This window comes from Lactonifactor longoviformis DSM 17459 (assembly GCF_900129135.1).
In the GTDB taxonomy this organism is placed as follows: domain Bacteria; phylum Bacillota; class Clostridia; order Lachnospirales; family Lachnospiraceae; genus Lactonifactor; species Lactonifactor longoviformis.
The window spans coordinates 67,538-243,074 of the sequence record NZ_FQVI01000001.1 but is presented as its reverse complement, the minus strand read 5'-3'; the positions used below and the strand labels follow the sequence as shown (position 1 = coordinate 243,074).

Sequence of the window (175,537 nt, the reverse complement as noted above, 5' to 3'; positions counted from 1 at the left end):
AGACGAACTGAACTCATGGCTGTATCACCGTATTCGTATGTGCATATGGAAACAGTGGAAGTTACCCAAAACAAGGAAAAGAAACCTTATGAAACACGGAATACCCGAATATTTTGCACATCAGGCGGCAAACAGCCGCAGGAAATACTGGTATGTATCGGGAATGGGAGCGGTCAACAGAGCATTAACAAAAGAAAGATTGATAAACAGTGGCTTCTATGATTTAGCCACTGCCTATCAGTCTGTGCACGTCAACTATTGAAACCGCCGTGTACCGAACGGTACGCACGGTGGTGTGAGAGGACGGGAGTTAATCACTCCCTCCTACTCGATTGTCCTCTGACTTTAGAAAAAGTTCACTTGTAGACCGTATTAGATTAGGATATAATGATGGAAGTAGAAATCGTAAAGGAGAACACTATATGTCAGAAGATAAAGAATTATTTGATGAGGCAGATATAGAAGAAACCGCAGTCACTGTGGATGATCATGATAAAAAAGATGACGACGAGTATGAAAAAATATGTTTTATGTGCCGCCGTCCTGAGAGCAAGGCTGGAAAGATGATAAGTCTTCCCAATAATATTAACATCTGTACAGAGTGTATGCAGAAAAGTTTTGACACAATGAGCAGCAGCAATATTAATTACAACGATCTGATGAATAATATTCCTAATATGCCGAACATCAGTATGATTGACCTGTCGACTCTGCAGGATCAGATCCCCAAAAAGCAGAAGCTGAAAAAGAAAAAGGAAAAGCCAAAGGAAGAGGAGACTGCAAAGACACTCAGTATAAAAGACATACCTGCTCCCCATAAGATCAAGGCCAGCCTAGACGAATATGTGGTGGGGCAGGACTATGCTAAAAAAGTAATGTCAGTGGCTGTTTATAATCACTATAAAAGAGTATACGCTGATAAGGTGGATGATATTGAAATTGAAAAATCAAATATGCTGATGATTGGCCCCACCGGAAGCGGCAAGACGTATCTGGTGAAGACTTTAGCCAGGCTGTTGGATGTGCCGCTGGCAATCACGGATGCTACCTCCCTGACAGAAGCCGGATACATTGGAGATGATATTGAAAGTGTAGTATCTAAGCTCCTGGCGGCAGCGGATAATGATGTGGAAAAGGCAGAGCATGGGATTATATTTGTGGACGAGATTGATAAGCTTGCCAAGAAAAAGAACACGAACCAGAGGGACGTCAGCGGAGAATCTGTGCAGCAGGGAATGCTTAAGCTTCTGGAGGGAAGCGAAGTGGAGGTCCCGGTAGGTGCAAACAGCAAGAATGCTATGGTCCCCCTTACAACGGTGGATACCAAAAATATTCTGTTTATCTGTGGGGGCGCTTTTCCGGAGCTGGAGAATGTAATCAAAGAACGGCTGAATAAGCAGTCTTCCATTGGATTTAACGCGGATCTGAAGGATAAATATGACCACGACGAAACAGTTCTTCAGAAGGTTACTGTGGATGATTTAAAAACATTCGGCATGATTCCGGAATTCTTAGGAAGGCTTCCAGTGGTGTTTACTCTGTCTGGCCTGACGAAGGAAATGCTGGTTCAGATATTAAAAGAACCTAAGAATGCGATCTTGAAGCAGTATAAAAGGCTTCTGGCTCTGGATGAAGTGAAGCTGGAGTTCGAAGACGGTGCCCTGGAGGCCATAGCGGAGATGGCGCTGAAGAAGCACACAGGAGCTAGAGCACTTCGGGCAATTCTGGAGGAATACATGCTGGATATTATGTATGAGATTCCAAAGGATGACAGTATCGGAGAAGTAATTATAACAAAGGAATATATAGAACATACCGGAGGACCCAGGATTCTTCTTCGGGGGCAGGAGCCCGTCCGACTGGAGGCGACGGAAGGATAGGTACAGAGCCGGAGGCAAGGCAGGTGGAGTATGGGATTTTTAATCATCGCAGCAGGAATTTTCTGCTTAGACTATTTTATAAAGCGTAAGGTAGAGGCGGATAAATTACTGAATGTCACAGAAGAACGTTTGGGAGGCAGAGTCCTCATCCGCAGGACAAACAATCCGGGGATAGCATTTGGTTTGTTAAAAAAGGACAGGAAAAAGGTTACTTATATACAGCTTACAGGACTTTTGCTGGCCGGAATCGGTTATCTGTGGCTCCTTTTTCAGAAGGGGTATACAATAGCTAAAATAGGTGCAAGCTTTATTCTGGGGGGTGGATTATCCAACTGGCATGACAGACAGCGTCAGGGCTATGTGACGGACTATGTAAGTTTTAAGTGTCCATGGAAAAAATTTGAGAATATTGTTTTCAACCTATCAGATCTCTTTATTTTCCTGGGATGCATTGTGACTGTGGTGTCTCAGACCTTCCATAAAAAGTAAAAAAGAAGCAAAATATGCAGTCCTGCTGGCAGCGGTCTCTCACTCTGCCTGCAGGACTATTTTTATTACATAGGAAACTGCGTTCCCTATCGCAATTTTTCTTATTTTATACCAGGCTCTGTCATGGCCAGGGGATCCAGAATGTACTCCAGCTTATCTTTTTCCACGATCCCCTCCTCCAATATCAAATCACGGACGGATTTGCGGGATGCCAGTGCCTTTTTTGCAATTTTAGCAGCCTTCTGGTAACCGATGTGGGGACAGAGTGCAGTGACTACCCCCACACTGCCCTCCACCAGCTGACGGCACCTCTCAGCATTCGCAGATATGCCCTTCACACAGTTATCCACAAAGGTCTGTACCGCATAGGCAAGAGTATCAATGGATTGAAACAGATTATAAAAAATAATAGGCTCAAAGGCATTCAGCTCCAGCTGTCCGGCTTCAGCCGCCATAGTAATAGTCATATCATTCCCTATAATATGAAAGGCTACCTGATTTACTACTTCCGGTATCACTGGGTTTACCTTTCCGGGCATAATAGAAGATCCATTCTGTTTTTCGGGAAGATTAATCTCACCGAAACCAGTTCTGGGTCCGGAGGACATCAGTCTCAGATCATTTGCTATCTTGGAGAGTGTAACGGCGCAAGCCTTTACAGCCCCAGACACAGCCACAAAGGAATCCAGGTTAGAAGTGGCATCCAGCATATCGTAGGCCTGGATGAATCCCATCCCAGTAATCTTATCCAGATTGGGCACAATCCTTTTGACGTACTGTGTATCTGCATTTACGCCGGTTCCAATGGCTGTTCCCCCCAGATTGAGGCTGCGCATCTCATCCTTTGCCACATCCATACGGTATACATCCCTTTTGACAGCTTCGGCATATGCTTTAAATTCCTGACCCAGGCGAACGGGGACTGCATCCTGCAGCTGTGTTCTTCCCATTTTTATAATGCCGTCAAATTCTTTTGCTTTTTCTTCCAAAACATCATAGAGGCGACGGAGTTCTTTTTGTGCGTTTTCCAGCAGACGCAGAGAAGTCATTTTTCCGGCTGTGGGGATGACGTCATTGGTGGATTGTCCGCAGTTTACGTGATCATTGGGATGGATGATGGAATAGTCCCCCTTTTCTCCGCCCAAAAGTTCAATGGCGCGGTTGGCGATCACCTCATTGGCATTCATATTTAAAGAAGTACCTGCACCGCCCTGAATTGGATCTACAATGAATTGTTCATGGAGCTTTCCTCCTATAATTTCGTCACAGGCCTGAACGATGGCCTCTCCTAATTTCCTGTCCAGGGTACCTACCTCGCAGTTTGTAATAGCTGCTGCCTTTTTTATGTAAGCTAGGCTGACAATAATCTCCGGATGCATGGACAAACCTGTGATGCGGAAATTTTCTGCAGCCCGCATTGACTGTACGCCGTAATATACCTCCCCGGGAACATCCATCTCGCCGATGGAGTCTTTTTCCATGCGGTAATCTCTGCCGTCCAATTTAATCTTTTCAACCATTTTTCTTCCTTCTTTCCTCTTCCTTTGCTATTATTATAGCCTTTCCCTGGGATAGGGTCTAATATATATAAATATATAAATCTTATAAATCAGAAGTTATACTCCTGCAGGAGAAGGGGAAAGAAGGCTGCTTCGGCTGAGCGTATTTATTGATACTGTTTGCTCATCACTTTAAAGCTATTGGATCCGGGTCTGTGCCTGTTCCAGGATATAGTTTAATTGCTCCATAACTTCTTCCGGCAGTGCAGGCGCTCTGTGCTCTGCCAGAATGCCAGCTGTTTTATTATGGATTCTGCTGCGCATATCAAGGGATGTTTTGGACCAGCTGCTGTAAAGCTGACGGTCTATTAAGGTAGGAAACCAAAATTCCTCCCGGAAATGTTCAAAGGTGTGTTCATGGGTCAGAAATTCCCCTCCGGGTCCCACTTCATGAATTACGTCCAAGGCAAGTGTGTCTCTGTTAATTTTCATCCCTTTGGTAATCCTTCGCGCGAATCCTATGATTTCATCTGACATTACAATCTGTTCCAGCGCCCCGGACATAGCCCCGTCCAGAAAACCTACATCGTGAACCAGATGGCCTCCGCTGAGGCTATTCATTATGATCTGCATAGAAGTTTCAATTGCCGCCTGCTCATCCACGAGTTTAGAGTCCGTAACACCTCCGGTCTGCATGGAGGGAAGATTCAGGTAGTGAAAGAGATCCGCGACAATACTCTCCCCCAGGCAATGTTCCGGACTTCCGTAAGCTGAATGGGTGGTGGACATATCTACAGTCAGCACTACCATTCCACAGGCGATAGAACATCCCTCACGGATTAGCTGAGAGAGGACAACTCCGGCCAGCATCTCCGCCAGGCCCGATGCCAGTGCGCCAGCCATGGTGACCGGTGCTACGGAACCAAGCTGCGCTCCGCTCATCCAGATAACGGGAAGACCTGACTGGACGCAGTACTCCAGTTTTTCATAAATTAAATGGGGAATGATTAATGGGGTAACCGGACAGCCGGGAAACAGGGCGGCAAAAGGCTTATCAATCAAATCCTTACGGCTGCCTGCGATGGCAGAGCACATTTCTACCTGCTCTCTTAAACCTTCTACGCCTACGCCCCAGCCGATGACTGGCTTTACGGTATTTGTCAGCATTTCATACATTTCAACCACATCAGAGATGGGTACTGGGCAGTCTGATATCTGTGCTAATCCCATCACAAAGTCGATATTGGGACAGGCATCTGCGACCCTGGCGCTGTATGTCACGTCTCTGCGTACCGCTTCCCTTCTTCGGCCGGTTTCAAAGTCATTAAAAAATGGATTCGTAGGTCCCAGCCCGTAATAAGTATTAGAACCGCCCGCCCGAAGGGCAACATTCCCGAAGCGATCGTAGAGGACTAATTCCGGGGCCGCCGAGTTGATACAGCGGATGACCAGGTTCCGGGGGAATATCACAGTTTTCCCCTCTTTTCTACAGCCCGCTTTATCGAGAAGTGCAACCGCCCTCTCATGCTGCACCTCCAGACCTGTTGTTTCCATAATCGTGAGGGCGGCATTGATAATACGTTCACATTCAACCTCCGAGACTGCATGAAACAGCCCTCCGTTTATCTGGTAGTATGATTTTAATCCTTCAATTGCCATAACCGTACTCCTTTCGACAATCTCCTAGTTTTTTTATATCTTAAACGCTATATGGTTATACAAGCAAAAACTGTGCCAAAATAAGGCGAGTGTGAAAAACGATTGTCTGTCTATTATGAGAGGCAGTACACGAGAGAGGAGTTGGAGTTAGTGCAATATTAATTGCGGCAATAATTATTGCTTTTATTGACTAACTGCAATAATTATTGCATTATTAGTGTAAGAGCTCTATTAACTTATGGCATGAGGAGGTATTGGGAATGGAATCAATTTTTTGGGAAATCCTGGATATGCTGCCCACGGCAGTTTATATTTTGAATCAGGATGGCACCTTTAGGTTTATTAATAAGGCCGCAGAAGAACTGGACGCACTCAGGCGGGATGAGATAATTGGCAAACAGGCGTTTCAAATCTATCAGAGTATTTATCTGGGGGAAGAAACCATATCCCCGGGGATCACTGCCCTGCATACGGGTAAATCAATAGAAAATATAAATCTGGAATGGTATTGCAACGGGAAACGAAACAATGCTTTAACCAGTGCCTATCCGATAGTAAAAGAAGGAGAAACGGTAGGTGCAGTGATCTTTTGCGATCCTGTGAGTTCTCTGAAAAGGCGGCTGATCCAAAATATATCATTTATGAAGAAGAGCACCATTAAACTCAGACACAAACAACTGAAAAATGGAACAGAATATATGTTTGATGATATTATGGGAAAAAGCAGTGTATTGCAGAACACCATACAGGTTGCAAAAAGGTTTGCAGGAAAAGATATGCCGGTTATGCTCTGCGGGGAAACAGGCACTGGAAAGGAACTGTTTGCACAGAGTATACATAATGCCAGCAACTATTATGCAGGTCCTTTTGTCCCGGTGAACTGTGCAGCTATTCCGGAGACTCTGCTGGAGAGCACTTTGTTCGGTACGGTAAAAGGGGCATTTACCGGGGCAGTAGACAGTGTGGGGTTATTCGAAAAAGCAAAAGATGGTTCCATATTTCTGGACGAAATCAATTCCATGCCTTTGCTGCTACAGGCTAAAATTCTTCGTGCCATTCAGGAAAAGGAGGTTCAGAGAGTAGGGGACAATAAATTCAGGAAAATAAGCTGCCGTATAATCAGTGCAACCAATGTACTTCCCGAAAAGCTCATAAATGATAAAATTATGAGGACGGATCTGTATTACCGTTTATCCACAGGCCTTATTATTATCCCGCCTTTGAGGGACAGAGGCAATGATTTATTTATTCTAATGCAGTCATTGATTGATAAATATAATGCAGAACAGAATGCTCTGGTGATTGACCTGATCCCTTCTTTAAAATCAATGTTTCTAACCTATGACTGGCCAGGAAATGTACGGGAGCTCTCAAACATCCTGGAAAGTGCGTTTAATATGCTTGGTGATAATGATTCATATATAGGGTTCGAACATATCCCTAATTATTTTTTGGAGTATCTGAAAAAGTCGGTGATTAAGAATAAAAGCGTAAAGACCGCATATGACATGGCCTTTAAACAGAGTGCAGACAGCTGGGAGTTATCAGAGTATAAGAATCTGCCCCTGCTGGTCGATAATTATGAAAGGACGATTATAGAGTCGGCTATGGAGAAAACCAGAGGGAATCTGACACATTGCGGAAAACTTCTCGGCATATCTAGACAGTCACTGACAGTGAAGCTTAAAAAATATAAGATTACTTCCGGAGAGTTTTGCTGATATGAACTGGCACATAATTTGCTCATAAACATAAATAACATATCTTAAACGCTGAAGATAGAAGTTATTTATGCAAAGGGGGCAATTTATGAACACAAGGAAAGGTGTTAAAAACAAATGGTTTATTCTGATTCTGCTGTCCGCGGCTGTGGGGCTGATCTATCAGCTCCCCTATCTGCGCTACTCTTATTATGATGCAATGCTGGAGGCCTTTGGATATTCTAATGCCCAGCTTGGAAATTTGATGAGTGCCTATGGGATTGGTTCCGTGATCTGCTATATCATAGGCGGAGCTGTGGCTGACAGGATTTCCAGTAAAATATTATTATCTTCCGGACAGATATTAACTGGACTTGCGGGCTTCTGGTTTGCCGCTTTTCCGGCCTATCCCATTGCCTTTGGCATTAGCTTTTTCTGGGCTTTTACCAGTTCTCTTATCTTCTGGCCGGCACTGATCAATTATGTGAGGAACCTTGGAACTGAAAATGAACAGGGAAGGCTGTTTGGGCTTCTGGAGGGCACCCGGGGGTTTATATCTACTTTGATTGGCCTTGGAATTGTAGCCATATTTAACCGGGCTGTTTCCATCGCAGGTGGACTGCGCACAGTTATTCTTATCTATGCAGTCGTAAATATTGTCTTAGGCATCATTACATATTTTGTCATTCCTGCAGCCAAGACAGAGGTACAGGGGTCTGCGGAAGGAAAGATTTCACCTGTCCGCAATTTTATTACGGCTCTGAGAATGCCTCAGGCGTGGCTCATTACAATTACTATATTTGCTACTATGATGTGTTTCATCTGCCTGGGGTACTTTACGCCCTACCTTACCGGAGTAATGGGGGCTTCTGTAACCTTTGCAGCCGCTATTGGAACGCTTAGGACCTGGGGGCTTCAGATAGCCGGGGGAACTTCGGGAGGATTTATTGCAGACAAAATTCATTCTTCCTCACTGACGATGGTCTTTGCTTTTATCATTATTGCAGTGGGATTTGGAATTATGCTTTTTATACCGGGGGGCAGTCAGTTTCTGCTTTTGGCTACGGTTCTGATGTTTACATTTGGTTTGGCTATTTACGTGAACCGTGGAGTTTATTTTGCCACATTGACGGAAGCGGGCGTGCCGGCCGGTGTAAATGGTGCTGTTGTAGGATTTGCATCTGCTCTGGGATTTCTTCCGGATGCGTTTATGTATACGGTAATAGGGCACTGGCTTGATCGGTATCCCGGTGCAGCCGGGTATAAAATTATCTTTGCCTGTGCTATGGCAAGCGCGGCCGTGGGTTTTCTTTGTGCTGTCTGCATTTACCGCCTGTCCAGAAAGCAGAGAGAAACTGTGGGCCCTATGGCCAGGCCCCAGCAGAACTAGCAGACCGGCAGCACCGCTCCCTGAGAGGAATGGCGCTGCCGGATTTTTTAGCTGGTTGTCTATAAATACTGTCTGCAGAGTGTCTGAAATATTTCTACATGTATGTTCTCATCTTCTATGATTCTTTGTAAATTTGCCACAACATAGGGATCCCGGATGCTTTCTGCCTGCCTTTTATATTTGCGGATAGCCTCTTCCTCACCCCGAAGAGCGTTCTGAAGCAGATCCTTGAGCTGTCTGGGGTATTGATTGCATCCGGGGGACCAGTATATGGGACGTCTTCTTGTGTACGCCCACAGGCGGGGATCGGCACCAAGAAGATACGCCAGCCTTCCAAAAATATCCAGATGGTGCATCTCAACGATCATGATCTTGTGGAAACAATCAGATATCTCCTTGTAGGTCTCTCCTGCAATAATGCTGTTGTAAAAATAGAGGCTGACTGCTGACATTTCTGAGTTGCAGGCCCCTATATTACTTGCCATCTCCCTTGCGTACATCTGATTCATACATTTTACCTTTACCTGGGGATACGGAGCCTCGGCGGCAAATACAAAGCCTTTTTGTTCCATACAACACCTCCTGATTCTTTCTGTTAACATATGTATGAGACAGGTTGGGGTTTTACGCCAAGAATTTTATTTGGAATAAAACACGACAGTGGCCGGGAGGAGAAGCATTGGGGAAATTAACATATTCTTAACCCTTCCTATGGACACTTTCTCCCATGAGAGTATACAGATACCCTCATTTTGCTGATTTGCGACAAATTACTCCCTTCAGCCTTCGACGGGATTTGTTTGAATCCACCGGGTACTTCTTCTATAATAGATACCATTATGGTTAAATCATGTTCATTAAGGAGAGGTATATTGTGGAACAGAAGGATGATCTTAAAGCTTCAGAGTGGGCCGTGAAAGAAGGCGGCTATAAGCAGATATTTGACGGAGCACCTATAGGGTATGTAATCTATGAAGAAGATGGCAGAATTATAACAGCTAACCGGGCTTTTGGCAGAATGGTAGGGGCTGGAGAAAACAGTACAGAGAGTGAGAGCAAAAATTTTTTCGATTATATCCTTCCGGAGTATGAAGATGTGATGTGGGAGATGATACACAGGATTCTTTGCTATGGGGAGACGGATGCTGCGGACATAGAACTTCAGGGGGAGTGCAGAACTATTGCAGTAACTGTGACAAGCAGAAAATACCAGGAGAGGGCAGAGGATAACTGGAAAAAACGTGGCGGCAAGGCTGTTATATGGAGTGCGCTTACAGACACCTCCGGTCTAAAGCGAAAACAGATGGAGATCATGGAATTGAGCAGGAGAGATGCTCTCACCGGGATGTACAACAGGCATTTTTACGATGATTTTGTACAGAATCAGAATGGGGACAGTGAGCTTCCCCTGACAGTGGCTATGATTGACATCGATGGTTTGAAGATGATAAATGATTCACTGGGTCATTCTTTTGGGGATCGGGCTATTATAAAAGTTTCCAGGGTACTTAAGAAATTTGCATCTCCAAATTATTTAATCATACGCACGGGGGGAGATGAAATAGTGATTTTTTTCAGAAAGACACTTTTGGAAGAGGCTCAGATTTATCTGAATAAAGTGCAGGAGGAAATTAAATCCTGTATTCTGGGCGGCCTGCCGGTCTCATTTTCCTGGGGATACGCTGTAAAAAAGGAACCAGAGGAGTCTCTGGTTACTATAATTTCTGCAGCTGAAGATATGATGTACAGCAGGAAGCTTCTGCACAGTACAGGAAAAAAGTATGAGACCATTGATCTGATTCTAAAGACTTTATTTGACAGAAACAGCAAGATTTACCGGCACTCGCAGAGGGTATCGCGTCTGGCCGGTGCATTTGGCCAATATCTGGGCTGGGAACAAGAGAAGATACACTTCCTGAGACAGCTGGGATATGTTCATGACATTGGAATGGCATCCATATCGGATGAAATATTAAATAAGAAGGAACTGCTAAATGAGGAGGAGAAAAAGGAAATAAGGCGCCACTCAGAAACGGGATACCGTATTCTTCGGTCTATGCCGGAAACTCATGAAATGGCGCGGGTACTTTTGTTTCATCACGAGAATTGGGATGGGAGCGGTTATCCCTACGGGATTCAGGGGCAGGAGATACCTCTGGAATCCAGGCTTCTAATGCTTGTGGATGCATATGACAGGATGAAGTATGGTTATTATGGCAAAGCGGCAGAAAACGATAAAGCCATTATTTCTGAATTAGAAAGGTGGTCCGGCAGACAGTTTGATCCCTGGCTGGAGAGACAGTTTGTGAAGTGGATGGAGGAACCGTCAAAAGATACAAAAGATTATTTACCTTTATTTTGATAACTGCTATAATATACATAAGTTTTATTCTGGCTTGTTCCTATGTAGTTCAAACCAAATATACGTAAAATCAGAAGAGAAAGGAATTACGAAACATGCCCAATTATTATCAACCAGAGATAGAATGCGCATCTCAGGATCAGATCAAAGCATGGCAGGATGAGCGTCTTGTGAAAACGGTACATCACGTTTATCAGAACGTGCCATATTACCGCAGTATGATGGACAAAAAGGGGGTAAAGCCTGAGGATATTAAGTCCAGAGAGGATCTCCATAAATTGCCCTTTCTAACTAAGGACGATTTGAGGGAAGCGTATCCATATGGATTAATGGCAATGCCGCTAAAAGATTGCGTGCGTATCCAATCCACAAGCGGAACAACAGGAAGAAGAGTAGTTGCTTTTTATACACAGCATGATATCGATCTGTGGGATGAGTGCTGCGCCCGGGCGATTGTGGCCGCCGGGGGAACGAAAGACGATGTGGTTCATGTAAGCTATGGATATGGCTTATTTACCGGCGGCCCGGGGCTTAACGGCGGGTCTCATAAAGTGGGTGCCCTTACACTCCCCATGTCTTCCGGAAATACAGATCGTCAGATCCAGTTTATGTGTGATCTGGGTTCTACAATTCTCTGCTGTACGCCGTCCTATGCGGCTTATTTAGGAGAGACAATCTGTGAAAGAGGCCTGCAGGATCAGATTAAGTTAAAAGCAGGTATCTTTGGCGCGGAGGCCTGGAGTGAAGAAATGCGTCAGGATATCCAGAACAAACTGGGGATTAAAGCTTATGATATTTATGGTCTTACTGAGATATCAGGGCCGGGTGTGTCATTCGAGTGCAGCGAGCAGGCCGGAATGCATATTAACGAAGATCATTTTATTGCGGAGATTATCGATCCTAATACCGGAGAGGTGCTGCCGGACGGAGAAAAGGGAGAGTTGGTATTCACTAGCATTACAAAGGAGGCATTCCCTTTGCTTCGCTACCGGACCAGGGACATCTGTGTCCTGAATCGTAAGAAATGCTCCTGTGGAAGGACGCATGTGCGTATGACAAAACCAATGGGACGCAGCGATGATATGCTTATTGTTAAAGGGGTAAATGTTTTCCCGTCACAGATTGAGACAGTTCTTTTGAACAAAGGATATCCCGCTAATTACCAGATTATCGTAAGCAGAGAGAATAACAGCGACAAGCTGGAGGTGCTGGTGGAAATGACACCGGAAATGTTCTCCGACTCCCTGTCCTATGTATCGGCCAAGGAAAAAGAACTGAGGGATGCACTGAAAGCAATGCTCGGTATTTATGCAGTGGTAAAACTTGTGGCACCAAAGAGTATTGCCCGCAGCGAGGGAAAAGCGGTACGTGTAATTGATAAACGTAACCTATATTAAAGAGGAGGGATACTATGACTGTAAAGCAGATATCTGTTTTTCTGGAAAATAAGCCGGGCCAGTTAAAAGAATTCGCCAAGCTTCTGGACGACAATCAGATTAATATGCATGCCATGTCATTGGCTGATGCGGAAGACTTCGGCATTCTGAGAATCATTGTGGACGATTCCTATAAAACAGCCTGCGTGCTGAAGGATGAGGGTTATGTCTTTTCCATAACAAAAGTTCTCGCAGTAGAAATTCCGGACAGGCCGGGAAGTCTAGTCAAAGTACTGGACATTTTAGGCCAGAACGGTGTGAATCTGGAGTATACATATGCTTTTATTACGAGAAAAGTGGATTTGGCCTATATGATCTTCCGTGTGCCGGATAATGAGAAGGCGATTGAGGTGCTCAGCAAAAATGGCATAAAACTTATTTGCCAGGATGCACTTTCGGATTTGTTTGCTGATTAACAAGTGAGAGGGAAAGCGTTGCGAAGCAGACGGCGTTGTCGTTTGGGGGGCAGCGTTTTCTTTTTGTATGGGCGGGGAGGGGACGGTGAGAGGAATCCCGCGGCCCTAAGACCTCCTCTCTTGAGCGTCCGTCTGCGACGCTCCGCTCGCTGACTATTTTACTCTGAGCTTCACATACACAAAACTATTATTTATATTTAGAAGTAATGAATCTAAAAGATAAGAAATGCTTAACGATGAATGAAAAACGGAGGTTATATGACAGCAGTATTATTTGATGTTGATGATACATTGTACGAAAGAAAGGTGCCTTTTGTGAAAGCGTATAAAGAGATTTTCGGGGGAAGGTATCAGGTACCTGCTGAACAGTTATACGAATCAAACAGCCGGCACAGCGACGAGGTGTTTGAACTGTCAAGTACAGGGGTTATGTCCATGAGGGATATGTATATCTATAGAATCCAGAAAGCATTCGCAGACTTTAGTATCAGCATCGGGGAAGCGGAGGCTCTTTTTTTTCAGGAGGCGTATGCGAAACACCAAAAGAAACTGGACCTGGCGGAAGGGATGAGAGAGGTGCTTTCTCTTTGCAGAGACAGGGGAATTGCTATGGGGATTATAACGAACGGCCCATCTGATCATCAGTGGGAAAAAATCAGAACTCTGGGGGCAGATGCCTGGATACCAAAAGAAAATATTTTTATATCCGGCGACGTAGGAGCTGCCAAGCCGGACGTCTCGGTATTTCAGTTGGCAGAGAAAAGCATGGGGCTGTCTGGGGAAGCTGTTTATTTCATAGGGGATTCCTATAAGAACGATGTGGAAGGGGCCAAGAAGGCGGGGTGGATCCCTATCTGGCTCAATAGAAGCGGCAGGAAGCCCGAGGAAGAGGAGGCTGCCTGTTATGTGGCTGACAGCGGCAAAGCACTGTATTGTCTCCTGAAAACTATTCTTCCATGAAAAAAACATGAACCTTTCAGATAAGGTTCATGTTTTTTAAATAAAAAAGATGCAGGAGATGGGACTTGAACCCACACGATATTGCTACCACAGGCACCTGAAGCCTGCGCGTCTGCCAATTCCGCCACTCCTGCATTTCTCTGTTATGTACTGCCCCGCAGCACATGACATATAATAACCTTTTTTGAGATAAAAGTCAATAGTTTTTGAGAAAAAAATTAAAAAAGTTTCTCACACAATACAAAAAGTTTTGTTTTAAAACAATAAAATTTAGGCATAAGAGGAAAGAAAAAAAGGTTGAAAAACATCATATATTGTGGTACACTTTTTACAATTTGAGAACTCCCAGGGATATGCAGAAAGAATCACATATAGATAATAGGTAAAGAATCTCTGAGAGAAAGCCCCTACTGTTATGGCGTCTCTTTTTTTTTGAAAAAATGTAGGGTGAAGTCATCTGAAGGACGTTAACATGAATAGGAAAGGAACTACAGGTGAAAGAATGAAAGCATTTCTAATACTGGAAGATGGAACTGTGTTCACCGGGACGAGTATCGGGTCGTCTCGGGAGATTATCAGTGAAATCGTATTTAACACATCTATGACAGGATATCTTGAGGTTTTAACAGACCCATCTTACGCAGGACAGGCCGTATGCATGACCTATCCGCTCATCGGTAATTATGGCATCTGCCATGCAGATCAGGAATCATTAAGACCATGGCCCGATGGCTACATTGTCAGAGAATTATCCCGAATCCCCAGTAACTTCAGAAGTGAAGATTCCATACAGAATTTCCTGGTACAATATGACATACCGGGAATTGCCGGAATTGATACCAGAGCCCTTACTAAGATTTTAAGAGAAAAGGGTACTATGAATGGTATGATTACTACGAATGAGAACTTTGCACTGGATGAGATAATACCGAAGCTAAAGGCATATACTACGGGTAAAGTGGTTGAGAGAGTAACCTGTAAGGCAAAGAAAGTCTTAAAGGGAAAAGGATCAAAGGTTGCCCTCATGGACTTTGGGGCAAAGAATAATATTGCCAGATCTTTACACGAGAGAGGCTGTCAGGTTACCATATATCCTGCGCTCACATCTGCAGAAGAGATTTTGCGGGAACAGCCGGACGGCATTATGCTATCCAACGGACCTGGAGATCCCAAGGAGTGTGCTTCTATTATAGAAGAAATTAAAAAGCTGTACGAAAGCAATATTCCAATTTTTGCCATATGTCTGGGGCATCAGCTCATGGCACTGGCTACTGGTGCTGATACCAAAAAAATGAAGTATGGCCACAGAGGGGGCAACCATCCGGTAAAAGACCTGGAAAATGGCAGAGTTTATATCTCCTCACAGAACCATGGATATATGGTAGACACCGCCACCCTGGATCCTAATGTGGCAGTGCCCGCATTTGAAAATGTTAATGATAAGACAAATGAGGGGTTAAAATATATAGGAAAGAATATTTTTACCGTGCAGTTCCATCCGGAAGCCTGCCCGGGCCCTCAGGATTCCAGCTACCTGTTTGACAGATTCCTGAAGATGATGGAGGTGACTGAATAATGCCAAAGAATCCAGAGATAAAAAAAGTATTGGTGATCGGTTCCGGGCCAATTATCATCGGCCAGGCGGCTGAATTCGATTATGCCGGTACCCAGGCCTGCCGCTCTTTAAAAGAAGAGGGAATTGAGGTAGTGCTGCTTAACTCGAACCCGGCAACCATTATGACAGATAAAGATATCGCAGACCGGGTTTATATTGAGCCGCTTACAGTTGAAGTGGTAGAACAGCTGATTTTGAAAGAAAAACCAGACAGTGTCCTTCCCACCCTGGGCGGGCAGGCTGGACTTAATCTGGCTATGGAGCTGGACGAACGGGGATTTTTTGCAGAGCATAATGTGCGTCTCATAGGAACTACCTCAGAAACAATAAAAAAGGCAGAAGACCGCCTTGAGTTTAAAAGTACAATGGAAAAGATTGGAGAGCCGGTGGCGGCCTCTCTTGTGGTAGAAAATGTAGCGGACGGCGTGGCGTTTACCAATACCATAGGCTACCCTGTAGTGCTTCGTCCGGCCTATACCCTGGGAGGAAGCGGCGGCGGGATTGCCCGCAATGAAGAAGAATTGGTAGAAATTCTGGAAAATGGTCTTCGTCTCTCCCGCGTCGGCCAGGTGCTTGTAGAGCGGTGCATCGCCGGTTGGAAAGAAATTGAATATGAAGTAATGCGTGACAGTGCCGGAAACTGCATCACAGTATGTAATATGGAGAATATTGATCCTGTTGGGGTTCACACCGGAGACAGCATCGTAGTAGCTCCCTCCCAGACACTGGGGGACAAAGAATACCAAATGCTTCGTACCTCTGCATTGAACATCATCAGTGAGCTGAATATTACCGGCGGGTGTAATGTACAGTATGCACTCCACCCGGAGAGCTTTGAATACTGTGTCATTGAAGTAAATCCCCGTGTATCCAGATCCTCAGCTCTGGCTTCTAAGGCGACGGGATATCCCATTGCTAAGGTTGCTGCCAAGATAGCACTTGGATACACCCTGGATGAGATACCCAATGCAATTACAGGAAAGACTTATGCCAGCTTTGAGCCTATGCTGGATTATTGTGTAGTTAAGATTCCCAGACTTCCTTTTGACAAGTTTATCAGTGCAAAGAGGACACTCACTACACAGATGAAAGCTACCGGTGAGGTGATGAGCATCTGCAGTAACTTCGAAGGGGCTCTTATGAAGGCCATCCGTTCTCTGGAACAGCATGTGGACAGCCTTATGTCTTATGATTTCACAGAACTGACAAGGGAAGACCTGCTGGAACAGCTGGCTGTGGTAGATGACAGAAGAATCTGGGTGATCGCAGAAGCTATCCGCAGAGAGATCAGCTATGAAGAGATTCATGAGATTACAAAGATTGACATATGGTTTATTGATAAGATAGCAGTGCTGGTGGAGATGGAACAGCAGCTGCAGACGAATGAGCTTACGGCAGAGTTGCTCCGCGAGGCGAAACGCCTGGAATTTCCGGATCACGTAATTGCAGGCCTTACTGGTATGACAGCCGAAGAAGTGAAGGCTAAGAGAAAAGAACAGGGGATACTGGCGGCTTATAAGATGGTGGATACCTGTGCAGCAGAATTTGCCGCCGCCACCCCCTACTATTATTCTGTGTACGGCGGTGAGAATGAGGCGGTGCAGACCAGGGACAGAAAAAAGGTACTGGTCCTGGGATCCGGACCTATCCGCATCGGGCAGGGGATTGAGTTTGACTTTTGCTCTGTACACTGCACCTGGGCATTCTCACAGGAAGGGTATGAGACAATTATTGTGAACAATAATCCTGAGACCGTAAGTACAGACTTTGATATTGCCGACAAGCTGTATTTTGAGCCGCTCACACCTGAGGATGTGGAGAATATCGTTGACATAGAGCAGCCCGACGGAGCTGTGGTTCAGTTTGGAGGCCAGACGGCAATTAAACTTACAGAAGCATTAATCCGAATGGGGGTTAAAATTTTAGGAACCTCGGCAGAGAATGTAGACGCGGCGGAGGACAGAGAACTTTTTGATGAAATTCTGGAGCAATGCCGGATTCCCCGTCCCCAGGGACATACGGTATTTACAGCGGAGGAGGCAAAAAAAGCTGCCGGTGAGCTGGGATATCCAGTACTTGTGCGCCCCTCTTATGTTCTGGGCGGTCAGGGAATGCAGATTGCTATCAGTGACCAGGATATCGACGAGTTTATAGGCATTATTAACCGTATAGCCCAGGAGCACCCCATACTGGTAGATAAGTATCTCCAGGGAAAGGAAATTGAGGTGGATGCTGTCTGTGACGGTGAGGATATCCTGATTCCGGGGATTATGGAGCACATCGAGCGGGCCGGCATTCATTCCGGTGACAGCATATCGGTGTATCCTGCCCAGACTATCAGCGACACTGCGAAAGCAACCATTGAGGACTATACCAGGAAACTGGCAAAATCTCTTCATGTAATTGGCATGATCAATATTCAGTTTATCGTGTGTAAGGAAGATGTGTATGTCATTGAAGTAAATCCCCGTTCCAGCCGAACCGTGCCTTATATCAGCAAGGTGACAGGAATACCTATCGTACCCCTGGCTACCAAGGTGATTCTTGGCCATAAGATTAAGGAGCTGGGATATAAGCCCGGACTGCAGCCCGAAGCTGATTATATTGCTATAAAGATGCCTGTATTTTCTTTTGAAAAGATACGGGGAGCTGATATAAGCCTTGGTCCGGAGATGAAGTCTACAGGTGAGTGCCTGGGAATAGCGAAAACATTTAACGAGGCCCTGTATAAGGCATTCCTGGGAGCAGGAGTAAACCTGCCCAGACATAAAAACATGATTATGACGGTGAAGGATGAGGATAAGCAGGATGCAGTGGAGATAGCCAGACGCTTTGAAGCTCTGGGATACAAGATTTATGCGACCAGAAGTACAGCGAGAGTCCTGAAGGAGCACGGAGTAAATGCGATCCGCACAAATAAAATAGAGCAGTCCTCTCCGAACCTGATGGATTTGATTTTAGGCCATAAAATTGACCTGGTCATTGATACGCCGTCTCAGGGAGTAGAGAAAGCGAAGGATGGGTTTATTATTCGGAGAAATGCCATTGAGACAGGGGTAAATGTACTCACTTCTCTTGATACGGCGACTGCTCTGGTTACCAGTCTGGAGAATACAGATTTGAATCGGCTGACACTTATTGACATTGCCAGGATCGCAGGCCGCTGATAACAGGGAAGGTACAAAAGCATGGCACAGCAGAATAAAAATACGGCTGTGCCATGCTTTTGTAAAAATTGAAAGTAAGTCATACGGCATTCTGAGGAGCGGTATGTGAACAGAAATTGAGCAGGCAAGAGGAGGTTATAATGGATTTTATTGAATTGTTGAAAGTTATTTTTCTGGGTATTGTAGAGGGGATTACAGAGTGGCTTCCCATAAGCAGCACCGGGCATCTGATATTAGTGGATGAATTTATCAAATTAAATGTTTCCAGGGAATTCTGGGATATGTTTATGGTAGTGATTCAGCTGGGAGCGATTCTGGCTGTAGTTGTTCTGTTTTGGGAGAAAATCTGGCCGTTTCAGAATCAGAGTCGGGAAAAGGATTTGGTGAAGCGATATGTGAAGATGGATAAAATTATTTTGTGGCTGAAAATTATGGTATCCTGTCTTCCGGCTATTATTATAGGGCTTCCGTTTAACGATATTCTGGAGGAGAAATTCAGCAATTATTTTGTAGTCTCTCTGATGCTGATAATCTATGGCGTATTCTTTATTTTAATAGAGAACTACAATAAAAAAAGAACTCCCAGGGTAAATACCCTGGAAGAGATAGACTGGAAAACGGCCTTGTTTATTGGTGTGTTTCAGGTCCTGTCCCTGATTCCGGGTACTTCCCGCTCAGGGGCCACTATAATCGGAGGGATCCTCCTGGGAACCTCCCGGACAATAGCTGCAGAGTACACCTTCTTTTTGGCAATTCCTGTGATGTTCGGAGCCAGCCTTCTTAAACTGGTCAAATTCGGCCTGGCGTTTACGGGCGCTGAGATATTGATCCTGGCTGTGGGAATGATAACGGCTTTTATTGTCTCTATTCTTTCTATCAAATTTTTAATGGGATATATCAAAAAGCATGATTTCAAGGCGTTTGGCTGGTACAGGATCGTTCTGGGTATCGTAGTCCTTGGGTATTTTATGATTGCTCATTAGAGGCATTCTGTTCTGCGTCCTGATCCATCAGACGGAGGGAGAGCATCAGGTAGAGAAGCTCTTCCGGATCCTCTAAATCGGATTCCAGAACATCTTTGATCTTTTCCAGACGGTATAAAAACGTACTTCTGTGAATAAATAAAGTTTTGGCGGACTGAACCGCGTTCAGGTGATGATCCAGATAGACGCTGAGCGTTTTCACATATTCGGTATTCTGCTCTTCATCTGATTTCTTCAGTACCAAAAGCTTCTCGTGGCAGATCATACTGCCGGGAAGCTTTTTTGTTGCCTGCTGGTAAATATAGGGCAGTGCAATCTTATTAAAATGATGAATCCACAGATAGGGATGGATCTGATTGCCTACCTCCAGTGCGGAACGTGATTGAATATACTGGCGCCTCAAATTCAAATGACCTGTCATGGAACGGCTGTATCCGGCCTTTAAGAAGCTGTCCCTGATAAAGTAGATAATCTTGTCAGAGATATCATCAACATCGCATTCAGACTTCGTAAGATTAAAATATACAACCACATCTTCCTCGAAGGGAAACGCGCAGGAATAGGGAAAAAGGTTTTCCAGATAGTTGCAGATGGCGTTAATGGTAAGGTTTTGCTGATCCAGATACGTGGTCTGTAATACAATACAGAGATATTCGTGAGAGGTAAGCCAGCCCAGAGAGGTTAACTGTCTGCTGATAACCAGATAGTCCGCAGTCCGGTCTGATAAAATGCTGAGAAATATGGAATGCATGGTTTTATCATTGGGAGAGCGGTGGGCCGCATTGCGCATCAGTGCATGCTCTATAAAGGTTGCCAGAAATTCCAGCAGAGCGCCTGCACTACTGGTAAAGGGGACATCCATCTCTGTCATAACCAGTCGGTGCGTGGTTTTGCTGAAGCGCTTGATGTTGACATTCAGCGTTCGGTGCCCGGTGATGTGTCCGGGGTAGATAAAAGCTCCATCCTTTTCCCGTACCGCATTGTACAAGGTATCCTGCTTCAGTGCTGTAACATACTCAATATACTCCGGCTGTTCATAGGTGGGAAGTCCTCCGGCATTATCTTCAGCGCCTGGAGAGGAGGCGATGATAGAAAAATCCATCCCCATCAGCCGAAGAGGAGAACCGAGAACAGAGTAACTGGCATCCAGGAGACTCTGAATGGATCCTCCGCTTAAGCTGATATGCATGAGAGTCTCCTCCCACAGGTCATATTTGTCAAATATTTCCTGGAGATAATTAAAGACAGAGGCTGAGGAATCGGGGGTATCTATCACACATAGATTCACGGAGGAAGATACTGCCTCCTCCACAGTTTCCATCTCCGTCTCCATGACGGTCAAAGGGCAGATAAAAAAACAGGAGGAAGCCCCTCTTCTAAGCTTTTGGTATTCCGAAAAGGAAGAAAGTACATATATATGATTATTTACAAGTCCGGAATCCTCCCTGTAAAACAGGGGGCGCCCCAGATGCGGCCGCTCGGAGAGAGGGGAGGGCGCTGTTAATGAATATTTTGTTTTTAAGTCGCTGATCAGCAGAGCGGGACTGAGTTTCATAAGTAACCTCCCTGTACAGTGTGGGGAATCTCAATAAATGGATCAAATAAAGAATGTTTTTGCTGTCTCTGCAGCATCTACAGCTGTTTCGGTATAAACATCTGCACCGATCTCGTCCGCAAATGCCTGGGTAATGGGTCCCCCGCCCACCATAATTTTCAGACGGTTTTCTTTATCGGACTGTTTCAGACATTTCACCACATGCTTCATCTCGGGCATGGAGGTGGTGAGAAGGGAAGAGATACAGACAACTGAGACGTCAGGGTGTTCTTTCACTGCCTTTAGGAAGCGTTTTTCAGAGACATCCACCCCGAGATCAATCACTTCAAAGCCTGCACAACGGAACATGATTCCTACCAGATTCTTGCCCACATCATGGAGATCTCCCTCTACAGTGCCCAATATTACTTTGCCGATGGGATGCATATCACAGGTGCCCAGATAAGGCTCAAGGACATCCAGACCGCAGCGCATAGAGCGGGCTGCGGCCAGAATACGGGCTATATAAATATCGTTGCCTTTATAGAGCTGTCCTGCATTGCGCATGGCAGGGATCATCGCCTCTTCCAGTATCTGCTGGGGTGAGATGTTCTCCGAGAGTGCCTGCTGAACTAATTTTTCTGTCTGCTTCGGATATCCTTCTTCAATGGAGGAACGAATTTCGCCTAATAAGACCATGAAAATCTCCTTTGCAATCATCTCTGTAACCTTGGCTATTCTAAAAGGAAACAACTGGTGTATGCTATGGTACAGTCACCATAATAATAAGGAAGAGAATTATCCTTGCAGATTTGACTGACCAGCATACCGTAAGCTTCCATAGAGGATACCTTTTTATCGGGAAAACGGCAGGGTGCATCCGGGTAGGTACAGGTCTTGCAGCGTGTGCAGCAGCCGGCACCGATAGCCAGAAGATCCGGGTAATCTTTTTTCAGATCTTCCATAAGGCGGAGGAAGGCTTCCTTGTGTCTGGCTTCCGTTTCCATCATGCCTTCTCCGTCCATATTGTCTTCCAGCTCCCCCACTGTCTGTACAATGAGCCCTTTCTGATACCTGCGTACTTTCCCTTCACATTCTTCCAATGACCCGCAGCCCGGGGGACAGGTCCAGTTTTTATTATACTGGTGACACTTGTCAGCGGCACACATCTCCCTTACCTCAGGGAGAAGACGGATGGTATGGCAATCCAGGGGACCTGTATGGGTAAACCCGGCATTTTTACCTCTTGCATCTAAAGTCTCAAAGTCAATCATTCGCATTCCCTCATTTCTTCCGGAAGTGGAAATTCCAGTTCATCTACAAAAGTATCCTGAAACTCCGACTCTGCGGCAAGCTCTAAAAACTCAATTCCCGATGCCAGATGCCGGGTATGCTGGAATTCAGTGTAATTCATTAAGGCAATCTTCGAACCTTCCCCGGCGGCATTCCCCACAGGTGTGATGCGCTCCCGGAGTACTGGAGGGATTAAGCCTATATTGCAGGCGCTTTCCGGTGACATATAATTACCGAAGGCACCGGCAATCAATACTTCCCGGATATCTTCCACAGCAATGTCCAGATTCCGGCACAGGAGCTGAATACCCGCAGCAATAGCACCCTTTGCAAGCTGCACCTCACGGATATCCTTCTGTGACAGGAAAACTGGTTCCTGCCGTTCGGTTTCCTCCGGAAAGGCCAGCATAAAGGCTGAGATATTGTCAATGGTGACGAGTCTGTGAGCGTTGGCCTTTGCTATGGGGTGCTCTAATTCTTCCGGGCTGTAAAGGCGTCCGGATTCTTCCAGAAATCCGTGCTGAAGAAGAAGGCTGACGGTATCCATCAGACCAGAACCGCAGATACCGGCTGGTTTTTCGTCACCGATTGTGGAATACACAAGACGCTCCCCCTGAAAGGTAACATGATCAATGGCTCCGTTGGCACCCCGCATCCCGCAAGTGATTTTAGCGCCCTCAAAAGCCGGGCCGGCAGCTGTGGAACAGGTAATCATCCGTTCTTTATTCCCCATTACCAGCTCTCCATTGGTCCCTATGTCTATCATAAGCGTCATGTTATCCCTTTTGGAAAAATTAGTAGCCAGCAGACAGCCTACGGTATCTGCCCCCACAAATCCCGCAATATTTGGCAGCACCATCAGTCTGCCTTCGGGATGAATGCGGATACCGTATTCCTTGGCGGGCAGGATCAGAGGCTCGCTCAGGGAGGGATTATAGGGAGAGTGCACAAGCGCTCCCGGTGAAATCCCCAGAAACAGGTGGTGCATACAGGTGTTGCCTACAAAGGAAACCTGATAAATATCCCGGATTTCTATGGCGGCCTGTTCTGCAAGTGCCTGCAGAATTTGATTCATTGCCTGGCGGACGGCGGTGCTCAGCTGTTCCAGATGGCCGTCCAGGGCATAATTGGAACGCATTATGACATCAGCTCCATACTGTGACTGTGGGTTCAGCATGCTGGATACTGCTATCTCTTCACCGCTGCACCCGTCCATGAGATAGCCTACAATTGAAGTTGTCCCGATATCAAAAGCAGCAAGATAGTAAGGCGTGTGCTCTCTTCTCACATCCAGGATTTCGTTGTGACATAAGATAACGTTTGGCTTATAATCCGAGCTCTTTAATATCTCATAGAGAGTGCCTGCAACTGACACATTGGGAGGGACGGAAGCAGGAGGTACAGAGGACTTGGCGGCTACAGCTGTTTTCAGCCGGTCCCAGTCAGAATCACTTTCACCGATCCGGCACTTCTCCACCTCAACATCCACAGACTGTATCATGGGGGCAACAATAATTTCACGGGAGCTCCCCTTGGTGAGCAGACTGTGGCCGGTAGCTTTCAGGGAAGTGTCCACGGTCATGTCTCCCTGTATATGTACACTGCAGGCTTTCAAAATCCCAGTAACAGGACCGGAGATAATCCTTACAATGCATTTGCCGCAGGAACCCTGTCCCCCACAGGGTGCATCCGGCTGCAGGCCCGCCTGGATCTCCGCATCCAGAAGAGTCGTGCCTTCAGGAACTGCTATAGAAAGCTGCTCCTGCAAAAAAGTAATCGTATAGTTTTTCATAGGCTGCACCTCTTTTATATTCGATGTTCTTATTTTATCAGAAAAAGGGAAAAAAGCAAAGGAATATATCCCTTTGCTTTTTTCTGGAGGGGTGTATCTTACAGAAGTTCTTTTTCGGCGGCTGCCAGAATCTTTTCAACTTCTGCTGTAATGGCTGCATCCTGAGGAACTAATTCATCTTTCTCAATTAAATCTAATGCACGGTCAGCAGCTCTCTCATTCAGTGGGGTCTCTCCGCACTTAATCCAGTCAGCCCATACACTGTCGAAACCGATGGATGGTACGAAGATCTCGTTTTTCTGGAGATATTCAATGGTGTGCTCCTGCTCTAAGAAGGTTTCGTGATCGTTTACCACATAGTCAAGAGCCTCGAAGCCCAGAATGTCTTCATCAAATTCAAAGCCGCGTTTTGCTTTGCGGATCATAGCAAGAATTTCATTGTCAAGCACTAACTGACTTAAGGAACAGCACATAACACTGGCTGTGCTTCCGAAGCCGGTAACCAAAGTAGCTCCTGCAATTGCCGGAAGGAATGCATTGATCATCTTTTCATAGCCAGCCTGCTCATCCATAGAACAGCTTGTACAGGACAGTCCGTAGACATCTGTCATAAAGCCGCAGTATGTAGCTAACTGTACAGCCAGTGCACTGGAGATACCTGTCTCAGGCAGACCTAAGATACTCTGTCCGTTCTTCATGTTGGCAAAGAAGGTTCTGGAACCGTAGAACAGTACACAGTTCGGGTTCATCAAGTAGGCAACAGCAGCAAATGCCAGGATCTCAGCGTGAGACTGAGCAACTGTTCCGGCTATGGTAAGAGGAGATGTAAGACCTCCCATAGGTGCTGCCAGGACGCTGGTTGGGATGCCGGCCTTGATGATATGTGCCATTGTATTAGTAATCTCTTTTGGCAGGAATAAAGGTGATTCAGGGGAGATTCCGACCATACCGATTGGATTCTTCTCTAAATCAGAACCGCCGTATAATTTAAATAATTCAACAATATATTTTGCATTGCTTGCTAAGGAGATACCAGGGCCATAGATTGGCTTCTTGGAATACTCAAACATAGTAGCAGTTTGTTTCAGCTGGCTGATGGCGGAAGGAACTTCGCTTGGATATACAAGAGCACAGGGAAGATCTAATTCCGGACACTGGTTCATTACGCGGATGGTGTCAATTAAGTCTGTCAACTGCCCGTTGCGGCGTTTGCCTGACTTTAAGTCTGCAATCCAGGGAGCGCCTCCGGTGCTGTGAGAGAAGGTTTTTCCGATTTCCATCTCTAATTTAGAGCCTGTGGTAGATGTCATCACTACCTGCTTTTTCTGATTTTTAATTGTTTTCTCGATCAGGTCATCGCAGAAATAAACACGGTCGCCTTTTTCGGTACAGCCGTTTTCGCATAACATTTTGCGGATTTCCGGATCTTCTACGCGCATTCCAAAACGTTTTAGAATTTCTACACCGTATCCGTGCAGCTGCTCAATTTGTTCCTGACTTGCATACTTTAATTGTGGTACGTAGTTCATAATTTCCCTCCATGTTTAACTTTAACTAAGTTTTTTACTGGTTTTTTACTAATTATGAATTCATGTGTGTGTTTTGTTATGCCTATATTACCATTTAAAGTTAAAATAGTCAATGAAAACCCCGGTTAATCGTGAAAAATATTTGTTAAAATTCACCAATATAAAATAACCTGATATTTTTAGATTTTCATTGTGCTTTTCTATACTTTTATAGTATAATGAGGTAAAGAGATGAATTTAAGTCATTTTAGAGGGAAAGTAGGAAAGAAAGTTGAGTGACATTAGCAAAATTGGTTACAGTATCAGGAGCCTCAGGAAATCAAAGGGGATGACTCTTCAGCAGCTGTCAGAAGCTACAGGCCTTTCCACAGGCTATCTAAGCAACCTGGAGAGAAATATCAGCAGCCCCACATTAATGAATATTCAGAAAATCTGCGAAGTGTTTGGAAATTCCCTTGGAGACCTTCTGGAACGCAATGCAGAATCCAGAATCGTAGTAAGAAAAGAAGACAGAGAAGTTACGATTGATGAAGAAAACAATATGAGGCTGGAGACCATAGATTTCGGGACTGGAAATACTTCATATTTATATATGACAATCGAACCAAACAGTTCTTCTGACGGTTTGTGGTGGGTTCACGAATGTGATGAAGTAGGGACTGTACTCTCCGGGCATCTTACCATCATGCTGGACGAGCAGACGTTTGAGCTGAATGTGGGTGATACCATATTAATCAAGGCGCATACCAGACATTGTTATTTTAATAAGCATGAAAAAACTCCCTGTGTCTCTTTTTGGGCCAGATACTGGGATGACAGCGAAGAGGTTTAGAAAAGTGCAGTTTCTTCCGGATATGAGGCAGATATTTGGAAGAAACTGCATTTTTTAACCTAATAATGTTAAAAAATAAACAAAATAAAAATTCATATTTGTGAAAAAGTTACATATTTTATCAATATATATAAAAGACATTTGAAATATTGATGATAAAATGATATCATACTAAAAGAATCATGTGTGTGAAATTTGTTCGAAAAAATGTGAAGAGGTGTAAGCGAATGGATGCATTGAAAATCAGGTTACAGAATGCCTGCGAACTTCTGAAGAAAGAAGGATTTGACAAAGCAATTATCGGCGATCCCATGTCCATTAATTATTTGACAGGTATCAGTATTATTCCTTATGAAAGATACTATGGATTAGTTGTTGATGCAGATGCATGCAGTGCAACAATGGTGAATCCAAGTGTAGATACAGGCTGTATGAAGGGTACGGTAAAAGAAGTTACATATCTTGACAGCGACGGACCTGCGGCTGCTATCAGGGAAGTAGTGGGAGAGTGTAAAAAACTGGCGGTGGAAACAAAGTATTTCTCCATGGCTATTGGTGAAATCTTTCACGGTCTCGGATGCGAGGTTGCTGACATCGGCAATTGCATTGCGAAACTGAGAATGTGTAAAGATGAGTCTGAAATTGAGACTATGCAGTTTGCTGCCAAAATCGTAGATGAGGCAATTGCCTATGTATCAGATAAAATCAAACCGGGGATGACAGAAAAAGAATTAAATATGATGCTATATTCTTATATGTCGACCTATCCGGGATTTATCACAGACGAATTTATTATCCTGGTTCTGGGAGCAGATAATTCGGCAAATCCCCACGGTGTCAGCGGCGACTATGCGTTCAAGGACGGGGATATTATTCTTCTCGACTTCTGTGCGTACTATAAACATTACTGGTCAGATATTACCCGCTGCCTGTTCCTGGGTCATGTAGGCAATCCAAAGCTGGCAGAGATTTATGATATTGTACTGAGAGCAAATCTGGCAGCCATCGCTAAGGTAAAACCAGGCGTTAAGGCCTGCGAGATTGATAAGGCAGCTAGAGATGTGATAACAGAGGCTGGATATGGAGAACTCTTCCTTCACAGAACCGGACATGGCTTAGGTCTGAGTGTCCATGAGGAGCCGAATATCTCTTCTGACAACCAGCTGGTTCTTGAAGAAGGCATGACATTTACCATTGAGCCGGGTATTTACATTGAGGGCGTCGGCGGAGTGAGAATTGAGGACGATATTCTTGTGACAAAAGACGGATGCCATATCTTTACAACTACTTCCAAGAAGATGGAAGATCACATACTTAAATATTAAGGCTTAACTTAGGAGGAAAAAATGAGCGAGATTAAGACCGGGGCAAGTAAACTAAAGAAAAATATGCCCACACTGATTATTTTGATTATTTCCGGTGCTCTCATTTATGCACTGCCATATTTCAGAAGCTATTACTATGATTCATTTGTAAAGCTTTTCAACATTAATAATACACAGATGGGAGCTCTGGGCAGTGCCTTCGGTGCCACAAGCGTTGTTGCCTACTGCCTCGGCGGTTTTTGCGCAGACCGCTGGCCGGCTAAATACCTGATGACAATTTCTCTGGTAACTACAGGTGTCTGCGGATTTGTTCTGCTGCTTTACCCCCCGTATCCAGTGGTGTTCGCTATCCATCTGATTTGGGGTATTACATCCATCCTTACGTTCTGGAGCGCCCTTGTTAAGGCTATCCGTTCTCTGGCTAACTCTGACGAACAGGGAAAAGCATTTGGATTCTTTGAGGGTGGACGAGGCCTTGTCAATATGGTACAGTCTGCGCTGATCCTGGCGCTTTTCGGATATATGTCCAAGGCAGTTTCCGAGAAAGCAGCATTGTCTGCAGTTATTATTATTTATTCTGTCATCTGTATCTTACTGGGACTTCTGGTATTCTTTATGTTTAAAGAGCCGGAAAGAGAAGAAAGTGAAGGGGCGCCAACAAAACTGTTTGATATGAAGATCTTGAAGAGGGTAGCTAAGATGCCTACTACATGGCTTCAGATTTTGATTATCTTCTGCTCCTATGCTATGATCATCAGCTATTTCTATATTACACCATACGCGACCTCAGTATTCGGAACCTCAGCTGTTATTGCGGCTGCTCTGGGATATTTTTCACAGTACTGCCGTCCCATTGGATGTTTTGTATCCGGTATCTGTGCAGATAAATTTGGTTCATCCAAAATCTGTGCGATTTCCTTTGTTATTATGCTGGTGGGTATTCTGGGCGTTATCTTTACACCTGGACAGCCATCTATGATCTGGATGCTTCTTATCTTTATTGCAACGATCTATGCTTCCATGTATGCCATTCAGTCTATGCATTTTGCTATCATGGAAGAGGGTGAGTACCCTCTGGAGATCACGGGAACCGCAACAGCTATTGTAACTCCTATCGGATACAGTGCAGAATTCTTTATGCCAATCATCGGCGGTATCTGTCTGGATCATTGGAACAATACGGCCCAGGGCTATAAGGTATTCTTTGGCATTTTGGCCGGACTTGCTGTTATCGGTCTCATTGCGAACTTTGCGTGGATGGCCATTACGAAAGAGAAACGTATGGAAATTAAAGCCAGTAAAATGCAGTCGAAAAAGGCTTAAAAGTAATCTTTGAACTCTTAACAGAAGAAGGGTGTTGTGTAATTGCGCAGCATCCTTTTTTGCTATATAATGATTACAAATCAAATCCGGTTTTGGGGAGATAAAAGATGGAAAATAAGGACAGGCAAATTATGGATGTGGCTATGAAGGCGGGCAATATTCTGCTGGAAAGCGGAGCAGAGATTTTCCGTGTGGAGGAGACGATCAATAGGATTGCAAAGTATTACGGGGTGGAGGACAGCGACTCCTTTGTGCTCAGCAGCGGTATCTTTATCACTGCGGAGGGGAAGGAAAAGCAAATATATGCCAGAGTAAAACACATCCCTCTGAATGCAGTTCATCTGGAACGGGTAGCGGCTGTGAATCAGCTCTCAAGGGAGATTGAGGAGGGAAAGCACACGGTAGAACAGGCCAGAGAGAGACTGGAAGCTATTGAAGTGATGAAGGGTAAGAAAGATCTCGCGAGAATGCTTGCCTCCGGGTTAGGGGCGGGATGTTTCTGCTATGTGTTCGGAGGAGATTTTTTTGATGCGTTTACGGCCTTCCTGGCGGGATTCCTTTTGTATTGTTTTGTCGTATGGACAGAGAAAAATGGAAAAAATATGTCCAAAATTGTGGTTAATATTATGGGTGGTTTTTTGGCTACTATGTTTGCAGTGCTCTTATATAAATGTCATCTGGGCACAAACCTGGATTATATTATCATCGGTTCCATTATTCCTCTTCTTCCAGGGGTTTCCTTTACCAATGCGATTCGGGATTTGGCAGATGGGGATTATATTGCCGGAACGGTGAGAATGATAGACGCTCTTCTGGTTACGTTTGGGATTGCTTTGGGAGTAGGACTGATGTATACCATTTACTATAAAATGACAGGAGGTCCTATGCTATGATATTGGATTTTCTTCTTCAGTTTGTGGCAGCCGGCCTCGGTACGGTTGCGTTCTCGATATTGTTTTTTGTTCCTGCAAAATATTATCCCATCTGTGGAGTGATTGGCGGGTCCGGCTGGCTCATCTGTCTTACACTGAACCGGTATCTGGGCCTTGGGATTGAGGTTTCCAGCTTTGCCGCCACTGCGTTTGTAATTATGTGCTCCAGGATAGCCGCCACAAAGCAGAAGTGTCCGGCAACCTTGTTTCTGATTTCGGGTATTTTTCCTTTAGTTCCGGGAACGGGAATATATTGGACAGTATATTACATGATAATGGGAGAAATGGATAAATGCTCTCAGTATGGGCGTCAAACGCTTACGGTAGCAATTGCAATTGTTCTTGGGATAATCTTTGTGTTTGAGATTCCCAATAGTTTGATTCGTAAAATTTGCAGAAAATAACTAGGAAGAGACGAAAAAGAGGTTCTTCACTAATTCTATAATGAAATTAAAACGCATATTTTTACATATATGAAAATGTGCGTTTTAATTTTTCTAAAATGAATATCACAAATGTACAGAATCACCAATAAACGGCGTATTTACAAGGAAAAACGGAAAAAATCGTCAATAAAAAATGAAAAAATAATAAAAAATCGAAAAAAAGTATAAAATTTATTTGAAAAAATTCCGGAAAAATGTTATTATTTATAAAAAGAATCATGTGTGTGAAATTTGTAGGTAGAAAGTGAAAAAGGCAAAAGGAAAGGGGTGCGATTTATGGACGCATTAAAAGCCAGACAACAGAAGGCGTGTGAACTTCTCAGAGAGCAGGGATTTGACAAGGCAATCATCGGGGATCCTATGTCCATTAATTATCTTACAGGAATCAGCATTATTCCCTATGAGAGATACTATGGGCTGGTTATGGATGCCAATGCGGAGACGGTAACTATGGTAAATCCCAGTGTTGACACCGGCTGTATGAAGGGTACGGTGGAAGAGGTTACATATCTGGACAGTGATGGCCCGGCCGCTGCAATCAAGAAGGTAGTAGGAGACTGCAAAAAACTGGCAGTTGAGACTAAGTATTTTTCAATGGCAATTGGTGAGATTTTTCACAGCCTGGGCTGTGAAGTTGCGGATATCGGCACTTGCATTGCAAAACTTAGAATGTGCAAAGACGAGACAGAGATCGAAACAATGCAGTTTGCTGCTAAGATTGTAGATGAGGCAATTGCCTACGTATCTGACAAGATTAAACCTGGCATGACAGAAAAAGAATTAAATATGATGCTTTACTCTTATATGTCAACCTATCCAGGTTTTATTACAGATGAGTTTATCATTTTGGTACTGGGTGCTGATAATTCTGCGAACCCTCACGGGGTCAGCGGCGATTATGCGTTCAAGGATGGTGATATTATTCTCCTTGACTTCTGCGCTTATTATAAACACTATTGGTCAGATATTACCCGCTGCCTGTTCCTGGGGCATGTTGGAAATCCGAAACTGGCTGAAATCTATGATATTGTACTGAAAGCTAATCTGGCGGCAATCGCCAAAGTAAAACCGGGAGTAAAGGCCTGTGAGATCGACAAGGCGGCCAGAGATGTGATCACAGAAGCAGGTTACGGAGAACTTTTCCTTCACAGAACCGGACATGGACTGGGATTAAGTGTTCACGAAGAACCTAATATTTCCTCCGATAATCAGCTGGTGCTGGAAGAAGGAATGACATTCACCATCGAACCAGGCATCTATATTGAAGGTGTGGGCGGTGTGAGAATAGAAGATGATATTCTTGTTACAAAAGACGGATGCCACATATTTACATCCACTTCCAAGAAAATGGAAGATCACATTCTTAAATATTAAAAGTAAAAACAACTATTAGGAGGTAGTTATTTATGGCAGGTAAAAAAGAAGGAAAATTGATGAAGAATTTGCCAACCCTGATTATCTTAATCATATCCGGTGCGTTGGTATATGCGCTTCCCTACTTCAGAAGCTATTATTATGACACATTTATTAAATATTTTGACTTGACAAACACACAGATGGGAGCTTTGGGCAGTGCATACGGCGGATTTGCCATCATTGCTTATTTCCTTGGAGGCTTCTGTGCTGACCGCTGGCCGGCAAGAAAGCTGCTTACCTTATCTCTTATTGTAACCGGAGGTTTGGGATTTATTTTACTGTTATATCCACCTTATCCGGTTGTATTCCTGATTCACGCTGTATGGGGAATTACATCCATTCTTACATTCTGGAACGCACTGGTAAAGGCTCTTCGTTCTCTTGGAACATCAGATGAGCAGGGCCGTGTATTTGGTCTGTTTGAGGGTGGACGTGGTATCACGAATATGGTTCAGTCAGCACTGATCCTGGCACTGTTTGGTTATTTATCAGTTAAAATATCTGATAAAGCAGCGTTATCTTCTGTTATTGCTACATATTCTGTAATTAACGTATTGCTTGGTATCATGGTATTTACCATGTACAAAGAGCCTGAATTTAAGAGAGAGACAAAGGCTATTATCGACGTAAAGGCATTAAAGAAAGTATTATCACTGCCTACCACATGGCTTCAGTGTCTGATTATTTTCTGTTCCTATGCAATGTGCTGCAGCTATTTCTATATCACACCATATGCAACAGAAGTATTCGGTGCAACAGCGGTTATCGGTGCAGCAGTAGGTTACTTTTCACAGTACTGCCGTCCTATCGGATGCTTTGTATCCGGATTTGCAGCTGACAGAATCGGGTCCTCAAAGGTATGCGCCATTGCTTACATCATTATGATTGTGGGTATTGCAGGAGTTATCTTTACTCCAGGCCAGCCGTCACTGATTTGGATGCTTCTGATATTCATCGCTGCAATCTATGCTTCCATGTATGCCTGCCAGTCTATGCACTTTGCTATCATGGAAGAGGGAGAATATCCTCATGAAATCACAGGTACTGCAACCGCCATTATTACACCAATCGGATACAGCGTTGAGCTGTTTGCTCCAATGGTAGCTGGTCTCTGTCTGGATCACTGGGCTGGTGCACAGGGATATAAGGTATTCTTCGGAATTCTGCTTGCAGTTTCTGTAGTTGGTTTAATAGCTACATTTGCATGGATGAAGCTTACGAAAGTAAAACGTATGGAGATTCTTGCCTCGAAGAAGGCTGCATAGTGAGAGATTGATAGTTGGGAGCCGCTGCTTGTGCAGCGGCTCCTTTTTGGGAGTGCGCCCGGCGGCGCACGTTTCTAACCGGTGCAAGTCCGGAATCCGCCCGGTAGTGGGAAGGATATAGCCGAAGGCAAGGGTGTCCATTGTGAGGTGGAATCTGAAGGAAGCTGGATATGGAAGGAAAGGGACAGTGCACAGCCGGAAGTTTTGGAGAAGATACTGGAGAAGGACAACCTGAACAGAGCTTTTAAAAGAGTGAAGGCAAACAAGGGTGCACCGGGAATCGACGGAATGACCGTAGAGGAAGCCGGAGCATACCTGAGGGAGAACCAGAAAGAGCTTATCGAGAGAATCAGAAGAGGAAAGTACACCCCGGACCCGGTAAGACGAGTGGAGATACCCAAGCCAGACGTTGGAATACGGAAGCTTGGCATTCCAACCGTAAAAGACCGCATTTTTCAGCAGGCTATAACACAGTGCCTGACACCGATATACGAGCCGTTGTTCACGGAGAACAGTTACGGTTATCGACTGGGGAAAAGCGCAAAAGACGCTATTGAGAAAGTGAAGGAGTATGCAGAACAGGGATATACCCATGCAGTATCATTAGACCTGTCGAAATACTTCGACACCCTGAACCATGAGATACTTCTGAATATCCTGCGCAGAAATGTGAAGGACGAAAGGGTAATCCAGTGGAAGAAACCGAAAACCAAGGTGAAGAACCTGCGGAAAATGGGAGTACCGGAAGATTTGGCAAGGCAGGCAGGAAACAGCCGGAGAGGTCATTGGTTTACGACCCATACGGTAGCGGTGAATCTGGCGATGACAAAAGAAAGACTGATAAGCAGCGGCTTTTATGATTTAGCCGCCGCCTATCAGTCGGTGCACGTCAACTGTTGAAACCGCCGTGTACCGAACGGTACGCACGGTGAGAGAAAGCTCGTGCCGGGGGCTGGCTGGTCTGGACGGGCGGAAGGTCAGGTTCCCGCGGACACCTCCGTCGTGAAGAGAGTCTATGGCCAAACCGGAATCCCCTTCGGAGCACCGTTCGTATGGTCAAAGAATGCTTTATGTGCATTCTCTGCCCATGCTCACTTATTTTCGGCAGTCCGGGCCGAAAATAACGTGAAAAAGACGATACTAAAAGTACCGTCTTTTTCGTGATTTTCAAGGAATTAAACTTTGGCAAGTTAAGCTACTAATTCTTTTGCTTTCTGAGCTGCAGAAGCTGCGTCTGCTGTGTAAGCGTCAGCGCCGATTTCATCTGCGAATTCCTGTGTAATAGGAGCTCCGCCAACCATAATCTTGATATTGCTTCTGAAATCCTGCTCATTTAAAGCTTTTACTGTATCTCTAAGAGCTGGCATGGTTGTTGTTAAGAGTGCGGAAAGTCCTACTAAATTAACATCAGGATTTTCTTTTACTGCTTCGATGAATTTTTCGATTGGTACGTCAACGCCTAAATCGATAACTTCAAAGCCGGCACTTTCAATCATCATACCAACTAAGTTTTTGCCGATATCATGTAAGTCGCCTGCAACTGTTCCGAGGATCATTTTGCCTGCTGTTCCTGTATCGCCTGCGCTTAAGTGTGGTTTTAACACCTCAACACCTTTTTTCATAGCACGTGCTGCAACTAACATTTCAGGAACGAAGATTTCGTTGTTTTTGAATTTCTCACCAACGATACCCATTGCATCGATCATACCGGAGTTTAAGATCTCTAATGGTTCACATCCTGCGTCTAATGCTTCCTGAACTAAACCACCAACTAATTTTGCTTTTCCTGCACATACTGCATCCGCAACTGCTTGAATCTGTGACATATTAATATCCTCCTTATTAATAAATTATATAAATTTAATAGTGTCCTGTATTATTTTTTGGGAGCTGGTCCGATTAATCCTTCACGGAAAGCTCCGATGTATTCCAGACAGTACTCATCATTCTGTAACAGAGCGTCTGTAGCATAGATCATACCTAACATATCACGGTTGGTCGGGTCTACGATGGCACTGTCCATACCTGCGTTCATAGCTAATACCATGAATGCCTGATTGATGTTCTTACGGGCCGGAAGTCCGAAAGAAATGTTGGAAAGACCACTTGTAATGTGGATATCCGGATATTCTGCCTTGATCTGACGGCAGCACTCTGCAAAGGTTGTGAGGGCTTCTTCGTCAGTGGAAAGGGTTACTACCAATGGGTCAATATGTAAACGAGATGGTGCTATTCCATATTCTTTTGCCTTCTCCATGACATTGTGGAATACTTCCATTCTGCGCTCTACAGAATTAGGAATTCCTTTGTCATCACAGAGGAGAGCGACGCATTCCCATTTTGTGTCCGCAATCACTGGGAAGATTACGTCAATCTTGTCCCCTTCCATGGAAACAGAGTTTATTAAACCTGGTTTCTTACAGAAAGGAATCGCCGCTACACATGAATGAGGGCTTGGACTATCAATACAGATAGGCACATCGGTTACTTCCTGAATTAAATCGATCATCCAGTGGAGAGTTTCAACTTCGATGCTTTCCTCAACGGATGCGCAGCAGTCAATATAAGTCGCATTGGCGTCTGCTTGAATTTGGGCTCTGTGCTTGATGAATTCAGCATCTTTTTCCGCAATTGCTTTTGCTACTGGCGGAATAGAACCATTGATTTTCTCGCCGATTATAATCATTATATGGCACCTCCTAATGCACGTATGTTTTTCTACATGTCCATTCTACCAAAAATTGCTTGATAGGAAAATACCACAATGTATTGGCAAATTTTGAATCTTTTCATACAATGTGTAGGAAGAGAAGAAAGTGCCGATTTTATAAGAAAAATTACGCTTGGGACAAAGAAAATTGTAAAAAAAGAGAATGCCTTCCCCGGCATTCTCTGCATTTTTGTACATATAGAAGTAAGCGTACTTACTGGATAACAGTTCCTGTTTTGCCCAGAAAACCGTCTTTCGCCTTTGTGATGGACGTGATAACAGCCCTTCGGCCCTGTCCCTTTTCCAGGAAGGAGACGGCAGCCTCAAACTTAGGCAGCATGGTACTGGGTTCAAAATGACCCTCTTCCATATATTTTTTTGCCTGCTCCAAAGAAATACTGCCAATCAGTTCTTCGGAATCGGACTGATAATTCAGAGCAACCTTCTCCACACTTGTCAGAATAAGGAGTTGATCCGCCTCCAGGAGCTCAGCAAGCTTTCCGCTGGACAGATCCTTTTCAATAACAGCACTGGCACCGTGTAGCTCCACCCCTTGTTCCAGAACGGGAATTCCGCCCCCGCCGCAGGCGATTACAATCTGTCCTTTATCCAGGAGGGCCTTAATAGAATCAAGCTCAATAATTTCCTGAGGCTTTGGTGCGGCTACGATTCTCCGGTATCCTTCTTTTTCTTTTATAACATAATTGCCTTTTGCCTCTTCAGCCTCAGCCTCCTCCTCTGTGAGATAACGGCCAATGATCTTCGTGGGTTCATGGAAAGCGTCATCGTAGGGATCTACCTTTACCTGTGTTAAAACCGTACATACCGGTTTATAGATTCCCCGTTTAAGCAGCTCGGCACGGATGGAGTTCTGGATATCATATCCGATATAGCCCTGGCTCATGGCAGAGCATACGGACATAGGCGCAAAGGTATAATCGGGATGTACTTTTCCGAATTCATTCATGGCAGTATGGATCATACCTACCTGAGGCGCATTGCTGTGGGAGATAACCACCTGAGCGCCGCACTCGACGAGATCGGCGATTGCTTTCGCAGTCTCCTTTGTTGCCTGCTTCTGCTCAGGAAGAGTAGTGCCCAGTGCCCTGTGTCCCAGAGCAACTACAACTATTGTTTTTTTCATATAATATACCTCTCTTAATGGTGTAATATTCTATGTCCCATTATAGTGTGAAAAATAGGAAAAAGCAAGAAAAAACCCGATACGCGAGTACCGGGCTTTTCCAACTTGAGGGGGGAGATAGTGAGTGGTTTATCAACTATCCAAGATTCATTATATAGACAAAATGTGATAAAAGTATGTACAAATTATAAATAATATGGAAACTATCTTAAGAAAAGCGGAAAAGAATCCTAAGGAAAGGAAAAGCAAAGGTATGCCTGATTGAAAATTATGGGTTCATGTGGTATTCTGTTACTTAGAATTTCTTATATTATATAGAATACCCAGGGACAGTTCTTTGGGCATGTCCTGTGAGCGGGCAGGTGGTATCTCCTGCATAATAAAGAATAAGATAAAAGGTATGGAGGATTGCACATGAAATTATCTTCGTTATTAGAACAAATAGAATATACCTGTTGCCAGGGGACAACAGATATACAGGTAGAGGATGTGGTCTTTGATTCCAGAAAAGTGGTCGAAGGCTCTCTTTTTGTATGCATCAGGGGGGCTGTGTCAGACGGACACAGATTTGTACCTGATGTAGTAGAGAGGGGGGCATCGGTTCTTATCGTGGAAGAAGAGGTGTCTGTGCCGGACCACGTAACGGTTATTCGGGTGGAGGATACCAGATATGCTCTGGCATGCATTTCAGCAGCTTATTTCGATCATCCTGCCCAAAAGCTTAAGACCATTGGGATCACTGGCACAAAGGGCAAAACAACCACCACATATATGGTAAAGTCTATTTTGGAAAACGCCGGATATAAGGTGGGACTTATAGGCACCATAGAAGCTATTATTGGGGACAGAGTTATTCCAGCAGCCAACACTACCCCGGAGTCTTATGTGATACAGAAGTATTTTTCCATGATGGTGGAGGCGGGATGCGACTGCGTTGTGATGGAGGTTTCCTCTCAGGGGCTGATGCTTCACCGGACAGCGGGATTTACCTTTGATTACGGAATCTTTACCAATATTGAGCCGGATCATATAGGACCAAATGAGCATACAAGTTTTGAACATTATCTCCAGTGCAAAGCTATGCTGCTCAGACAGTGCCGGGTAGGCATTGTTAATGCAGATGATGAACATCTGGAACAAATTATTAAGGACGCTACCTGCAGGCTGGAGACCTTTGGCTTTGGCGGCAATGCAGATCTCAGAGCGGTTAATGCCCATATGGTTGCCCGTCCAGGGTATCTTGGCATCAGCTATGATGTGAAAGGACTGCTGGAGTTCCCTGTGGAGATTGATATACCGGGAAAGTTCAGTATCTATAATTCTCTTACGGCAATTGCAATCTGCCGGCATTTTCAGGTATCAGAGGAAAATATTAAAAAGGCGCTGAAGTCAGCGAAGGTAAAAGGCAGGGTGGAAATGGTCAAAGTGTCTGATGATTTTACACTGATGATAGACTATGCCCATAATGCTATGAGCCTGGAGAGTCTTTTAGATACCCTGCGGGAATATCATCCGCACCGTCTTGTCTGTGTGTTCGGATGCGGAGGAAATCGGTCCAGGATGCGCAGGTACGAGATGGGGGAGGTTTCCGGAAGACTGGCAGATCTTACGATTATTACTTCAGATAATCCCAGAAATGAGGACCCTCAGGCAATTATGGACGATATTGTGACCGGAATCCAAAAAACAGACGGAAAGCATATAGAGATCGCTGACAGAAAGGAAGCAATCGCCTATGCGATTCATCACGGCGAGCCTGGAGATATTATAGTATTGGCCGGAAAAGGGCATGAAGATTACCAGGAGATTAACGGAAAAAAATATCCAATGGATGAGAGGGTTCTGATCGCTGATATTCTGGCAGGAAACTAATAAAATGAACGAATGGTATGCAGATATAATTGTAGATATTTCTCAGGAAAAGTTGGATCGTACTTTTCAGTATAAGATACCGGAGGCTCTCAGAGAAGACATCTGCATCGGCATGCAGGTTAGGGTTCCTTTTGGGAAAGGTAACCGGGAGATTACAGGGTATGTAACAGGCATCTCCGTGGACGCGCGGTATGACACCGAAAAAATGAAAGAAATTCTGGGCCCTGAATCCGGGGGAATTACGGTGGAGTCTAAACTGATAGCGCTGGCGGCATGGATTCGTGAGCAGTATGGTTCAACTATGAATCAGGCATTGAAAACAGTTCTTCCTGTGAAAAAAAAGATGAAGGCAAAGGAGAAAAAAAGGTTAAGGCTTGTTTTGCCCCCCAAAGAGGCAGAGGAGTTGCTTATAGAATTAGAAAGAAAAAAATATGCGGCCAGAGCCAGGCTGCTGTCAGCAATTCTGGAAAATGGAGATATGGATTATGAATTTGCGATAAAAGCACTTCATGTTTCTCCGGCCGCTGTCAGGAAAATGATAGAAAATGGCGCAGTAGCCGAGGAAGTGTCAACCGTGTACCGGAATCCTCTGGGGCCAGTGGAGGGAAATGAGGAACAGATTTCTTTAACCGAGGAGCAGAGGACAGCAGCGGTACGGATTGCTGAGGAATGGGCTTCAGAGGTTCCAAGGCCCTGTCTGCTTCACGGAATTACGGGAAGCGGAAAAACGCTGATCTATATGGAGATGATTCAGAGAATTCTGGAGGAGGGAAGGGAAATCATTGTTCTGATTCCAGAAATTGCCCTCACTTATCAGACGGTACGACGGTTTTACCTTCGGTTTGGAGAACGCGTTTCTGTGATTAACTCCAGAATGTCCCAGGGAGAGCGGTTTGACCAGTTTGAAAGGGCAAGAGAGGGGAAGATACAGATCATGGTGGGTCCCCGTTCCGCCTTGTTTACACCATTCCAGAAGCTGGGGCTGATTATTATAGACGAGGAACACGAATCCTCCTATATCAGCGAAAGCACTCCCAGATACCATGCCAGGGATGTGGCCATAGAGAGGGCCCGAATGGAAGGGGCATATGTCCTTATGGGGTCCGCTACTCCCTCCGTAGATTCCTATTATAAAGGGCAGCAGGGAATCTATCATATGGTTTCCCTGTCTTCCCGTTTTGCGGGAAGCAGCCTTCCGATGGTATATACTGTAGATTTGCGGGAAGAATTAAAAACAGGAAATCGATCTATTATAAGTAAATTGCTCCGGGATAAGATCCAGGAGCGCCTGGATAACCGGGAGCAGATTATGCTGTTTCTCAATCGGCGGGGCTACTCCGGGTTTGTGGCCTGCCGGTCCTGCGGCTTCGTAGTAAAATGTCCCCACTGTGATGTGTCGCTGTCTATTCACAGCCATGGGAGGCTGGTATGCCATTACTGCGGATATGAGACGCCAAGTCTCTCCGGATGTCCTGAATGCGGTTCTCCCTATATTGGAGGATTCCGTGCAGGGACCCAGCAGATAGAAGAGATTGTAAAGAAGATGTTCCCCAGGGCAAGGATTTTGAGAATGGATCTGGATACTACCAAGGGAAAGAATGGACATGAGACAATTCTTGCCGCTTTTGCCAATAAAGAAGCCGATATTCTGGTGGGAACCCAGATGATAGTAAAAGGCCATGATTTTCCGAAAGTGACTCTGGTAGGCGTTCTCGCCGCAGATATGTCTTTATTTGCAGAGAATTACAGAGCCAGTGAGAGGACCTTTCAGCTGCTGACGCAGGCAGTGGGGAGAGCCGGAAGGGGAAAAAATCCAGGGGAAGCTGTGATTCAGACGTATCACCCGGAACACTACAGCATTCAGGCGTCTGTACATCAGGACTATGAAGAATTTTACAGGGAAGAAATCTCATACAGACTGCTCATGGGATACCCTCCCGCAGCCTCAATGCTCGCCATACGGGGCGCCTGCAGGGATGAGTCGCTTTTACAGCAGGGAATGCATTATATAGGAAAGTATATTCAAAAGATTTATCCAAAGAGTGAGCTGCAGCTGATAGGGCCGGCACCGGAGAATATTTCCAAAGTAAATGATATGTATCGTATGGTACTTTATCTGAAGCACGGGGAGAATGAACGGCTGATATGGATAAAAAACCAGCTGGAGCGTTATATCAGAATAAATAAAGGATTTGACAAGATTACGGTTCAATTTGATTTTAATGTATAAACTATAAATATAGTAAGGAGAGGACAGGTATGGCGTTAAGAAAGATAAGAGTGCAGGGAGATCCTATTTTGAACAAAAAGTGCAGACCGGTGGAGGAGATGACACCAAAGATTCAAGAATTGATAGACGATATGTTTGATACCATGTATGAGGAAATGGGTGTGGGGCTTGCGGCACCTCAGGTAGGTGTCCTGAAAAGAATTGTTGTCATTGATACAGACGGCAGCCCCAGGGCTTATATCAATCCGGAGATTCTGGAGACGTCAGGGGAACAGACAGGGGATGAGGGGTGCTTAAGTGTGCCCGGCATGGCCGGACAGGTTACAAGACCAGACTGGGTGAAAGTGAAAGCCTTAGATGAAAATATGGAAGAATTTATTCTGGAAGGCACCGATCTGCTGGCAAGAGCTATCTGTCATGAGCTGGATCATCTGGACGGCAAACTTTATACAGACCTGGTGGAAGGTGATCTCCACAGTACTAATGCGGAATACGAGGAGGAAGAAGAATGAGAATCGTCTTTATGGGAACCCCGGATTTTGCGGTAGGCACACTGGAGGCTCTGATAGAAGCCGGCCATGACATTGCCGGTGTAGTGACCCAGCCGGACAAACCAAAAGGAAGAGGGAAGAACCTTATGGCCCCGCCGGTAAAGCAGGCTGCTATTGCCCGGGGACTGGCTGTGTATCAGCCTAAAAAAGTCAGAGACCCGGAATTTATCCAGATTTTAAGAAAACTGGAACCTCAGATAATTGTGGTAGTTGCCTTTGGCCAGATTATACCTCAGGAGATACTGGAGCTTGCCCCCTTTGGTTGCATCAATGTCCATGGCTCTCTCCTTCCCAAATACAGAGGTGCGGCTCCTATCCAATGGGCTGTCATCGACGGAGAGAAAGAGTCCGGGGTAACAATTATGAAAATGGATGCGGGTTTGGATACCGGCGATATGATTTCCAAGGAAATTGTGCCTCTGGAGGACAAGGAAACCGGCGGAAGTCTCTTTGACAAACTGGCCAAAGCTGGCGCCAGGCTGTGTGTGCAGACTCTGCCGTCTATTGAAAATGAGACAGCAGTCTACGAGAAGCAGCCGGAAGAAAGTCCGACGGCATATGCCAGTATGATAGATAAAAAAATGGGATGTATCCAATGGGAAGAAAAGGCAAAGACCATAGAACAGCTGATCCGGGGGCTGAATCCGTGGCCTAGTGCCTATACGTATCTTCAGGGGAAAACCCTGAAAATATGGGAGGCAGATGTGCTTTCTGAGGAATCCGGGAAAGAGCCGGGTGAAGTGGTACGTACAGATAAAACAGGGCTTTATATCCAGACAGGAGATAAGGTCTTGTGTGTGAAAGAACTGCAGCTGGAAGGAAAGAAAAGAATGGAAGCAGGGGCGTTTCTGAGGGGATATGAGATCCCTGAGGGAACGAGATTGAAAGACAGCAAGGAGTGATGGTATGCCATTTGGGACAGGATATTATTGGGGCTTTGATCCTACGTATTTACTGATTATTATTGGACTTCTTATCTGTGTATGGGCATCGGCGAGTATGAACAGCACATTTGGCCGGTACAGCAGGATAGAGAACCGCAGCAGAATCACAGGAGCGGAAGCAGCACAGAGAATACTGCAGTATGCGGGGATTCATGACGTGCATATTGAGCGGACCGGGGGAAACCTTACCGATCACTATGATCCCAGAACAAAAGTACTGCGGCTGTCGGGAAGCGTATACGGCAGCACATCTGTGGCTGCTGTCTGTGTAGCCGCCCATGAATGCGGACATGCGGTACAGCATAACAGACAGTATCTTCCTTTGACGGTCAGGGGCGCTATTGTTCCTGTGGCAAATCTGGGCTCAGCCCTGTCCTGGCCGTTATTCTTTGCCGGTCTGATCTTTTCCGTACCATCATTGCTGACATTGGGGATTGTATTATTTACAGCAGCAGTGGCATTTCAGCTGGTGACCCTTCCGGTGGAGACCAATGCCTCCAGAAGGGCCCTTGCAATGCTGCAGGAAACAGGAATTTTAAGAGAAGAGGAGTTAAGAGGCGGCAGAAAAGTTCTGAAGGCTGCAGCGCTGACATATGTAGCAGCACTCGCATCCTCCATATTACAGCTGCTGCGTTTGCTGATACTCGCAGGAGGAACAAGAAGGGATGATTAATAGTATCAATACCAGGGAACTGATCCTGGGAATCTTACTGCAAGTGAACAAAGAGGGGGAATACAGCCATATTGCAATCCGCAATACTCTGGGGAAATACCAGTATCTGTCAAAGCAGGACCGGTCTTTTATTACCAGAGTGTGTGAGGGAACTTTGGAATATCGGCTTAAAATAGATTATATCATTAATCAGTTTTCCAATGTCAAGGTGAATAAAATGAAGCCTGTCATCAGGGAGATACTCAGAAGCGGGGTCTATCAGCTGCTCTATATGGACAGCATTCCCGATTCCGCAGTATGCAACGAAGCTGTAAAGCTTGCCCAGAAAAAAGGATTTTACAGTCTGAAGGGGTTTGTGAACGGGGTACTTCGTACTATAGCCAGGGAGCGGGGGAAGCTTGCTTTTCCTCCAAAGGAGCACCACGTAGAATATCTCTCAGTTACCTACTCCATGCCGGTATGGCTGGTAGTCCGATGGCTGGATCAGCTGGGCTTTGAGACCACAGAAACTATACTGAAGGCATTTTTACAAGAACGTCCCACGGCCGTGCGCTGCCAGGAATATCTTAATTCTACGGAAGACACCATAGCCAGCCTGAGAAGCCAGGGAGTTAAAGTGGAGAAGGCTCCTTATATAAAAACCGCTTACTATATCTCTGAATATGATTATCTGCCGGCCCTTCATGCGTTTACCATGGGCAGAATACAGGTACAGGATGTCAGCTCTATGCTGGTAGGGGAGATAGCAGCCCCCAGCCCCGGGGACAGAATTCTGGATCTGTGTGCAGCCCCCGGCGGAAAGAGTCTCCATGTGGCAGATAAGATGAAGGGACAGGGCCATGTGGAAGCCAGGGATGTGAGCGAGTACAAAGTACAGTTGATGGAAGAAAATTTTCGCCGTGCAGATGCTGTAAATATAGAAGCTGTCTGCAGGGACGCATGCGTTTATGAGGAGGAGACTGCCGGCAGTGCAGACATAGTCTTGGCGGATGTCCCCTGCTCCGGACTGGGAGTCATCGGGAGAAAGACAGATATAAAATATAAGATGACACCTGAGAAGCAGGAACAGATCATCAAGCTTCAGAGGAAGATACTGGAAAATGCTGCAGCCTATGTCCGGCCGGGGGGAATCCTGATTTATAGTACATGTACGATCGCAAGGGAGGAAAACCAGGACAACATACATTGGTTTGTCAATCATTATCCCTTTCAGCCGGAATCTCTGGATCCCTACTTATGTGAAGAGCTACATAGTGAGACTACCGGACAGGGATATCTTCAGCTGCTGCCCGGGGTTCATGAGAGTGATGGGTTCTTTATAGCCAGATTGAGAAGGGTGTAGGAGATGGAAGGATTAGATATTAAATCATTGACAGCTGAGGAACTGCAGAATGTAATGGCAGAACTTGGGGAAAAGCCTTTTCGGGGAAAGCAGCTGTACCAGTGGCTGCATGTAAAACTGGCGGACAGTTATGAAAGCATGACAAACCTGCCTCAGCATCTGAGACAGAGACTGGAGGAAGAATATCCATATACTTGTCTGAAACCCGTGGAAGTTCAAACATCAAAACAGGACGGAACACAGAAATACTTGTTTGCCCTTGGGGATGGAAATGTGATTGAGAGTGTGCTGATGAAGTATAAGCACGGAAATTCTGTCTGCATATCCTCTCAGGCGGGCTGCCGGATGGGCTGCCGGTTTTGTGCCTCAGGCATAGGAGGGCTGACCAGAAATCTGCTGCCGTCAGAGATGCTGGATCAGATTTACCAGATTCAGAAGTTATCCAAAGAACGTGTGTCTAATGTGGTTGTGATGGGAACAGGAGAGCCCCTGGATAATTATGACAACCTGGTGCGGTTTATCCGCATGCTCAGCGATGAAAAAGGGCTGAATATCAGCCAGAGAAATATTACAGTATCTACCTGCGGAATCGTACCCAGGATCCGGCAGCTGGCTGAAGAAAAACTTCAGATTACATTGGCTATTTCTCTTCATGCCTCCAATCAGGAAAAGCGGAGGGAGCTGATGCCTGTAGCCAATAAGTATGAACTTGGAGAATTGATGGATGCATGCAGAAGTTACTTTGAGAAATCAGGCCGCCGCCTGACCTTTGAGTACAGTTTGGTAGGAGGAAAAAACGACACGCCGGAAGACGCGGCAGAGCTTGCTGCACTCCTGAAAGGGCTGAATTGCCATGTGAATCTGATACCGGTAAATCCTGTCAAGGAGCGGGATTTCGTGCAGTCCGATAAAAAAGTTATAGTTAATTTTCAAAATAAACTTGAAAAATGCGGAATTAATGTTACTATTAGAAGAGAAATGGGCCGGGATATTGATGGAGCCTGTGGACAATTACGAAAGAAATATATCTTGATAGATAAGAAAGAAAGAGAGACGCAAGGATGAAAGTTTATTCTGTGACAGATGTAGGACAGAAGAGAAAAGTGAATCAGGACTATGTCTTTGCATCAGAGCAGGCTGTCGGTAACCTGCCCAATCTTTTTGTTGTTGCGGACGGGATGGGCGGACATAATGCGGGTGATTTTGCATCAAGTTTTGCCGTTCAGGTTTTGCTTGATACCGTCAAGGCAGATGCGGAGTATAATCCCATAAAGATTATTCGTAAGGCAATCGAAAATGCGAATCTTAAATTGCTGGAGCAGGCAGCTAAAAACGAGGGAATGTCCGGCATGGGTACAACTATGGTTGCGGTAACAGTAGTCGACCATTATGCTTATGTGGCAAATGTGGGTGACAGCCGTCTGTATGTCATGGATGACGGAATCCGTCAGATTACAAAGGACCACTCCCTGGTAGAGGAAATGGTGCGCATGGGTGAGATCAGCAGAGAGGATGCCAGAAATCACCCGGATAAGAATATAATAACAAGGGCGTTAGGGGCAAAAGAGGAAGTGGATATTGATTTTTTTGATATCAAGCTGCATCCGGACAGCATTATTTTGCTGTGTTCCGACGGCCTTACTAATATGGTAACAGATGATGTAATTGCGCAGATTGTAAAAGAAGCTCCCTCGCTGGAGACAGCAGGACAAAGTCTGATTCGTTTGGCGAATGAAAATGGTGGAAAGGACAATATTGCGGTGGTACTAGTAAAACCAGGTACAAAAGAGGTGGAAGTATGTTAAATGTGGGAATGATTATTGGAGAAAGATATGAGATTGCCGGCAGAATCGGATCCGGCGGTATGGCAGATGTATACAAGGCGAAAGATCATAAACTGAACCGCTTTGTAGCTGTAAAAGTATTAAAGGCTGAATTCCGGGAGGATATGACATTTATCCGGAAATTTCAGACAGAAGCCCAGGCGGCGGCAGGGCTGGCACATCCGAATATAGTAAATGTGTTTGATGTAGGGGAGGATAACGGCGTTTACTATATTGTTATGGAGCTTGTTGAAGGTATAACGCTGAAAGAGTACATCTCCAAGAAGGGTAAATTAAGTGTAAAAGAGGCAACCAGTATCGCTATTCAGGTATCTATGGGACTTGAAGCGGCGCACAACCATAACATTGTTCACAGAGATGTGAAGCCTCAGAATATTATTATTTCAACAGACGGAAAAGTAAAGGTAACGGACTTCGGGATCGCAAGGGCTGCATCCTCTAACACTATTAGTTCAAATGTTATGGGGTCTGTGCATTACAGCTCCCCGGAGCAGGTGCGGGGGGGATACAGTGACTCAAAAAGTGATATCTATTCCCTGGGCGTTACTATCTATGAGATGGTAACCGGAAAAGTACCGTTTGACGGAGATACTACAGTGGCGATTGCCATTAAGCATCTGCAGGAAGAAATCGTTCCTCCTTCAGAGTATAACTCTCAGCTGCCCCACAGCCTGGAACAGATAATTCTCAAGTGTACGCAGAAAAGTGTTGACCGGCGCTACAACAGTATGGCTGAGGTAATTGCAGATCTGAAGCATTCACTGATAGACCCGGACGGGGACTTTGTGAATCTGGTTCCCCTCAGCAATCACGCGCAGACCGTGGTGATTTCCGGGGATGAGCTGAATGAGATTAAGAAGAACCGCTATGGTGACACCCAGCCCTCCTATCCCCCACAGGATGAGGAGTACGATGAGTATGAGGAGGATGAAGACGGTGATGATTACGACGATGACTACGACGACGGCAGAAAGGGCGGCATTAATACCCGCCTGGAGAAAGCTCTTACCATAGGCGGACTGATTGTCGGTGCCATCATTATCTGTATTTTAATCTATCTTATCGGTCAGGCAGCAGGGATTTTTACCTTCGGTTCGAAAAATAAAGAAAATAACAAACCAAAGGTTGAGGATACCTCAGACAAGAATGATGAGGATGCACAGGTTGAGGTTCCAAAACTGGTGGGAAAGACAGTGGAGGAAGCCCAGAAACTGGCTTCAGACAACTCTCTGGGAATTAAGAAGGCCGGCGAAGAGGCTTCTACGGAATATGAAGCAGGTGTGATTATAAAGCAGGAGATTGAGGCCGGTACAAAAGTTGATAAGAACACTATGATAAAATATACGGTAAGTACGGGCAGCGATGAGATTCGTGTGGCTGATGTTGTGGGAGAAACGCAGACAGATGCGGAAGCTACGCTCCAGGACCAGGGCTTTGAGACCAAGGTGGAGAAGGAGAAAAGTGATTCCGTGGATATCGGCAAGGTGATTTCCACAGACCCGGGAGCCGGAGAAAGTGCCAAAAAGGGCGACACCATTACCGTAAAAGTTAGCATCGGAAAGGGCGATAAATCAGTGAAGGTGCCCAATGTAGTGGGGCAGAAAGAGGCAGATGCCAAGGAAGCGCTGAATGAACTGGGGCTTGACGTGGTAGTGGAAAGCGGTACCAGCAGCAGTGTGGACATCGGGGATGTCATGAAGCAGGATATCTCTGCGGGCCGTTCTGTGGAAGCCGGGACTACAATTACCATTACAGTAAACACCGGAAACAGTTCCGATAATGACTCTGATACCGATAAAAAGGATGACAACACCAGCACGAACACATCCGCCAGCGGAACATGGAAATGCGTTGGGCAGCAGATAGCTTCACCTCCGGGATACAAAGGCGGTGAGATTAAGATGGACCTGGCTCAGGAAGTGGATGGCGAGATTCAGGCAAAAACGATCCTTACGGATGAAAAGTTAAAGTTCCCGTATTCCTTAAAGAATGTTGAGGGTGAGCCGGGAGTTACAACTGGTACTATATATGTCTATGAGAAAGTAGATGGTGAGTACACGATGCTGGGGGCATATAAAAATCTGAAGTTTGAACAGGTAGATTAATACATGCAGGGAAAGATAGTGAAAGGAATTGCCGGATTCTACTACATTCATGTAGCAGAATCCGGGATTTACGAATGCAAGGCAAAGGGAATATTCCGAAAAGAAAAGAAAAAGCCGCTGGTAGGCGACGATGTAATCATAGAGGTCCTTGATGAGGAGAACAGAGTAGGTAATCTGGTGGAGATACTTCCCAGAAGAAATGAACTGATACGGCCAGCCGTTGCCAATGTTGATCAGGCAATGGTGATATTTGCCGCCCAGGAGCCGAAACCGAACTTCTCATTGCTGGACCGCTTTTTGATTTCCATGGAAAAGCAGGGCATCCCCACAAAAATCTGCATCAACAAGAAGGACCTGGTTACAGGGGAGGAACTGGAGCTGCTTATCAGTGAATATAAGAAGTGCGGATATGAGGTTTTCACCACCAGTGCGGAGCAGGAAGAGGGGGTGGAGCAGATGAGTGCGCTTCTGAAAGGAAAGACTACGGTGGTGGCCGGACCTTCGGGGGTGGGGAAATCTTCTCTGACCAATCTTGTTCAGCATGGGGTTGAGATGGAGACAGGAGCTATCAGCCAGAAGCTGGGACGGGGAAAGCATACCACCCGGCACTCGCAGCTGATACAGATAGACGAGGGCACTTACATCATGGATACCCCCGGATTCAGTTCACTCTATGTTGCGGACATGGAAAAGGAAGAACTGAAGGACTATTTTATAGAGTTTGCTCCCTATGAGGGGGCCTGCCGGTTCCAGGGGTGTTCTCATACCCATGAACCGGGATGTGCAGTAAAAGAAGCCCTGGATAAGGGGGAACTCAGCAGAATCCGCTATGCGAATTATGTAGAATTTTATGAGGAACTAAAAGACAAGAGGAGGTATTGAGGTATGAAATATGAGTTATCACCATCTATATTAGCTGCAGACTTTAACCGTCTGGGAGAGCAGATTAAGAAAGTAGAGGAGGCAGGAACCAGATGGCTTCATTTTGATGTTATGGACGGGATCTTTGTGCCCAGCATTTCCTTCGGCATGCCTGTCTTGGCCTCACTGAAAAAAGAAACCTCTTTATTTATGGACGTGCATCTGATGATTACAGATCCGGGAAGATATGTAGATACGTTTATGAATAATGGGGCTGATATGCTTACCGTCCATGCGGAGGCGTGCACCCACCTGGACCGCACCATAGCGCAGATCAAGGAGGCCGGATGCAGGGCCGGGGTGGCTTTGAACCCGGCAACTCCTGTCTCGGTGCTGGAGCATGTGCTGGATACAGTGGATATGGTGCTGATTATGACTGTGAATCCCGGATTCGGGGGACAGAAGTACATACCATACTGCACCCGTAAAGTTGCTGTGTTGAGAAATGAGTTTGACAGAAGAGGACTGGATACGGATATTCAGGTTGACGGGGGAATTACCACCGATACATTGCCTGAAGTTCTCAAAGCGGGTGCAAATATTTTTGTAGCAGGCTCTGCTGTTTTTAAAGGAGATATTACAAAGAATGCAAAAGAGCTGCTGGAACTTATGGAGCATGAGGCCTGAATATGAAGACGTTGATGATTAGCGGCGGCTCTCTGGATGAGAAGTTTGCCCTGAACTTTATTGCAGAGATGAGGCCGGATTATATACTGGGCATTGACAGGGGGCTGAATTTCTGCTATCAGCATGAGATACTTCCTTCCTATATAATGGGAGATTTTGACAGCATTGATTCCCGAGTGATGGAGTATTACATGAATAACCCCGGGATTCCAGTGGAGCGGTTTCAGCCGGAAAAGGATGCCACAGACACACAGATAGGAATTGAAAAGGCAATTGAATTAAAAAGTACAGGCATATGGATCCTGGGGGCAACAGGCGGGCGTATGGATCATTTCTGGGGAAATGTACAGTGCCTGGCGTTGGCCCACCAGGCCGGTATACCGGCAGTCATTGTGGATCCCCAGAATTATATTACGCTTCTGGGGAAAGAGACCATGCTGGAGAAATCCAGACAATTTGGAACCTATGTTTCCTTTTTTCCTCTGGGGGATGCGGTAGAGGGACTGACATTGGAGGGATTCAAATATCCCCTGACTGACCATTATCTGAAAAACAGCGATGGTCTGGGGGTAAGCAACGAGATTGCAGAGGATACAGCGATCGTAAAATACCGACAGGGAATGCTGCTTATGATGATGTCGAAGGATAGAGAAGCATAAAGGGCCGATGCGAAAATTGTCGATAAAAAAATGAGAAATGTCGAGTGATAGGGTGGGTCAAGGTCTTGATTCGCCTTATTATGTGTGTTAGAATTTACCATAAGCAATAAAAAGCGGCTGCTTATAACATAGAAGAAAAGAGGATTTAACATATGAAATTAGGAATTGTAGGACTTCCCAATGTGGGGAAGAGTACCTTATTTAATTCCCTGACCAAAGCAGGGGCGGAGTCTGCTAATTATCCGTTCTGCACCATTGATCCCAATGTGGGAGTAGTACCGGTGCCGGATGAGCGTCTGCAGCTTTTGGGTGATTTTTATCATTCTAAAAAAGTGACTCCGGCAGTCATAGAGTTTGTTGATATTGCAGGACTTGTAAAGGGAGCTTCCAAAGGGGAGGGATTGGGAAACCAGTTTCTGGCAAATATCCGGGAGGTTGATGCCATTGTTCATGTAGTACGCTGCTTTGAAGACAGCAATGTGGTCCATGTTGACGGGAGTATAGATCCTCTCAGAGATATAGAAACGATCAATCTGGAACTGATCTTTTCAGATATTGAAATATTGGAGAGGCGGATTGCCAAAACATCAAAATCTGCCAGAAACGATAAAGAGGCAGCCAAAGAGCTGGAACTTCTTCAAAAACTGAAAGCCCATCTGGAAGATGGGAAGCCTGCCTCTGTCTTTGCGTGCGGGACGGAAGACGAAGAAGAGTATATAGCTAATTATAACCTTCTGACAGGTAAGCCAGTGATCTATGCGGCTAATGTAGCGGAAGAGGATCTGGCAGACGACGGGTCTTCCAACAGTCTGGTTGAAAAAGTCAGGGAGTACGCAGGGGAACAGGGCAGCGAGGTCTTTGTGATCTGTGCGCAGATCGAACAGGAGATTGCGGAGCTTGACGAAGAAGAGAAAAAAATGTTTTTGGAGGATTTGGGTATTAAGCAATCCGGCCTGGAAAAGTTAATACAGGCAAGCTATCGGCTGTTGGGACTTATCAGTTATCTGACATCGGGAGAAGATGAGACCAGAGCATGGACAATCAAAGTAGGTACAAAGGCGCCACAGGCGGCCGGAAAAATCCACACGGATTTTGAGAGAGGATTTATTAAGGCAGAGGTGGTGAACTTTCAGGATCTTCTGGACTGTGGTTCTTATGCAGGGGCCAGGGAAAAAGGGCTGGTGCGTATGGAAGGAAAGGACTACGTGGTAAAGGACGGAGATGTGATTTTATTCCGATTTAATGTATAAGAACTGAAAAAAAAGAGACTACTACTATGTAGATAATCAAACTTGGGAGATAGGCAAATATGGCATGTGGGGACTCTGGTTATCCTGAACGGGAAAATGATGGATAAATACAAAGGAGATTGATGCATATGACAAGATTGGAACGATTGAGACACGAGATAGAAGCTGCGAGACAGGCCATGGATGAAAAGATAGGGAATAATTTCAAGCTGGAAGAAGTTTACAGAGACAGTGTTAAACTGGATGTACTAATTGAGGAGTATATGGCAGAGGCAGAGGCGTCGGCATAATATAGTAGGCGCTTTCAGTGCTCTCTACCAGATATAGTAAAAAAGAAAAAAGCAGGACATATCATCTGATTTGCAGGTGATTTGTCCTGCTTTTTTTCTGTGAAAGATTTATGAAAAAACATATGTTCCCCTTGTTTTTTAGGGGTGATTAGTATAAAATGGGTACATAAGTGGTAGAAAGTGGTGAAAAGTGGTGGCAAGTGGATGATAAGTGGCAGAGCATTCACAGGTTGCCGCGGGAAGTGCAAAGGGGAGACTTGCAGTTCCACGAAAGAAGGTGACATTCATGTTCATGGGAGAGTATAGTCATACAATCGACGCGAAGGGGCGATTGATCATTCCGTCAAAATTCAGAGAACAATTAGGGGAAGAGTTCATTTTGACGAAAGGTTTAGATGGTTGTCTGTCTATATTTCCACAGGATGAATGGAAAGTTTTCGAGGAAAAATTAAAAGCCTTACCACTTACGAATAAAAATGCAAGAACCTTCTCACGTTTCTTTGTCTCCAGTGCTACTTCATGCGAATTGGACAAGCAGGGGAGAATTCTCGTTCCATCTACACTGCGGGAATTCGCTGGTCTGGAAAAGGATGTTGTGCTGACTGGAAATATTACCAGAATAGAAATATGGAGCAAAGAGAAGTGGATAGAAAACAGCAGTTTTGATGACATGGATGCCATTGCAGAAGGGATGCAGGACATGGGAATTGTCATCTGACGGCTGTAAAACGGACACAGGAGATTAGAATGGAATTTAAACATCAATCTGTATTACTGGAGGAGACCATTACAGGCTTACGGGTAAAGCCGGATGGTATTTATGTGGACGGTACACTGGGAGGAGGCGGTCATGCCTTAGAGGTATGTAAGTTGTTATCTGCCAAGGGGAGACTGATAGGCATAGATCAAGACGATGCTGCAATCATGGCTGCGGGTGAACGTTTAGGGGATTACCAAGATCAGGTGACGCTCATTCGCAGCAATTATTGCAATATGAAAGCAGAGCTTGGCAAGTTGGGAATCTCATCTGTGGATGGGATTATATTAGATTTAGGGGTTTCATCCTATCAATTAGACACTGCGGAAAGGGGATTTACCTACAGGGAAGATGCCCCTTTGGATATGCGTATGGACCAAAGAGGGGACCGTACGGCAAGGGATATTGTTAATACTTACAGAGAAAACGAACTGTATCGGATTATACGCGATTACGGTGAAGATAAATTTGCAAAAAACATTGCAAAACATATTGTCCTGGCAAGGGAGGAGCATCCCATCGAGACGACTGGGGAGTTGATCGAGGTGATTAAAAGAGCGATTCCTATGAAAATAAGGGCAGTAGGCGGACACCCGGCTAAGAAGACGTTTCAGGCAATTCGGATTGAGCTGAACCATGAACTGGATGTATTGAGAGATTCGCTGGATGATATGATTGATATGCTGAACGACGAGGGGCGTATCTGCATCATCACCTTTCATTCACTGGAAGACAGGATTGTTAAAACCATCTTCAGGAAAAATGAGAATCCCTGTACGTGTCCCAGTAATTTCCCGGTATGTGTATGCGGGAAAAAGCCCAAGGGAAGAATTATCACGAAAAAGCCAATAGTACCAGGGGAGGAGGAGCTGGCACGGAACAGCCGTGCAAAAAGCTCCAAGCTAAGGGTTTTTGAACGGCGTCTTACGTAAGCCAAAGTAAGGAGTAAAGTATGGCTAGTGGAGGCAATCGAAGGGTAAATCAAAGATCGGTGAGTACGAGAAATTCAGAGAATACCAGGTATTCTTATATAGAAGGAAATACAGTAAGAAGTGTGCAGACAGCGCCTAAAAGGCAGGAACGTCCGGTAAGGGGAAACCGGGAGGTCAGCCACAGGGCGCGGAGAAACCGTGCGAAAGCACTGCAGGTAAATAAAGGCTATATTGTGTTTTTGGCACTGGTATGTACTGCTACTTTATTTGCGTGCGTGCAATTCCTTCAACTGAAGGCAGTGATTACTGCACAGACAAAGGAAGTGGCATCATTAGAGACACAGCTGAGTCAGCTGAAAGCGGATAATGATGCTTTTTACAGCGAGACACTTGCATCTGTAGATTTGGACCATATTCGGGAGGTGGCGATTAATAAACTGGGGATGGGTTACGCCCAGGAAGACCAGGTTATTCGTTACAGCACCAAGGGAAGCAGTTATGTAAGACAGTATAGAGATGTACCGGATGCAAAGTAGGTGAGTAAATTGGAACGCAGGAAGAAACAGAAAAGAAAATTGAGTGGAACCATGAGAAAAAAGCTGGCAGGACTGTTTATTTTGGTTCTGCTGGCTTTAGTAGGTTTAACATTAAGAATAACCTATATTAACGCCAAAAGCGGAGATAAGTATAAAAAGCAAGTTTTAATACAGTCCCAGCAGCAATATGACAGCAGGACCATTCCCTTTAAAAGAGGGGATATTACGGACAGAAACGGGACAGTGCTTGCAACCAGCAGTAAGGTTTATAATGTAATTCTGGACTGTAAAGTAGTCAATTCAAATAAGGATTACGTAGAGCCAACGGTTAAGGCCCTTACGGAACAGCTGGGGCTGGACGAGGATACCATACGCGGGCTTCTTACCAATGAACAGACAAAGAACAGCCAGTATCAGATTCTGAAAAAAGAAATCTCCATGGATGAAAAAAAAGCTTTTGAAGCGTATACGGCTGTGCCTGAAGACAGCAAACTCTCGGAAGAAGAGAGGCTGGAGAAGAAAAATGTACAGGGCGTGTGGTTTGAGGAGGATTATCTGAGAAAGTATCCCATGAATGCTCTGGCATGTGATACACTGGGATTTACATTTGCTGGTAATGTGGCAGATTGGGGAATAGAAGGGTATTATAACTCGACCCTCAATGGAGTGGATGGGAGAAAATATGGATATTTTAATCAGGACTCCGATTTGGAACAGACTATTATTGATCCGGTAAATGGAAACAGTGTGGTTTCCACTTTGGACGTCAATATACAGCAGGTAATTGAGAAGTATATCAGTGCATTTGACACAGCGATGTCAAAAGAAAACTTCAAAAAAGAAGATAAGAAAGAAGATGAGGAGGAAGACTCCTCCAAGGCAAAAAAGATAACAAAAGGGGCTGCCAATATAGGAGTAATTGTTGCAAATCCTAATACAGGGGAGATCCTGGGTATGGCAAGCTCAGATCCTTATGACCTGAATAATCCCAGGGATCTCACGGGAATTTATACAGAGGAAGAGATCAAGAGAATGAATGATGAGAGTCAGCTGGACGCTCTGAATGCCATGTGGCAGAATTACTGTGTGACAGAGGCCTATGAACCGGGCTCTACTGTCAAACCAGTCATCGTGGCATCTGCTCTGGAGGCAGGTGCTATCACAGAGAACGACACCTTTGTGTGCGACGGCGGGCAGCAGGTAGCGGATCGGTTTATTAAGTGCTCGATTTATCCGGACGCACATGGTACACAGTCTCTGGGAGAGGTAATACAAAATTCCTGCAATGACGGTCTGATGGCCATCGGAAAAAAGATGGGAGCGGAAACCTTTCTGCGATATCAGAAGACATTTAACTTCGGAAGCAGAACCGGCATAGATCTGCCCGGAGAAGGTACAGGTATCCTCCATACCAAAGATACCCTGAACGCCGTTGAACTGGCTACTAGTTCTTTTGGTCAGGGATTTACCTGTACCATGGTTCAGGAACTGGCAGCATTATCTTCTGTAATCAATGGAGGAACCTATTATCAGCCTCATGTAGTAAACCGGATAGTAGATGATAAGGGAAAAACGGTAAAAACCATAGAGCCTACCGTCTTGAAGCAGACCATTTCACCTGATATTTCTGCAGAAATCCGGGATTATATGGGGATGAGTGTAAAGTCTGGTACCAGTAAAACATCAAAGGTACAGGGCTATTCCATGGGCGGTAAGACAGGAACAGCACAGAAGATTCCCAGGGGCAGCGGAAAGTACCTGGTATCCTTTATCGGATTTGCTCCGCTGGATGATCCCCAGGTAGTTATCTACGTAGTAGTTGATGAGCCAAATGCAGAGCGTCAGGACAACAGCAAGTACCCACAGTACATTGCTCAGGCAGTGCTTTCGGAAATTCTGCCGTATATGGATATCTTCCCCGATGAAGATACCAGCCAGGCTACCGTGCTCTGGGAGGGCTTTACAGGAGTGAAAAAGCAAAATGATGTGGGAGCTGAGGATCAGGAGGAGGATGATGGAGACGCACAGGAGAGCGATATCTCCGGAGACGGAATCGAGGATGAAAATGTACCGGATCCCCCGGAGAACCAGGAGAGTGAGGATGAGGTAGAACCGAATAATCAGGAATCAGATGGGATTACCAATGAAGAGGCCGGATTATCCGAATAATAAAAAGGGGACGTGTTCTTTTTAAAAGGAACACGTCCCAAATTCATTTAGGGGTGTCCCCAACGGAATAACTGGAACTTTTTCTCCATAGATTGTAGGGATAAGGTTTGGACGGTAGGGCGAGTTGAAGAAGAATAGAACCTATCATAAGAAGAAAACAGTGATTGTGTTTGCTGCCTGTATCTGTATGCTTTTGGGTCTGGTGGGCAGGATGGTGTATTTGATGGTATTTCAGTCAGATTATTATGCGAAAAAGGCAGAAGAGCTGCATGAGAGGGAGAGGGATATTAAAGCGGCCAGAGGCAAGATCATAGATGCCAATGGCACAGTACTTGCTGCAAACAAGACGGTTTGTACAATATCTGTCATCCATAGCCAAATTACAGACAAGGATGCTGTAATTGCCATGCTTCAAAAAGAACTGGGACTGGATGAAGAGACAGCACGAAAAAGAGTTGAAAAGGTTTCCTCTATTGAACGGGTAAAAACAAATGTGGAAAAGGAAGTGGGAGACAGAATTCGAAATTATGGGTTGGATGGTGTGAAGGTTGATGAGGATTTTAAACGCTATTATCCCTATGACACTCTGGCTTCAAAGGTACTGGGCTTTACAGGGGGAGATAATCAGGGGATTATAGGCCTGGAGGTTATGTATGAGGACGTTCTTAAGGGAATAGACGGAAAGATTCTGACGACGACAGATGCCAGAGGGGTAGAACTGGATGAAATCGGGGAGAGCCGGGTGGACCCTGTGTCTGGATACAATCTCCATATCAGCCTGGACAGAAATGTTCAGATGTACGCAGAGCAGGCAGCGAAAAAGGTTATGGAGCAGAAGCAGGCGGACGCTGTATCAATCCTGCTTATGAATCCCCAGAACGGTGAGATACTGGCAATGGTCAATACACCGGAATTTGATTTGAACGAGCCCTTCAAATTGAATACGTCGGAAGACACCTCAGGGATGACGGATAAAGAAAAACAAGATGCCTGGAATGGTATGTGGCGGAACCTGTGCATAAACGATACCTATGAACCGGGCTCTACGTTTAAGATAATTACTGCGGCAGCAGGCCTGGAAGAAGGAGTAGTAACCCTCAATGACACCTTTTCCTGCCCAGGATATAAGGTGGTGGAGGATCGGCGGATCCACTGCCATAAACGGACCGGCCACGGCGGTGAGACATTTCTTCAGGGGGCTATGAATTCCTGCAACCCTGTATTTATTGAAGTGGGACTCCGTCTGGGTGTGGATAATTATTATAAGTATTTTAAACAGTTTGGGCTGATGGAGAAGACCGGTATCGATCTTCCCGGTGAGGCTGCCACTATTATGCACCAGAAGAAGAATGTAGGGCAGGTAGAGCTTGCCACCATATCCTTCGGACAGTCTTTCCAGATAACACCCATACAGCTGGCAACCACAGTAAGCTCCATCATCAATGGAGGGACCAGGGTGACACCTCATTTTGGAGTTGAGGTAAGGGACGATGACGGCAAGCTGATCGAGACACTTGCCTATGAAAAAAAGAAACATATCGTATCCCAGGAAACCTCTGAGACCATGCAGTATATTCTGGAAAATGTAGTATCCGGAGGTTCCGGGAAGAATGCTTACATCGAGGGCAGAACCATCGGAGGGAAGACTGCCACCTCCCAGACGCTTCCCAGAAGCGCAAACCGTTATATCTCATCATTTTTGGGATTTACTCCAACAGATAATCCCCAGGTGCTGGGCTTAATCGTTATCCATGATCCCCAGGGAGTATATTATGGAGGGACAATAGCGGCGCCTGTAATGAAAGAAATCTTCGAGAATATTCTCCCGTATCTTGGGGTTGAAGGTTGATAAATAAGAAGAAAAGCTATATACTAGACGAGAATAAAACAAAAGAATGTGAATGAGGTGTATTAGGATGGATGCTAAAATGGTATTTCCTGTGCTGATTGCCTTTGCGATCAGTGCATTGCTGGGACCGATTATCATTCCTTATCTCAGAAAACTGAAGATGGGGCAAACGGAACGGATCGACGGCGTACAGTCCCATTTAAAAAAAGCGGGTACCCCCACGATGGGAGGACTTATCTTCCTGCTTTCAACAGTGGTGACCTCACTGCTGTATGTAAAGGACTACCCAAAGATTATTCCTATCCTATTTTTGACGCTGGGATTTGGAATCATTGGGTTTTTGGATGATTATCTGAAAGTGGTGCTGCGGCGGTCTGACGGACTGATGCCGTCCCAAAAGTTTGCTCTTCAGCTGGTAGTAACCGCTGTTTTTACGTTTTATGTGCTCAACTTTACGGATGTTTCTCTGACTATGAGAATCCCTTTCTGGAGAGGGCATTACTGGAATATTGAATGGCTGGCGATTCCTCTTTTGTTCCTTGCGGTAATCGGTACCGTAAACGGAGTGAACTTTACCGACGGTCTGGACGGATTGGCATCCAGCGTAACCATTATGGTGGCTACCTTTTTCTCGGTGGTAGCCATCGGAGATAAAAGCGGAATTGAGCCCATTACCTGCGCGGTGGTGGGAAGCTTGATGGGATTTTTGCTTTTTAATGTATTCCCGGCCAGGGTTTTTATGGGGGATACGGGTTCCCTTGCCCTGGGAGGATTTGTGGCCGGAACCGCCTATATGCTTCAGATGCCGCTGTTTATCCCTATTGTGGGACTGATTTATCTGGTGGAGGTACTGTCGGTGATGCTTCAGGTATCCTATTATAAGGCAACGGGCGGAAAACGTATTTTTAAGATGGCACCCATTCACCATCATTTTGAATTGTGCGGATGGTCGGAGACTAGGGTGGTGGCTGTATTCTCAATTGTAACTGCCCTCCTCTGCCTGATTGGGTTTCTTGCACTTTAGATAAGAACGGTATGGAATGACAATTTCCTGACAGGGAAAAGGATAAGAAGAAAGGAAATAAGGAGTATGAATTGGAATGGCAAAAAGGTAATGGTATTTGGTACGGGAATCAGCGGCATGGGTGCGGCCCGTCTGCTGGAGGATGTGGGTGCCGGTGTTGTGCTGTATGACGGGAATGAGAAACTGGATAAAGCACAGATAGAAGCAAAACTTCCAAAGGGCAGCAAAGCACAGGTGCAGATTGGAGACATGCCGGAGGAATTACTGCAAACCTTTGACGCGGTTATCATGAGCCCTGGCGTCCCATTGGATATTCCTGTGGCAGAGCGGGCAAAAGACAGGGGAATTCCCGTATGGGGAGAGGTGGAACTGGCGTACCAGGTAGGCAGAGGCTCGGTACTGGCTATTACAGGAACGAATGGAAAGACTACAACAACGGCGTTAACAGGGGCCATAATGAGGGACTATGCATCCAGTGTATTTGTTGTGGGGAATATAGGAACGCCTTACACATCAGTGGCTTTGGAAACCAAGGAGGAAAGCTTTGTTGTAGCCGAGATAAGCAGCTTTCAGCTGGAGACTACAGAAACCTTTGCACCAAAAGTAAGTGCGATTCTGAATATTACCGAGGATCATCTGAACCGTCATCACACAATGGAGGAATACATACGTGTGAAGGAGCTGATCACAGCAAACCAGAGACCGGAGGATGTGTGCGTACTGAATTATGAGGATGAGGTTCTCCGGGAATTTGCGGGATGTATGAAGCCCTCTCCCTGCTTTTTTTCCAGTGTGCGCAAACTTGACAGAGGGATTTACCTGGATGGGGACAGGATTGTGCTGAAGACGGACAAGGAGGAGATATCTGTTGTTAAAACTCAGGAACTTCAGCTTCTTGGACAGCATAACTATGAAAATGTAATGGCTGCTGTGGCTATAGCTTATCATGCAGGTGTTCCTGTAGAGAGCATTCGGAAAAGTATCTGCGCTTTTACGGCAGTGGAGCATAGAATTGAGTTTGTGACCGAAAAAAATGGTGTCCGGTACTATAACGACTCCAAAGGGACCAACCCGGATGCTGCCATTAAAGGGGTTCAGGCGATGAACCGGCCGACTCTTCTGATTGGCGGGGGTTACGACAAGAACTCTTCCTACGAAGACTGGATCCGGTCCTTTGAGGGAAAGGTGCGCTATCTGGTACTCATCGGACAGACAAGGGAAAAGATTGAGAGGGCTGCCCATGCATGTGGTTTTACAGACACTATCCTGGCCAAAGACCTGGAGGAGGCAGTAAAAATCTGTGCACAAAAGGCTAATCCCGGGGATGCAGTTCTCCTCTCACCTGCCTGCGCCAGCTGGGGGCAGTTTGACAATTATGAACAAAGAGGGAATATGTTTAAGGAATACGTACATACACTGTAAGTAAGGATATGGAACTGCGGCGGGGCTTTCCCGGTCCGCGGCAGACAGGAAGTGATTGCTTGCAGAAAGACACAGAACCCAAGCGCCAGGCAGATGAGCTTCTGCTGATCTTGGTTTTGTTTCTGGTAGTGTTTGGATTAATCATTTTATATAGTACAAGTGCATATAATGGGCGGGTGAAATTCGATGATCCCGCCTATTATTTTAAGAAACAGCTTTTTGCAACCGCTCTGGGACTTTTGGGGATGTACATAAGTTCCTGTGTGGATTATCATTGGCTGGCAAAATACGCCCCCTGGGGATATCTGGCTTCTCTTCTGCTTTCCCTGGCGGTACTATTCTTCGGGGATGAGTACAATGGTTCGAAGCGGTGGCTGTCCATAGGTCCTCTTTCCTTCCAGCCCGCTGAATTTGCAAAAGTAGCAGTGATCCTGCTTCTTGCATATGTTATCAGTAATTCGAAAAGTAAAAAGAACGGTCTGCTCTCCATGGGAAAGATCATGCTCCTAATTCTTCCTATTGTAGGTCTGGTAGGCACAAACAATTTAAGTACGGCTATTATTATATTGGGTATAGCCGTAATTTTAATTTTTGTATCCAATCCCAAGTACCTGCCCTTTATATGGATCGGGGGGCTGGGGATTGCATTTGTGGGAATCTTTCTCAGCATGGAGAGCTACCGCCTGGAGCGGCTGGCTATCTGGAGAGATCCTGAAAAATACGACAAAGGCTTTCAGACCATCCAGGGACTTTATGCCATTGGAAGCGGGGGTATCTTTGGGAAAGGTCTGGGGAGCAGTCTCCAGAAGCTTGGCTTCGTGCCGGAGGCCCAGAATGATATGATTTTTTCCATTATCTGCGAGGAGACGGGGCTGGTGGGGGCCTGTATTCTGATTCTCGTATTTGGGCTCTTGATCTGGCGGTTGATGGTAATTGCCACTCATGCCACAGATCTGCTGGGAGCATTGATAGCGATTGGCATTATGGGGCATATGGCGATCCAGGTAATTTTGAATATAGCGGTAGTTACTAATACAATTCCCAACACAGGCATTACCCTTCCCTTTATCAGCTATGGAGGTACCTCTGTGCTGTTTCTCTTAAGTGAGATGGGGCTGGCGCTGTCGGTCAGCCGTTATCAAAAGTAACCCTTTGAGGAACCCTGCATACTATAGTATATAAGAGCAAATAGGAGTGTATTGGTTGGACAGTATCAGAATCGTGGGAGGAAAACCACTTCAGGGTTCCATTGCTATACAGGGTTCCAAAAATGCAGCGTTGCCTATGATGGCAGCCACTCTGTTGCAGGAAGGTATCTGCGCGCTGAAGGGCTGCCCAAGAATAGCAGATGTAAAATATATGGAAGAAATACTCAGGTCTCTGGGGGCACTTGTGTGGTGGGAGGGGGATACACTGTATATCGACAGCACCTCTGTCACAGGTACAGAGATACCCAGAGAGTATGGGGAAAAAATGCGCTCCTCTGTGGTCGTCATGGGGAGCCTTCTTGGAAGGATGGGAAAAGCTAATATTCCCTATCCGGGAGGCTGTGTGATAGGTTCCAGACCTATTAACCTGCATCTTCTGGCATTAGCCAGACTGGGAGCCGCCATAGAAGAAATAGACGGAATACTGCATGTAACTGCGAAAGAATTAAAGGGAGCGGACATCTTCTTCAAGAAGGCAAGTGTAGGTGCGACACAGAATGCACTTTTGGCTGCCGTGAAAGCCAAGGGAGATACCAGACTCTCCGGATGTGCGGCAGAACCGGAAGTAGTATGGCTGTGCCGTTTTCTAAACCAAATGGGTGCAAGAATAGAGGGTACCGGTACAGATACTCTGCTGATCCGGGGTGTCAGTGCCCTGCATGAAGTGGAATTTGATATACCCGCAGATCGGATTGTGGCGGGCACCTATGTATGCGCCTGTGCCGCGACCAGGGGAGACATTGTCTTAGAAAATCCCCCAATAGAAGAAATGGATGCCTTGCTGGAGGCTTACGAGAAAATGGGTGGACAATATGAAGTAAAAGGTGGTAAACTGTTTCTGTGCGGCAGAAAGGTGGATACGCCTGTTTCCTATTTGGAAACCCAGGTTTATCCAGGATTCCCCACGGATATGCAGTCCCCGCTGATGGCTGTGCTGGCATCAGTGCCCGGAAGGAGCCATATCAGAGAGACTGTATTCGAGGACAGATTTAAAGTGGCTTCCCAGCTGACAAAGATGGGGGCGAGAATTGTAATTGACGGCAGAGATGCTATTATTGAAGGAGTACCCTGCCTTCAGGGCGCGCAAGTGTTTGCCCAGGAACTCAGAGGGGGTGCTGCCCTGGTAATTGCCGGATTAGGAGCCTGTGGAACTACTTATATTAACAACAGACATTTCATTGAGCGGGGATACGAGCATATATGCGATGACCTGGCATCTTTGGGAGGCAATATCCGGAGAGACTAAAGGGGATTGGTATGAAGGAATCACAATACAGAAAAAAGATTGATAAAAAAATATTTCGCATCGTTGTGGCCGGCATTCTGGGAATTATACTGTTAAGTGTGATTGCTTTTTTTGTCTGCTTTCGGATTACGGAGATAGAAGTGGACGGCAATCACCATTACACAGAAAAGGAAGTCCGAAAGATGGTCATGAAGGGACCTTTTAAATCCAACTCTATATTATTTCCAATGACAGATATAGAGGAAAATACAAAAGATACTCCCTTTATTCAAACCATTACAGTGGAACGGCTGTCACCCAATAAAATAGCCATCCATGTAGTGGAAAAGGAGCTCATTGGCTATGTACCCTTTCTGGATGGGTACATGTACTTTGATAAAAAGGGAATTATTGCAGAAAGTACCGTGGAACCTTTGGATGGGGTCCCCTATATTGAAGGACTGGAATTCGATCATGTGGCTCTAAAGGACAAGCTTCCCATAGACAACGAAGAAATTTTTAATACAATCCTGAGTTTGAGCCGTATGATTGCGAAAAATGAGATAGAACCAGACAGGATAGTACTGGATAAAAAATATAATATTACCTTATATTATGGGGATATACAGGTGACTATGGGAGAAGACAGCTATCTGGAAGAAAAGGTTACTCATCTTGCGGCTATTCTTCCGTATCTGGAGGGGAAGAAGGGACTGCTGCACCTGGAAAATATAACCAATGATGCAAAAAACGTTACCTTCGAGAAAGATGAGACGTCGGATTCTGACGAGGACAGCCCGGATTCCGGGGAAAAAGACAAAACCATAGAGGCAGATTCCACAGATTAAGAACGAAATATGTCATAAAAAAGAATAAATTATAAAAAAAAGGAAAAATCGAAATTTGTGGTTGATAAATTGATGAAAAAAATATATTATATATCTATATGCAAGCATCACAGGAACTAATACGACAATCCATTTTTGAAGGGTTAAAATTATACGAGGGTAGTTTAAAGGAGGAAGCACTTTGTTAGAAATTATGACGAACGAGGCGGAATCATCTGCAAAAATCATAGTAATTGGTGTAGGTGGCGCTGGAAATAATGCAGTCAACAGGATGGTGGAAGAAACCATCGGCGGAGTAGAATTCGTAGGAGTCAATACAGATAAACAAGCCCTTACTTTATGTAAGGCACCCACCGTTCTTCAGATCGGTGAAAAGCTGACAAAGGGTCTGGGAGCAGGCGCGAAGCCGGAGATCGGTGAAAAGGCAGCAGAAGAAAGCGTAGAAGAGCTGAGACAGGTCATGCAGGGTGCGGATATGGTATTTGTAACTTGCGGTATGGGAGGCGGCACAGGAACCGGTGCGGCACCGATCGTTGCCGGATTGGCGAAAGAGATGGGAATCCTTACAGTAGGTGTTGTAACGAAACCTTTCCGCTTTGAAGCTAAGACACGTATGAGCAATGCCCTGTCAGGAATTGAAAAGTTAAAAGACCATGTGGATACCTTAATAGTAATTCCCAATGATAAATTGCTGGAGATCGTAGATCGCCGTACTACGATGCCGGAGGCTCTGAGAAAGGCGGATGAGGTGCTGCAGCAGGCAGTGCAGGGCATTACAGACCTGATTAACCTCCCAGCCCTGATTAACCTTGACTTTGCCGATGTACAGACGGTTATGACAGACAAAGGTGTGGCTCATATTGGTATTGGTGAGTCAAAAGGCGATGAGAAGGCTCTGGAGGCAGTACAGCAGGCAGTTGCCAGCCCACTTCTGGAGACCACAATCGAAGGTGCTTCCCACGTGATTATCAATATCTCCGGAGATATCTCTCTTATGGATGCCAATGATGCGGCAAGCTATGTGCAGGAACTGGCAGGGGAGGACGCGAACATTATCTTCGGTGCTATGTACGATGATAAAGAGGCAGATTACGCAAGGATTACGGTTATTGCGACCGGATTGGATGACGCTACCACAAGAACTGCCAGTGTATCCAGAAATGCAAAGAGAAGCGCAGAACAGAAGAATGCACAGCAACAGCAGCAGAAAGCGCCGGCGTTCAAACAGCCGACTTTTAATCAGCCTGCATTTAACCAGCAGCCGGTTCAACAGCCAGTACAGCAGCCGGTATTTACACAGCCTACATTCACGCAGCCTACCTTTACATCGCCGCTGCAGCCGAATCAGGCGCCTACTACAAGTAATGTACCTAAAAAGGATATTCAGATTCCGGATTTCCTGAAGAACAGAAATAAATAATTGGGAGAGACTGCCGTGTGACATGCGGCAGTCTTTTTTAGTTTTAGTGGGATGATAACGTAGGATTTATCTTCCTAAGCTTAAGACTTTCCTGTCGAAAGGTATGGGGGCAGGGGGGGACGGTGAGAGAAATCCCGCGGCAGCAGGCTGGCTGGGCTGAAGGAAGGACTGGATTCCGGAGGTAGATTTATCCCAAACATCGAGCTAATAATAGTGCTAAGCAGGATGAAAAGTGTACAACTCCCGACCTTCCCCACCCGTTTTCCGTGAATGTGATGTGAGTATCTGCCAGGTAAAGGGAGGCGGTCATGGGGGCATGGTAAGGGAGGGTACTTCTATCTGTGCAGACTACGGAGTGCGTCCGAAGATCCACTGCCAGCGGTCACTTAGGAGCGAAGGCTTTCCTGAGCTTCTTAGTGAACGGCTAGGCGGTTAGCTGAGGAGAAACGCAGTAGCAAGCAGATAGAAGTACCCTCCCTTACCATGCCCCCATGACCGCCTCCCTTTACCGTCCGTCCGTGACACTTGCCAACTATTTTATTCGAGCTTTACATACACAAAACAATTACACAAAACTATCACTCGGAAAAATATTTTTCTTTTATCACATCCACCGGCATCTCCCTGCCGGTCCACAATTTAAAGGCCTCGGCACCCTGGTACAGCAGCATATACATGCCGTTAAAGGTTGGGCACCCCCGCTCTCTTGCCATGGATAGCAGTTTGGTTTCCCTGGGGTTATAAATGATATCGCCCACTGCCAGATGGGGCGTCAGAAGTGAGGCGTCTTCAATAATGGAATTTCCGGTATGCGGAGCCATGCCTACGGAGGTAGCATTTACCAGAAGAGCGCTTTCTTCCAGCGCTTTTTTTAGTGCAGGGAGATCCTCGTTTTCATGAAGAATGACGGTACAGGCAGTTTTTTGATGGATTTTTTTAATCATATCCTCTGTGCGGTTCCAGAAGCGGCTGGTAGGGCGTGCGAATATGTGTATTTTTTTTACTCCGTCCAGAGCCGCCTGGGCACAGATTGCGGCGGCGGCGCCGCCGATTCCCATGAGCGTCATGGTTTTGCCTGTGATTTCATGGCCGGCATCCTTTACGGACTGCATAAAGCCATAGCCGTCCGTATTGTATGCAGTGAGAATCCCATTATCGTTTACAATGGTGTTGGCGGCTCCTATGAGCTGCACGGACAGAGAGAGCCTGTCAGCCAGTTGAACAATTTTATTTTTGTTAGGCATTGTGAGGTTAAAACCCCGGATGCCGGTCTGGCGGAGTCCGCGGACAGCTTCCTCAAGGGTGTCTTCTTTGACGTCAAAACATAGGTATACGTAGTCTAATCCCAGAAGGCGGAAGCTTTCATTGTGCATTAAGGGTGAGATACTGTGGGTTACAGGGCTTCCCAAAAGGGCGGTCAGACGGGTATGGCCTGTAATGGGTATATAATCTGGTGTTGTATTCATATGTAAATGATCCTCCGTTTGTATTATGTGAATATCTTAGTTTAGGATTGGGCGGCTGTCAAGTGATTCAAATGTTGGACGCCTGTCTGGATGCGTGCTATAATGGCATCAGAATTGATTCAGGAGGTCGTATGTGGAAATGACGGATATAGTATGTGTGAAAAAACTTAGAATCGGGGAAGGGATCCCTAAAATATGCGTCCCTATAGTAGGGGACACCTGGAAAAAGATTTTTGATGAAGCGGATAAGATAGCAGAGACCTCCCCTGACCTTGCAGAGTGGCGCTGTGATTTTTTTCAGGAGATAGATTGTCCGGAGCGCGTGAGAGAAGTTCTAAATGGGGTGGAGATGCGCCTGAAAGGGATTCCCCTTCTCTTTACGTTCCGAAGCAGGGAGGAAGGAGGAGAGAGAACCATGGAACCGGACAGCTACAGAAGATTAAATCTTATGGCGGCAGAGACCAAAAAAGTGGATCTTGTGGATGTTGAATGCTGCAAAGATCCGGAAATGTCGAAAAGACTGATAAGGGAGCTCCATGGTTTGGGAGTAAAAGTGGTAGGATCCTCCCATAATTTCCAGGAAACCCCTGAAAAGGATGAGATCATCCGGCGGCTTATGCAGATGGATGCGGTTGGGGCGGATATTGTAAAATTGGCCGCCATGCCAAAAGATGAAGGGGATTTGCTGAAAATTTTGTGTGCAACTAATGAAGTAAAAGGGAAGACAAAAAAGCCGGTGGTTACCATGTCTATGGGCCAAAAGGGAGCTTTGAGCCGTATCTGCGGCGCTGTCTTCGGTTCCGCTATCACCTTCGGCAGTATGGGACAGGCGTCTGCACCCGGGCAGATACCTGTGGAAGAACTGCGCGGACTGCTGGCGAATATCCATCAATACTGTCGATAAGATTTTTAAGTTCAGGCTGTGGTTTTGACAAAATTAACACCCTCTATCACCTATAATGAACAGTGCTTATTCCAATAAGTACGCATTCATAGGTTATAGGGGGTGTTTTGTGTACTATGAAATATACATAGACGTTCTGTTTGTGGTGAATATGGTAATGGACTACTTTTTGCTGCGTCTGGTAAACAGGCTTTTGGGAGGCTCTGCCACATGCCTCAGAAGCCTTGCGGGAAGCGCGATCGGTGCGGCGGGTATGTGCCTGGCGGTCTTACTGCCCTTTAGAAGTATATGGATAATTTTGCTGTTTATGCATGGGTTTATCGGTATCTTGATGGTTCGGGTGGGATGTGGCTGCAAAGGGATAAAACGTATGGTTCGGGGAGTACTTACATTATATCTTGCTGCCTTTCTGGCGGGGGGCCTGATACAGGCGCTTCTGGAGACTACCAGACTGGGAAACTGGGCAAGAGAAATACTGTTGGGAGAAAGTCCTGGTGCAGTAGGAATTCGGACGTTTTTATTTCTTAGTATAGTAAGCTACTGGGCAATTATCATAGGAATAAGACTCTACGGATACCTGAAAGCTAAGGTATCGGAAATCTACGACATATCTCTTTATGTCAATGGGAAATGTGAGAGGGTAAAAGGACTTTACGACACAGGAAATCATCTGCAGGATACGGTGACTCATAAACCTGTATCTGTAGTAGAGTACCAGGCGGTGAAAAAACTTCTGAGTGAGGAACAGGATATGCAGCTGCAGAATATGATGCAGTTTGGGGAGAGTGGAGATGCGGTAGAAAAGATGCATCCCCATTATGTCCTGTACCATTCTGTTGGGAAAGAACAGGGCTTGCTCCTGGCAGTGACTCTGGATATCCTGTGTGTTTCTTTGGATAGCGACAGTAAGCTGATTCAACGGCCGGTGGTGGCCTTGACAGGTGATAAACTGTCACAGGGCAATAAATTTCAAATGATTATTAATCCAAAAATCATAGACAATTGAGGAGGTTTCTTATGTATATGGACACAGCTGTGCAAAAACAAGTTCGGTTCCCTATGCTGGGATTTTCGAACATTATATTTTCAAGAGGAAAAGAAATTCACTATATCGGAGGTGCTGAGGTGCTGCCGGCGCCTCTGGATGCCCAGTCAGAGGCGGAAATGATAGCGGCGCTTCAGTCTTCGGGAGGGGAAGAGGCAAGATCCAGACTGATAGAGCACAATCTCAGACTGGTAGTGTATATAGCAAAAAAATTTGATAATACAGGGGTCGGGGTGGAGGATTTGATTTCTATCGGCACCATTGGGCTGATCAAAGCAATTAATACCTTTAACCCTACCAAAAAGATTAAGCTGGCTACTTATGCATCCAGGTGTATTGAAAATGAAATTCTGATGTATCTGAGAAGAAATAACAAAACGAAGATGGAGGTCTCTATCGATGAACCTCTGAATGTGGACTGGGATGGGAATGAGCTGCTTCTCTCTGACATTCTGGGCACTGATGAAGATGTGATATACCGGGATATAGAAAATGAAGTGGAGCGAAAGCTGTTAGGCAAAGCCATCGGAAAATTGTCTGCAAGGGAGCAGACCATTATCAAGCTTCGCTTTGGAATAAATATGCCTGACGGAAGGGAAAAAACGCAGAAAGAGGTAGCGGATCTTCTGGGTATTTCCCAGTCTTACATATCCAGACTGGAAAAAAGAATTATGAAAAGGCTGAAAAAAGAGATCGTCAGATATGAATAGAGGTTTGCCCTTGACAAGAAATGTCAAGGGCTTTTATTTTTTATATTTTTTTGGAAATCGTATATTTCCATCTCTTTGTGAGAATCATTTTAATTAGTAAAACTGATTAGGAGGATTCTTACTATGGCACTGAACAAAGTTGAAATATGCGGCGTGAATACGGCAAAGCTTCCTACTCTGACAAATGAAGAAAAGGATGCTTTGTTTGAGAGAATAAAGGCGGGTGATACAGAAGCCAGAGAACTGTACATTAAGGGAAACCTCAGGTTAGTGTTAAGTGTAATCAAAAGGTTTTCGGGAAGCAATGAAAATGTAGATGATTTGTTTCAGATTGGCTGCATAGGACTGATAAAGGCAATCGATAATTTTGATACTACCTTAAACGTGAAGTTCTCTACTTATGCGGTGCCTATGATAATAGGTGAGATCCGTCGTTACCTGAGGGACAACAACAGCATACGGGTAAGCCGATCCCTCAGGGATATTGCATATAAAGCTATTTATGCCAGAGAGAATTATGTGAAAAAGAATCTGAAAGAACCAACCATCAATGAGATTGCCAGTGAGATTGGGATCGAAAAAGAGGATATCGTATACGCTCTGGATGCCATACAGAGTCCCGTGAGTCTGTACGAACCTGTCTATACAGAAGGGGGAGATACCTTGTATGTGATGGATCAGATCAGTGATAAAAAGAACAAGGAAGAGAACTGGATAGAGGACTTGTCTCTCAGAGAGGCGATGAAGAGACTGGGAGAGAGGGAGAGATATATTGTACAGCTGCGCTTCTATGAGGGGAAGACACAGATGGAGGTAGCGGAAGAGATCGGTATCTCCCAGGCGCAGGTGAGCAGGCTGGAAAAAAATGCGCTGAAGAATATGAAAAATTATCTCCGGTAGACTTGTTTTCTGGGGACTTTACTATACAGATCAATTTTAGGCTGGGTTTGCGGCAGATGCGCATTCCCCAGCCCTTTAGAGAGGAGCCGGCGCAGAATACTTTGACAGTTATCTTTGGGATACAGTATAATACCATAATAACGATTGTTAAGAACCAAAGGGACGGAGGTTAGACATGGTATCCATGGAAAGGGCCCAGGAATTGCTGGAAGAGCTGGTACAGGAGATTCCCGGGGAGTATTACATAGAATTAAACGGTGGTGTAAACTTAAGCCCTGCTGTCAGGCTGAGTCCGGCAGCACAGAATCACGATCTGTATATTATGGGCCAATATCATAAGAGTTCACATCTGGGAAGAATTATCACAATCTATTACGGTTCTTTTGCAGCGCTATACCCTGAGTCTTCCGAGAGCCTTTGGAAGAAAAAACTGAGGGAGACTCTGCGTCATGAACTGACTCATCATCTGGAATCTCTGGCAGGGGAAAAGGATTTGGAGATAGAGGATGCCAGAAAGATTGCAGGATATCTAAACAGGAATAAGCGCTGAGGGAATGCCAGGGAAAAATCCGGAGATACTAACCAAAAAGGTGTAAGGTTATACCGAGAAAGGGAAGATATTGATGGAAAAATTGTTTTATCACGGTTCTGTCATAACAATGGAAGAGGATGGACTTTATGCGGAGGCGGTCCTGATAAAGGACGGGAAAATCCTTTTTGCGGGCAGCCTGAAGGAGGCAGAGGCAAAAGCGGAAGCCCCGGAGAAAATTGACTTGAAGGGACACACTCTCCTGCCGGGATTTATTGATGCCCACAGCCATTTCACAGGTGTCGCCAACGGATTGCTGCAGATATCCCTGGAGGCGTGCGGCAATTTTAAGGAGATAGAGAAAACGCTGAAACAAGAGCTTGAGGCAAGAAAACCGGCAGAGGGCAGCTGGATTCTTGTGAGAGGTTATGACCATAACCGGCTGGAGGAGAAGAGGCATCCCAGTCTGGAGCTTCTTGATCGTGTAGCACCGGAACATCCTATGGTAGTGCAGCACCAGTCCGGCCATGTAGGGATTTTCAACACCGCAGCCATGAAACAGTTGGAGATTGGGGCGGATACAGTAGTCCCTGAAGGCGGCGTAATAGAGAAGAAGGATGGGAAGCTCACCGGCTATATGGAGGAGAATGCGTTCCTGGAGTATCTAAAAAAGATACCTCTCCCCTCTGCAAAGGAGCTTTTAGACGCCTATATACGTGCCCAGGAAGTGTATGCTTCCCATGGCATAACCACAGTACAGGAGGGGATGCTAACAGAGGAGATGCTCCCTCTGTACCAAGAACTTCTGAAGTCTGGCTGTCTGAAGCTGGATCTGGTGGGATATGCCGATGCAGGCAAGGGGGAGGAGATAGCCCGGAAGCTTGCGGGCTATCTGCACACCTACAAGGGCCACTTTAAGCTCTGCGGGTATAAAATATTTTTAGACGGATCCCCCCAGGGAAGGACTGCCTGGCTGAGAGAACCGTATGAAGGGGAAAAAGAGTACCGTGGATATCCAGCTGTGAAGCAGGCTGATGTAGAAGAAACTGCAGGGATGGCGGAAAAGAACCATATGCAGCTTCTGGCTCACTGCAATGGTGACGCCGCCTGTGCTCAGTATCTGAAAGCGGTGAGGGCTGTGGAAAGCCGGCCGGGGGAAATGTTTTCCGCCTTGCGGCCGGTGATGATCCATGCCCAGATGCTGGCAAGAGATCAGATGGAAGAGGTGAAAAGATTGCAGGTGATTCCCTCCTTTTTCATTGCCCACATCTATCACTGGGGAGATACACACATTAAGAATCTGGGAAGCAGGCGGGCGGCATACATTAGTCCTGCAGGTTCTGCTTCCCGGATGGGGATTCCATTTACATTTCATCAGGATTCGCCTGTCATTTCCCCGGATATGATGGAGACCCTGTGGTGTGCAGTTAACAGGAGAACAAAGGACGGCTGTGTGCTGGGAAAGGAAGAGCGGCTTGATGTCCTAACTGCTCTGAAGGCAGTGACGGTGTATGGTGCGTATCAGTATTTTGAGGAGACAGAAAAGGGGACGCTGTCTCCGGGTAAGAAGGCGGATCTGGTGATCCTGGATCAGGATCCTCTGAAAGTCCCGCTGGAAAATTTGAAAGATATAAAAGTACTGGAGACAATAAAAGAAGGAGAAACCATTTATCGGCTATCCCTTATGTAAAAACTTCTCTTCCTGTATTTCCACTAAGATAATGTCTTCTCCAATCTGGGTAATACATTTCCATGGAATTACGAATTCGCTCACCGGTCCGAACAAATTACAGATTTTACCGGGCACGGGTATTATGATTGCGGTGATGCAGCCCGAATCCGGGTCAAATTCCAAATCCACAGGGCATCCCAGACTTTTGCAGGTGCAGACATTTATGACTTCTTTCTGCTTTAATTCACACACGCGCATAGGCAGGCCTCATAAACAGGGGATTTTATACTATTATATGGGAAGTATCTCCATTTATACCCTCCTTTCATTGACGAACAAAAGGGGATGTATTATACTTTACTTAGTATAAACAGAAGGGTTGGACACAAGATATAGCCCATTATATGTATAACGTACAGGGAAAAACAGGAGGTACTGTCCATGAGATGTCCATTTTGCAATCAGGAGAACACCAGGGTCGTGGATTCCAGGCCCGTGGAGGAGACCAATTCTATCCGCAGAAGGAGAATGTGTGATGAATGCGGGAAACGGTTTACTACGTATGAAAAGGTAGAGACGATTCCTTTGATAGTGATAAAAAAGGATCAGAGCAGAGAACAGTACAACCGCTCCAAGATAGAGGATGGAATCATGAGAGCCTGTTATAAGCGCCCCATACCGGTGCAGTCGATTACAGATGCCATTGATGATATAGAGACTGAAATCTTCAATCGGGAGGAGCGGGAAATCCCCAGTACAGAGGTTGGAGAGATTGTTATGGATCGTCTGAAAGAGCTGGATCCTGTTGCCTATGTGCGCTTTGCTTCCGTGTACAGGGAATTCAAGGATGTCAATACCTTTATGGATGAATTGAAAAAAATGCTTGGGGAGCAGTAAAAAATTACTATGTTCGAAAAAAGATACTTGCATATAGAACAAGGATTGGATACAATGAAGAAGACAATTATATAATGAATGAGAGAACTTAAAGGAAAAGGAGATACTATGAAAAGAGTACAGAAATCTAAGATGTTTGTACTGCTTGGCTTACTTACCCTTACTATTGTACTTGGCGGATGCCAGGACAAAAAGGACAGCGGTAAAGACTCTTCTACAGACAAAAGTTCTCAGACAACCAAAACGGAACCAACCATGGGAGGTTCCATTGTAGTAGGAATTCCTCAGGATATAGAGGATAGTCTTGACCCTCACAAGGCAGTAGCGGCAGGAACAAAAGAAATCCTATTTAACATTTTTGAAGGCTTAGTAAAGCCGGATGAAACAGGAAACTTTATCGATGCGGTAGCAGAAAGCCACGCTATATCTGATGATGGAAAGACGTATACCTTCACCTTAAGGGAAGGAATCAAATTCCACAATGGAGCGGACGTTACCGTAGACGATGTAAAATATTCCATCGAACGATGCGCTGATACCTCTAACGGGGAACCGTTGGTATCAGCGTTTTCTAATATCGCCGGTGTGGAGACGCCCGACGGGAAAACAGTGGTTATCCATCTGACAGAAGCAGATACGGAATTCCTGGCCTACCTTACCACTGCCATTATTCCCAAAGACAATGAGAATCCGGATACCGATCCTATTGGTACCGGCCCCTTTCAATATGTCTCAAGGTCTCCCCAGGAGAATATTATTGTAAAAAAGTTTGCAGACTATTGGGGAACTCCCGCATATCTGGACGAGGTTACATTTAAGGTGCTATCTGACAGCAATGCCATAGTAACCGGCCTGAAAGGCGGATCGATTGATATGTTTGCCAGAATCGATTCCACCCAGTCGGCTGAGTTAAAGGACGATTTTACCATTTATGAGGGCAGTATGAATCTGATTCAGGCTTTATACCTGAATAACGCAGTGGAGCCTTTTAACAACATTAAAGTAAGACAGGCTATGTGTTATGCGGTGAACCGGCAGGAAGTCATGGATATGATTGCAGACGGCAAAGGTACGGCTATTGGCAGCAGTATGTTTCCGGCATTCGGGAAGTATTATGTGCCGGAGCTGGCGGATATGTATCCCCAGGATGTGACCAAGGCAAAAGAACTTCTGGCGGAGGCCGGATATCCGGATGGATTTGATATGACGATTACGGTGCCTTCGAATTACCAGCAGCATGTAGATACGGCTCAGGTTCTGAAGGAGCAGCTTAAGCAGATTGGAATTAACGCGGAGATACAGCTCATTGAATGGGACAGCTGGCTCAGCGATGTCTATGCGAACAGAGACTATCAGTCTACAGTAGTGGGAGTGGATGCCTCTGCTTTAACAGGTGGCGCCCTTCTGGAGAGATTTACTTCTGACTCTCCGGTAAACTTTATTAATTTTAAAAATGAAAAATACGATAGTCTTTATCAGGAGATTAAAAAGACCACAGACGATGCCCGGCAGGTAGAGCTGTACAAAGAGATGGAGACAATTCTGGCAGAGGATGCGGCGAATGTATATATTGAGGATATGGCCTGTGAGGTGGCTTTGAATCCGGAATATGACGGATATGTATTCTATCCTTTATATGTGCAGGATATGGCAAAGATCTATAAAATAAAAGAATAGCAGGGGACAGGCGGTCCTCCGGGGTACCGGAAAGGAGGAAGATGGTGTGAATATAAAATATATTGCAAAGAAAACAGGAACTCTCATTATAACATTGTTAATTGTCTCTTTTTTATCCTTCCTCGCGTTCCAGATTATTCCGGGGGATGCGGCGCTGTCTAAGCTGGGTACGGCAGCTACTGCTGAAAAGGCAGAGGCGCTGCGGCAGGAGATGGGGCTGAATCAGCCTGTGCTGGTGCGTTACGGCAGATGGCTGGCAGATTTTGTACGGGGAGATATGGGTACCTCCTACAGCTACAGTATGCCGGTGAGAGAGATGATAGGAAGCAAGCTGCCGATTACGCTGGCCATTACTATGATTTCTTTTCTGATGATTTTGATTTTGTCGGTGCCGTTGGGACTGTTGGCAGGAAAACATGAGGGTAAAAGTCTGGACCGGGCATTGACGGTTGTCAACCAGATTGTAATGTCTGTCCCGGGATTCTTCCTGGGTATTCTCATCACCTATCTGTTCGGACTTGTGCTGAAGTGGTTTGTGCCGGGAGGATATATCTCATATACAGAGAGCTTTTCCGGGTTTCTCATCTACCTTATCCCTCCGTGCATTGCCATAGCACTTCCAAAATGTGCTATGGGTGTGAAGATGCTCCGGGGATCAGTGATTCAGGAACTGCAGTCTGATTATGTACGGACTGCCATCAGCAGAGGGTGCCGGGAAAACACGGTTTTGTACCGCCATGTGCTGAGAAACGCGTTGATTCCGGTACTTACTTTTTGGGCTATGACCATTGCCGATATCGTGGCCGGCAGCATTATTATCGAACAGGTTTTTACCATCCCAGGTTTGGGAACTATGCTGATTACTTCTATATCAAACAGAGATTATCCGGTGGTCCAGTGTATTATTGTGCTGATTGCAGGCCTTGTAGTCATTGTAAACTTTATTGTCGATCTGTTGTATAGAAGGATCGATCCCAGAATTACCGGGCAATAGACGGAAAGGAAAAGGCAATGAAGAGAAAAGAGAGAAATTATAATCTTATTCTGGGGGGCTGTTTGGCGGCTCTGATGATAGCCTTTATGGTGGTCGGCCTTTTTTACACGCCCTATGACCCGGATGCCATGAGCGGACCTTCAAAGTTTGCAGGTCCATCTCTGCAGCATCTGTTTGGCTGTGACCATTTCGGCCGGGACATTTTCAGCAGAGTCTTAACAGGCAGCGGAACCACCTTTTTTGTAGCGGTATCTACTATAGTGATCGGCGGGGGGATCGGTACGCTGGCAGGAGCCTTTACAGGTTACTTCGGAGGCTGGCTGGATGAAATCCTTATGAGAATTAATGATGCTGTGGCATCGTTTCCCAGTATATTGCTTGCATTGGTTTTCATAAGTATTTTAGGCCCTGGCAAATATAATGTGATTCTGGCTCTGGGCGTTATATTTATCCCAAGCTTCGCCAGAATAGTGAGAAGCGAGTTTATCTCCAATAAAGAGAAGGACTATGTAAAAAGTGCCAGGCTTATGGGTGCCTCTCATGTGCGGATTATGTTCGTGCATATACTTCCAAACGTGGTTCCCACCCTGCTGTCAGCGATTGCCATCGGGTTTAACAATGCCGTGCTTGCGGAAGCAGGCATGAGCTATCTGGGGATCGGTGTGCAGCCCCCGGATGCCAGCCTTGGAAGAATGCTGGCGGAGTCGCAGACGTATCTCTCAAGAGCTCCCTGGTGCGCTGTGTTTCCCGGGCTTACAGTTATCCTTTTGGTGCTTGGATTCGGACTTTTGAGTGACGGTTTGCAGAAAGGAAGGGGAAGCGTATCATGCTGGAGATAAAGCATCTGACCATCAGCTTTTATGATTCACCGGTTCCCGACGTGGTACTGTCGGACTTTTCTATGACCATGGAACCCGGGGAGATCCTTGGGATTGTGGGGGAATCGGGCTCCGGAAAGACTATGATGGCCCTGGCACTTATGGGGCTTCTGAAAAAAACAGCCAGAATAGAATCCGGAGAGATTCTCTGGATGGGCAAAGATCTCTTGCGCGCATCCGAGGAGGAACTGAGAAGCCTGCGGGGAAATGAGATCAGTATGATTTTTCAGGAGCCAATGACTTCTCTGAACCCCGTTCTCCCGGTGGGCATGCAGGTAGAAGAGAGCCTGAAGATTCACACGGATATGGGGAAGGAAGAGAGAAAGAAGAAGGCCCTGGAGATGATGAAGGCTGCAGAGCTCCCAAATCCAGGGGAGCTTTATCATAAATACCCTCATCAGCTGTCCGGGGGAATGCGCCAGAGAGTCATGATTGCATCTGCTCTGGTTCTGAATCCCAGGGTGATGATAGCAGATGAACCGACCACTGCGCTGGATGTTACCATTCAGGCTGAGATTCTGAAGCTTTTGCAAAAGATTAATAGGGAGAAGAAGACAGCTATTCTTTTTATCTCCCACGATCTTGGTGTGGTCAGAAAATTATGTGACCGGGCTCTGGTAATGCACCAGGGGGTGACTGTGGAACAGGGGAATATCGAGTCCCTTTTTGAGAGTCCGAAAGAAGATTACACCAGGAAACTTTTGTCGTCCATTCCCACCAGAGAGACCAGACTGCGGAGGAGGAAGCTGCATGAGTGATACCGTTGTGTTAGAAGTCAGACATATGAACTCTTTCTATAAGGATCCGGGGCAGAAACGTCAGCAGGTGCTGAAGGATGTTTCCTTTGTAGTTCATCAAGGAGAGATTCTCGGACTTGTGGGGGAGAGCGGGTGCGGTAAATCAACCCTCTCCAAGGCAATCCTGGGTTTTGTGAAAGATTATGAGGGAGAGATTATTCATCATACAAAGAATCCTCAGATGGTTTTTCAAGACCCCTTCAGCTCACTGAATCCAGGCAAAAAAATAGGATGGATTCTGGAGGAACCTCTCCGCCACAATTCAAGGGCAGGAAAAGCAGAGCGGCGTCAACAGGTAGAGAATATGATAGAAAGGGTTGGGCTTACCAGAGACTATCTGGAACGCTATCCCAGGGAGCTCAGCGGAGGGCAGCGCCAGAGGGTGAGCATTGCCATCTCCCTGATACAGGGATCCCGGTTTATCATTGCCGATGAACCAGTGTCTGCTCTGGATGTAACCATACAGAAGCAAATCATGGAACTAATGATTTCGCTTCAAGAGGAAATGGGGCTTTCGTATCTTTTTATCTCCCACGACCTGAATGTAATTTATCAGATGTGTGACAGGGTAATTGTAATGAAAGATGGTCAAATCGTAGAAGAGGGAGAGATTGAGGAGGTTTACAGCCATCCGAAACATCCTTATACAAAACAGCTTTTGGAATCTTCTATGGAATGGTAAACCAAATGGTAAACAAAAAAATACGGAAAAGCGCAGTGAAATCCGAAGATTTTGTTGCGTTTTTTTTTGAATAATGGTAAACTGCTTCTAATACCGTAATATAATATGAAAAAAGGAGGGTGAAGTATGAGAACATTTGAAAAATCAGGGAAACTGGAGAATGTATGCTACGACGTGCGGGGACCGGTGGTGGAAGAAGCGAGCCGTATGAGTGAGAATGGCATTGATATCCTGAAGCTGAATATTGGAAATCCGGCACCGTTTGGGTTTTCCGCACCGGAAGAAGTGATTGCAGATATGATTGCCACCCTCAGAGATTCTCAGGGATATTCCGACTCCCGGGGGATTTTTTCAGCCAGAAAGGCAATTATGCAGTATTGTCAGCTGAAGAACATTCCGGGTGTGGAAATGAACGATATTTATACGGGCAATGGTGTCAGCGAACTGATAAATATGGCTATGCAGGGATTGGTGGACGATGGAGACGAGATTCTGGTTCCCTCCCCGGACTATCCCCTGTGGACAGGGTGCGTGAATCTGTCGGGGGGGAAGGCTGTGCACTATGTATGCGACGAAGATGCGGACTGGTATCCGGATATGGACGATATCAGAAAAAAGGTTACAGATAGAACAAAAGCTATAGTCATTATCAATCCCAACAATCCTACGGGAGCTCTTTACCCCAGAGAGGTTCTGGAAGAGATTGTAGCCATTGCCAGAGAACATGAATTAATTATTTTCTCCGACGAAATCTACGATCGTCTTGTATTTGACGGGCAGGAGCATATATCCATTGCCTCGCTGGCTCCGGATTTGTTCTGTGTTACCCTAAATGGTCTGTCTAAATCTCATATGGTTGCAGGCTTCAGAATTGGTTGGATGGTGTTAAGCGGCAGAAAAACACATGTGCAGGGATACATTGAAGGCTTGAATATGCTGTCTAATATGCGGCTTTGCTCCAATGTCCCGGCGCAGGCTATTGTACAGACAGCTCTGGGCGGATACCAGAGTGTGAATGAATATATTCAGCCAGGAGGAAGGATTTATGAGCAGAGGGAATACATATACGAGGCGTTGAATGATATTCCCGGAATAACGGCGAAAAAGCCAAAGGCAGCATTCTATATCTTTCCCAAGGTGGACGTCAAGAAATTTAATATAACGGACGATGAGCAGTTTTGCCTGGACTTTCTGAAGGAAAAGCGGGTATTGCTGGTCCATGGGGGTGGTTTTAACTGGGAAGAACCGGATCATTTCAGGATCGTATATCTGCCGGCCCAGCCCCAGCTGGAAGATGCAGTGGGAAAATTAGGGGACTTTTTAGAGCATTACAGACAGTAGATCGTAAACGGCGGAGGGTTTCCGCCGTTTTACTATGTAGAGAAACTGTCTATATTGCTGTGAGAATAGCATTTCTGTGAGGAGGAGAGAGATTGGATGATCATAAAGAAAAAATATAAGGGAATACTCTGTATTCTGTCGGCGGCGTTCTGGTTCGCACTTATGAGTCTTTGTGTGCGGCTTTCCGGAGATCTGCCCTCGGTACAAAAAAGCTTTTTCAGAAATCTGGTGGCATTCTTTTTTGCGGCCTTTATTCTTTTCAGAGAAAAAGAATGGTTTTCCGGGGAGAAAGGCAATATAAAATACCTGATCCTGCGTTCTTTGTTCGGAACCATAGGAATCTTAGGCAATTTTTATGCGGTGGATCACCTGATGCTGGCAGATGCCACCATGCTGAATAAAATGTCCCCATTTTTTGCCATTGTCTTCAGCTATTTTCTTCTGAAAGAAAAGGTTAGGCCTTTTCAAATCTTTGCTGTAGCAATTGCTTTTGGGGGAAGTATGCTGATTGTAAAACCTGCCGTTCTGGGAATGGACATAATTCCCGCATTTATAGGCCTTTTGGGAGGGATAGGTGCGGGTGCCGCTTACACTATGGTTCGGATACTGGGAGAGCGGAAAGAAAAGGGGGCGTTTATTGTCTTTTTCTTTTCCGGATTCTCCTGTCTTGTTACCCTGCCGTTTCTTGTATGGCAGTTTCATCCCATGAGCTTTGGGCAGACAGCCATTCTTCTCCTGGCCGGACTCTGTGCCGCAGGAGGGCAGTTTTCCATCACAGCTGCATACTATTATGCACCGGCCAGAGAAGTATCGGTTTATGATTATACGCAGGTGGTATTTTCTGCTGTCCTGGGATATTTTATCTTTGGACAGGTTCCGGATGTATATAGCTGGCTGGGGTATTTGGTAATCTGCGGGATGGGCGTGTTGATGTTTTTGTATCAGAACAGGTGGATGGCGCGGGGACGTTGAGAGTAATCCCGCGGCAGCTGACTGCATTGGACAGGAGAAAGGCCTGCATCCCCACATTACCGGGAGCATGATGCTCTCAGACTATCCGCTGTAAGGGTTTTTGCGTTCTTTACCATTTCCATTGGTGTTCCCATGAATATCACCTCGCCGCCATTTTTGCCTCCGTCCGGACCTATATCTATGATCCAGTCGGCTTGCTTCACCACATCCAGGTTGTGCTCAATTACTACCAGGGTGTTTCCCAGGGACACAAGTGTGTCGAACAGCTTTAACAGGTTTTGGATATCGGACATGTGCAGCCCTGTGGTCGGCTCATCCATGATGATAATGCTTCCCTTTTTTCCGAGATTCTTTGCCAGCTTGATTCTTTGCCGTTCTCCCCCTGACAGGGTGCTGAGCGGCTGTCCTAAAGTCAGATAGCCTAATCCCACCATCTGCATCTGCTCCAGATGTTTTTTAATCTTAGTATTCTCGAATATATCCATTGCCTGTGCTGCAGTAAGGTTCAGCAGTTGGACGATATTTTTTCCTTTGTAGGTACAGGTCAGGGCTTCCTTGTTATACCGTACTCCGCCGCAGGTCTCACACTCTGTGATTATTGGGTCCATAAAAGCGAGTTCAGTAACAATGACGCCTTTTCCTCTGCACACCGGGCAGGCGCCTATGGAATTGAAACTGAACCATCCATCTTCTTTGCTATTTTCTCTAGCCAGCAGTTTCCGTATTTCATCAAAAAAGCCAAGGTATGAGGCGGGAGTGGAACGGTTTGTTGCCTTGATTGGGCTCTGGTCAATTATCACAACTTCATTTTCATACTGTTTGGCAAATACCCGGGAGATCAGGGTGCTTTTTCCTGAACCGGCTACGCCGGTCACAGCAGTCATTATACCCAGCGGGATATCCACATCTACATGCTTTAAATTATGCAGACAGGCGTCCCGCACCGGAAGACTGCCCACTGGCTGGCGGGGTGTCTGCCTGACCGGCAAAATCTGGAGCAAGGCTTTTCCGGTCAGTGTGTTTGACCGGAGCAAGTCCGGATAACTGCCTGCAAAAACGATTTCCCCTCCGTTTTGTCCGGCCTGCGGTCCCACATCAATCACATAATCGGCAATGGAGATCACATCTTTATCATGTTCTACCACAAGAACTGTATTGCCCTTATCGCGGAGCTGTTTCAAAAGGCTGTTCATACGGTAGACGTCACGGGGATGCATCCCGGAGCTGGGTTCATCAAATATATAGGTCATCCCCGTCAGGCTGCTGCCCATGTACCGAACCAGCTTCAGTCTCTGTGCTTCCCCGCCGGACAGAGACGGTGTTTCGCGGTTCAGATGAAGATAGGGCAGTCCGATCTCTATCATTCTGTCCAGCCCTTCTATGAGTGTCTGTATGAGCACATCTACAGTTGGGACTGACAGCTGAGACAGCACTTCTCTCAGCTGTGTCAGTTCCATGTCGCACATGTCTGCGATGGAATATCCCTCTATTTTGCAGCGCAGCGCAGCCTCACTTAAACGCTGTCCCCGGCAGCTGGTACATTCTATCTCAGAAATCAGGGTTTGGGACTTTTCCTGAGTGTGTTTACTTTTGATACTAATATCACGATTTAAGAGAGTTTTTGTATACTTATGGATTAATCCGATTACTTTAGGATTTTCAGGCTCGCCTTTGCCGTTCTGAGAACCATACATAAGAAGATTGTATTCTTCTCTGGAATACTCTTTAATTGGCTTATCAAGGTCAAACAGGCCAGAGTCTGCATACTGTCTCCAGTACCAGGAGCCTGGACGATATAAAGAATCCTTTAGGCAGCCCTGATTCCATGATTTGTTCATATCTAAAATGGAAGCTATATTAACTTCTGAAATTCTGCCAAGCCCGGAACAGGTTTTGCACATTCCGTTGGGATCGTTAAAAGAAAAGTAAGATGCCGTGCCTGCATAAGGCTTTCCTAATCTAGAAAACAACAGCCGCAGACTGGAGTACAGACCGCTGACGGTCCCTACCGTTGAGCGGGCATTTCCTCCCAGAGGAGACTGATCTACAACCACTGACGCTGTCAGATTATCTATTCGTTCCACCGACGGCTTGGGGTACTTAGGCAGCCTTGAACGCACAAATGCCGGATAGGTGGCATTCATCTGACGCTGGGACTCTGCGGCGATGGTATCAAAGACAATGCTGGATTTACCGGAGCCGGACACACCGGTAAAAACTGTGATTTTTTCTTTTGGTATAGTAAATGTAATATGTTTTAAATTATTTTGGGTAAGTCCCTGCACAATGATATCTGTCATCTGAGTACACCTCTTTTTCTGTTTTATCATACCCTGCGGCAAGGTATACAGCACTCACCGCATTCTAAGGATAGTTTCTGGGTACATCGTATCAGAAGAGGCCGCCCTGTTCATGATATTTTTTGCGGAGTTTGCCCCATTAAATTCATTTAATGCTCTTTATGTAATTCTCTCTAAAACGATTCGCCCATTTTTTATCCTGAAACACCTCCTCAGAAAATAATTCCTCCAGAATCTGCTTGTATTCCTCTACAGTGCATACGCACAGAGGGAGAGGATATTTTTTGTATATATCGTCTGCCATATCCAGCTTGTAGTGGCCTTTTAGGGACCGCAGACCCGATATCATTTCGCTGTCCGGGCAAGGGGGCACGAAAAGGGCTTTCAGGTCTTTTTTTGAATAAATGCCCTGAAGTCCGTAGCAATAGGCGGTGTAATTATCAATGCACCCGCTGAACTCATAGTAGGCGGCCAGAAGAAGCTGAGACAGGGCGTTTTCTGGCTGATTCTTTTGACAGTAAGCGCTATAACTGCTCAGGCAGTCACTTTTTAACTGTGAAAAATCGGTATAGGCGGAATAAGTACTCATAGAAAACCTCCTTCTTATGGGCAAGAATATCATACAAAAAATGAAAAATCAATCAAAGAATTACCGCTAAAATACGGGGAATGGGGACGAATTAAGATAAAATTAAGAATATCTTTGGAAAGGTGCCACCGAATTATTAAAAACTTAGGACTATACTCATACTGTTGTAAAAAGTCAGAATATGACGAATGAAGGTGAGGAAGACTGTGTGGAACTATTAGAAAAAATAAAGCAGCAGAGCGGTCTGCGGGGGAGTCAGACTGCTTTTATTGGGGAGGGGGAGAGTCTTACTTACAGGCAGATAGAAGAATACTCCGGCCGGCTGGGGGGATGGCTTTTAGATTCTTTTCCTGAGGAGAAAGGACCTGTGGTGGTTTACGGACATAAAAATCCATATATGCTGGTATGTTTTTTGGCCTGTGTAAAAGCAGGGCGGGCCTATTGTCCGGTGGATCTGTCCGTGCCTTATGCAAGAGTCAGAGATATTATTCAGGCGGTACAGCCTCCGGTTATTTTTGCGGTGGGCCCCACACCTCAGGACACAGAAGCATCTCTGACCCTGAACAGAATAAGAGCGCTGGGGAAAGAATACCCCAGAGCAGCCGGCAGGGAGCACTGGGTGAAGGCCGAGGACATTTTTTATATTATTTTCACCTCCGGCAGCACAGGCACACCAAAAGGCGTGGAAATTACATATGAGTGTCTGAACCGGTTTCTGGACTGGTCAAAGGATTTGGGGACACCAGAAGAGGAGAAGTCCGGAAAGGTATTTTTAAACCAGGCCCCCTTTTCCTTTGACCTTTCCGTTATGGACCTGTATACTTGCCTCTTCTGTGGGGGAACGCTGCGGGCGCTGGACAAGAAAACACAGGGCGACTACGGCGTGCTGCTGCAGGAACTGAAAGAGTCCCGGGCGGCTGTTTGGGTTTCCACTCCATCTTTTGCGGATATCTGTCTGGCAGACAGCAAATTTAATGGTGAACTTATGGAAAGGCTGGAAGTGTTCCTGTTCTGCGGCGAGATTCTGACCAACCAGACAGCCTTAAGGCTGAAGGAACGGTTTCCTCATGCAAAGGTAATGAACACCTATGGCCCCACGGAGTCTACGGTAGCGGTAACAGAGGTTGAGATTACTGAGTGGATGGGGGAACATGAAGTACCCCTGCCGGTAGGCAGGGCAAAGCCGGGAACCAGGATAGAGATCCGGAATCAGGAGGGCGCTGAGGTTCCTGACGGTGAAACGGGAGAGATTGTGATTATAGGAGATACTGTAAGCACCGGATACTACGGACAGTCATCCCTGACAGAACAGGCGTTTTTTCAGGAAAGGGGCGGGGTCCGGGGATATTATACACAGGATCAGGGATATAAAAAAGACGGAATGCTGTACTTTGGAGGGCGTATGGACTTTCAGGTCAAGCTTCACGGATACCGTATTGAACTGGGGGATATTGAAAATAATCTGCGGATTCTGCCAGGGATCCGTCAGGCAGTGGTGATGCCCAGATGGGAAGAGGAAAAAGTAAAGAGCCTGGTTGCTTTTCTGACTTGGGAACCTGACGCTGTGCTGGCAGGGGCAAAGCCTTTTCAAATCTCGCAGGAGATTAAACGGCAGCTGAAGGAATATCTGCCTGATTACATGATACCCAAAAAGATTATTTTCCTGGATAAGATTCCGGTCAATACAAATGGAAAGGCAGATCGGGCGTATCTGAAAGGACTTCTGGAATGAGTTTTTATACAGATTTTATCTTCTTTCTTTGGCTGCTGATTCTGCTGATTCCGGCCTTTGTGCTGGGCATCCGGGAAAAAAGCCTAAGGATCTATACGGCGGTGTCTTCCCTGTTTATCATCTGGCTGGTGCTGAGAGGGGATTTGAGACAGCTGGCTTTCCTGGCTCTGTTTTATGTTCTGCAGCTGCATATTGTAAAGATATATCTGAGACTGCGAAGAATATACGGACGGAATGCTGTAATTTATGGCCATTTCATTCTTTTGTCTCTGCTGCCGCTGATTTTATGCAAGCTTTCGGGAATCCTGCCCTTTCATCTGTTCAATTTTCTGGGAATCTCTTATCTTACTTTTAAGGGGCTTCAGATAATTATAGAGACTTATGACGGGGTAATCCAGGAGATTGATGTTTTGTCGTTTACCTCCTTTCTTCTGTTCTTTCCCGCCATCAGCAGCGGTCCCATCGACAGGAGCCGAAGATTCGGGGAAGATTACAACCGTACGCTTTCCAGGACAGAATATCTGGAAATGGCGGGCAGAGGGTTGGAAAAAATACTCCTGGGCATGGTGTATAAATTTGTTTTGGCCGCCCTGCTTCATGAGGGCGTAGACTATTTTGTGTCCGGAAGTGGTTGGTATGAGGTTGCGGCCTATGCTTACTTCTATGGATTCTACATGTTTTTTGACTTTGCGGGATACAGTCTTATGGCAATCGGAACCAGTTATTTTTTCGGAATCAAAACGCCGGAGAATTTCAATAAACCATTTATTAGCAGAGATATGAAGGAGTTCTGGGATCGATGGCATATCACCTTGTCCCACTGGTTCAGGGATTTTATCTTCTCCCGCTTTATGATGAAGTCCATCAGAAAGAAATGGTTTTCCACCCGCCTGCAGGGCGCAGCGGCAGGATTCATTGTAAACATGCTCATTATGGGAATGTGGCATGGGATCTCCTTGTCCTATCTCTGCTACGGCTTATACCACGGCTGTCTTTTAGCAGCAACAGAGGTATATCAGAAAAAATCTAAATTTTATAAAAAGTATAAAAAATCAGTCTGGTATCAGGGAGTATCCTGGATCATTACTCTTCAGCTGGTAATGTTCGGGTTCCTTATATTTTCAGGGCGTTTCCTGGAACTGGTACAGGGACTGCAATAAAAAGGGAGGAACACAGAATGCAGGAAAAATTAATAGATATATTAGAAAGAATTTGTGAGGATGAGGTTGTGAGGGAGGATCTGGATCTGGATCTTTTTGAGGCAGGTTTGCTGGATTCTCTGGGGTTTACAGAGCTTCTGGTGGATATTGAAGATACCTTCGGCATTGTTATTTCCCCCTCAGAAGTAGAAAGAGAAGAGATGGCAACCGCCAATAAAATTCTGGCGCTGCTAGCCGAGCGGGGCTGATATGAGGCGGGTGATCGCATTTTTTACGGCCCTTGTGTTTTTTGGAGCGGCTGTTTTGGGGATGCATAGGTACGGGAAGTCACAGCTTGAGGCAGAACCCTCGGCAGTGGGAACCTGGACCAGTGAAGCAAAATTCAAATCGTGGGAGGCGATCCGAGAGAATGTAGATGAGAACACTATGGTAGTATTCGGATCGTCGGAGCTGGAGCACGGCAAGGGCACTCCCTTTCATCCGGAAGCGGTATTCTCTGGTCAGGAGTTTCATACTATGCTGATAGGAGCCGGATATTATCAAAGTCTGTCTCACGCAATTACCCTGTCAGCCATTGCCCCGGCGATTCAGAACCAAAAGGCAGTACTGATTCTCTCCCCCCAATGGTTCCGAAAAAAGGGAGTGCCTTCCAAAGCATATGCGTCCCGGTTTTCGGAGTCCAGCTATGTGGCTATGCTGAAAAACAAAAATCTTTCTCAAAAAACAAAAGATTATATTGCTCAGAGGACCATTACACTTCTGGAAGAGGATCCGAAAACCCAGGAGAGGGTAAAATCCTACAATAAGATATACTTAAAAAAGAAGGGCAGCCTGCCGGAGCACCTTTACTGTGCCCTTTATTCCGGTTTTATGGATGAAAAGGCAATGCAGACAGCTGTGGCCGGAATGAAAGCAGACGGGATTTCCAGCGGAAAGAGTAAGCCGTCCGGGAATTCGGCCATTGATTTTGAGAGGCTGAGGGCTGAAGCGGAGGCAGAAGGGGCAGAAGAGACAAAGGGTAATGAGTTTAATATTAAGGACAAATATTTCAGCAAACTCCAAAAAAAAGGGGTAAAGAAAAGGGAAAATTCAGGCACCAAAAGCAGCTACAGCAAATCTCCGGAATATGATGATCTGAGGTGCTTCCTGGATGTTTGCAGGGAGAATGGAATTACGCCTCTCCTGGTAAATGTTCCTGTAAATGGCTGGTGGTACGATTATACAGGGTTTTCTAAGGAGAAAAGGAACGAGTACTATCAGAACATCAGGGATATTGCAAAAGAGTATCAGGTAGTACTGGCAGATTATTCGGATAGAGAATATGAAAAATATTTCCTTGAAGATACCATGCATTTGGGATGGAAAGGATGGGTTGATGTGAGTGAAAGCATTTATAACTTTGCAAAACAAACTGAAAAATAGCAGAACGTTAAGGTTTGCGGCAGAGGTTCTGTTTTTTTTGATGTGTATGCTGATACTTTACGCTTACCTCCTCTATGCAGACTTGTCTACAGCGCCGGAATTTATATACAGCCAATTTTAATGGGATGAAAAAAATATTATTTTATCATACAAATATGAGAGAGATATTGAAAAATATTTTCAAGTATGATATGCTGTCCTTATAAAGCGTGAAAACGTGTAAGATTAAGGAGGCTGGGCTATGGTAGAAATTAGTTGTATTGAAAAGATTCGGGGAAAAGAAAAGCTGTTGACTAACACTGAAAAAAAAATAGCAGAATATGTTCTGAACCATTACGATAAAGTTTTAACTTATAATATTACTGAGCTGGCAGAAAGCGCAGGCGTCAGCGATGCTTCTGTCGTTCGCTTTTGCAAAAGCATCGGCTACAAGGGATATCAGGATTTTAAGATAAATGCTGCGAAGGATGTGCTCCCCAGGGAAAAACATTTTAATCCCAGTATTGAACAGTTTGATGACGTGGAGACAATCTGCAAAAAAATCTTCAGTTCAGAGATTACAGTACTGAACCGTACACTTGCCGGTTTGGAGAGAGGAACTCTGGAAAAGGTTGCAGATATGATTCGCCAGGCAGATAAGATTGTCTTTTTCGGCAGCGGCGGAAGTCTGCTTGTTGGCAAGGACGCACAGCATAAATTTATGAAAATAGGAATCCGTACTTATGTCTATGAAGACATTGATATGCAGCTGATGGCTTCTTCTTTGCTAGAAAAGGGGGATGTTGCCTTCTGCATATCCCACTCGGGCAGTAATTATAATGTCCTGAACTGCATGAAAAATGCCGAAAGCAAGGGGGCAGGTACTATTGCTTTAGTCAGTCAGGGGAAGACACCCCTATCCAAGACCGCAGATGTGGTTTTGTATACTGCTGCAGAAGAGACCATGTTTAAGTCCGAATCTGTGAGCACAAGGATAGCGCAGCTGGCTATGATTGATGTGATAGTGGCAATTATTGCATTTTCTGACTATGACAAGTCTTATGCAGCTATACAGGAGACTAGGGAGGCGACTTCTCAGAATAAATTTTAGTTCAGTAGGTCGTTCATTGCATGGTACAAATTCCGGACATACAGGAAACAGAAGTAAGAACAGCAGGTATCTGCAGCCATTGGAGTGCTGCTGCCTGCTGTTCTTACTTTTATTTCCTGCGTATCTGAAAGCTGTGTTTCGAGGCTTCTGGGAAGGAGTCCCGGAAATTCTTAAAGGTAAGAAATGTGAAAAAAAACTACAAAAATAATAATAGATAAGAAAAAATAAATTCAAATATATTGTAAAAAAGTTTCAAGCATATACATAAAAACCTAAAAAACCCCCATAATTATTCCTAAACTGTGAAATTACACAAAAAATCAAATGGTATTTGAAAAAATATTACAAAAATAAAAAATACTATTGAAAAAAGTTTTCAGAAGTGCTATGATTCATTCATAGGAACCTAGGAAAATAAGAACAGAATAAGGAAGATAAAGGAGTGGTTAAAATGAGAGCAGTTGTCCTAAACGGCCCGAATGATTTTAAAGCTGCGGAAGTGGAAAGGCCGGAGATTGGTGACAATGATATCCTTCTGCAGATGAAAAAAGCAGCTATCTGCGGAACGGATATGCGCATACTGGCAGGTACTAAGACAAAAGGGGTGCGTTATCCTTCCATCATCGGTCATGAAATGTGCGGTCTGATTTGTGAGGTTGGCAAGAATGTGAAAGGCTTTGAAGTAGGAGAAAAGGTATCTATTGCAAATGTAATCCCCTGTCATTCCTGTCACAGCTGTCTGACCGGAAGAGAAAATGCCTGTATGAACAGAAAAGCAATCGGATATGAGTTCGACGGAGGCTTTGCGGAATATGTACTAATTCCTGGCATTGCAATTGAGAGCGGCAATGTGGTGAAGCTTCCTGAAGATGTTTCCTTTGAAGAGGGTGCATTGATAGAACCCCTTTCCTGCTGTATCAGAGGCTTGAAAAATGCAGGAACAGGATTTAACGATTCCGTATTAATTGTGGGGGCAGGTCCCATCGGACTGATGCATCTGCAGCTGTCCAAAATTGTAGGAGCTAAGAAAGTAATTGTAAGTGAACCGATAGCTTCCAGAAGAGAAAAGGCGGAGAAGCTGGGAGCTGATCTGGTGATTGACCCCACAAAAGAAAACCTGGCTGACATAGTAATGAGAGAAACGGACAGTCTGGGAATGGATGTAATCGTGATGGCCATCGGTGTCCCGGCAATCATCAATTCCACCTTAAAGCTCTGCCGCAAGGGCGGAACCGTAAACTTATTTGCCGGATTTGCCGGAACCGGGGAATCTACCATTGAGGTAAATACCATCCATTACAATGAAATTAATGTAAACGGCAGTACGGCATACAAGAGAGAAGATTATTTTGAAGCAGCTGATATGGTGAAAAACAAGAAAGTTAATTTGAAAGAAATTGTGACACATACTTTCAAAATAGATGATTTCCAGGATGCATACGAAGTATGCAAAAGCGGTTCTGGATTAAAGGTACTCATAGAACCGTAGACAGAATTACAGCGGTATGTATAAAATTTAGTTTACATAAAAAGGAGAATAATTATTATGGCAATGTTAGGAAAAGCAGTAAGAATGAGCAGACTTGTGAACCCAAAGAGCAATAAGATGATGGCTATCACCGTAGACCATGCAATTTCCAGAGGTATTGCTCCCATGAAAGGCCTGCAGCCCATTCAGGATACCATCAATAAAATTGTTGCCGGCAGACCGAATGCTATGACCATGACAAAGGGGATCGCGGAACACTGCATGTGGGAACATGCGGGGGAGACTTCTATCTTATTAAAATGCTCCAGCTATTCACCTGTGCATCCAACAAAAGATATTGCGTTCGGCACTGTAGATGAGGCTATCCGCATGGGTGCGGATGCTGTCTCCATCGGGGCTATGACACTGGGGGACTTCCAGGATGTTCAGTTTGAAGAGATTGGAAGATTTTCTGAAGAATGTATGAGAAAAGGAATGCCTTTAATCGGACATGTTTATCCTAAAGGGGAATCTGTTCCCAAAGATCAGCAGACTGCCTGGGAAAATATTGCATACTGCTGCAGAAGCGCTGCGGAATTAGGAATTGATATTATTAAAACAACTTACACGGGAGATCCCGATACTATGGCAAAAGTAGTTGACTGCTGTCCGGCAAGAGTCGTGATTCAAGGCGGAGATGCTTGTAAGACCTTAGATGACTACCTGAATATGACAAGAGAAGCGATGGACTGCGGGGTAGGTGGAGTTACCATGGGAAGATTCGTATGGGATTATCCGGATATCACAGCCCTTGTGATTGCGCTGAGATACATTATTCATGAAGGATACAGTGTAAAAGAAGCAAAAGAACTGCTGGCTCAGTTGGAAAATGACAAAAACTACGATCAGTTCTAAGAAAATCTAACAGTACCACGGCTGCGGTAAGTTAGAATAAACCATAAAGTAAGATAGAAAGCATAGGCAGGTGTATATATGGAAGGCAGATTGTTGCTCGGGGTTGATGTGGGTACAACTAGCATAAAAGTAGCTGTTATAGATGAAAATGCAAAGGTGCTGGGGATCAGCAGCAGCCCCTACCGGATGATTACACCAAATCAGGAGTATGCACAGATAGACACGGAAGATATGTGGCAGTCTTATTTGAAATGTCTGCGGCTTCTGTTTGAAGAAAAGGAAATTGAGCCCTCCAGGATTGCAGGCATCAGTATTTCCAGTCTGTGCCCTGGTCTGGCAGCCATTGGTGAAAATGGGAAGATTCTTGTGGATCCCATTATTTATTCCGACAGAAGAAGCACAGAGGAAGCAGAGATTATAAAGGCAGCCGTTGGCGAGGACAGACTGTTTGAGATTACAGGCAATACAGCTATGGCCGGAGCGATTTCCGGAACTTCCATGTTATGGATCAAAAGGAATCTTGCGGATATCTATGAGAAAACAAAGTATTTTGGCCATGTGAATACTTTGATGGCCTTTAAGATGACCGGAAAATTCGCCATTGATTATTCGAACGCTTCCTACACGGCTCTTTTCGAGACGACCGGGGGCCTGAAATGGTCCGGGTTCCTCTGCGACAGGATTGGAATTTCAATGGATAAGCTTCCGCCCCTCATGGGTTCCACCGATGTTGTGGGAGGGCTGAATGAGGCCGCGTTAATAAAACTGGGGATTCCCGCGGGAACGCCTGTGGTGATTGGAGGTGCAGATACCCCCTGTGCGACTCTGGCGGCGGGGGTGACCAAAGGCGGGGATGTGTGTGAATCCGTCGGCACCACCAACGTGCTCACTATCTGTGTGGACGAGCCTAAATTCGACAGAAGCTTTATCAACCGATGTCACGTTGTGGAGGGAACCTGGATCTATCAGGGTGCTATGTCCCATACTGGTGCTTCCTATCAGTGGTTCCGGGATGAGTTTTGCCAGGATCTGCTAGAAAAGGCATCGGGAAGTTCTAAAAAAGCTTTTGATATGATGAATGAGGAGGCATCCCGGGCGAATCCCGGATGTGACGGGGTTGTTTTCCTGCCCTACATGATGGGTGAGAGAAGCCCTATCTGGGATCCCTTTGCAAGAGGGGTGTTTTTCGGAATCTCTCTTCATACAACCAGAAAAGAAATGAACAGGGCTATTATGGAAGGCTGTGGATACGGCCTGCGTCAAATGGCAGAAATTGCAGAGAAGGTGACCGGGAGAAAGATTACAGAATTCTCTTCCATAGGCGGAGGTGCAAAAAGTGAGGTGTGGGCTCAGATTAAAGCAGACATAACCGGCAGGAACATAAAGATTTTGGATATAAATGATATGGCTCCCATCGGCGCAGCACTCCTGGCGGGTGTGGGTGCGGGCGTGTTTCAGAATATCTATGAAGCCTCTGAAAAGGTAGAGAAAAAGGTTTACAAGGAAGTAATCAGCAGCCGGAAACATGATGAGGTGTATGAGAAGCAGTATACGGTTTATACGAGACTATATCCCCAAATAAAGGACTTATATAGAGTGGGAATTACTATATAGCAGAAGCCGTGGGAGCGCTGCCAGGAGATATTTGATTCTAAGGAAAAGACTGGATAACTTAACGCGGGGAAGCACCGGCAAAAAGTTTTGACTGTTTCTCCGGGAAATGAGGGAAAGATATGAAAATTGTTATATTAGATGGTTACACAGAGAATCCAGGGGACTTGAGCTGGGAAGGGTTTGAAGCACTGGGGGAGGTTACGGTATATGACCGCACTGCTCCGGAAGAGATTGTAAGCCGCATCGGGGATGCAGAGATTGTAATTCTGAATAAGGTTCCCATTACAGAAGAAACCTTAAATCAGTGCGGACATATCCGCTATATCGGAGTGCTGGCTACAGGATATAACGTAGTGGATGTGGATGCCTGCAGAAAGAGAGGGATCCCTGTGTGCAATATTCCTACTTACGGGACCGCTGCCGTAGGGCAGTTCGCAATTGCTATGCTTCTGGAGATCTGCCATCATGTGGCACATCACAGTGATGCAGTCCATGAAGGCCGTTGGGAAAGCAATCCGGACTGGTGTTTCTGGGATTACCCTCTGATTGAACTGGCAGACAAGACCATGGGGATCATTGGATTCGGGCGTATCGGACAGGCTACCGGACGTATTGCCAAAGCCTTGGGGATGCGGGTCATTGCCAACGATGAATATCCCAATGCCAGCGGAAAAGAGCTTGCGGAATATGTGCCCAGAGAGCAGCTTTTTGAGGAATCAGATGTGATTGCACTCCACTGTCCGCTGTTCCCGTCAACTGAGGGAATGATCAATAAAGAAAATATTGCTAAGATGAAGGACGGCGTGATTATTCTTAATAATTCCAGGGGGCCTCTGATTGTGGAAGAGGATCTTGCAGATGCGCTGAATTCAGGCAAAGTATATGCGGCAGGGCTTGACGTGGTGTCTGCGGAACCGATTCAAGGGGATAACCCCCTGCTGAAGGCGAAAAATTGTATTATCACCCCTCATATATCCTGGGCTCCCAAAGAGAGCAGACAGCGGCTGATGGATATAGCTGTGGAAAATCTGAAGGCATTTTTAGCTGGAGAAAGTGTAAACGTTGTCAATCCATAAATAAAATAAATGAAAAGAGAGGCGTCCGGAAACAGAAATCCTGTTTCAGGGACGTCTTTTTATGGGTCTGCATAAGAGCAAATTGTAAATTTTCCATAAAAGAGTATAATAGTATATAGAATACTTGCTGGAAGGTTGAACTATGAAAGGATTATTTAAAACAGAGGAGCATGATTTTACCCGGGGAAGTGTGGCGGGCAATATACTCAGGCTGGCCATTCCTATGACGCTGGCGCAGTTTATTAACATGCTCTACAATGTAATTGACCGAATGTACATAGGCAGGATTCCTCAGGCGGGCCCCCTGGCTCTTACAGGAGTGGGGGTGGCATTTCCTATCATCACAGGAGTCACAGCTTTTGCAAATCTCTATGGAAGCGGGGGAGCGCCGCTTTGCTCCATTGCCAGGGGACATAAAGAGGAGGGGAAGGCAGAGGAGATCATTGGAAATACGTTCTCGCTTCTGGTAATCACCGGAATTCTCCTTACAGTAATATGCCTTCTCGTGAAAAAACCGGTGTTGTATGCGTTTGGGGCCAGTGACATCACATTCCCATATGCGGATGCGTATACCAAAATCTATCTGCTGGGCAGTGTATTTGTTATGATAAGCCTGGGGATGAATGGATTCATTAATTCCCAGGGATTTGCGGAGATTGGAATGGGGACAGTTCTGGTAGGGGCGGTGCTGAATATTATTTTGGATCCTTTGTTTATCTTCGTCTTTCACCTTGGGGTGGAGGGTGCTGCCATTGCCACAGTGCTGTCACAGTTTGTATCGGCAGCCTGGGTGCTGAGATTCCTCACTGGAAAGAAGACGCTTTTAAAGCTCCGGATTCCAAATCTCCGGCTGCGCCTCACCATGGTAAAGGAGATTGTGGGGCTCGGTCTGTCCGGCTTCTGTATGTCCTTTACAAACTGTGCGGTTCAGGTGGTGTGCAATATCACCCTCCAGGCTCACGGCGGAGATGTCTATGTAGGAGTTATGACAATTATCAATTCTGTGCGGGAGATACTGACAGTGCCTGTGATGGGCTTTACCCAGGGGGCGCAGCCCGTACTGGGTTATAATTTCGGAGCGGGAAAGTATCAGAGAGTGAAATCAGGAATCAAGTTTATGTCTGTCACCTGTATTGTTTATACTACCGTAATGTGGGGGATTACGCTTCTGCTTCCGGGGGGATTCATCCGCCTTTTTAACGGGAGCGAGGCTATGTTTTCTCTGGGAATCCCGGCTATGCAGGTATACTTTTTTGGCTTTTGTTTTATGTCTCTCCAATTTTCCGGGCAGTCAGTCTTTACTGGGCTGGGAAAAGCAAAGCAGGCAATTTTCTTTTCGCTTTTGCGAAAGGCAGTAATCGTAATCCCTCTGACGATTCTCCTCCCATATGTGGGAAATCTGGGGGCCATGGGTGTTTTTCTGGCAGAGCCTGTCTCAAATTTTTTGGGAGGAACTGCCTGTTTTGTAACTATGTTGTGCACGGTCTGGCCGTCGCTCTCAAAGGCATGTGCGGAACCATAAATAATATGGTTCCGGGCATGCTTTTATTTAGTTGTCTAATTAATAAAACATGCTTTTTTATAAAAAAAGTGTAAATAAAAGATTTTTCTGTTGCATATCGGTAAAAATAGGTCTATTATATGTTAGTCGGCTAACAAATATAAAGGATGTGCATATGATAAGGAGGTGGAAAAATGGAGGAACAGGATACTCTGGATAATAACCTGCAGAGGATGCTTTTAAGGATCTCACATCTCTATTTTACAAAAATCTATCAGCAGATGGATGGGATCGGAATACATCCCGGACAAATCCCTATTATTAAGTTATTGGGATATAAGGGAGAGCTAAGCCAGAAGGAGATCTCACAATCTCTTCATATAAAGCCTCCGACTGTGGCAGTTTCCATTAAGCGTCTGGAGAAGTCAGGTCTGATTGAGCGAAAGCCTGACGCCAGGGATCAGAGAGTTACAAGAGTAAGCCTGACAGAAAAAGGATACCATATCTACAGGACAGCAATGAAACAGATACAAAACAATGAAAAAATTCTTTTTCAGGGGTTTACAGAGAGTGAGAAGTGTCTGTTCGCCCGTTTTTTTAAGCAGATAGAAGAGAATCTGGAAAGACTACCTGTAGATGACACCATAAAAACAGATTTTATGTGCGGAAAGGAATAAAGATATGTTGAAGATGTTTCGATACCTGAAGGATAAGTGGCATTATATTGTCTTGATTGTTGCCCTGCTTTTCCTTCAGGCGGTATGCGATTTATCCCTGCCGGATTATACTTCTAAGATTGTAAATATTGGGATTCAGCAAAAAGGTGTGGAAGATGCAGTTCCGGAAGAAATCAGGGAAGAAACCATGGATAAATTATATTTATTTATGGATGATACAGATCAGAAGACAGTTGCTGAGTCTTATGAGCTAAAAGACGGTATTTTCCGTTTGAAAAATATCAGCGAAGAGAAGAGAGAGAAGCTAAATAACATATTCGGTGTTCCCATGCTTGCTGTCACAGGACTCTCCGGAGATACGGATGAGGTAAAGGCTGTAAAGTCTCAGATGGGACTGGGGGAGGAGGCAGATATCTTTCAGGCTTTGTCCCAGATGCCAAAAGAGCAGCTGAAACAGATGATGGGAGCTATGGCGGATAAGTTTGAAAAAATGCCGGAATCGATTGTTACCCAGACTGCTGTTGTATTTGTGCAGGATGAGTATGATGCCATGGGCAAAGATGTGGGTCAGATGCAGATCCGGTATGTACTTATGTCAGGCCTAAAGATGCTGGGTCTGGCGCTTCTGGGGATGGCTGCTGCTATCTGCGTCACCTTTTTATCCTGCCGGGTAGCCGCAGGGCTGGGCAGGAATCTGAGAAATCATGTTTACAGAAAGGTTATCTCTTTCTCGGGAAGGGAGATGAACCAGTTCTCTACGGCATCTTTGATTACCCGCAGCACCAATGACATACAGCAGATTCAGATGGTTATGACTATGCTGTTCCGAATTGTGCTCTATGCTCCTATTTTGGGAATGGGAGGCGTGCTGAAGGTCCTGCAGTCCGATGCAGATATGACTTGGATTCTGGGGATTGCTGTGGTTTTAATTGTGATCGTTGTAGGACTGCTGTTTAAGATTGCAATGCCCAGATTTACCAAACTGCAGACTTTAATTGACAGGCTGAATCTGGTAACCAGAGAGATTTTGACGGGGATTCCTGTCATTCGTGCATTCAGTACAGAAAAGCACGAGGAAGAACGTTTTGAAAAGGCAAATCTGGAGCTGACCAGAACGAATCTTTTTGTCAACCGGTGCATGACATTTATGATGCCCATTATGATGCTGATTATGAATGGTGTTACGGTCCTAATCGTATATAACGGGGCTCATGCAGTGGATGCAGGCACTATGCAGGTGGGAAATATTATGGCATTTATGCAGTATGCCATGCAGATTATTATGGCATTTTTAATGATTACCATGATGTCTATTATGATACCCCGTGCCAATGTTGCGGCAAAGCGTATCAATGAAGTTCTGGGAACAGAGGTGTCAATCAAGGATCCCATGCAGCCGGAACATACTTTGGAGGACAGAAAGGGTGAAGTGGTATTTGACCATGTATCCTTTGAGTATCCGGGGGCAGAAGAAAAAGTTCTGAACGATATTTCCTTTACCGCTAAAAAGGGGCAGACGGTTGCCTTTATCGGCAGCACCGGCAGCGGCAAAAGTACTCTGGTGAATCTTATCCCCCGCTTTTTCGATGTGACAGAGGGAAGTATAACCGTGGACGGCGTGGATGTCCGCAAACTGTCCCTTAAGGAGCTGAGAGGGAAGCTGGGATACGTTCCACAGAAGGGAGTGCTCTTCTCAGGAACCATAGATTCTAATATCAGATACGGAAGAGAAGAGGCTACGGAGGCGGAAGTACAGAGGGCTGCAGAGATTGCACAGGCCTGGGACTTTATCAGTGAGAAGGAGGAAAAGCTGGATTCTCCTATTGCTCAGGGGGGAACCAATGTATCAGGCGGGCAGAAGCAGCGTCTTTCCATAGCCAGAGCTATTGCAAAAGAGCCGGAGATTTATATCTTCGACGACAGTTTTTCAGCGCTGGACTACAAGACGGATGTTGTTCTTCGAAAAGCACTGAAAAAAGAAACAAAGGACGCTACAACACTGATTGTAGCACAGAGAATCAGTACCATTCTGCATGCAGACAATATTATCGTACTGGACGATGGATGTATTGCAGGTCAGGGTACCCATAAAGAGTTATTAAAAACCTGTGACGTATATAAGCAAATCGCCATGTCTCAGCTGTCAGAGGAGGAATTAGCCAATGAGTAATCCAAGAAGAGGCCCCATGGGGGGACACGGCAAAATGGTGCCGGGAGAAAAGGCAAAGGACTTTAAAGGCACCATGAAGAAACTGATGAATTATATGAAGCGGTATAAAATCCGTATCTTCATTATGCTGGTATTTGCGGTGGGCGGAACTATTTTTAATATAGTGGGACCGAAGATTCTGGGTAAAGCCACAACGGAACTGATGAACGGCCTGATGGGAAAAATCAACGGGACCGGCGCCATTGATTTCAGCAAAATAGGAACCATACTGGCCACAGTACTCTGTCTGTATGCGGTGAGTTCTGTCTTCTCTTTTGTACAGGGCTATGTCATGTCAGGGATATCTAACGATGTCACGTACTGCCTTCGAAAAGAGATCTCTCAGAAGATTAACCGGATCCCTATGAAATACTTTGAAAGCCGTACCCACGGAGAGATTCTATCCAGGGTAACTAATGATGTAGATACACTGCAGATGAGCCTCAACCAGAGTATTACCCAGCTTATTACTTCAGTGACTACTCTGCTGGGCGCGCTGATTATGATGCTTAGCATTAATATCTGGATGACTTGTGCAGCCCTGCTGATTCTGCCGGTGTCTATGATGATTATAGGAAAAGTGATGAAGCATTCACAGAAATATTTCCAGGCGCAGCAGAGATATCTGGGAGAAGTAAACGGTCAGGTAGAGGAGATTTACAGCGGCCAAAATGTGGTGAAGGTATTTAACAAAGAAGATGCTGTGGTAGATGAATTTGAAAAGACAAATGATAAACTGTATGACTCAGCGTGGAAATCTCAGTTTTTCTCCGGAATGATGATGCCTATTATGCAGTTTGTTGGTAATCTGGGGTATGTTATGGTCGCCCTTTTGGGAGGTTTTCTTACCATCAAGGGAAGTATTGAAGTAGGAGATGTGCAGGCATTCTTCCAGTATATCAGAAACTTTACGCAGCCTGTACAGCAGATTGCACAGGTAACCAATATGCTTCAGTCATCTGCAGCGGCGTCGGAACGTGTCTTCGAATTTCTGGAGGAAGAGGAGGAAGACCAGACAGTAGATCAGCCTGCAGATATTGCAGATGTTGAGGGAAATGTTGAATTTGATCACGTATCCTTCGGCTATCATCCGGAGCAAATCATTATACACGACTTCTCTGCAGATATAAAATCAGGCCAGAAGGTGGCAATTGTGGGTCCTACCGGGGCCGGAAAAACCACTATGGTAAAACTTCTTATGCGTTTTTATGACGTGAATACGGGTGAGATTAAGGTTGACGGCCACAACATCAAGGACTTCAACAGAAGTGAGCTGAGAGAGCTTTTTGGCATGGTTCTTCAGGATACTTGGCTTTTCAACGGAACCATACTGGAGAACATCCGATACGGACGCCTGGATGCTACCGATGAAGAAGTAATAGAAGCTGCAAAAGCGGCACATGCACACAGATTTATCATGGCCCAGCCAGATGGCTATCAGACCATTCTGGATGAGGAAACCAGTAATATTTCTCAGGGGCAGAAGCAGCTGTTGACCATCGCGAGAACAATCCTTGCGGACAATAAGATATTGATCCTAGACGAGGCCACATCATCTGTAGATACCCGCACAGAGGTGAGAATTCAAAAGGCCATGGATAATCTCATGCGGGGAAGAACCAGCTTTATAATCGCCCACAGGCTCTCGACCATCCGTGACGCAGATTTGATTCTGGTCATGAGGGACGGAGATATCATCGAACAGGGAACACATGAGGAATTGCTGGCGAAGGGCGGATTTTATGAAAATCTCTACAACAGCCAGTTTGAAAAGGCGGAGGCGGTATAGAATTGGGGACGTGTTCTTTCTAGGAAGAACACGTCCCAATTTAAGATCGGCCTGTCCCATTTTAAAATGGACCTGTCCCTTTTTCCCGCACAGCTATGAGATACTAACGTTAGCGCACTGCTTTCATTATAAGATTGAGAGAGGATTAGTTATGGATAATAATATGATTTCCAGAAGGGAAGCATATGAAGAGTTACTGGAAAGTGTAAAGGCTTGTAAGGCCTGCCGGGATCGTCTGGACCCCAGCCCTGTTATCTGGGGAAACATTGACGCAAGGATTATGCAAATCAGCCAGGCCCCTTCCCTGAAGGTTCATCAGACCCAAAGACCCTTTAACGATGCCAGCGGAGTGAAGCTCCGCCGGGAGTGGTATCAGATTTCTGATGAGATGTTTTATGATCCCTATAATTTTTATATCGCGTCAATCGGCCGCTGCTATCCGGGAAAGACACCTGGGGGAAGTGACAGAAAACCGCCCAGGAAATGTGCGGATCTCTGGCTTGGAAAAGAGATGGAACTGGTCAATAATGAACTGTACATTTTGATTGGCGGATGTGCGGCAGCTTATTTTTTTCCGAAAGAAAATTTTTCTGAACTGGTTTTCCGGGACCTGGAGATAAACGGCAGACAGACCTTTGTACTGCCCCATCCATCTCCAGCCAACAGGAGATGGTTTCTAAAACATCCTGAATTTATGGAGAAGAGGGTTTGTGAGGTTGGAGAGGCTGTGAGGCGTATCTGCAGGAAAAAACCGGCATCCCCGGAGGCGTAAAGCCCCTCAGGGAATCCCGGTTGTGACCGTCGGGTTGCTCTGACTGTTAAGGAACTCGGAGCACCTGGCCCGGATAAATGAGATTAGGATTACTAATTCCATTCAGGTCTGCCAGGTATGAAACTGTGGTTCCGTATCTCTGCGCAATGCCCCATAGAGTATCTCCTCTTTGCACCGTATAGACGGCAGCCGAATAATTCCGCTCAGGGATTTCCAGCTGCTGCCCCGGATAGATGAGATTGGGATTGGCAATGTGGTTCAGCGCTGCAATCTGTGCGACGGTAGTGCGGTATCTCTGTGCGATTCCCCAGAGAGTATCGCCCCTTCGCACCGTGTATCTGATGCTTGCAGATTCTGTGGAAGAACGATCCTCCACCGGTATTCGAAGAACCTCTCCGGGGAAGATGAGGTTAGGATTGCTGATTTGGTTTTCTTCCACAATGGATGAGATTGTGGTATGATAAAGTCTTGCAATCCCCCATAGAGTATTGCCTGGCTTTACCGTATAGATGGCATTGGTGGTTCTGGAGGGAGGCATTGCTGGGTGGGGAGTTACCTGTCCGGAGCTGCTTAAGTACATCTCTTCCGTATACAAGTCTCTGTCTACATATCCCTGTATACCAGAAATCTGTCCACGGGAGGTATACTGCCATCCGGCCCAGGAATCCCAGTTTACGGAATCTCTTGGGGTGCTGACCCCGTATTCTGCCACCCAGAGGGGATAGGAAGTGATTTCCCCCTGAAATATATCTGTGGCGTCGTAGGCATTGCTGTATACAACAGCCTCCCTGCCGCCGATCTCCTCCAGAGTCTGAATAAAGGTTAAGGCGATATCATTGATTTCAGAGACAGAAAGCCCCTGCAGATCTTCAAAATCCATGGCCAGCCGATAGTCAAAGTCCTTGCCCTGTATAGTATTTACAAAAAAATGAGCCTGGTAGGCAGCCTGAGAGACTGTGCGGGCAGTGACATAGTGATAAAAACCAACGGACAAGCCTGCAGCTTTTGCGTTGGAATAATTTTGCTCGAAGTATGGATCTATATAGGAACTGCCCAGGCTGGAGCGAATATATACGCCTTCAATGCCGGAGTCAGCCACTTGTTCAAAATCAATATCGCCCTGATACATACTTACATCAATGCCCTCGTGGGTATCCGATGAGGGAGGGAGCGCAGCGACGGATACAAGAGAACAGCAGGGCAGCAGCAGTAAAAAGCAGAAAAAAACAGTAATAAATTTTTTTAACATAGCATAGAATACTCCTTTTTTACTAGCATATGGCATAAAAAAGGAGGTGTGCGCGGAAAGGAGAGAAAAGATGAGGCTTAATCCACCCTGTTTACCTGAAATGCTGGAGTCTCTGGGAACAGATTTTAAAAACCAGATGATGCGGGCAAAGGAGGAAGAGACAGATATTCTTGAAAAAAGTATCGCAGATGTCTGGGAGGAAGAAGAAGATTTCAGCAGAATTTCATTTGCAAAAGTTGTGTTTAAAAACTGTCATTTCATGAATTGTTTGTTTGAAAGAACCAGTTTTTTAGACGTTATTTTTCTGAATTGTGATTTCTCAAACAGCAATTTTACCGATGCATATTTTCATCGATGCAGGATAATAGGAGGGAAATGGATGGGGGTAAATTTACATCATTCTGTGCTGAAACATACAGAAATTACGGATGGAAATTTTAAACTTTCTAACCTGGATTCCTGCAGATTTGATCATGTTTCTATCTGTGAAACGAGTATGGAACATGGGAATATTACCGCCTGTAAAATGAAGGATATTCAGGTTCTTCGTACAGATTTTACCCTGGCATCCTTCTTCAAAACTCCATTGAAGGGCATTGATTTTACTGAATGTACTATAGACAGAATCACTGTATCGGAGGAGCTTTCTGAACTAAAAGGAGTCATTATAAACCCATATCAGGCAGTAGAATTAGCTAAGTTATTAGGGGTGATTATCAAATGAATCACCCCTCCCGATCTAATATTTTCTTGAATTCTTCGAAAGAAATATCACCTTTTTTTGCTTTTTCCAATGCTTTTTTTGCCTTTTTTGTCCACTGAATAAACTCCTTTTCAGAGGATGGTTTGTTCACAATATTTCTCTGTTTTCTCGCATTTTCCCTTTTGTATGCAGTACGGTAATAGCGAATCAATTCATCGGTATGTATCTGTTTGTCGTAGTAATCCTCCCGGCAGGTTTTAGAATTCGCCTGTATCCTGGAACAATAGAGTTCATCCTTTCGGTTATACGGGGAGAAGAGCCTCCCGCAGTTTTTGCAGGGCCTTACGTGAACATTATTGGAAACCAAAAGAGAAAAAGTATAGAGACAGATGGTGCTGATGTCCTCCAGGGTTGTAATATCCAGATTCGTAGTGGTTTCAATGGATGTTTTTTCTACGGAAGCAGCTAATGCTGAGAAATCCAGTGCTGTCTTCGATTTTTTGATCAGCTCGTAATAATTTGCGTTGGATATGATACTGCTTACCATAACTTCGTTGTTGTCAGAGAAGGAGATCAGACGGTCCGGATCCATGGCGCTGGCCCGGTCGCTCAGGTTAAAGATGCTCTGGATTGTCTGATTCCGCATAAAATTTGAATCAAAATGTGACTGGTACAGGTATGCTCTCTGCTGTGTGTGCAGTTTAGAAAATTCCGGAAAGCTGGAGTAATCCAGGCAGAAGGTAACGGCATTTCGCATAGAGGAGATGAAGTTCAGAAACTCTTCCAGTTCCTTCAGCTCATGCATAATGCTTCTTCGTACCTGATCCCAGTAATGCTGCATTTTGCTGTCCCTGTCCGCCTCTGTCATATCTGAAGCGTCGTAATTCATATACTCCCTGAAGTAATAGAACTCATACCATTTGTAGTTTGATAGTACCGGATTTAGATAAAAAGTGGATTTCCAAAAGGGATGAACCGCGGATAAACTATTATAAATATCGTGAATAAATCCCATTGTAGTATGTATTTTTTTCTGGTCCAGGTAATCTTTATCCAGATATTTGAAGACTTTATTGTAGTGGGATACAATGGGGGGCAGTGCCTCATCGCTGTATTCTAAAAAATCCAGAAAATGTTGTCCCAGGGCAGTATGAGTGCGTTCAATACACTTGTACTGATTGCTGTCGGGAGAAATTTTTTTGTAAATCTCAAAGTATTCCCGGCCTTGGGTTGAGTTCACCAGAAAACGGCCAAAAATCACGGGTTCATTAAACATTTTTAACTTCCTCCTCATAGACAGTGCGTTTTTATTTTAGATACTATCCACAAAAGTAAGAGCGAAAATGTTGAAAAATGAGTAAAAATTGATATAATGTCTCACATGGGGATAGATGTTAGAAAAAAGTTTTTTCATTTATGCTATTTTCTAATATTATAGCCTGAAATCGCTTCTTTTGCAATAGAATTGGCCAATACATGCAATAGAACAGGAGAAAAAACAATAGGAGGATTGGGTATGAGACCTTATATTTTAATTGAGTGGAACGATACAAAAACAGACGCTAAGGGTTGGTTATGTGTGTTTAATCTGGCAAAAGGGTATTCCGGAGGCGGAATCAGAATGCATCCCACAGTGACGAGAGAAGAGGTAATTCGTCTGGCAGAGGCAATGGCCTACAAAAGGAAAGCCTGCGAGAATACCTGGCAGGGCGGTGCAAAGGCCGGAATCGTATATGACTACAAAGCACCGGATGCTGTTGATGTGTTAAAAAGATTTATCATTGCCATGAGGCCATACATCGATGCAGGACTGGCAATGGGTTCTGACCTGGGGACGAAGTATGAGGACGTATACCGGATCTTCGATGAGCTGGGAATGGGACGTCCCATGACAAAGTCTATGAGAAATAATCCTATCATAGCTAAAGGCCAGGAAAATGTAAGAAAACTCCTGCAGAGCCACTACGACGGATTCCTGCTCAATGACCTGACCACCGGATACGGTGTTGCTGTTTCAGGAGATGAGGCATGGAAACAGATGGGCGGAGAACCCGGAGCTTCCGTTGTAATCCAGGGATTTGGATGTGTAGGTCTCAGCTGTACCCACAGGCTTCATAAGCTGGGTTATAAGATCGTGGGTATTGCAGATGCAAACTGCTTTGTATACTGCAAGGATGGTTTGGACGTAGAAAGTCTTATAGCAAACGTTCTGCCGAGAGGCGAGATGGACCAGTCTAAATTCGATCCTTCCTGGGAGGTAATGCCGAACTCCGCATGGATGGATGTGCCCTGTGATATCTTGGTTCCAGTAGCTCTGGAAGATGTCATCAACGGCAGCAATGTAGATAAAGTAAAGGCAAAGCTTATCTGTGAAGGCGCAAATATTCCGGTAGCCGCTTCCGCAGATCCGGGCCTTCATGAAAGAGGAATTCAGATTGTACCTGACTTCATTGCAAATCTGGGTGCTGTACGTTTCTTCTACACCATCACCTTTGGAGTGATCGAACCTACCGCAGAAAATGTAATTCATGATATTGATGCACTCTGCAGAAGAAATGTTGCTAAAATCTTCGAGATTTCAAAAGCCACAGGCAGATATCAAAGAGATATTGCTCTGGAAATATTCGAACCAGACACCCAGGACGAGCCGGAGTGCTAGTTAACCGGCAGGCAAACAGCAGCCGGTCTGTCCCCGCAAGGCGGACAGGCGGGCTGCAGGAAAGGAGAAGGTAATTATGGTTGTCATAAAAAAGGAAAACTGCAAATCCTGCGGTTATTGTATCCGGGCGTGCAAACAGGGGGCGCTGTCCGTGTCTTCGGAAATCAACGGCAAGGGGTACGCAGTGGTGGAAGTAGACCAGGATAAATGTATCGGATGCGGAATCTGCTATACGGTATGTCCTGATTATGTAATAACAATCAAAAATGAGGAGGTGCAACCGGCATGAGAACATTAATGAAGGGGAATAATGCTTTGGCTGAGGCTGCTATTTTAGCAGGCTGCCGGTTCTTTGCCGGCTATCCCATCACACCTCAGACAGAGATTCTGGAATATCTCTCAACCAGGCTGCCGGAAGTGGGAGGGCAGTTTGTGCAGACGGAATCAGAGCTGGCAGGCATTAATATGGTGCTGGGGGCAGCGGCAACGGGATTCCGGGCTATGACAAGTTCTTCGGGACCGGGATTCAGCCTGAAGCAGGAGGGAATCTCCTACATATCTTCTATGGAGCTGCCTGCAGTCATTGTAGATGTTATGCGCTACGGCATCGGTCTGGGAAATATTACTCTGGGACAGGGGGATTATTTCCAGGCAGTTAAAGGCGGAGGACACGGCGGTTATAAGACCTTAGTTTATGCACCTTCTTCCGTACAGGAAAATGTGGATTACACCATTCTTGCTTTTGACAAGGCAGAGGAATACAGAACACCTGTTATCATACTCAGCGACGGCGCCATCGGACAGATGGCAGAATCCGTAAAGCTCCCTGAGGGAAAAGAGCACGATCCCAATAAATTTGAGTGGACGCTGAAGGGAAAAGATGATACGTATCCCAACGGAAGAAAGATGACTGACCGGATTTACTATGACTTTAAATATACAGAGTATGATCCCCATATCCGCGACCGTTATTCTGCCATGGAGGAGAATGAACAAATGTGGGAGGAAGTGGAGACCGAGGATGCGGAGATTATTCTTGTAGCCTATGGCATCACATCCAGAGTATGCCGGGGCGCTGTAAAGGCAGCCAGGGCAAATGGGGTGAAGCTGGGAATGATCCGTCCTATCACTCTTTGGCCGTTCCCGAAGAAAGCGCTTCACAAGACAAACAAAACCGTAAAAGCTTATCTGGCCGTTGAGATGAATGCATGCGGACAGATGGTGGAAGATGTAGCTCTTTATGCACAGGGGACACCGGTATACGCTTATCCCTCCGGCAGAGTTATCGCTGATCAGGAAGAGATTCTCCGGATTGTAGACGAAATCCGTGCCGGAACAAGAAAGGAGGCATTCTAAATGGCAGCAGTAAAAGAGAGAGAAATACCAAGAAGTATTTATGCGGCAAACAGCTTCTGCCCGGGATGCGGCCACGGACTTGTATTGCGGCTCATTGCGGAAGTGATTGATGAAATGGATATAGACAGGGATACCATTGGCGTATTGGCAGTTGGGTGCAGCTGTCTGACAAACCGGACACTTGCCATTGATCTGCTGCAGTCTCCTCACGGCAGGGCCTCCGCGGCAGCCGCCGCCATTAAGCGCTGCAGACCTGAAAAGCTGGTTCTTACCTACCAGGGGGACGGGGATGCTGCCTCTATCGGTATCGCAGAGACGATCTATACCGCGCAGAGAAAAGAGAAAATCACCCAGATTATTGTAAATAACGGCGTTTACGGAATGACAGGAGGGCAGATGTCCCCTACCACTCTTGTAGGACAGAAAACAACTACCTCTGTGAAAGGAAGAGACCCTGAAGTATCCGGCATGCCTCTGAATCTTATGGAAGTGCTGAAAAGCTTTGAACCTGCTTATATGGCTAGAGGATCTATTCATGATGCCCCGCATATTATGAAGGCAAAATCTTATATCAAAAAGGCGTTTGCTGCTCAGATGGCAGGCGAAGGCTACTCCTGTGTTGAGATACTTTCCCCATGTCCCACAAACTGGCATATGACACCGGAGGAATCTATGAGAAGAATCGGGGAAGAAGTTATCCAGTATTATCCTCTGGGTGAATTTGCAAAGGGAGGTGACCAGTAATGGAGAAACAATTTGTATTTGCAGGTTTCGGAGGTCAGGGTATTCTGACAACAGGTCTGATTATCGCTCATATCGGGGCGATGCAGGATAAAGAGGTCACCTGGATTCCTTCTTACGGTGCGGAGATGCGCGGGGGAACAGCCAATTGTACCGTTAAAATCAGTGATGAGCTGATCGGCAGTCCTTTTGTCAAGAAGATAGATATTTTAGTTGCCATGAATCAGCCTTCTATAGACAAGTTTCTGCCTCAGATGAAAGACGACGGGATTATCCTGGTTAATTCTTCTATTGTAAAGGATGTACCTAGAAAAGGAGACATCAGGGTAGTGGAAATTCCGGCTACGGAGGTATGTGAAAAGATTTCTTATTCCAGAGGAACGAATATCTGCATTATCGGGGCTCTGGCGGCATGTACAGATCTTTTTGGCAAAGAATGCTATGAAGAAGGAATCAAACATTACTTTGCGAAGAAGCCACAGTTCCATGAGAGTAATCTTGCGGCATTTCAGGCAGGTTATGACTATGTAGCAAAGGAGTGAGCCTATGGAACTGACAAAATTACTGCGCCCTAGAAGTATTGCTGTGATTGGAGCAACGGACAAGCCCGGATTCGGGCTGTCCACCTGCAGCAATCTGCTGAAAACAAAGATAAAAGAGCATGTTTATTTCGTTCATCCCAAAAGAGAGGAAGTTCTGGGAAAAGAATGTTATAAAAGTATAGGGGAAATCCCTGAAAAAATAGACATGTGCGTGCTCATTGTGAATAAAAAAGTAGTGCCGTCAGCCCTTGAGGAGGCAGCTGAATACGGATGTAAGGCGGCGGTTGTCTACGCCAGCGGGTATGGAGAAACCGGTGACAAGGAAAGCGAAGGCCAGCTTCGGGAGCTCTGCAGAAAACTCGATATGGCGGTTATGGGGGTAAACTGTGCCGGATTCATCAACAATCTGGACGAAATCTTTGCCTTTGGAATGCTGGTGCCTGGTGAGGCGAGAAAGGGAAATGTGGCCATTATATCCCAGTCGGGAAAAATCTGCCTGAATATGATGCAGATTACCTATATGAATTTTTCCTATCTTATCTCCAGCGGGAACAGCACCTGTATCCGCATTGAGGATTATCTGGAGTTCCTCATAAAAGATGAAGATACCAAAGTGATCGGCCTTTATATGGAAGGAATTAAAGATCCTGTAAAATTCAAAGAGGTTCTGAAGCAGGCAGCTCTGGCCAGAAAGCCGGTGGTTATCCTGAAGGTAGGAAAAACCTCAAAGGGGAGTGCTCTGGCGGCTTCTCATACAGGCAGTCTCGCAGGGTCAGACAAAGCGTTTGATGCAATTGTTAAAAAATTCGGTGTAATTCGTGTGGATGATATTGAGGAATTGGTACAGATGTGCCATATGCTCAGTGTACTGCCTATGATTCCGGAGAATACAGGACTTTCGGCCATGTGTCTTTCAGGGGGAGAGACTGGAGTGTGCGCAGATACAGGAACTCTGCTGGGGCTGGAATATCCTGAATTTGCTCCTGAGACAATGGAGAAGCTAAGAGAGCTTCTGCCGGATTATGCCACACCGGCCAACCCTCTGGACATGTCTGCCACCCTGGCCCATGACGGAGAAAAGTATGCGGCAGTCATTCAGGCCATTATGGAAGATCCCTCGATAGGGATGGTATTGTGCGGCCAGACGATTCTCCCGGAGCACGGTCCGAAAGACGTGATTCAGCCCATGTCAGACGGCATGGTGATTGCAGCCGGCAAAAAGAAGAAACCTGTTGCGGTTATGAGTTTCTTTAACTCATCCAGGGATAAGATGGTACGTGAAAAGTTGGAAGCAGCAGGAGTTCCTATCCTGCCAGCCACAGGCTGCGGCTTCAAGCTTCTGAAATATCTCATGGATTTTGTGAAATATAAACCGGAAGAACATATTTTAGATTTGGCAATACTGGAGAATCAGAAGAAAGAAAAAGTCAGGACAGCGTTAAGCGAACATGACAGCAAATGCGAACTGGCAGCGGCAGGGGTACCTGTCCCTCCGGAAGCTATTGTAAGCTCAAAGGAGGAACTAAGAGACTTTGCCCCAGGCATTTCTTATCCGGCTGTGGCTAAAATTGCATCTCCGGATATTCTGCATAAAAGTGATGTGGGGGGAGTGAAGCTGAATCTCCAAGATGCCGGGGAGCTGGAGACTGCCTACCAGGAGATTATGGAAAGTGTAAAGGAGAAATGTCCGGACGCCAGAATCGACGGTGTATTGGTTCAGTCCATGCTTCCCCAGGGAGTGGAGATGATCATCGGGGTAAATGCGGATCCCCAGTTCGGACCAATGATTCTGTGCGGGCTCGGGGGCGTCTTTGTGGAGGTTTTTAAAGATGTAAGTCTTTATCCTGCGCCTCTGAATGAACAGGAAGCCAGAAGCATGATAGAATCTCTGAAAGGCTATAAGCTGTTGAACGGATACCGGGGCAGTAAAAAATGTGATGTGGATGCTCTGGCAAAATTTATTGTTAAGATTTCCGAATATGCGGTTGCCCAGAAGGAATCCTTAAAGGAACTGGATATCAACCCACTGTTTGTGTACCCCGAAGGAGAAGGGGTTGCACTTGCGGATGCTTTGGTTATTAAAGAGCAATAGTACAAGAACCCAAGGAGGTATGTAGATGGGAAATACGAATAAGCAACACAAATGGATTGCATTTTTTGTGGTTACTATATCAGCGGGTCTGATTTACCGTGTCCCATATTTGAAAACCGTGTTTTACGATGCGTTGGTGGAAGAATTTAAGCTGACCAACACACAAGTAGGAACTATCATGAGTGTTTACTCAATTACGAAAATGATTATCTATATCCCCGGAGGTATTCTTGCAGATCGTTTTGACAACCGCAAGATGCTGGTTGGATCCAACCTGATGCTGGCGGCGCTGACCTTCTGGTATGCGACGATTCCATCTCTGACAGGACTTATGGCAATCCAGTTTTTACTTGCATTTTCGAATGTAGTATTTTGGGTATCAGCAGTAAAGGCTATCCGTATTCTTGCGGATGACAATGAGCAGGGTTCTATCTTTGGCTATAGTGAGGGAATCCGCGCCGCGGCAGGCGTTCTGATTAATTTTGCAGCTCTGGCAGTGTTTAATCACTTTGTCACAACGGCTCAGCCTCTTCGTTACGTTTTGCTGTTCTACGGTATTGTTTACACTTTACTGACCATCGCTATGTGGCTCCTTCTTCCCAAAAAGAGCAAAGAAGAAGCACGCACATCTGCAACCTTTGCCGACTATGTCAAAGTGTTAAAGATCCCGGGGATCTGGATTGTGGCTCTCCTTGTAATGTGTGCTTACAGCGCCCAGGTTGCATCAGAATATACAACTACATACCTGACAACTATATTCGGAATGACCACCGTTACAGCCGGGATCGTGGCTACCATCCGAAGCTACGGAATTGGTATATTCAGCGCGCCTATTATGGGTAAAATCGCAGACAAAACCAGCTCTTATTCTAAAATGGTTATGGGATTATTTGTAGTAGAGATTGTTTTTGCAGCACTCCTCCTGGTTATTCCGGGAAAATCAAGTATGCTGATACCTGCCATTGTGACAGTGATCGCATTTGCGACGGTTATGTATGCAATCCGTGGAATTTACTTTGCAACTATGGGGGAGGCCGGGGTTCCAAAAGAATTTACCGGAACTGCAACGGGTATTATCTGTGCCATCGGTTTCCTGCCGGACGCATATATGAATCTGATACTCGGCAAACTGATTGACAGCAATCCGGGAGCTGCAGGATTTAAGTTCGTATTCGGAGCGATTATCCTCTTCGCTGTGTTGGGTATTGTATTTGCACTTATTATAAACCGGATGGGAAAGAAGAACATAAAAGCATAAATCCGTACTGAAATACGCAAACGAAATATTCTTACAAAAGGTCAGGTGATACAATTTATGGTTCTTGTACTTACGGTATTAATAATCTATTTTGCAGCCACTGCTGCCATCAGTATTGTACTGCAGAAAAAATCAAAAAATCTGGAGGGTTACTATCTTGGACAGAGGAATCTTCCATGGCCTGTGATTATGCTGACCTTTGCGGCTACCTGGATTGGTGCGTCTTCTACCCTGGGAAAATCAGGTCTGGCATATGAGATTGGAATCTCTGCGATTCTGCCTACATTTGCGACGGTAATTGCTTTTGCGGTATTCTGTCTGTTTGCCGGGCGCATTCAGAAAATAGGGCAGAAGTATCATATTCTGTCCATACCGGATCTGATTACCAAAAGATTTGGCCGCCTGCCAGCCCTGATAGCCTCAGCCATTATTGGCTGGACGGTTATCGGGACCGCAGGAACCCAGATGGTTGCCTCTTCAAAAATCCTTCAGATGGTTATGGCAGATGACTGGGAGATATCCTATCAGACAGCTCTTATCGTCACCACTGTAATTGTTATCGCCTACACTACCCTGTCCGGATTTTACGGGGTTGCCTATACAGATACCCTTCAGGGAATACTGCTCATCGTAGTCATCGGGGTAATTCTGCCGGCAGCAGCATTGAGTAAAGTAGGAGGGCTGACCAATCTGGCGGCCAGCCTTCCGGAACATTATTTCGAATTGAAATTTGACAAATCCATTGCATCCTATACGGTTGTATATTTGCTATATTTTTTGGCTGGACCTCCCTATTGGCAGCGTTCCTTTGCTTCCTCATCTTCTAAGGTGGCCAGCAAGGGAGCGATTGGAGGTAATGTAATCATCCTGTTCTACAGCTTTGCTGTGACCATTATAGGTGTGTGTGCATTGATTCTCTATCCGTCCTTTCCAAAAGGAATCTCCCATGAAATGCTGATTCCCCTGATGGTAAAAGAATCTTTTCCGCCTATTCTGTACGCTTTGGTGATTACATCCCTGATTGCCATTGTAATGTCTACCATTGACAGTTATCTGCTTCTGGCTTCCCAGACGCTGTGCACCGACTTGCTTCTGGCAATCCATCCGGGAGTAAAACAGGAGACCCAGCTGAAGCTGTCCAGATATTCGGTGGTTGTAATAGGACTTCTTGCCCTGGTATTTGCTTTGAGAATGGAGAATATTCTGGAGTCACTGGTTTTATCAATGTCTTACTTCGCCTCAGCCATAGCAATCCCTGCCATGGCAGCACTCTTGTCCAAACGGGCAAAGAAGCTTGGAATTACCATGGGGATGATCGGCGGATTTTTATCGTCGGTACTGTGGAAATCTGTACTGGGTAATCCCTTTGGAGTTCCGGAAGTAATTGTGGGGAGCCTTATGTCGCTGGCATTGCTGATTGTTGGATCCGCAGTGGATCGGCGGGAGACAATATTCCTGGAATAGCTAAAGACATGCGACCTTTAAAAACTCCTCCATTGCCCTGGTTACATACCGGCTCTGCTTATGATAAAAGTAAACATTCCTCACAGTCTCAGGATCCTGTAGCTTATAGAATATAATATTCTCGTCGGGCCTGCTGTGCCGGATCAGGGTATCGCTTACGAAGGCTATCCCCATTCCATAACAGGCAACATTGTATGCCGACAGCTGCTGGTCCAGCTTTAGTATTACTCTTGGACGGAAGCCGTGGCTGCTGCAGATTTTATCGGCCCGTTCCCGGGTATCGTTGCCTGAGCGCAGAAGGATGAAGGGGTCCTCCCGGAATGCTTCCAGGGGGACGCAGGGGGTTGACTCCAGATGGTGTTTTTCGGACACAATGTCTTCTTTGGAGAGCCTGCAGTTTATGAAAGATTTGTTGGATGCAAAATGTCTGGGGACCGCCAGAAGAAGCTGTTCTCTGCACAGGAAGTGACGGGTGTAGATGGATTCATGAAAAGCATAATTGTCAATGACAAGATCCAGTGCCCCAGATATCAGCTGCTGTTCTAACTGGGAGGTGTTGGCCTCAATGAGACTGATTTGAATGAAAGGATACTTCTGCATGTATCTGGAGACTATGGGAGGGAGCACAAAAGAGGTGAAAAAATTACTGCCTCCGATGGAAAGTCTGCCGGTTTTCAATTCATTCATATGATTCAGGTAGTTTTCAAAACCGTTTTCTATATCCAAGATCTTCTCCATGCATTTTACATATTCTTTCCCGCAGTCTGTAAGCTGAATAGGATTGGTGCTTCGGTCAAATAGGGGGGTGCCCACGCGCTCCTCTATTTTTTTAATTGTTGCACTCAGAGATGGCTGGGAGATGTACAGATTGGCAGCTGCCTTGGAAAAGCTTTTTTCCTTATAAACTTCGTATACGTATTCCATTCCTTTGAACATAGCAACCCTCATATAACTTTTAATTTATAATAGTACAGCAGATATAATATTCTGTCTCCAGTATAAAAGAGAAGTTAAAAAGGTGCAACAAAAATTGTATTGAAAAAGATGATTGTCAATGAATCCTATGTAATGGTATAATATAGGTTACTTGGGAGAAGTCAGTTTGGGGAACAAAGGAAGCAATTACTATCCATAGGAACGATTGGAGAGGAGAAGGAACATGACAGAATTTCAATATAAAATCAGTGATGAATTGGGATTCCATGCAAGGCCGGTAGGTCTTTTGGTTGAATTAGTAAAAGGAATGGATACGGCTGTCACCATTACAAAGGATGGGAATACAGTAAGCGCCGACCAATTGGTGGCTCTGATGACATTAAATGTGAAAAAGGGTGATGTGATAACCATAACACTGGAAGACGACTGTGATGAGGCTGAACTGGAGAAGGTGAAGAAATTTGTAGAGCAGACCTTCTAATTCAGCGCTGCAAAGCATGCGGGCCATTTTCCCGGGAGAAGATGGCCTCTTTTTAATGCTCATTTTGGTGTTTTTCCAAAAAAAGCTTCATATTCCATATGGTTTGACTGTCAATAAAGTGTTCTACCTTTTCAACCTGCTCCAATTCGCAGGAGGAATGGTTAAGATAGCAGAAGAAGCGGTGTAGAATCTCATGGCGGAAGAGAAGATACCCGCCAAGACTGGCGCCTTTTTCTGTCAGGGATATGATGCCGTACTTCTCAAAGCTCACAAGCTCCTGGCGTGCCAGATTCGTTACCATTCTGGAGGCAGAGGAAGGCTTGACATTCAGGGCCTCAGCCAGGGCTGTGATCCTTAAGTCCCTTTTTTCCTGATGCATACGGTAAATCATTTCCAGATAATCCTCCATTGCCGAAGTAATCTGGCTTTTTTCCATGCGTGCATACCCTTTCAGCGTAAAGAAATCATTTGACTTGTCCATGATGTGCCTCCCTGTAACAAAAATGTAGGTAGAAACATATATTAGGATATGGAAACATTGTTGCATAATACTAAATGTATGTGAAAGGGGACGAATGTATGACAGGGTTAAAGCCATTAGATAGGATGGAACGTGGAGAGACTGGTATTGTCTGTGAGATGCACTCAGAGGACAGATTACGCAGGAGGCTTCAGGATATGGGGCTGATTCAGGGAACCTGTGTGGAGTGTGTGGGAATCAGTCCTCTGGGGGATCCGGCCGCTTATCTGGTGAGAGGTGCAGTGATTGCCCTTAGAAAAGAAGATTCCAACTGTGTACTGGTAAGAAGCTATGAGTGCTGAGAACAGATGGAAGATTGGGCTTGCGGGAAATCCGAATGTAGGGAAAAGTACCGTGTTTAACCAGCTTACCGGATTAAAACAGCACACAGGAAACTGGCCTGGAAAAACAGTGGTGAATGCAAGAGGAACATTTTCGTTGAACGGGGGAGAAGGGCTGCTTGTGGATATTCCAGGTTGTTATTCTCTTATGGCCCATTCCCAGGAAGAGGAGGTTGCCAGGGACTTCATCTGTTTTGAGGAGCCGGATGGAGTTGTGGTAGTGTGCGATGCTACCTGCCTGGAGCGAAACCTGAACCTGGTTCTGCAGATTACCGAGATATGTCCCAGAGTGATGGTCTGTGTCAATCTAATGGATGAGGCCGGGAAAAAGGGGATCACCATTAACTTTTCCCTTTTGGAGGAGCTTTTGGAGGTTCCGGTCGTACCGGTAACAGCCAGATCCAACAAAGGCCTTTCGCATATGGTTGAACTGCTTGGCAAAATGCTGACAGAAGAGGAACAGGAGCGGACAGTCCTGAGATACCCGGAGTATGTGGAAAAGTGCGTGGAAAAGCTGGAAACGGCGGCATGTGGGTTGATAACAGGTTCGGACAAAGAAAACGGTGTGGATATCTGCTCCCTGAAGCGAAAGAGACGGTGGCTTTGTGCCAGACTGCTGGATGGGGACGAAAGTTTAATGGATTCTGTGAAGAAGTATTTCTGCCTCTCCGGGGAGGAGGAAGAAGTATTCTCCCGAGCCCGGGAAGAATGCCTGGGAGAACTGGAAGAACAGGGGATTACTGTAAAACAGCTGCAGGATGATATGGCGGCAGTGTTTGTACGGAAGGCAGAAGAGATTGCAGGAAAAACGGTCCGGTACAGCGGTTCCTCGTATGCAGGGAGAGACCGGAAGCTGGATTGGCTATTTACCAGCAAGGCAACCGGATTTCCAATTATGTTTTTGGTACTTTTGGGGATTTTCTGGCTTACCATTTCCGGCGCTAATTATCCCTCCCGTCTTCTCAGCACAGGGTTTACGGAAGCAGGAGAGAAGCTTTTGCATCTGCTTGAGCATGCCGGTGCGCCTTCGCTTCTGTCGGGTATACTTGTGCAGGGAGTGTACCAGGTAGTTACCTGGGTCATATCAGTGATGCTGCCCCCCATGGCAATTTTCTTTCCGCTTTTTACACTGATGGAGGATTTTGGATATCTTCCCCGGGTCGCCTTTAATCTGGATCGGTGCTTTAAGAAATGCTGTGCGTGCGGAAAGCAGGCCCTGACAATGTGTATGGGTTTTGGGTGCAATGCCGCAGGAGTCGTGGGGTGCAGAATTATCGATTCGCCCAGGGAACGCCTGATCGCGATTTTGACAAATAATTTCGTACCGTGTAACGGAAGACTGCCTGTGATGATTGCTATTATCTCCATGTTTTTTGTGGGGGGAAGCTACGGGATTGGAAGCTCTTTTCTGTCCGCATGTCTGCTTGCCGGGATGATTCTGCTGGGAATCTTTATGACGCTGCTGGTTTCCAGACTCTTATCAAAAACCATATTAAAAGGAATTCCGTCTTCTTTTGCGCTGGAGCTGCCTCCTTACCGGAGACCACAGATTGGAAAGGTTATCGTCCGTTCTATATTTGATAAAACGCTGTTTGTGCTGGGGAGGGCAGTCCTTTTTGCTGCACCCGCAGGAGTTCTGATTTGGGTATTGGCGAATGCAGAGGTGTCCGGACAGTCTCTGTTGTACTACTGTACGGATTTTCTGGATCCCTTTGGGAAGATGCTGGGGATGGACGGGGTAATCCTGATGGCATTTATTCTGGGGCTTCCGGCTAATGAAATTGTAATGCCTATTATTATAATGACCTATCTGGCACAGGGGACCCTCGTTGATATGGAAGATCTGACCGTTCTGAAAAGTCTGCTGACAGAGCATGGATGGACCTGGATAACCGCTGTCAGTACCATGCTTTTTTCTCTGCTCCACTGGCCCTGTTCTACTACCTGCATGACAATATATAAAGAAACAAAAAGTCTGCGGTGGACCGGGGCTGCTATCCTGATACCTGCGGCGGCAGGGATCCTAGTGTGCTTTTTGTTTACGCAGTTTGCGGGTCTGACAGGAGTGTAATCCGACGCTTTTCTATCTCTAGTATGCCTTCCTCTTTCATTTTTTTGATTTCTCTTACCATGGCACTTCGGTTTACAGACAAAAAATCTGCAAAGTCTATCATGGAAAAGGGGAGGGTAAAAGCAGTGCTCTGGTATTTGGCGGACTGCTGGCGGAAAAAGCACAGAAGCTTTCCTCGGATAGAACGCTGGCTCAGAACTTCGATCCGTTCACTGAGGAGACGTGATTTTTCCGATAACAGGCGGAGCATATTCCGTATCAGTTGTGTATGGCAGGGGCATACTTTTGCACAGTTTTGAATCAGGTGGTCATAATCAAGAAAGAGAATCCGGCAGTCTTTCTGACAGAGAGCAGTAATGCAGGCATATTCCGGGAGATAAAAAGCAAGAGCTTCCCCGAAGATATCTCCGGGAGCCAATTCTTCCAGAATTGTCCGGCTTCCGCTGTATTCATAGCGGACCACAGAGACTTTTCCCTGAAGAATGATTCCCACAGACTGCTGGCTCCCTCCATAGGTGTAAATTATGTCCCCTGAGTGAAAGGCGGCCGTATAGGACTTCATACAGGCGAACATTTTTTTGCAGTCCGGATCGGATATGTTTTGAAAAAGTGCTGTTGCTGTGGTATTCATGAAGGAACCTCCTAGTTTATAAAGTTTTTATTATTATAGAGGATGTATGTTGCAAATGCAACAGAAATTCAAGAAAATATTTGCTATAGTATAAAAGCAGTAAAAAATACGAAAAATATTACAAGATTCTTAGGAGGTTAAGACATATGAAAAAATATATTTGTGAACCCTGCGGCTATGAATATGATCCGGAGGTAGGAGATCCGGACGGCGGAATTGAGCCGGGAACCCCTTTTGAAGATCTGCCGGAGGATTGGATTTGTCCGGTGTGCGGATTGGGAAAAGATGTATTTATAGAAGCATAGCAGACAACCGTGTGTCCGGGGCGTATGTCTCCGGGCACATTTTTTATTCCGGACTTTATGAAACGGCAGAAATAGTGTATAATATGGGGTAGAATTGTTTAAAAGTACGAATCAGAGGAGGCCATACATTATGAATGTAGTAGAAGTAAAAAAGGATATATATTCAGTGGGAGCGGTGGACTGGAATGTGAGAAGCTTCCACGGATACTCCACCAACAGCGGAGCCACATATAATGCCTATTTAATAATGGATGAAAAGATTACGCTGATTGATACCGTAAAAGCGCCGTTTGCAAAAGAGCTGCTGGACAGGATCCGTGAGATTGTGGAACCAGAGAAAATTGATTACATAATATCTAATCATGTTGAGATGGATCACTCGGGTGCGCTTCCCCAGGTAGTAAAGGCAGCGCCCAATGCTACTGTGATTACCTCAGACCCTAACGGAATGAAGGGATTATCAGCCCACTACGGGAAAGAAATCAAATATCAGACAGTAAAAGCGGGGGATACCCTGGAGATTGGCAAAAGAACTCTGACTTTTGTTGCCACACCCATGCTTCACTGGCCGGATAATATGGTAACCTATTGCCCGGAAGATAAGATTTTGTTTTCGAATGATGCCTTCGGACAGCACTATGCATCCAATATGCGGTTCGACACACAGGTGAACCTGGATGATGTATACAGAGAGGCTAAAAAATATTACGCGAATATCCTTATGCCCTACGGTGCCCAGGCAAGGAAAGCGCTGGAGATTGTAAAAGGACTGGATATGGAAGTAATTGCACCCAGCCATGGCGTTATCTGGACAGAGCATATCGGAGACATTCTGGAAAAATATGAAGAATTTGCCGGAGGCGGAACAAAGAAGAAGGCCTGTATTGTCTATGATTCTATGTGGCACTCCACAGAAAAGATGGCCTTTGCTGTCGTGGAAGGATTCTCAAAGGCTGGAGTGGGGGCTCATCTGTATGATCTCAAAGATAATCATATCTCCGATATTATGACGGATCTTCTGGACGCAGAATACATAGCCGTTGGTTCCCCTACGCTGAATAGTCAGATGATGCCCACAGTAGCAGGTTTCCTGTGCTATATGAAAGGCCTGGCCCCGAAAAAAAGGAAAGCAATTGCTTTTGGATCTTACGGCTGGGGCGGACAGAGCATTAAGCAGGTATACGAAGCGCTGGAGGGAATGGGCTGCCAGATGCTCCTGGACCCTATCCGGCAGATGTATATTCCTACAGATGAAGATCTGAAACAGGTGGAAGAGACCATTACTTCTATTATAGAGTAACAGAATCAACAGCAAAGGATAAAGCTTCTCTCCGGGAGCGATGCTAAGTTCCCGGAGAAGAGTTTGGAAAGGATAGAATTTGCAGCTGCAGGAAGAAAAATATCATATATTGAAGCAGTATTTTGGCTATGATGAATTCCGGGAAGGTCAGGAACTGCTGATTGACAGCGTGCTGGGAGGCCAGGACACGCTGGGTATCATGCCTACGGGAGCGGGAAAGTCTGTCTGTTATCAGATTCCGGCTCTTTTATTTCCAGGAATTACTCTTGTAATATCACCTCTTATCTCCCTGATGAAAGATCAGGTGGGAGCCTTAAACCAATTGGGTGTCCACGCAGCTTATCTGAATAGTTCTCTGACTGCTAATCAATATTATAAGGCGCTGAATTACGCCAGGAATAACAGATATAAGATCATCTATGTCGCGCCTGAGCGACTGCTTACGGAAGAATTTCTTACTTTTGCCATGGAGGCAGAGATTTCTATGGTGGCGGTGGATGAGGCACACTGTGTATCTCAATGGGGACAAGATTTCCGTCCAAGTTATTTGAAAATCGTAGAATTTGTAGAAAAACTTCCGAAACGGCCGGTGATATCTGCCTTTACCGCCACTGCAACGAAAGAGGTGAGGGACGACATTATAGATATACTTATGCTGATAACGCCTACTGTGCTCACCACAGGGTTTGATAGAAAAAATCTTTATTTCGGAGTGCTGCAGCCTAAGGACAAGTTTCAGGTGGTGCGTGACTATGTAAATAGTCGCAGAAGTGACAGCGGCATTATCTATTGCGCCACCAGGAAAGTGGTGGAGGAGGTATGTCAGCGGCTGAAATCAGACGGAATTCCGGTGACCCGGTATCATGCGGGCCTTGGAGACAAGGAGCGGCGGGAAAACCAGGATGATTTTATATATGACCGGTCTCCCGTTATGGTGGCCACCAATGCCTTTGGAATGGGGATTGATAAGTCTAATGTGCGTTATGTTATACATTACAATATGCCGAAAAACATTGAAAATTATTACCAGGAGGCCGGAAGAGCCGGAAGGGATGGGGAGCCGGCAGAATGTCTGCTTCTTTACAGCGGCAAAGACGTAGTGACGAACCAGTTCTTTATTGACAACAATACGGATAACCAGGAGCTGGATCCGGTTACTCTGGCTATTGTTCAAGAGAGGGACAGAGAACGGCTGCGGAAAATGACGTTCTATTGTTTTACCAATGACTGCCTGCGGGACTATATACTAAGGTATTTTGGAGAATATGGAGAAAATTACTGTGGAAACTGTTCTAACTGCCTCAGTCAGTTTGAAACCGTGGATGTCGCAGAGATAGCTCTTTGCTTGGTGGAATGTGTTAAAAGCTGTGGTCAAAGGTATGGGGTGAACGTGATTATCGACACGGTACATGGGGCAAATACAGCAAAAATCCGGAATTACCGGATGGATGGAAATCCTAATTACGGGAGATTGGCAAAGGAACCTGTCTATAAATTGAGACAGGTTATCAATCACCTGCTGCTAAATGAGTATCTTGCAGTTACCAATGACGAATATGCAGTTGTCAAGCTGACCGAAAAATCGGAGGATGTGCTGGCCTGCAACGTGCAGATTACCATGAAGATGGCTAAAGTACAGGAACGCCAGACGAAGGAAAAGAAGGGGAAGAGAACGGCAAAGGGAGCTTCTGCCGGATTGCCAGGGGCTGAATTTACTGAGGCAGACGAGCAGCTTTTCCAGAAATTGCGGGAGCTAAGACTAAAGATTGCCAGAGAGGAGAAGGTACCGCCATATATTGTTTTTTCTGATAGGACATTGACACTTATGTGTGTTTTAAAGCCAGAGACAAAGAGTGCAATGTTGTCAGTTACAGGAGTTGGAACGTTTAAATATGACAAATATGGGAAACGTTTCATCGACTGCATCAGAGAAAATACGCCGGCGGCTGTGGACAGTGAGGATTCCATGGGGGCTGATTGCCATGCCCGGATAGAATAGTTCCGGCATGGCAATCGGTGCTGAAGATGCTATCCTAATTTCAACGATAGAAGGGGGAAACAATCTTGACCAAGCGAAAAGAACTATTGTCTAAGGATTTGCAATGCGGAGACCACTTTAGGCCGCGATGAGGCTGGATCCTTTTATGTCAAAAAGCCAAATGTCCGTTTTACATCTGACATACTTTCCTTCAAACGACAGTTAGATTTGCTGGCATCTCAAAAGGCGGTCTATGATATCTCGAAAGCCAGCCTGGAACATCTTCAGCAAAGTTTGAATGACATGGTTCGTGCATAATGAAATATATATCCATTGGATTTGTCCCGCCTTCCACCCTTTAATAAAGTATGATATAATCTTCGGGGGTAATAATAGGAAAGATAGAGCTGATTGCAGTATTAAATGGAAGATAGAACAGGAGGAAAATCATGCGAGTAGGAATGGGCTATGATGTTCATAAATTAGTAGAAGGCCGCAGGCTGATCCTGGGCGGAGTGGAGATACCCTGGGAAAAAGGCCTGTTGGGGCATTCGGATGCAGATGTGGTGGTGCATGCTATTATGGATGCTCTTTTGGGAGCTGCGGCACTCAGAGATATCGGAAGACATTTCCCGGATACGGATCCCCAATACAAGGGAATTTCCAGCATAAAGCTGCTGAAGGAAGTAGGCGCTCTTCTGGAAAAAGAGATGTATGTGATTAATAATATAGATGCCACAATTATCGCACAGAAGCCCAAGCTGATGCCCTTCATAGATCAGATGGCAGCAAATGTGGCTGCCGCCCTTCATCTGGAGGAAAATCAGGTCAATATTAAGGCCACCACGGAGGAGGGACTGGGCTTTACCGGAAGCCAGGAAGGAATCTCTGCGCATGCTGTCTGTGCCCTGACTTCTGCCCTGGACTATATGAGGGATGACAGGATGGGCGATAAAGGATGCCAGGGGTGTCCGGGTTGTAAAAAAGAGGGGGTATAGCAGCCCCCGGAAGAACTAAGGAGAAGAGATGAGTATTTTAAATGTACAGCATCTGTCCCATGGGTTTGGTGACAGAGCCATCTTTCAGGACGTTTCGTTCCGTCTGCTGAAAGGCGAGCATATAGGGCTGGTAGGTGCCAATGGAGAGGGAAAATCTACCTTTATGAATATTATCACAGATAAACTTATGCCGGATGAAGGGAAGATTGAATGGGCCAAGAACGTACGGGTAGGGTATCTGGATCAGCACACAGCACTTGAAAAAGGGATGACTGTCAGAGATGTTCTAAAGTCGGCGTTTTCTTATTTGTTTGAAATGGAAGAACAGATGAATCAAATCTGTGACCGCATGGGAGATGCCTCCCCAGAAGAACTGGAAGTTATGATGGAGGAGCTGGGAACCATTCAGGACACTCTTACAATGCACGACTTTTATGTAATTGATTCCAAAGTAGAAGAGATTGCCAGAGCACTTGGATTGGAGGATATTGGCCTGGACCGGGATGTGATGGAGCTGAGCGGCGGACAGCGGACGAAGGTGCTGCTTGGGAAGCTGCTTCTGGAAAAACCGGATATCCTGCTTTTGGACGAGCCTACGAACTATCTGGATGAGGTTCATATCAACTGGCTGAAGAGGTATCTGCAGGACTATGAGAATGCATTTATCCTTATTTCCCATGATATTCCTTTCCTAAACAGTGTGGTGAACCTTATTTATCATATGGATAATCAGGAGCTGAACCGCTATGTGGGAGATTATGATAAGTTCCTGGAAGTTTATGAAGTGAAAAAAGCACAGAGGGAGGCTGCATACCACAGACAGCAGCAGGAGATCCATGAACTGAAAGACTTTGTGGCCAGGAATAAGGCGAGAGTTGCCACCAGAAATATGGCAATGTCCAGGCAGAAAAAACTGGACAAGATGGATCTGATTGAGCTTGCCAGGGAGAAGCCCAAGCCGGAGTTTTACTTCCGGACGGCCAGAACTCCCAGCCGTTTTGTCATCGAGACAAAGGAACTGGTGATTGGGTATGAGGAACCACTGTCCAAACCTCTGGATTTGGCTGTGGAGAGAGGGCAGAAGATAGCCATGACGGGGGCAAACGGAATTGGGAAAACAACCCTGCTGAAAAGTATCCTGGGTTTGATTCCCCCTCTTACCGGAAAGGTTCATCTGGGGGATTATCTGGAAATTGGATATTTTGAACAAGAGATGCCCAGGGATAACCCCAATACCTGCATCCAGGAGATCTGGAATGAATTTCCTTCCTATACACAGTATGAGGTACGGGCAGCACTTGCAAAGTGCGGTCTGACTACAAAACATATCGAAAGTCTGGTGAGAGTGCTCAGTGGAGGGGAGCAGGCGAAAGTCCGTCTCTGCAAGCTTTTAAACAGGGAAACCAATATTCTGCTTTTGGATGAGCCAACCAATCATCTGGATAAAGACGCAAAAGAAGAATTAAAGCGTGCACTGAAGGAATATAAGGGAAGTATACTAATGGTCTGCCATGAACCTGAATTTTATGAGGGGCTGGTGACAGATGTGTGGGACTGCGCCAAATGGACAACCAAAATATTATAGTGGATTTTTAATAAGAAACCTTACGGTTTAGGAAAGATATGACGCACAAAATGTTTGCCGAAATGCATAAATTGATAATGAAAAATGTAAAATGGACAAAAGTCCGTGTGAGGAAAAATCTCTAAAAGGGCTGTGTGCGGAAAGGCAAATAGTGCTAACATGCATAAAATTAGGATTGATGAGTCAAAACCCGAAGAAAATCAACTTTTTTTCTGCTGAATATTTGCAAGTTTCTAATTAAAAACTTGCAAATATTCCCAGTCCGATATATAATACAATATGGACGAAATTTAGTATTGAAATGTATTATAATCTAGGAGGAAAAGTCATGTCATACGTTGATGAGGTAATTGAAGCCGTTGTTCAGAAGAATCCCGCAGAACCTGAATTTCATCAGGCCGTAAAAGAAGTGCTGGAATCTTTAAGAGTTGTAGTAGAAGCAAACGAAGAAAAATTCCGTAAAGACGCATTGTTAGAGCGTCTTGTTGAGCCGGAAAGACAGTTTAAATTCCGTGTTCCCTGGGTTGACGATAAAGGACAGGTTCAGGTTAACACCGGATACAGAGTACAATTTAACAGTGCAATCGGACCTTATAAGGGAGGTCTTCGCCTGCACCCATCCGTAAATCTTGGTATTATCAAGTTTCTGGGATTTGAACAGATATTCAAGAACTCATTGACAGGACTTCCCATCGGGGGAGGCAAAGGAGGATCTGATTTTGATCCCAAAGGAAAATCAGACAGAGAAGTTATGGCTTTCTGCCAGAGCTTTATGACAGAGCTGTGCAAATACATCGGAGCGGATACTGACGTTCCTGCCGGTGATATCGGTACGGGAGCCAGGGAAATCGGTTATATGTTCGGACAGTATAAGAGAATCCGAGGCGTGTATGAAGGGGTACTTACAGGCAAGGGCTTATCCTACGGCGGTTCTCTGGCCAGAACAGAGGCTACCGGTTATGGGCTGCTGTATCTCACAAAGGAGATCCTGAAGCTTAACGGGAAAGACATTAAGGGTATGACTGCTGCTGTATCCGGTTCCGGAAATGTGGCAATCTATGCGATTCAGAAAGCTCATCAGCTGGGAGCAAAGGTAGTTACCTGCAGTGATTCCACAGGATGGATCTATGATCCGGAAGGAATTGATGTCGCTTTGCTGAAAGACATCAAGGAAGTAAGGCGTGCAAGGCTGACAGAATACAAAAAAGCAAAGCCGGGCGCAGAATACCATGAGGGAAAAGGGGTATGGAGCGTTAAGGTTGACCTGGCTCTTCCTTGTGCGACTCAGAATGAATTACAGCTGGAGGATGCGAAGCAGTTAGTAGAGAATGGCTGCATCATGGTGGCTGAAGGCGCTAATATGCCTACGACAATGGAAGCAACAGAATATTTACAGGAAAAAGGCGTAATCTTTGCCCCGGGCAAGGCTGCCAACGCAGGCGGTGTTGCCACTTCCGCACTGGAAATGTCTCAGAACAGCGAGCGGCTGAGCTGGAGCTTTGATGAGGTAGATGAGAAGCTGCAGGGCATTATGGCAAGTATTGCTAACAACATTTCTGATGCGGCCAAGAAGTATGGATTCGAGGGCAATTACGTAGTTGGCGCAAACATAGCGGGCTTTGAAAAAGTAGTGGACGCCATGAATGCACAGGGCATTGTATAAATAATTGGAAAAAAGGGTTCTGCGGACTGCAGGACCCTTTTTATTTTAAATAATATTAACATAAGTTAGCCTACTCTTTACACAATTTTAGTATCCGGATGTGTATAATTTCTACTAAATAAAAAAGGGAGGATACATATCTTGAAAAACACAATATTTAAAGGTGTGGGCACCGCACTGGTTACACCCATGAAAAAGGACGGTTCCGTCAACTTCCAGGTCTTTGGGGAGTTATTGGAAAGGCAGATAAAAGAGAACGCGGATGCCGTTATTATTGCGGGCACTACAGGAGAGGGATCAACGTTAACAGATGAGGAGCATATAGAATTAGTAAAATATGCGGTGAAAAAGGTGAAAGGGAGGCTGCCTGTAATCGCAGGGGCTGGCAGCAACAATACCAGGCATGCGGCAGAACTTTCAAAACAGTGTGAAAGGGCCGGAGCCGACGCTCTGCTTCATGTAACACCGTATTACAACAAAGCGTCCCAGGAAGGCTTGTACCTGCATTTTACAGAGTGTGCCAGGTGTACAAAGCTTCCGATTATTTTATATAATGTGCCCTCAAGGACAGGCGTTAATATATTCCCAGCAACATACAAACGTCTCAGCCAGGTGGACAATATTGTGGCAGTGAAGGAAGCAAGCGGCAACTTCTCCCAGATGGCCAAGATAGCTGCGCTCTGTCAGGGTGACCTGGATATCTATTCAGGTAATGATGACCAGATCACATCTGCGCTTGCTCTGGGAGCGAAGGGAGTGATTTCTGTGCTGTCTAATATCATCCCTGAGGATACCCACAAGATCTGTTATGAATACTTCCGGGGAAACAGCGGCGAGAGTGATAACCTGCAGCTAAGATACCTGGAGCTGATTGAGGCATTATTTTTGGATGTCAATCCCATTCCGGTCAAACAGGCAATGAGAGCCATGGGATTTGAAACAGGTCCCTGCAGGCTCCCGCTGTGTGATATGGATATTACTATGGCTGAAAAAATGTATACGGTACTCTGCAAATATGGGCTGTTGGAGGAGGGGATGAAGATAGGTTCCGTCACTGTACACAGACCTTATAATTCAGGAGTGCCTTTGACTAGAAATATGTAAAACAGAGCGTATATATATTTGACATTCCCAGAGGCTTATTGTATTATATTTATAATACAATAAGACAGTCAAAAGAGAGGGGACAATATATGCTGGAAGTAATGCATTTGACGAAGAAATACAGAAAGACGCTGGCGGTAGATGATGTCAGCTTCTCAGTTCCGGACGGCAGTATCGGTATCCTGCTGGGGCCGAACGGAGCCGGGAAATCTACGATTATTAAAAGCATTGCAGGGCTTTTGAGATATGACGGAGAGATCCGGATTCAGAATTTTCCGGGAAGATCCCCTGAGGCAAAGAAAGTATTCGGATATGTTCCGGAGATTCCTGCTATGTTTGATGCCCTTACCGTTGCAGAACATCTGGAATATATCCGCAGGGCTTACCAGTCGGACATCACGGACGAGGAGACAGGGGCTTTATTAGCCCGGTTTGAGCTGGAGGATAAGAAGGATAAATTGGGAAATGAGCTGTCCAAGGGAATGATGCAGAAGGTGAGTATCTGCTGTGCCCTTGCGGTAAAGCCCAAGGTAATGCTTTTTGATGAGCCTATGGTAGGTCTGGATCCCAAGGCAATCAAAGAGCTAAAGGACGTGATTCAGGAACTGAGCAGGGATGGCGTAACTATCTTGATCAGCACCCATATGCTGGAGATGGTAAAGGATATATGGGAGGTTATGTTTGTTATGGATAAAGGGAAAATCCTGGCCTCCTATACCCGGGAAGAGGCGGCACACCGTGACATTGATGAACTGTTCTTTACGATTACTGAAGGGGAGAAGGGCATATGCAAGGATTGATCTATCTCTATAAAACAGCAGCGAAGAACCGTATCTTAAAAGCCCTCCGCAGGCCGGTGACCTATGTGTACCTGGTAGGCGGCATCGCTTACGTTACTATGATCGCCAGTTTTTTGGTTCAATGGGCCGGCCGTATAGGGGCAGACACTCCGGAAGGCCTTGTAACCGGGCTTTCCCTTCTGGTACTATTCTTAATGCCCTCAAGTTTTGCCACTTATGCAAAGCGAAAGGGGATCGTATTTAAACCAGGGGACATACATTTTGTATTCACCTCTCCGGCCAGCCCTAAACTGGTCTTATGGTTTACGCAGATAAAACAATATCTCCTGGGATTCATACTCTACCTGACGGTTTCGATTGTGGGTATCCTGTTTTTTCATATTGTTCCCTGGAAGATGTTTTTGTATTTTGTTTTTTCTTTTATAGTTGAAAATATACTGGAAGGAAGTCTGGTGATTCTCCTGTATGGAAATGAAAAGTTATCAGAGAATACACTTCGGTGGCTGGCCCGCTCCCTCTGGTGCATCCTGGGACTCTTGGTTTTGTTCGGTGCTTTTCTGATTTTTACTAAGGAGCTTTCTTTTCAGTTGATTACCGACTTTTTAGGCCACCCGTTTCTCTTATGCATTCCTGTGATCGGGTGGAATCTGGCAGCTATACGGCTTTTGCTGCTGGGCCCTACGGTGGTGAACGTTATTTGTTCTGCTGCCTATATAGCTGCAGCACTCCTCTTGCTGGTTTGCGCCAGGAGGATGAAGTGTACCGGAGAGTATTATGAGGATGCGGTAAAGTTCTCCGATGATTATATGGAAACCGTAAAACGAAAGAAGTCAGGGGATGTGGTAGGGCCGGGTCCAAAGGCAAGATACAGGAAGGCCAGCGTAACCTATAAAGGCGGATATGCCAGGGCCATTTTTTACCGGCAGCTTCTGGAATATAAAAAGAACAAGTATTTCATTTTTAACCTTTATACCTTATTTGCGTTTCTGGGGGGCCTGGGGATTGGCTATTATTGCTACAAGACAGGGACCCCGGGCAGTATCAAAGGCTATTATGTGATTCCCGGGGTGGGGGCATACCTGACGCTTATTTTCAGCGGGTATGCCACAAAGTGGTCAAAGGAAATGAAGAATCCATATACGTACCTTATTCCGGATCAGCCTGTGAGAAAACTGTGGTACGCCACAGCGATTGAGCATGTGCGGTCCCTTATAGACGGGTGTCTGCTGGCAGTTCCCGGTGTTATTATTATGGGATTTTCCCCTCTCACAGCAGTACTTTATATTCTCATCTATGCCTGTCTGCAGGCCAACAAGCTGTATATTAATATTCTGGGGGAGGTTCTTCTGGGAGATGTTCTGGGAGCTTTTGGCAAACAGATATTTCAGATGCTGTTCCAGGGGATCATTATGTGTATCGGTATTGCAGTCTGCGTAGTAGTTACAGCCCTCACAGGGGTCCAGGGCGGACTCCTCGGCCTTTTGATCTATGTGCTCATTGCAACAGGTGCCATTGCAACAGGAGGCTCTATTGCCTTCCAGAGAATGGAGGTCCTTTGAGCGAAGGCAGTTCAAGATTGTTAAATAATAAACTATAAAAAAGTTCTTGACGGATGAGGGAAAAAATGCTATTTTAAGGTTAGTTATACGACTGACGGAAGTGGAAGTAACCACATGAAGTATAATGATAATGAGCCGACCGTCTGGGCAAAGAGCCCGGATAGTAGGCTCTTTTCTATATCTATGAAACATAGTTAGAGAAAAAGGAGTGCAGATAAGATGAATGAATTAGAATTAAAGTATGGATGTAACCCCAACCAGAAGCCAGCCAAGATTTTTATGAAAGACGGCGGTGACCTGCCTATTAAAATCCTGAACGGCAAGCCGGGGTTTATTAACCTTTTAGATGCTTTCAACAGCTGGCAGCTGGTGAAAGAATTAAAAGAGGCTACAGGGATGGTAGCAGCAGCTTCTTTTAAACATGTCAGTCCTGCAGGCGCAGCCATTGCCGTGCCGCTGGATGATACCCTGAAAAAAATCTATTTCGTAGAGGGAATAGAGCTTACGGAGATGGCCACTGCCTATATTCGTGCCAGAGGTTCCGACAGAATGTCTTCTTACGGGGATTTTGTAGCTCTCTCTGACGAGTGCGATGAGCAGACCGCTTCTTTCCTAATGCGTGAGGTTTCAGACGGCGTGATTGCCCCCTCTTACTCTGCGAAGGCGCTGGAATTGCTAAAGAGCAAGAGAAAAGGAACTTATGTGGTAATTCAGATGGACCAGGATTATGTTCCTGCGCCTCAGGAGACCAAAGATGTATACGGAATTACCTTTGAACAGGGGAGAAATAATATTCTGGTAACAGAAAAGATGCTTCAGAATCTTCCTACAAAGGTAAAAGAAATGCCGAAGGAAGCAAAAAGAGATCTTTTGATTGCACTTATCACTTTAAAATATACCCAGTCCAATTCTGTATGCTATGTAAAGGACGGACAGGCCATTGGAATCGGTGCCGGACAGCAGTCCAGAATCCACTGTACGAGACTTGCAGGCAATAAGGCGGATATCTGGTTCTTACGGCAGAATCCGAAAGTGTTAAATCTTCCCTTTAAAGAAGGAATCAGAAGAGCTGACAGAGACAACGCAATAGATGTATATATATCCGATGACTATGAGGATGTTCTGGGAGACGGTGTCTGGAAAAATCTTTTCACAGAGAAACCCGAACCCCTTACCAGAGAAGAGAAAAAAGAATGGCTGAAGAAGATGGAAGGGGTCGCTCTTGGCTCAGACGCTTTCTTCCCATTTGGTGATAATATAGAAAGAGCCCACAGAAGCGGTGTAGCTTACATCGCCCAGGCAGGCGGGTCAGTAAGAGATGACAATGTTATCGAGACCTGCGATAAATATGGCATTGCAATGGCAATGACTGGAGTACGTTTATTCCATCATTAAATCCACTCTCACATAAATCCACCCCAATGGGCCGGAATGCGTTTCACTCATTCTTTAACGTGTTCCAGCCCCTGGGCCAGGATGGTGTAAACGTGTGCGTCGGCCAGGGAATAGAATACAGTCTTTCCCTCCCGACGGAACTTCACCAGATGGCTCTGCTTCAGTACCCGAAGCTGGTGGGAAATGGCACTTTGTGTCATGCCAAGCAGATCGGCAATATCACAGACACACATCTCCTGGGTAGACAGGGCGTACAGAATGCGGATTCGGGTAGGGTCCCCAAAGACCTTATACAGATCAGCCAGGCTGTAAAGAATCTCGTCACCTGGAATCTCATCCGGAGAAATATGGGGATGTATATGGTGGCCTTCGCATAATTCAATGTTGTCGTCAAGCTTGTTAGTTTCATTTACTCTCATAAGTATCTCCTTTGATACGTTTCAATAATTAGAACAGGATTTTCCTTACTACTTAGTGTAAAGGAAAATCCTGTTTTTTGCAATTGTGATATTATTTTTTATACAGGATACGAATAGCATTCAACACACAGAGCATAGCAACACCGGTATCCGCAAATACTGCCATCCACATGTTGGCGAAGCCTGCCAGCCCCAGAATCATGACAAGTATTTTAACTGCAAGGGCAAATACAACATTCTGCATGGCTATGGTTCCCGTAGCCTTGGCAATGGCGATGGACTGGGGAATTGCTTCCATGGAAGAGGTCATAAACACAACGTCGGCAGCCTCGATAGCCGCGTCGGCACCACTTCCCATGGCAGCGCCCACATCAGCGCCTGCCAGAACCGGAGCGTCATTGATACCATCTCCGACAAACATGACGCCTCCGTGCTTTTTACGGATTTCCTGTAGTTTTGTCAGTTTATCCTGGGGCAGGAGTCTGGCATGCACCTCGTCGATGCCGGTAGCTTTTCCTACAGCCTCCGCGCTTCCTGTGGAATCTCCTGTAAGCATTGCTGTTGTAATATGGTATTTTTTCAGAGACTGAATCGCATCCTTCGCCTCTTCTTTTATGGTATCTGCAATTATCAGATATCCTGCCAGTTTGCCGTTTAATGCAGTTAGCACTTCAGTACCGTAGTCTTCCTTAACGTAACCGGACAGATCTACATGGTATTCTTCCATAAGTTTTCGATTGCCGCAGAGGACTTCCCCCTGAGGCAGTGCGGCACAAATCCCCTTGCCGGATAATTCTTTTACCGCATCCGGGCGGACCACGGAAAGGTTTCTTTCAGATGCCGCATTGGTGATGCTTGTGCCTATGGGGTGAGTGGAAGAAAGTTCACAGCTTGCAGAAAGGGCAAGCAGTTCGTCTTCTGTTAAGTCACCAAGAGGAACAGCCTTTTGGAGCACAAAGTTCCCCTTAGTAATGGTACCTGTTTTATCCATAACTATGGCTTTGACATTTTTCATAGCCTCCAGGGAGACACCTCCCTTGAAGAGGATTCCTCTTTTAGAACCGGCCCCGATTCCAGAGAAAAAAGCGAGGGGAACACTGAGTACCAGAGCACAGGGACAGCTGATAACCAGGAAGGTAATTGCTGTATAAATCCAGTGGTTCCAGTTACCGGTAAACAGGGAAGGAATCACAGCCGTTCCCAGGGCCAGGCCTACTACCAACGGGGTATAGACCCTGGCGAATTTTGTGATAAATCTGTCAATCCTGGGTTTGCTTGCGGCCGCATTTTCCACAGAATCCAGAATACGGGTTACCATGGACTCCTCCAGCGGTTTTTCCACCCGTATCTTCAACTGGCCTGAGGTATTCACACATCCGGATATGACTTCAGATCCGGGTCCGGCTTTTACCGGCACAGGTTCACCGGTAACCGGTGAAGTGTCGATCCTGCTTTCACCCTCCGCTACAGTGCCATCCAGAGGAATTCTGTCTCCAGGACGGACCAGGAGAATATCCCCCGGCTGTGCTTCCCGGGCGGGAATCACCTGGATGCTGCCGTCTCCCATCTCAAGATTTACTACTTCCGGCCGCATATCCACAGCGTCCATAATTTGATTTCTGCTTCTCTCTACCGCTATGTGCTCAAATAACTCCCCTATGCGGTAAAAGAGCATAACACCCACAGCTTCTTTATAATCAGCGATGGCAATAGCAGCCAGAGTGGCAAGACTCATTAGAAAATTTTCATCAAAAATCTGGCCTTTGCTCAGGTTTTTCAGTGCAGTCAGTACGATTCTGCCGCCCAATGCCACATAGGATAATAAGAGAGCAGCCACAGAGGCAGAGGCATAGGAATTCTGAAGAAGTAGTCCTGCCACAAAAAGAACAGCCCCAATGCCTATTTCAATCCCGTCTTTCAGATTCCCGTTTGCTTTTTTTGCAGTCATCTCCCGGCGGGGGTTGGCAGAATCCCGGGACGTTACGATAACGCCGGATTCAATGGAACTGCAGATATCCTGAATCTGGGACAGAAGACGGAGTGGCGTCTGTCCTGTGACCTTTAGCTGTTTTGTCGCAAAGGTCAGGGTCGCGGAAGATACTCCTGGCAGCGCACGGATACGCTGTTCCATCTTGGCAGCACAGTTTGCGCAGTCAACATTTTCTACCAAAAAGATAACAGTACTTTCTTCTTTCGTACCTTTGGCTCTTGGTACAACCGTTACTTCAGACTCAATAGATGAACAAATTTCCTGCAGCCTGGGGAGAAGGTCTTCTGACTGGTGAGCAGTTATCCTGAGCTGTTTGGTAGCATAGATAATTGTGGCGTCTTCAACCTCAGGAAGCTCCCGGATTCTGGCCTCCATCTTAGAGGCACAGTTTGCACAGCCTAGATTTTCTAAAATATAAATCTGTTTGTCAGGCGCGCTTTGAGACAGATAGCAGGTACATTCATCCATGGGCAGTCCGCATACGGTACAAAGCGCATATGGCTCCGGGGCAAAATGTTCATGGTGTGAATGATCGCAGCCGCATTCCTCATGATTATGCTCCTGGTGCGCATGATCGCAGCCGCATTCCTCATGATTATGCTCCTGGTGCGCATGATCGCAGCCGCATTCCTCATGATTATGCTCCTGGTGCGCATGATCGCAGCTGCATTCCTCATGATTATGCTCCTGGTGTGAATGATCGCAGTCACATACCTCCTGATTATGCGCATGATGCTCATGTCCACAGCTGCATTCCGTGTGATTATGCTCCTGGTGTTCATGTTCTGAGCCGTAGTTTTTGGAAAATCCGTTTCGTTCATGTTCATGACTCATAGTATTACCCTCCATTATAGATATCGTAAAATAGAATCTTATATATTATTAACATATGAATAAGTGTTCATATGTTAATATAAACACTTTTTATGTGTTTTGTCAAGAGTTTTGAAGATAAATTATCTCAATTTAAGAATCACGTTTTGATTGACAAATGGTTCTTAATGTCTTATGATAGGACTAAAGTTAGTCATAACTAACAAATGGTTGACATAGCAGCATCAGTGACGAGGCAATAGCAGCGTATATTTTTTTAATTATAAGTTAGTTTTAACTAACCAAAAGAAAGGAGTGTAGTATTGATTGGGTACCATGGATGAATTTGCACAGTTTTTGATTCGTCATTGTTCCCCCACACTTGCAGGGTTAAAAACAGGTAACTTATTTGCTTATCCTGTGGATGAGTCCAAAGATCCGGAAACATTCATCAGACTGTGGAATAAAGAACTGGAGGAGAAGGGAATTCAGCTTAGGATTCTCAGAAAATCAGAGAGAAAAGCCTTGATTTATGTCTACAGAGTTAGCAGACTGCAGAATGTTTTACAGGAAGAAAAGGCAGAGCAAATTCTTAAGAAATATGGTTATGCTGGGATGAACACAGAAGAATGTATGCAGCACTTAAGCCTCCGCTGTGAGAATTTTTCCTGTTTTCCCCATGAAATAGGTCTTTTTTTGGGATACCCCATTCATGACGTAGAAGGCTTCATTGAATATGGAGGAAAAAATTGCCGTATGTGCGGCTGCTGGAAAGTGTATTGCGAAGAGGAGTCAGCCAAAAGAACGTTTGCTTTATATGAAAAATGCAGGCGGATCTACAGCCGGCTTTTTCTCCAGGGAAAATCAATCAGGCAGTTAACGGTATCCTTATAGTTAAGAAGATCCTTTACTGCTGAAAAAAAGAAACGTTATTCTTAGAAAATAAATTGTTTCATAGAAAAAAGGAGAGGTGATTATGAGTAAAATTGCAATTGTATATTGGAGCGGAACAGGTAATACGGAGGCTATGGCTGATTTTGTAAAAGCCGGGGCAGTCCGGGCAGGCTCTGAGCCGGATGTGTTTACACCGGAAACCTTCGGATCCGGGCTTGCAGACCAGTACGAGGCTATTGCTTTCGGGTGCCCGGCTATGGGAGATGAAGAACTGGAGGAAACAGAATTTCTGCCCATGTTTGAGGCGGTGGAGGAAAAGCTCAGGGGAAAAAAGATCGCACTGTTTGGTTCCTATGACTGGGGAACTGGCGAGTGGATGGACAACTGGAAAAGTCAGTGTGAAAAAGTCGGAGCAGTCTTTGTCTGCGACTGCGTGATTGCAAACAACGAGCCCGATGATGAGGCAGAGGCTGCTTTAAAGGCTATGGGCGAGGCCTTGGCCAGGATATAAAGGGGGAGTGTATGAGTGTTGTAATTATAGGAGGCCATGACAGGATGGCAACCAGATATAAAAATATTTGCAAAAAATATAATTGTAAGGCAAAGGTATTTACCCAGATGGCAGGGGATCTGAAAAAACAGGTGGGAACCCCGGATCTATTTGTATTGTTTACAAATACAGTTTCTCACAAAATGGTGAAATGTGCGGTAGATGAGGCGAAAAGAAATGACACTGAAATTATAAGATGCCACAGCAGCAGCGGAAGTGCTTTAGAACAGATCCTGGAAGGGTACTGTGGTTAAGAACAAGGGAGGGGATAAAAAGGCGCTGCAAAACCGACTGGAAGGCCGGTTTTGCAGCGCCTTTTTTTACTTACATAAAACGATTATTTTTCTCGGTGTGGTCTGAGGCGGTATGCTTCTGGTAGTGGCCCGGTAGTACACGATTAAAGTCTGGTTTGCCAGACTACAGGAAAAGCGCTGCCCGTTTGAAGTGATCACATCTGTGGATGGACCTGGGTTTAATTTCAGAGAACCGTCGCTGGCAGTTAGTGTGCTGTCAAAGAAATTGACCGCAATATTCTCCAGCGGATTGCGCTGCCCGATAATCAAGGCCCGGTACTGGGGCGGATAAATCAGAGGAACCGGTGCATTGCCGTCGTAAAAAGCTGCTACAGACATACCCGGACGCAGGCGGACGCTGCCTATTACATAGGTATCGGGGGCCAGCATAAGACGGACAACCCCCTCTTCTGTTCGCAGGGTAACCAGCTGCTGGCAGCACTGCCCGGATACATTTTCCATATTCTGAATGATTCCATAAACTGGAATATAAGAAATAGCCATACATAACTCTTTTCGTTTTTTATCAGTATATGCAGGGGGCAGGTATTTATTGCAGCCGCTGGACGCCCTTTCGCAAAGCCGGTCCAACTAGTGAGGCCAGGATGATTTTGGCAATGTCACCTGGCAGGTAGGGGATTACTCCCGCGGCAAGGCCTGCTGAAAAAGTCAGATTGGCCTGCATGCAAAGCCAAAGTGTACCAAACAGATAGCAGACAATGGTTCCGGCGGCCATACCGGGCACCGCCCAGGCCAGTTTTCCAGAGCCTTTATCCACACAAAAGCCTGCAATGATGGCCAGAAAAATAAAGCCTGTCAGGTATCCTCCGGTGGGTCCTGCCAGTTTCCCAAGTCCTCCGGTAAATCCTGAGAATACCGGAAGCCCAACCATTCCTAATAATAGATATACGATATAGCTTACCGTACCCTTTTTCATCCCCAGAACAAAGACAGACAGATAAATAGCCAGATTTGTGAAGGATATAGGGACTGGGCTGAAGGGTAAGGGAATAGACAGAGGACCCAGTATACAGGTAACTGCTGTCATAAGGCCTATGAGTGTTAAGCTTTTCACAGAGAGTGATTTTATTTTTTCCTGGGGCATATGTGATCTCCTTTTTCATTTTCTATGAGCATTATATAAAAAATAATATAGATTGTCAACTAATATATTATTTTGGTTAACAATTTGCAGAGGAAAGGGATACCCTATATTTTTAAAATAGGATATGGTAAAATGAAGAAGACTTTAACGTAAAGGAGGTAGAAGATTTGGCACAATCAATGCTTTATGCCCTTGGAGGAACAGGGTTTACATTTTTAATGACCAGTCTCGGAGCTGCGGTAGTATTCTTTTTCCGGAAGGAGATGAAAGAGGAGTACCAGAGAGTCTTTCTTGGATTTGCAGCAGGGGTAATGATCGCGGCGTCCGTGTGGTCCCTGCTGATTCCGGCCATTGACCAGGCGGAAGAGATGGGGTTGATTGGATGGATACCGGCAGCGGGGGGATTTGCCCTGGGAGGGATATTTCTCTGCCTGATGGATAAGCTTCTCCCACATATTCATGCGAATTCCAATACAAGAGAAGGACTCCCGGCAAAATTAAAACGTACGACTATGCTGGTTTTCGCGGTTACACTTCACAATGCTCCGGAAGGCATGGCAGTGGGTGTTGCCTTTGCCCTTGCAGTGACAGAAGGGGCGGATCCGGCAGCCCTTGCAGCTGCTGTGGCCCTTGCAGTCGGAATCGGCATCCAGAACTTCCCGGAAGGAGCGGCTATCTCACTGCCTCTCAGACAGGAGGGGCTGCCCAGGTGGAAAGCATTTTTGTATGGCAGCATGTCGGGAATTGTGGAACCAATAGCAGGTGTGCTGGCGGCTATGCTGGCAATGAGAGCCCAGGCAGTAATGCCATGGCTTCTGGCATTTGCGGCAGGGGCCATGATCTATGTAGTGACAGAGGAATTGATCCCGGAGGCAAATCTGGATGAACACTCTCATCTGGGAACTTTGGGGGTTATGACCGGATTTCTTTTAATGATGATACTGGATGTGGCACTGGGATAATGAATGCTGTTCATATTTATTTTAGAATTCCTTGTATTGTGCTCCCTTATATTTTAATGCTATAATATAGTAATGCGTTAAGTATACAAAATACTTTAAAAAGTAGAAAGGGGAGAAAGTACTATGGCAGCATTTAATATGAAGGTGACACCACAGCTAGAAGAATTGACACAGATTTGCCTGGATAACAGTAAAATGGACGTTTCTCTATATGGAAAGTACGATGTGAAGCGCGGACTCCGCGACTTGAACGGAAAAGGTGTACTGGCAGGTTTGACACAGATTTCCAATATACAGGCATATAAAGAAGTAGATGGTGAGTCTGTTCCCTGTGAGGGAGAGTTATATTACAGAGGCATTAACATCTACGACTTAACCCGGGGATTTCTTCAGGAGAAGCGGTTTGGTTTTGAGGAAGTAACGTATCTGCTTCTGTTCGGTGTTCTGCCCACAGAAACTCAACTGGAAGAATTTAAAAAGATGCTGGCAGCCCAGCGCTCTCTGCCCAGAAATTTTGTCAGAGATGTAATTATGAAAGCACCAAGCAGGGATATGATGAATACTCTGTCCAGAAGCGTTCTCACTTTATATTCCTACGATAAGAATCCGGAAGATATCTCTCTTCCAAACGTACTTCGTCAATGTATCAATCTCATCAGTGTATTTCCCATGCTTTCCGTATATGGATACCAGGCCCACCAGCATTATAATAAGGATAAAAGCCTTTTCATTCACCATCCCGCAAAGGAACTGTCAACTGCAGAGAACATCCTGTTAATGCTGAGGCCGGATAAAGAGTATACACCTCTGGAAGCAACTATTCTGGATCTTGCCCTGGTTCTCCATATGGAACATGGCGGCGGTAATAACTCTACCTTTACAACCCATGTGGTTTCTTCCTCCGGCACGGATACGTATTCTACCATAGCCGCAGCATTAGGTTCCTTAAAAGGTCCGAAACACGGCGGAGCAAATATTAAGGTAGTCAGCATGTTTGATGATATGAAAAAACATGTGCATGACTGGAAGGACGAGGACGAAGTCAGAAATTATCTGGTAAAACTTCTCCACAGGGAGGCCTTTGACAAACGAGGGCTTATCTATGGTATGGGTCATGCGGTATATTCTATTTCTGATCCGAGAGCTCAGATATTTAAGGGCTTCGTAGAGAAGCTGGCAAAAGAAAAAGGCAGGAATAAGGATTACGGCCTGTATTCTATGGTAGAGCGCCTTGCCCCACAGGTAATTGCTGAGGAACGCCATATATATAAAGGTGTAAGCGCCAATGTAGACTTTTACAGCGGATTTGTCTACAGTATGCTGAATCTTCCGTTGGAGCTCTATACCCCTATGTTTGCCATCGCACGTATTGTAGGATGGAGTGCTCACAGGATGGAGGAGCTGATCAACACAGACAAAATTATACGGCCGGCTTATAAGAGCGTTATGCCGGAACAGGCGTATACCCCGCTGCATGACAGAAAATAATAGGAGACGTATAAATATGACAGCAAAAAAAGGTTCAGGTCTTGTATTGGAAGGAGGCGCCACAAGAGGCGTCTTTACTTCCGGGGCCCTGGATTATCTTATGGAACAGGATTACTATATTCCTTATATTGCAGGAGTCTCTGCCGGCGCCTGCAATGCCGTAGACTATGTGTCAAGGCAGGCGGGCAGGACGAAAGACTGTATGATACACAAAGAGAAAGAAAATCGTTATTTTGACTTGAAAAAGACAATTAAAAACAGAAGTCTCTTTGATATGGACATGATTTTCGATAAATATCCCAATGAAATCTATCCTTTTGATTACGATACGTACTTTCAGTCTTCTCTTCAGTGCGAACTGGTGGTTACCAATTGTATCACAGGTAAAGCTGAGTATCTGAATGAGACGGTAAAAAAGGAAAGACTTATGAAAATATGCAGAGCTTCCAGCAGCATTCCTCTGGCAAGCCCTATGGTCACCGTAGACGGCATTCCTTATCTGGACGGCGGATTGGCGGATTCTATTCCCATTATACATTCCCTGAAAACAGGACATAAAAAGAATGTCATTATTCTCACAAGGAATTACGGCTACAGAAAAAGAAATCTAAAAAAAAGCAAAAGCCTGTATGTGGCAGCCTACTCCGGGTATCCAAATCTGATTCGAACGATATTCTCCCGTGCGGATCGGTATAACAGGACATTGGAGTATATTGAAAAATGGGAGAGAGAGGGAAAAGTTTTCGTGGTACGCCCCTCTGTAAAACCAGTATCCAGAACGGAACAAAAGTATGAACATCTTATAGAGTTTTATCAGCATGGTTATGATACAATGAAAGAACAGTTTGAAGCCATGAAGGATTTTTTGGAGAAATAGAAGGAAATAAGGACAGGAAAAGTATTGTGAGTACAACAGATAAGAAAATACAAGTTTTAGCCAGCTTTGGGCTTTTGGGAACAGCAATTATCTGGGGATTTGCATTTGTGGTAGTGAAAAACTCCCTGGATCTGATACCAGCCTCTTATATGCTGGCATTTCGTTTTACCATCGCTGCCGTACTCCTGGCAGCTATTTTTTGGAAGCGTCTAAAGTTTCTAAATAGGAAAATAATAAAAGAAGGAGCTGTGTTAGGGTTCCTTCTATTTATGAGTTATCTTCTGCAGACAATAGGATGTGACTATACAACAGCGGGTAAGAATGCTTTTTTAACTACAGTTTATGTGGTAATTGTCCCTTTTTTACATTGGATGATGAATCATAAAAAGCCGGATGCATTCTGTATTGCTGCGGCATTCCTTGCCATTGTGGGGATTGGAATGCTGTCGCTGAAAGGCGATTTGACCATGAATATAGGTGATGTGCTTACCTTAATCTGTGGATTCGGGTATGCGCTTCATATGATTTATATTGATCGGTACACGGAAAAGCAGGATCCTGTAGTTCTTACCATTCTGCAGCTGGGGTTTGCAGCGATTTTTTCGTGGATAGTATCTCCGGTTATGGACGGGGGATTCCCTGCAGGGGCATTCCAAAAAGACATTATCATCGGGATGCTGTATCTCGGCGTACTGAGCACCATGCTGGCATTTCTCCTTCAGAATGTCTGCCAGAAATATACGACACCCAACACAGCATCCCTTCTTTTATCTATGGAATCCGTATTCGGAGTCCTGTTTTCGGTTCTGCTTTTGGGAGAGATAATGACAGGCAGAATGATCGTGGGATGTCTGCTGCTTTTTGCCGCAGTTATTACGGCTGAGACGAAGTTGGAATTTTTGAGAATGCCGGTCGTGAGGGAGAGAAAGACGGAGGAATAGATATGTTTGAAAAATTTTATCCGGATGAATATCTGGAATCTGCCTATAAGATAGATTTTGACCGCTTGTACCGGGAAGGATACCGGGGGCTGCTTTTTGATATTGACAATACACTGGTGCCTCATGGAGCGCCGGCGGACAAAAGAGCCATGGAGCTTTTTTCCCATCTAAAGGAATTGGGATTCGGCTGCTGTCTGATCTCAAACAATCGGCGGGAGAGAGTAGCATCTTTTAATGAACAGGTACAGGTCAAATTTATAGAGAATGCCCACAAACCCTCCCCAAAGAATTATCTCAGAGCCATGAAACTGCTGGGGACCAATCAGACAAATACGTTATTTATCGGTGATCAGCTCTTTACAGATATCTATGGCGCAAAAAGAGCCGGAATCCCCACCGTTTTAGTGCAGCCCATACATCCCAGGGAGGAGATACAGATTGTGCTGAAACGGTATCTGGAGAAAATAGTGCTATATTTTTACAAAAAGAAAAGAGGAATATAAAGTGAATCACATAGTGCTGATTGGTTTTATGGGGTGCGGGAAGACCTCCGTAGGAAAAAGGCTTGCAAAACGTCTGGACCTCACTTTTGTAGATACAGATGAAATGATTGAACAGAAAATGGGAATGTCTGTGAGTGATATTTTCGCAGGATTTGGAGAGACGTATTTCAGGCAGCTGGAGACAGAGGCCATAAAAGAGCTTTCAGAGACGAGCAGCCCCTGTGTCATATCCGTGGGCGGCGGACTCCCTGTGCAGTCCCAGAATAAGCCGTACCTTAGAAACATGGGGAAAGTGATTTTTTTGACTGCTACTGTGGATGTTCTGGCGGAAAGGCTGGAGACAGACACTTCAAGACCTATGCTTCAGGGCGGTGATCTCCGGAAGAAGATCATCTCATTAATGGAGGAAAGAGAGGAGGCTTACCGGGAAGCGGCGGACCTGGAAGTCGACACCAGCAGACAGTCCTTTGGAAAGATTATTGAGAAAATAGTTGAAAATTTAGATTAGGTATTATAGAATGTAAGATAGCGGGAAAATATTTGGATTTTCCTGAGGTACGATTAAGGAGGAATATCTATATGATTTCAGCAGGAGATTTTAGAAATGGTATTACATTAGAGATTGATGGTAATGTCGTTCAAATTATCGAATTTCAGCATGTAAAACCAGGAAAAGGTGCTGCGTTTGTTAGAACAAAGTTAAAAAATATTATCAATGGCGGAGTTGTGGAAAAAACTTTCAGACCTACTGAGAAGTTCCCGCAGGCGCACATTGATCGTGTTGATATGCAATATCTGTATTCTGATGGTGACTTATTCCACTTTATGAATGTGGAGACATATGATCAGATTGCATTAAACGCTGACGATATCGGAGATGCATTAAAATTTGTAAAAGAAAATGAGATGGTGAAGGTATGTTCTTATAATGGCAACGTATTCGCTGTTGAGCCTCCGCTGTTTGTTGAACTGGAGATTACAGAAACAGAACCGGGCTTTAAGGGAGATACTGCACAGGGAGCTACAAAGCCTGCTACAGTTGAGACTGGAGCTGTGGTATATGTGCCTCTGTTTGTGGATCAGGGAGACAAGATTAAGATTGATACCAGATCTGGCGAATATCTTTCACGCGTATAACAGCATGATTACCCGCCGTGTCATAAGCGGCGGGTCCTTTTTTCAGGCACATTCGTGCACCAGTTCCCATAATAAAAAGAAGTAAATACAGATCTATCGGCTATGGTTTTTCTATGGCTTTCTTTTCATGCATTCATTGCTTCGGACGTGTGCGCAATCAGGGTACACTGCAGAAAAAAGCCGTATAAAAATAAAAAAATCTACAGAAAGGATGATTATTTGGATTACAAAACATTCAGACTCCGGCTCAGAGATGCCCTCTGCCAAGAGATGGGAGAGGAGGTGAGTATTACGCTTCAGCAGGTCCAGAAGAATAATGGCGTATGTTGCCAGGGGATTTCTATCAGAAAGAAGGAGGAAAGGATAGCGCCCGTGATTTACCTGGATCCCTACTACGAAGCCTTCGAGGGCGGGCTGGAATTCTACAAGGTTGTACGGGAGATAAGAAGGCAGTATCTTTTGGGGAATGTATCTGATATCTCCATGGAGGCTTTCGGTGATTATCAAAAAGTGAAAGATCAGATTTATTATAAACTAATAAATTATGAAAAAAACAAAGAACTGCTGGAGAGAATTCCTCATTACCCTTATATGGACTTGGCAGTAGCCTTTTACTACCGTCTGGAGGAAACCTCTCTCTCCGGCGCTACAGTACTGATTCACAACAACAATCTGGAACACTGGAAGATCACAAAAGAAGAGCTTTTTCAGTCAGCAAACCGCAATACCCCTGAAAAACTCCCGTATACCTTTCGGGGGATGGGGGAGATGATACAAGCTCTCCTGGAGGAGGATTCTGATTGGGAAGCACCCGCAGATGATTCTGACATGGCGGACGACGGCATGTTTATACTTACAAATGAGGATAAGTATTACGGAGCTTCCTGTCTCCTGTACCCAGAGCTTTTGAATCATATCGGCCGTATTCTAAAGGCCAGCTTTTATATACTGCCCAGCAGTATTCACGAATGTATTCTAATCCCCGATTCCGGGGAATATTCCCCTTCAGAACTGTCTGCAATGGTGCGGGAGGTGAATGCCTCCCATGTGGAACCTACAGAGATACTCTCAGATCATGTATACTATTTTGACCGGAGAGAACGTAAAATAGCGGCCTTAATTTAGACCGTATGCAGGGGGGAAGCGCCAATAAATTTCCCCTCTGCCTTTACAAGTTCAAAATTTTATGGTATGATAGCTGGGTGATTGATTAATAGTGACTGATATGCATCCGTAGCTCAGGGGATAGAGCAGTGGTTTCCGGTACCACGTGTCGGGGGTTCGAATCCCTCCGGATGCGTTTGTTTCACTATAGGGGGAGAGCATAGCAAGAATAAGGGAGATTGAATGCTATGGTTTAAAGGAGGACAATCATGTTAGACAATTTTAGAGAATGGCTGTCAGACAACCTAAGATATATCTTACTTGGTCTGGCGATTTTAGTCGTTCTTGTGGTTCTGTTTTTTGGAGCAAAAGCCTTATTCGGTTCTGGAGATAAGGATAAAGGCAGTGAGCCCAAACAGAAAACGGAACAGGAAAAAACATCTGGCGGATCCGAAAAATCAGATGACTCTTCCAAAGATGCACAAGATACGAATACAGAAGACAAGGATGCCTTACAGAAAAATGCCTACCCTGAAGTAAATGCAATCATCAATACTTTTTATACTGCCTGGGGCAACAAAGATATTGACAGTATGAAAAGAGTAACAGACAGCTTTGATTCTGCAGATGAGGCCAAAGTGCTGAATTCTACATACATTGAAAGCTACAGCAATATTGACACTTACACCAAAAAAGGTCTGACAGAGGGAAGTTATGTAGTATTTGTCTCCTATGACCTGAAATTTGTAGATATTGACACACCTGCCCCCGGTTTGACTCAGGTATATGTTGAGACAGATGATGAGGGAAAGGTATACATCCATAAAGATGATGATGACAAAGAAGTCCAGGACTATATTGCCAAAGTGGTTCAGGAAGAAGATGTAAAAGAACTGATTAGCAAGGTGCAGAAAGAATTCCAGGAAGCCCAGGAATCGGATGACAAGCTTCGGGAGTTTGAAGACCAGCTTGGAAGTGAAACTACCACTGCCAGCATGGCTGCCGACGGTTCTACAGTTTCGGCAATCAATGGATGCAACGTCAGAGCAGAAGCAGATACTGATTCAGAAAAAATCGGTGAATTAGAGGCTGGTGAACAGGTAAAGAAAATAGAGAATGCGGATAATGGCTGGATTAAGATCGAGTTTGACGGCAAGACAGGGTATGTCCGCGGGGATTTGTTACAGTGATAGTATGGGGCTGCAGGTGATGCAGCTCCTTTTTTGTTGAAAATTGGGATTTAGGGGTGTAGCGCTTGGACTTCGGCTCAAGGTGATTCAGGACGGCAGGTGTAGGTGGCAGGGGGACGGTGAGAGGACTCCCGCGGCAGCGGGCTGGCTGGTCCGGGCGGGAGGGAGGCTTAAGTTCCGGGGACACCTCCGTCGCGAAGAGAGTCTAAGACAAAACCGGAATCCCCGCCGGAGCACCGTTCGTATGTGCAAAGAATGCTTGATGTGCATTCTCTGCACATGCTCACTTTTTTTCGGCTCTGACTGCCGAAAAAATCTCCTGCGGAAATCCCGGTTTTGCCTAAGACTCTCTAGTCACTCCTGCGGAATCGTCCGCGGAACTTAAGCCTTCCTCCCGTACGAACCAGCCAGCCCGCTGCCGCAGGATTCCTCTCACCTGGGTATAGGGAAGTTCCAGGGGGGTCGCTATTTATCCAAAACATCAAGCGGACAATAGTGCGAAATAAGAGGAAAAGTGTACAACTCTCGACCTTTCCCCCCCGTTTTCCGTGAATGTGAAGTGAGTCTCTGCCAGGTCGAGGGAGGAGGTCTTGGGGCCAGGGGTACTGTGTGGAACTGCGCAGACTACGGAGTGCGTCCGAAGATCCACTGCCGGCGGTCACTTAGGAGCGAAGGCTTTCCTGAGCTTCTTAGTGAACGGCCAGGCAGTTAGCTGAGGAGAAACGCAGCAGCAAGCAGATCCACCCAGTACCCCTGGCCCCAAGACCTCCTCCCTTGACCGTCCGTCTGCGACACTCCGCTCGCCGACTATTTCACCTCGAGCTTCATATACACAAAACTATAATTTAATGAAACTCCCCATACGCCTTCCCATTCTCTAAAGGAATCCCCTTTGCTGCCGCTAATTCGCTTACTGTTACAAGCTGATATCCCATTTCCCTGAGGGCAGGTATCAAAGTTTCTGCAGCTTTTGCGGAAGGTTCATGGATATCGTGCATGAGAACAATGTCGCCGTCTTTGACATTGTTGAGCACCGTGTCTATGGTGGTCTGGGTATCCCTGGTTTTCCAGTCCAGGGTGTCGATGGACCAGAGGATTAAAGGTGCTCCTGCCGCGCTGCGGACAGTGGGATTGAAGGCGCCGTAGGGCGGGCGTACGCAGGAAGCGCCTTCTCCCACCAGATCTACAAGTGCCTGGTTTGTAGTATTGATCTGGGAGGATACCCCGGCGGCATCCATTTTACTCAGATCGGAGTGATCGTAGGAATGATTGCCCAGTTCACAGCCCAGAGCTTTCATCCGCTTTACTGTCTCAGGGTATTTTGGGATCAGTTTGCCAAGCATAAAAAAGGTGGCTTTGGCGTTGTTTTGCTGCAGAACAGTAAGAATACCGTCTGTATATTTGCCTGGACCATCGTCAAAAGTAAGGGCGACCATAGGGCCGCCTCCAGCAGATGGTGTCTCTTTTTTAGCATTAGGGTCCCAGACACCGTTATCTTTCATAAAGTAAGCTTTGCCGTTCTCATCTGTGATCCATCCGGTAGCCATAGAACCGTCATTTTTCAGATAGTACCATTGCTTTCCAAGCTGAAGCCATCCTGTGGCCGCAGAACCGTCCTCCTGTATGTAATACCATGTGTTATTAGTTTCCAGCCAACCGGAGGGTTTCAGAGAACCATTTTCGTCAAAGTAATACCGCTTGCCTTCACTTTCAATCCAGGTGCTGACTGCCTTGGATCCATCGGCATTCATAAAATACTTCTGATCTCCTTCTGTGATCCAGCCGATGGTCATGACACCGTCGTCTCTTAGAAAGTAGGTTTTATCATCAACGGTAATCCATCCGGTAGCCATAGCACCGCTGTCATCAAAGTAATAGTTGTTCCCATTCAGCTCCAGCCATCCGGTGGCCATGGCTCCGTTTTCTGAGAGGTAATAGTGTTTTCCGTTGTCTTCGATCCACCCGGTAGCCATAGTGCCATCATCTTTTAGGAAGTAATAGGTATCCTGATCCAGAATCCATCCAGAGGCCATTGTTCCATCCCCGTTAAAATAGTACCAGGAGTTCTGGTCATTCAGCCAGCCTGTCTGTATGGTGCCGTCGGGCTTCAAATAATACCGGGTTCCCTTATCCTGAAGCCATCCGGTATCCATATAACCATCCGAATTAAAGTGATAATTCACTTGATCCACTGCAAGCCATTTATTTCTGGGGGAAGTTCCGTCGGCGTACACGTAACGCCTTCCCTTTTCACTGTATACCCAATGGTCTTCTTTTAACGCAGCTTCCTGAAGTTTCATGGTTTTCTGATATGATTTTACAGCGGCTGTTACGTATCTCGGTACGATCAAAATCGCGAGAACAATTGCTATGATGAGAAATACCGAGAAGACGACTTCCACCTGCCGCCGTCTTTTAGATTTGCGTTTTACACTCATATTTATAATCCCCTTCTTTACGTTCATCCTTATTATACACTCTGGACGGGAAAAAACAAGAAAGAAGGGGCTTTTTGGGGCAAAAGAAGAATTAAGAATTTATGAAGAGGGCCCGTAATCTCCTCAGGTTATTCCTTGAATTGTCAACCTGAAACAGTTATAATAAAGGATATGCTATAGCGGATAGGAGCGGAATGACAGATGAAACAGGAGAAAAAGATATCTACAAAGGATAAGATTGTGGAAGCTGCCTGGGAATTGTTTTATCAGAGTGGGTATGATAATACTACGGTAGATGACATCATTGCCAGCTCGGGAACCTCCAAAGGGACGTTTTACCATTATTTTAGTGGAAAGGACGCTCTGCTGACCACATTATCGGATTTGTTTGATAATAAGTATGAGCATCTGGAGCAGGAGATGGATCCTGAGATGAACAGCTTCGATAAATTGTTATATTTAAACCGGGAGTTATTTAAAATGATTGACGAACATGTAAACCGGGAGATCCTTGCGTCCATGTATTCTTCCCAGCTGGTTACCAAGGGTGACAGGCACCTTATGGATCAGAACAGAATATATTTCCGCATGTTGAACCGGATCGTGGACGAGGGTCAAAAAAGAGGCCAGATCAGTACCATGATGTCAGCCTATGAAATAACGAATGTTTATGCCCTGTGCGAGAGAGCATTTATCTATGACTGGTGCATATCCCAGGGAAGACTCTCTCTTTCGGATTATAGTAAAACCCTTATGCCAATGTTCCTGGATAAGTTCCGGGTGTCAGAAGAGGATGTGAATAATGCAGGAACCCATACGTCTGAATAAGTATTTGAGCGAGGCGGGTGTATGCTCCAGAAGAGAGGCAGATCGTCTGGCGGAGGAAGGAAAGATTACTGTGGACGGCAGGCGGGCCGCTGTGGGGATGAAGATCCTGCCCTCTCAGAAGATACTCGTGGAAGGAAAGCCCGTAAAACGGGAGGAAGAAAAGGTGCTTTTGGCTGTACATAAGCCCAGAGGAATTGAGTGTACCTCCCAGGAAAAGGTAAAGAATAATATTGTCCGCTTTGTCAATTATCATACCCGTATCTATCCTGTAGGAAGGCTGGATAAGGATTCGGAAGGCCTGATTCTTATGACGAATCAGGGGGAGCTTGTGAACAAGATGATGCGGGCCGGCAATTACCATGAAAAAGAATATATTGTGACTGTAGATAAGCCTGTAACAAAAGAATTTGTGAGACAGATGGCCGGTGGTATTCCAATCCTGGACACTGTTACAAGAAAGTGCCGGGTAGAGAGAATCGACGCCAGGCGCTTTCGTATTGTCCTGACACAGGGACTGAACCGTCAGATTCGAAGGATGTGCGAATATTTAGGCTATAGGGTGATAAGACTAAAGAGAGTCAGGATTATGAATATTGAATTGGGAGATCTGCCGGCAGGCCAATACCGTCCGGTGACCCAAAAAGAATGGCGGGAGCTTATGAAGCAGATTAAAGACTCCTCCAATACAACAGTAGTCAGAAAGGATGATATGTGACGCAATGGATGCGATGGCAAGAATGAAAGAACTGGTGGGTCTCTTAACCAGGGCCGGCAAGGCTTATTACCAGGAAGACAGGGAAATAATGAGTAACTTGGAGTATGATAAATTGTACGACGAGCTTCAGAAGCTGGAGAAGGAGACTGGAGTTACTCTGGCCGGAAGTCCAACGGTATCTGTGGGATATGAGTCCCTGGATGAGCTGCCCAAAGAGGCGCATGGGAGCCCTATGCTTTCTCTGGATAAGACAAAGGATGTAGAAGCGCTCAGAGACTTTGTGGGAGAGCACAGAACCCTTCTCTCCTGGAAGCTGGACGGTCTTACCATTGTACTGACTTATGAGGGAGGGACACTCATAAAGGCGGTTACCCGGGGAAATGGGGTGGTGGGGGAAGTAATTACCAATAATGCAAAGGTATTTAAAAATATTCCCCTTCAGATTGCTCACAAGGGGCAGCTTATTCTTAGGGGGGAAGCTGTGATAACCTATTCTGATTTTAAAAAAATCAACGAAGAAATAGAGGATGTGGATGCCAGATATAAGAATCCGAGAAATCTGTGCAGCGGTTCTGTGCGGCAGCTGAATAACGAGATTACGGCGAAGAGAAATGTCAGATTTTATGCCTTTTCTCTGGTGACTGCACAGGATGTGGAGTTTCACAATTCCAGAAAGGAACAGATGGAATGGCTGCGGGGGCAGGGGGTTGATGTGGTGGAATATCGTATGGTTACGGCGGAAACTTTGGATGAAGCCATGGAATATTTTTCTGAACAGGTAGTGAAAAATGATTTTCCTTCAGATGGTCTGGTGGCCCTGTACGATGACATCGCCTACGGAGAGTCGCTGGGAAGTACTTCCAAATTTCCAAGAAATGCCTATGCATTTAAATGGGCAGATGAGATCCGGGAGACGACATTAAAAGAGATAGAATGGAGTCCTTCCAGAACCGGTTTGATCAATCCAGTGGCCATCTTTGAGCCGGTAGAGCTGGAGGGGACCACAGTGAGCCGTGCCAGTGTACACAACATCAGTATACTAAAAGAACTGGAACTGGGAATCGGTGATCGTATCCAGGTATATAAGGCCAATATGATCATTCCTCAGATTGCAGAAAACTTAACAAGAAGCAACCATCTTACGATCCCGGATACCTGCCCGGTATGCGGACAGGAAGCAAAGGTGATCAAGACCAATGAAGTAGAATCTCTGTATTGTATGAACCGGGAGTGTCAGGCAAAACGGATCAAATCCTTTACGCTGTTTGTGAGCAGAGATGCCATGAATATTGACGGGCTGTCAGAAGCCACCCTGGAGAAATTCGTGGCAAGAGGCTTTATCCGGGATTTTGGGGATATCTATGAGCTGGCGCAGTATGAGGACGAGATTGTTGAGATGGAGGGGTTTGGAAGGAAGTCTTATGATAATCTGATAACCAGCATTGAAAAGTCCAAAAACACCACTTTGCCAAGGGTGATCTATAGTCTGGGAATTGCAAACATAGGACTGGCTAATGCCAAAGTGATTTGCAGAGAATTCGGCTACGATCTGGAGAAAATGACAGAGGCTGACGAGGAAGCTATCAGCAGCATTGAAGGGATTGGTCCGGTAATCGCAAGGACGTTCCGGGAGTATTTTGACAAAGAGGAGAACCGAAGAGCTCTGGACCACCTGATGTCTCATCTGCAGCTGGAGGAGGTTGCAAGGGATGAAGAGCAGACATTCAAGGGGTTGAATTTTGTAATAACGGGAAGTGTGGAGCGCTTTGCCAACCGGGGAGAGATAAAGGAGCTGATCGAGTCCAAAGGCGGTAAAGTGACCGGAAGCGTTACCTCAAAGACGAATTACCTGATCAACAACGATTCAGCTTCTGCTTCCTCAAAGAATAAAAAGGCAAAAGAGCTGGGCGTTCCCATCATTACAGAAGAAGAGTTTTTAAATATGTTAGGATAGAGGCCTGTTAAGCAATGGAAGAGAGCAAAAAAGGAATTAAAGGAATTATATTTGGGAGAACGATCGTAGTCATACTTGCCATTCTCCTGCAGCTTTTTGCGCTGTTTGCCGCCTTTTTGTGGCTGAGAGATGACGTGTTCTATGTCTATGGGGGATTTACTGTCATAGGCTTTGCCGTGCTGCTGCACATTGTAAATAAACGGGGAAATCCCGATTTTAAGCTGGTATGGATGATACCTGTTCTTATAGTTCCCGTCTTCGGGGCACTGTTTTATATTTATATGGAGCTGCAGCCAGGCACAAAGCTGATGTACAGGAGACTTCGATTACTTTCCGCAAGTACCAGAGAATACGTTGTCCAGGACAGGGACGTACAGGAGGAACTGGAGGGGATTAGCCCGGAGATGGGCCACCTTGCCTCCTATCTGTATCAGTATGATAATTGTCCGGTTTATAAAAATACAGATGTTACTTATTTTCCTCTGGGTGAAGATAAATACGAGGCTATGCTCCGGGAACTTAAAAGGGCAGAGAAATTTATATTTATGGAATATTTTATTGTAGAAGAGGGCATAATGTGGAATTCGATTCTGGAGATCCTGAAAGAGAAGGTTCGGGAGGGGGTGGAGGTTCGCTTTCTGTATGACGGAATGTGCAGCCTGGCACTGATGCCTTATCATTACCCGGACCATTTGAAGGCAATGGGTATCCAATGTAAAATGTTCGCGCCTATTAAAGCCTTTTTCTCCTCCCACTATAACAATAGGGACCACAGAAAGATTCTTGTAATTGACGGAAAAACAGCCTTTACCGGCGGTGTAAATCTGGCGGATGAATATATTAATCAGAAAGTGCGGTTCGGACACTGGAAGGACACTGCGGTTATGCTTCGGGGGGATGCAGCAAAGAGTTTTACCTTCATGTTCCTGGAAATGTGGAATGTGGATACGCTTCGTGAAGAAAATTATAAGGCATACATAGTGCCTGCTCATAAGGGGCCTGCTAATGACGGCTTTGTAATTCCCTACGGGGTGGTGCCATTTGGCAGTGAGAGGGTAGGCAAAAGAGTATATCTGGATATTTTGAATACAGCCAAAACGTATGTGCATATCATGACACCTTATCTCATCCTGGATCAGGAAATGATTATGGCCCTTACATACGCCGCCAAAAGGGGAATTGAGGTGAAAATTATAATGCCCCACATTCCGGATAAAAAGACAGCGTTTGCCCTGGCTAAGACCTACTACAATGAATTGATTGAGGCGGGGGTAGAGATTTATGAGTATACACCGGGTTTTGTACACGCTAAAGTCTTTACATCAGACAATGAAAAAGCTGTGGTGGGAACTATAAATATGGATTACAGAAGTCTGTATCTTCATTTTGAATGTGCAGCCTTCCTGTACCGCCATAAAGAGATCTGCCAGGTAGAGCAGGACTTTCAGGATACTCTAAAGAAATGCAGACAGATAGCGCTTGAAGACTATAAAAAGCTGGGCGTTTTCGTGCGGCTGGAAGGCAAAATTCTGCGGCTTTTTGCTCCGTTAATGTAAAACAGGCCATGTGTGGTTCCTGTCATATGCCACAGTCTAGCAAATTGTGTTACTGTGTGCGGAGCAGACAGTGATAGTGTCCGTGTAGAAACAACAAATGTACAGAAAATAATTCTTTTCCACATTTCCTGTTCTATGCTATAATGAGTTATTAAATAAAAAAGGTAGGTGGAATACGGTATGCCGATTAAAGTACAGGGAGATTTGCCTGCAAAGGAGATACTGGAGAAAGAGAATATATTTGTGATGGACGAAAACCGTGCCATCCATCAGGACATACGTCCCATTCAGATATTAATTCTGAACCTTATGCCTTTAAAAGAGGAGACGGAACTGCAGCTGCTGCGTTCCCTTTCTAATACGCCCCTTCAGGTAGATGTCTCATTTATGACCATGAGCAGTCACGAGTCTAAAAACACATCTACCAGCCATCTGAACAAATTCTATCTTCACTTTGAGGACCTGAAAAATAATAAGTTTGACGGTATGATCATAACAGGTGCACCTGTGGAATTAATAGAGTTTGAAGAAGTGGATTACTGGGAAGAGCTGACAGAAATTATGGACTGGACAGAAAAGCATGTAACGTCTACCATTTATCTCTGCTGGGCGGCGCAGGCTGGTTTGTACTATCACTATGGGCTGAAGAAAAAGGTACTCTCTGAGAAGATGTTCGGACTCTTCTGGCATAAGGTGATGAACCGGAAAATCCCTCTGGTGAGAGGCTTTGACGATGCTTTTTTAGCTCCCCATTCCCGTCATACAGAGGTACCGTTAGAGGATATCAAGGCTTGTAAGGATATTACTATACTGGCAGAATCCGAGGAGGCCGGCTTTTTCCTGGGAATGGCTAAAGAAGGAAGACAGATATACGTAATGGGACACCCGGAATATGACAGGGTGACCCTGGATGGTGAGTATAAAAGAGATCTGAATAAAGGACTGGATATTCAGATTCCTAAGAATTACTACAGCAATGACAATTCGGAGGATCGGCCCCTTCTTATGTGGAGGGCGCATGCCAATAATCTTTATACGAATTGGTTGAATTATTACGTGTATCAGACGACGCCGTATGACTTGGATGGGACGCCGTTTTAGGGTGCAAAAGGGGACGTGTTCTTTCTAAAAAGAACACGTCCCCTTTTGAGATCGGGGTGTCCCAAAATGGTTCTGCCCTGTCCCCAATGAATAAAACTTAATTATCTTCTTCCGTCATGGTATATACCTGACGTTTTCTGGCCATTTCATCACTGGCAAGATATTCATCGTAGGTTGTAATCTTATCAATTAAGGCACCGCCGGGAACGATTTCCATAATACGGTTTGCAGTTGTTTCTACAAACTGATGATCGTGGGACGCGAAGAGGAGTACTCCGGGGAATTTGATCAGGCCATTGTTTAATGCCGTGATAGATTCCATGTCTAAATGATTGGTGGGCTCATCCAGAAGTAATACGTTAGCACCTGAGATCATCATTTTAGATAGGAGGCATCGTACTTTCTCCCCTCCGGAAAGTACTTTTACCTTTTTTATGCCGTCTTCCCCTGGAAATAGCATACGCCCCAGGAAGCCGCGGACATAGGTCGCATCTTTGATTTCTGAATACTGGGTCAGCCAGTCTGTTATGGTTAAATCGTTATCAAATTCTAAAGTACTGTCTTTTGGAAAATATGCCTGGGATGTGGTAACACCCCATTTATAGGTTCCCTCGTCGGGCTCCGTCTCACCCATAAGAATCTGAAACAGGGTGGTCTTCGCCAGTTCATTACTGCCTACAAAGGCAACCTTATCATTATGTCCAAGGGTGAAGGTCAGATTATCCAGCACCTTTACTCCGTCTATGGTCTTGCTCAATCCTTCAACCATAAGCACTTCATTGCCAATTTCGCGGTTGGGGCGGAAGTCGATATACGGATATTTCCTGCTGGACGGCCGTATATCGTCCAACTGGATCTTTTCCAGTGCTCTTTTTCTGGAGGTTGCCTGCTTGGATTTTGAAGCGTTGGCGCTGAACCGGGAGATAAACTCCTGGAGTTCCTTGATCTTTTCCTCTTTCTTTTTGTTCGCCTCTTTCATCTGCTTCACCAGCAGCTGGCTGGATTCATACCAGAAGTCATAGTTGCCTGCGTAGAGCTGAATCTTACCATAGTCGATATCCGCAGTGTGAGTGCAAACTTTGTTCAGAAAATAACGGTCATGGGATACCACAATTACAGTATTCTCAAAGTTAATCAAAAATTCTTCCAGCCAGCTGATAGCATCCAAATCCAGATGGTTGGTAGGCTCGTCCAGAAGAAGAATATCCGGATTCCCGAATAATGCCTGGGCTAACAGTACTTTTACCTTTTCACTTCCGTTCAGATCTTTCATTATAGAATAGTGGAGTGAAGTATCAATGCCAAGACCATTCAGCAGCATAGCGGCATCTGACTCAGCCTCCCATCCGTTCATCTCTGCAAATTCACCCTCAAGTTCACTGGCGCGGATTCCGTCTTCGTCTGTAAACTCCTCTTTTGCGTAAATGGCTTCTTTTTCCTTCATAATCTGGTACAGACGGGCATTACCCATAATAACCGTGTCCAGAACAGGATACGCATCATATTTGAAGTGATCCTGCTGCAAAAAGGAAAGACGCTGACCGGGTGTGATATTGATTTCACCCTTTGTTGTTTCCAACTGTCCGGACAAAATTTTTAAAAATGTTGACTTTCCGGCACCGTTGGCTCCGATTAAGCCATAACAGTTACCCTCAGTAAATTTAATATTTACGTCCTCAAACAGGGCTTTTTTGCCGATACGCAATGTGACATTGTTTGCTGCAATCATGTTAAAACCTCGCTTTTATTAATATATGGATATATTTGGTTACGCTCCTATTTTTATACATAGTCTTTATCTATTGTACAGTAAAATTATGATTTTGCAAGACCTATTGGAAAATTTGTTTACTTGGGATTTAATGTACTAAGTTTGAGTCTTTCCAGTCGAAAGGTATAAGGTGGCGGAGGGACGGTGAGATAAATCCCGCGTCGTCGGCCTGGCCCTGTCTCCCCGGTGCTCCCTCCTATATCCGTCCGTCTGCGACACTCCGCTCGCCGACTATTTCACCCGAACTTCACATACACAAAACCATAATTTTTACCTCAATCCAGCTAATTTTCAAAATGTTATTGATTAATTCCAGTAACATGTCTATAATAGATACGTTACAAATGCTTAAAAAATAAGAAAGTGTAAAAACCATGGAAAACTTTATATTCAGTCTGAATGCCACGGTTCCGGTCTTTTTGGTGATGGTTCTGGGGTACCTATTATATAGGAAGAAAATGCTGACAGCAGAATTTGTAAAAGTCTGTAACAGTCTGAACTTTAAAGTAACTCTCCCGGTATTGCTTTTTAAAGATATCTCCAGAGCTTCTATTCAGGAGGAATGGGATACCAAAATGGTCTTATTCTGTGCTGGGGTCACTGTAGTAAGTATTGTCCTGATATGGGTTTTGGCAAAGAAACTGGTTAAGGACAGAACAATTACAGGTGCACTGGTACAGGCTTCGTTCAGGAGCAGTGCTGCGGTCTTGGGAGTGGCCTTTATTCAAAATATTTATGGTGATGCAGGGATGGCTCCCATAATGATTATTGGCTGCGTCCCTCTGTATAATATTTTTTCGGTTATTATTCTCACATTTGAGGGCAATGGTGACTCCTCCAGTCAAAACAGCAAAATAAAAGATTCCTTAACAGAAATCCTGAAAAATCCCATTATACTGGCAATTGTCATTGGGCTGATAGTTTCACTGACTAAGCTGAAGTTCCCGGCCATAGTGGATAAAACGGTGGACAGCGTTGCAGCTATTGCCACGCCCCTTGCGCTCCTGGCCATGGGGGCAGGGTTTGAGGGAAAGAAGGCTATGGCAAAAATTAAGCCAACCATAGCAGGAGCCTTTATAAAGCTCATTGCTCTGCCTATGGTATTTGTACCCCTGGCGGCTGCTATGGGATTCCGATACGAGAAAATGATGGCTATATTGATTATGTTGGCAGGCCCTACCACAGTGAGCAGTTACATAATGGCTCAGAATATGGATAATGACGGAGTGCTGACATCCAGCATAGTGGCTGCTACAACGCTGCTAAGTTCGGTTACGCTGACAGGATGGATTTTCCTGAGCAAAAGCCTGGGATGGATATAGGAGGCAATAAATTGGAAAAACTGGAAATACTACAGGAAGACGGTGCAAAAACCGGAGTTGTAATGGAACGGTATGAGGCGCATATGGCGGGGGCTCTTCACGGAGTGATAAGAGTTTATGTGACACGTATCAGAGAGGGGCATCTGGAATTTCTGATTCAGAAGAGAAGCAGGTCAAAAGCGTCTTACCCGGGATATTACGATACTGCTTGTGCAGGGCATATTGATGCGGGGGACTGCGCCGTGCAGACAGCTGTGAGAGAAATGAAAGAGGAGCTGGGAATTTTAGCACAGCCGGGTGATCTGACATATTTGTTCTGCCAGAGTAATGACTGGCTGGAAACCTCGGGAGAGAAAGCTTTTACAGACTATGAAAGAGATACTATTTTCTGGTATCAGAAACCGGTGATTACAGAGAAATTAGTGCTGCAGAAAGAAGAGGTAGAATCGGTAGCCTGGTATGACGCCGGGGAACTTGAGATATGGGCAAAAAGAAAAGACAGCCATATCAGTTTTACCTCAAGGGAGTTTGCCAGGGTATTAAGCAAAATTAATAATCTGCTGAGACAGGCAGAGAAAAAGGAAAGTTGAGAAAAATCCTATATGGAAAATATTTTATTTAATGATTTAGAGATATCAAAAGAATTGAAACGGGCAATCGGACACATGGGCTTCGAGGAGGCAACCCCCATTCAGAGTCAGAGTATTGTGCCAATTCTGGAGGGAAAAGATGTCATCGCCCAGGCACCTACAGGTACGGGAAAGACCTGTGCTTTCGGGATTCCTCTCATTGAGACCATCGATATGGAGGCGAAAGAGGTACGGGGGCTTATCCTCTGCCCTACCAGAGAGTTGGTGATTCAGACAACAGAAGAACTGTATAAGCTTACGAAATATAAAAATTCCATCAGAATTGTACCTATTTACGGAGGACAGAATATAGAGCGGCAGATTACCGCACTGAAAAAGAAACCCCAAATTATAGTTGCAACGCCAGGAAGGCTGATGGATCATATGCGGCGGCATACCATAAAACTGGAGCACCTGACGAACCTGGTTCTGGATGAGGCCGACGAGATGCTGAACATGGGATTCAGGGAAGATATTGATGAGATCCTAAAGAAAGTCCCCAAAGAACGTCAGACCGTACTCTTTTCAGCAACCCTGTCCCCGGCAATATTGAGTATTGCGAAGACATATTTAAACCATCCGGAAAAAATACAGGTGACCAAAAAGGAAATAACCGTTCCTTCCATACAGCAATATTATCTGGAAGTGAGCAAAGAAAACAAGATTGAGGTACTGGCCCGTTTGATTGATCTCAATAATTATAAACTGTCTATTATTTTCTGCAATACAAAGCGGATGGTAGATCAGTTGAGCGAAGAATTAGTGGCCAGAGGCTACGGCGCAGAAGGTCTTCACGGGGATATGCGCCAGGCCCAGCGTGACAGAGTTATGAAAAAGTTTAAGAGCCAGGAAGCCGAGATACTCATCGCCACAGATGTTGCTGCCAGAGGAATTGATGTGGATAATGTAGAAGCTGTGTTTAATTATGATATACCAGAGGATCTGGAGTACTATGTCCACAGAATCGGTCGGACCGGCCGGGCGAACAAGACGGGAACTTCCTATACGTTTGTGGGACCGAGAGATATGTATAAGCTAAGGGAAATTATGCGTTATACAAAAGCTAAGATCAAATACATGAAGATTCCAAAACTTTCAGAGATTGAAGATGTTAAGACAGATCGGGTATTTAGGGAGATCAATAAGATATTAAAAAGTGAACAACATTTGAAATATACAGATACTATTGAAAAATATCTCTCTGAACTGCAGACAGAAGATATTACTTCACTTGATATTGCGGCAGCTTTTCTCTCCAGAGAGGTCAGGGAAGAAAAGGGCAGAGAACTGAAAGAGGCGGTTCCTGACAAGAGAAAGAATAAATTCCGTAAAACAGGATTCGGTCGCATGGCGGGGAATTCCAGGCAGAGGAAGCCATATGATCGGAAAGTAGGCATAAAAGTACAATAAATATACCATTTTTTACCATATACTACGAATTTTCCTATATTTTAGTTGTCTTTTTTGAAAAAATTAGTGGTATATTTTCTCCAGAATTGTTATGATATCTGTAGAGCGAATGATGATAAATCAGTAAAATAGAAATAATATGCAAAAGAAAGGAATGGTGGGAAAATAATGTTAATAACCAGAGAATGCGATTATGCAGTTCGCATTGTACGGGCGTTATCTTCTGGAGGGCGTTCCTGCGTGAACGATATTTGCGGAAAGGAGGAGCTGACCCCTGCCTTTGTATATAAGATACTTAAGAAACTGGAAAAGGCGGGGATCGTACAAAGCTTCAGAGGCAGCAACGGAGGCTACGCCCTGTCTAAATCTCCGGCAGAAATTACACTTCTGGATCTCTATTTGGCTGTAGATGACGCATTCTATATGATTGAATGCCTGGATCCCAATAAACCCTGTCCCCGTGACACCGTGCATGCGCATTGCCAGGTCCACAAAGAATTATGCAGGATTCAGCAGCTGATGATGGACGAACTTAGCTCCAAATCTATGGCCGAAATCCTGGAAAGCTAGATTGTTTTTTTCAAAAAACATTGATGTTTCCAGTATTGAGGGGTTGGACATTCCTATGGGAACGTGCTATAATGTGGATTAGACTTCGGGTAGAAGTATGCAAACGGGAAACCTGCATCTGCAGGTCCAAAAGAACATTGTTCAGAACAATTTTCAAGGAGGAAAAGAACAAATGGCAAGAAAGATGAAAACTATGGATGGTAACCATGCTGCTGCACATGCATCCTATGCATTTACAGACGTGGCCGCTATCTATCCTATCACACCATCATCTGTGATGGCAGAAGCTACAGATGAATGGGCTACACAGGGAAGAAAGAACATTTTCGGACAGGAAGTACAGGTAACAGAGATGCAGTCTGAAGCAGGTGCGGCAGGTACTGTACACGGCTCTCTGGCAGCAGGTGCTCTCACAACTACTTATACAGCATCTCAGGGTCTGCTACTTATGATTCCTAACTTATATAAAATCGCCGGCGAGCAGCTTCCGGGTGTATTCAACGTATCTGCCCGTGCTTTAGCAAGCCATGCGTTATCCATCTTCGGAGATCATTCCGACGTATATGCGTGCCGTCAGACGGGCTGCGCGATGCTTTGTGAATCCAGTGTACAGGAAGTTATGGACTTGACGCCGGTTGCGCACTGTGCTGCAATCAAAGGAAAAGTTCCGTTCATCAACTTCTTCGACGGATTCCGTACTTCTCATGAGATCCAGAAGATCGAGACATGGGATTACGAAGATTTAAAAGAATTGGTAGATATGGATGCAGTAGACGCGTTCAGAACTCATGCGCTGAATCCAAATCACCCATGCCAGAGAGGTTCCGCTCAGAACCCAGATATCTTCTTCCAGGCAAGGGAAGCATGTAACCCATATTACAATGCATTACCTGCAATTGTACAGGAATACATGGACAAAGTGAATGCCAAAATCGGTACAGACTATAAATTATTTAACTATTACGGTGCAGAGGACGCAGAGCACGTAATCATTGCTATGGGTTCCGCCTGTGATGCAATCGAAGAAACTATTGACTACTTAACAGCGGCAGGCGAAAAAGTTGGTGTTGTAAAAGTTCGTCTTTACAGACCATTCTGTGCAGAGGCATTAATCAATGCAATTCCTGACACAGTAAAACAGATTTCCGTATTAGACAGAACAAAAGAGCCAGGTTCTCTTGGCGAGCCATTGTACTTAGATGTAGTTGCAGCTTTAAAGAATACCAAATTCGATGCAGTGCCTATTTTCTCCGGACGTTACGGCTTAGGCTCCAAAGACACAACACCTGCTCAGATCGTAGCTGTATATAAAAATACAGAAAAGAAGAAATTTACTATCGGTATCGTTGATGATGTTACGAATCTGTCTCTTGAGACAGGCGCTCCCCTTGTTACAACTCCGGAAGGAACCATTAACTGTAAGTTCTGGGGTCTGGGCGCAGATGGTACGGTAGGTGCCAACAAGAACTCCATCAAGATTATCGGTGATAACACAGATATGTATGCACAGGCATACTTTGATTACGATTCCAAAAAATCCGGCGGTGTGACAATGTCTCACTTACGTTTTGGTAAAAAAGCAATCAAATCTACTTATTTGATCCACAAAGCAAACTTTGTTGCCTGCCACAATCCTTCTTATGTGAATAAATACAACATGGTTCAGGAATTAGTAGACGGTGGTACCTTCTTATTAAACTGCCCATGGGATATGGAAGGCCTTGAGAAACATCTGCCAGGACAGGTAAAGAGCTTTATCGCAAATCACGGAATTAAGTTCTATATCATCGATGGTATTAAGATTGGTAAAGAAATCGGACTTGGCGGACGTATCAATACGGTTCTTCAGTCTGCATTCTTCAAACTGGCCAATATCATTCCTGAGGATCAGGCTATTGATCTGATGAAAGCAGCCGCTAAGGCTACTTACGGAAGAAAAGGCGATAAGATTGTTCAGATGAACTATGACGCCATTGACGCCGGTGCAAAACAGGTCGTAGAGATTCAGGTACCGGAATCCTGGAAGAGCGCTGCTGACGAAGGTCTGGCAATGACACATGCAGAAGGCGGCAGAAAAGACGTTGTAGATTTCGTTAATAATATTCAGAGCAAGGTTAACGCTCAGGAAGGTAACTCCCTGCCTGTATCTGCATTTACCGATTATGTAGACGGCAGTACACCATCCGGCTCATCTGCTTACGAGAAACGTGGTATCGCAGTAGATATTCCTGTATGGAACCCAGACAACTGTATTCAGTGTAACCGCTGTGCTTATGTATGTCCTCACGCTGTTATCCGTCCAATCGCTTTAACAGAAGAAGAGGCTGCTAACGCACCGGAGGGAATGAAGACATTGCCAATGACAGGTATGGCTGATTACAAATTCGCCATCTCAATTTCAGCCTATGACTGTACCGGATGTGGATCCTGTGCAAATGTTTGCCCGGGCAAGAAGGGTGCAAAAGCGCTTGCTATGGAAAACATGGAAGCCAACGCAGGAGAGCAGGTATACTTCGATTACACCAGAACACTTCCTGTAAAAGAAGATGTTGTCGCTAAATTTAAAGAAAATACAGTAAAGGGAAGTCAGTTCAAACAGCCATTGCTTGAGTTCTCAGGCGCTTGTGCAGGCTGTGGGGAGACTCCTTATGCCAAACTGATCACACAATTATTCGGTGACAGAATGTATATTGCGAATGCAACCGGATGCTCCTCCATCTGGGGTAACTCTTCACCATCCACACCATATACTGTAAATGCTAAGGGCCAGGGTCCTGCATGGTGCAACTCTCTGTTTGAAGACAACGCAGAGTTTGGATACGGTATGTTATTGGCTCAGAAGGCTGTGAGAAACGGTCTGAAAGCAAAAGTGGAAGATGTGGTTGCCAACGGAACAAACGAAGAAGTAAAAGCAGCAGGACAGGCTTGGTTAGACAGCTACAATTGCGGTGCTACCAACGGAACTGCTACGGACAAACTGATTGCCGCACTGGAAGCATGCGGATGCGAAAAAGGCCAGGAGATCTTAAAACAGAAAGATTTCTTAGCTAAAAAATCCCAGTGGATTTTCGGTGGAGACGGATGGGCTTATGACATTGGATTTGGCGGTGTTGACCATGTACTGGCAAGCGGACAGGATATCAACATTATGGTATTCGACACAGAAGTTTACTCCAATACCGGTGGACAGTCTTCAAAATCCACACCGACAGGAGCTGTGGCACAGTTTGCAGCAGGCGGTAAAGAGGTGAAGAAGAAAGATCTCGCTAGTATTGCCATGAGTTACGGCTATGTATATGTTGCTCAGATTGCTATGGGCGCTGATTATAATCAGACGGTAAAAGCGATTGCAGAGGCTGAGGCATATCCCGGACCATCTTTGATCATTGCTTATGCTCCATGTATCAACCATGGTATTAAGAAGGGCATGAGCAAAGCTCAGACAGAAGAAGAACTGGCTGTTAAGTCAGGATACTGGCATTGCTTCCGCTTCAATCCTGAATTAAAGGCAGAAGGAAAACCTGCATTCTCCTTAGACAGTAAAGCACCTACAGAAAGCTATCAGGAATTCCTGGATGGTGAGGTTCGCTACAATTCTCTGAAGCGTTCTAATCCTGAAAAGGCTGCAGTACTGTTTGAACAGTCTGAGAAGTTCGCGAAAGAAAGATATGAATACCTGAATAAGTTAATCACATTGTACGGTGGGGAGAACTAATTATCAGGAATAGATAACAAAAGCGTCGCTCTTGGGAGTGGCGCTTTTTTTCTTTTTGTCGGGTGATATTTCAGATGACATTTGACGTCAGTTGTGTTACGCTTGTAAAATGAAAAAAGACAGAAATGGAGAAGGAAAGCAGGAGATGTTACATAATATAAGTGCAGATGCCAGCTTGATAAGATACAGGATTTATTGCAGAAGTATAGAGCATACTAAGATAGCTGTGGGCCTCAGTGCAATAATTTTTATTTTCATACTTTTACTGTCAATGATTATATCCAAAACTGCAACTTTGGACTATGTGGACAACAAAACTGCACAAGAGGACAACACTATAGGAGATGAAATTCACGATCCGGAAATCCCCGCATTGTCCGTCTGCGGATATGCAGGACTTGGAATGCCCGGCCTACTGTCCACTGAAAAACCTGGAGGGGTAACTGAACCAGCCTCTTATTTGGAGACAGATAAGAATAACTTTATTAGTAAATCAGAAACAATTACAGAAGAGAGTATCTCTGTCTCTATATCCGAAATATCTGCGGGTACACCGGCATTTCCAGATTTATCAGGTTCGGAGGCTGAAACTGAAAATTCAGAGATTCTGCCTGCTGATACGAATGAGTCCAATACAAAGACGGATCCTTCAAGTTCCTTTATCTTCGATACGAGTATTCGAGATGGTATTTCTGTATATGATACCAAATATTCATTTCAGATTTCTTATCCCAAAGGCATCGTGGTTACAGAATGTAAGGTTTACGTAAACGGAAGAGAGACAGGTGTGTGCGAAGATTCTATGTGGACAGTTGATCTTCTGCCTAACCAGTCAAATGATATATTGATAAAGGTGAGTTATAAATCCTCGGACGGAGAGATACTATCTGTAAGTAAAACCTACAATGTTCCCACAATTATCTCTCCTATGGAGCTGGTGACAAATCTGGCAGAACCGGAGGTCGGGCTTTATACCAGAGAAAAGTATGAATTCTATGCATACGGTGTAAGAAATGACAGAGAATACACAGTAGAAGTATATCTCAGGGACAAACTTTTGGCGACTGAAGCAGATGGGAAGACCTACATAGCTAAGATGACGGATGGTGATAATGTAATCAAAATTCGTATGCTCTGGGACGGCAAAGTGATTGAGGAGAGGGAAGTTTTGATTTTGTGTTGGATTATGCCGGAAGCCGAGGCTGTATTCTATTCTCCTATGGGAGAAGGAACGGTAACGGATCCCGAATATGTTTTCACTTATATCGTGAGGAATGTGGATACATTTGAACCTGTTCCATCTGTAGTGTATCTAAACAACGAACTACTATCATGCAGCGAGGACGGAAGTTATCACGTACTTCTGAAACCAGGGGATAATGTGATAAGAATTAATTGGTACAGCAGTGACGGGGAATCTTTTTCAGAGGCAAAGGGAGTTACCTATATTCCTGAGTAGGATATAGAGGTGAGTGGTTTACAATGTTATGATTGCGAAAATAATGTTTTTATGATATATTTTATATGAACAAGGATAATACTGATATGGTCTGATGGCAGTTAGTTTAGCTGTAATCAGCAAAAGGGAATCCGGTGAAATTCCGGAACAGTCACCACTACTGTAATGCGGACAAGAGGGCCAATACCACTGGAAGAATTCCGGGAAGGGGTCTTTGAGGAGGAAGCGGAGTCAGGATACCTGCCATATTCAGGAAGAGAGCAATAGTTCCGGGTGAAGGAAGTATGCTTTTTTTCGTGCACAAAATCAGAGAGAATAAAGGGTTCTTCTGCTTACAAGGCGGAAGGCCCTTTTCTAGTTTGGCGAAAAAAAGAACCGGGAAATATGTGGGAGGTGGTTGACAAAAAGAAAGAAATCAAAAAGAAAGAAATGCCAGATTAAATAAAACAAGGAGGGAAGTCAAAATGAAAAAAATGAGAAGAGTTTTGGGGATGTTGACTGCTGTTATACTATGTATCACCTCCATCCCTGTACCGGCAGCTGCAGACAGCAGCGTGCCAATTGGAGAAGTTTATGTAAGTATTGAGGACACAGTGCCTACACCGGCAGGAGAAACCTATCCGGATCCCAGAGGTGTTATGGCAGAAGGATGGGTAGACCTCTATCAGACAGACAGCACTATGGATGTGATTGTAAGATTGGCCGAGGCCAACGGTATGGAAGTAGTGGGGGCAGAGAGCAATTACATATCATCCATAGGGGGTCTGGCCGCTTTTGACCGGGGAAGCGGAAGCGGCTGGATGGGAACCATCAACGACTGGTTTACTAATGCCGGGTTTGGAGACTTTACAGTGGAAAGCGGAGGACTGGGGGACGGGGATACCGTATCTATCCTTTATACACTGAATTACGGCGAGGACGTTGGAAGTTCCTGGAGCAATAACAATAAAACACTGAGCGCGTTAGAATGCAGTGAGGGAGAACTGGAACCGGCATTTTCGGGGGACGTGAAAGAGTATACTCTTACGGTCCCTGAGGGAACGAAAAGTGTTACAGTGACTCCTACGGCTGTCAATAAGAATTTTCAGGTTAGATCCAGTGTAGATGGGACAGAGTACAAAAGAACTCAGGATATACCGGTAGAAAATGGAACAGTGATAACTGTCAAATGCGGAGATCCTGCCTGGCCGTCTATGAATAACCAGGCCGGAGGAGACGGGGCTCAAACCCCGGCAGAGGTGTATAGCATCACAGTACAGACCGGGGAAGTGAATCATCCGCCTAAGCTTCAAGAGGGAGTAGCCCCCAAAGCAGAAGCTAATCTGGATCTGGGACAGGCCTATACTGCGGAGCTTTCTACTATTTTTACTGACGAGGATCAGGATGAATTAAACTATAAAGTGAGTATAAACGGCAATGCCCCCGTGGAAGCAGAGGCATCTTATAGTTATCAGCCTGACAAGGCAGGAACTTCCACTCTGACTTTTACAGCTAATGACGGTTCTGTTGATTCTTCCCAGACCTATACGGTGACGCTTCATATAAAGGATAAGTCAGTCACAGATGCGGATCTGTTAGAGCAGATTGAATCCAAATTATATAACCTACGTCCTACGTATGGAACGGACAGTAATATGGTTACAATGATGGAAGAGAAGATAAAATCTATGAATATAGAAGGAACAGAAAATGTTCAGGTATCCATTTTATCTTCTTCAGATTCTCATGTTGCGGCAGATGGTGCGATTACCTATTATAATTTTGATGACTATGCAAACGCCGGATTTTCTTCTGTTTATCAGGTAAATGTGGATGTTGTCTATCACCTGGTCTTAAATGACACAGAAAAGGATATTACTAACAGAGCTTTGATCGGCTGGGATGGACAGGCTGTTAAAGATAAGCTTGAACAGGAAGAACTGCCTAAAGTAACAGAGGATTCTATAAAGGGCGAAAACGTTAATCTGCAGGAAGTGACATCCGATCTTGATTTGCCCCAGATACTGGGAGGTAGTTACCGAAACAGTCTGACACAGATCACCTGGACTTCCTCTAATCCAGAAATTATTGAGATTGTAAAGAATGGATACGACTGGGATTATAATAATTATACAGGGAAAGTTATCATTCCGTCTTCGGATACCCAGGTGACGCTGACCGCTGCGTTTACATTTACGAAGACCAACAGTACCTATGAAGAGGATATCATCCTGACGAAAAAATTTCAGGTTGCTGTAAAGAAAACCGGAGGGGATGAGGAAGAACAGCGGGCGCAGATGCAGCAAAAGCTGGATACATCTTATACAGCAGAACAGTTAAAAGATTTTATTACGAAAGAACCTTTGGACTGTGACGCTGTCACCGGGGATATGAAGCTGCCGGTTCCAAGCCAAATCGGTTTTGACAGTAATAAAGAAATAAAAGTAACCAGCAGCAATACCGATGTAATGACCATCAACGGATACCGCACATATGTCTATCAGCCGCTGCCGGGCAGTCCTGCCTCAGAGGTAAATCTGGTGATTACTTATACGAAAGATGGAATTAGTGTCTATAAGGAAATTCCACTGAAAATACAGCCCTTATCCCAGGAAGATATAGACAGTGAAATCACTCTTATGGAAAAGGCAAAAGCATCCTACTTTGAAGGAATTAATGACGGGAGGAATCTTTCCAAAGATAAGGTAACTGAGAGCCTTCATGGATTCCGTGAGGTTAGCTGGAACGAGGATCAAACAGCATTGCAGTGGTCCTATCATATTAACGATGATACGGGGAAGGGCATTCAGCCGGTGGACATTAATCCGGATGATCAGATGGGAACCAGTGGCTACCGGACCTTTAAGTCCAGCAATACATCAGTGATCACCCATGAGAATCTACTGGTGACAAGACCGGAAAATAACACTTCCGTAACAATTTCCTCTGTTTTATCCAGCATAAAATATGAAAAATATGCGGAGAAGTATCCGGAATCTGAAGATCTGCAGAAGTTATACAGACAGCCAGTATCTGTTGATGTAACCGTAAAAGGGACAAAAATGACTCCAGCCTCTGTAAGCGATGGCAGTGCAAAGAGAATCAGCAGCACAGAAGCCGAGATAAGCTTTACCTCTGATACGGAAGGAACCTATTATTATCAGGTAACCGAGGAAGGCAGCCCGGCGCCGGAGATTGATACCAGCGGCGATGGGACGGCAGCGGTGGAAGGGGTAAATTCTTTTACTGTGAAAGAACTCGCAGAAGGGGCGGCAGAGCTGTTTCTGACTGTGAAAAATGAGGCTGGAATCAGTGAAGTACTTAAAGTAAGAATTCCTGATTATGTTGATTTGACCGCAAAATTAATCAAAGATCCCAAACTGAGTACAGGAATCTTCTGGACTCCTCTGTTTGAGAGACGTATGAACGACAATAAGGGGGCAAGATTTGCGTATGTTCATCTGCCTTTAGGTACGGATACATTTGAATTTACTTTCCGGGTATCGGAGGAAGATGTGGAGGTCTATGACAGCGAAGGAAATAAAATGGTTCCGGACAGTGAAGGAATCTATAAGATGAGCATAGATGTGACCTCAGCAGCTGACGGCGATATTTACCTTCCTCAATGGCTTATGGGCTTAGGCGGACAGTCGGTAAACTTTCAGATGAAAGCAGGGGATCAGACCGCCAGCTACAGACTGAATGTTGTTAGGAAAAATCTTCGCACAGATCTGGAAGTGGTAGACTATTTCTGCATAGGCTCTCAGTATACGAATATGGGCAATTATGGTTTATTCCCGGAGCGTTCGCTGATGGGAGGGGCCAGCTGGAATACCCCTATCTCTCTGGGAGGATTCGGGGGATATATAACATATAAATTCGCAAATCCTGTGAAAAACGATCCGGCCAATCCCTACGGAATAGATTTTATTGTCTACGGCAACTCCAATGGGGGAGGAGGCTTTTCAGAGCCGGGTAATGTGATGGTTTCGGAGGATGGAGAAAACTGGTACATGCTGGCCGGATCGGATTATTTTGACGACAATACAGTATGGAATTATCAGCTCACATACAGCAAAGGTGAATCTAACGGTAAAAACAATAAAATCGATTGGACGGATATGTACGGAAATACAGGGACAATGGGTTTGGGAATGCATCCTCCCAAAAATGAATATTATCCTAACGCGGAATTTGACGCTGACAAGCCTGTAACAGTTACGGGCGCACTTCTGAAAAGCGATGCCAAAGACGATTATGGCACAGCGGCTGCAGCATTTCCTGATTTCGGATACGCGGATGTACATACGAACTCTAAATCCGTTGGAGGAACAGGTGAAAACGTTACGGTTACGGGAGAGGCAGGAAATCCCTACGGCACAGACCGGGAAGGTTACGGCGATGGCTTTGATTTGGACTGGGCTGTAGATGGAGAAGGAAATCCAGTTCATCTGGACCGTATCCGGTACGTCAAAATTCAGACGGCATCTCATGTGGACGGAGGTGCAATCGGTGAAAAATCTACAGAGGTTAATTCAATAGTCACCGCTGCACAAGAAGACAAAGAAGTAGGAAAGACGAATGCACCTGCTAGTATTACGGTAAACGGAGAGACCTTAGCAATGCAGGAGGGAGTGGACACCTATAAGGTAAAAGCAGACGATGGGAAAGTAACCGTCGCTGTGGATGCTCCGGACGCTGCCAATGTCTACATCAATAATCAGAGGGGAAAAAGCAGAACTTTTGAAACCATGCCCCGGGAAGGAATTATTCGGGTAATTGTGCAGGAAGAGGAGAAAGAACCGGTTATCTATTATATTAATTCTCTGAAACCAGAAGAGCTTGTAAGTGAAGTAGCCTTGAATCATACAAACCTTTCCTTAGGAAAGGGAGGAAGTGTCCGGCTGAAAGCAGTAATAACTCCGGATACAGCTTTGGATAAAAAGGTAAGCTGGAGTTCTTCTAACCCTGCGGTAGCTTCCGTAGATCAAACTGGTATGGTTACTTCCGGCAAAGAGGGAACTGCTGCGATTTCGGTTACTTCCAATGACGGTGGAAAAACGGCAGAGTGTAAAGTGACAGTTAACTTTGGCGGAACCTGGAAAAAGGACGGAAAAGGCTGGTGGTATGGGTATAATGACGGTTCATGGCTCTCCAACTGCCGGATGAAGATAGGAAAAGGATATTATGCCTTTGATGCGGCGGGATATATGAAGACCGGATGGGTATCTCTGGGTGGAAGATGGTCTTACCATACGGCAGAGGGTTCTGCGCTTATCGGCTGGCAGAAAATTGACGGCAAGTGGTATTATCTGAAGAATGACAGCCTGATGTCTGCCGGATGGCTGAAGCAGGGAAATACCTGGTACTACCTGAATGGAAGCGGCCAGATGCAGACTGGCTGGTATAAGGTGGGAAGTACTTGGTATTACAGCAATGGAAGCGGAGCCATGCTGACCGGCTGGCAGAAAATAGGAGGAACCTGGTACTATCTGAGAGAGAGCGGGGCAATGGCCACTGGCTGGATCCAGCTGTCGGGTAAATGGTACTATCTGAACGGAAGCGGAGCGATGCAGACTGGCTGGTATAAGGTTGGAAGTACCTGGTATTACAGCAATGGAAGCGGAGCGATGCTAACCGGCTGGCAGAAAATAGGGGGAACCTGGTACTATCTGAGAGAGAGCGGGGCAATGGCCATCGGCTGGCTCCAACTGTCCGGTAAGTGGTATTATCTTCAGAAAAGCGGGAAAATGGCTTCTGATTCGTGGGTAGGCAGGTACTATGTAAACAAGTCAGGAGTATGGACGAAGACAAGATAGACAGACAGCTAACATGAAAAAGAGAGGGCGACCTCTCTTTTTCTTAAATAGATATACGGATAAAAACAAAAAAAGTCATACAAAAAATATATGTGTAAATAATCTAAGACATTTTAGCCGGCCTTATGGTAGAATTATAGAAAAAGGGTTTCGCAAAGGATTTTACCATAAAGAGAAAGGACATCCTGTACCATTTGAGCCCAATGAAGACATATGGTATTGCCGGATTCCCCAAAAGTGGCTGGCAGAAGGTGATACTATCTGAAAATAGATGGAAAGGAAAATGTTTTGCTTTTGGGCAGAAACAAGTATTTAAGGACATGAAGGTGAAAGAAAAAAAGGGCACAATAACAGCATTTATTATATATGTGATAACAGTACTACTTTTGTTTTATATCACTAATTTTAGGCTCGGAGGAGCTGTTGAAACCGGTCTGGTGTGGATTGCAGCCATACCTCCTGTATATGGCTTCTTCTATACAAAAGAAAAAAGAGCGCAGGAAAAGCTTACGGCAGAAGGAGCGGAGATACCAGAACTTAAAATATTTTCCATTATTAGCGCTATAGTGATTATGTTATGGACGGTGAGCTGGGCGAGGAATATGATTACAAATCCTCATGATATGAAAGGATACTTTGCCATACCGTTTGTATGTTCTGTTGGTATATATGCAGCAGGGAAAAAGTATCTGCGTTTCTTCATGGCTGTTAAGCTCTCATTTCTGGTAAGCTTGTGTTATGCGGGAATTATACTTACGGCAGGGATTTATTTGATACTCACAGACGTATCTACAGTAGAAGAAACAAAGTCGGATCTTCAGAATCAGGGCTATTATAAAGTAATATATACAGGAGCAATGGGAGCGGGCAATCTGGAGAAAATAGGGATATATCCCAGTACTTCCTCTGAAGAGAAGGATGCGTGCAAATATTATCTGTTTACGGGGGAGAAGGAGGGCGGGACGTATGGGCTTGTAACTGATATATGGGATGGAACCATGGAAGCACAGTTAGATTTAAGCCTGGGATGTTCCCCGGAACAAGCTCTGGCTTTTTATGAGGCTTATCCATTTCAGAAATATTAAAAGAGAATAAAATTTAAAAAAGAAGTACAATGAAATGTGGAATGTTTTTAACCAATATGGTATAATTAGGCAGTAAAGTAAAAAGAATAAACGGTATGGTCTGTGCTCAGCAATGAGTCAGTTTACAGGGAATCCGGTGAGAATCCGGAACAGCCTTTCTCTACTGTGTGAGGGACGAAAGCAGCGTAAAACCACTGGAACTATCCGGGAAGGTGCTGCTGGTAGGAAGAACTCAAGTCAGGATATCTGGCATACTGCGTGAAAAAAGCATCTGTTAGTAAAGACAGAGCTTTTCTTTTTATGCATAAAAGAAAAGGAGGACGAGAAAAAGAATGAAGAATCAAAGACATGGAAGACGTTTTTGCGCCTGGATATTAGTAGTTATGCTTTTATTCGGCAGCTTTCCGGCCAACATATCTGCTGAGGCGTGGGATTCCAAAGGAGATGCGCCCAAAGAGATGGATATTCGGTTTTGGGAAGATGAATCCCCGGACATAGGATTCTATTTGAATGCTGCAGCCCGGTATATTCTTGAGACAGTGCCGGAACCCACGTTTGGAACTTCCGGAGGAGAATGGTCTGTTATGGATCTGCTGAGAGGGATGTACACAGGAAGCGATTATATGAATTACATACCAGAGGGGTATTTCGATCAGTATATTGAGAAAGTGGAGACATATACTGTTGATTGTGAAGGAATCCTGCATGATAAAAAAAGTACGGAATACAGTCGTGTATTTCTTTCCTTGACTGCACTTGGCTATAACGTGTCCAATGTGGCCGGGTATGATTTTATCGATAAGCTTTCCCAGTCTTATAAGTATGCGGTTTGGCAGGGACTAAACGGTCCCGTGTGGGAGCTCATTGCTCTGAATACCGGGGACTATTCTTTATATGATTCTCCTTCAGAGGGTACACCTGAAGATTATAATACCAAGGGGAAGATGATTGATGAAATACTGAGACAGGAAATCACCACCAATGCAGGAGTAAAGGGGGGCTGGGCGCTGAGTGGCAAGACTCCGGATCCCGATATGACAGGTATGTCGTTACAGGCTTTAGCTCCATATTATCTGGACAGCGGGTTATATGAACAGACAGGGGCAGGGACTGATTATGAGGAATTCTGCACTGCAGTAGAGCGAGGGATTGCTGCGATGGCAGATATGCAGCTTGCACATGGCGGTTTTGCCTCCTGGGGGACTGTAAACTCAGAATCTGCCGTACAGATCATTGTGGCCCTTACGGCTCTGGATATAAACCCCCTGGAGGACAATCTGTATCTGGAGAGGATTGGCAGAACGGTAAGCTTTGTGAAAGAGGGCGGAGTACATGACGGAGTGTACACAGATAATATGATAGATTATCTTCTGACATTTTGGGCTTACGGCAGTGGAACTTCACCGGAAGTGGGGGGATTTAAACATGTAACAGAGGGGTATGACGGCGGAGGCGGCTCCGGAACGGCAGTGAACGGAATGGCAACAGATCAGGCATTGTATGGATTGATTGCGTATGACCGTTATCTAAAAGGAGAACTGCCCCTTTACGATATGCGGGATATGTGCAGTGGTGAATATCAGTGGATGGAGCCGCAGCAATATGAGATTACCTATGACGGAAATGGTGAAAGTGATACAGAACAGGATTGGGCATCTCCCTATGCAGCTCTTACACTGCCCGCCGGCAAAGATGCATCTGGAAAAGCGTTTGCAAGTTGGAATACAAGTCCGGATGGAGACGGTACATCTTATAAGGCAGGAGAAGTGTTATCCATGCCTGAACATAATATAACGCTTTATGCGCAGTATGCGGAAAGCTATACCATTGATCTGCAAACCAACGGGGGAAGCCTGGTGGGATATGATGTACCGGAATCTTATACCTCTGGTGACAGCGATATCCTGCTTCCTGACAGCAGTCAGATCATCCGCAAAGGATATATATTTGACGGCTGGTTTGACAACGAGAATCTGGCGGGACAGAAAGTAACGCAGATTACCACCGGAAGTACAGGGAATAAAAAATATTATGCCAAGTGGAATCTGGATGAAACTCCGGTTGCCCGATTATCAGATACAGTTCGCGGGTGGGTAATAGAAGAACTTACCCTGGAAGATAAAGAGACAGTAAGTGCTGCCAGAACATTATATAACTCCATGATTCAGGAACAGCAGAATCGTGTAGATAATACAATCCTTCAGAAGCTGGTAAGCGCGGAAGAAAAGATAAAAAGGCTGGAAGAGGAACTCACATTAGACACAGTCAAAAAAGAGGCAAAACAATCATTAAGCAGTTACAAAGATCCAGAAGATTATCGTACTGCCCAGCAGAAGGAGCTAAAAGAGGCCATAGAGGCAGGGGAAGCTGCTATAGATGCGGCTGAGGACGCATTGGGGGTTGATACAGCTCTTAAAAATGCTATGAAGGCGATAGACCAGATAGAGACAGCTCAGCAGATGAATGACAGGGAGTTGGCTGAGGCTAAGTCCAGTGCCAAAACTCAGCTGGAAAATTATAAAAATCCGGATGACTACAGATCTGCTCAGAGAGAAGAACTAAATGAGATTCTGGAAAATGGAAAGCAGATGATAGAAAATGCGGATACGATATCTGATGTAAAAACAATTACTGATGCTGTCAAGGACAAAATGGATGCTGTGAAAACGAATGCCCAGCTGTCAAAAGAAGAGTTAGATGCCGCGAAGGATGAGGCAAAGAATGAACTGAGAAGCTATAAAAAGTCTGAAGATTACAGGGAAGAACAGAAAAAGGAACTGAGCAAGGCTATCTCTAATGGAGAAAATGCCATTGATTTGGCAGAGAGCAAGACAGAGGTTGCAAGCGTTCTAGAGATTGCGAAACAAAATATAGATGCAATCAAAACAGATAAACAGTTAACCCAGGAAGAACTGATTGCTGCAAAAGAAAAAGCCAGGGAGGAATTATCTTCTTATAAAAATCCGTCCGACTACAGGGAGGCCCAGAGAGAAGAATTGGCAAAAGCAATTGAGGCGGGAAACCAGGCTATTGATAAAGCATCGGAGATAACCGGTGTGCATGCTGCTGTAAAAGCTGCCAAAGAAGTAATAGATGCCATTAAGACGGATGAGCAAATGAGTCAGGAAGAAACTATACAAAAGATTGTTCTGGATCGGACGAGTGTTGTTCTGAATAAGAAGGGGTCTGTGACATTAAAGGCTGAGATTTTTCCTGAGACTGTATTCAACAAAAATGTGGTTTGGAGTTCCTCTAATCCCAAAGTGGCAGCTGTAGATAAAAATGGAAAGGTCACAGCAGGAGAAGAAGGTACGGCTAACATTACGGTAACAGCAGAAAACGGTAATATAACGGCTGTGTGCAAAGTGACAGTTACTTATCAAGGAGCCTGGAAACAAAACAGCAGAGGCTGGTGGTACCGTTACAGTGACGGAACCTGGCCCGCGGACTGCCGCATTAAAATAGGCACATATTATTATGCCTTTGATGCAGACGGCTACATGAAAACCGGGTGGGCATATATCGGAGGAAGATGGTCCTATCACAGGACAGACGGAGGAGCGCTCACAGGCTGGCAGAAAATAGGGAATACGTGGTACTATCTGAATACAAACAG

Annotated in this window: 146 protein-coding genes, 2 tRNA genes, 1 pseudogene and 3 riboswitches; of the genes and pseudogenes, 122 read left to right on the top strand and 27 right to left on the bottom strand. The window is 45.3% G+C overall.

The window, feature by feature from the left end; translation table 11 throughout:
• The 3 genes and pseudogenes from BUA56_RS00995 to BUA56_RS00985 all read left to right on the top strand — a co-directional run.
• Positions 1 to 262 (top strand): annotated as a pseudogene (locus BUA56_RS00995) (group II intron reverse transcriptase/maturase); the annotation flags it as partial.
• A 160-nt stretch (positions 263 to 422) separates the two neighbouring features.
• Positions 423 to 1,880: an ATP-dependent Clp protease ATP-binding subunit ClpX gene (gene clpX, locus BUA56_RS00990; protein ID WP_072848337.1), complete on the top strand. Its 1,458-nt coding sequence runs from the start codon at positions 423 to 425 to the stop codon at positions 1,878 to 1,880.
• 30 nt (positions 1,881 to 1,910) lie between these two features.
• The gene (locus BUA56_RS00985) at positions 1,911 to 2,369 is read left to right on the top strand and encodes a signal peptidase II (protein ID WP_072848335.1); all 459 of its coding nucleotides are present in this window, start codon (positions 1,911 to 1,913) and stop codon (positions 2,367 to 2,369) included.
• A gap of 101 nt (positions 2,370 to 2,470) precedes the next feature.
• On the opposite strand, the gene BUA56_RS00980 is transcribed toward BUA56_RS00985, so the two are convergent.
• Positions 2,471 to 3,889, bottom strand: a complete 1,419-nt coding sequence (locus BUA56_RS00980; RefSeq protein ID WP_072848334.1) for an aspartate ammonia-lyase — start codon at positions 3,887 to 3,889, stop codon at positions 2,471 to 2,473.
• A 177-nt stretch (positions 3,890 to 4,066) separates the two neighbouring features.
• Complete coding sequence (locus tag BUA56_RS00975) at positions 4,067 to 5,527, bottom strand: trimethylamine methyltransferase family protein (RefSeq protein WP_072848332.1); 1,461 nt, start codon at positions 5,525 to 5,527, stop codon at positions 4,067 to 4,069.
• Positions 5,528 to 5,787: 260 nt separating this feature from the next.
• Here BUA56_RS00975 and BUA56_RS00970 point away from each other — a divergent pair, with 260 nt between their 5' ends.
• Both BUA56_RS00970 and BUA56_RS00965 read left to right on the top strand, forming a co-directional pair.
• Complete coding sequence (locus BUA56_RS00970) at positions 5,788 to 7,248, top strand: sigma-54 interaction domain-containing protein (RefSeq protein WP_072848330.1); 1,461 nt, start codon at positions 5,788 to 5,790, stop codon at positions 7,246 to 7,248.
• Positions 7,249 to 7,336: 88 nt separating this feature from the next.
• Positions 7,337 to 8,617 (top strand): MFS transporter, encoded by a 1,281-nt coding sequence (locus tag BUA56_RS00965; RefSeq protein ID WP_072848328.1) that lies wholly within the window; start codon positions 7,337 to 7,339, stop codon positions 8,615 to 8,617.
• Positions 8,618 to 8,676: 59 nt separating this feature from the next.
• Here BUA56_RS00965 and BUA56_RS00960 read toward each other — a convergent pair whose 3' ends face one another.
• Positions 8,677 to 9,189: a ferritin-like domain-containing protein gene (locus BUA56_RS00960; RefSeq protein WP_072848326.1), complete on the bottom strand. Its 513-nt coding sequence runs from the start codon at positions 9,187 to 9,189 to the stop codon at positions 8,677 to 8,679.
• A 302-nt stretch (positions 9,190 to 9,491) separates the two neighbouring features.
• Here BUA56_RS00960 and BUA56_RS00955 point away from each other — a divergent pair, with 302 nt between their 5' ends.
• The 4 genes from BUA56_RS00955 to BUA56_RS00940 all read left to right on the top strand — a co-directional run bounded on the left by BUA56_RS00955 (position 9,492) and on the right by BUA56_RS00940 (position 13,791).
• The gene (locus BUA56_RS00955) at positions 9,492 to 10,979 is read left to right on the top strand and encodes an HD domain-containing phosphohydrolase (protein ID WP_158640961.1); all 1,488 of its coding nucleotides are present in this window, start codon (positions 9,492 to 9,494) and stop codon (positions 10,977 to 10,979) included.
• A 95-nt stretch (positions 10,980 to 11,074) separates the two neighbouring features.
• The gene (locus tag BUA56_RS00950; protein WP_072848323.1) at positions 11,075 to 12,376 is read left to right on the top strand and encodes a phenylacetate--CoA ligase family protein; all 1,302 of its coding nucleotides are present in this window, start codon (positions 11,075 to 11,077) and stop codon (positions 12,374 to 12,376) included.
• A gap of 14 nt (positions 12,377 to 12,390) precedes the next feature.
• The gene (locus tag BUA56_RS00945; RefSeq protein WP_072848321.1) at positions 12,391 to 12,831 is read left to right on the top strand and encodes an ACT domain-containing protein; all 441 of its coding nucleotides are present in this window, start codon (positions 12,391 to 12,393) and stop codon (positions 12,829 to 12,831) included.
• A gap of 258 nt (positions 12,832 to 13,089) precedes the next feature.
• A complete protein-coding gene (locus BUA56_RS00940) occupies positions 13,090 to 13,791 on the top strand; it encodes an HAD family hydrolase (protein ID WP_072848319.1) in 702 nt (233 codons plus the stop codon).
• Between the two features lie 50 nt (positions 13,792 to 13,841).
• Here the strand turns inward: BUA56_RS00940 and BUA56_RS00935 are convergent.
• Positions 13,842 to 13,925, bottom strand: a tRNA-Leu gene (locus tag BUA56_RS00935).
• A 368-nt stretch (positions 13,926 to 14,293) separates the two neighbouring features.
• Between BUA56_RS00935 and BUA56_RS00930 the strand changes: the two genes are divergently transcribed.
• The 3 genes from BUA56_RS00930 (at position 14,294) to BUA56_RS00920 (ending at position 19,556) form a co-directional block, all read left to right on the top strand.
• Entirely contained in the window at positions 14,294 to 15,367 is a 1,074-nt protein-coding gene (locus BUA56_RS00930) for a carbamoyl phosphate synthase small subunit (protein ID WP_072848745.1), read from the top strand.
• Entirely contained in the window at positions 15,367 to 18,573 is a 3,207-nt protein-coding gene (gene carB / locus BUA56_RS00925) for a carbamoyl-phosphate synthase large subunit (protein ID WP_072848317.1), read from the top strand. Before BUA56_RS00930 ends, carB begins: the two co-directional genes overlap by 1 nt.
• 140 nt (positions 18,574 to 18,713) lie before the next feature.
• Positions 18,714 to 19,556 (top strand): undecaprenyl-diphosphate phosphatase, encoded by an 843-nt coding sequence (locus tag BUA56_RS00920; protein ID WP_072848315.1) that lies wholly within the window; start codon positions 18,714 to 18,716, stop codon positions 19,554 to 19,556.
• Here the strand turns inward: BUA56_RS00920 and BUA56_RS00915 are convergent.
• The 5 genes from BUA56_RS00915 to BUA56_RS00895 all read right to left on the bottom strand — a co-directional run bounded on the left by BUA56_RS00915 (position 19,540) and on the right by BUA56_RS00895 (position 25,704).
• The gene (locus tag BUA56_RS00915) at positions 19,540 to 21,111 is read right to left on the bottom strand and encodes a PucR family transcriptional regulator (RefSeq protein ID WP_072848313.1); all 1,572 of its coding nucleotides are present in this window, start codon (positions 21,109 to 21,111) and stop codon (positions 19,540 to 19,542) included. The genes BUA56_RS00920 and BUA56_RS00915 overlap by 17 nt on opposite strands.
• Before the next feature lie 42 nt (positions 21,112 to 21,153).
• The gene (locus BUA56_RS00910; RefSeq protein ID WP_072848311.1) at positions 21,154 to 21,789 is read right to left on the bottom strand and encodes a cobalamin B12-binding domain-containing protein; all 636 of its coding nucleotides are present in this window, start codon (positions 21,787 to 21,789) and stop codon (positions 21,154 to 21,156) included.
• Between the two features lie 35 nt (positions 21,790 to 21,824).
• Positions 21,825 to 22,364 (bottom strand): DUF2284 domain-containing protein, encoded by a 540-nt coding sequence (locus BUA56_RS00905; protein ID WP_103711029.1) that lies wholly within the window; start codon positions 22,362 to 22,364, stop codon positions 21,825 to 21,827.
• Positions 22,361 to 24,175, bottom strand: a complete 1,815-nt coding sequence (locus BUA56_RS00900; protein ID WP_072848307.1) for an ASKHA domain-containing protein — start codon at positions 24,173 to 24,175, stop codon at positions 22,361 to 22,363. The genes BUA56_RS00905 and BUA56_RS00900 overlap by 4 nt, the downstream gene beginning before the upstream one ends.
• 98 nt (positions 24,176 to 24,273) lie before the next feature.
• A complete protein-coding gene (locus tag BUA56_RS00895) occupies positions 24,274 to 25,704 on the bottom strand; it encodes a trimethylamine methyltransferase family protein (RefSeq protein WP_072848305.1) in 1,431 nt (476 codons plus the stop codon).
• A 271-nt stretch (positions 25,705 to 25,975) separates the two neighbouring features.
• Here BUA56_RS00895 and BUA56_RS00890 point away from each other — a divergent pair, with 271 nt between their 5' ends.
• From BUA56_RS00890 to BUA56_RS00855, 8 genes are all read left to right on the top strand, one after another.
• Positions 25,976 to 26,536 (top strand): helix-turn-helix domain-containing protein, encoded by a 561-nt coding sequence (locus BUA56_RS00890; RefSeq protein WP_072848303.1) that lies wholly within the window; start codon positions 25,976 to 25,978, stop codon positions 26,534 to 26,536.
• 227 nt (positions 26,537 to 26,763) lie between these two features.
• The gene (locus BUA56_RS00885; protein ID WP_072848302.1) at positions 26,764 to 27,861 is read left to right on the top strand and encodes a M24 family metallopeptidase; all 1,098 of its coding nucleotides are present in this window, start codon (positions 26,764 to 26,766) and stop codon (positions 27,859 to 27,861) included.
• Positions 27,862 to 27,882: 21 nt separating this feature from the next.
• On the top strand, positions 27,883 to 29,184 hold the full coding sequence (locus BUA56_RS00880; protein WP_072848300.1) for an MFS transporter: 1,302 nt from the start codon (positions 27,883 to 27,885) through the stop codon (positions 29,182 to 29,184).
• Positions 29,185 to 29,291: 107 nt separating this feature from the next.
• Positions 29,292 to 30,077, top strand: a complete 786-nt coding sequence (locus tag BUA56_RS00875; RefSeq protein WP_072848298.1) for a threonine/serine exporter family protein — start codon at positions 29,292 to 29,294, stop codon at positions 30,075 to 30,077.
• Positions 30,074 to 30,520, top strand: a complete 447-nt coding sequence (locus BUA56_RS00870; RefSeq protein WP_072848297.1) for a threonine/serine exporter family protein — start codon at positions 30,074 to 30,076, stop codon at positions 30,518 to 30,520. The genes BUA56_RS00875 and BUA56_RS00870 overlap by 4 nt, the downstream gene beginning before the upstream one ends.
• Positions 30,521 to 30,838: 318 nt before the next feature.
• A complete protein-coding gene (locus BUA56_RS00865; RefSeq protein WP_072848295.1) occupies positions 30,839 to 31,936 on the top strand; it encodes a M24 family metallopeptidase in 1,098 nt (365 codons plus the stop codon).
• A 32-nt stretch (positions 31,937 to 31,968) separates the two neighbouring features.
• Positions 31,969 to 33,243: an MFS transporter gene (locus tag BUA56_RS00860; RefSeq protein ID WP_072848293.1), complete on the top strand. Its 1,275-nt coding sequence runs from the start codon at positions 31,969 to 31,971 to the stop codon at positions 33,241 to 33,243.
• A 147-nt stretch (positions 33,244 to 33,390) separates the two neighbouring features.
• The gene (locus tag BUA56_RS00855) at positions 33,391 to 34,143 is read left to right on the top strand and encodes a reverse transcriptase domain-containing protein (protein ID WP_139249457.1); all 753 of its coding nucleotides are present in this window, start codon (positions 33,391 to 33,393) and stop codon (positions 34,141 to 34,143) included.
• Between the two features lie 290 nt (positions 34,144 to 34,433).
• Here the strand turns inward: BUA56_RS00855 and BUA56_RS00850 are convergent, their stop codons facing one another.
• From BUA56_RS00850 to arcC, 3 genes are all read right to left on the bottom strand, one after another.
• On the bottom strand, positions 34,434 to 35,069 hold the full coding sequence (locus BUA56_RS00850; protein ID WP_072848292.1) for a corrinoid protein: 636 nt from the start codon (positions 35,067 to 35,069) through the stop codon (positions 34,434 to 34,436).
• 50 nt (positions 35,070 to 35,119) lie between these two features.
• Positions 35,120 to 35,929, bottom strand: a complete 810-nt coding sequence (locus tag BUA56_RS00845; RefSeq protein WP_072848291.1) for a methyltetrahydrofolate cobalamin methyltransferase — start codon at positions 35,927 to 35,929, stop codon at positions 35,120 to 35,122.
• Positions 35,930 to 36,167: 238 nt separating this feature from the next.
• Positions 36,168 to 37,097 (bottom strand): carbamate kinase, encoded by a 930-nt coding sequence (arcC, locus tag BUA56_RS00840; protein WP_072848290.1) that lies wholly within the window; start codon positions 37,095 to 37,097, stop codon positions 36,168 to 36,170.
• 414 nt (positions 37,098 to 37,511) lie between these two features.
• Here arcC and BUA56_RS00835 point away from each other — a divergent pair, with 414 nt between their 5' ends.
• From BUA56_RS00835 to ftsZ, 25 genes are all read left to right on the top strand, one after another.
• Positions 37,512 to 38,969 carry a UDP-N-acetylmuramoyl-L-alanyl-D-glutamate--2,6-diaminopimelate ligase gene (locus BUA56_RS00835; protein ID WP_072848289.1) on the top strand — a complete coding sequence of 486 codons (1,458 nt, stop codon included), beginning with the start codon at positions 37,512 to 37,514 and terminating at the stop codon, positions 38,967 to 38,969.
• A gap of 4 nt (positions 38,970 to 38,973) precedes the next feature.
• The gene (gene priA / locus BUA56_RS00830; protein ID WP_072848288.1) at positions 38,974 to 41,199 is read left to right on the top strand and encodes a replication restart helicase PriA; all 2,226 of its coding nucleotides are present in this window, start codon (positions 38,974 to 38,976) and stop codon (positions 41,197 to 41,199) included.
• 29 nt (positions 41,200 to 41,228) lie between these two features.
• Positions 41,229 to 41,711 carry a peptide deformylase gene (def, locus tag BUA56_RS00825; RefSeq protein WP_072848287.1) on the top strand — a complete coding sequence of 161 codons (483 nt, stop codon included), beginning with the start codon at positions 41,229 to 41,231 and terminating at the stop codon, positions 41,709 to 41,711.
• Complete coding sequence (fmt, locus tag BUA56_RS00820) at positions 41,708 to 42,652, top strand: methionyl-tRNA formyltransferase (RefSeq protein WP_072848286.1); 945 nt, start codon at positions 41,708 to 41,710, stop codon at positions 42,650 to 42,652. The genes def and fmt overlap by 4 nt, the downstream gene beginning before the upstream one ends.
• Before the next feature lie 4 nt (positions 42,653 to 42,656).
• Positions 42,657 to 43,367: a zinc metallopeptidase gene (locus tag BUA56_RS00815; RefSeq protein ID WP_072848285.1), complete on the top strand. Its 711-nt coding sequence runs from the start codon at positions 42,657 to 42,659 to the stop codon at positions 43,365 to 43,367.
• Positions 43,360 to 44,709: a 16S rRNA (cytosine(967)-C(5))-methyltransferase RsmB gene (gene rsmB, locus BUA56_RS00810; protein WP_072848284.1), complete on the top strand. Its 1,350-nt coding sequence runs from the start codon at positions 43,360 to 43,362 to the stop codon at positions 44,707 to 44,709. Before BUA56_RS00815 ends, rsmB begins: the two co-directional genes overlap by 8 nt.
• A gap of 3 nt (positions 44,710 to 44,712) precedes the next feature.
• Entirely contained in the window at positions 44,713 to 45,774 is a 1,062-nt protein-coding gene (gene rlmN / locus BUA56_RS00805) for a dual-specificity RNA methyltransferase RlmN (RefSeq protein WP_072848283.1), read from the top strand.
• On the top strand, positions 45,771 to 46,514 hold the full coding sequence (locus tag BUA56_RS00800; protein WP_072848282.1) for a Stp1/IreP family PP2C-type Ser/Thr phosphatase: 744 nt from the start codon (positions 45,771 to 45,773) through the stop codon (positions 46,512 to 46,514). Before rlmN ends, BUA56_RS00800 begins: the two co-directional genes overlap by 4 nt.
• The gene (gene pknB / locus BUA56_RS00795) at positions 46,508 to 48,658 is read left to right on the top strand and encodes a Stk1 family PASTA domain-containing Ser/Thr kinase (RefSeq protein WP_072848281.1); all 2,151 of its coding nucleotides are present in this window, start codon (positions 46,508 to 46,510) and stop codon (positions 48,656 to 48,658) included. Before BUA56_RS00800 ends, pknB begins: the two co-directional genes overlap by 7 nt.
• A gap of 3 nt (positions 48,659 to 48,661) precedes the next feature.
• Positions 48,662 to 49,540, top strand: a complete 879-nt coding sequence (gene rsgA, locus BUA56_RS22705) for a ribosome small subunit-dependent GTPase A (RefSeq protein ID WP_072848280.1) — start codon at positions 48,662 to 48,664, stop codon at positions 49,538 to 49,540.
• A gap of 3 nt (positions 49,541 to 49,543) precedes the next feature.
• Positions 49,544 to 50,206 (top strand): ribulose-phosphate 3-epimerase, encoded by a 663-nt coding sequence (rpe, locus tag BUA56_RS00785; RefSeq protein WP_072848279.1) that lies wholly within the window; start codon positions 49,544 to 49,546, stop codon positions 50,204 to 50,206.
• Between the two features lie 2 nt (positions 50,207 to 50,208).
• The gene (locus BUA56_RS00780; protein ID WP_084067532.1) at positions 50,209 to 50,865 is read left to right on the top strand and encodes a thiamine diphosphokinase; all 657 of its coding nucleotides are present in this window, start codon (positions 50,209 to 50,211) and stop codon (positions 50,863 to 50,865) included.
• Between the two features lie 152 nt (positions 50,866 to 51,017).
• Positions 51,018 to 52,115 carry a redox-regulated ATPase YchF gene (gene ychF / locus BUA56_RS00775; RefSeq protein ID WP_072848277.1) on the top strand — a complete coding sequence of 366 codons (1,098 nt, stop codon included), beginning with the start codon at positions 51,018 to 51,020 and terminating at the stop codon, positions 52,113 to 52,115.
• Positions 52,116 to 52,243: 128 nt separating this feature from the next.
• Positions 52,244 to 52,405, top strand: coding sequence for an aspartyl-phosphate phosphatase Spo0E family protein (locus BUA56_RS00770; protein WP_158640960.1), 162 nt, complete (start codon positions 52,244 to 52,246; stop codon positions 52,403 to 52,405).
• A 286-nt stretch (positions 52,406 to 52,691) separates the two neighbouring features.
• Positions 52,692 to 53,123, top strand: coding sequence for a division/cell wall cluster transcriptional repressor MraZ (mraZ, locus tag BUA56_RS00765; RefSeq protein ID WP_072848275.1), 432 nt, complete (start codon positions 52,692 to 52,694; stop codon positions 53,121 to 53,123).
• A 29-nt stretch (positions 53,124 to 53,152) separates the two neighbouring features.
• On the top strand, positions 53,153 to 54,094 hold the full coding sequence (gene rsmH / locus BUA56_RS00760; RefSeq protein WP_072848274.1) for a 16S rRNA (cytosine(1402)-N(4))-methyltransferase RsmH: 942 nt from the start codon (positions 53,153 to 53,155) through the stop codon (positions 54,092 to 54,094).
• A gap of 20 nt (positions 54,095 to 54,114) precedes the next feature.
• Positions 54,115 to 54,630 (top strand): hypothetical protein, encoded by a 516-nt coding sequence (locus tag BUA56_RS00755; protein WP_072848273.1) that lies wholly within the window; start codon positions 54,115 to 54,117, stop codon positions 54,628 to 54,630.
• A gap of 51 nt (positions 54,631 to 54,681) precedes the next feature.
• Entirely contained in the window at positions 54,682 to 56,799 is a 2,118-nt protein-coding gene (locus BUA56_RS00750; RefSeq protein WP_072848741.1) for a peptidoglycan D,D-transpeptidase FtsI family protein, read from the top strand.
• Between the two features lie 124 nt (positions 56,800 to 56,923).
• Positions 56,924 to 58,648, top strand: coding sequence for a peptidoglycan D,D-transpeptidase FtsI family protein (locus BUA56_RS00745; protein ID WP_072848271.1), 1,725 nt, complete (start codon positions 56,924 to 56,926; stop codon positions 58,646 to 58,648).
• Between the two features lie 67 nt (positions 58,649 to 58,715).
• On the top strand, positions 58,716 to 59,672 hold the full coding sequence (gene mraY / locus BUA56_RS00740) for a phospho-N-acetylmuramoyl-pentapeptide-transferase (protein WP_072848270.1): 957 nt from the start codon (positions 58,716 to 58,718) through the stop codon (positions 59,670 to 59,672).
• A gap of 66 nt (positions 59,673 to 59,738) precedes the next feature.
• Complete coding sequence (murD, locus tag BUA56_RS00735) at positions 59,739 to 61,094, top strand: UDP-N-acetylmuramoyl-L-alanine--D-glutamate ligase (protein ID WP_072848269.1); 1,356 nt, start codon at positions 59,739 to 59,741, stop codon at positions 61,092 to 61,094.
• Positions 61,095 to 61,153: 59 nt separating this feature from the next.
• On the top strand, positions 61,154 to 62,242 hold the full coding sequence (locus BUA56_RS00730; protein ID WP_226902877.1) for an FtsW/RodA/SpoVE family cell cycle protein: 1,089 nt from the start codon (positions 61,154 to 61,156) through the stop codon (positions 62,240 to 62,242).
• A 55-nt stretch (positions 62,243 to 62,297) separates the two neighbouring features.
• The gene (gene murA / locus BUA56_RS00725; RefSeq protein WP_072848266.1) at positions 62,298 to 63,548 is read left to right on the top strand and encodes a UDP-N-acetylglucosamine 1-carboxyvinyltransferase; all 1,251 of its coding nucleotides are present in this window, start codon (positions 62,298 to 62,300) and stop codon (positions 63,546 to 63,548) included.
• 11 nt (positions 63,549 to 63,559) lie between these two features.
• Entirely contained in the window at positions 63,560 to 64,375 is an 816-nt protein-coding gene (locus BUA56_RS00720) for a cell division protein FtsQ/DivIB (protein ID WP_072848265.1), read from the top strand.
• Positions 64,376 to 64,556: 181 nt separating this feature from the next.
• Complete coding sequence (ftsZ, locus tag BUA56_RS00715) at positions 64,557 to 65,795, top strand: cell division protein FtsZ (RefSeq protein WP_341443305.1); 1,239 nt, start codon at positions 64,557 to 64,559, stop codon at positions 65,793 to 65,795.
• A 578-nt stretch (positions 65,796 to 66,373) separates the two neighbouring features.
• On the opposite strand, the gene aroE is transcribed toward ftsZ, so the two are convergent.
• Positions 66,374 to 67,261, bottom strand: a complete 888-nt coding sequence (gene aroE, locus BUA56_RS00710; protein ID WP_187143934.1) for a shikimate dehydrogenase — start codon at positions 67,259 to 67,261, stop codon at positions 66,374 to 66,376.
• A 139-nt stretch (positions 67,262 to 67,400) separates the two neighbouring features.
• Between aroE and aroD the strand changes: the two genes are divergently transcribed.
• From aroD to BUA56_RS00680, 6 genes are all read left to right on the top strand, one after another.
• Positions 67,401 to 68,165, top strand: a complete 765-nt coding sequence (gene aroD, locus BUA56_RS00705) for a type I 3-dehydroquinate dehydratase (RefSeq protein WP_072848735.1) — start codon at positions 67,401 to 67,403, stop codon at positions 68,163 to 68,165.
• A 109-nt stretch (positions 68,166 to 68,274) separates the two neighbouring features.
• On the top strand, positions 68,275 to 69,171 hold the full coding sequence (locus BUA56_RS00700; RefSeq protein ID WP_072848263.1) for a sigma-E processing peptidase SpoIIGA: 897 nt from the start codon (positions 68,275 to 68,277) through the stop codon (positions 69,169 to 69,171).
• A 53-nt stretch (positions 69,172 to 69,224) separates the two neighbouring features.
• A complete protein-coding gene (gene sigE, locus BUA56_RS00695; protein ID WP_341443331.1) occupies positions 69,225 to 69,920 on the top strand; it encodes an RNA polymerase sporulation sigma factor SigE in 696 nt (231 codons plus the stop codon).
• Between the two features lie 123 nt (positions 69,921 to 70,043).
• A complete protein-coding gene (gene sigG, locus BUA56_RS00690) occupies positions 70,044 to 70,820 on the top strand; it encodes an RNA polymerase sporulation sigma factor SigG (protein WP_072848260.1) in 777 nt (258 codons plus the stop codon).
• Between the two features lie 175 nt (positions 70,821 to 70,995).
• Positions 70,996 to 71,370 carry a metallopeptidase family protein gene (locus BUA56_RS00685; RefSeq protein ID WP_072848259.1) on the top strand — a complete coding sequence of 125 codons (375 nt, stop codon included), beginning with the start codon at positions 70,996 to 70,998 and terminating at the stop codon, positions 71,368 to 71,370.
• Between the two features lie 73 nt (positions 71,371 to 71,443).
• Positions 71,444 to 73,039 (top strand): amidohydrolase, encoded by a 1,596-nt coding sequence (locus tag BUA56_RS00680; protein ID WP_154256378.1) that lies wholly within the window; start codon positions 71,444 to 71,446, stop codon positions 73,037 to 73,039.
• On the opposite strand, the gene BUA56_RS00675 is transcribed toward BUA56_RS00680, so the two are convergent.
• Entirely contained in the window at positions 73,025 to 73,279 is a 255-nt protein-coding gene (locus BUA56_RS00675; protein ID WP_072848256.1) for a YlmC/YmxH family sporulation protein, read from the bottom strand. The genes BUA56_RS00680 and BUA56_RS00675 overlap by 15 nt on opposite strands.
• A 183-nt stretch (positions 73,280 to 73,462) precedes the next feature.
• Between BUA56_RS00675 and nrdR the strand changes: the two genes are divergently transcribed.
• The 8 genes from nrdR (at position 73,463) to BUA56_RS00635 (ending at position 81,259) form a co-directional block, all read left to right on the top strand.
• Positions 73,463 to 73,918: a transcriptional regulator NrdR gene (gene nrdR / locus BUA56_RS00670; RefSeq protein ID WP_072848255.1), complete on the top strand. Its 456-nt coding sequence runs from the start codon at positions 73,463 to 73,465 to the stop codon at positions 73,916 to 73,918.
• 108 nt (positions 73,919 to 74,026) lie between these two features.
• Entirely contained in the window at positions 74,027 to 75,595 is a 1,569-nt protein-coding gene (locus BUA56_RS00665; RefSeq protein ID WP_072848253.1) for an ABC transporter substrate-binding protein, read from the top strand.
• A gap of 46 nt (positions 75,596 to 75,641) precedes the next feature.
• Positions 75,642 to 76,589, top strand: a complete 948-nt coding sequence (locus BUA56_RS00660; RefSeq protein ID WP_341443302.1) for an ABC transporter permease — start codon at positions 75,642 to 75,644, stop codon at positions 76,587 to 76,589.
• A gap of 17 nt (positions 76,590 to 76,606) precedes the next feature.
• Positions 76,607 to 77,428 (top strand): ABC transporter permease, encoded by an 822-nt coding sequence (locus BUA56_RS00655; RefSeq protein ID WP_072848252.1) that lies wholly within the window; start codon positions 76,607 to 76,609, stop codon positions 77,426 to 77,428.
• Entirely contained in the window at positions 77,416 to 78,225 is an 810-nt protein-coding gene (locus BUA56_RS00650; RefSeq protein WP_072848251.1) for an ABC transporter ATP-binding protein, read from the top strand. The genes BUA56_RS00655 and BUA56_RS00650 overlap by 13 nt, the downstream gene beginning before the upstream one ends.
• On the top strand, positions 78,218 to 78,946 hold the full coding sequence (locus BUA56_RS00645; RefSeq protein ID WP_072848249.1) for an ABC transporter ATP-binding protein: 729 nt from the start codon (positions 78,218 to 78,220) through the stop codon (positions 78,944 to 78,946). The genes BUA56_RS00650 and BUA56_RS00645 overlap by 8 nt, the downstream gene beginning before the upstream one ends.
• A gap of 126 nt (positions 78,947 to 79,072) precedes the next feature.
• A complete protein-coding gene (locus BUA56_RS00640) occupies positions 79,073 to 80,287 on the top strand; it encodes an aminotransferase class I/II-fold pyridoxal phosphate-dependent enzyme (protein ID WP_072848248.1) in 1,215 nt (404 codons plus the stop codon).
• 96 nt (positions 80,288 to 80,383) lie between these two features.
• Positions 80,384 to 81,259: a DMT family transporter gene (locus BUA56_RS00635; protein ID WP_072848247.1), complete on the top strand. Its 876-nt coding sequence runs from the start codon at positions 80,384 to 80,386 to the stop codon at positions 81,257 to 81,259.
• 56 nt (positions 81,260 to 81,315) lie between these two features.
• Here BUA56_RS00635 and BUA56_RS00630 read toward each other — a convergent pair whose 3' ends face one another.
• Both BUA56_RS00630 and BUA56_RS00625 read right to left on the bottom strand, forming a co-directional pair.
• Positions 81,316 to 83,559, bottom strand: a complete 2,244-nt coding sequence (locus tag BUA56_RS00630) for an ATP-binding cassette domain-containing protein (protein ID WP_072848245.1) — start codon at positions 83,557 to 83,559, stop codon at positions 81,316 to 81,318.
• A gap of 145 nt (positions 83,560 to 83,704) precedes the next feature.
• Positions 83,705 to 84,148, bottom strand: a complete 444-nt coding sequence (locus BUA56_RS00625; RefSeq protein WP_072848243.1) for a hypothetical protein — start codon at positions 84,146 to 84,148, stop codon at positions 83,705 to 83,707.
• A 181-nt stretch (positions 84,149 to 84,329) separates the two neighbouring features.
• Between BUA56_RS00625 and dltA the strand changes: the two genes are divergently transcribed.
• The 14 genes from dltA (at position 84,330) to BUA56_RS00550 (ending at position 101,573) form a co-directional block, all read left to right on the top strand.
• Positions 84,330 to 85,880 carry a D-alanine--poly(phosphoribitol) ligase subunit DltA gene (dltA, locus tag BUA56_RS00620; protein ID WP_072848241.1) on the top strand — a complete coding sequence of 517 codons (1,551 nt, stop codon included), beginning with the start codon at positions 84,330 to 84,332 and terminating at the stop codon, positions 85,878 to 85,880.
• Complete coding sequence (dltB, locus tag BUA56_RS00615; protein ID WP_072848239.1) at positions 85,877 to 87,040, top strand: D-alanyl-lipoteichoic acid biosynthesis protein DltB; 1,164 nt, start codon at positions 85,877 to 85,879, stop codon at positions 87,038 to 87,040. Before dltA ends, dltB begins: the two co-directional genes overlap by 4 nt.
• Positions 87,041 to 87,057: 17 nt before the next feature.
• Complete coding sequence (gene dltC / locus BUA56_RS00610) at positions 87,058 to 87,288, top strand: D-alanine--poly(phosphoribitol) ligase subunit DltC (protein WP_072848237.1); 231 nt, start codon at positions 87,058 to 87,060, stop codon at positions 87,286 to 87,288.
• A 1-nt stretch (position 87,289) separates the two neighbouring features.
• Positions 87,290 to 88,462, top strand: a complete 1,173-nt coding sequence (gene dltD / locus BUA56_RS00605) for a D-alanyl-lipoteichoic acid biosynthesis protein DltD (protein WP_072848235.1) — start codon at positions 87,290 to 87,292, stop codon at positions 88,460 to 88,462.
• Between the two features lie 241 nt (positions 88,463 to 88,703).
• Positions 88,704 to 89,552, top strand: a complete 849-nt coding sequence (locus BUA56_RS00600) for a MurR/RpiR family transcriptional regulator (RefSeq protein ID WP_072848233.1) — start codon at positions 88,704 to 88,706, stop codon at positions 89,550 to 89,552.
• Between the two features lie 451 nt (positions 89,553 to 90,003).
• The gene (locus tag BUA56_RS00590; protein ID WP_072848230.1) at positions 90,004 to 91,041 is read left to right on the top strand and encodes a zinc-dependent dehydrogenase; all 1,038 of its coding nucleotides are present in this window, start codon (positions 90,004 to 90,006) and stop codon (positions 91,039 to 91,041) included.
• Positions 91,042 to 91,098: 57 nt separating this feature from the next.
• Positions 91,099 to 91,935 carry a class I fructose-bisphosphate aldolase gene (locus BUA56_RS00585; protein WP_072848228.1) on the top strand — a complete coding sequence of 279 codons (837 nt, stop codon included), beginning with the start codon at positions 91,099 to 91,101 and terminating at the stop codon, positions 91,933 to 91,935.
• Between the two features lie 78 nt (positions 91,936 to 92,013).
• The gene (locus BUA56_RS00580; RefSeq protein WP_072848227.1) at positions 92,014 to 93,549 is read left to right on the top strand and encodes a xylulokinase; all 1,536 of its coding nucleotides are present in this window, start codon (positions 92,014 to 92,016) and stop codon (positions 93,547 to 93,549) included.
• A 119-nt stretch (positions 93,550 to 93,668) separates the two neighbouring features.
• The gene (locus BUA56_RS00575) at positions 93,669 to 94,625 is read left to right on the top strand and encodes a D-2-hydroxyacid dehydrogenase (protein WP_072848225.1); all 957 of its coding nucleotides are present in this window, start codon (positions 93,669 to 93,671) and stop codon (positions 94,623 to 94,625) included.
• Positions 94,626 to 94,767: 142 nt separating this feature from the next.
• Complete coding sequence (locus BUA56_RS00570; protein ID WP_072848223.1) at positions 94,768 to 96,147, top strand: MATE family efflux transporter; 1,380 nt, start codon at positions 94,768 to 94,770, stop codon at positions 96,145 to 96,147.
• Positions 96,148 to 96,320: 173 nt separating this feature from the next.
• Positions 96,321 to 96,803 (top strand): MarR family winged helix-turn-helix transcriptional regulator, encoded by a 483-nt coding sequence (locus BUA56_RS00565; protein WP_072848221.1) that lies wholly within the window; start codon positions 96,321 to 96,323, stop codon positions 96,801 to 96,803.
• A 4-nt stretch (positions 96,804 to 96,807) separates the two neighbouring features.
• The gene (locus BUA56_RS00560; RefSeq protein WP_072848219.1) at positions 96,808 to 98,973 is read left to right on the top strand and encodes an ABC transporter ATP-binding protein; all 2,166 of its coding nucleotides are present in this window, start codon (positions 96,808 to 96,810) and stop codon (positions 98,971 to 98,973) included.
• Complete coding sequence (locus BUA56_RS00555) at positions 98,966 to 100,801, top strand: ABC transporter ATP-binding protein (RefSeq protein WP_072848218.1); 1,836 nt, start codon at positions 98,966 to 98,968, stop codon at positions 100,799 to 100,801. Before BUA56_RS00560 ends, BUA56_RS00555 begins: the two co-directional genes overlap by 8 nt.
• A gap of 151 nt (positions 100,802 to 100,952) precedes the next feature.
• Positions 100,953 to 101,573, top strand: a complete 621-nt coding sequence (locus tag BUA56_RS00550; RefSeq protein WP_226902863.1) for a uracil-DNA glycosylase family protein — start codon at positions 100,953 to 100,955, stop codon at positions 101,571 to 101,573.
• A gap of 46 nt (positions 101,574 to 101,619) precedes the next feature.
• Here BUA56_RS00550 and BUA56_RS00545 read toward each other — a convergent pair whose 3' ends face one another.
• The gene (locus BUA56_RS00545) at positions 101,620 to 102,822 is read right to left on the bottom strand and encodes a LysM peptidoglycan-binding domain-containing protein (protein ID WP_072848217.1); all 1,203 of its coding nucleotides are present in this window, start codon (positions 102,820 to 102,822) and stop codon (positions 101,620 to 101,622) included.
• A 70-nt stretch (positions 102,823 to 102,892) separates the two neighbouring features.
• Between BUA56_RS00545 and BUA56_RS00540 the strand changes: the two genes are divergently transcribed.
• Positions 102,893 to 103,546: a pentapeptide repeat-containing protein gene (locus tag BUA56_RS00540; RefSeq protein ID WP_072848216.1), complete on the top strand. Its 654-nt coding sequence runs from the start codon at positions 102,893 to 102,895 to the stop codon at positions 103,544 to 103,546.
• 1 nt (position 103,547) lies between these two features.
• On the opposite strand, the gene BUA56_RS00535 is transcribed toward BUA56_RS00540, so the two are convergent.
• Positions 103,548 to 104,801, bottom strand: coding sequence for a DUF6076 domain-containing protein (locus BUA56_RS00535; protein WP_072848215.1), 1,254 nt, complete (start codon positions 104,799 to 104,801; stop codon positions 103,548 to 103,550).
• Positions 104,802 to 105,041: 240 nt separating this feature from the next.
• Here BUA56_RS00535 and BUA56_RS00530 point away from each other — a divergent pair, with 240 nt between their 5' ends.
• The 8 genes from BUA56_RS00530 to BUA56_RS00495 all read left to right on the top strand — a co-directional run bounded on the left by BUA56_RS00530 (position 105,042) and on the right by BUA56_RS00495 (position 113,637).
• On the top strand, positions 105,042 to 106,184 hold the full coding sequence (locus tag BUA56_RS00530) for a Glu/Leu/Phe/Val dehydrogenase dimerization domain-containing protein (RefSeq protein ID WP_072848214.1): 1,143 nt from the start codon (positions 105,042 to 105,044) through the stop codon (positions 106,182 to 106,184).
• 76 nt (positions 106,185 to 106,260) lie between these two features.
• Positions 106,261 to 106,473 (top strand): 4Fe-4S binding protein, encoded by a 213-nt coding sequence (locus BUA56_RS00525; protein ID WP_072848213.1) that lies wholly within the window; start codon positions 106,261 to 106,263, stop codon positions 106,471 to 106,473.
• On the top strand, positions 106,470 to 107,540 hold the full coding sequence (vorB, locus tag BUA56_RS00520; protein WP_072848212.1) for a 3-methyl-2-oxobutanoate dehydrogenase subunit VorB: 1,071 nt from the start codon (positions 106,470 to 106,472) through the stop codon (positions 107,538 to 107,540). Before BUA56_RS00525 ends, vorB begins: the two co-directional genes overlap by 4 nt.
• Entirely contained in the window at positions 107,541 to 108,284 is a 744-nt protein-coding gene (locus BUA56_RS00515; protein WP_072848211.1) for a thiamine pyrophosphate-dependent enzyme, read from the top strand.
• Complete coding sequence (locus BUA56_RS00510; protein ID WP_072848210.1) at positions 108,284 to 108,823, top strand: 2-oxoacid:acceptor oxidoreductase family protein; 540 nt, start codon at positions 108,284 to 108,286, stop codon at positions 108,821 to 108,823. Before BUA56_RS00515 ends, BUA56_RS00510 begins: the two co-directional genes overlap by 1 nt.
• A 4-nt stretch (positions 108,824 to 108,827) precedes the next feature.
• On the top strand, positions 108,828 to 110,915 hold the full coding sequence (locus BUA56_RS00505) for an acetate--CoA ligase family protein (protein WP_072848209.1): 2,088 nt from the start codon (positions 108,828 to 108,830) through the stop codon (positions 110,913 to 110,915).
• A 25-nt stretch (positions 110,916 to 110,940) separates the two neighbouring features.
• Complete coding sequence (locus BUA56_RS00500) at positions 110,941 to 112,173, top strand: MFS transporter (protein ID WP_072848208.1); 1,233 nt, start codon at positions 110,941 to 110,943, stop codon at positions 112,171 to 112,173.
• Between the two features lie 57 nt (positions 112,174 to 112,230).
• Complete coding sequence (locus BUA56_RS00495) at positions 112,231 to 113,637, top strand: sodium:solute symporter family protein (protein ID WP_072848207.1); 1,407 nt, start codon at positions 112,231 to 112,233, stop codon at positions 113,635 to 113,637.
• On the opposite strand, the gene BUA56_RS00490 is transcribed toward BUA56_RS00495, so the two are convergent.
• Positions 113,638 to 114,573, bottom strand: a complete 936-nt coding sequence (locus tag BUA56_RS00490; RefSeq protein WP_072848206.1) for a LysR family transcriptional regulator — start codon at positions 114,571 to 114,573, stop codon at positions 113,638 to 113,640.
• A 223-nt stretch (positions 114,574 to 114,796) separates the two neighbouring features.
• Here BUA56_RS00490 and BUA56_RS00485 point away from each other — a divergent pair, with 223 nt between their 5' ends.
• The gene (locus BUA56_RS00485) at positions 114,797 to 115,054 is read left to right on the top strand and encodes an HPr family phosphocarrier protein (protein WP_072848205.1); all 258 of its coding nucleotides are present in this window, start codon (positions 114,797 to 114,799) and stop codon (positions 115,052 to 115,054) included.
• Between the two features lie 52 nt (positions 115,055 to 115,106).
• On the opposite strand, the gene BUA56_RS00480 is transcribed toward BUA56_RS00485, so the two are convergent.
• Positions 115,107 to 115,535 carry a metal-dependent transcriptional regulator gene (locus tag BUA56_RS00480; RefSeq protein ID WP_072848204.1) on the bottom strand — a complete coding sequence of 143 codons (429 nt, stop codon included), beginning with the start codon at positions 115,533 to 115,535 and terminating at the stop codon, positions 115,107 to 115,109.
• A 98-nt stretch (positions 115,536 to 115,633) separates the two neighbouring features.
• Between BUA56_RS00480 and BUA56_RS00475 the strand changes: the two genes are divergently transcribed.
• Both BUA56_RS00475 and feoB read left to right on the top strand, forming a co-directional pair.
• A complete protein-coding gene (locus BUA56_RS00475; RefSeq protein ID WP_072848201.1) occupies positions 115,634 to 115,876 on the top strand; it encodes a FeoA family protein in 243 nt (80 codons plus the stop codon).
• Positions 115,866 to 117,986, top strand: coding sequence for a ferrous iron transport protein B (gene feoB / locus BUA56_RS00470; protein ID WP_072848199.1), 2,121 nt, complete (start codon positions 115,866 to 115,868; stop codon positions 117,984 to 117,986). Before BUA56_RS00475 ends, feoB begins: the two co-directional genes overlap by 11 nt.
• Here feoB and BUA56_RS00465 read toward each other — a convergent pair.
• Complete coding sequence (locus BUA56_RS00465; protein ID WP_072848197.1) at positions 117,955 to 118,617, bottom strand: Crp/Fnr family transcriptional regulator; 663 nt, start codon at positions 118,615 to 118,617, stop codon at positions 117,955 to 117,957. The two genes, feoB and BUA56_RS00465, sit on opposite strands and share 32 nt — an antisense overlap.
• Positions 118,618 to 118,763: 146 nt before the next feature.
• Here BUA56_RS00465 and rd point away from each other — a divergent pair, with 146 nt between their 5' ends.
• The 10 genes from rd (at position 118,764) to BUA56_RS00415 (ending at position 131,304) form a co-directional block, all read left to right on the top strand.
• Positions 118,764 to 118,922, top strand: a complete 159-nt coding sequence (gene rd / locus BUA56_RS00460) for a rubredoxin (protein ID WP_072848195.1) — start codon at positions 118,764 to 118,766, stop codon at positions 118,920 to 118,922.
• Between the two features lie 130 nt (positions 118,923 to 119,052).
• Positions 119,053 to 120,222 (top strand): FprA family A-type flavoprotein, encoded by a 1,170-nt coding sequence (locus BUA56_RS00455; protein ID WP_072848193.1) that lies wholly within the window; start codon positions 119,053 to 119,055, stop codon positions 120,220 to 120,222.
• A gap of 109 nt (positions 120,223 to 120,331) precedes the next feature.
• A complete protein-coding gene (gene recQ, locus BUA56_RS00450; protein WP_242946699.1) occupies positions 120,332 to 122,221 on the top strand; it encodes a DNA helicase RecQ in 1,890 nt (629 codons plus the stop codon).
• 428 nt (positions 122,222 to 122,649) lie between these two features.
• Positions 122,650 to 123,198 carry a 2-C-methyl-D-erythritol 2,4-cyclodiphosphate synthase gene (gene ispF, locus BUA56_RS00445; protein ID WP_072848191.1) on the top strand — a complete coding sequence of 183 codons (549 nt, stop codon included), beginning with the start codon at positions 122,650 to 122,652 and terminating at the stop codon, positions 123,196 to 123,198.
• Between the two features lie 28 nt (positions 123,199 to 123,226).
• On the top strand, positions 123,227 to 124,783 hold the full coding sequence (locus tag BUA56_RS00440; RefSeq protein WP_072848189.1) for an ABC-F family ATP-binding cassette domain-containing protein: 1,557 nt from the start codon (positions 123,227 to 123,229) through the stop codon (positions 124,781 to 124,783).
• Positions 124,784 to 125,111: 328 nt separating this feature from the next.
• On the top strand, positions 125,112 to 126,446 hold the full coding sequence (gene gdhA, locus BUA56_RS00435) for an NADP-specific glutamate dehydrogenase (protein WP_072848187.1): 1,335 nt from the start codon (positions 125,112 to 125,114) through the stop codon (positions 126,444 to 126,446).
• A 141-nt stretch (positions 126,447 to 126,587) separates the two neighbouring features.
• The gene (gene dapA, locus BUA56_RS00430; protein WP_072848185.1) at positions 126,588 to 127,550 is read left to right on the top strand and encodes a 4-hydroxy-tetrahydrodipicolinate synthase; all 963 of its coding nucleotides are present in this window, start codon (positions 126,588 to 126,590) and stop codon (positions 127,548 to 127,550) included.
• Between the two features lie 89 nt (positions 127,551 to 127,639).
• Complete coding sequence (locus BUA56_RS00425; RefSeq protein ID WP_072848183.1) at positions 127,640 to 128,350, top strand: ABC transporter ATP-binding protein; 711 nt, start codon at positions 127,640 to 127,642, stop codon at positions 128,348 to 128,350.
• A complete protein-coding gene (locus tag BUA56_RS00420) occupies positions 128,338 to 129,909 on the top strand; it encodes a putative ABC exporter domain-containing protein (RefSeq protein WP_072848181.1) in 1,572 nt (523 codons plus the stop codon). The genes BUA56_RS00425 and BUA56_RS00420 overlap by 13 nt, the downstream gene beginning before the upstream one ends.
• Before the next feature lie 77 nt (positions 129,910 to 129,986).
• A riboswitch (ZMP/ZTP riboswitch) is annotated at positions 129,987 to 130,065 on the top strand.
• A 63-nt stretch (positions 130,066 to 130,128) separates the two neighbouring features.
• A complete protein-coding gene (locus BUA56_RS00415; RefSeq protein WP_072848179.1) occupies positions 130,129 to 131,304 on the top strand; it encodes a phosphoribosylaminoimidazolecarboxamide formyltransferase in 1,176 nt (391 codons plus the stop codon).
• Positions 131,305 to 131,351: 47 nt separating this feature from the next.
• Here the strand turns inward: BUA56_RS00415 and BUA56_RS00410 are convergent, their stop codons facing one another.
• Positions 131,352 to 131,723 (bottom strand): ArsR/SmtB family transcription factor, encoded by a 372-nt coding sequence (locus BUA56_RS00410; RefSeq protein WP_072848177.1) that lies wholly within the window; start codon positions 131,721 to 131,723, stop codon positions 131,352 to 131,354.
• Between the two features lie 91 nt (positions 131,724 to 131,814).
• Positions 131,815 to 134,547: a heavy metal translocating P-type ATPase gene (locus BUA56_RS00405; protein WP_084067523.1), complete on the bottom strand. Its 2,733-nt coding sequence runs from the start codon at positions 134,545 to 134,547 to the stop codon at positions 131,815 to 131,817.
• A gap of 315 nt (positions 134,548 to 134,862) precedes the next feature.
• Here BUA56_RS00405 and BUA56_RS00400 point away from each other — a divergent pair, with 315 nt between their 5' ends.
• The 3 genes from BUA56_RS00400 to BUA56_RS00390 all read left to right on the top strand — a co-directional run bounded on the left by BUA56_RS00400 (position 134,863) and on the right by BUA56_RS00390 (position 136,224).
• Complete coding sequence (locus BUA56_RS00400; RefSeq protein ID WP_072848730.1) at positions 134,863 to 135,420, top strand: DUF3793 family protein; 558 nt, start codon at positions 134,863 to 134,865, stop codon at positions 135,418 to 135,420.
• An 82-nt stretch (positions 135,421 to 135,502) separates the two neighbouring features.
• A complete protein-coding gene (locus tag BUA56_RS00395) occupies positions 135,503 to 135,931 on the top strand; it encodes a flavodoxin (RefSeq protein WP_072848175.1) in 429 nt (142 codons plus the stop codon).
• Positions 135,932 to 135,942: 11 nt separating this feature from the next.
• Positions 135,943 to 136,224 carry a DUF2325 domain-containing protein gene (locus BUA56_RS00390; RefSeq protein ID WP_072848173.1) on the top strand — a complete coding sequence of 94 codons (282 nt, stop codon included), beginning with the start codon at positions 135,943 to 135,945 and terminating at the stop codon, positions 136,222 to 136,224.
• A 66-nt stretch (positions 136,225 to 136,290) separates the two neighbouring features.
• Here BUA56_RS00390 and BUA56_RS00385 read toward each other — a convergent pair whose 3' ends face one another.
• Positions 136,291 to 136,767 carry a hypothetical protein gene (locus BUA56_RS00385; protein ID WP_072848171.1) on the bottom strand — a complete coding sequence of 159 codons (477 nt, stop codon included), beginning with the start codon at positions 136,765 to 136,767 and terminating at the stop codon, positions 136,291 to 136,293.
• A 46-nt stretch (positions 136,768 to 136,813) separates the two neighbouring features.
• Positions 136,814 to 137,368: a biotin transporter BioY gene (locus tag BUA56_RS00380; RefSeq protein ID WP_072848169.1), complete on the bottom strand. Its 555-nt coding sequence runs from the start codon at positions 137,366 to 137,368 to the stop codon at positions 136,814 to 136,816.
• Positions 137,369 to 137,547: 179 nt separating this feature from the next.
• Between BUA56_RS00380 and BUA56_RS00375 the strand changes: the two genes are divergently transcribed.
• The 10 genes from BUA56_RS00375 to BUA56_RS00330 all read left to right on the top strand — a co-directional run bounded on the left by BUA56_RS00375 (position 137,548) and on the right by BUA56_RS00330 (position 145,570).
• A complete protein-coding gene (locus BUA56_RS00375; RefSeq protein ID WP_072848167.1) occupies positions 137,548 to 138,330 on the top strand; it encodes a ZIP family metal transporter in 783 nt (260 codons plus the stop codon).
• A 123-nt stretch (positions 138,331 to 138,453) separates the two neighbouring features.
• Positions 138,454 to 139,818, top strand: coding sequence for a citrate/2-methylcitrate synthase (locus BUA56_RS00370; protein WP_072848165.1), 1,365 nt, complete (start codon positions 138,454 to 138,456; stop codon positions 139,816 to 139,818).
• A gap of 16 nt (positions 139,819 to 139,834) precedes the next feature.
• Complete coding sequence (locus BUA56_RS00365) at positions 139,835 to 140,695, top strand: patatin-like phospholipase family protein (RefSeq protein ID WP_072848163.1); 861 nt, start codon at positions 139,835 to 139,837, stop codon at positions 140,693 to 140,695.
• Between the two features lie 26 nt (positions 140,696 to 140,721).
• Complete coding sequence (locus tag BUA56_RS00360; RefSeq protein WP_084067520.1) at positions 140,722 to 141,636, top strand: DMT family transporter; 915 nt, start codon at positions 140,722 to 140,724, stop codon at positions 141,634 to 141,636.
• 2 nt (positions 141,637 to 141,638) lie between these two features.
• Positions 141,639 to 142,139 carry a YqeG family HAD IIIA-type phosphatase gene (locus BUA56_RS00355; RefSeq protein WP_072848160.1) on the top strand — a complete coding sequence of 167 codons (501 nt, stop codon included), beginning with the start codon at positions 141,639 to 141,641 and terminating at the stop codon, positions 142,137 to 142,139.
• Between the two features lies 1 nt (position 142,140).
• On the top strand, positions 142,141 to 142,647 hold the full coding sequence (locus BUA56_RS00350) for a shikimate kinase (RefSeq protein WP_072848159.1): 507 nt from the start codon (positions 142,141 to 142,143) through the stop codon (positions 142,645 to 142,647).
• 71 nt (positions 142,648 to 142,718) lie between these two features.
• Entirely contained in the window at positions 142,719 to 143,276 is a 558-nt protein-coding gene (efp, locus tag BUA56_RS00345) for an elongation factor P (protein WP_072848157.1), read from the top strand.
• A gap of 219 nt (positions 143,277 to 143,495) precedes the next feature.
• Complete coding sequence (locus tag BUA56_RS00340; RefSeq protein ID WP_072848729.1) at positions 143,496 to 144,401, top strand: DUF5688 family protein; 906 nt, start codon at positions 143,496 to 143,498, stop codon at positions 144,399 to 144,401.
• 102 nt (positions 144,402 to 144,503) lie between these two features.
• Positions 144,504 to 144,576 (top strand) — tRNA-Arg (locus BUA56_RS00335).
• A 73-nt stretch (positions 144,577 to 144,649) separates the two neighbouring features.
• Positions 144,650 to 145,570 carry an SH3 domain-containing protein gene (locus BUA56_RS00330; protein WP_072848155.1) on the top strand — a complete coding sequence of 307 codons (921 nt, stop codon included), beginning with the start codon at positions 144,650 to 144,652 and terminating at the stop codon, positions 145,568 to 145,570.
• A gap of 845 nt (positions 145,571 to 146,415) precedes the next feature.
• Here BUA56_RS00330 and BUA56_RS00325 read toward each other — a convergent pair.
• Positions 146,416 to 148,008: a polysaccharide deacetylase family protein gene (locus BUA56_RS00325; protein WP_072848154.1), complete on the bottom strand. Its 1,593-nt coding sequence runs from the start codon at positions 148,006 to 148,008 to the stop codon at positions 146,416 to 146,418.
• A gap of 201 nt (positions 148,009 to 148,209) precedes the next feature.
• On the opposite strand from BUA56_RS00325, the gene BUA56_RS00320 reads away from it, so the two are divergent.
• The 5 genes from BUA56_RS00320 to metA all read left to right on the top strand — a co-directional run bounded on the left by BUA56_RS00320 (position 148,210) and on the right by metA (position 154,162).
• A complete protein-coding gene (locus BUA56_RS00320; protein ID WP_072848152.1) occupies positions 148,210 to 148,836 on the top strand; it encodes a TetR/AcrR family transcriptional regulator in 627 nt (208 codons plus the stop codon).
• The gene (gene rluF, locus BUA56_RS00315) at positions 148,811 to 149,551 is read left to right on the top strand and encodes a 23S rRNA pseudouridine(2604) synthase RluF (RefSeq protein ID WP_072848150.1); all 741 of its coding nucleotides are present in this window, start codon (positions 148,811 to 148,813) and stop codon (positions 149,549 to 149,551) included. Before BUA56_RS00320 ends, rluF begins: the two co-directional genes overlap by 26 nt.
• A gap of 4 nt (positions 149,552 to 149,555) precedes the next feature.
• On the top strand, positions 149,556 to 151,505 hold the full coding sequence (gene ligA / locus BUA56_RS00310; RefSeq protein WP_072848148.1) for an NAD-dependent DNA ligase LigA: 1,950 nt from the start codon (positions 149,556 to 149,558) through the stop codon (positions 151,503 to 151,505).
• A 14-nt stretch (positions 151,506 to 151,519) separates the two neighbouring features.
• Positions 151,520 to 153,061, top strand: a complete 1,542-nt coding sequence (gene cls / locus BUA56_RS00305) for a cardiolipin synthase (protein WP_072848146.1) — start codon at positions 151,520 to 151,522, stop codon at positions 153,059 to 153,061.
• A 180-nt stretch (positions 153,062 to 153,241) separates the two neighbouring features.
• Positions 153,242 to 154,162, top strand: coding sequence for a homoserine O-acetyltransferase MetA (gene metA / locus BUA56_RS00300; protein ID WP_072848145.1), 921 nt, complete (start codon positions 153,242 to 153,244; stop codon positions 154,160 to 154,162).
• A 97-nt stretch (positions 154,163 to 154,259) separates the two neighbouring features.
• On the opposite strand, the gene BUA56_RS00295 is transcribed toward metA, so the two are convergent.
• Positions 154,260 to 155,891: an ABC-F family ATP-binding cassette domain-containing protein gene (locus tag BUA56_RS00295; RefSeq protein ID WP_072848143.1), complete on the bottom strand. Its 1,632-nt coding sequence runs from the start codon at positions 155,889 to 155,891 to the stop codon at positions 154,260 to 154,262.
• A gap of 416 nt (positions 155,892 to 156,307) precedes the next feature.
• Between BUA56_RS00295 and BUA56_RS00290 the strand changes: the two genes are divergently transcribed.
• The 9 genes from BUA56_RS00290 to BUA56_RS00250 form a co-directional block, all read left to right on the top strand.
• A complete protein-coding gene (locus BUA56_RS00290; RefSeq protein WP_072848141.1) occupies positions 156,308 to 157,255 on the top strand; it encodes an AEC family transporter in 948 nt (315 codons plus the stop codon).
• An 11-nt stretch (positions 157,256 to 157,266) separates the two neighbouring features.
• Positions 157,267 to 157,845, top strand: coding sequence for an NUDIX hydrolase (locus BUA56_RS00285; RefSeq protein WP_072848139.1), 579 nt, complete (start codon positions 157,267 to 157,269; stop codon positions 157,843 to 157,845).
• A gap of 12 nt (positions 157,846 to 157,857) precedes the next feature.
• Positions 157,858 to 159,294 carry a DEAD/DEAH box helicase gene (locus tag BUA56_RS00280; RefSeq protein ID WP_072848137.1) on the top strand — a complete coding sequence of 479 codons (1,437 nt, stop codon included), beginning with the start codon at positions 157,858 to 157,860 and terminating at the stop codon, positions 159,292 to 159,294.
• Positions 159,295 to 159,462: 168 nt separating this feature from the next.
• Positions 159,463 to 159,864, top strand: a complete 402-nt coding sequence (locus tag BUA56_RS00275; RefSeq protein WP_072848135.1) for an RrF2 family transcriptional regulator — start codon at positions 159,463 to 159,465, stop codon at positions 159,862 to 159,864.
• 172 nt (positions 159,865 to 160,036) lie between these two features.
• Positions 160,037 to 163,579 carry a pyruvate:ferredoxin (flavodoxin) oxidoreductase gene (gene nifJ / locus BUA56_RS00270; protein ID WP_072848133.1) on the top strand — a complete coding sequence of 1,181 codons (3,543 nt, stop codon included), beginning with the start codon at positions 160,037 to 160,039 and terminating at the stop codon, positions 163,577 to 163,579.
• 271 nt (positions 163,580 to 163,850) lie between these two features.
• Entirely contained in the window at positions 163,851 to 165,038 is a 1,188-nt protein-coding gene (locus BUA56_RS00265) for a hypothetical protein (RefSeq protein WP_207650887.1), read from the top strand.
• Between the two features lie 71 nt (positions 165,039 to 165,109).
• A riboswitch (cobalamin riboswitch) is annotated at positions 165,110 to 165,300 on the top strand.
• A 202-nt stretch (positions 165,301 to 165,502) separates the two neighbouring features.
• The gene (locus BUA56_RS00260; RefSeq protein WP_072848129.1) at positions 165,503 to 170,836 is read left to right on the top strand and encodes an Ig-like domain-containing protein; all 5,334 of its coding nucleotides are present in this window, start codon (positions 165,503 to 165,505) and stop codon (positions 170,834 to 170,836) included.
• 203 nt (positions 170,837 to 171,039) lie between these two features.
• The gene (locus tag BUA56_RS00255) at positions 171,040 to 171,921 is read left to right on the top strand and encodes a hypothetical protein (RefSeq protein ID WP_072848127.1); all 882 of its coding nucleotides are present in this window, start codon (positions 171,040 to 171,042) and stop codon (positions 171,919 to 171,921) included.
• A 79-nt stretch (positions 171,922 to 172,000) separates the two neighbouring features.
• Positions 172,001 to 172,189: riboswitch (cobalamin riboswitch) on the top strand.
• A 64-nt stretch (positions 172,190 to 172,253) separates the two neighbouring features.
• The coding region (locus BUA56_RS00250) for an InlB B-repeat-containing protein (protein WP_207650886.1) at positions 172,254 to 175,537 on the top strand (3,284 nt) is incomplete at its 3' end.

Coding starts and splice junctions, on each gene's coding strand:
- clpX (WP_072848337.1), top strand. CDS start 423: ATGTCAGAAGATAAAGAATTATTTGATGAGGCAGATATAGAAGAAACC.
- BUA56_RS00985 (WP_072848335.1), top strand. CDS start 1,911: ATGGGATTTTTAATCATCGCAGCAGGAATTTTCTGCTTAGACTATTTT.
- BUA56_RS00980 (WP_072848334.1), bottom strand. CDS start 3,889: ATGGTTGAAAAGATTAAATTGGACGGCAGAGATTACCGCATGGAAAAA.
- BUA56_RS00975 (WP_072848332.1), bottom strand. CDS start 5,527: ATGGCAATTGAAGGATTAAAATCATACTACCAGATAAACGGAGGGCTG.
- BUA56_RS00970 (WP_072848330.1), top strand. CDS start 5,788: ATGGAATCAATTTTTTGGGAAATCCTGGATATGCTGCCCACGGCAGTT.
- BUA56_RS00965 (WP_072848328.1), top strand. CDS start 7,337: ATGAACACAAGGAAAGGTGTTAAAAACAAATGGTTTATTCTGATTCTG.
- BUA56_RS00960 (WP_072848326.1), bottom strand. CDS start 9,189: ATGGAACAAAAAGGCTTTGTATTTGCCGCCGAGGCTCCGTATCCCCAG.
- BUA56_RS00950 (WP_072848323.1), top strand. CDS start 11,075: ATGCCCAATTATTATCAACCAGAGATAGAATGCGCATCTCAGGATCAG.
- BUA56_RS00945 (WP_072848321.1), top strand. CDS start 12,391: ATGACTGTAAAGCAGATATCTGTTTTTCTGGAAAATAAGCCGGGCCAG.
- BUA56_RS00940 (WP_072848319.1), top strand. CDS start 13,090: ATGACAGCAGTATTATTTGATGTTGATGATACATTGTACGAAAGAAAG.
- BUA56_RS00930 (WP_072848745.1), top strand. CDS start 14,294: ATGAAAGCATTTCTAATACTGGAAGATGGAACTGTGTTCACCGGGACG.
- carB (WP_072848317.1), top strand. CDS start 15,367: ATGCCAAAGAATCCAGAGATAAAAAAAGTATTGGTGATCGGTTCCGGG.
- BUA56_RS00920 (WP_072848315.1), top strand. CDS start 18,714: ATGGATTTTATTGAATTGTTGAAAGTTATTTTTCTGGGTATTGTAGAG.
- BUA56_RS00915 (WP_072848313.1), bottom strand. CDS start 21,111: ATGAAACTCAGTCCCGCTCTGCTGATCAGCGACTTAAAAACAAAATAT.
- BUA56_RS00910 (WP_072848311.1), bottom strand. CDS start 21,789: ATGGTCTTATTAGGCGAAATTCGTTCCTCCATTGAAGAAGGATATCCG.
- BUA56_RS00905 (WP_103711029.1), bottom strand. CDS start 22,364: ATGATTGACTTTGAGACTTTAGATGCAAGAGGTAAAAATGCCGGGTTT.
- BUA56_RS00900 (WP_072848307.1), bottom strand. CDS start 24,175: ATGAAAAACTATACGATTACTTTTTTGCAGGAGCAGCTTTCTATAGCA.
- BUA56_RS00895 (WP_072848305.1), bottom strand. CDS start 25,704: ATGAACTACGTACCACAATTAAAGTATGCAAGTCAGGAACAAATTGAG.
- BUA56_RS00885 (WP_072848302.1), top strand. CDS start 26,764: ATGGATGCATTGAAAATCAGGTTACAGAATGCCTGCGAACTTCTGAAG.
- BUA56_RS00880 (WP_072848300.1), top strand. CDS start 27,883: ATGAGCGAGATTAAGACCGGGGCAAGTAAACTAAAGAAAAATATGCCC.
- BUA56_RS00875 (WP_072848298.1), top strand. CDS start 29,292: ATGGAAAATAAGGACAGGCAAATTATGGATGTGGCTATGAAGGCGGGC.
- BUA56_RS00870 (WP_072848297.1), top strand. CDS start 30,074: ATGATATTGGATTTTCTTCTTCAGTTTGTGGCAGCCGGCCTCGGTACG.
- BUA56_RS00865 (WP_072848295.1), top strand. CDS start 30,839: ATGGACGCATTAAAAGCCAGACAACAGAAGGCGTGTGAACTTCTCAGA.
- BUA56_RS00860 (WP_072848293.1), top strand. CDS start 31,969: ATGGCAGGTAAAAAAGAAGGAAAATTGATGAAGAATTTGCCAACCCTG.
- BUA56_RS00850 (WP_072848292.1), bottom strand. CDS start 35,069: ATGTCACAGATTCAAGCAGTTGCGGATGCAGTATGTGCAGGAAAAGCA.
- BUA56_RS00845 (WP_072848291.1), bottom strand. CDS start 35,929: ATGATTATAATCGGCGAGAAAATCAATGGTTCTATTCCGCCAGTAGCA.
- arcC (WP_072848290.1), bottom strand. CDS start 37,097: ATGAAAAAAACAATAGTTGTAGTTGCTCTGGGACACAGGGCACTGGGC.
- BUA56_RS00835 (WP_072848289.1), top strand. CDS start 37,512: ATGAAATTATCTTCGTTATTAGAACAAATAGAATATACCTGTTGCCAG.
- priA (WP_072848288.1), top strand. CDS start 38,974: ATGAACGAATGGTATGCAGATATAATTGTAGATATTTCTCAGGAAAAG.
- def (WP_072848287.1), top strand. CDS start 41,229: ATGGCGTTAAGAAAGATAAGAGTGCAGGGAGATCCTATTTTGAACAAA.
- fmt (WP_072848286.1), top strand. CDS start 41,708: ATGAGAATCGTCTTTATGGGAACCCCGGATTTTGCGGTAGGCACACTG.
- BUA56_RS00815 (WP_072848285.1), top strand. CDS start 42,657: ATGCCATTTGGGACAGGATATTATTGGGGCTTTGATCCTACGTATTTA.
- rsmB (WP_072848284.1), top strand. CDS start 43,360: ATGATTAATAGTATCAATACCAGGGAACTGATCCTGGGAATCTTACTG.
- rlmN (WP_072848283.1), top strand. CDS start 44,713: ATGGAAGGATTAGATATTAAATCATTGACAGCTGAGGAACTGCAGAAT.
- BUA56_RS00800 (WP_072848282.1), top strand. CDS start 45,771: ATGAAAGTTTATTCTGTGACAGATGTAGGACAGAAGAGAAAAGTGAAT.
- pknB (WP_072848281.1), top strand. CDS start 46,508: ATGTTAAATGTGGGAATGATTATTGGAGAAAGATATGAGATTGCCGGC.
- rsgA (WP_072848280.1), top strand. CDS start 48,662: ATGCAGGGAAAGATAGTGAAAGGAATTGCCGGATTCTACTACATTCAT.
- rpe (WP_072848279.1), top strand. CDS start 49,544: ATGAAATATGAGTTATCACCATCTATATTAGCTGCAGACTTTAACCGT.
- BUA56_RS00780 (WP_084067532.1), top strand. CDS start 50,209: ATGAAGACGTTGATGATTAGCGGCGGCTCTCTGGATGAGAAGTTTGCC.
- ychF (WP_072848277.1), top strand. CDS start 51,018: ATGAAATTAGGAATTGTAGGACTTCCCAATGTGGGGAAGAGTACCTTA.
- BUA56_RS00770 (WP_158640960.1), top strand. CDS start 52,244: ATGACAAGATTGGAACGATTGAGACACGAGATAGAAGCTGCGAGACAG.
- mraZ (WP_072848275.1), top strand. CDS start 52,692: ATGTTCATGGGAGAGTATAGTCATACAATCGACGCGAAGGGGCGATTG.
- rsmH (WP_072848274.1), top strand. CDS start 53,153: ATGGAATTTAAACATCAATCTGTATTACTGGAGGAGACCATTACAGGC.
- BUA56_RS00755 (WP_072848273.1), top strand. CDS start 54,115: ATGGCTAGTGGAGGCAATCGAAGGGTAAATCAAAGATCGGTGAGTACG.
- BUA56_RS00750 (WP_072848741.1), top strand. CDS start 54,682: ATGAGAAAAAAGCTGGCAGGACTGTTTATTTTGGTTCTGCTGGCTTTA.
- mraY (WP_072848270.1), top strand. CDS start 58,716: ATGGATGCTAAAATGGTATTTCCTGTGCTGATTGCCTTTGCGATCAGT.
- murD (WP_072848269.1), top strand. CDS start 59,739: ATGAATTGGAATGGCAAAAAGGTAATGGTATTTGGTACGGGAATCAGC.
- BUA56_RS00720 (WP_072848265.1), top strand. CDS start 63,560: ATGAAGGAATCACAATACAGAAAAAAGATTGATAAAAAAATATTTCGC.
- aroE (WP_187143934.1), bottom strand. CDS start 67,261: ATGAATACAACACCAGATTATATACCCATTACAGGCCATACCCGTCTG.
- aroD (WP_072848735.1), top strand. CDS start 67,401: ATGACGGATATAGTATGTGTGAAAAAACTTAGAATCGGGGAAGGGATC.
- sigE (WP_341443331.1), top strand. CDS start 69,225: ATGCTGGGATTTTCGAACATTATATTTTCAAGAGGAAAAGAAATTCAC.
- sigG (WP_072848260.1), top strand. CDS start 70,044: ATGGCACTGAACAAAGTTGAAATATGCGGCGTGAATACGGCAAAGCTT.
- BUA56_RS00685 (WP_072848259.1), top strand. CDS start 70,996: ATGGTATCCATGGAAAGGGCCCAGGAATTGCTGGAAGAGCTGGTACAG.
- BUA56_RS00680 (WP_154256378.1), top strand. CDS start 71,444: ATGGAAAAATTGTTTTATCACGGTTCTGTCATAACAATGGAAGAGGAT.
- BUA56_RS00675 (WP_072848256.1), bottom strand. CDS start 73,279: ATGCGCGTGTGTGAATTAAAGCAGAAAGAAGTCATAAATGTCTGCACC.
- nrdR (WP_072848255.1), top strand. CDS start 73,463: ATGAGATGTCCATTTTGCAATCAGGAGAACACCAGGGTCGTGGATTCC.
- BUA56_RS00665 (WP_072848253.1), top strand. CDS start 74,027: ATGAAAAGAGTACAGAAATCTAAGATGTTTGTACTGCTTGGCTTACTT.
- BUA56_RS00655 (WP_072848252.1), top strand. CDS start 76,607: ATGAAGAGAAAAGAGAGAAATTATAATCTTATTCTGGGGGGCTGTTTG.
- BUA56_RS00650 (WP_072848251.1), top strand. CDS start 77,416: ATGCTGGAGATAAAGCATCTGACCATCAGCTTTTATGATTCACCGGTT.
- BUA56_RS00645 (WP_072848249.1), top strand. CDS start 78,218: ATGAGTGATACCGTTGTGTTAGAAGTCAGACATATGAACTCTTTCTAT.
- BUA56_RS00640 (WP_072848248.1), top strand. CDS start 79,073: ATGAGAACATTTGAAAAATCAGGGAAACTGGAGAATGTATGCTACGAC.
- BUA56_RS00635 (WP_072848247.1), top strand. CDS start 80,384: ATGATCATAAAGAAAAAATATAAGGGAATACTCTGTATTCTGTCGGCG.
- BUA56_RS00630 (WP_072848245.1), bottom strand. CDS start 83,559: ATGACAGATATCATTGTGCAGGGACTTACCCAAAATAATTTAAAACAT.
- BUA56_RS00625 (WP_072848243.1), bottom strand. CDS start 84,148: ATGAGTACTTATTCCGCCTATACCGATTTTTCACAGTTAAAAAGTGAC.
- dltA (WP_072848241.1), top strand. CDS start 84,330: ATGACGAATGAAGGTGAGGAAGACTGTGTGGAACTATTAGAAAAAATA.
- dltB (WP_072848239.1), top strand. CDS start 85,877: ATGAGTTTTTATACAGATTTTATCTTCTTTCTTTGGCTGCTGATTCTG.
- dltC (WP_072848237.1), top strand. CDS start 87,058: ATGCAGGAAAAATTAATAGATATATTAGAAAGAATTTGTGAGGATGAG.
- dltD (WP_072848235.1), top strand. CDS start 87,290: ATGAGGCGGGTGATCGCATTTTTTACGGCCCTTGTGTTTTTTGGAGCG.
- BUA56_RS00600 (WP_072848233.1), top strand. CDS start 88,704: ATGGTAGAAATTAGTTGTATTGAAAAGATTCGGGGAAAAGAAAAGCTG.
- BUA56_RS00590 (WP_072848230.1), top strand. CDS start 90,004: ATGAGAGCAGTTGTCCTAAACGGCCCGAATGATTTTAAAGCTGCGGAA.
- BUA56_RS00585 (WP_072848228.1), top strand. CDS start 91,099: ATGGCAATGTTAGGAAAAGCAGTAAGAATGAGCAGACTTGTGAACCCA.
- BUA56_RS00580 (WP_072848227.1), top strand. CDS start 92,014: ATGGAAGGCAGATTGTTGCTCGGGGTTGATGTGGGTACAACTAGCATA.
- BUA56_RS00575 (WP_072848225.1), top strand. CDS start 93,669: ATGAAAATTGTTATATTAGATGGTTACACAGAGAATCCAGGGGACTTG.
- BUA56_RS00570 (WP_072848223.1), top strand. CDS start 94,768: ATGAAAGGATTATTTAAAACAGAGGAGCATGATTTTACCCGGGGAAGT.
- BUA56_RS00565 (WP_072848221.1), top strand. CDS start 96,321: ATGGAGGAACAGGATACTCTGGATAATAACCTGCAGAGGATGCTTTTA.
- BUA56_RS00560 (WP_072848219.1), top strand. CDS start 96,808: ATGTTGAAGATGTTTCGATACCTGAAGGATAAGTGGCATTATATTGTC.
- BUA56_RS00555 (WP_072848218.1), top strand. CDS start 98,966: ATGAGTAATCCAAGAAGAGGCCCCATGGGGGGACACGGCAAAATGGTG.
- BUA56_RS00550 (WP_226902863.1), top strand. CDS start 100,953: ATGGATAATAATATGATTTCCAGAAGGGAAGCATATGAAGAGTTACTG.
- BUA56_RS00545 (WP_072848217.1), bottom strand. CDS start 102,822: ATGTTAAAAAAATTTATTACTGTTTTTTTCTGCTTTTTACTGCTGCTG.
- BUA56_RS00540 (WP_072848216.1), top strand. CDS start 102,893: ATGAGGCTTAATCCACCCTGTTTACCTGAAATGCTGGAGTCTCTGGGA.
- BUA56_RS00535 (WP_072848215.1), bottom strand. CDS start 104,801: ATGTTTAATGAACCCGTGATTTTTGGCCGTTTTCTGGTGAACTCAACC.
- BUA56_RS00530 (WP_072848214.1), top strand. CDS start 105,042: ATGAGACCTTATATTTTAATTGAGTGGAACGATACAAAAACAGACGCT.
- BUA56_RS00525 (WP_072848213.1), top strand. CDS start 106,261: ATGGTTGTCATAAAAAAGGAAAACTGCAAATCCTGCGGTTATTGTATC.
- vorB (WP_072848212.1), top strand. CDS start 106,470: ATGAGAACATTAATGAAGGGGAATAATGCTTTGGCTGAGGCTGCTATT.
- BUA56_RS00515 (WP_072848211.1), top strand. CDS start 107,541: ATGGCAGCAGTAAAAGAGAGAGAAATACCAAGAAGTATTTATGCGGCA.
- BUA56_RS00510 (WP_072848210.1), top strand. CDS start 108,284: ATGGAGAAACAATTTGTATTTGCAGGTTTCGGAGGTCAGGGTATTCTG.
- BUA56_RS00505 (WP_072848209.1), top strand. CDS start 108,828: ATGGAACTGACAAAATTACTGCGCCCTAGAAGTATTGCTGTGATTGGA.
- BUA56_RS00500 (WP_072848208.1), top strand. CDS start 110,941: ATGGGAAATACGAATAAGCAACACAAATGGATTGCATTTTTTGTGGTT.
- BUA56_RS00495 (WP_072848207.1), top strand. CDS start 112,231: ATGGTTCTTGTACTTACGGTATTAATAATCTATTTTGCAGCCACTGCT.
- BUA56_RS00490 (WP_072848206.1), bottom strand. CDS start 114,573: ATGTTCAAAGGAATGGAATACGTATACGAAGTTTATAAGGAAAAAAGC.
- BUA56_RS00485 (WP_072848205.1), top strand. CDS start 114,797: ATGACAGAATTTCAATATAAAATCAGTGATGAATTGGGATTCCATGCA.
- BUA56_RS00480 (WP_072848204.1), bottom strand. CDS start 115,535: ATGGACAAGTCAAATGATTTCTTTACGCTGAAAGGGTATGCACGCATG.
- BUA56_RS00475 (WP_072848201.1), top strand. CDS start 115,634: ATGACAGGGTTAAAGCCATTAGATAGGATGGAACGTGGAGAGACTGGT.
- feoB (WP_072848199.1), top strand. CDS start 115,866: ATGAGTGCTGAGAACAGATGGAAGATTGGGCTTGCGGGAAATCCGAAT.
- BUA56_RS00465 (WP_072848197.1), bottom strand. CDS start 118,617: ATGAATACCACAGCAACAGCACTTTTTCAAAACATATCCGATCCGGAC.
- rd (WP_072848195.1), top strand. CDS start 118,764: ATGAAAAAATATATTTGTGAACCCTGCGGCTATGAATATGATCCGGAG.
- BUA56_RS00455 (WP_072848193.1), top strand. CDS start 119,053: ATGAATGTAGTAGAAGTAAAAAAGGATATATATTCAGTGGGAGCGGTG.
- ispF (WP_072848191.1), top strand. CDS start 122,650: ATGCGAGTAGGAATGGGCTATGATGTTCATAAATTAGTAGAAGGCCGC.
- BUA56_RS00440 (WP_072848189.1), top strand. CDS start 123,227: ATGAGTATTTTAAATGTACAGCATCTGTCCCATGGGTTTGGTGACAGA.
- gdhA (WP_072848187.1), top strand. CDS start 125,112: ATGTCATACGTTGATGAGGTAATTGAAGCCGTTGTTCAGAAGAATCCC.
- BUA56_RS00425 (WP_072848183.1), top strand. CDS start 127,640: ATGCTGGAAGTAATGCATTTGACGAAGAAATACAGAAAGACGCTGGCG.
- BUA56_RS00420 (WP_072848181.1), top strand. CDS start 128,338: ATGCAAGGATTGATCTATCTCTATAAAACAGCAGCGAAGAACCGTATC.
- BUA56_RS00415 (WP_072848179.1), top strand. CDS start 130,129: ATGAATGAATTAGAATTAAAGTATGGATGTAACCCCAACCAGAAGCCA.
- BUA56_RS00410 (WP_072848177.1), bottom strand. CDS start 131,723: ATGAGAGTAAATGAAACTAACAAGCTTGACGACAACATTGAATTATGC.
- BUA56_RS00405 (WP_084067523.1), bottom strand. CDS start 134,547: ATGAGTCATGAACATGAACGAAACGGATTTTCCAAAAACTACGGCTCA.
- BUA56_RS00400 (WP_072848730.1), top strand. CDS start 134,863: ATGGATGAATTTGCACAGTTTTTGATTCGTCATTGTTCCCCCACACTT.
- BUA56_RS00395 (WP_072848175.1), top strand. CDS start 135,503: ATGAGTAAAATTGCAATTGTATATTGGAGCGGAACAGGTAATACGGAG.
- BUA56_RS00390 (WP_072848173.1), top strand. CDS start 135,943: ATGAGTGTTGTAATTATAGGAGGCCATGACAGGATGGCAACCAGATAT.
- BUA56_RS00385 (WP_072848171.1), bottom strand. CDS start 136,767: ATGGCTATTTCTTATATTCCAGTTTATGGAATCATTCAGAATATGGAA.
- BUA56_RS00380 (WP_072848169.1), bottom strand. CDS start 137,368: ATGCCCCAGGAAAAAATAAAATCACTCTCTGTGAAAAGCTTAACACTC.
- BUA56_RS00375 (WP_072848167.1), top strand. CDS start 137,548: ATGCTTTATGCCCTTGGAGGAACAGGGTTTACATTTTTAATGACCAGT.
- BUA56_RS00370 (WP_072848165.1), top strand. CDS start 138,454: ATGGCAGCATTTAATATGAAGGTGACACCACAGCTAGAAGAATTGACA.
- BUA56_RS00365 (WP_072848163.1), top strand. CDS start 139,835: ATGACAGCAAAAAAAGGTTCAGGTCTTGTATTGGAAGGAGGCGCCACA.
- BUA56_RS00355 (WP_072848160.1), top strand. CDS start 141,639: ATGTTTGAAAAATTTTATCCGGATGAATATCTGGAATCTGCCTATAAG.
- efp (WP_072848157.1), top strand. CDS start 142,719: ATGATTTCAGCAGGAGATTTTAGAAATGGTATTACATTAGAGATTGAT.
- BUA56_RS00330 (WP_072848155.1), top strand. CDS start 144,650: ATGTTAGACAATTTTAGAGAATGGCTGTCAGACAACCTAAGATATATC.
- BUA56_RS00325 (WP_072848154.1), bottom strand. CDS start 148,008: ATGAGTGTAAAACGCAAATCTAAAAGACGGCGGCAGGTGGAAGTCGTC.
- BUA56_RS00320 (WP_072848152.1), top strand. CDS start 148,210: ATGAAACAGGAGAAAAAGATATCTACAAAGGATAAGATTGTGGAAGCT.
- rluF (WP_072848150.1), top strand. CDS start 148,811: ATGCAGGAACCCATACGTCTGAATAAGTATTTGAGCGAGGCGGGTGTA.
- ligA (WP_072848148.1), top strand. CDS start 149,556: ATGGATGCGATGGCAAGAATGAAAGAACTGGTGGGTCTCTTAACCAGG.
- cls (WP_072848146.1), top strand. CDS start 151,520: ATGGAAGAGAGCAAAAAAGGAATTAAAGGAATTATATTTGGGAGAACG.
- metA (WP_072848145.1), top strand. CDS start 153,242: ATGCCGATTAAAGTACAGGGAGATTTGCCTGCAAAGGAGATACTGGAG.
- BUA56_RS00295 (WP_072848143.1), bottom strand. CDS start 155,891: ATGATTGCAGCAAACAATGTCACATTGCGTATCGGCAAAAAAGCCCTG.
- BUA56_RS00290 (WP_072848141.1), top strand. CDS start 156,308: ATGGAAAACTTTATATTCAGTCTGAATGCCACGGTTCCGGTCTTTTTG.
- BUA56_RS00280 (WP_072848137.1), top strand. CDS start 157,858: ATGGAAAATATTTTATTTAATGATTTAGAGATATCAAAAGAATTGAAA.
- BUA56_RS00275 (WP_072848135.1), top strand. CDS start 159,463: ATGTTAATAACCAGAGAATGCGATTATGCAGTTCGCATTGTACGGGCG.
- nifJ (WP_072848133.1), top strand. CDS start 160,037: ATGGCAAGAAAGATGAAAACTATGGATGGTAACCATGCTGCTGCACAT.
- BUA56_RS00265 (WP_207650887.1), top strand. CDS start 163,851: ATGATTATATCCAAAACTGCAACTTTGGACTATGTGGACAACAAAACT.
- BUA56_RS00260 (WP_072848129.1), top strand. CDS start 165,503: ATGAAAAAAATGAGAAGAGTTTTGGGGATGTTGACTGCTGTTATACTA.
- BUA56_RS00255 (WP_072848127.1), top strand. CDS start 171,040: ATGAAGACATATGGTATTGCCGGATTCCCCAAAAGTGGCTGGCAGAAG.